The following is a 230,686-nucleotide window of genomic DNA, read 5'->3' on the forward strand; positions in this document are numbered from 1 at the left end:
AACGGGGAGCGATGGTTTATCACAACGGGCAAGTAAATCTGGAAGGAAAAATGAACAGTAACGGGCAATCCGGAATTGGCGGAGCAATCCGTGCATTAGGCCGTTCAATGAGCAGCGGCGAAAGCTTCTTCATCACTCAGGCAACTGGTTTAACAGACGGAGCACGAATTGCACTAGCTCCAGGAACCCCTGGCGCTATTCGTGAGCTACAGGTAGGAATGGAACACTGGCGCTTAAATGACGGGGCTTTTCTAGCCTGTGATTCAACTGTTTCTTATCAGATGAAACGTCAAAAAGTAAGCACTGCCTTCTTTGGCGGTACTGGCGGTTTCTTCGTAATGGAAACAGCCGGCAAAGGAACGCTTTTGGTTAATGCTTATGGAGATATCGTTGAATTAGAGCTTGACGGCAGCCAACCGTTCGTCATCGACAATCAGCATGTCGTTGCTTGGACAGAATCATTAGACTACAACATTAAAGTAGCATCTGGTCTTTTCGGCTTCACTACAGGTGAAGGTTTAGTCAATGAATTCCATGGCCGGGGTACAGTGCTTATTCAAACAAGAAATGTTGAAGCTTTGGCAGGAATGGTTGCGCCATTTATCGCCACAGGTAAATAAGAGATAAGCTAGTATGAATGAAGCTAGACGTTTCAAGAACTAAGGTCAGAGCTGAAAAAGATTAGCTTTCAGCAATGAGCTGACCTTGGCAACACTCTTTTTCATTCCTTACTATAATAAAACCAAAGCAGAGGATAATGTCACCGTTAGCGGCATTATCCTCTGCTGTTTAATAGTTTTTCTTTCATATAATTTTCTAATGAATATCAATGGGCTTCTCACGCTTTAAAACGGTATTGATGCTTTCTTTCATTAAATCTTCAATCTGTTCGTCTGTAGCCGAAATGATTCCCGAGGTCATAAGTGCAGCAATCCCCGTGGCAACGATCCAAGTTCCCATATGTAATGAATTAATTTTAACTTCATCCAAATCTGCATACTCAGCATCCTGCTTGACTGCATTTGAGAAGTACGTATATGAAAACTCCTGCATTCGCTGACCGCCCCCATATTCTTCCAGATATAAAGCACGGTATAACTTGCTTTCATTTTTTGCGAAATGAATATAGTTCAAAGCCAAATCAATAATTGTATTTCCAGTATGCTCCACAGGAAATACTTCTGTAGAAAGGTAACGGTGAATCTTAGCAAACAGCGCCTCTTTTAAGTCATCCATATTTTCAAATTCCAAATAAATCGGTTGAGTAGAACACTTCATTTTTGCTGCGATATTTCTTGCTGTAAATTTCGAGAATCCTTCGGTTGCTACTACATCGTAGGCAGCATTCAGTATTTGGTCTTTTGTAATCGTTTTTTTTCTTGCCATATTCTCAATCCTCTCTACCTATCCTCAACAAAGCTTCCATATCATATCTACTGTTATTGTAACACGATTGCAGATTTCTGCAAAATACAACTTCTCTTTTTAGAAAAATCATTAAAATAGGACGAAAATACCCATTTTTTCCAGGTTCAACTTCGAGTGATTCAATTGAGTTTGCAGTTTTTACGTGTTATGATATTTACGTTTAGTAAATGCATTTTAGGAGGATGTTTCATGACTTTATCAAATTTTGAAACTTTATTAAAAAAATATGCTCATTTAATTGTAGAAACCGGAGTCAATGTCCAGCCGGGTCATACAATCGTTCTGCATATTGATGTTGATCAGGCTCCTTTAGCTCGTCTTATTACAGAGGAAGCCTATCAAATGGGGGCCGCTGAAGTCATTGTACAATGGACAGATGATCAAATTCAAAAGAGCTTTCTTACTCATGCGGATGAACAATATTTAGAAAATTATCCAGCTTATAAAGCAGATCAAGTCAATGACTGGATCGATCGGGAAGCTAGCAGAATCAGCGTCGTTTCTTCTAATCCAGATGCTTTAGCCGGTGTTGATTCTCAACGTGTAGCGACTTATCAAAGTACGGCTGGCAAAGCCCTTTTGGGACTGAGAAAAGCCACTCAGGCCAATAAAATCAGTTGGACAGTTGTTGCAGCTGCTGGCAAAGAATGGGCAGCGAAGGTCTTTCCCGACCTGAAAACAACAGATGAACAAGTTGATGCTCTCTGGAATGAGATTTTCAAAACAACGCGCATTTACGAGGAAGACCCCGTTGCAGCTTGGAACAAGCATGATCAAACTCTTGCTGCAAAAAAAGAAGCACTAAATAAAGAACAGTTTACCGCCCTTCACTATACCGCACCGGGAACGGATATTACGATTGGCTTACCGGAAAATCATCTCTGGGAAGGTCCCGGCAGCTACAATGCCCGCGGTGAAAAGTTCATGGCAAATATGCCGACTGAAGAAGTATTTACTGCGCCGGATGCTCGTCGTGTGGACGGCTTTATTTCCAGCACAAAACCATTAAGCTACGCCGGTACAACTATTTCCGGCATGAAATTTACTTTCAAAGACGGACAGGTCATCGATTTTTCTGCTGAAGAAGGACAAAAAGCTCTGGAAGGACTTTTGCAAATCGATGAAGGAGCCAAGCGTTTGGGTGAAGTGGCCTTAGTACCTGACCCATCACCAATCTCTCAATCAGGGATTACATTTTATAATACGCTATTTGATGAAAATGCCTCGAATCACCTTGCTTTAGGTTCAGCCTATGCCTTCAGCATCAAAAATGGAACAAGCATGACCGAAGAAGAACTGACAGAAGCCGGCTTAAACCGCAGTCAGACACACGTTGATTTCATGGTTGGTTCTGACCAAATGAATATTGATGGAATCAGAAAAGATGGAACACGCGTACCAGTATTCCGCAATGGAGACTGGGCTTAATTAAAAATATAGTGGGTAAGGTATTCCGTCGAATACCTTACCCACTAATCTTAGTATGTTTTAGTAGCCAAAATGCTTATAAAATTTATTCATTAATTCCAATACAAAGGAACATTGTACATTGATATATGTTGAACATAATTTGAATCCACTTCATAATTGCTTTTCTCAATCTGAAGTTTAATGCTTTCCATATTTTCAGGAATATCGCTAATAGTAAAAACTTTTTCATCTTCACTAACAGATACGTCCAATAAGTTGCCAGATGTGTCTACTGCTGTTACTGTCAAATCAATATCCTCGAACTGAGTTGAATAGGTCACAGGATTTACCATCATAAATTCTTTAGTACTTCGAGAAACAATTTGCTGTGATCCTTTCACAATATTCCGATCACCCCAGTTTCCAACCGAAATTTTCTTTAGATTCTCTATTTCATTTAGCGGCGTCAAATCAAGCACATTGTATTCAAATACAAACTCTTTTAGATTAGGTAAGTGCTGAGCAAAAGATATATCTACTGCGCTATCTCTGTCTTCGAAAACATTCATACTCATATTGATTCTTTCCAAGGAGGTCATTCCGCTAATTGGACGAAAATCTTGAATATTATCATTGTAGCCTCCGTCTAATTCTTTTACATTCTTCATATACTGAAATCCATGTAGACTCCCAAATGAACCGTCTCCTGAACCAAAAACTGTCATATAGTTCAGTGTCCCCAATTGATTAATCGAGGGGATAAAGCTCTCTTCCGGCTCCTGTATTCCTAGCTCACCAAAAACATTGGCTCTAATACTGTAATCTGGTATATATACTTTATCATTGCCATTTTCTTCTCCATGGACGGGACCGCCGCTTCCTACAGCCGCTAACATAGCTATTACCATCATACTTCCCACAAATAACTTTTTCATTGAATCATTCCTTTCATTCGAATAACTTAATTTTATCATACATAAAGACTAATAAAAGCACTTAATTAACTTTTTATTTTCAATTTAATGCATTAATTTGTTTAAAAAAAAAATTTTTTTCTTTTATGTTATTATGGACTTCATTAAACCAATGTGTATAGAAAAAGCTTAGTGCAGGAATCCTTCATTCACTATTTTGGCTAGAAACATTTCAAGATACAACATATCTGACATCCTTAAAATATTGAGCTTTTGTTTTTTTACTTTTTTTGTTGTTTATGAAAGAAAATCAAAAAAACAGACTACCTCGTTCACTCTTCTCATAGTGTCTTCTTATTTAGATTAGTTTTATAATAATATTCACCTTATTCTTAAATCGCTGAACTCATCATGGAAAGCTACGATTCTTTCTAAGCAGCAAAATAGCTGCTCCTGCAATTACTCTTCGCAGTTAAAATAGCGATATATACACTCTACTTCTACAATTTATATGGATTCCATGTGAGTGAGCTACAACTCAATGAGCTATGTCACACTAACTTTTAGATATTTTACGTCAGTCTTTTACTATTATCTAGCAAAAGATATTGAAGTATACTTATCAACACCTGTATAATGTAATTTAATGCTATATAAAAAAGGAGATTTAACAATGACGGGGATACAAAAACAGAAAACAATACAGCCTATTGAATTTCTTTGGTTGGGCTTATATGGGTTTGCAGGATTCAGTTTGGAATTGTTACTTGGTTTTTTGGTAAATACATTAGGTTTTACACCATTAAATAAAAATTTAAATTCTGTTTTAACTGGGATTCTTTGGTTTACTTTCGCCATTTTATTAATACAATATGCAAAAAGAAAATTTGAATTTAATGTATTTCACTTTAAACATCAATTATCGAACAAAGAATTTTCCATTGCATTCATGCTTATTATATTAATTACAATAATAACCTTTTTTGGCTTTGGTGGGTTCAAACCATTCGTAGAATTTACTAATGGTTCAAATAAAAGTATTCTCACTTATATGCTACAGATTTTTTATTACTTAGGCGAGTCAGCACTTATTGTATTAACTATCGTATTTGGTCAACAATTTGCGGAAAAACAATTTTTACTGAATCATAATATTCCTAGCGGCGGTGTTTTTTTAGCATTAACTTGGGGATTGATGCACTTTCTATTACAGGGATTTAGTGGCGGCCTATTTACAGTTTCATTTTCTATTCTAGCAGGGATACTTTATGTACTTTGCAAAAAAGATTTTAAATGGAGCTATCTATTAATTGCAGCAGCATTTATCCTATAAAATATCGTTAAATAGGAACTTCATTTTGATAGAAAAAACTCTTGAAACTGGATACCTTTTTTCTATATTCATAGAAAGAAAGTGCTGGAATAAAAAATTTGAGGATGCAAACAAGACATTAAGGTCAGTCGTGCAAAAAATTCTAGAACTTGATATTTCAGATAAAGTTACGATAAAAGGTAGTATTGTTAACGATTATACTCACTTGGAATTTTTTTATACTGAACTATAATAAAAAGCTGAAGGCCTTTACTGCTAAAGGCTTTCAGCATGTCAATCGTGACGTCCCCGACTGGAATCGAACCAGCGACGTTTCGCTTAGGAGGCGAACCCTCTATCCTACTGAGGTACGGGGACATATTCAATTTGGCACTTGTTCAACAAGCCCTTACGTAATATCCATTTTACTAAGGAAGCCTGTTTTCAGTTGATATTTAACCTATCAAGCTTTGGCAGAGTTTCTATCTTTATCAAAGCTACATATAGTAGCTCAGTAATAAAAGCATACCATTTCATTTTATGATTCTTCCTCTTTTCTGTCAATCATTATTCGGAAAAGGAAAATATTTTCTTTTTCTCAGTAATTGTAGGCATATATATCGAAATCAAGCGCTGTCAATGCTAAGATTATAGTAAGAAGAGAAAAAGGAGAGTTGATTGTATGACTGACAAACCAAAAGAGAAGGTATTTGCGGAACGACAGGACAATTATAAGCAGGAAAAGGAAGAAATCTTTAAGCAAGCTCTGAAAGAACAAAAAGCAACTGATAAAGAAGCGGATAAAAAAGAGAAATAACCTTTATCTAACTTTATATTTGCCGAAACACCAGCCGGAAAGCTTTTCCGCTGGTGTTTTTTCCAAATAATAATCAAAAATAATCTTCTAGAATCGGTTTACCTTTCGGCAGCAGCTGATCTAACTGGCGAATTTCTTCTAACTCACCAATGAGCTTTCCATAAAAGCTTAATGCTTCACCTGAGCGATAGCCCATAAACAGCTGTGTCCATTCTTGAATCCCAGCACTCATCATTTTCTCTTTATCTATTTCTTTTGAATTAGCTACCTTTTCAAAAAATGTCCTTCCGTTCTTTAAAATTAGTTTCCAAGTTCCCTCATTCCAATTCGCATACTCATCTTTAATAGTCAAATAATATGTATACTCTTCATCTGCGTATTGAAAAGGGTAATCGGTAATGAAGGTTTCAATATCCACTATTCTTCCCATCATATAAGGTGTCAGCTGCATTTGAAGCAAAGGAGCCGGCATTAAAAAGCTGTTATCCTCTCCAGAGAATCCTTTTTTATAAAAGAATTCCTGAGTGGCTCCATTATGCGAGCCAATAAAACGGTTCAACATACTATAGCCTTCACCAGTTAGGCAAGACCACTCGTATATAGTAAAGCGCTCTCCGCTCACCTGATATACCAGGTAGCCGTCTATTTCTCCTAAGTCATTTTCGTATAAGGCAAATAAGTATTCATTTCCTAAGTCAAACTTATACTCCAGCCACCAGTCTGATCTTATCACGCCTCCACGTTGATTATCTTTTTTTTGTATGTATATTTTTTGAATCACTGCCTTTGCTTCTTTCCAAGTAACACGATGGATACGTCCTTTTGATGCCTTACTAATCGGCCAGTCTTGCGGATTAACTTTATATTCAATCTGTTCAAAGATTTGTTCATAGCCATAGCGACGATAAAAAGGATATGAAAACGGCGCTAAATAGGACAACGCTACCTTATTCCTCGCTGATTCTACAAGCATCGTTTTTATCAGCGCTGTGATGCTTCCCTGTCCTCTATACTCAGGATATGAAGATACACAACCAATTCCAGCCATTTTATATTCGACTCCATGAAAATTTACTTTAAAAGGTGTAGCCAATAGCTGACTAGTCAACGTCTCCCCTTCAAAATAGCCATACCCATCTGAATGCTTCACAATCCAGTCAAAACGTTTTCTCCAACGCTCTGAAATTTCAACATTAAACGCATACGCTCCTAATTCGAGCATTGCAGGAATTTCATCCTTTTTGATTTTACGTACTTCGCCCATTATATCCGGCTCCTTCCAGCTATAGATGTATCATTAAATAAATCTACTGCGCTATTGCCTTTCTACTCATTGCTGATATCGCTTAAACTCCTATACACAAAGCAAAAATCAAATGGATTGCTAAAAAAATCAAACGCTTTCCGCAATACGAGTGGGCTGACCAACAAGAACATGTTTCTCTGCAATCTGGTAAAGGCAACAGCGTGTATTCACTTTTATCGAATCGATATACAGACAGTATAACAGGCAATCCGTTCCAGAAAAAGTGTTGACTGTTTTCTGAGTGAATATCTACTTTTTTGTCCTGCTAATACTACAGATTCCATCAATAAACTAAATTTTGATTTTCTTTATTCGGTCTCTGACTCCTTTTCTATTCCACTAAAGGGATTGAATCACCGAAACCTATGACCACACTTTAGAAGTTAAAAAGACTAAAAAAAGATAAAAAAGGGACTGTGACATTAGTATGCCTCAGTCCCTTAAACCCGGATAAACGGTGTTTCAGAAGTAACTTCTTCGACAATAAGGCGGAAATTCGCAAAAATTTGTAGAACAATTTTCGGAATTTCCGCCTTATTGCTTGAAGCTGAACACTTCTGTCACAACCTCTACTTAGGATACATTTAATAAGAATTTTCTATTTGCTGAAGCATATTTTTAAATTGTTTCTTTTTGAAAAAGCCCATTAGGATGCCAACAAATGTATCATTAATTTTTTGTAGGGTACCAAAAGAGTTCATTTTCTCGGTATAATGAAGCTCACAGGAGTACTCATCCACTGGTCTAATTTCATATTGTGCAAAAAAATCATTTCTTGCAGTTGATGTCTTATACGCATAACACTCATTATCAACCAGTTTTTCAATCTTTATTTTAGCTCTACTGTTTTTTGAATATTCTTTAATATACTCGAAATTTCTCAGCTGTAATCGATTCAGTGTCTCTCCTGTATTATGACGCACATCAAAAATTACTGATTCAAGAATTTTTTCATAGATATAGGTTGCTGGTACATTCATCTTTTTGACAATTTCCAGCCTTTTCACCTCAGTATCTTTAACTTATTTATTCTGCTTTTCCCGCTTTCTTCCAGTTACAAAGAAAAACAGACCGGCTGCCATAACAACCAGCGATGTAATAATGTTGGCAAAATTATATGAACCAGTCTGCGCATTTGCACTATATACAAACATAAGCAATCCTATACTGATTATGAATAAGCCGTTCTTTGTCATATTTACCAGTCCCATCTACTAAATTATACTGCTGCTGCTTGGAAATAAAGTACGTTGCCCCAAGGTTGTGCCTTAATCATTTCTTTCGCTTTTGTAGCTGCTGCTGCGGCATCCCCTGTTACTTCAAAAATTAGTTTAATTCCTTGTTTTTCTTTAAAGCTATATGTGAAGTCTCCTCCATCATAGGTGTTTAATAACTCTTTAATTGCATCCTGCTGCATTGCTGAACTGATTCCAATCATCGTATTTTCCCCTTTCATTTTATGTAAGATTACTGGATGATACAGCTGTCTGAATCATCCAGTAACAATTTTGTTTGATACTTATTCAGGTTCCCCTAATGAAGGGTCTACCTTGTTTGCTGCAATCACAAATGGTGCCCAGATGACAAATGCAACCGCTAAATTGACAAGTGACAGTACAATTGCACGCCAGTCTCCAGCTGTTGCCAGGAATCCGCTAAGAATAGTCGGCATTACCCAGATAACATTTACAACAACTGGTTTAACTAACCCTGCTTCTGTTGCAAAGAAAGCAATTGTTGCCGTTACTAATGGTGCTACGATAAATGGCACAACGAGAACTGGATTCAATACTACTGGCAGACCGAACATTACAGGCTCATTAATATTGAATAAACCAGGTCCAATTCCTAATCGACCAACTGTTTTGTAATCCGCACGTTTTGAGAACATAAGGATAGTAATCAATAGAACAAGTGTTACACCTGCTCCGCCTGGCCATACAAAAGCTTCGAATGAACCAGCAACCCATTTATAAGGGATTGGTTCAGCATTTTGATAAGCATTTGTATTTTCTACCATTGCCACTCCATAGATGGACTGCAGTACAGGCCCCATGATGTTTGTCCCGTGAAGACCAAAGAACCACAAAACATGTACAAGTAGTACAATGATAAATACTGCGAAGTAACCCTGTGATAAGCCCAATAACGGTGCTTGAATTGTATCAGAAATCCAGTCAATAACCGGCATGCCAGTTACTTGTTTGAATACTTTATAAATGATACCACACACATAAAGTGCTACTACACCAGGAATAATTGCGGCAAAAGCTTTTGATACTGCTGGTGGAACTGAATCCGGCATTTTAATAACAATATTTTTTCTCATTAAAATAGCGAAAATAATAACTGATATAAAACCAAAAATCATTGCTGTAAACAAACCAGATCCACCCATATGTGGACTAAATGGGAAATAGCCCCAAGCACTAGCTCCAATACTTGATGCACCATCTGCAGTTGTAACAGTACCACCTGCATCTGTAATCATGCTGGCAACATCTTTAGGAAGTGTACCGTCTAAAGTTAATGTTGTTGTTGCTGTGTCAGGTAAGCCCATGAAGAACGCAACCAAAGCGACAATTGAGCCTGATAATGTATCTACCTCATAGGCTTTCGCCAGGTTGTAGCCAAAAGAAATACAAAATACTACGGCCATAATTGCTAATGTTGCATTCCAAATCAACCCGTTAACATCAATTACCGGCTGAAAGAATTCGGTAATCGGGTTAACCAATCCTGCATCTTTATAGACTTCCGGCTGAAAATAATCTCTTGGGAAGTCACGCATGAATGCGTTTAAAAGTACGGCAACTGCCCCAGCCATTGTTGCCGGCATCATGCCAATAAATGCATCACGCAATGCTACTAGATGCTTTTCTGCACCAATTTTAGCAGCAACAGGCAGGATGTACTTCTCCATCCAGTTTACTAATCCATTCATTTCTATATCCTCCTATAAATACTATTTATCTAAAGAGCAGCACTCTTTAAATCAACCCATCAAAAACTCCGTTCAAAAAGTTTCCAAATCAATTTCCACTTCTCCGTTCAAAAAGAATGGGAATTATTTTGCATCCATGCGACGGTATACGTCAATGATTTCTTTCGCCAAATCAGTGAAAGCAATCGATGTCATCAAATGGTCCTGACTGTGTACAGTCAACAATGTTACTGTCATGTTGTTGCCTTGTGCTTCCTGTGTTAATAAACCAGTTTGTGAGTGGTGTGCTTCAACTAACGAAGCTTCTGCGTCAGCAATTTTTTGATCTGCTACTTCAAAGTTTCCTTCTTTCGCTGCTGCAATAGCTTCCATTGCATCACTTTTCGCATTTCCGCCAAACATAATTAAACCCATAATAGCTTCTAAATTTTTTTCTTCCATTCCCATTTCTCCTTCAATCATATTTATTTTTATTCGATTAGCCCATTAACGCAACAGCTTGATCCAGAACTTTTTCACCGTTCATCATGCCATAGTCAGCCATGTTGATAACATCCAGCGGAATACCCATTGGTGCAAGCTTTTGTTCGAACTGTGCTTTCATGAAACGAACTTGCGGGCCTAAAAGTAGAACATTTACATCTTTTGCTTCCAAGTTATTGTCTGCATCTGATGCAGATACTGCAAAGATATCAGCATCCATTCCTCTTGCTTCAGCTGCTTTTTGCATTTTTGTTACTAATAAACTTGTACTCATTCCTGCAGAACATACTAACATAATTGTTTTCTTCGCCATTTTTTTACACTCCTTAAAGTAATTTAGTTACACATAAGTAATAAGCAAGAAACATGCCAAAAAAAATAACCTTATATCCTTTAATATAAGGTTATAATTTATTTGTTTAGTGTGCACACTAGGAGTTATTTCATACACACTAAAGGCTAGTATGTAAAATTACATACTAGCCTTTAGTAATTTGATTTTTTTACACTCATTGTTCTTTTTCGAAGTAGCTCACATTAATATGAGCTTTCTATCTGATCAAGCATTTTTTTGAATTGTCTCTTTTTAAAAAAGCCTAATATAAAACCAATCGCTGCATCATTTAATTTCTGCATCGTCCCAAATGATTCCATTTTCTCTGTATAATGAACTTCACAGGAATTATTGTCCACAGCTTTAATTTTATATTGTGCATGATACTGATTTTTCACTGTAGAGGTTTTATAAGCATATTCTTCATTTTCCACCAGCTTCTCAATCTTAATCTTCGCCCGGCTGTTCTTAGAAAATTCTTTGACATATTCAAAATTATTTAACTGCATAGGTTTTAATCGTTTACCAGTACTTCGATTCACATCATATAATACTGATTCAACAACTTTTCCATAAAAATAGGAAGCTGGCACATTCATCTTTTTAACGATTTCCATTCTTCTTCACCTCATTATCCTTATCTTTATTCTGCTTATCGCGCTTTCTTCCCTTTAAGAAGAAAAACAATCCGATTCCCATGACAACTAATGAAGAAAAAATATTTACAATATTGTATTCGCCCGTCTGCGCATTTGCACTATATACAAACATAAGCAATCCTATACTGATTACAAATAGGCCGTTTTTTGTCATTATTACCAGTCCCGTCTAAAAATTATACTGCTGTGGCTTGGAAATACAACACATTGCCCCACGGCTGTGCTTTAATCATTTCCTTCGCTTTCACAGCGGCAGCGGCAGCATCGCCGGTTACTTCAAAAACAAGCTTGATTCCTTGTTTTTCTTTAAAAGTATAAGTGAAGTCGCCTCCATCATAAGTGTTTAATAACTCTTTAATTGCATCTTGCTGCATTGCTGAACTAATTCCGATCATTGTTAATTACCCCTTTCGTTTATTATATGTAAGAATGCCGGATGATCCAATAAAGCAGATCATCCAGCAAAAATAATTAATACTTATTCCTTCTCGCCTAATGCAGGATCTACTTTATTCGCTGCAATAACGAATGGTACCCAGATAATGAAGGATGACAGCATACATACTAGTGACACGATGATTGCTCTCCAGTCAAATCCAGTTGCCATAAATGCCAGCAGAACCGGCGGCATTACCCATGTTACCTGTTGACTGACCGGATTTACCAAGTCTGCCATTGTTGCAAAGTAACCGATAGAAACTGATACTACAGGCGCTAATAAGAATGGAATAAACATAATTGCATTCAATACAATTGGTAAACCAAACATAATAGGCTCATTAATGTTGAATAAACCAGGGCCTAATGACAACGTACCAACGGCACGGTAATCTGCCCGTTTAGAGAATAGAATAATTGCAAGAATTAGTATAATCGTTCCACCTGAACCACCATACCATCCGAAAGCATCCCATGAGCCACGAACCCATTTGTATCCTTCAGATTTAACTAATTCAATACCACCATCCTGGAATAAGCTAAGGTTTTCCAATTGAGCAACCCCGAATACCCCTTCAAGAATTGGTGCTAATACGTTAGGTCCATGAATTCCGAAGAACCAGAAGACTTGAACGAATAGTGTAACAATGAATACTGCGAAGTATCCTTGAGAGAAACCAAGCAACGGTTTCGCGATAGCTTCACTAATCCAATCAGTAAACAATTGATCTGTAAACATTCTGAAGAAATAATAAAATGCTGAACACACATAAAGTGCTGCGGTTGCAGGAATAATTGCCGCAAAAGCTTTTGATACTGCTGGCGGAACTGAATCCGGCAGCTTAATAGTGATATTTCTCTTCATTAACTGACAGAAAATCATCGTTGCTACAAACCCGATAATCATTGCTGTAAAATAACTTTCACCTTTGAGATGGGAGATATTTAACCAGCCATATGCTGAACCAGTAATTCCATCAGCGGTTGCTACCAGCCCTGCATTTGCAGTATTAATAGCGTCTACTGCTGAACTAGGCAATTCCATAGCCCAACTTCCTGAGAATGAATCTGAGAATCCAGCTGCAAAAGAAATCAATGAAACAATTCCCCCTGCTAAGTCGTTTACATTGTATGCTCTTGCAATATAGTATCCCCATGAGAATGAGAATATTATAGCTGCAATCAATATGGTCCCGTTGTAAACAAAACCATTAATTCCAATGATATCCTTGATTACTGGAATCATTGTACCGTCATACCCAGATAATACCTGAGTCATGTCAGCATTGTACGTTGGTGGAAAGAATTGCCTTGGCATATCACGAATAATTGCGTTGATCATTAGCGCAACAGAACCGGCCATCGTTGCTGGCATCGTACCGATGAAAGCGTCACGAAGTGCAACTAGGTGTTTCTGAGCACCAATCTTCCCGGCAACAGGAAGAATGTACTTTTCCAACCATGCTGTTAAAGCGTTCATTTTTGTATCCTCCTATAAAAATATTTATCTAAAGAGCAAACGCTCTTTAAACCCCAATTAATAAAACTCCGTTCAAAAAGTTTTAAGATAATTACCTCAAATTCTCCGTTCAAAAAGAATAAGATTTATTTTGCATCCATGCGACGGTATACGTCAATGATTTCTTTCGCCAAATCAGTGAAAGCAATCGATGTCATCAAATGGTCCTGACTGTGTACAGTTAGCAATGTTACTGTCATGTTGTTGCCTTGTGCTTCCTGTGTTAACAAACCAGTTTGTGAATGGTGTGCTTCAACTAACGAAGCTTCTGCGTCAGCAATTTTTTGATCTGCTACTTCAAAGTTTCCTTCTTTCGCTGCTGCAATAGCTTCCATTGCATCGCTTTTTGCATTTCCGCCAAACATGATTAAGCCCATGATGGCTTCTAAGTTTTGTTGTTCTTCCATTTTCATTTCTCCTTCAATTCCTGATATCTTTGAGAGATTAACCCATCAAAGCGATTGCTTGATCCAGTACTTTTTCACCATTCATCATGCCATAGTCAGCCATGTTGATAACGTCAAATGGAATTCCTTTAGGTGCAAGTTTTTGTTCGAATTGTGCTTTCATGAAACGAACTTGCGGGCCTAAAAGTAGAACATTTACATCTTTTGCTTCCAAGTTATTGTCTGCATCTGATGCAGATACCGCAAAGATATCAGCGTCCATTCCTCTTGCTTCAGCTGCTTTTTGCATTTTTGTTACTAATAAACTCGTACTCATTCCAGCAGAACATACTAGCATAATTGTTTTTTTAGCCATTTTTCTTCACTCCCTAATATATTTGGTTACACTGTTATATAAGCAAGAAGCGTGCCAAAATTGTATAGACCAAAATCCTTGCTAACAAAGGCTTTGGTCTATAACACTTTCACACGCACACTCTGTTAGAATCGTACACAGTGACTCTTTGTGTGTAATCTTTTATTTTCTAATTTTGTTTTCCAAAAACATTTTGGTCAGATGAGCAATCTCTGTTTCAGGGATGGAGAGCCGATAAGCTTTTTCAATCACCATCATGTTCGTTCTGACAACATCTGTTTCCAGACGGTTTTTCTTCACAAAATCTGTAAGTCCTGTGAATGCTTTCGTTTCCTCGCCCTTCAAGATTGAATCGACCAAGAATGCTAGATGGATAACAATACCGGCATCAACACCTGGCTCTACAATAATGTGCATATCCGTCTGTATTTTATGAACCGTCTTTTGAAGCATTACAATTAACTTCTGTAAAGAATCCACAGTAGTAATTGTATCAGTTAAAGAACGAACGATTTTTTCAGTCGGCACCTCATCGCCTGCAATCCGTTTTAATACATTCAGCTTTTCATCATCAAATATATCATAGGCCGAGAAGAAAGGAATATTTTGGTACTCAACATCAACCGTACCGGCAATTGCTTTTATTTCATATTCTTCCATTAAGCTATCAATATGTTTTTTAAAGGCTTCTCTCTCTAAAAACTGCATTTGAATGATTTCTACCTTGTCCTCATCAATTACAGGTAAAATCCTTTGATATAGCCGGGCAGCTACGCCTTCACCGGTAAAACAGGTTACAACTACTGCTTTTTTGACTTGATTTGGATTCTTCATACTGCTGCGGAACTGCTCCCGAATGATTCCTTCAAAGGACATTTGAATATTTTGATAAATATCTTCTAAACTTCTTCCCACACTCGCCATTCGAATTGCTTCTAAAACAATCATGGTACTTGTCATGGAAATTGCTTTTGTCCGAATGCCTGTTTCTTCAAAAATCAGGTTTCCAAAAGAATTCAGAGAGCCCATATCTGTCAGAAGGAGCATGCCGTTACTTAACGTTTCCTGATTTTCCACAACATAAGCTCGTAAATGCTCGTACATCGCCTGAACTTCCATCGTTAAAGGCATATTCATCGCCGTTCCGGTTGAAATACCTAAAAGCTCTTGTGCGGTCTCCAGCATGCTGGACGCAGTAGAGTTCCCATGCATCAGTATGACAACACCGACATTGTTAATCTCAACCATTTCCTTGTTGCCTACATCAATTGAAAGAAACATACTGATAAAACCAATTTCATCAAAAGGAATCTCAATATCGTTTTCCTCTTCAATTATCGCCGAGAGGTCAATAGCTACCTGAAATTCTTCCTTCATTTGTTTTCTTATATTATTCAAATTTGGGTGGACAATCATATGTCCTTCACGCACTCGGTCAATAGTACTCTGTAAATGCAGTGCAAAAGCAAAGCGGGCATTTTCATTATAGGTTCGTGCCAAGCGCTTTTCAGCTATATCATAGAGTCTGTTAGTCAGCTTCCAGATGCTCTCCGGCAGCAGCTCTTTATGAACGGAGCTTTGCGTTAGCTCTTCCACATAAGTCTGGAAATAAGCATCCATATCTTTAGCAATTAGTTCTTCAAGATCGATATTCTCCAGTTCGTTTGTAGACAACGTGGAAACTTTTTCTTCAATTTCATTATAAACCTGCATATCACGTGCTGGATCTCTAGACCAGACAACCTCATTCGATCCCGGCTCAAAGGTTAGATAATTGTTTTTTGCATCCACGAACCGGTCCAAACGGTCAGAAACTTCCTTGATTTTCAATAGTCCTTTTTGCACCTGAAGAGGTAAGTCCTTTTTCCGAATCATCAGACTGGATGTATTGTGTGTCCGATAATGCAGGAAGGACTTTGCACAAACCAGTTTTAAGTCTCGCTTAACCTGTCCAATATTTCCTTCAGCATCATATAGCATGAACGCTAAAACAGCTTCTCTTTCAATGTTTATCCGTTGATTTAAGCGGTTTGCCTCCTGCTTGATAAACAGTCCAATGATATCATAACGCTCATCCAGAGAACGTGCCTCCAAATTGGGCAGGGTAATCGCCATAGGTATTCGTCGATTAAATGTCGTTAGAAATGTTTCTGAAGATTCCGTTGTTGCTCCGATAATCTGCACAGATGCATCATAGGTTTTTCCGCTTTCGCCTAAAGGACGATAAATGCCTTTATCAATAAAGGTAAACAGCATTTCCTGCCCTTCTGGCGGTAAACGATGAATTTCATCGAGGAATAGAACCCCGCCGTCAGCTTCTGAAATCAGTCCAGTACTATCATTTTCCGCCCCTGTATAAGCACCCTTTTTCACGCCAAAAATATGACCAAACAAGAGCTGTGGATTCTGGGCATAGTCTGCACAATTAAAGGAAATAAACGGTGCATTTTCAGGTAAAGTCTGCGATTCCACCGCAAAATGATACATACACTCTGCAAACAAAGATTTCCCTGTTCCGGTCTCTCCAAAAATGATTGTATGAAGACCGCGCGGCGGATACAAAATAGCTGCTTTTGCCTGTTGAATACTAACCTTTAGTGAATCATTGGCACCAACCAGATTTTCAAAGGTTACCTCACTGGAATTATCCACATGAATTTTTTCTTCCTCAAAAACAGAAGAATAGACAACTGGCCGTCCTTCTTTTTTTAAGATTTTCTTTTCTTTGGAAAGCTCACTCAGGTATCTGCTGGCATTGCTTCGGTCAATCTCTAAAGACTCAGCGATGTCGGCAGCAGTCATACCAATTTTTTTCTCTTCCAACAGAGCTAGTATTTCTTCTTTTCTGGATTTCATACTTAGCCTCCTTATGCTTGATGAATCCATATACAACAATCAAACAATTATTTCTTTTTGCTTTTTTTCACACGTTTCTGCTCTTTTTCCTGCTCCTTTTTTTCAGTCTGGAATTGAGCATCATAAATGAACAATTCAGCTGCAGAAATACCTATCTGTTTCAACAAGCGCTGGTAATCCCGTTTCGTTCGTTCATTAACAAATGTTATCACTGTACCTGTTGCTCCCATTCGACCAGAGCGGCCGGCTCGATGAGCATAGCTTACAGCATCCAGCGGGACATCTACATTGACAACGTAGTCCACAGCAGGAAAATCCAAGCCGCGGGCACCCACATCTGTCGTTAACAGCATCTGTATCTTTTTCTGTGCAAACTGCCCAACTGCCAGCTTGCGCAGCTGCTTGTTCTGATCAGAAGCTAAGCCAGCTACAGGTAAAGCCTCATAGGTGAGCTTTTCTTCTATTGCGCCTAAATCTGTTAGCTGATTAAAAAAAACCATACCGTAAAAGTTTGGTATATGAAGCATCTTTTGTAAGAACTCTTTTCTCTTTCTAAAAGGTACTTCTATGTAGTAATGTTGAACTTTTCCAGCCGATTGGTCTTCTTCCATCACATCGATTGTCAGAACCTCTGCCGCCAGCTCGTTAACCTCCTCAGCAATTTTATCAGCTGTTGCTGAATAAAATGCCAGCTGATAATCAACGGGTGCACTTTGAAGAATTTGTCTCGTTAAATCCAGCTCGCTTTTTTGTAAAAGCAAATCAGCTTCATCCATAACAATCATTTTTAGCTGATGACTCTTAATCTTTTTAGCACGAATCAGCTCCATAATTCGTCCTGGCGTACCAATTAGGACTTCAGGCTTCTTTTTAAGCTTTTCGATTTGACGGTTCACATTTGCTCCGCCTATCAGCCGCTGAACTTTCAGCTGCAGGGGCTGAGCCCATTCCTGAGCAACCTGACCAATCTGCATAGCCAGTTCCTGCGAAGGAGCCAGAATCAGCAGCTGGCTGCCTTCACCCTTGTTGATTTGCAATAACAACGGCAGCAGGTACGCTAATGTTTTACCTGTTCCAGTTGGAGAGATTCCCCGGACATTTTTTCCTTCTGATAAAGGATTAAAGCTTTTACTCTGAATAGCAGAAGGTTCATCAAAACCAGAAGCCTGCCATTTTTCTTGCCAAACCTCTGGTAACTGTTTTACGAAATTCATATTTTCCCTTTCAAGAATAAGACCTTAATAATTTCAATGGCTGCTTTATAAACAGTCAGATAGAAGTCAAGCTGCGTGCATATATCAAGGGAGCGAATCAAAAAATTCAACTCCCTCAATACCACAGATTCCAATCACTTATTTCCACTCGGTCAACGCAGTTTCATTTCTACGTATCACTGTTAAAACTGTGTACCTCGGAACCAGGTTGTCGCAATCAAAACTGCTATTAGTCTTATCTATTGTTAATTTCTGTTCTTTTACTTCCTATCTTCCATTTTACTTTTTATCGGCATCAAATACAATACCTGCACTACTTCTTAAATCAGTTAAAACCTGATTGACATTTCTGGAAAGCTCGACCCATTCTTCGTATTGAACACCCCAGTTTTTATCAGCAGGATTCTCAATAACATGAGCAAAATCAGAGGCTTCCTCTACCATTGGATTTTCTTCTGTTGTCAGCGCAATAACTTCCCGCTCTTTCTGATTTCTATCATGAAATTCAGCCTTGGAAATTGCATTGATTCCATCCAGCAACAACGTACCATTGTCAAAGTAGATTTCTGATCCTTGGAAGGAGTCACCAATTTTCCCTGCTTGTATCGTTACATCAAAACGGTCATATCTTAAAATCGCTGTGCCTAGTCCATCTACACCAGTTGCGACTTTCCGTGCAAAATAATGACTTTCCTGAGGCATACCAAACCACGCCACAGCTGCATAAATCAGATAGACACCTAAATCCATTAAAGCTCCACCCGAAAAATGAGGAGAAAAGATATTCGGTTCTTCACCATCCAATACTTGGTCATAGCGGGAGGAATATTTCATATAAGTAAAGCTGGCACCAATAATTTCATTTTTTAGAGGTAGAAGTTCGCCAATTTTTTTGAAGCTTTTCTCATGAATATTTCTTGCTGCTTCAAAGAAAAACACCTTTTGCTTGTTGGCTAGATGAATAATTTCCTCCATTTCAGCAGGAGTAGTGAATGCCGGTTTTTCCACAATGACATTCTTTCCAGCTAAAATTGCTTGTTTTGCTTGTTCAAAGTGCAAAGAATTAGGGGATGCGATGTATACAGTACTCATGTGTTCAATGCCAAAAAAGGCAGCTAAATCTATGGCATATTCTACATCACCATACTTCTCACCAAACTTTTGTGCCGTTTCCAAACGTCTGGAATAAACCGCCGTTAAATCATATTTTCCAGTCTCCAATGCCGCCTGCACAAATTGTTCACTAATCCAGTTTGTTCCGATAACACCTAAATGAATCATATTCTCCTCACCTTTCTTTATTCTCGCTGTTTAAATACTTCATGTATATGAATCCTATTAAATACATGAAAGCTGACTCCATCCCTTTGCTTTGTAGATTACTTTTCCTGTAATGAATAGTCAAAAGGATTCATATAGATCAAAAGGAATTTCCTTTAGTACACGAATCGTTTCGGGCGTAACCTCACAGTTGTAGGCTAAAACATTTAATCCCAGCTTTTGACCGGCTTCAATAGCTTCTGTCAGCGCAGGCTGCATCTCTGTGTTAATTGTTGCTTTGTCAACCTGTTCAAATTGTATCACAAACAATACATAGCATTGATAGCCTTCGCTAATTGCTCTATTCAGCTCATTTACATGCTTCAGCCCTCTCAAAGTAGGCGCATCGGGAAAGGCGCCTAATCGGCTGTTTTCCAAAGTCATCCCTTTCACCTCAATGAAAGCTTTCTGCTCTGTGCTTGTTTCAACATAAATATCAAACTGTGAATTGCCATACTTTTTTTCACGCTTCACTAAAGTCATTTGTCCTGTTAATCCAGGAAGCTGAATCATCCCCTCTTTTAGCCCTTGGGCCGCCAGTGCATTAGGAACCTGACTGTCAATATTAAACCACTGACCATTCTTTTTTACAGCAATCAAATCATAAGCTGTTTTTCTTTTAGGAGACGGCTGATAGCTTAAGACTACCTCCACTTCAGGCAAAAACAGTTCGCGGCACCGTCCTGTATTTTTAACATGGACCGTCACTTGTTCGCCTGTTTCGATCATGCGGCATTCAGCAATAAAGCGATTGGGCCGACAAATAAACCGCGCCAGATGTACATCTGGATAGACTATCATCAAAACACCTCTTCTTCACCACAATACCATAGTTTGCAATCCTTAGACAAATTAGTCTTATCAGATCTTCACTAAGCAAGTATATAAATCAACTATCTAAAGACATTCAGTTAATCTTATGCTCCTATTATATACCTTTTGAATCTCTTAACTCAATAATAGTTCCTTCAGGTGCATAAAGTTTGCACAATCTTGTCTTGGCTACCTGGTAAATAACCGAGCCTTCCTTTTGAATAAACGAGTCCTGATACTTACTGAGCTCGTCTACTGCTGCTTCAAGGGACGCCACCCATAGGCAAAAATGAGCAATGCCTTCCGAATTTTGACTTTTAGGCAGCTGCTCTGCCTTTTTGCCAGTTTGCAGCTCGATATAAAAGTCATTCAAACACAGCCAGCTGTTGTAATCTCTCCCATGAAAATCAGGTGTTTCCAATTTCACTTCAAAGCCCAGAGTCTGATAGAATGCCAACGACTCTCGATAATTGTTTGTCTGAATACACAAGTGATGGACTGTTTTTTTCATCTTCAGCTTCCTTTCTTTTTTCATTCCTTCGAAGCATATCATATTTCTGTGTCTGCAAAAAGCATCTAATAAGCTGATATTAGGACACAACAACAGACTCGAATAGAAGTTTCTTGAGCCTTGAGAACCAGGTAGATACTGTTCAACATCAGCTCGTATCTTACTCTTGTTCTCAGCAAGTAAGCAAGTTTTTCTTAAAACGACAGGAAACACAAATGTGAGACCCTCGATGTTGACTGATTCTCGCCTAGTGCTTTACAAATTTAAAAAAAAGCTTGGCTTATTTCCGAAGAAATTACTTCTGTACCGCCGTTTAATTAAATTTAGGCACATTAAAAGTCTGGGAACTTGGTTTAGTACCCAGACACTTGCAGTCAGGAGTCAATAATATCCTTTTTTAACTAGCTTTCTTTTGTGCCTTTAAAGTAATAGCCGGCAATTGGATAATACAGGCAGATAAGCATTCCTCCAACTGCAAAAAATGCTGTCTCGTTTAAAGAACGCATATATAGTACTCCAGCCGTTATCACAAAAGGTAACAGCACGTATTTTACAATTGGTTGTGTAACTTTAGGTTTCAGATACGTAATCAGTAAGCGAACCGGTAAAAAGAAAATACCAAAAACTGCTGTCATTAAAATATCTTTCCATGTTATTTTCATCCCTTGTTTCCCCTTTTCCTTTGAATCATTTTTTAGAAAATCAGTTTGCAGCTGTTCGCCGAGTAGTTTTAAAGAAACTAAATCCGGTCGGCTTTTGCCAAGCTCCCATTTTGAGATGGTCTGACGAGTAACAAATACCTTGTCAGCTACTTCCTGCTGAGTTAATCCCAGCTCTTTTCTCTTCTCTTTTATTTGTTCATGTATTTCCATTTGTATTACCTCCTTGCATTTACCATATGCTAATGACAAAAAAAAGTAACGCAACTCTAAGCGTTGCGCAGTGATTTCTTACTGTTCATTTCGTAAAGCCAGTTTTAATCTGTAATCTGACAAGCTCTTCGTACTTAATTTTCCCTAACCTATGTTAAACTTCGTTAACCTTCGTTAAATTTCGTTAACAATCAGTGCTTTCCAACCCTAATTTTTTTAATTCATGCTATGATTAAAAGAAAACGGGAGGTTGGGTAATGAAGAAACACTGGTCTTTTCTATTGGGGGCTTCTGTAGTGACTGGACTTGCCAGCTCATTGTTATTTAAAAATAAAAAGAAGAAACAGGAGGCTAGTCAAACGGCTTCTGATTTGATCACTCTCTTTCAAGGGAAGTGGTGGTTTATTAATCAGGGCAAAGCTACCCAGCATCAGCTAGCCATTGACGAGAAACTGAATATTATGATTGACGGCAAACCAGTTACTTATTCATTAGTTGAATGGAATATACAGCGTTTAGTTGTTCAGGATACCTATGGTTTTCATTTAATTGTTGAAACAAGAAATAATCAGCCTTATACGCTCTATGATGAAGCTGATGACCGAACATATCTATTAGAAAAGGTCACCTCTATGGAAAAATTAACAGATTCAAAAGAAAATTAATTATAAAAATAATTATACTAAGAGTAGAGGGTAAATTCGGCTGTCAATGAATTTACCCTCTACTTTCTTTTTCAGTTTATCATGAAAAGTGACAGGAAGAACTGTTATGAACGATTAGATTTCAAGTTCTAGTCAAAAAACATTCTCCTTCACTATCATTTTAAGAATATCCTGCGTGATTCCAATATTCAACACTTTTTACCCGTTTCTTTATTTAACTTATAAATTAACTTATAAATCTTCGATCGTCTTTCGATCCTTCACTACACTCAATTTCCCCTGACGCTGCTCCAGCTCCTTCATTACTGCTTCTAAAGGGATATCCTTCTCCGCCAATAAAACCAGCATATGATAAACCAAATCTGCCGTTTCACTAATCAGCTCCTCTGGTTCATTTTTTGCAGCAATAATGACTTCTGTCGCTTCTTCTCCGACTTTTTTCAAAATTTTATCTAAACCCTTTTCAAACAAGTAGCTGGTATATGAACCTTCTTTTTGTTGTGCTTTTCGTTCCATTATTTCGGCATAAAGTTCTTCAATCATTCATTTTCCTCCTCAAGAATCACATTGAAGAAACAGCTATGTGCTCCTGTGTGACAGGCAGGACCTATCTGCTCCACCTTAATCAGCAGTGTATCTTTGTCGCAATCCGTCTGAATACTCTTTACCTTCTGGGTATGACCGCTCGTCTCGCCTTTATTCCATAATGATTGCCTTGAGCGGGAATAAAACCATGTGGTTTTTGTTTCCAGTGTTTTATTAAAGCTTTCTTCATTCATATAAGCCAACATTAATACCTCATTTGTTTGTTCTTCTATAATGATAGTAGGGATTAGTCCTTTAGAAAAATCTGGTTTCATAAACGAATACTCACTCCTTCACTGCTTAAATACGCTTTTAAATCAGGGATTTTTACTTCTCCATAATGAAATATACTGGCTGCTAGAGCAGCAGTTACACCAGTTTTTTCAAAAACTTCCAAGATATCCCTACTGCTGCCGCAGCCTCCCGAAGCAATTACAGGAACCGTAACAGCCTCGCAAACCGCTTGAAGCATCGGTAAATCATAGCCCTCTTTCGTTCCATCTGCATCCATACTTGTCAGCAGTATTTCTCCCGAACCAAGTGAAACTGCTTCTTTAGCCCATGCCACCACATCCAAACCAGTATCTTCTCTTCCACCCTTCGTATAGACATGCCAGCTGCCGTCTGCCGCCTTTTTTCCATCAATTGCAGTCACGATACACTGAGAACCAAATTTTTCAGCACCTTGTCTAATTAAATCGGGCTCATTGATAGCTGCAGAATTTAGCGATATTTTATCTGCACCAGCCTGAAGCATTCGCTTCATGTCTTCAATAGAGCGGATACCTCCGCCGACAGTTAAAGGAATGAAGACTTCCGCAGCAGTCCGCTCAACTACCTCTACCATCGTCTCGCGTTCGTCGCTTGTAGCAGTGATGTCCAGAAAGACCAGTTCATCCGCTCCCTGTTCATTGTATGCCCGGGCAATTTCTACAGGATCGCCAATACTCTGCAGGTTAACAAAATTGACGCCCTTAACCACCTGCCCATCGGTTACATCCAGACATGGGATGATTCGCTTTGTCAGCATCCAGTTGCCACCTCCTGCATTTCTTCCAGCGTAATTCGTCCCTCATAGTAGGCTTTTCCAACTATTGTTCCGTAGACACCTATAGCTGCCAGCTTTTCTAAATCAGCTTTACTGCTGACACCACCTGAAGCGATTATATTCACCTGAGGAACTACAGACAACAGCTTTTCATAGTGCTCAAAGCTGGGACCTGTTAACGTTCCATCTTTCGATATATCGGTATAAATAAGTGTCTTTACACCAATTGCCGCCATTTCCTGTGCCATACTCAGATAATCCGTCTCACTAACCTCCAGCCAGCCGCTGACAGCTACTTTTCCATGCTTGGCATCAATTCCGACAGCAATCTGTTCTCCGTACTTTTGGACTGCTTCCTTGACGAGGTCAGGGTCTTTTAGTGCTGCAGAACCGATAATAATTCGATCAATACCTAGCTCAGCGTACTTCTTCACCTGTTCGATTGAGCGAATACCGCCGCCAACTTCTACCGGTAATCCAGTTTCCCTTTTTATCTTCTCAATCAGAGCAGCATTGGTAGTGTCTCCTGCAAGAGCACCATCCAAATCAACAATATGAAGAAATTGACAGCCAGCTTTTCTAAATATCTCTGCTTGGGCCAAGGGATCTTCATTTACAACTGTCTTTTTAGAAAAATCACCTTTGACTAATCGGACAGCTGCTCCTTCCCGAATATCAATTGCCGGTAAAACGTACATGATCCACTACCTCCTTAAACCCCTTTAGTATTTTCAACCCAATCGCTCCACTTTTCTCAGGATGAAATTGAGTACCGTAAATGTGTCCTTGTGAAATCATTGCCGGAACTTTTAAAGAATACTGTACCAAAGCATCAATCGTATCCGGATCACAATCTGCATAGTAGGAATGAACAAAATAGACATATTCACCAGACATTTCCTTGGTTAAGGGTGTTTCTTTTGTAATCATCAGCTCATTCCATCCCATATGAGGAACTGGAAAGTCTTTTTCCTGAGGGATCTTTTCACAAATCCCTTCGATTAGGCCTAATCCTGCAGTATAGCCATTTTCCATACTGCCTTCCAACAGCAGCTGCATCCCTAGACAAACCCCTAGGATGGGCGTTCCGTTAGCTGCAGCCTCTTTAATAACGCTTGTCAGCTGCCGTTTTTCCAATTCAGCCATTGCGAGTGAAAATGCACCAACTCCTGGGAGGATTAGTCCATCCGCTGCTAATATTTCAACAGCATCGGCTGATAGCTTATTTTCCAGCCCTACATAGTTCAATGCCTTCTGAACATTTAAGGTATTTCCTGTATCGTAATCAATGATAACAATCATTTACAGCGTTCCTTTCGTTGAATTAACACCATGAATTTCTGCGTTGTAAGTAATAGCTTCCCGCAAAGCACGTCCTGTTGCCTTGAATAGCGATTCAATTTTGTGGTGGCTATTTTTTCCATGTAGAATTTTTAGATGCAGATTCATCTGAACATTAAATGCCAGTGCCTGAAAAAATTCCTCTGTCAGCTCTGTATCAAAGGCTCCTAGCTTAGGGTTATCAAACTCTGCGTCAAATACCAAGAAAGACCGTCCGCTTAAGTCCAAAGAAGCCATGCCCAGTGTCTCATCCATTGGTACAAAGCTGGTTCCATATCGGTTAATTCCCGCCTTGTCTCCCAATGCTTCTCTTAAACACTGACCCAAAACAATCCCGACATCTTCAACTGTATGATGACTGTCCACATCAAGATCTCCGACAGCTTTAACCTCTAGCGACATTCGGCTGTGACGGGCAAACAGGGTCAGCATATGGTCAAAAAAGCCAACTCCAGTATCAATTACCACTGGCTCCTGCTGATCCAGATTTAAAGTAAGTTCAATTTGTGTTTCTGCCGTTGTACGTTTCAAACTTGCTGTTCTCATTTGTTTTCCTCCTTGAAACGGTATTCTACAGCACGGGCATGAGCCTCTAGCCCTTCCTTTCGCGCCAGTAAAGCAATATCATCTTTAACCTCTGCCAACGCATCCTTTGTATAGTAGCTTACCTGACTATATTTTACAAAATCATACACACCAAGGGGAGAGTAAAATCTTGCTGTACCACTGGTTGGAAGTACATGATTCGTTCCGGATAAATAATCGCCAACAGGCTCTGAGGTGTACGCACCTAGAAAAATTGATCCGGCATGTTTGATTTTTTGAAGATACTGCATAGGGTCTGTCATTTGCACTTCTAAATGCTCCGGTGCGATTTCGTTCATAACCTCAATCATTTCATCAACTGAGGTCACTACGATTAGCCAGCTATGCGCTGTGATCGATTGCTCTGCAATTGCTTTTCGCGGTAAGTCAGCTAATTGAACGGCTATCTCCTCTTCTACACTCTTTGCCAGCTGTTCACAATTAGTTACTAAAAAGGTGCGTGCTAATGAATCGTGCTCTGCCTGTGAAAGTAAATCCGCTGCGATAAAGGCTGGATTAGCCTGATTATCTGCTAAAATACCAATTTCAGAAGGTCCGGCAATCATATCAATCCCTACAGTGCCAAAAACCTGTTTTTTCGCTGCGGCAACATAGGCATTTCCAGGTCCTACGATTTTATCTACCTTTGGAATTGTTTCCGTTCCATAAGCCAGAGCAGCAACTGCCTGAGCACCACCTACCTGAAAAACCCGGTCAACTCCAGCAATCTCAGCCGCTGCCAGAATAATTGCCGGAACGCCGTCAGGAGAAGGCGGGGTGACCATGATGATTTCTTCTACTCCAGCGATTTTAGCAGGTAAAACATTCATCAATACCGAAGACGGGTAAGCTGCTGTACCACCGGGAACGTATACGCCTACTCGATCCAACGGACGAACAAGCTGCCCGCGAAAAACACCTGTTTTTTCAGTGTCCATAAAATCATGCTGCTTCTGCTTCTTATGATAGCTGATAATATTCTCTTTCGCTCGTTCCAAAGCTTTCTTCACATCTGTGTCCAGCTCCTGATAAGCATTCTTCAACGCTGTTTTTGAAACCTCCAGTTCGGTCACTATAGTTTGATCAAACTGCCGAGAATAATCTTTTAGCGCAGTATCCCCCCTAGCTGCTACCTGATCAATAATCACTTTGACCTGCTGATCAATTTGCTGGTCAGCGGATTGTTTAGTCTGACTATCCTGTTTCAGTCCATCTAAGACCGTTTCTTTTGTTCCGATAATCCACTTCATGTTTATCCCTCTTTTCCAATCACTGCTTCCAGCTGCTGAAATAGCTGGAATATTTCTTGTCTTTTTCTTTTAAGCATTGCTTTATTCACAATCATGCGGGCAGATATCGAACAAATATCTTCAAAAATTTCTAATCCATTCTCCTTCAATGTTGTACCTGTTTCAACAATGTCGACAATCGCATCGGCTAGTCCTAATACTGGAGCTATTTCTACAGATCCTTCTATTTTAATGATTTCAACATCTTCACCTTTTGAACGAAAATGATTCGAGGCAATGACTGGATACTTAGTCGCAATTCTTTTTCTTTTATGATCATAGGGTTGATAATCAGCAGTTGAGGCTACAGAAAATTTGCATTTTCCAATAGCCAAATCCAGCATTTCATAGCAGCCGGACGGGTGCTCAAGCAAGACATCCTTTCCAACCACGCCAAGGTCAGCAACACCATGCCTCACATAGGTTCCGACATCTACAGCCTTTACAAGGAGAAAGGTTAACGAACCATCTGGACTGTTAAAAACCAGCTTTCTCTGTTTCTGCTGCATAAAGGATACATCAATACCCGCTTCGTCAAAAAGTGTTAGTGTCTGCTGCTCCAATCGGCCTTTTGTTAGGGCAATTGTTAAGTTACTCATCTTCTGCATCACCTATCCTCACTCTGGTTTGCTTTTTATCCTTGATAAGAATCAGCTCTTCGTAGTGCCACATTTTTCCATAGCTCAGCGCCTCTTCCCAAGTATCGAATAAAGACAGCTCTGCATCTGGTTCTTTTTTTACCAGCTCCTCAGCCATAGTGAAATCTTCCGAATCTGCATGAATTAAGATTCTTGGCTGCTTCAATTCTGCCAGAATGCCCAGCCGATATTGCAGAGCCGCCAATGTATCCAAATTTATTCCTAAACCCACCGCCGGAATTCGATCATGGCCAAACTGCTCAACCAGATGATCATAACGTCCGCCTCTTAGAAAGGCATCTGGAATCATATCCGCGAATCCATTAAATAATATGCCTGTGTAGTAATCCATCAAAGCAACTGAGCCTAAATCAACCGTCACTTCAATCCCAAGATTTTTCTGAATCAACTGTGCCATATGCTTAATTTCCAGAATTATTTCTCTAATGATTGTATCCGCCGGCAATAGCCTCTGTGCCTCAGTAAATACTTCTTCGCTATTTCCAAATAGCCTAGGCAGTCTTTGAATAAAATCGTTCAGTTCGCTAGGATGCTGCTGGATAAACTCTTTTAAACCGCTTAAATTTTTATTGTTTAGTAATTCCTTTAATGTTCTTTTTTCTTCAATATTTAATTTTAGAAACGAAGCAGTTTCTCTAAAGATTCCGGCATGTCCTAATTCAAAATGGAAATTAGGAATTTGTAACGTATTCAGAATATCGACTGCACAGGCAATACATTCTAATTCAGCTTTTGAAGAAGCAAAGCCGATTAACTCAATTCCAGCCTGCGTCAGTTCATTTTGCTCGCCAGACATTTCATCGCTAAAGCGAAATACCTTACCGCTGTAAGAAAGCTTCAAAGGCGGATGAATACCTGCAGTTGCAGCAACTCTTCCAATCGGCATAGTCATATCCGGACGTAATACCAGCAGGCGCCCCTGTTTGTCAAAAAAGCGATAGAGCAGCCCTTCTCCATCATCAGCCTGAAAAACATCTTCAAACTCAATCAGTGGCGTTTCTATACGTTGATACCCTCTCCTCTGAACAATTTGATTCAACTGCTGCTCTAGCTGATATGCACCATTTGCTTCCCGAAACAACCGGTCTTTAGTGCCTGACGGGAGACTTCTATTCCATTTCACAGCACCCACATCCTTTCTATTCTTACTGTATACAAAAAGTCCTCTTGGCAAATAAGCCAAGAGGACGAGAAGTTTTTTTCACGTGGTTCCACCTCAGATTCATTTCTGCTTCACAGCAGAAACCTCTGTTAGTCAAGTGACTAAAAGCGATAACGGGCAATCCCCGATTTTTCCTACATTGATTCAGAAAAATAATTTACAGGCGTGTTCAATAGTAAACAACTATTTCCTCTCACCGACCGGAAACTCTCTAAAGTCATTGATACTATCTACTATTCTGATCATCATTTTTTCATCATATTCTCATTTATTTCTAAAAACTTTACCATGAATCATAACGATAGTCAATAGGCTACAAGTGAAAACCATAATAATAAAAACCTTTATTGTCCCTCTAGAAAACAGCATAGAAATACTTATAACAGAATGGAAACAAAAATATTGAGCTTTGAGAAATGAGTTGAGAGCCATAAAATTGAAAAGTAGTTTACGAAAGCTGCTTTTCATTTATCAGTACAAACCACTTCTATAGTTGACTCCTACTTGATCTTATTCTTGACTATCTTCTATTCTCTGTCAGTTTTTTACTGAGCTTGTGCAATTAACGACCGCAATGTTTTATCCACATTTTCAGCAGCCAGACGACCTTCACGAATCGCCCAGATAACCAGACTCTGGCCGCGTTTGGCATCACCGGCGACATAAACTCGTTCATTATTTGTTGTATAGTCATCATAAACTTCATTTATATTGAACTGATCTAACAGACTTTTTTCAGGTCCGGTGAATCCCATTGCCAGCAGAACTAAATCCGCCTTTAATGTCTTTTCCGTTCCAGCAATGGGCTGAAATGCCTGATCAACTTCTACTGTTTCCAAACCGATAACCTGTCCTCTTTCTGCACCAATAAAGGCAGTTGTAGAGGTCTGATAGAGAGTCAAAGCTTCTTTCTGAACCGCTTCGGCTTCTTCCTGTCCGTAGCCCTTCTTATCCACAAAAGGATATTCAGGCCAAGGATTTGCTTCGGTTCTGTCATGGGGCATCCTAGGAGTAATTTCAAGCTGCTTAACAGAAGCGCAGCCTTGCCGAATCGCAGAGCCAATACAGTCATTTCCTGTATCGCCGCCGCCAATAACAATCACATGCTTCCCTTCCAGTTTTTTGCTGTTTGCTTCGGTACCATGTTTCAGAACATCTTTTGTTGCCTCTGTTAAATAATCAACAGCAAATTGTACTCCTTGAAACTCTCGGCCTGCTACCTTTAAATCTCTCGGTACACTGGCGCCAGTTGCTACAATCACGCGGTCAAAGATTTGGTACAGGGCTTCAACTGAAAGGTCTACCCCAATTTCTGTATTTCCTATGAAGGCAATCCCCACCTCTTTCATCACATCAATTCGACGCTGAACGACCTTCTTATCCAGTTTCATATTGGGAATACCATACATCAGCAAGCCGCCAAAGCGGTCTGAGCGTTCATAAATAGTTACTTCATGTCCTAACTGATTTAAACGCCATGCTGCGGATAGCCCAGCAGGTCCACTGCCGATAACAGCAATTTTGAAGCCTGTTTTTTCTTTCGGCAATCCAGTAGGTTTGACCCAATCATTTTCAAAGGCTGTATCAATGATAAACCGTTCATTATCATGAATGGCTACACCAGAACCATTCAACGCTTCTGTACAAGACTTTTCACAGGGAGCTGGACAAACCCGGCCAGTCATTTCCGGAATGGGATTTGTTCTACTTAGACGTTCCCAGGCTTTCTTGTATTCTCCACGGTAAACCAAATCATTCCATTCAGGAATTAAATTATCATTAGGGCAACCGGAAACCGCACGTTTGCCGCCATAGAAAACACCTGTATGACAAAAAGGAATACCGCAATTCATACATCGTGCTGCCTGCTCCTGCCGTTCATCTTCCGGCAGCGGAACTTGTAGTTCTTCCCAATCATTGATTCGTTCGGCAACAGGCCGATAAGGGTTTTCTTTACGAGAATATTTTAAAAATCCAAATGGATCAGCCATCCTAATCACGCTCCTTTACAGTGGGTTTTGGCGGAGCTGTCTGAGCGCCAACAACTGCTTCAAATGCTGTCTTCAGCAGCTCATCTCCAGATAATCCCTCATTACGGAATTTTTCAGTAACATTAACCATTTCATGGTATTCTTTTGGATACACTTTAACAAAATGCTTTCGTTCAGTTTCCCAGTCATTCAGAATAGTCTGTGCTTTTTCAGACTCCGTATACTCATTGTGCTTTTCTATCAGCTCTTTCAATATACTATCGTCCCCTGATTCATCCAGCTGGAATAATTCAATCATTTCCATATTACATTTTCCTGCAAACTGCTGCTCTGGATCATAAACATAAGCTACACCACCAGACATCCCTGCACCAAAGTTACGGCCAGTCTGTCCAAGGATAACGGCTACACCACCAGTCATATATTCACAGCCATGATCCCCTACACCTTCAACGACAACCTTGGCTCCACTGTTTCTAACACAGAAGCGTTCGCCGCCTGTTCCTCTGAAATAGGCTTCTCCGCGGTTGGCGCCAAAGCATGCTACATTTCCGACAATCGGTGAATGCTCAGCCTGATAACCAGCATCCTCCGGAGGTACGATAATCAGCCGTCCGCCGCTTAAACCCTTGCCTACATAATCATTAGCCTCTCCCGTCAGTTTCAGCACCATGCCCTGAGTGATAAATGCACCAAAGCTCTGACCGGCAATGCCTTTATAATGATACGTAATTAGCCCAGGCTCCAGCTCATAATTACCAAAACGCTCTGCAATCCAGCCGCCCATTCGAGCTCCTACGGTTCGATTGACGTTGTTGATTGTCTCTTCCACATATTTTTTTTGATTATTTTTGATTGCTGCTCCTGCAAAAGCATCCAGCTCTTTCCACTGGCGTTTTTCCTGAAATGGATCTTCGCATTTTCTTTCAATTCCCATTGTATTTCCGAGAATTCTTGAAAAATCTAAAGATTTAGCTTTGCCTTTCGCTACGAATTTTGGCTTTAATATTTCTGTGTGGCCAATCATTTCATCAATCGTGCGAAAGCCTAGTTCTGCCATCAGTTCCCGCAGATCCTCAGCAATAAACATCATCCCATTAATCACATGCTCCGGTTTGCCGGCAAAAAACTTCCGTAATGCCGGATTTTGAGTAGCAACGCCTACCGGACATGTATTGAGGCTGCAGACACGCATCATCACACAGCCAACTGCTACCAGTGCTAATGAAGCAAAGCTATATTCCTCAGCACCCAATAAAGCAGCAACTGCCACATCGCGTCCGGTCATCAGCTTACCGTCTGTTTCTAATGTCATCCGCTGACGCAGCTCATTTAACGACAAGGTCTGATGTGCTTCCGCAAGTCCCATCTCCCATGGCAGTCCAGCATCTCTGACAGAATTTCTTGGTGAAGCTCCTGTACCACCGTCATAGCCTGAAATAACAACTACATCTGCTCCTGCCTTTACTACTCCTGTAGCAATCGTTCCCACACCTGTACTGGAAACCAATTTTACATTAATTCGAGCATACGGATTTATCGCTTTCAAATCATAAATAAGCTGAGCCAAATCCTCGATTGAATAGATATCATGATGAGGCGGCGGTGATATCAGCCGCACACCAGGTGTCGAACCGCGAATTTCTGCTACCCATGGAAATACCTTATTTCCCGGCAGCTGTCCGCCTTCTCCAGGTTTTGCACCTTGAGCAATCTTAATTTGAAGCTCTTCGGCACTCATTAGGTATTCGGCATTCACTCCAAAACGACCTGAAGCAACCTGCTTAATTTTACTATTTAAATTTACACCATTTGCTTTTGCTTTAAACCTATTACGGTTTTCACCGCCTTCACCGCTATTTGATTTTGCCCCAATTCGGTTCATGGCTTCAGCAATACACTCATGAGCTTCCTGACTCAAGGAGCCATAGCTCATCGCCCCCACTTTAAATCGTTTCACAATTGTTTCCGCTGGCTCAACCTCTGATAGCTTTACTGGGGCACGATCACTTGTAAACGTCCACATTGACCGCAGGGTAGTTGGTGTGTCTATCTCCTCTTGATTAAGCTGTGCTGCATATTTTTTATATAAACTGTAATCCCCCAAGCGTACTGCTTGTTGAAAATTATAGATGGTTTGAGGATTGAACAAATGATGCTCTCCGTCTGCCTTGTATTGAAAACTGCCTCCTGAAGGAAGAAAATCCTGTTCTTTTTCTCCGTATGCAGCTTCATAGCGAGCCAGATATTCCTTTTCAATCTGATTCAGAGACAAGCCGCCTATTCGGGTAACTGTTCCTGTGAAAAATTGACTGATAACATCTTCAGACAAGCCTACAGCTTCAAAAAGCTGCGCACCATGATACCCCGAAACTGTGGAAATCCCCATCCGGGACATGACTTTAACAATTCCTTTTTCTGCTGCCTGCCGGTATTTTTCAATTTTATCAGTTAAGTGATAGTCCTTTAGCGTTTCATAAGTTCCGTAAGGATGAATAGCACTTGCTCCGTAGCCAATCAGCATAGCATAGTGATGAACCTCTGCTACTTCAGCAGAATCAGCGATTATTGATGCTAGCCCTCTTTTTCCTTGTTCTACAAGATAGTTGTGCAGACCAGAAACCGCCAGCAGAATCGGAATGGCCAGCTTTCCTTTCCCCCATTCTCTATCAGACAAAATAATGATTGTAGCACCATTATCTATTTTTTCCTCGACTTCTTTAAACATTGTCTCCAATGCCCGCTGTATACGATTGGGAACTTCTGGAGCTAAAGAGTAATTGATGGATTGAACCATACTTTTTTGACCTCGGCTATCCAATGTTTGAATTTTCAGGAAATCAGTTGTAGACAGAACCGGACTTTCAATCTTCAGCTTGTTACAATTTTCTTTATGATCAACCAGAAGATTTCCATCTCGTCCTAAGAACATTTCTGTTCCAATAACTAGTTTTTCCCGAATTGCATCAATAGGCGGATTGGTCACTTGAGCAAACTGCTGTTTGAAGTAGGTGAACAACGACTGAGGCTTCTCGCTTAAGACTGCAAGGGGAGAATCATAGCCCATAGAAATAACGGGTTCTTCTCCATTTTCAGCCATCGGTAGAATCGTCATCCGGATAATTTCATCGGTATAGCCATTGAGCTTCCACAAGCGATTCAACTCTTTTTCCGACAGCGGTTTGAAAACCTCTTCACTTTCAGTCAGCTGTTCGATTGTCAGCTGCTGTTCGTCAAGCCATTCCCGGTAAGGATGCTTTCCTGCATACCGTTCCTTAATTTCATCATTACGATAAAACTTTCCAGCAATAGTATCCACTAGAATCATATTGGCTGGTCCGAGAACCCCTTTTTCAATAACTCTTGAAGGCTCAAGATCAACAACCCCTGATTCAGAGGCTACGACAATATAATTATCTTTTGTAATCGAGTATCGGGAAGGCCGCAGACCATTTCTGTCAAGTGCTGCCCCCACCATTTCTCCATCCGTAAAACACAGTGCTGCTGGTCCATCCCATGGTGCTGTGAAACTGGAGTTATATTCATAAAAGGCAGCAATTTCTTCTTTCAAATTTGCTTCTTTTGACCACGCCTCTGGAATCATCATCATCAGAGCATGAGGAATATCCCGGCCATTTCGGTACAAGTGTTCCATACAGTTTTCTAATTTTGCAGAATCTGAATTTTCCGAATTATAAACATCAATGTGGTGGCTGTGCATCCAGTTCTCTGCACCTCTTAAAGTGTTGATTTCACCATTATGAGCTAAGAATCTAAAAGGCTGTGCCCGGTCCCAGCTTGGAAATGTATTGGTAGAAAATCGGGAATGAATAAGGGCGATGCTGCTTTCCAGCGTTTTATCCTGTAAATCTGGATAAAACAAACGCACCTGATAGGCATGAAGCATTCCCTTATAAACAATTGTTTTTGAAGAAAGGCTGCAGATTGCCAGTTCGTCAGATGAATAGATTTTTTCCAGCTCTCTGCGAAGTAGGAAAAGACGGTCCTCAAATTCTCTTCCTGTTTTAACGTCAATAGGTTTTTCAATGAAAATCTGAACAATGCCCGGCATAACTTTTTGAGCACCCGGACCACAGTATTCGAAGGCAAAGGGAACATCCCGCTCCCAAACAACACGATAACCAGCAGCTGTAATTTCATGTTTCAATGACTGCAGCAGTTCATGCTTTTCTGTTTCCTCCTGCGGAAGAAACAACATACCTACTCCGTATTCCTGTCTATCCGGCAGTGTAATTTGTTCAGCAGCTGCTTTCTTTTGAAAGAAGGTATCCGGCATAGCCATTAAAATTCCGGCACCATCTCCTGTATCAGGCTCTGCACCTGTACCGCCCCGATGATTCATGCGCTCCAGCATCGTCAGAGCATTGTCAATTAGCTGATGGGAAGCAATTCCATCGATTTGTGCAATGAAGCCCATTCCACAAGCATCTTTTTCAAAAGCAGGATCATACATCAAGCGCTTCTTTTCCATGGCATTTTTTCCCATTCACATCATCCCTTTTAAATAGTTTGAAAATTCTAATTTTTTCCTAATAGTTTAACCGTTTCTTTTTGATTTTACAATAGTATAGTGAAAATTTCAGAAAAAATAACGCTAGTAACCTTATTAATTCAATGAATTTTTGAAAAGAGAAGAACTTTTCCTGAACTTTTCAAGATTAATATCTTATTAAATGGTCAAAAAGAAGCTTTTCTGATAAACTGTTTTTGATGGTTCCTGAGAAAGGATGAAAAATATGACACCAAATCGAGAAGATTATTTAAAACTTATCTTCGAATTAGGCGGAGATGAAAATAAAATCAACAATAAACATATTGTTTCCGGCTTAAATGTATCAGCTGCCTCTGTCAGTGAAATGATTTCCAAGCTTGTAAAAGAAGGTTTGGTTCATCACTCACCTTATCAGGGGGTACAGCTGACAGAGCTTGGTCTGACAAAAGCCAGTACTCTCATTCGAAAACATCGTTTGTGGGAGGTTTTTCTGGTTGAACACCTAAATTATTCATGGAACGAAGTCCATGATGATGCTGAAGTTTTAGAACACGTGACTTCAAAAACTTTGGCTGATCGCTTATCTGATTACTTGAATCATCCAAAATTTTGTCCTCATGGAGGCGTAATTCCTGAAGCAGGTCAGCCGGTACATGAAGCGAAGCATCAGACACTCACTGATTATCCTGTGGGCACCCATATCCAAATTGCCCGGGTTCTTGATGAAAAAGAGCTGTTGGACTATTTAGTCTCTATCAATTTAAATATCCACGAAGAATATAGGATTGACGAAATTGCAGCATACGAAGGTCCAATCACTATTAGTAATTCAGACAAAACGCTGGTTGTCAGCTATAAAGCAGCCAGTACAATTTTTGTTGATCCATTATAGAAAGGGAGGAACATAATGAACGAGAATGTCGCACTGTTTACAATATTTGGAGGGACGGGAGATCTTGCCAAAAGAAAGCTGTACCCTTCTCTTTTTCGACTCTATAAAAAAGGAAATCTTGGTGAACATTTTGCAGTTATTGGTACCGCCCGCCGAGAATGGTCTGATGAATATTACCGGGACATCGTTCGGGAAACAATCGAAGCTCTAGAGCCAACAAAAGAAGAAGCAGATGCTTTCGCCAGTCATTTTTATTACCAATCCCACAATGTGAACGATACAGAGCATTATGATACATTGAAGCGTTTATCCGATGAACTGGATCAGAAATATCAGCTGGAAGGCAATCGTATCTATTATTTAGCAATGGCGCCGCAGTTTTTCGGAACAATCGTCAAACATCTGAAATCACAAAAAATCTTAACCGAAAACGGCTTTGACCGTCTAATTATTGAGAAGCCTTTTGGTACAGATTATGAAACTGCCTATAAATTAAACGAAGAAATTCGTGCGGTCTTTCCTGAAAAAGATATTTTTCGGATTGACCACTATCTCGGCAAAGAAATGATTCAAAATATTTCCGCTATCCGCTTTGCCAATAATATTTTTGAAGCTCAGTGGAACAACCGCTATATTGATAATGTTCAAATTACTTTTGCAGAAAGCTTGGGTGTGGAAGACCGCGGCGGCTATTATGAAGACAGCGGTGCTCTGAAGGATATGGTTCAAAACCATATTTTACAAGTCCTTGCGCTACTTGCAATGGAACCTCCCGTTACCTTTTCCGAAGCAGAAATACGTGCTGAAAAGGTTAAAGCTCTGAAAGCAATCCGACTTTATAATGAAGAAGAGGCTTTAAAAAACTTTGTCCGCGGGCAATATGGACCTGGCAGCCTTGACGATCAGGACTTTGCCGGCTATCGGGAAGAACCGAATGTTGGAGAAACCTCTCAGACTGAAACCTTCGCAGCTGGAAAATTCTATATCGATAACTTCCGTTGGTCTGGCGTTCCTTTCTACATTCGAACTGGAAAACGGCTGACTGAAAAGGGTACCCGCATAAACATTGTCTTCAAGCAAGTACCTATTAATGTGTTTAAGGATGATATTGAACACTGCGAAGAAAAGAACGACCTACCACCAAATGTTTTAACAATTTATATTCAGCCAACCGAAGGCTTCTCAATGACGCTAAATGGAAAGGAAATCGGCCAAGGATTCAAAACTGATCCAGTTAAGCTTGATTTTCGTCATAGCGCTGAGGTAACCGGCAATAGCCCTGAAGCATATGAGAAACTTTTATTAGACGGTTTAAATGGAGATGGAACGAATTTTTCACATTGGGATGAAGTAGCACAGTCATGGAAGATTGTGGATATAATTCGCCAAGCTTGGGATAAAACAGCTGTTGACTTCCCAAATTATTCAGCTGGAACAATGGGACCAAAATCAGCCTTTGACCTATTGAAAGCGGACGGCTTCCAATGGATTTGGGAACCGGATATCTGGTATCGCGAGCGTGGAAAATTAGAGTAAGTAAATAACACGGGGATGGGACAGAATGATGTGCGCCCTTAAAGCTGTTTTCCTATTCAACTTTTGCTTCAACTGTAAATTGTACTAGCGATACAAAAAACTAAATAAGAGTAAAGAACTTGAAATAAAAAACAGAGAATTTCTGATTTTATTTCAAGTTCTATTTTTTAGTTTTTAGACACGTCCTAATAAACTAAGTATTGGAAAAATATCTGTGGTATTTGCCAAGCAATGAACAATAATTCCCAGCTTCAAGGAATGTTTCTTTGAAACGGTATAATAGAGCGGCAGCAGACCGATAATCCGGGTAATAATCAGCCATGGGGACCAGAAATGATAGCAGGCAAACAGTACAGTGTTCAAGACTATGCCTCGATTTCCCAGCCATTTCATCCGATTCAGAAGAAATCCTCTAAAATAAAACTCTTCAATTATTGGATACAATACTGCAAAAACAAAGATATAAACAAACAGTACAGCAATAATTACTGGTTTTGAGTAACCTGTCAATAATTGATTCAATTGAAATTCAGCTGGCATAAAATTGAAAATGGTATCTAGAAGCAAACTGCTTAAGGGTTTAAAGATAGTGAAGCAAATTCCCAAAAACATAAATAATCCTACTCCGTAGACTATCAGTTTTTTATTTCGTTTCTCCGTGCGAAAGCCCATAATCTTAAGAAAATTCCAGCTGCCAGTCTCTTTTTTAGACTGATAGCAAAGGTATCCTCCTTCCCATCCGATAATTCCAATAATACCAGCAGTCGCAAGTATAAACACATTGGGCATTCCTCTTAAAAGACCTGAGCGAATCAGCAGTAGCTGACACAGAACTGTCAGAAGTCCTGGAAAAAGATGCAGGAAAATTAAGTGTCCAATATTTTTTAGTTGTTGATTATCATTCATTTTTATCCTCTCCAATCTTATAATTCAACCTTAAACTATGGGACAGTCCTAAGGTCAAGAAAATTTTTTAAGAATGGTAAGGAACGTATATTTCTAAATAAGATTTAGTTTTATTGTTTTCATTTGCCAGAAGCAAGAGTCCAATAATTGCTTTCCCAATAGGTCGTAAGCCATTATCTGCCATATACTTCTGCGTCTTACTAAAAATCTGAGCCATCACATCCAACTGTTCTCCTCCATCTTCGATAATTGTGTACACACAATCGTTAAAAGAAAGAATATCCACTGTATCTGTGTGCTCAGCAAGCTTCGTAATCAGCATTTGAGAGTCGGTTACACCTGTATCATCAAAGGAAAGAAAACGCTTTAGCTGTGTAAGCTTTGCTCTTTCCTCAGCCACTTCACGAACAATTGAAAATTCTTCATAGGCACGAAAATCAGAAAATGTTCCAACTATTTTCTGAGCTGGAAATTTTTTAATCGAATAGCGATGTAAGTGCTGCTTTATATCCACCAGCTTTTGCTGGATTTTTTCAATCTGTCTTTGTGAGGCTCTTAAGTTCTCAATTTCAGCTGCTAATTTCTTTTGCTTTTCTTCTAAGATAAATCCAAGCTCCTCTAAGTCTGTTTGACTATTAATTTGTGTAATTGTCTTAAAATCAAGATCGAGAGAACGATAGAAATCAATTGCCAGAATTTTATCAATATCTTCCGATGTGTATTCCCGATAAAGATTTTCCCGATTTTGAGATGGAACAAATACTTTTTTCTTCTCATAATAACGCAGCTGATCCTTTGAAATTCCAAGAAAAGCAGCTACTTGTCCGATAGAGTAGATTCCGATCACTTCCTTTTTATAAAAAAGGAACTGTGCCATTAGTCACACGACTATGTCACAGTTCCTTAAATTTGAACAAACACTTTTTTGAAAGAGTATTTCAACCATTATGCTTTTACTCTAAATTAGTTACCATTATTTGTAGCTATACGCTACAAGTAAAGATTTTCTCTCAGTAGACTTAAGCTTATAATTATCCTTCAAAACCTTCTGCAACAGCTTCTTCATAGTTTTCTTCTACAATTTTGGCACAACGTCCGCACAGTGTCGGTAGTTTTTCATCTGTACCAACATCTGTTCTAACAGACCGGCAGCGTTCACAGGTTTCTCCTGCTGCTGCTTCCACAGCCACACGCATATCGTCAAAGACAACAGCAGTTTCAGGAGCTACAGCTGTAGCTTCCGCAATTTCAAATTCAGAAACAATCAGCAGCTGTGCTACATTTGCATCTACCGCAGTCAGAAGCTGACGTACCTGTTCATTCGGATAAACCGTTACCTTGGCTTCTAATGATTTACCAATCAGCTTAGAATTTCGTGCTTCTTCCAGAGCTTTCAGAACTTCATCTCTAAAGTCCATAAAGGCAGCCCAGACATCCATCAATTCATCTTGATTAGAAAATTCTTCGTAGCCAGGGAATTCAGCTAATTGCACATACTCTTCCTCTTCTTTTAAGAAGCTCCAGATTTCTTCCGAAGTATGAGGGATGATTGGCGTTAATAATTTAGTCAGCGCAACAGCTGTTTGATAGAAAACAGTCTGCATACAACGTCGTTGATAATCATTTTCTGCTTCAATGTAAACAACATCTTTGGCAAAGTCTAAATAGAACGCAGATAGATCAACTGTTAGGAAATTCATAACAGAACGGTAGATTTGCATAAAGTTGTATTTTTCATAACCTTTTTCACGGATTTCTTTGATTACCTGATTTAAGCGAACCGTCATATATTTATCTACTGAACGAAGATCTTCAAAAGAAACACTATGTTCAGCTGGATCAAAATCACTGGTATTAGCTAACAGAAAGCGCATAGTATTACGAATTTTACGATAAACTTCTGAAACCTGATTTAAGATATCCATTGACACCCGCACATCTGATTCAGTATCTACACTGCTCACCCAAAGACGCAGAATATCTGCACCCATCTGCTTGATTACTTTCTCAGGTAAAATTGTATTGCCAAGAGATTTACTCATCTTGCGTCCTTCACCATCCAGGGTAAATCCTTGAGAAAGAACGGCTTTATAAGGTGCAACACCATTAATTGCTACACTTGTTGTAATACTTGAATTAAACCAGCCACGGTACTGATCAGAGCCTTCAAGATACATATCTGCCGGGAAGCTTAGCTCTGGGCGCTGACGCAATACAGCCTCATGAGATGAACCAGAATCAAACCAAACATCCATAATATCTGTTTCTTTGGTAAAGGTTCCATTTGGGGAGCCTTCATGCGTAAAGCCTTCTGGAAGTAAATCTGCTGCTTCTTTTTCATACCAAATATTTGAACCGTGCTCAGCAAACAAATTAGCTACGTGTTCAATCGTTTCTGGTGTAATAATTGCTTCTCCGTTTTCAGCATAAAAGATTGGAAGCGGAACACCCCAAGCACGCTGACGGGAGATAACCCAATCACCACGATCACGAATCATATTATAAAGACGTGTTTTCCCCCATGGAATAATCCAGTCTACTTTTTCAACTTCATCAAGAATGTCCTGACGGAATTTATCGATTGAAGCAAACCATTGCGGAGTAGCTCTGTAAATAACTGGTTTTTTAGTACGCCAGTCATGAGGATAGCTATGAGTGAAGAAGTCCAGCTTCAATAATGCATCCTTCTCGTCTAGCAGTGCTGTAATCATCGGATTTGCTTTATCATAGAAAACTCCTTCAAATCCTGGTGCTTCTTCTGTAAATACACCGCGGCTGTCAACAGGTGATAAAACATCAAGATTATATTTTTTACTGACAATATAGTCATCTTCACCATGCCCTGGTGCAGTATGAACTAAACCTGTACCAGCTTCCAATGTAACGTGGTCGCCTAGCATAACCAATGAAGTACGGTCATAAAATGGATGCTGAGCAGTCATATATTCCATGTCTTTTCCATCAATAGTATCAACAATTTCAATTTCATCCCAGCCGATAGCTTCTTTCACTTGCTCTACTAAATCTTTAGCTACGACATATTTTTTTCCATAGGCTTTAACTACAGCATATTTATAATCCGCGTTTACAGAAATACCCAGATTTGCAGGCAACGTCCATGGAGTTGTCGTCCAGATGACTAATGAAGTATCTGTATCAAGCAGGCCTTTTCCATCTACAATTTTAAATGCTACATAAATTGAAGCAGATTTAACATCTTTGTATTCAATTTCGGCTTCCGCTAAGGATGATTCGCTGGACGGAGACCAATAGATTGGCTTCAAGCCTTTATAAATATAGCCTTTTTCTGCCATCTTTCCGAACACACGGATTTCTGCTGCTTCATAGGTAGGCTCTAATGTGATATAAGGATGATCCCAGTCGCCGCCAATTCCAAGACGCTTAAAATCAGCCCGTTGTGTATCTACCTGTGAACGTGCATATTCTTCACATTTTTTCCGATATTCTGCTAAAGACATTTCTTTTCTTTTAATTCCTTTATTAGTCAGAACTTGTTCAATCGGCAAACCATGTGTGTCCCATCCGGGAACATATGGAGAACGGTAACCAGACATTGATTTAGAACGAACAATGATGTCCTTGCTGATTTTATTTAACGCATGACCCAGGTGAATATTTCCATTTGCATACGGTGGTCCATCATGAAGAATAAATGTTGGTTTTCCCTCGTTCAGTTGTTGTCTTTTTTCATAAATTTCTTTTTCTTCCCAATCCTTCTGCCAATCAACTTCTCTGTTTGGCAAATTGCCGCGCATTGGAAAAGCTGTTTTTCCAAGCTGTAGGGTATCTTTCATTTTCATCTTTACTTCCTCACTTTCAAATGTATTACTGCTGTCTATATGTAAAAATTTATCTCTTTAGGGCGTATCTGAAAGCTTCAATCAAATCTAGAGCTTTCAGATACGTCCTAGTAAGAAGTATAAAATTTTATAAATGACTTCAATTATCGGTTCACTACTCAATCGTTTAGGTAACAGCTGCTAAGGCTAGCCTAGCAGAATGAACACAATAACTTTTTTTAACCGCCTACTGCTGTTCATCATCAATTCACTTCGTTCATTGTGATTCTTACAGAGGTTACTACGCTCTGGTCGTCGCCTACTGCTGTTCATCATCAATTCACTTCGTTCATTGTGATTCTTACAGAGGTTACTACGCTCCAATCGTCGCCTACTGCTGTTCATCATCAATTCACTTCGTTCATTGTGATTCACAGCAAAAAGCACCTTCATCCCAAGGGACGAAAGTGCTCGCGTTACCACCCAAATTTAGAACTGTCTCTTATGACAAAAACTTAAAACAGTTCCCTCTGTTGATTGGTAACGGAATCAGCCGTCAAGCTTTACTTTATATTCAAACTTGAAAACAAATAGAGGATCTTTCCGGCAACAGGGTCTGCTAATCTTGCACTGTCATTAGCTCGCTGTAAAGATTGTGTACCAGCTTTTCTGTTCTATTTTTATTCGTTCAATTATTCGTCTATAGATGGTGTACTATTCAGAAAATCCATTGAACCTGCTAACTGCTCATTCAACTTCTTTGCATCTTCCAGAGATTCAATATGTGTGTTCACTTCCGGCATAGCTGCGCCAGTAGACCCAACAGCTTCCTCTTGAGGTTCCTCAGTTAATTCTTTAGATAACACTTCCTGAATTACTGAGTGGCTATCACTAACATAGCTTGAGAATGGCTTCAATAATTCATTCCATTCTTCACTCTTAACTTGCTCTAATTGAGATTCCAGCATTAAGGTTAAGCGCTGATGGAATACTCTGGATTTTTTCTTCAAGTCGTCAGTTTCAGCAGCAAGCTGTCTTGCTCGATCTGTTGCTTCAGTTAAAATTTCTGATGCTTTATCTTCCGCAGCAGTAATCAGCGCATTGGAACGTCGCTCTGCATTCACAACCATTTCATTTGCTGTATTTTCAGCAGATGTAACAATGACTTCTGATTCTTTTGTAGCGCTGGATTTTACTTTATCAGCCGTATCCTGGGCTACAATGATCGACTGGTTCAAGGCATCTTTAAGTTCATTGAAATACTGCAGTTTTTCCTCTGCATGCTTCAGTGATTTTTCCAATTCACGGACTTTTTGCAGAGAATCTTCATAATCCTTAGTGACTTGATCTAAAAAATCATCAACTTCATCTTGATTATACCCTCTCATTTTAGTTGAGAAAACTTTATTTTGAATATCTAACGGGGTTAACGCCATGATTCTTCACCTCATCCATTTATTTTCGTAGTACTCCCAATAACAAACGATATTTATCTTTTTTAGTTTTTCCCTCTAACTCCTGTATCTGTATTCTACCAAATCCTCTTACAGATATAATATCCAACAACTCTAAAGGAAAATCCGGCCGCAAATTTTCAGACCAGTTGATTTTGACCTTTCCAGATTCTATCAGCTGTTTCGAACGCTGTCTTGAAATATTATACACTGTAGAAATCAAATTATCCAGACGCAAAGAGCTGACTGTTGTTTTCTCAGTCATCCATTCGTCCTTTGGAGTAATGATTTCCGTATAATTTTTTTCTTCTAAACGTACAGCTATTTTCCCGATTTTTTCAATCTGTGCAGTGACAAAATTCATCATCTCATCTGCAATGAATAGTTGCCATCTTTCTCCATCAGAAATAATATCACCAAAATACTCACGTTTAATCCCCGTACTCACTAGTGTACCTAATATTTTTCCATGAGATAATGACGCAAATTTCGTTGGATAAACAATTTCAAATAGATTGATTTTAAAATCTTCTGTCGCTGGCTCATAGTACTCTGGAAAAATCAAACATCTTTTCCTTTCAGCCTGCTCATATCCGCCATAAAAACGAAAAGATAAATCACTGTCTTGACGAATCAAGGTCTCCAAAATATATGCTTGCCTTGGATCTAAAAATTCTGTCAGATAAGGCGCATATTGATCTTCTACTCTCTCAAGCCAATCCCCTACTGAATCAATAAAAGGATGCTCATCTTTTCGGAAATGCTGATACACATTTTCATTCACAAGATAAACCACCCTTCTCGATTAACGTATAAGAGACCAAACCAGCATATTCAAACCGCCGCTGGCTAAATTTAAAACAATAATAGCAATCATAATATTGAAACTAATCATCCCAATATTCAGATTTAACCGATCAAACAAACTTAGATATGGTTCACATATCCTAGAAAGCAACCGCCCCAAAAAGGAATCATACGCTCCCGGAAACCATGAAAGTAATGCATAAATAACAAGTAAACCGGAGTAGATTTGAACTCCCTTATTAATGTAATATAAAATCTGAACAATCGCGATAATAATGATTACCTCCTACACTAAAAATCAAACATCTGCTTTTTAGCTAATGACTGTGCAGTCGCACTGTCTATTTCCATATTTGATGGTGTACACAAGAAAATTTCGTCTCCCACACGCTGAATGTCGCCATCCAAAGCATAGACTGTTCCCGTAAGGAAATCAACAATTCTTCTTGCCTGACTCTCTTCAATTAAATGGAAATTAATTAGCACAGCTTCATCTACAATAATATGTTTCGCAATATTCATTGCCTCAGAATAAACTCTAGGCTCAATAATCGATATTTTTACAGATCTTCCAGACTGACCAAACTCCTGTTGGGCAGCTGAGGTATTAGAATTGTGCATGGAGACAACTTTCTTCTGATTAACAGATCTTGTCTGATGACTATCATTATTATTCAGATTCTGATGTTTTTCCGTTGAACGATAACGAGCTGACGGTTTTTCCCTCAAAGGTTCAGCCGCAGACTCATAAGACTGCTTCCGAATCGTTTGCTGTTGAGGAACCGCCTGTTGCTGTCTTACTTGCTGCTGTCTTACCTGTTGCTGTCTTGGTTGTTCATTAACAGCCTCTTGTTCCAGATAATTGTCATAAGTATCATATTCATCTTCACCAGACAATCCGAAAAAATTTGATAAAGCATTCTTATTAAAAATTGACATAGATTCCCCTCCTTTACGCACCTCTAAATAATCCTCTGCCAACACGTACAAATGTTGCACCTTCTTCTACTGCAATGGGATAATCATCTGTCATTCCCATGCTTAAATCAGTACAAGGTGCATGTGCTAATTGCAACTTTTGTATCACAACCTGCAAGTCCTTCAACTCTGAGAATATCTCTCTAAGCTTCTGTTCTTCAGCATTCAAAGGTGCCATGGTCATTAAACCAATGACCCGAATTTTATCCATTTCATGTAGCTTAGAGATAAAATCCGCTGCTTCTTCTTTTTTTATTCCATGTTTGCTCTCTTCTCCAGAGACATTTATTTCTACAAAACAGGAAATGGTTTTACTCGCTCGTTTTTGTATTTCTTCCGCTAGGCTTAGACTGTCGAGGGCGTGAAAATAATCGACGTTGTCAATTATCAATTTTACCTTTCTCCGCTGTAAATTACCAATCAAATGCCACTTTAAAGACGAAAATTTTTCTAAAGCAGCTTTTTTCTCCAATAATTTATCTACACGGTTTTCAGCAAAATCCATCACGCCCAATTCAGCCAGCGCTTCTGCGGTTTTAATATCAACAGATTTTGTTACAGCAACCAGCGTTACCTCTGATGCTGGACGTGAGACAGTTTCACATGCCTGCTCGATAGTTTTTTTTACTTCATTTATATTATCAATCAGCATGTTCAAAAAATCCCCTTATCTTTTTCTGCGGAAGAATGGCGGTGTATTCAACTCGTCATCACCTTGTCCAGATTCTTCACGATGGAATGTTTCAAAGTCTTTTTTCTCTACATGTTCAATTGTTGTCTCTTCAACTTTTGGACGCGTGTTTTGTTCACGACGGATATCCCAGTCGCCAAACGCACTTGCTTCTTCCTGCTGTTGCTGAGGCTGAGAACCACGCGCCTTTTCCATATCAAGAACAGGTGCCTGCTGTACAGACTGAATTTGATTATTTGTATTGTTGTTTCTCATTGTCCGCTGAGGACGTTTTTCTTTTTTAGAAGGGTCGATTCCTGTAGCAATCACTGTTACACGGATTTCATCGCCTAAGTCTTCATTGATAGATGTTCCTAAAATGATATTAACATCTCCTGTAGCAGCAGATGTTACAATGTCAGATGCATCCTGTGCTTCAAACAATGTCATATCAAGCCCGCCTGTAATGTTCAGCAGTACTTGCTCTGCGCCATCAATAGAAGTTTCTAGTAGTGGAGAAGAAATAGCTTTCTTCGTTGCTTCAATCACACGGTCTTCACCGCTGGCTACACCGATTCCCATCAAAGCAGTTCCTTGATTTTCCATTACAGTCTTCACATCCGCAAAGTCCAAGTTTACATAGCCTGGTGCTGTAATTAAATCGGAAATACCTTGTACACCTTGGCGCAGTACATTGTCTGCTTCACGGAATGCTTCAAGCATTGGTGTCTTTTTATCAACAACTTCTAGTAAACGGTTGTTGGAAATAATCAGCAGCGTATCCACATTTTCTTTTAGTAAAGCGATACCTTCTGCTGCAAAGCGACCTCTTTTAGGACCCTCAAAACTAAACGGGCGAGTAACTACGCCAACTGTAAGCGCACCTAGTTCCTTAGCAATTCTTGCAACAACTGGTGCAGCACCTGTACCAGTTCCGCCGCCCATACCTGCAGTAATGAAAATCATGTCAGCACCCTGAAGTGAATCAGAGATTATTTGTTCACTTTCTTCTGCTGCTTTTTGTCCAACTTCAGGTTGAGAACCTGCACCCAACCCTCTAGTATATTTAGGTCCAAGCTGGATAACTGTTTCAGCTTTTGAGCTTTTCAATGCTTGGACATCTGTATTGGCTGCAATAAATTCTACGCCCTTGACATTTTCTTCAATCATACGGTTGACAGCATTGCCGCCGCCGCCACCGACACCGATGACTTTAATGACAGCGCCATTATTGATGTTATTATCTAAAGAAAATTCCATATTATCGTATCCTCCTGTATTAGTGATTAATCAAAGATATTTGAAAAGAAATCTTTGATTTTTCCAGTTACTTTTTCGTTTGATTCATGTGTTTCATGTTCATCATAATTCATTTCCATTTGTTCGTCCGGATAGCTGTCATAGCTTGCTTCCGGCTGCTGTACACTGATTGTAGAAACAGAAGATGTTGATTTGTTTCCTGGAATAGCCCCTTTAGCAATATGGTAAATTTCAGGCAGCTGAGCACTATATTCAACAATACTAATTACATTTGTAAATACAGGATTTCTCAGACCCATGTGATTTGGAACATAAAGCTTCACATTTACGCCAAAAATATCTTGTGCTAAATCTACAACGCCCGGCAGACTAGCGCCGCCGCCGGTAAGAATAATACCTCCCGGTAATTCCAATGCATCGATTTCATCCAGAACTTCTTTTGATTTCTTAAAGATTTGTTCTACTCTTGCCTCGATAACTTCAGAAAGATAGCGTTCATCCACTTTCACAGGTTCAGATTTCCCAATAACATCCACTGGGAATTCTTCGCTGACGGATGTTCTTTCAGGGAAAGCATCCCCATAATTAATCTTCAGCGCTTCTGCGTTATTGAATGATGTATTCAGTACGATGGAGATATCTTTAGTTACAAATTCTCCGCCTTCCTGATTTACATGATTGAACTTGAGCTGTTTATCGTGCATTACTGCTGTGGTAGTCTGACCGCCGCCCATATCAATAACAATCGTTCCAAACTCTTTCTCTCCATCCGATAGAATAGTTTCAGTCAGAGCTAGAGGTAGGATAACCATTTCATTAATAGCTAAACCTGCCTTTTCTACACACTTTCTTGTGTTGTGAATGATTGTTTTAGGTCCAGTAAATACCACACCAATCATTTCCAGACGCACACCGATCATACCACGCGGATCTTTAATTCCTTCAAATCCATCTACAGTAAATTCCTGAGGCAGTATTGCAACGATTTGACGTTCCGGAGGAGTTGAACGAACCAAAGCTGCCGATGCGACATTTCTTACATCTTCGTCATTGATTTCTTTTGACTCACTACTTACAGCTATCATTCCTTGGCAGTTTTCTACTTCCAACATATTAGCTGGCAAACCTACGTTCACACTTTTGATCTGAATCCCTGCTTTTTCTTCAGCCTGTCTTACTGCACGCTGAATTGCACTCACAGTTTTATCAATATCAACAATGATCCCTCTGTTTAATCCATCTGATTTTGCGTTTCCCACGCCAATTATATTCATTTGACCTTCGATAAATTCAGCCACTACAACTTTAACTGATGTTGTGCCAATATCAAGGCCTACATACATTCCAGTTTTTGCCATGAATGGGGTTCCTCCTCCTAATTAATCCAATATGTAAGCGAACCTGTAAAGCTCGTTTATCTATTTTTTTATCAATACTCACTTCTTTCAATTCTACCATAAATATAGGCTTTTTAGAAAGAAGATTCTATTTTTTTTCATGTTTATTTTTTTAATAACCTTCTAAAGGTATTTCAGAGTCTTCAACTGTACTTTCGGTTGTTTGATTCGTCTTGTTTTCATTGCCGTGCGGATAAGAGAAAATGCCCACTTCCATATCAATAACACCAGGTTCTTCCATCTGACTTGCAACCTGTGTATAGTATTTCATTTTTTCAGTCAACTGAGAGATATTAACAATTACTTCATTATTATCCTTCATATAAATTCTGACTAATTCTTTGTTTGAGTCTGACGGCGCATATTTAATCTCAGATATAGCTTCCTTCAGCTCATTCGGTAATTGATTATACGATTCCATCAGCTCTCTTATCAGCTCTTCATCTGAGAAATTCTCGAATACCGGCATACCGCTCACTGGGCTTTCCAGCTTATCAGGAAGGACTTTACCATTCTCCAGAATCGGATGATAGCTGCCCTCCAATGATTCTAAAGCCATTACCTCGTATTCCTCAATACTAATTTTAAAAGAATTAATCCCATTTAAAGTTACTGATGCACGCTTCACACGTGGCAGCGTTTTTTCAATATTCTTCTCGTTAACAGAACGGTTCCAGTACTGCTCCCATAGGGACTCACCCTGTATCAGCTTTGAGTCTGCCAGAATATCTTCTGTTTTAGTATCCTTATTTCCAGTCACTGAGACAGACGACAGCTTACTTAACGGAGAAATAAAATAAACCAGAATCAAAATAGCAGCGGCAGCAATAGAAATAATGAGCGTTAGCCGGCGAATCAGCCGTGTATTTCTCACCTTCTTAACATTGGGCAGACGGTCTGCAAAAGATTCATAAGAAGGCGTCGATTCTTCCGGCTCAACAGATTCAGTCGAGACTTCTTCTTCCACTTTCTCTTCTGTTTCATTTTGTTCTTCTATCTCTTCCTCTTCGGAAGGCTTTCTATTCTCAGGATGCCAGACTGGCGATTCTCCCTGACTCTTCATATACTCCAGGTTTTCTCTCTGCCAAGGCGTCAGCTCTTCTTCCGTTTGCGGAGGTACTGAATCATTATTCTTTTCGTCTTCCTTACTAATCTTTTACACCTCCTGTCATTGGACAAGCTCTTTTACTACATCATAAAGGCGTTTTCCAGCATCTGGAATTCCTTCTTTTTGAGAAGCTTCCGCCATTTTTTTATGAACGGATTCGTCCAGCAATATGCGGTCAACTGCTGCAACCAATGTCGCGCCAGTCAATTCCTCATCACGAATCATTTTGGCCGCACCAGCCTTAACCAGGCTTTGCGCGTTCTTTGTTTGATGATCATTCGTAACATACGGACTGGGAATCAGAATAGCAGGAAGCCCTAATGCAGTTATTTCAGCGATTGAGGTTGCGCCTGCTCTACCTACAATCAGCTGGATATTCCCCATAACCTCTGCCATTTTATCAATATATGGCTGGATACTCACATTTTTCAGCTTTCTTTTAGAAAGATTTAACTTTTCTTGAAGCTCTTCGTAATAACGATCTCCTGATGCATACAATACCTGATAATTTTTTTCTTCAAAAAAAGGTAAAGCCTCTACAAAAGCCTGATTAATTTTTAAAGCTCCGCGGCTTCCACCAAAAATAACAACTGTCGGCTTATTCGGAGATAGTCCATATTCTGTTAAGACATCTGAGCGTTTCGTGTCAGCAACCTCCTGAGCACGAGGGTTTCCTGTCAGGACCACCTTATCACTCGGAAAGTAGTCTGCCACATCGGGAAAACAAATAGCTACCTTTGAGGCAAAACGGCTTAAAAACTTATTCGTCACTCCTGGAACACTGTTCTGTTCATGAACAATCGTAGGTATTTTCAGCTGCTTAGCGGCTGCAACCACCGAACCAGAAACATAACCACCGGTTCCAATTACTATATCTGGCTGAAAAGAACGGATGATTTTCTTGGCTTTCCCTATACTCGATAGAAAAAGATACACAGTTTTAAAATTTTGTGGACTCAAGGAACGACGAAACCCCTGAATTTTAATTGTATTAAAGGGAATTCCATATGGCGGTACGATTTTACTTTCCAGTCCGTTATCAGTTCCAACATACATAAATTCAGCAGTTGGTTCCACTTCCTGGACATATTTAATAAACGCCAGTGCTGGATAGATATGACCGCCTGTTCCTCCACCTGTTACTAAAATCTTCATCGCTCTTCTCACTTTTCTATTTGTTTTAGCTGTTGAAAGGCCTGCATAAACTTATCTCCGCGAATTTCAAAGTTTGGGTACTGATCCCAGCTCGCACACGCAGGCGACAGTAAAATAGTATCATTTTTTTCTGAAAAATCATAGGCTTCTTTAACCGCAGTTTCAACATTCTCTGTCAATTTGATCTTGCCAACACCAGCCTGTACAGCAGCCTGATATAATTTATCCTTGGTTTCTCCAAATAAAACCATCCCTTTCAGTCCAACAAGTGAAGGAATCAATTCATCAAATTCATTGCCTCGATCCAATCCTCCGGCCAAAAGAATCAATTGTTCATTTTCAAATCCGCTTAGCGCTTTTTCAGTCGCTAAAATATTCGTCGCCTTAGAATCATTATAAAATTTTCTTCCATGAAGCTCACCAACATACTGTGTTCGATGGGGAACGCCGGTAAAGCTCTTTAAGGTTGCTCTGACTGCTTCATTCGTAACCTTTTTCAGCTTAGCTACAGCAATGGCAGCTAAAGCATTTTCTATGTTATGACTTCCCGGAACACCTAATTCAGCAGCCTTCATAACAGCTTCATCTTTGTAGTATAAAACGCCGTCTAAACAATAGGCTCCATCAACTTTGGCTTCTACTGAAAATGGAATAACCGTTGCTTTCGTCGTCTCACTCATTCTGCGCAGTTCTTCCTGATCCCAGTTTAGAATCAGATATTCAGTGGCTGTCATATTTTTTTGAAGCTGCCATTTCGCTTTAACATATTCCTCACGTGAGCCATGATAATCTAAATGCGCTTCATATAAATTAGTAATTACTGCGATTTCCGGCTTAAATGAATCAATTCCCATTAACTGAAAACTGGAGAGCTCCATGACCAGTTCATCTGCCTTGTCCGCTTCCTGTGCTACTTGACTAGCTGGAAATCCGATATTACCGGCCAAACGAGCTGTTCCTGCTTCACGATCAGCATTCAACAGCAGTCCAATCATCGTGGTCGTCGTTGTTTTTCCATTCGTACCAGTAATCCCAATTATCGGGCACTCGGCAATCTGATAGGCTAGCTCCACTTCGGTAAGCACGGGCAGTCCTTTTTCAACAGCTCGTTCAACTAAAGTATTGTTGTAAGGGATACCGGGATTCTTGACTACCATGTAAAAATCTTCATCCATCAGCTCGATAGGATGTCCTCCTGTAACAACACGAATACCCAAGCTTAATAAATCTTGGGCATCAGGGTTTTGATCAAATTGTTTAAAATCATTTACAGTAACCAGCGCACCTAACTCGTGCAGCAGTTTTGCCGCACTAACTCCACTTTTTGCCAAACCAAGAACTAAAATTTTCTTATTTTCGTATGTCGTAATTTTTTTCATCATTTTTCCCCTTCACTAGAACAAAATCCAAAGTGTGAGTGCTGACCCAATCAAACCAACTAACCAAAAAATAATATCGATCTTCCACTCAGACCAGCCGCACATCTCGAAATGATGATGAATCGGGGACATCTTGAAGATTCGCTTACCAAATACTTTAAAAGAAAAAACTTGCAGCATCACGCTTGCTGTTTCACAAACATAAACAAAACCAATTAGCAGAAGCGTCCATTCCTGTCTGAGTATAATTGAAATAGCCGCCAATAATCCGCCCAAAGCTAAAGAGCCTACATCGCCCATAAATATCTTAGCCGGCTTTTTATTATAAGGAAAGAATCCTAGCAAACCACCGATTACACTTAAACAAACAATTACAACATCGAATTGCTGTTGTTTCCAGGCGATAATCGCATAGGTTCCAAAAGAAATCGTTCCTAACCCAGAAACAAGACCATCAATTCCATCCGTCAAGTTCACTGCATTTGAAAAACCTACTAACCAAAAAATAATGAATACACCGTACAACACGCCCAAGGGCAGTTCTACGACTTCAAATAAATTGATACTATCTGGTAGTCCTTCCATTCGGTAAACCAAATAAAAGACAATCCCACCTAAAATTTGACCAATCAGTTTTTGACGAGAGTTTAATCCCATATTACGTTTCTTAAAGATTTTGATAAAATCATCTAAAAATCCAAGCAAGCCATATAATACTAAAATGAAGAGCATAACGAACACAGATGCTGTCAGCTGCTGCAGCCACAATCCGGTCAATAAAGCTGTAACAAAGGCTGCTACTAGAAAAACTACACCGCCCATAGTTGGTGTTCCGGTTTTGACGTTGTGCCAGGTCGGACCTTCTTCACGAGTCACTTGCCCTTGCTTTTTCATCTGGAAATACCCAATGAACATTGGCATGGCGGAAACCGTCAATGCAAAACTAACTGCTATGGGAATAAAAATCTGTGTCCACTCCATATTATCTCTCCTAATTCACTTCAACTTCATAATTAATTTCCAGCAGCAGCTGCTGCGTCTGTTCCGTTTGTTGCGTCTACTGTATTTCCTTCTGCATCTGCTGCTTTGATTTCCATTGCCAGCTTCATCAAAGGATTAGCAATTTCAGCCATAGCTGTTTTAACATAATGCTGAGGTCTTCTCATCGTTACATACAAGATATATTCAGGGCTTTCTGCCGGTACCATCTCCACAACAGAATACGTATAATCTGTGTCGCCTTCCATATATCCGCTTTCCCCTGTAATCTGAGCTGTTCCTGTTTTAGCAGCTACGTGATAGTCCGGTACCGTATATACATCGTAGGCAATTCCGTAAGTTGGATCTTCAACCGTATCTACCATGTATGTCCGCACATCATTTACTGCCTGTGCACTCACTGGTGTTCCAACTTCTTCTCTTTGTGTTATTGTTTCTTCTCCGGTGTCCGGATTTACTATTTTACTAATGTATTGAGGTTTAAGCATTGTTCCATCATTTGCAAACGCAGAATAGCCCTGCATCATTTGAAAATTTGTTACGGAAACAGCTTGTCCGAATGAAGACATTGCCTGATCGACAATATTATCCCCTGGAATAGTTCCTTCTGATTCATTTTCTAATCCAGAATTAGTCGTTTTGCCAAATCCAAAATTTGTCAAGTACTGCTTCCAAGTTTCTCCGCCCATCATTTCTTCCAGTCGAAGCATTCCTACGTTACTGGACCATGAAATGGCTTGACGAAATGTCAGCGTTCCTTTTTCACCCTTATCCCAGTCATTAACCACAACTCCACGGTCAGGATCAAGATCCACACCGCCGTACGGATAAACAAACGTTGCATTTGGATCGAATACTCCTTGCTGAATTGCAGCAGCTGCTGTAAATATTTTCATTGTTGAGCCTGGTTCAAAAGCATCCTCTACTAAAATATTCCGCCAGACAGAATCACCACCCAAACCTTCTTTTGTTGCTGGATCAAATGACGGCCGCTGAGCCATCGCAACAATATTTCCGGTTTTTGCTTCCATCAGCATAGCCGTCATATTTTCCGGTTCATATTTTTCCACTACCGGATTAAGCAAATCTTCAAGCCGCGTCTGTAACCTGATATCTAATGTTGTATAGATATCTTTTCCTTCTTCAGCTTCAGCGTCTTCTATTACAGAACCAGGAATTGGATTACCGTTGACATCTTTTTGATACTCAATTTTTCCGTCTTTCCCGCTAAGCAGTTTGTTATAAGATTTTTCCAGCCCCATTTTCCCAACCAAGCCTGTTGATTCATCATCAGGATCTGCTAAATCTGTATATCCGATAAAGTGGGAAGAAAAGACACCATTTGGATAAATTCGTGCCGGATGGTCTTCAAAATAAACACCTTCTATTTTACGTGCTTCTAAATCACTCTCAATATTCTGACGTGTCTCCAGAGAAAGGTCCTTGCCGTTTGTACCAAATTCCACCTGGAACTGCACTGTACCATCGTCTTTTGTTCCATTGTTTAAATATTTCAAAGCCTCTTCTTTACTCAGGTTCGTATACTTGTCCAAAACCTCGGCAATCGCATCATAATCTTTTCTTTGAGCATAGAGTTTTTTATTATCCTGACCTAAAAAGTCTTCCGACAGGACAACATAAAGAGAATAAGACGTGGCATCTTCTGCAATGACCTGTCCGTTCTTATCTAAAATAGACCCGCGTTTAGCTTTTATCACTTTGCTGCCAGTATATAAGGCTTCAGTCTTTTCTTTAAGAGAAACACCTGCCACTTTTCCTGCACCAATGATATAGGTCAATCTAACAGCAAACAAAAAGAACAACCCAATACTTGTAGCAAATAAAATAATGCCTACTTTTTTACGATTGTTCATTGGATTTAAATTTTTTTTCTGAATAAACGCTTTTATTCTTTTTCTTTTACTCATAATCAGTTCACTTTCCTTAAGTTTCCATCATTTTCTGAAAGACCTTGCTCTTCAGCAATTTTCTTGATTCTTTCTGCTTTGGAAAGCTCATTTCTTTCCTGTTCCAGCTTCAGGGCCTTTTCTTCTTTTTCTGTGATTTCAGCTTGAGCATCAGTGATTTCATTAGTTGTCTGAACAATTGCCGTTCTCACTTGAATCGTCAGTACAGCCATACTGATAGCTGCGGCTAATAATACAACACTTAAGAATTTTTCAAACAACGAAACGTTGCGTAAACGCTTCTTTGGAGAATAGGGTAGAGCACTTGGCGTCTGAGTTTTTTTTACAGGACTTTCTGTTTCAATGACAGCTTCGTCAATTACAGGTAAGTCATAAGATGTTTCTTGGTATTTTTTCAACTCAGCCATGCTGCGCTCTCCTTTCCATCTATCAATTATCAAATTCAGGTTCCGGTAAAAGAATCTCATTCTTTTACTGCTCTATGAACAAATACCTGAACTTTTTCTTCTATTATATAAAGTACAATTTCTCATCATTAAGAATAAGACAATCAATTAGATTCTTTGATTTTTTCAGCTATTCTCAGCTTTGCACTGCGGGAACGGTTATTTTCTTCCAGCTCCTGCGCACTCGGCAATAGCGGTTTCCTGTTTATCACCTTAAGTTCGGGTTGAAACTCTTCTGGAATCACCGGTAATCCTGGTGGTAAATCCTTCACCGAACTATACTCTCTAAAAATCGTTTTAACAATCCGATCTTCCAGTGAATGGAAAGTAATTACACTAATTCTTCCACCCTTATCCAAAAGAGCAATCGCCTGTTCTAATGATTCTTCGATTACACTTAGCTCGTCATTTACAGCAATGCGTACTGCCTGAAAAATTCTCTTAGCAGGATGTCCGCCGCTGCGTCTGGCTGGAGCCGGAATCGCTGTTTTAATAATATCCACCAATTCGCCTGTTGTTTCTATTGGCTGTTTTTCTCGAACACGCTCGATTTCCCGAGCAATCTGTTTCGAAAATTTTTCTTCTCCATAACGAAAGAAAATCTTTATTAGTTCTTGGTAGGAATAGTCATTTACTACATGGTAGGCACTAACTGCTGCCGACTGATCCATCCGCATATCCAGCGGTGCATCTTTATGATAGCTGAATCCTCGTTCCGCCTCATCCAGCTGCGGGGAAGAAACACCTAAATCATATAAAACCCCATCGACACGAGTAACCCCATAATCAGCTAGTCTTTCCTGTAAATAACGGAAATTAGACTTAACAAATGTTACCATACCTTTATCTACATACTCTTTCAATCGTTCGGCTGCGTGATCCAAGGCTTTTTGATCCTGATCAAAAGCATACAGATGTCCGGTTTCATCCAACTGTGCCAAAAGATATTCACTATGCCCAGCACCGCCAAGGGTACAATCTACATATATGCCATTCTTTTTCACAGCTAATCCGTCTACTGTTTCCTTTAACATCACAGTATAATGCTGAAACTCCACCATCTATTGCTCCTCATCCTTAAAAACCAAAATCAATCATCGTTTCTGCGATTTCATCAAAATTCTCTTCAGCTTCTGTAGAAAATGCTGTCCAGCGTTCCTCATCCCAAATTTCAATCCGATTGGAAACGCCAATAATGACACAGCCCTTCTTCAAATCAGCATGAGTTCTCAAAGCAGCAGGGATATTAATTCTCCCCTGCTTATCTACCTCACACTCAGTAGCTGCTGAATAAAAAAAGCGGACGAAAGTACGGGCATCTTTCTTTGCTAACGGCATGCTTTTAAGCTTTTCTTCTAATATTTCCCATTCTGATAATGGATAACCAAACAGACAACCGTCCATTCCTCTCGTCACAATGAATGTTTCTCCTAGCTCATCGCGAAGTTTGGCTGGTACAATCAGTCTTCCTTTGGCGTCAATATTATGTTGAAATTCACCAATCAACATAGCTGATTTTCCCCACTTTTCCACTTGATAGAAACAGTCTACCACATTCTCCCACTTTCTACCACTTAAAACCAGAAAAGTTTCTCTAATTAATTGTTATTTAAAAAGTTTGTAATATTTAAATTTTCGAAGGAAAACGCCATCATACTCTATAGGATAAGCTTTATCCAGTTTTTATCATTTAAAATAGATAATGTCCAAGATTGGCTAAAATCATCAGCACATAAACAACTAAGATTAATAAGAAGTTCAATCGCCAAAACATCTTGAAAAAGCGTCCATAAATCAGTTCCCCATAGTAATATGCTTGAAATACTGCCACGCAAATTCCCAACAGTAAAATCGAAATCAGCATATACGGGATAATCGACTGCCCATAGGTATCCTTGGACAGCACATGAAGCCCAATCAACAGAAATGGAATGGCAATATCCGGCGCCTTGATTTTATAAGTTTCTGCAAGCGAAAGTCGTGAAATGAGATAATTCACTGCAAACAATACAGCGACAGGAAAAACATACCAAAGAAGCATAACAATTGAAAAAGAGACCATTCCAAACAATTCCTTTCTAACACTTAATTTAACTATACTTTATTTAGTTTACATACATGTTTCATTTCCTTTAAAAATTCATGCCTAAATAATACTATTTTACAGGTCCTTACGTTACTGCACAAGAGTTTTATCCTTTATAATAAGTATAAGTAGTAAAACTAAAATAAAACGATAATATTCTGGATACTTTTACTTCCTTTTAAGCCGTTGCTTGTGCAGACTTCTTTAACAAAAAAGGAAGATAACTAAAGGTTAAACAGGCTGTAAAGAGCCCATACTCCTTCAGATTAATAGTATGAATGTTTCACTTATTCAAAAAAGCTAGTAGAATGGTAGATAGGCAAAACTAAATACCAATTATCAATCTAATACAGTAAGTTTATCTGCATGTTTATAGTATTACAGAAAGAGGTGCTATTGTATGATTACATTTTTTAAAAGTACTGCTGAAGGTTTTAGTCCCCAATCAGAGAACAACAAGGAAGTTGACTGGCTTATGGTGGAGATGCCGACCACTGAGGACATCAAATATCTGCTTTCAGCTTATGATCTGCCAAAGGATTATCTAACCAGTGTACTTGATGAGAAAGAGAACGCGCGTGCCGAAGGGAACTGGCACGATAGCACAAAGCGTGCAGCACTAATTTTGATTGAGTATCCCTTCGCCTCCGTTAGTCCCAGCGGCTATATGCAGCTGGAAACTTATCCTTTTGTAATGATTCGGACAACAAACAATAAAATAATTACGATTTCAGATAAACCGGCAGATTTTATTAACAAGATTAAGTTAGAGCCTTATACTGGAAATGAACTTTCTTTTCAGAGCTATTTGCTTTTTCGGGTTCTTTGGCATATTTCCAAAAACTATAATAATTTTCTTACAAAAATTATTGATGAAATCAACCATCTTGAGGGTGAACTGAAAGTAGCAACTGAAAATAAACAGTTATATCAGATGATGGATATTCAAAAAAGTCTGGTTTATTTTGAATCTGCTCTTTCAGAAAATTTGAATGTAGTTAACAAATTATATAATGACCGCAAACATTCTGAAATGATTGACCACCTGCCCTTCCTTCACGACGTGCTGGTGGAGATGAAGCAGGGATTAGCAACAACCCGAATTGAGCTGAAACTGGTGGATCAGATTAGCAGTACGTTTTCAGCAATCGTCTCAAACAATCTGAACATCGTCATGAAGGTGCTAACTTCCTTAACAGTGGTACTGACAATCCCAACAATCATTGGCGGTGTTTACGGTATGAATGTAAAGCTTCCCTTTGCAAATCGGGAAGATGCCTTCTTCTGGATTTTCTTAGTAACTTTCGGTCTCTGCGGACTTGTTATCTATTATTTGAGAAAAAAGAACCTCCTCTAAATTTTATATTGCTGTTTCTCACAAAAGGTTGTAAACTATAAAAAGACAAAGGATGTGAGGACAAATGGGAAAAAAGAAAGATAGTACGCTATCAAAAATCACAAAAGTAGTCGTCTGGTTGATGTTGATTGCCATTGTCGGTTCAACGATACTCACTGCAATTTTATACCTTAGATAGACGAATATTCAGATGGTCCGGATTTTGTTTTTTAGACTGCTCTAGACCTCTATTTTTGATTCAGCTTAATAGCACAAAAAGGCACTGACGAGTTTTTCGCCAGTGTCTTTTTGTCTAAATAAACTTAAGCAGTCATACTACTTACTGCTGCTTTTTTTCTCTTTCTGCTAATTGAAGCAGCTCTTTTGCATGCTCTACTGTTAGCGGAGTAATCTCGCTGCCGGCAAGCATTCGTGCAATCTCATCCACACGTTCTTTACCAGTCAGCATTCGTACGTTTGTCTCTGTACGATCATCAGCTATCTCTTTTGAGATAAAGTATTGATAATCCGCTGTCGCTGCAACCTGAGGCAAGTGAGTGATACACAATACCTGAGAGTCGCTGGATATCTGATGAATTTTATCAGCGATTGCCTGGGCAACCCGACCGCTAACGCCAGTATCCACTTCATCAAATACAATACTTGTAATCCCCTGAGTTTTTGAAAAAATCGTTTTTAGCGCCAGCATTACCCGGGAGAGTTCTCCTCCTGATGCTACTTTAACCAGCGGCTTCAGCGGTTCACCAGGGTTTGTAGTGATATAAAATTCAACCTGATCCAAGCCGTCTTCCGTAATTGCCTGTTCATCGTGCTCCAGAAACTTCACTTGGAAAACTGTTCTTTCCATATAAAGTTCCTTCAGCTCTTTTAAAATGCTTTTTTCTAAAACAGCGGCCGTTTTTTTCCGTTCACTGCTCAACTGTGCACCTAACTTCAGCACCTGATTTTTCTTATCTGTCAAAACTTCTTCCAGCTCGCCGGCTTCACCGTTCAGTTGACCGTTTTCAGCTAGCTCAGCTGTTATTTCCTGATAATACTCAAGGATAGCTGTGACTGATTCTCCATATTTTCTTTTTAACTGTCGAATCAGTTCCAACCGGTTTTCTACCTCATCCAAACGTCCTTCATCCAATTCCAGCTGTCCTAAATGACGGGACAAATCAGCACTAGCTTCCTGTAACTGATAGTAGCCATTTTGAACAGCCTCGGAAATAGTCAGATAATCAGAATCCAGCGTTTCAATTGTTGCCAGCTCATTCATCGCATATGCCACTCGGTCTAAGCTGCTGTTCTCTTCGCCGTTAATCGCTTCGTAGCTTTCTGCTAAAACATCTGCAATCTTCTGGAAGTTTGCCAGCTTATTTCGTTCTTCCGTCAGCCGTTCTTCTTCACCAGGCTGGAGCTTCGCTTCCTCAATCTCATTCCTTTGGAACTGCAGCATGTCGATTCGCTGAGCGAAAGCTTTTTCATTTTTCTGAAGGTCTCTGACGCGCTTTTCTAATTGCCTGTATTCCAGATATATCTGGGTATAATTGGTTTTAAGCTGTCGCAATCGACTGCCGCCAAAATCATCCAGCATACCTAAATGACGGTCATTATGCATCAATTCCTGATGCTCATTCTGCCCATGAATATCTACCAAATATTCACCAATACGTCTTAGTGCAGCTATAGTAACTATCCGTCCGTTTACTCGGCAGATATTTTTTCCAGACGTAAAAATGTCTCTTTGTAGAATCAAAATTTCTTCTTCCCGTTCAATGCCCTGCTCATCCAGCAATGCATAAAGCTCTATATTCTCTGGTAAAGCAAAAACACCTTCCAAAGTACACTTGGAAGCTCCTTGTCGAATAAAATCACTAGAGCCGCGCCCGCCAGTCAGTAACCCTACTGCATCTATGATAATCGATTTCCCCGCCCCAGTTTCTCCGGTTAGAACGGTCATTCCTTCATGAAATTCCAATTCAAGAGAAGAAATAATTGCAAAGTTCTTTATTGAAAGCTGCTGCAGCATACTACTTCACCTCTAATTCATTGTTTATAAATAGTTAAAAAACTCATCTCTTAAAAAAACAGCGGCAGCTTCTGTACGTGTAATCATTAAAATACTGTCATCGTCACAAATCGTTGAAAAAAGCTGTTCTTTATATTGCTTTTCGATTAAGTCAGCAGACGCTTTGGCGTTCCCGGGAATCGTATGTAATACAACAAATTTTTCCATTTGATCCACAGAAACAAAAGCTTCCTTCATCAGCTTGTTCAGCTTATGAGCGGTATCTTCATTTGTTTCCATAGGAATGCTATAACGGTAGCCGCCATCTACCGAAGGTATCTTAATCAGCTTCATCTCTTTAATATCTCTTGAAATGGTTGCTTGTGTTACCTCCACGCCTTTTTCATTTAGCAAAGCAACAAAATCTTCCTGCTTTTGAATATCATTGTCCGAGAGCAAACGGGTGATTAATCTATGCCGGTCTTTCTTTCTCATAGTAATTTACTCCTTTTCAGGTTCATTTCCATTTCATCATAGCGTATTTCTACCCATTTTTAAAGTAATAAAAAATTAATTTCTGCTTTTTATTACATATTTATTCATCCATTATACGTTTATCTGTCGTACTTACCCGTTTCAAAACATCCGTCTTTTATTATTTGAGATATTTACGGTTAAATAGAAAAGTAAGTGGCATACATTCTGACTCTTATTCGCCAATTAAAACTATTAGATATTCTAGCAGAGAATGCTCAAAAGAGCTTCACTACAGCTCATTCTTTTTTCAGACTTTATATACTCTTTAAAATTTCTTGTCCACAGTCTTTCAGACTCTCTTTGTATAAAAAAGCTGGAAGTGATTGAAACAACCCTTTCCAGTTCTCATATTCTGCTATTCTATTCTTTATTCTTTAATTCCTGATGTGCCTGTTCGACGATTTGATTAATCGTATCAATTGATAGAGATCCTCCAACTTCGTCACTTGAAACAAGGTGAACGAGAAATTCGATATTTCCTTCTCCCCCAGTAATTGGCGAAAAATCCAAAGCTGCTACTTCATAGCGATTACTAGCAGCAAAGTTCAAAATATCCTCCAACACTGATTTATGAACAGCCGGGTCACGGACAATGCCCTTTTTCCCAACCTGTTCTTTCCCTGCTTCAAACTGCGGCTTAATCAATGCTACGACATCTCCACCCGCTGTTAAAATCTCATGCAGCGGCGGCAGAATCAGTCGCAAAGAAATAAAGGAGACATCAATCGTTGCAACTTCAGGCTGTCCATGAGTAAAGTCCTCAGGTTTGCTATAACGGAAATTGGTTCGCTCCATCACTACTACCCGTTCATCCTGCCTAATTTTCCATGCAAGCTGATTATAGCCTACATCCAGTGCATAGCTCATCTTGGCACCATTTTGCAAAGCAACATCCGTGAATCCGCCAGTAGATGAGCCAATATCAAGCATCACCTTCCCATTCACATCGATGTCAAAAACCTTTAATGCTTTTTCCAGCTTCAGGCCGCCTCGGGAAACATAAGGCAATGTCTGCCCTTTAATCTGCAGCTTTGTTTCAACAGCTATTTTTTCTCCCGGCTTATCAAGCCGCTCATTCTTTTCATTATATACTAAGCCAGCCATAACACTCCGCTTCGCTTTTTCTCTCGTTTCAAACAAGCCCTGATTAAATGCCAGAACATCTACACGTTCCTTTTTCATGTGTTCGTCTCCCTCATTGAAGCGCCAGCTGCTTCAAAATTTCTTTCAACAGCTCAGGCTGAAATTCATCATTATTTTTTTGAACCTCAAGCAGCTTCGACTCAGCGGAAGCCATTTGCTCTTCAAACGCAGTCTTTGCTCCTTCCACGCCCAACAACCCCGGATACGTGCTTTTATTCAGCGTTTCATCTCTGCCTACCTGTTTTCCCAGCTCTTCTTCTGAGCTGATTACATCCAGCAAGTCGTCTCTAATTTGAAAAGCTAATCCCAAATGCTGAGCAAATTCACCAAGAAGCTCCACGATTTCTTCTACCTGTTCCGATAAAATACCACCCGCTAATAGCGCAAACTCAATTAATGCACCTGTCTTCTTTTTGTGAACATCCATTAGCTGCTCCAAGCTCAATGAGCGCTGTTCTCCCTGAAGATCTCCTGCTTGTCCTGCAACCATTCCTTCAGTACCAGCAGCTTTTGTTAACAGCTGCAGCAACAAAACCTTTTCGTTCATCTCCATCTGACTAAGACTAAGCAGTTGAAAAGCAGCAGTCAACAAACCATCTCCTGCCAAAATCCCATGAGCTTCTCCATAAACCTTATGATTTGTCGGCTTACCTCTGCGCAAATCATCATCGTCCATCGCTGGAAGGTCATCATGAATCAGCGAATAAGTATGAATCATTTCCAATGCCGCAGCTGTTTGATAGTCCTTTTTCTCCAGCTCTCTGCCAAAAGAAAGGACTGTAGCTAGAACCAGCAAAGGTCGCAGGCGCTTTCCTCCAGCTTGAATAGAGTACAGCATACTCTCTTTTAGATAGCTATTTGATGTGTGCTCTTCAAGAAAATCAATCATTTCCTGTTCAATGAGAGGAACTTGAACCGAATAAAAGTTGTTGTATACCGTCATTCGCTCTCACTCGCTTCAAAAGCAACTTCTTCATTGCTTTCTGTCATCATTTTTGTCAATGTAGTTTCAGCTTTTTCTAATGTATCCTGACATTTTTTACTTAAAACCATTCCCTTTTGAAAAGCGTCCAGCGCTTCCTCAAGAGGAACATCTCCCCGTTCTAAGCGCTGAACAATTTCTTCCAATTCATTTAGCGATTCTTCAAATGTTGGTTCATTCTTTTTAGGCATTTCACTGCTCCTCTTCTTTCAATTCGATAGACGTCACTGTCGCCTGGACCGTTCCGTCGATATAGTGCACTGTAATCTGCTCCTCAGTCTGCAGCTCTTGTGCTGATTTAACGACGTTCTCTTCTTTGGTGGTATAGCTGTAGCCGCGGCCCATGATTTTCAACGGACTTAGCAGGTCAAGCTGCTGAATAGCTGAAAGAAGCCGCTGCTGTCTGTTTTCCATGTATTGTTCCATCCGATCCTTCAACCGCTGGTCAACAAAAGTCAGCTGCTGCCGACCTTCTCTAAGTCTCCCGGAAAGATTTTGCTGCTCCAGACGACTAATAATCCGCTGCGCCTCTTGATAGGTTTCATGATAGATAGTCTGCATGCCCTGCACCAGACGCTGGGTTGTCTGGTCCAGTTTGATTTTCTGTCCTTCATACAAACGATCCGGTTGAAGAAAAACATAAGAATTTTTCAAACGAGTATAGCGATCTGTTTTTTGCTGCAGAAGATAAAGAAATGCCTGCTCCAGACGATTCTGCTTCTCCCTGATTCGCAACAGCTCTTCAGATAGTACAGGAACAGCCAGTTCTGCCGCAGCGGTTGGCGTAGCCGCCCGGACATCCGCAACTAAATCAGCAATGGTTACGTCTGTTTCATGTCCTACTGAGGATATAACTGGTGTCTTTGCTTGATAGATTGCCCGGGCAACCTGCTCTTCATTGAACGGCCATAAATCTTCAATTGAACCACCGCCCCGGCCGATGATCGTCGTATCAAAATTTCCTAATTCTTCTACCTTTTGAATATTTTTTACAATATCCGAAGCTGCTTGATTTCCTTGAACCAAGGTTGGGAAAAGCACAAGCTGAGCAATAGGATATCTTCTTTTTACGGTCGTTATGATATCCCTAATAACAGCTCCGCTTGGACTTGTGATAACTGCAACTCGTTTGGGATATCGAACTAACGGCTGCTTGACTCCATTGAAAAGCCCTTCCTTTGCCAGCTTTTCTTTTAGCTCTGCAAGTGCCTGATACAAAGCTCCTACACCATCAGGTTCCATATGCTCAATATAAATCTGATACGAACCGCCATTTTCATATAATGAAATCCGACCGACAACAAGAACCTTCATCCCCTCTTTGGGCTGGAATTTTAGTTTTTGAAAAGCTGATTTAAACATAATTGCTGAAATCTTCGCCTTGTCGTCCTTCAAACTGAAATACTGGTGGGCATTTGCCCGCAGCCGGAAATTAGAAATTTCTCCAGTCAAGTATACTCTGCCTAAATAAGGGTCTGCATCAAATTTACGCTTTAAATATTTTGTTAAGGCAGTGACTGTTAAATACTGCTGATCCATCCTATTCACCTATTTCAACTTTTTTGCGGCCTCAATTGTCTGATACATCAGCATCGTAATCGTCATCGGACCTACACCTTTAGGAACTGGTGTAATAAAGCTAGCTAACGGCTCAACTTCATCAAATTTTACATCCCCGATAAGCTTGCCGTTTTCATCACGGTTCATTCCAACATCAATGACTACTGCGCCGTCTTTCACAAACTCCTTTGTCACAAAGTGACCTCTGCCGATAGCCACTACTAAAATATCCGCTTCTTTTGCCAGCTCCGGAAGATTTTTTGTTTTCGAATGAGCAATTGTTACGGTAGCATTTTTCATTAACAACAGCTGTGCCATAGGTTTCCCTACAATGTTGCTTCTGCCGATAATAACTGCTCTTTTTCCTTCAAGATTAATATTATATGCTTCAAACATTTTCATAATACCGTAAGGCGTACAAGGAATCATCACTGGATTTCCTACAAATAAATGACCTAGATTCATCGGATGAAAGCCATCTACATCCTTTGCCGGATCAATCGCCAGCAACACCTTCTCTTCATCTATGTGAGCCGGAAGCGGCAACTGAACTAAAATCCCATGAAAATCAGCCGATTGATTGTAATAGGCAATTCGTTCTAGCAATTCGTTTTCACTGATTGATTCCGGCAAACGCTCTACTTTCGAATAAATACCAATGCGCTCAGCTGCTAAATCTTTATTTTTAACATAGGTCTGACTTGCTTGGTTTTCTCCAACTAATAGTACAACTAACCCAGGACGGATGCCCTCTTCTCGTAAACGGGTAACTTCTTCCTTCATTTCAGCCTGCAGCTTGTCTGCCAGCTCTCTGCCATTAATTAATTGTCCCATCCTGCCACTCCCTATCATTTTTTCAATGCTTTTATTCTAGCATAATTTCCCCTTACATTACACTATAAGAAATAAAGCTTTCACAATAAATGAACGAAATAGCCGTCTATAAAAAGTGGCCTGTGCTCAAAATAAGTCAGGCTACAGCTGACACTCGGTTCGCTTCAATTAACAAAAAAAGATCCGGAACCCTGTTGCTGTTCCGAATCTACCGTTCTTTATTCGCTTATTTCCTTCATGATATTCGACAATACGCCATTGACGAATTTTCTTGAATGATCATCGCTATATTTCTTTGTTAATTCAATTGCTTCATTCAACGCAACAGTGTTCGGTACATCACTGACGTACAGCATTTCAAAAATAGCAATCCGCATAATGACTAAATCCATTTTAGCAATCCGGTTAATTGTCCAGCCTTTGCCTAAGTGAGCTTCAATCATCTGGTCCATCTCAGCTTTTTTGTCACAGACGCCACCAACTAAGACATCCAAATATACCGGAACAAATTCTTCTCCATCTTCACTGACTATTTCGCCATGGTCCAGTTCCAATGCATGTGTGATCGCATCCTGCTTAGTCAAATCACTATTGAAATCCAGCGGAAATAACGCCTGTAATGCTTTTTCTCTAATCTCGTGACGAGTAAACGTCTCTTTACTCATTGGTCTTCTCCGTCCTCTGGGAAAAGTTCAGAGAAATCCGGTTCTGGAAGCTTTTCCGGAACAACAGCAACTACATGGATATTGACTTCAGCTAAATCGATATCTGTCATGAACAGCACTTGTTGTTTTACCCGTTCCTGCATTTCCAAAGCCACTTTGGGGACAGATACGCCATAATTCAGGTAGCAGTAAATATCTACCTTTAGGCCGTCTTCATCATTATTTAAGTAAACACCTTTTCCATGAGCCGCACGCCCTAGAAATTCGTTTACGTTATTGGCAAAGGTTCCTCTCATGCCATAAACGCCGTCCACCTTGGAAGTTGCTATCCCAATGATTACTTCAATCACCTCTGGAGCAATCACAATTTCTCCAAGTGCGTCGCTTGTATTGTTGATAATAAGATTTTTTTCATCAGCCATGATAAGTTCTCCTTTTCTTTACGCTCTCGATACGTATGTTCCATCTGCTGTATTGACAATCAGGCGATCTCCCTGATTGACAAAAAAGGGTACATTGACTACTGCGCCAGTTTCCATTGTTGCCGGTTTTGAACCGCCGGAAGAAGTATCTCCCTTGATATTCGGATCTGTCGAAGCTACTTCCAATGTAACTGTATTTGGTAAATCAACACCTAGAATCTCCGAGCCAAACATAATGATGTTCAATTCCATATTTTCCAGCATATATTTCAGCTCATCCTGAATTTGCTCTTCTGGAATTTCAATCTGCTCATAGGTTTCCAAATCCATAAATACATGGCTTCCACCGCTCTCATACAAATACTGCATTTTGCGGTTGTCTATTTGAGCCTTTGCCACCTTCTCGCCAGCCCGGAATGTTTTTTCCTGAACGCCGCCTGTTCTAAGATTCTTTAATTTAGAACGAACAAACGCAGCTCCTTTTCCAGGTTTCACATGTTGAAAATCAACAACACGCCAAATCGCGCCATCCACTTCAATTGTCAGTCCCGTTTTGAAATCATTCACAGAAATCATTTGTTTCCCCCTCTATCTTATATACAGCAGGTACTGTTATTTCTATATAAATCTTATGAAAATCTCCATAATAGGAATCAGCCGGTCTCGATTTGTATACGCCTCTACTTTCAGCAATATACAAAGAGTTAAAAGAATCAGCTCGTCTATTTAGCAGGATTTATACATAAAAGACAGACTTTTTACACGTTCCTAGTGTACCATTAAACAGTTGCTTACGCCACCAGAAAAGCGAAGATTCCACCAAGCTAATTGCTCTATTTTGAACAAGAAAAACAAACCGCCAGTCTTTCCAAACTGTTTTCAACTATAGCCAACTGGAAATCAAGCAGTCCTTATAAAATAATCAACTCTTTTGGTGAATGGGTCAAAACACGATTTCCTTCTTCTGTAATCAGCAAATCATCTTCAATCCGAACACCGCCGATTCCCGGCAGATAGATTCCCGGTTCGTCTGTGATTACATTTCCTGGGACAAACTGTTTTTCTGCCTTAAAGGAAACATTTGGTCCTTCATGTATTTCTAAACCAATACCATGACCAGTACTGTGTCCAAACGCATCACCATAACCGTAAGAGGCAATATGATCACGTGCCACTGCATCAAGCTGAATTCCGGTAAGCCCCGGCTTTGCGGCTTCTAAAACCTTCAACTGCGCTTCCAAAACAATTTGATATATTTCTTTCAATTTTGGTGCTGGCTCTCCTACTGAAAATGTTCTTGTCATATCAGAAACGTAGCCCTGATAATAGCAGCCAAAATCGATAGTAACAAAGTCGCCTTTTTCAATTAGTTTTTCACTGGCAACACCATGCGGCATTGCTGAACGCAGTCCGCTGGCCACAATCGTTTCAAAAGAAACACCGTATGCCCCTAATGAGCGCATATAAAAATCCAGCTGGTTTGCTATTTCAATTTCCGTCATACCAGGTTTAATTACTTTAAGAATGTGTTCAAAAGCCGAATCTGCAATGGCACAAGCTTTTTCGATAATCGCGATTTCTTCTGCATCCTTGATTTCTCTTAATGCTTCAATCATTCCTGCAACTGGAATCATATCACAAGGTAATATCTCTTCAAGCACGCTATACTCCGCAAAGCTGACAAACATTTCTTCAAACGCAATATTCTCAAGCTTTTCAGCTTCAGCCAGCTTCATTACCTCATCAAAAATCGGACCAGTATTTTTAATAATTTCGAATCCTTGAGCCTGCTGTCCCGCTTGTTCTGTATAACGAAAATCAGTAATGAAAAATGCCTTGTCTAACGTGATGACCGCTAATCCTGTAGTTCCAGTAAAATTCGTTAAGTAGCGCAGATTATATTCACTAGTTACTAAAAATGCTGAAATATTATTTTTTTTCATTTCTTGTCTCAGCTTATTCACTCTTATCATCATCAATTGTTCCTTCTTTCCTTGATTAGTTGCTTCTTTACATTATAACAAAGTTCATCTGTGAAACAACTGATTAACTATATAAGTTCCGTAAAACTATCTTTCCGTATTCTTTACTTTCTACACGCAATACAGAAAAAAACACACCTATAGGCTTACTCGTTTCGGTATATAATAGAAGGAATTAAAACAGCTATTCCGCGTACAGGCAGGTCGGACTTCCTAAAAAAATTTTCCAGCTAAATAATAGCTGAAAAATTAAGACAACCCCTCATTTATTGAAAACTATATCTTTTCTAATTTAGTTTAAAGATTTTTGCTTATCTACATATGAACGAGATTTCTTCGGTATACTCTATGTACAAATCTATCAGAAAGCTGGTGACTGATGAAAAAAATGATTATAGGATTTTTCGCATTAACCATAACTGGAATTGCTCTGGCGTTTTATGCCTTTTTTATAGAACCAAAAATGTTGACAGTTGACCGCCATACCTTAGGCAGCAGCAATAGCCAAACCGCAGTAAAGCTATTACAGATTTCAGATATCCACCTTCAAAAAAGCTATCCAACTGACCAACTAAAAAAAATCGTTGAAAAAGTTAATGAACAAGAACCTGATATCGTTGTATTTACTGGAGATTTATTTGATAACTTTGCTGCTTATGGTCCGGTAGATGAGACCATCGAGCTTTTGAATAGCATCCAAGCTCCTATGGGTAAGTTTGCTGTTTGGGGCAACCATGATTATGGCGGCGGCGCTGCTTCTGTTTATGCAGCGGTTATGGCTAACAGTGGTTTTCAACTACTGGAAAATGAAGGTGTCAGACTGCCCGTCGAAGGAAACAGCAGCTTATATTTAGCAGGAATCGACGACTCTCTTTTCGGTGCACCGTCGATGGAAGCGGCGTTTAACGGACACACTAGCGATGACTACACTATCCTGCTCAGCCATGAGCCTGATGTCACTGAACCTGCTGCCGCTTACGGTGCCTCTCTTGTCCTGAGCGGACACAGTCATGGCGGACAGGTACGAATTCCCTTCTTACCAGTAAATACTCGGCTAGCAGAAAAATATATCAGCGGTTTTTACAGCTTAGGGGAAAATACAAAGCTCTATGTCAATACAGGTCTAGGTACAACTGCCATTCCGGTTAGATTTAGAGTCCCTCCGCAAATTTCTTTTTTTCAACTATATATCTAAAGGTACAATAGAGTTAAAAAATTAGTGTTACCCAAAATTATGATAGTAGAACAAAAAATTGAATGAACTCGTAAGACTTGGAACGATTATCAGAAAATTTCTGTTTTTGTTTCAAGTCCTTTTATTTGGAGAAGAGGAATTCCACCAATTTTTCGATTGGTGTTACTTCAATCTTGTATCTGTTTATGTGCTTTGATTCTGTGTTCTTTGGCAAGATAAAAGCTCCCCTCTTGCCCTTCAGGATATTCTTGAACAATTATCAATTTGAATTTAAAGCTAGATTTAGCTATAAATATACCGACCTCCAAAAGTTAGGTTTTTCGGTCTAACTTTTGGCGGTCGGTTCATACGCTAGCTGTTTTCAGTTGTTTAAATTACAGTTTCCAATTAAAAAAGCAAATCAGACAATAATCTCCTGACTATGTTTTTCAGAATGAATCTTCGCTGTCCACGTTTCAAAGGTAACTATTACTGGTTTTTCATGTTTAAGTTCTCTTTGGTAATCACTTAACTCGTGTTCAATATCCTTTAGTGACTCTAAATACTCAACCGAGAATTTTCCTTTCAACGACATACTCTCATACTCCAGCTCTTGATAGCAGCAAACAGCCCCATTAGGATTGCGCAACAGATTCTGAACGGTTTCCCCGTCGCCATCAAGATAAAAACGCATTTTCAGCAGTCCTTCCCGCCACAACGGTCTAGAGACTGTTATAACTGATGGAAACCCTCTGTAGTCAATCGAAGCAATTAAGAAGACAGTACTTGAACTTAGCAAATGGTTGATACGATCGTGAAGCTCCATGAAGCTATCCCTCCTCAGAATCCTTACATATTTTCATTATACCAATAATTTACCAATAATAAAAAATATCTCTTTTATTTATCATTGTATCAACCTTTTGCTATAATTGATATGTTCTGTAAAAATGCCGATTCAGGAGGATTCATTCATGTTTTTCCAAAAAATTCACCATATTGCTGTTAATGCTTCTAATTATCAAAAAACAAAAGATTTTTATGTTGATATTCTTGGCTTCTCAATCATTCGGGAGAATATTAGAGCAGAGAAAAATGATATAAAACTAGACCTTAAGCTGGGATTGTATGAGCTGGAGATATTTATCAGCGACGTCTTTCCAAAGCGTCCTTCTTATCCTGAAGCATTAGGCTTGCGCCATTTAGCATTCAAAGTAGATGATGTAGAGGCTGTATGTGCTTATTTGTCGAATCATGGCGTTCTCTGCGAGCCTATTCGGATAGACGACTTTACCGAAGAAAAGATGACCTTCTTCTTTGACCCAGATGGTCTGCCTTTAGAAATCCATGAATAATCAGCTGCTCTTAGCATGAGAGAAAATGACCGGAGGCACTCAAGGTCAGCTACATTCCAATCTAAAAAACAACCTTTCAAAAGTGCCCCGTTCCGGCTTTTTCCCGGAACAGGGCACTTTTTTCCAACCTTCTCTGTTCTTAAGTTAAAAAAACGAAGAAAGCTATTTCTCTGCAATACGGAGAAAGACAATATTTAGATATAATTTGAATGTCATTTCTTTATCAAGTTTAATAACCGAAATTCCTACATCAGCAAAATCCAGTCTCTAAGCTGAGGCTGTTAATACATCCCCTTTTGCATCTCCCACTTCATGACTGCGCTTTCAATAAAAATATAGCAAAATTAAAGTAGTTTTTTAACATTATAATATCATAAACTTTTAGTTTTCAACCAAATTCTAAGTACTCTGAAAAAGTTTCTATGTATGTAAATAAAAAAGACCAAGACATTTCTTAGATTAAGAATGTCTTAGCCTTAAAGGGACTTTTCATTTAGATGAGCTTTCACTCGCTTAAGATTTATTTGAGATACTTTCTTGTACATTCGATTTTTCAACAGTATTCACTAGCTCCTTCACTCGTCCGCCGATAGTTTTTGCAAATTTTTCTGCCTGACTAATGTCCTGAAAGACTCGAGCCGCTTCTTTATTTCGTGTTCGATGTCCGTCATGACAGATGTAACCATGGAAAACCTTTACCGCATACATGTACATCCCTCCTTCCCTTTTTTTGAGCATACACATTTTTTCTTTTAAAATCAATCCTTTTGCCTTTCTCGATTCCATCATTTGAAGCAAACTTAGACATATTAATAAATATTTTTCCAATATAATAGAAACTTCAAAAATTTAAGCTGTTTATTCATAAAAATATGCCCTTTTCTTAATTATTAAAGCGGGCTACATTCAGCTATAGAACCATTTAAACAGCTTGTTTCATCGTATTTTTACCTCTTCATCAGTACTTGGCTGCCACTCCTATTTACTTAGCTTAATCTACATAATAAATAAAAAACTGCAGACCTTTTAAAAAAGGGCTGCAGCATATTATTAGTTAGCTACTGGATAAACAGAAACCTGCTTTTTGTCGCGGCCTTTACGTTCGAAACGTACAACTCCGTCAACTTTTGCAAATAATGTGTCGTCTCCACCGATACCAACATTTACACCTGGGTAAATTTTAGTTCCGCGTTGACGGTATAAAATAGAACCACCTGTAACTGTTTGACCATCAGCACTCTTCGCGCCTAAACGTTTAGATTCTGAATCACGTCCGTTGGAAGTAGAACCTCCACCTTTTTTATGGGCAAAAAATTGTAAATTCATTTTCAACATATGTCTGCACCTCCTAATTTTGAGTTGTGAGTGTAATAAATTCAGTATGTTCTTCTTCAATTGCCTGTAATCCCAGTAAGAGATTTTCCAGCAAAATCTGAGAAATATTCGTTTGTTCTTGATTAACATCGGACAACATTTCTACATACATATATCCGCCCTCTGCTTCATCCGCATCAACAATTGGTTCAAATCCCGCAAGGGCTTCAATCCCATTGACTGTGCTGACAGCAAGAACTGATACAGCTGCACAAATGACATCTTCACCGAATTCAGCGGCTTCTGCGTGTCCGGCAATCTCAAATGAAACGATTTGACCCGCTTCATCTCGTTTGAAAGAACCTTTAATCATTCTTTCTCCTTCTTTCCTATAAACAGGAATTAAGCATTGATGGCATCAATAACAACTTTTGTATATGGTTGACGATGACCTTGTTTGCGATGAGTGTGTTTTTTCGGTTTGTACTTGAAAGTTACCACTTTCTTTTGTTTACCGTGTTTTTCAACAGTTCCTTCTACAGTTGCACCTGCAACAGTTGGAGCACCTACTTTTGTAGATTCGCCGCCAACAAGGATAACCTCGTCAAAAACAACTTTTTCGCCAGCTTCTACGTTTAATTTTTCAACATAGATTGCTTGACCTACCTCAACTTTTACTTGTTTGCCACCAGTTTTGATAATTGCGTACATGCTATACAGCACCTCCTTCTTCTAGACTTAGACTCGCCATCCCAAGCGACAAAAACGTACTTAAAAACTTGTTCTGAGCGGTTGTAGCTGTGGAGTCCACAATTACAACATTAACATCATATCAAAATACACCTGTTCAGTCAATCAAAAATTGTGTTTTAGACTGTGATTTTCAGATTTCATTAAGCATGGACTCTACTTTCTTGGAACCTTTAAAAAAAAGTAATTGTATTTTTATAAAAATATCTGTGATAAAATGTTACCTGATTTATTAAGGGGGTGTAAAAATGAAAGAGTCATATTTTGATGGAGGTCTCGGCAGCTATATTCTGACTGGTATTCTTGCTTGAGCTGTAAGTTTCTTCACACTTGGTATCTGCGCACCGTGGGGGATTTGCATGATGTACAGATGGAAGATTGAACACACAGTGATCGAGGGCCGGCGCTGTCAGTTTACTGGAACAGCTATTGGACTGTTCGGCAGCTGGATTAAATGGCTGCTGCTGACAATCGTTACATTAGGTATTTATGGTTTCTGGGTACAGATTAAACTGGAGCAATGGAAAGTTAGCCATACTAGGTTCTACTAAGATTAAAATAGTTAATGGCGTTTGGGACAAAGCTTCTGATTCTATGTTTTCCGCATTTATGCATTTTCCATATATTAGAGAAGCTTTGCTCCTAATATTTACTTGTAATCTAGTGATCACAACAGTTGAAAATTAATAAAGTTTAGCTTGTGCTTTTAAGTATTTTAATGACTAATCCCAGTCTAAAATACAGTTGGATGATTCATAAAAAATTAAGTTATTTTAAACTAAAATTTCTTCTTGCAACTCCCACCGTTTTCTGATAACATATTGATGTTGCTGATTTATAGAGAGACCATGATGCAACTACTTAATTTAAAGTAAATTATGTTTGTGCTAGTAGCTCAGCTGGATAGAGCACTCGCCTTCTAAGCGAGCGGTCGGGGGTTCGAATCCCTCCTGGCACGTAATTAACCCGATTGAAGTCAACACTTCAATCGGGTTTTTTATTCTCTATTATAAAAATTACTAATTACTACGGAATCTAGACAGAAGTTTTTCCCGTTAAGTTGCTTTTTCTGTCTTTCCCTACTCTGTTACTGCTTTCAATTATCATTTTTACTTTTTTATTTTGTCGGTAATTTTTTACATCTGTATTCTCAAATTCATTGATTTTATTTAAGAAAAGACTCGAATCGTTTCAATATGCGGAAGATCTTCTGGGTAGCTACTTGACGTGTTCCAGTTAGTATAAGATCGAGAACCATCTGATTTAAAAGTTGTTTTGCGACTTTCGGTTATTTGAATATCCTTTAACAACTGCTTATCATCATAAACCTGTACTAAACGTAGCTCGTATGCGATTAAATCTCCAGTAGTATTGGCTACTTCTATGAATCTTACCAATGTATTGATGTCTCGAGTGTTAATTTTTTCTTGTGACATAAAAGTTGTACCAATATTAAACGTCAATAGAAAATCATTAAAAATCATTCTGTTAATTTTTGCATAGCCAAAGAACTTTTTGTTTGCATCACTACGATTAAAAACTACTGTAGGTGGATAGGTTGCCAATTTTGCAACCCCATTTCCTACCACAATTTTATCCTGTAAAGATGTATGAGAAAAGTTTAAGGAGCTTCTATTCGAAATACTAAAAGCTGTATCAGTATTTACAGTGGAACCAACTTCATATATCTGAGTATTGCTGCTTGTAACGCCATCTCCCAGAATTGTACATTTTTCCATACTTACACTGCTATCGAAGAAACGGAAGCACTTTGTGCCGACTTTCATTTTCGATTCTATACCAATTAACTTTGCAGTTGAAATATTATCCAAGGTCAATGCATGGCTACTTTCCTTATTTGTTAAGATCAAATTGTTTAAACTCAATTTTGATACTCTGTTGAAAGCTAACCCATGAATCGTTGCTCCATTACCTTGTATCTCTATAAGTGTTTGAACCATACTCAATTCGGCGAAGGGGTATTCACCTTCCGCCATGTATATTGTGTACATATAAGCAGCATTCGCACATGCATTAAAGCATTGATTTAAATTCTTATACGGCTTTTCCTTTGTTCCATCACTATCAAATCCTGTATAATTACAGTCAACATGATAATCAATTCGTGCGTTCGGATAATTTGAAAATGTCCTTCTTAAAATTTGTTGTGAAGAGATAACATCAAATAGGAAAATATTAATATCAGAACTTTTTTTAGATAGACTTGAGAAATTGAATGATATTAACGCGAACTGATTACCTTTTACATGGGCAACCCCTTCTAATTCATTAATATACGTATTATCCCCACTATAACGAGGAACTTTATAATTTTGAATTAGATTCCCCATATCATCAACAACCATCATACTTTCAGGATTCGATAATGGCAAATAAATATAATTATTCTGAGCACAGATATCTTGTCCAATACTATCTGTCTCAATCTCAAATCTCTTTAAAATGCTATAATCATTCAGATTTAACTCACAAATAGTTTTATTACTTTTTGCCCACAGGCGTTTACTGCTTTTATCATAGCTGATTGCAGTCAAATTTAGACTTGTTGGATAAGTCTTCTTGATTGTTAGCGTATCGTAATCAATAACTATGACCTCTTTATTTTCATTGCCCAACATAAATCCTGCAACACATAATACTTCATTAGTATCTTCTCTATATGTTAGACCATTTCCGTGCCCTAGTTCAATTTCTTTCTCTCTTAATATTTCTCCATTTTCAAAAGAAATCTCTTGCAGTAAACACATTTCAGACTCAGTACGACCATCCGTATAATGATCATTATAAACAATCAGAAAACTATTTTCTGTAGAACAAAATCCCTGAGGAACACAATATCCGTTAGTTGAATGTTGATATCTAAACTTATTATTTAGAACAAGCCCAGCTTTTGGTTCATTTTTATTGCGTTTACTTTTAATTTTTTCGTCCTGATTATCCAAACGATTCTTCAATCTAGGAAATGATCCTCGAGCATCCGTTAATTCGGTTAGAATTGCGCCTCCTGGATCGATACTTTCTAAAATTTCTCTAATTGATTCTACCCAATCTGTCCAAGAAATTTTGCTATTCTCTAACCAATCTTCATATTCCTTCTGATTTTCATTAATCCATTTTTGAAATTCTTTAATTATCATCAGAATTTCTCTTTTTGCTTCTTCATTCCATTCGACAAAATCTTCTTTTGACTTGCTCAACCATTCTCTGAAATACCGCAGGATTTCTTCAAAAGTCCAAATGTAATTACTGTCTTTAATTCCATCACCAAAAATACTTTTCTTCACTTGATAATGGAAATCTCTTGTAGAGAACTGTTGCTGCCATGTATTATCTTCTTTCAGTGTTCTGAAAGCAAAATAGGCAGTATTCTCACCAATATTCTGCATATCATAATTCGTCAAGGTATAACGCAGCTTGCCGTTTTTGGCATCAATAATCTGAGTTACTCGCTGTTCTGAAATTCCAAGACCTGAATGATGTCCCTGTTTCACACAAAAGAAGGGCGTAAAACCAGTGATATCTTTGGGCTGTCCTTTCTCTGTTACAGTTACTTCTAATGTTTGGGTTCCCTCGTCAAATTGTCGAATAACAATTGTTGGAATGTTATCGTTTGGTTGTGTTATTGACAAGAAAACCGGATAAGTGATAGTCATTCAATCACTCCTTTCTTATTTGCTTATTTTGGTGGTATAACAATGGAACTAATTTCGCTGGAAGCAACCCATGCTCGATCGTATACTGCTACAATTCTTCCTTTGCCAGCATTTTGCTCATAGGTTTGTATTCTGCCATTAGCTAACCCTTTTATGACACCTGTATGTCCGTATTGATAGTCAACATTGAAACCGCCAGCATTGCCACCACGTTTCCAATTAATAATCGCTCCAGTAACTAACTGATCATATGAAGGATTGTAAATCACTTTCCAACCAACTGCTGACCAGTTATAAGAACTACCAATATCAGCTGCTGCGTTAGTATCACCTATAACGTGACTCAAGCCATATTGTGTTCCTGCGCCTAAGCCGCAGCCGCCTAGATAGCCGCTGAATTCAGCTGAAACTGCATAACATTCTCCATTTCCCCAATAACGACCAATTAGTGACTCTAGATGGTCTAAACCAGCTTTTCCAGTTCCAGTCCCTGTTGAGGGTTTTAAATCTTTAAACTTGTTGTACCATTCCAGAGCATATCCTTGTCTTTCTGGATGTGCATTTTTAGGTCGCTCAAAGTTCATTTCAAACGCATATGCAGCGACCGCAGGATCAGAGACAGCTTTAAATCCAGTCACACTTGTTGGACTGACGGCGCCAAGCCATTGTCCGTTATACATAGACCACTCAATTAATTTTGCTTGCCCCACAGTTGATTTATAATCATCTGTAATACTCGCAGCGGCAATTAAGCGCTGAACATACTCACGCCCATCCCAAGTTTGATTACCAATCAGCGGATACATTGATCCATCCCACTGGACTAATCCATATGCGGGGCCGCCGATTTGATCTGTATCAGGATCCATCGTTCCACCGGTTTCCTGTTGGACATTCCCTAAAATACCAGCAGCAGCAGCTTTACTGTAGCCGTTGGCTAGTAAAAAACTCCATAAATCCCAAGCGAATTTATCTGCTTGTGTTGTTACTTCTGGTGGATAACCGCTGCCGGGATTGCCGCCACTGCCGCCATTACCGTTACCACTGATTTCAATACCATTCACAATCAGTTTCCCAGTAATTCGTAAATCACCACTATGGTTCCAAACACCTCTAGAATTAATCTTGGGATCATCAGCAGTAGATTCCTTTGGAATCTGTATTACATATCGTGACGACGACTCATCGTTTTCTGATTTTGAGTTAATTGAAAAAATATATCCTTTTCTTTGTAGCAACGCATAACCATTCGCTTGTCCTGTTGATCCAGAAAGAGTAGCAAAAAGTCGTCCCAGCTCTTCTTCACCATTCTTCAAGAATTTAATACTTCCTTTTGAACTAATTACGACTTGAAATAGCTGATTACTTTTTGTTTTAAGAGTAACCCCTTCTAATGTACCGGTTTTTATATAATCAGCATTAAACTGTCCATCAATTGTCCATGCCGTATGAGCCTTATTTTTATGGAAGTCACCTTCAATAAACCCGATACCATCTGAATTCATCACCAGGAAATGATTACTTGTTTCTAAAGAATCGCCATTCATAAAAACCTGCTGGTAAGGTTCTCTGGAATCTCCTTTACCAAGATCCTGCTGATTCATCAGCATAATGGAGCCGCCTTTAGCTCCCCGTATAATATCATCCTGCCATTTTGAAATTTCTTCTGAATCATAGAACGACATTTTTTTCTCATCAATTGCAGTAACAGCACCTTTTAAATCCGAAGCAGCTTTACTAATACTTTTTGTGATGTTATCTCCCAAACTAGCTTCTGTTTTTCCACTTAGGCGGTTAATTTTCACTTTGAAAATCCGGGTCCGATAATGATAATTTCTATCATATCTATGAATCGTTACAGTATTTCCTAAGGAATCACTCTCCAATGTCTGCGTTTTAAACTGCACCAGAGGGCGGGAGTATTCCACCAGCGACTGGTAGGTTCGCTGCAGCAGATTTTTAGCGTCGTCCTCATCATCAAACTGAATCACCTTTTCACGTCGTCTCATTGTTCCATTTTTCAAAGGTATTCCATAAAGTTTTGTCATTTCAGGCAGCTCAACCCAAGCTTGTCCCTTCGGCTTATCCACAGGATCACCAGCAGATTTCTGCCAAACCACAGAAGAAAAATCCAGCCTTTTTCCATAACCATCACCAACGTCTTCTCCACGGCCGCGACCGATTAGACTTGTATACACCTGATTTCTATCCTGTTCCCTAACAATATCCAGTACTTTATCGCCATAGGTAAAGCGCTTATTGCTGTGCTTGCCAATTTTTTGATAAACCTCAATCCACTTATCTGAGATACCGCTGCCCTTGATTTCATATTTAAAAAGAATCTCACAGCCATGAGTCTGCAGCTGCTTTAAAGCCTCCTTAACTGACACATAGTAGAATGTGTCAGTAATAGCTGGTAAGGCTGCTTCCGCATAGCCTAAACGCCATTCCGTACCTTGAATCAGCTTCGTCAAGGTTGTTTTTATTGCTTCATTTTTAGGACGATAGTCCTGAATTATATAAGAATCCAATTCATCAGGTGCAAACGAAATACCTGTAAAGGTTTGCTTGTTTTCCGACTCGCTATCAACTGCAATTCGGTAAAAGCTAAACGTTTTATCCTCTTCCTTAACGGCCATGTAGGCGGAATTTTTTAACTTCTCCTCGTAGACCAACGTCACATTTAGTGTATCCTTTATCAGCTCAGCCTGATTGGCTGTAATTTCTTTTTCCTGAATAACTTCAAGTAGCTTGTCTTCCTTTACCACAGAAAGCAGCTGCTGGTGTTCATCAAAAAAATAAACACTCGCATTCATAATAGAACCTCCCTATAAAAAATTTTCATCAGTCCATTAGAACAAGAGAGCCTATCACCTGTTTGAATATAGAAATTCTCAAAATCACTGTCTAAATCCAGCAACAAAGTTTTATCAACACCATTAAGAAGAATCCGGCCTTGCCTGAAATCAATTGTTACTTTATCTCCAGAGGTAAATGTTTTACCAGTCATTTTGATTTCCTTCTCACCATTTTTCACAATGAGTCCCCCAGCAACAGCCACCGTAACTTCTATTTTTTCCGGAGTAGTTTTATAGGGAAGATGCGCTGTAATCTCATTATTCGTGTTCAGCATTTGTGAATATTTTCTAGGATTTTGACAAAAAATCTCAAAGCTGGAAACAATACTATTGGTCGTTCCTGGTACCTCTTCACTGGAGTTATAAATTCCAAAATATGAATACTCCCCTTCATCCCGAAAACGGATTTCCACATCTTCTTCTCTATATAAAAGCTGCATCAATTGATGATACTTGCTTTGTGTGTCTTCAGGATTTTTCCCCATCAGCTGATAGGTAACCCGGATACTTCTTGAAGGAAGCTTCTGATTTAGCTTAATGCTGCCTGTACGGGTTTCTTGTCTTTCAATTTCCACTGAGAGCATTTCCCTGCCTGTAACTGCTAGCGTTCGATAACCTTCAATGATTTTTTCAAAATACAAGCCATCATACAGCATTGCAGAAGAAGGGAGTCTCAGCTCATCGATATGCTCTTTTTTTTCTGTGTCTTCAAAATAATACATTCGTTTTCCTCCTTCTAAAATGCAAGATTAATTTCAGAATCTCGTCCCATTGCTTCTGAAATATCACTAACAAAAGCTTGAAACTGCTGATTTCCCAGTTTGATATTAAAGGTTGCCGGCTGCTTCACAGCTTCTGAGGTCTCTTTTCTATTGGACTGAACAGAATATTCCTGCAGCGCCTGAATCCGTGCTTCTCCTGTGTCTAAAACCGGCAGCATAATCCTTGATGCTAAATCTTCCATCGCCTGATCTGCTACATAAGCCCTGCTTTCAATCCCAACGGCTATTCCTTCAGGCAGCATCTTACCAATTTCATCCCGCATTTTACGGGAAGGAGAATGAATACCGAAAAAGCCTGTCAGCATATCCATAATACCCTCACCAATATTTGTGATTTCTTTCCATATATTTTTAGCCATTCCCACGATTCCATCAATCAGGCCTTGAATTAGATCACGGCCGGCCTGCATTAAGTCTGGTACTGATTTCACCAAAGTACTAACAATTTCCATGATAATCTGACCACCAGCTGATACAATCTTCGGCAAGTTCGTTAGAATTGCGTTCACTAATGCAAGAATTAACTCTACACCTGCAGATAGTATTTCAGGAAGATTTTTAATCAAGCCATCACACAGCTTGCCGACAATCTCAATGGCTGCATCTAATAGTTTTGGCAGGTTTTCCGACAAACCATTAACAAAGGTGGTAATGGCATTGAGCGCTACTGGTATTAGTTCCGGCAGGATAGAAATGATTCCTTCTGCCAGCTTTGTTAGTATCTCAATCCCTTTATCAATAATTTCCGGTAAATTATTGGTAATATTTTCGGTAAAGGTCGTAATGATATTCTTGACCGCTTCAATAATCCGATCTTTATTTTCAATAATCCCGTTCACTAATGACAGCAGTAAATCTAAGCCTGTCAACAATAACTGGGGAGCCGCCTCAAGCAGGCTCATTGCCAATGCCTCAACAATCATAATTCCTGACTGCAGCAATGTATCCATATTATCCATTACTCCTTGGACTAGGGCCTGCAGCAGTTGAACTGCCCCTTGAATAATAACTGGCAAATTGACGCTAATTGCCTCAGCCAGTTTAGCAACTAATTGTGCACCAGAGGCCATTAAATCCGGAAGCTTACTGATAATCCCTGTAATAAATCCTGTGATGATTCCTGGTCCCTGCTCAATCGCTGTTGTCAGCATACCATTGATTTGTTCACCGAATTGGCTATTTAACATACCAAATCCGGCGAGAGCCACACCTAAAATTGCAGCGGGTCCTAAAGCTTTCAATGCAAAGCCCATAACTGATGTTAATCCTTGAACCATTGTGTTCATGGCTGTGGCACCAACAGATGTTGACTGTTTAATGCCATTCCCGATACCGCCAAACGCTTTTGCTAGTAAAGGAACATTTTGGGAAGCATTACTCAAGCCTTCGGAGATATTTCCAAAAAAATCAACCGCCGCTCCTGCTCCTGTTCCTAGACCACTCAATGCAGAGTTAACGCCGTTTCTCATTCCTAACATGGTTTCAACCGTCCTAGGAGCAAGATTGCCAATTGTTCTTGCAACATCATCTGCAAATCCGCCTACACCAGAGTCAACAGCGCTAAAGACAGATATTATCTTGTCGGGTATATTGCTGAAAGACTGTCCAAAGCCGTTAAAAACTTCGCCAGCTTTTTTTGTAGCACTTTTAGACGTCTCAGCAAATTTATCAAAATAGCCACAAACTGTATCAAGCTTAGGTCCGGCCACGTTACTAAAATTCGTAAAATGTTCCTTAATATTGGATAGGTCAAACGCGCCAAAAGCAGATTCCAAATCACTGACTTTTTCTTTCATCCCGTCAAAAGTATCACCTAGGCTACTTGCCTCTGAAATAGGATCAAAAAAGGTGGTTAAGGCACTTTGTAAATTCTCAAATGAATTTTTGGTCTTCTCAACAGGAGTCTGTGGCTGCTCCGCCATTTCTGTTAATGCATTGCCTACTTGTACACTCATTTGTATCATTTGACCCAATGAACCATTGATTGCTGCTGAGGAACCTGTAAATGTCCCCTTAAAGGATTCAATTGCGGCTGCATTTACTGACAATGCGATACCGAAGGACTGCAGACTTTGACTCATTACTGAAAATTCAGAAGTCAAGCGGCTGCCTAGCTGATTCAGCTCAGCAATTGATGAACTATCGATTGCCAGTTCATTTTTTAGTCCTGTAACTGCCTTGTTAACATTAATAAAACTCTGTACCAGCAGCTGAGATTCTTTATTCAAAGCAGCAAAAGCCGAGCTATCAATTGCCAACTCATTACTCATTACTTTACTTAGTAGTAGGTAGCTTTGAGTAAGCTGCTGAATAATCTGCTGTGCTGCTGCGCCTTCTGTAGACAGGGCGCCAAAAGAGATGCCGGCTTCTGTCAAAGCTTTTTGAAATCCTGCAAAATCACTGGCAGATGCAGCCTTGTTTAGTGCTTCCACCTGCTTACTGATAGCTGAAAAGCCTTTGCTCACTTTGGAAGTATTTGATAGCGGCTTCAGCATTTTTTCGAAATTTTTAGTAACTTTCGCTGTCTGCTTGTCTATCTTTTTCATCAGCTTCATCGCTTTTTTTATCGAGCGGTTAAAGCGTTTATCTTTTACCAGTAACGTTGTAGTTAAGTTATCCATTTCTCACACTCCTTTCTATGAATTGAAATTCGCAATCCAATTTTGGAGATTTTTTGTATCAGATGGCTGTTTCTGTTTCTTTCCAAGTATCTTTTGTTCTGCTTTACGGTAGTTGAAGAATTTCTCAAATGTTCTGAATACCGGGCGCCCTTTTTTCGTTTGTCCTGCCATTACATTTGCCCAGGCCTGCATATGAATTTCATATTGGCGATCAAGCATTTGCAGCTGATAGGCCTTCATTCTGAGCTCATATTCCGGGACTGTCATCCGATCCACAAGCAAAAAGTCTGTAATTTTCAAAAATCGAAAGCAATTCAGACAAACTTGTTCATAGATTTCACTAAAATCAACCTCTTCGGTTCGTTCTATTCCTGAGCCTCTTCGATCATTTTTCTCGTCATGATTCCCGTAAATTCCGACTTTTTTAGCTCTTCAAGAACATCCTCGAAAAGCTTTTGAACACCATTTACTTCCACATACTCTTCAAGTTCCTTCACAGTAATTCTTGGGTTTTCTGTCATATTGGCAATCAGCAATACCTCAAATAGCGTATCAACATCTGATAATAGTAAATTGGAAAGTACTGCTCCCACTCCAAGCTTAAGCTGCATACCATTGCGCTCGATTGAATAGCGTTTATTGATTTCTTTTAGAAAGCCATAACCAAATCTAAATTCCGCTGTTTTTTCATTAAGTGATAATTCCATTCTTCTTCCTCCTAATACTTGGAAGAGACAGTTCATTGCCTCTTCCAAAATCAAATTGCGTATTTTTATTTTTTATTGTTACGGATTTGGTTCAACTTTTACCGTATCTTTAAACGCATAGTCTCCGCCTTCAGAAGTATCCAAAGTTAATGAAGCAAAACCATTTTTACCAGTTCCTTCAACGGCCCATTCCAAAGAGTATTCCACTTTATCTTCTGCCGTATCTGTTTCTTCAAATGATGTAAAATAGCCCTCAAAGTATTTTGCTTTGAATTTATCCGAATTCGAATCTGTACCTACTTCTTTTGTGTTGATGCGCCAAATCTGCACACGTTTATTATCATCCATCGCTGCTTCCAGCTTATCAATCTGATCTGAACCAATCTTATACAAAGTTGTTGCAGTCACCGTTGTTTCAGTTGCTCCTGGTGTAACTACGCTACCGTCTTTAGTTACAGTTGACTCACTTTCCTTTGATTTTGAATATCCATTTTCTGTACTATAGGCTAATCCCCATGCATCCTCGTTTCCTTCATCCTCTGCTAAACGAAAACGCCATACTACATCGATACCACTTAGTGCTGTCATGTTTAATTTCCTCCTCAAAATTCATTGTATTTCTTTTCCTGTTTTTCTTGTTTCAGCTGATTGAGACAAGAGTCAAGCTGATGCTTCCGCTTCTGTTCTTCTCCTACCCTCTTTTGTAATTTTTTTATGATTCTATTTTGCTTTTGAATCTCCATATTTTGATTATTAATTATTTCAATGGCAGATTTCCCAAAAAAAGAAACATCGGCTTTCATCTATTTTTCTCCTCTCATTTAAAGTCACGGGCGACTCCCGAAAAAGAACGTACGTTCGTTACAAGAATGATTATATCCGCTATTGAAAAGAAAAAACTCCCATAATACTCGCAAAAAACTGTCAAAATAAATCAATATTTATTTCAACGCTTGTAAAAAACGTCAAAATAAAAAACGAGCACTAAATCCCATGTACAAGATTTAGCGCTCGTTCAAGTAAATATATTATTTCTTCTATTTGATTGCTCAGCAATCCGTTGAGTCTGGGACATAACTAAATTCCCAGACTTTTAGTATGCTTAAATCCGAATAAACGGTGAGACAGTAACACATACGAGCACTTAATTGCGACGAGTAACCGCAGGAGTAATTTCTTCGGCAATAAACCGGAATTTAGCAAACATTTGTGGAGCACCAGGTAGGAATCAGTCAACATCGAATGGTTTACCTTCATGTTGACTGTCATTTTCGTAATTTCCTGCTTAGTGCTTTGAATCACTGTGATTACTTCCTACGTAAGTAGAACAGATGCTGAAAAGTACCTACCGGGTGCTTGAAGCTGACCGCTTCTGTTCCATCCTCTTGTCAGCTTGGTTTTGTAACAAGTAAGTAAACACCCTTGTCACTTTTTTTCTTTGCTTCTGCGGTTCTCCGCTTGGCATCAATCGAGCAGGCAGATGTATATACAATATCACCCTCGACAGCAACTAAGGGATCAATCAACCGCAACTTCTTTTTTTGAAAAATGTCAAAGGGTTCATTCTCATCAACTAATTTAAAAGCAACCCGCGTGTAAAATAAACAGAAAAGTTCATCTAGTTTTGGATCTCCAAGTGCTTTAAGTTTATTCAAAACCTCAGTTTCAGTTTTCATGAGATCCTCTGTGGATAAACAACCCTGTTCTAAAGCATAGCTTAGCAGTCGGCCCATGATTTCATAGCCGTACATATTCAAAGGATCATAAAATAAATCCAATACAATTTTATAATATTGCTTAACAAACCACTCTCCAGCTGAAACGCTTTTCAACACAATTTTGCCTTCCAAGAATACTATCTCTGAGAGAAAATCATGAATCTCATTTAAATCAGTTTTAAAATAGCGGTAAACTTCTCGCAGTGTATAGTCAATCCGGTCTGCACAAAGCAGAGGAGCCGCCTGTTCCAATCGAGTCCATTGACAATCATCTAAAAGGATTTTCTCATAATTATAGCCATAACTACTCAAAATATCAGGAATTGAACTTTCGCTTAAATATGTCTGTTTGATTTCCTCATGATAGTCTTCCTGTTGTTTATCCATAACTAAATCAATTACATGAGAGAATATCGTATGAGAAATATCATGAAGCAATCCTGCAATTTGTTCCTCGACGGAACCACCCAGCTTTCTGACAAGAAGCATTACACCCACAGAGTGCTCATATCTCGTCTCATTCCAAACAGGATTCAATAAATAGGATGGACCAATCATATGAATATCCTTTAGACGCTGCACCTCTTTACTATAAATCAAGGCGGTTAAAACCTCTTCTATTTCGTATTCTCCATAAAGTTCATCAGAAATGTCCATTTTCTACTCCCTCCTCCATGATGAATCCGCTGCTTCATTCCACCACAGACTTTTTCAATACAAATTCTCTCATATTCTGAAAAACCAAACAAGTAGAGCCTTTGAGCAGTTCATTGATAGTCGGCTCTTAATCTATAGGCTATAGCTAATTTCATGGGAAAGGACTATAATCATCTAAAAGGTTACTTAAAGGAGTTAGCTATCATGTTCAAAAGGGATTCTCAGCATTTTAAATAATCAATTATTCCTGCATCTAATCAAAAATATTTAAGCTCTGAAAAGAAGTTATATGAAAAATTTGGAAAGACGCTCTCTCGAAATCCAAACGATTTGTTGACAACCGAGGATGGAAAACCAAGCCATGACTATATGATTCTCTTTGATAAAGGAAAGCCTGATACCTCTTTTTCCACAGCTCTTCTAGAATTAGGCGAATGGCAGGATTATGGTTCCAAGCTCTATCGAATCAACACCTTAGACGATAGCGTAGTAAGTATAGAACTGATTTCATCTGAACTAAACATTGATAAAAAAGAATTCCTTGTTTCCCCAGCTTCTGTGAGTTTCTATTTTCCCCATATGTAAGCTTGTATGGATTAGCACGATTTATTGAATCAAAAACAGAGACTGGAAAATATATTTTCTAGTCTCTGTTTTTGGTTCATTTATTTAAACTTTTATGATTGACTTCTACTAAATTCCTAATGAGAAAACCCACTCAGATAGTTCCTTTCTACGCTTGGCTTTAGGCTTTTTCCCTTTTAATCTTGTCAATTGTAATGAACCAACAATGCGTTCATCTTCAGGAATACCAATTGACTGCTGAAACTCACTATCAAAAATATTTTCTGTTGTTCTCCAGGTGATGCCAATCTCTACTTCCCATGCCGCTAACTGAATGTTCTGTATAAATGCTGCTGTTGCCAGCACGGCTTCAAAATCAGCTTTCTCCACTCCTGTAGTTTTACTTGTTACAATCAAGGAAAACGGAACTTTTTCAAAGTATTCTCTAGACTTATCTTCTAGTTCAGAGATTCTTTCAGGCCCAAAATTTTTCCACAGATTAATTCTTCGATAACATTCTAATATCCGGTCAATATAATGTTTATGCGCAGCTTTTCCCTGCAAAGTATAAACCTTCCAAGGCTCTGTTTTCGAATGAAACGGAGCATATGCAGCCGTCTCAAGAATCTGTTCAATCTCACCAACAGACAGCTCCTCTGGAGAAGTCTGCCTAATTGTTCGCCGTTCACGAATTAGTTGTCTCATTGTCTGACTCATTTATAACACCCTTCACTATTGATAATCATTCTCAATTAAAGGAAATATATCAGAGATTGGTTATGGCGTCAATTTTAAAGTATTTTACTTAAGTCTCCAGCTTTTAATGATACAGCATTTCATGAGCGATATCTTCTCCAGATAATTTCTGCGGATAATAAGTTGGCCAGTTATCCAGTTCCTTTAACAACTCTTCATGAGACTGGTCACCAAAATACAGATGGTAATGAGCAGATTGCTCAGATGCAATGATATGATCACTAAATTGAATCGATTGAGGCGCAGTTTTATCGCCTTCAATTTTTGTAAATAAATAACGGACGCCCTTTTTACCAGATTCATACGTTAAAATTCTATAGCCAGCATATTCATAAGTCCCAGAGCTCCAGTTTCCGTTTTGATAAAATGACACTAGATTTTGATAGATATCAATTTTTTCAACATCTGTCTGGTATCCGACTGCATAGTATTCTTTGTATTCTTCTGCTGTTTTTTCAACGTTTTCTTTTGCCTTGTCCTCAAATACCTGATTTAGTTTTCCAGCTTCCAAATAAGGATATACAGATTGCCACTGACCTTCCCAATCTGTTAACGACCGGTCTTCAACTTCTGAATCATCAAAAATTCCCGAAGCGGCCCTCTCATTATGGGAATGAGTATGGCTGTCTCTACTTTCCTTTACGCTGCCAGCTGAGCTGGCTTTACTTTCTTCCGCTTCAGAAAGGTTCCCCTTGTCGGAAGTCATTTTTTCTCCGCATCCTGCGATAAAAATAACTGTAATAATAGCTAGACCTGCAATAACAAATCCTTTTTTCAAATAAATTCCTCCTGAAAACAAATAGTAATGATTACGATTTATAATATCATACTAAAATTTTACTGTAAATAAAAAATTTTTTAACTGTATTACCTCGATCTACACATAAAAAAGACAGATGCGTTTTTTCTCATCTGCCTTCCTTATCCATCTGTTTTTACTTCACACACTATTTATTCAATCGTTCAGCTAATAAACTTGTTAAAATCTCCTTCTCAGATTTGCTGGAAAAATCTGTCATGAGCTCGTTAAGGTAGGCATTGATTTCTTTAGTCTGCCAACCAAGAACAGCTTTTAACCGCTTCTCCTTCACTGCAAGAACAGCTATACAATCTAGAAAGCTTTTTTGAGACCACTGCTCAGGCTTTATCAAATTGTATTTTTTCTGAAAATTCTCAATATTTTGTGTAAATTTTTGCTTTTGAATATTTTTCTTGAAGCTTTTTTCTACATGACTCATTTGAAAAGATACATTATTTATTTTCTTCAATTGTTTGATTCTCTCGATTTCTTTGCAGACAATCGCTTCCAGCTCTTTAATATCACCAAACAGCTGAGGAGATGATGCGTGAAACGACAATAGATGCTCCAGCTTATCTTCCATTTCTTTTTTTGCAGTATAAAAAAGCTTCATCAGTATTTCAACTCTTTCCAGTTGAAACACTTTTAATAAAGGATTCAGCTCCGAGTGTCTAATTTTTTCTTGCTGAATTCTTAAGTCTTCTATTCGTTCTGCCCACTCCCTGATTCCATCAGATAATTCCCCAGATTGTAAGCTGCAGTAATCGACACAAAATTTGTATTCTTCCGGAAATTGCTTATTTGCTGCTACATTTTTTTCTGTAAGCAACAGTATTCCGTGAATTAATGGTAGATAGAGTTGAGCAAAGTAGTTTTTGGCCTCTGTATAGACGTTTCCCTCAAGTGTTTTATCCGCGATAAACTGCTGCAGATTCCCCTGTAGCTCCCTATACCCAGCCTGCTGTCGCTCACAAAAAGAAATAATCTGGTGTGACTGCTGTTCAACAGAAGATAAGTATAATGAAACATTCATCTATATATCCTCCAGCCTAACCATCATGCGTCTCTTTTCGTAGTAAATCTCATTTTCCCGACTCTCAAACTCTTTTTTTCTTCGAATCAGTATATCTTTTTCTTCTTCCATTCGTTCAAAGATGCGTTCCTGCTCCATCTTTACTTCTGTACATATCTCATCAAAGACTGGCTTCGACCGACTTTCATGAAACATCTCCTCCAGCTTAAAAAATAAATGGGAGGATTGATGAAAAATCCCTTCATATCCTTCTTGAATACGGTTCATTTCACGTTCCGTCTGCTCTGCTTTATAATGTGCATTTGCGACTCTGTTTTCTTCCTGTTCAAGTTCAAATAATAGTTCATCTTTTGTCTTCATTGCCATATCCCCGTTCTTTCGACGCTTGTTTGGATAGATTGGTCAGCTTTTTCCAATTCAGATGATACATTCAGGAGATTTTTAATATCTTGTGTAATAAGCGCATTGATTTCTTTGCTGATTTCGTTCAGCTGTTCAACAGAAGACTGAGCAGAAAAACTGGCAGCCACCGTTGTCTGATAATCCAGCTCAATTGCAGCTGTCTCATTTATATATTTAAGGGAAGAAGCTATTGTAGAGACAAACTCTTTTACCAGTTCGGGTTGATTACTCATCCGCTCCATTATTCTCTCTCCTTACAAACGTCATTTCCTTTGTTAAAAATTTATTTCACCATTTAATGATATCACATAAAGAATGAATTTTATACCATAAGATAGTAATTAATCCTATTAGAAATTTTTAACAAAAAAATACCATCCCTGTAATTTTTACAGGGATGGAAAAGGAGTTAAATGAAAAATAAAAAGGGTTGTTAGTTGTTGTGAGGTTATAATACTACCCTCATAATAAAATTGCAAACAATAACACTTTGCGAAATAAAAAAATCTTTTTTCAGCTCCTTCAGTCTATGAGCATACTCATTAGGCGGACCTTGAGAAACTCACCTTCGTCAGTCTTTGCCCCTCGTTCCATGACTACTTCAGTTTTAAAGCCCAGCTTTTCATACAGATGAACTGCCCGCTGATTTCTATCTTGAACGGTTAGCTCCAGACGTCGAATAATACCGCTGTCTTTTGACCAGTCAATCAGTTCTTCCATCATAAGTCCGCCAAGTCCCAGTCCCCAAAATTCTTTTAAAATACTAATTCCGATTTCACCAATATGTTCCATTCGCTGCTTTGAAGACGCCTTAACTGATGCAGTTCCAATAACTTGTCCATCAGCGACAGCCACCATCAGTACATTATTCAAAGACTCATAAAGTTCAGCCAAGTTGTGAGCCATTTCTTCTGTGTCAACCCCTGCACCATTCTCATCCATAACAAGATATGGTGTTTCACTGCCGATTTTATAAAACACTTGAATTAACTGCTCCGCATCATCCGGTATGGCCTCACGGATGATTATTTCTATTTCTTCTTTACCCATTGGCTTCCTCCGCATTCTTTATCCGTTCTAAATAAGCTTCTCCCTTCATACCAACTCCAGTCAAAACAGCCAGCCGCTGTTCTTCTTTTAAAGCATCTTTGTCCAGTCTGATCAGCAGGTACTCCTCAGGTAAATAGTCTTCCAACAGTTCACCCCATTCAACAACACTAAGCCCTTCTCCTTCAAAATATTCATCCAGAGCTAAGTCATCTCCTTCTCCGCCCACACGATAAACATCCATGTGATATAACGGCAATCGTCCGTTTTGATATTCTCTCACAATGGTGTAGGTTGGACTTTTAATCATCTGGTCGATTTCCAGCCCCAAGGCAATTCCTTTTGTCATCGTTGTTTTTCCTGCGCCTAAATCACCTGACAGGATAATTACGTCTCCAGCTTCGGCTAAAGCACCGACTTGTTTTGCAAAAGTCTCCATTTCCAGAAGACCATCTATTTTTCGTTTCATAGTCTCTCCTCTCAGCAAGCTTTGGCAGCTGCTCTTTTATATTAGAGCTAAGCTGTATTTTCTTTTTGGTGAGTATATCACAAAATAACTATCTATAGCAGCTATCTATACAAATATCTTTAATATTGAGTATCCAAATCTGAATAAAAAAAAGGCTAAAGGCCCTTAGTTCCGAGAATTTCCATTCTAAGTATTTTTTGCAAAGCTTTGGTATCCTCCAAGATTATCTATGGTTCTCACTTTGCCTCAATCCTCAAAGGATAAATGGGCGTTAGAACACCATATATTCAGATTTAATACAAAAAAAGAGCTTGGGCTGTTATTTTTACGGCCCAAACTCAATAAATTTTTATTTATTTTTCCATTACTGCTTGTGCAGCAGTAATGATAGATAATTTGTATACATCTTCTTCATTTGCTCCACGAGATAAATCTGAAACGGGTTTGTTCAACCCTTGCAAAATTGGACCAATTGCTTCGAAATTACCTAAGCGCTGTGCAATTTTGTAGCCAATATTGCCAGACTGTAGCTCTGGGAATACAAATACTGTTGCTTTACCTGCTACCTCTGATTCTGGCGCTTTCAGCTGTGCTACTGACGCTGCATAGGAAGAATCAAACTGCAATTCACCATCAATTTCCAGTTCTGGAGCCATTTCCTTCGCAAGTTTCGTTGCTTCAACTACCTTATCAACTTCAGGTGCTTTCGCTGAACCTTTGGTCGAAAAGCTCATCATAGCAACCTTTGGTTCGATATCAAACAACTTAGCTGTTTTCGCACTTTCAATAGCAATTCCTGCTAATTCTTCCGGATTAGGATTCACATTAATCGCACAATCAGCGAAAATATATCTTTCCTGGCCACGACCGCGGAACATAATCATTGCTCCACTTGTACGGCTAACCCCTGGCTTAGTTTTAATAATTTGTAATGCTGGACGTACTGTGTCGCTAGTAGAATGAATTGCTCCACTCACCATACCATCAGTGATACCCATGTATGTCAACATTGTACCAAAATAGTTTACATCTTTAAGGATTTTTTCTGCATCTTCTTTTGAAACCTTCCCTTTACGGCGCTCTACGAAAGATTCAACCATTTCATCCCAACGGTCAAAGTTATCTGGATCTACAATCATAAAATTAGATGTTGTAAGTCCGCGTGCATGAGCAGCCTTTACAATTTCCTCAGGCTTGCCAATCAATACAGGTTCCAGAAGTTCTTCTGATTTCAAACGAGCTGCAGCACCTAAAATTCTTTGGTCCAGTGCTTCCGGGAAAACAATTTTTACATTCTTATTAGTGACTTTTGCTTTTAAGCTATCGAATAAATCCACGATACACCCTCCAATATTGTTTTTACTTGTTCAATCATACACTATTTGAAAAGAAAATAACAGTTTTTTCTTTCTGTACTAGTGGAAAACCCTTATTCTGATAACATTTTCACAAAGTCCTTATCCTATACTACAACAGTTGCAATCTGTCTTATGACACAGATTCCGGTAATTGCCAATTAATCGGTGTTTCTCCTAATGCCAGTAGTGCATCGTTTGCCTTTGAAAAAGGACGCGAGCCAAAAAAGCCTCTATGCGCAGACAACGGACTTGGATGTGGTGACTTAATAATCACATGTTTACTTGTATCAATCATACGAATTTTGTCCTGAGCTGGTTTTCCCCATAAGATAAATACAATGGGCTGATCTCTTTCATTCAGCTTTTGAATAATAGCATCTGTTAATTGTTCCCAGCCCTGTCCTCGATGAGAATATGCCTGACCAGCACGCACAGTCAATACTGTATTCAGCAGCAGAACCCCTTGTTTGGCCCAACTTTCCAGAAAGCCATGATTCACCGGCTGATAGCCCAAATCAGTCTGTAGCTCTTTATAGATATTAACCAACGACGGCGGCGTCTTTACTCCCGGCTGCACCGAGAAGCTCAATCCGTGTGCCTGATTGGGACCATGGTATGGATCTTGACCCAATATTACCACCTTTACCTTTTCATAAGGGGTAAGCTCCAAAGCAGAATAAATATGATACATATCTGGAAATATAGTTTGTGTCGTATACTCCTGCTTCAAAAATTCTCTCAATTGACTATAATAAGGCTGATTAAACTGATCCTCCAACTTCTCCTGCCAGCTATTATGAATAATTGTTTTCATTTCATACGCTCCTTCTTCTTTCGCTAGATTTTTTAGTATTTAAGTGTTTTTTCTAATTTTTCATTCATTTTTTATTTATCATTGCCTGTTTTTAGATTCAGATCAATCTGAAAACAGCTGCTTATTTCTGCCCGCTATTTGAAGCTGCTGGAATGTCTGTTTCACTTTACCTATTTAGAATAACCAAGTTCTCAGAAACTTACAAGAGAATTTTATTATAACGATAAATAGCAAAACATGGTAAACTATACATAAGTAAATTGAATGAGGTGGAAATAGTTTATGATTAAGTTGATTGCTTCAGATATGGATGGTACTTTATTAGATTCAAAAATGGCTGTCTCTAAAGACAATGCTTCTGCCATTCGCGAAGCAGCTCGTCAAGGAGTAGAATTTATGGTGGCTACCGGCCGCGCTTACACCGAGGCGAAGCCTCCTCTTGAAGAAGCTGGAATAGAATGTGCTATGATTACTTTGAATGGGGCACAGGTTTTTGATAAAGATGGTAATTCTGTTTTTGTTGCCGGAATCGAGAAGGACACGGTCCATGAGGTTTTAGATATGCTGGACCAACACGAAGTTTATTATGAGATTTCTACAAATGAAGGAATCTTTTCAGAGAAACAAGAAAAACGCATTGAAAATTTTGCGACTCATATTGCTTCAACGATGCCCCATCTTACTTATAAGGTAGCAATTGCTATGGCGGCCGCTCATTTGTCTTTATTGGAGATTACCTATGTTAAGGATATGCGCGAGCTGATAGACAGGGAAGATATTGAAGTTCTTAAAATTATCGGCTTTAGTATTGAGGGACCAAAAGTCTTGGGGCCCGTCAGTCTCAAGCTAGACAAGCTTCCAGATGTTGTTGTCACCTCCTCAGCACAGAATAATATTGAAGTAAACCACAAGAATGCTCAAAAAGGAATTGCTGTTGCCAATATTGCCAAGAAAAAAGGCATTTCAGCGGATGAAGTAATGACCATCGGAGATAACTTTAACGATGTGAGCATGCTGCAATGGGCTGGGGTCAGCTTTGCCATGGGAAATGCTGAGGTAGAAGTGAAGGATTATGCAAAATATACAACCGCAACGAACTTGGAAAACGGTGTTGGTGAAGCAATTTTACGGGCTATTCGCGAAGATTTGTAATAGTTGTCAGTGAAACTGAAAAGAGGTGAAGCTTTGTGTCTGAATATTTTATTCAGGAGCAGCAACTGAGCAACGTGACTCGAACCATTGTTAAAGATGCAGATGGAAAATCATTGTTTTTATTGGTGGGCCGCTGGGGAACCAGAGGAGATGCCCTCTCTCTTTATGCGATGAATGGTGAGCTAGTTGCCAGTATCAAACAGCTGTCACTATTTTTCGGAACTCGTTTTGACCTGTATAAAGGCTTCGATAAAGTTGGAACGCTCAAAAAGATTTTAAATTTGAACATTGATTTTTACTATATCAATCAGCTGCATTGGACAGTAATTGGAGACATACAAAATCATTATTATTCAATCCAGCATAACAATCATAAAATCATGGAAATGAGTAAGGCCACATTATTTTCAGGCAACTACTTCTGTCTGGAAGTAGAGAATGATGAAGACGCTCCCTTATGTATTTGTATTGCAGCTGTTTTGGATTACTGGGTATACAATAAAAAGAAAGACAGCAATTCCCCTCTCTCAACAATTGGCTGGGGTTCTTGCTAATTAGAACGAGTTCGTTCAGTCTTAATCTATAGGCACAAATCAGCCTCCTGACAAAGAGTATCAGGAGGCTGACTTGTGCTTATTTTTTTAAAGAGCTTTTTTGTGCAGCTAGACATTGCCTAGATTTTCTTCTGCATATGGTCATACAAATGTCCGCTGATCATACGCTCTGCCACATCTTTGAACCCTTTACGTTCATATAAGCGTCTTGCATCAGGATTCATTTTATCTACGCTTAAACCAATTACTGATTTACCAGCTTTTTCAGCCATTTCCGGTAATGAGTCCAACAGCTTTGAGCCAATTCCATAGCCTCTGTATGCTTCATCTACTGCGATGGAATCCAGATACCATTCACCCGGCAGTGTTTCTTCATCTATGAATAACTGAAGATTCATATCCAATCCATATTTAATCAATATCTGTCTAAGCGGCTCATCAATAACCGACTCATCTTCAGCTGGATAGCCAAAGGCAATTCCCACTACTTTGTTATCCAGTTCATAGACCAGCCCTCTTTTATAGCCATATCGATAGTCTGGATTAGCAGCTGCTTCTTCCAGAATTGTTAATAATAATGTTTCCGGCACTTCTTTTAAAAAATCCAGCTCCATATCTTTCAAAATCACAAGAACCAGCGGAGCAATCATTGGTCCGTCTTCTTTTTTTGCAAAACGAATCATTTGTTTCCCTCACTTTCTTCAGTGAGTGTAACACTTTTTCAAGGTCATTTCATTGTTTTTGATTTTTTCTTTTGTTATTTTTCCATCTTTTAATCAAACTTTAAGCTGAATATTTTTTTATTTTTTCTAAAAGCATTCTATTTGTTTCTTCCCTCATTTAATTCAAAATTTCCTGAGGATAAGTGATGAAAAGGCTTACCATATAGCTGATTTCATCATCCGGTATTTTAACCTCATATTTTTTTTCCAGATCATTGAGCACCTTTCTAATGACTGTATGCTCCTTTAAATATTCTGCTTCGTACTTTTTCTGTTCTGGAAAGCAGGTTCCCCGCTTGTTCTTTTTTAAACCATCAACCAGACAACAAATATGAAAAATCGCGCCAAAAATTGTTCGCTTATGAAATTGACGCTGAAGTTCTTTTTCAAGGCAGGGAAGAATATTTTTTACATCTTTAACAATTTCTGTACTCTTAATCTCTGTCAACTCGGTTTCCAAGGTTTGATCGATTGCCCGATAAGTATTATCTATATCAATAATCTCCTGTATCTTCACCAGCGCCTCATTTTGGAACAAATCATATAACTGAAACTGTGGGACACTGGTTTGTATTGGTAAAGAGGAAACTACACATAGAACCGTATATTTTTTCTGCATAGCAGATAGATAATTACCAACACTTTCGTTGTGAAGCAGCGTAACCGGAATGATAGTCAAATCGGTTTCTTCTAAAGAAAGTTTGCTAAGCAGAATATTTTTCATCGTTACAGCTGTTCCTTCCCCTGTCAAACAGAAAGTTAGAATTACCGATTTTTTTTCGTCATTCCAGGTTGATGCGCAAATTGCTGGCTCGATTGAGGCAGCGTAATCATTGACCTGTAAGGTTGAACGATAAATTTCTTCCAGTGAGATACCAAGTACAGCCTTGCGGGTTGCCTCAAGAACATGAGATGTGCTTACCAAACCAATTGTAGCACAGCGGTTGCCCAATTCTTTCTCTATCTCGTAACCAATATTATTTAATGAACCCATATCTACTAAAAATAATAAATCTTCTTTTGTATTACTTTCAGTCAACAGCTGTTTCAGACGTTGCAGCATCGCATCGGGACTTTCCTCCAAGTCCATATTTATCCCCCAAGCTCCCTGTTCAACATTCAACAGACGATTAACAAAAGTGGTCATTGAAGTAGCGGTTGAGGCCCCATGGGCTAGAACAACTACCTGAACCTGCACAGATTTTTCAGTATTTTCCTCACTGTTGTAGATAAAAAACATTGCCAAAAACACAGCTTCTTCATCTGGAATATTAATATCTAATGAACAATTTAAAAATAGCAGACACTCCTTTGCAATACCAATGTAATCCGGATACTTTAAATCAATTTCAAGATAATCAGGATGTGTTTGAAGCTGCTCTCCCCGCCGTACACGGTCATAAGTATTTAGCAAATGAATAGCCAAACTGGTTTTTATTTTTTCATTTAGCTTGCGCTTCAGTAATTCTTCTGCTAAATGAATGGTTTGAATACAGGTTTCATACAAGGGTTCTGAAAAAACAGTCCTTAGCTTTTTGATTGAACGTTCTCCCGTTTCTTCAAACTGTAAGGAAAGGTAATTTTTTTCTACAATTTTAACCAGCTCTTCATAGCTCAATTTCCCTGCCTTTACATCATCTGTCTTTTCATTCAGAAGCTTGTATATGTTGCTCTGAAAGGAAGATTGCTTTTCAACAGAGTATTTCTCCGGCTGAAACAGAATATACCTCCCCACAGTCGTTTTCATTTTCTGCCAGATAATCCGCTTGTCCGGCTCTTGATAAAGGCCATTCAAGATATGAGGAGGCAGTTCCGGACTATGTATGCGAATATCATCCTGACCATTGAGTAGAAAATCAGCGTATGCTTTAGCGCAACAGAGCTGAATATCGGTTTTCAGCTGTCCGATATTGTTTGGGCAGTGGTAGCTAATCAATGCCCTTAAACTGTTTTGTGTAATTTGTAGGGGTTCGTTCAGCCGGTTTGCCTCTTCCTGTAAAAATAGAGAGACCAATCCCGCCCGTTCTTCCAATGTGCGTTCGGCTAAGCTGGGAATCTTTAAAACCATTGGGATGCGCCGCTGAAAGGTTTGCAGCAAAGCTGAATTAGGGGCTTCGGTTGTGGCTGCTATCAACTGGACAGTCGCTCGTCTTTCTTTAGCCGTTTCTCCCAAACGATTATACGTTCCATAATCAATAAACGTAAACAGCATCTCTTGCCCTTCTGGCGGCAGACGATGGATTTCATCTAGAAATAAAATACCGCCGTTTGCTTTTTCAATCAATCCTATTCGATCTTCATCCGCTCCTGTAAATGCACTTTTAGAGATACCAAACAACTGGCCCAGCAACAGCTGGGGGTTGTTAGCATAATCTGCACAGTTGAAACGGATAAACGGGTACTCCTTTTCTTTTCGTTTTACTGTTTTAGCATAGTCATAAATATACGAGACAAACATGGATTTTCCCACGCCTGTTTCTCCATAAAAAAGCATATTCAGCCCATTTGGTGGATAAAGAATAGCCGCCTGCGCCTGGTTGACAATCATTTTTAATGAAGGATTTTTCAGCACAAACTGTTCTAGTTCTGTCAGCTTTACAACTGGATGATACAAAACCGGCTTTCCGACTTCCTTTCTTGCTGCTCCCTGCACAACTAATTGGTTTAAGTCACTGCTGACATTTGCCCGCGACAGCTGCAGCTTTTCTGCTAATTCATTCGTTGTTATTCCTTCCCCTTGATATAGCGCTTTCAATTCTTCAAAAATAATATCCATCCGTTTCATCATTTCACCTCTTTCTCTTTTTATTGTAAAGCGTTTTCTGAAAAAGTAAAGGCTATCTGCATTTATGTGTTTTATTTTCTCACTATAATCAAAACACTTTTTTTTAATCCTTACATAAGTTCCTAGCAAAAGGGTTTTAAGTAGAATATGTGTTTTGGCATGGTTTTTGCTTTTTATAAAGAAAATCAGCTGAATAAGGAGGGGCATTATGGAAAATAAACTTATAGAGGAGGATTTGATTATCGGTCTAATTTTACAGGGGGGAAATGCAAGAAGTTTTGCAGTACAGGCTATCGATCAGGCAGCTGAAGGAAAGTATGATTTATCTAAAAAATCAATGCAGCAGGCTCATAGAGCCATTAGTAAGGCACATGATTATCATGCCAATCTAATTGAGGAAAATTTGGAAGAAACAATTCTTCCCTCTCCTCTATTGTTGATGCACGGACAGGATCATTTGATGAATGCACTCAACATGATTGATATGGCTGAACGAATGATTGTCCTTTATCGACGTCTGGATAAAGGAGGAATTTGATTTATGCTTCGAATTACAGTTGCCTGTGCTGCTGGAATGTCCACTAGTTTGCTCGTCAGTAAGATGGAAAAATATGCGGCTTCTATACAGCTTGATGTGCGAATCATTGCTGTTCCTGAAAAACAGTTTGAAAAGCATTTAGCTGACACAGATATCCTGCTGTTAGGCCCTCAGATTTCTTTTCTGGAAGAAAAATATCAGGAGAAATTTAAAGACAAAAATTTAATAGTCAGTACAATCTCCATCATCGACTACGGTCGAATGGACGGAAAAAAAGTTGTAGAAATGTCACTGTCATTATTAGAAGGAGGACAAAAAAATGAATAAATTTATGGATGGTTTACAGGACAGACTAGGACCTATCGCCTACAAACTTGATTCTAACCGCTACCTTTCAGCAATTAAAAATGGATTCTTTGTTGCTATGCCATTATTAATCATTGGTTCTTTATTCCTGCTCGTTACACAACTCCCTTCCCAAGCCTATCTGGATTTTATGGCTTCTGTATTCGGTGAGGGTTGGATGGATCTGTTTTTACAAGTAAACAATATGACGATGAATGCCATGACGATTTTTGTTATTCTAGGAATTGCCAGTGAACTAGCAAAGCACTATGAAGTGGACCGAGGTTCATCACAGGCTATCGCGATTGTTGCGTTTTTGGTACTGACCCCATTGACAGCAGATGATACCGGCGCGATGTTTTTGCCCCTTGGAAATTTTGGCGCTTCCGGTCTATTTGTCGGAATGATTACAGCGATTTTGTCTGTTGAAATTTTCCGCTGGGTTACACAAAAGGGCTGGACAATTAAAATGCCTGAATCTGTGCCTTCCAATGTCTCTAAATCATTTTCTGCCTTGATTCCAGGCTTTTTTGTAATCGTAGCATTCAATTTAATTCGTATTGGCTTTACCTTTACAGCATTTGAAACGGCGCAAAACTTTATTTTTGAAGTATTGCAGACACCTCTGCTTGCTCTTGGAAGCTCACTGCCGGCAACCTTGATTGTTCTGCTGTTTGAAGCTTTGCTTTGGTCTTTCGGTATTCATGGATCAAATATTATCGGTGCAGTGATGACGCCTATCTGGACTGCTTTGGCAGTGGAGAATGCTGAAGCCTTTGCCCGTGGTGATGTTTTGCCAAACATTGTTAATGCTCAATTTTATGGAAACTTTATCAAACTAGGTGGATCTAGTGCCACAATTGGACTGGCCATTGCTTGTCTGTTCTTTGCTAAGTCTTCCCAGTTTAAAACTTTAGGGAAATTATCATTTGCTCCAGCTATTTTTAATATCAATGAGCCTTTGGTCTTCGGTATCCCTATTGTATTAAATCCAGTTATGCTGATTCCATTTATTATCGCTCCTCTGTTAATGTGTATTATTGCTTATGCTGCAATGGCAACCGGACTCGTACCTATAACCAATGGTATTTTGCTCCCATGGACCACACCGCCTGTCGTCGCTGGATTTCTGTTAAGCGGCTGGCGGGGAGCGATTCTTCAGGTAATTCAAATTTTATTGAGCTTTGGTTTATACTATCCATTCTTTAAGATGGAAGACCTTAAAGCCTATAAAATTGAAGCCGAAGGCGAGACTGCTTATGATGCAGAGATGGAAGCTGAAATTGCCGAAGCTGAATAAAATAATGGGAAAGCCTTGACATGGGAACATTCCCATACCTTATTGTTTATCTAGTTAGAAAATAAGAAAGGATGTTTCAGAATGACAAATCATTTTCCAAAAGATTTCTTATGGGGTGCAGCAACTAGTGCTTATCAAGTAGAAGGCGCCTGGGATGAGGACGGGAAGGGAAAATCTGTCCAAGATGTTAAGGTCCTTCCCGAAAATACCAGCGATTTTAAAGTAGCAGCTGATCATTATCATCATATGAAGGAAGATATCGCTTTATTTAAAGAGTTGGGGCTAAAGGCCTATCGTTTCTCTATTGCCTGGACTAGGGTGATTCCAGATGGCGACGGCGAAATTAATCCTAAAGGGCTGCAATTTTATAGTGATTTGATTGATGAATGTCTAAAGCATGGCATTGAGCCTGTTGTAACCGTATTTCACTTTGATCTTCCAGCAGCATTGGATGAAAAAGGCGGTTGGAAAAATCGTGAAACTATCGATGCATTTGTTCGTTACTGCGGCATTTTATTTGAGCATTTTGGTGATCGTGTGAAGTATTGGCTGACGATCAACGAACAAAATATGATGGTACTGGCAGGTGCAGCAGTAGGAACCGGCGACCGCTCTTTTAAAGAGCTTTTTCAAGAAAATCATCATATGCTCCTTGCTCAGGCAATGGTCATGAAAGAGTATCATGATAAAAACTACAATGGAATGATTGGTCCTGCACCTAATATTGCCTTGGCTTATCCTGAAACAGACCATCCTGAGGATATGCGTGCTGCCCAGAATTTCAATGCGCTAAGAAATTGGCTGTTTCTTGATGCAGCCGTTTATGGTGTTTATAATCATCAGGTGATGACTATGCTAAAAGCAATTAATGCCGAACCGGAAATTACAGATGAAGATTTGGCAATCATGAAGAGCGGAACCTGTGATTTTATTGCATTTAACTACTATAATACCGGCACAGTTAAAGCTAGTCCTGTTGCCTCCACTGCCTCTGAAAAGAATGATCAACAGAAAGGGATGAATTTGCCGGGATTTTTCCAAGGAGTAAAAAACGAACACCTGTCAGTGACGGAGTTCGGCTGGGAAATTGATCCGGAGGGCTTCCGAACAACTGCCAATGAAATCTATTCCCGTTACCATTTACCTATGATTGTCACTGAGAATGGTTTGGGCGGACGAGATGAACTAACTGAGGATGGAAAGATTCATGATGCCTATCGAATCAGTTATCTACGTGATCATATCCAAACCATGAATCAGGCAATCGGAGATGGTGCAGAAATTATCGGCTACTGCCCTTGGAGTGCGATTGACTTGATTAGTACCCATGAAGGGATTAGAAAACGTTACGGCTTTATCTATGTTAACCGCTCTGATTTTGATATGAAAGACCTGAAACGCTATAAAAAGGACAGCTTTGCTTGGTACCAAAAAGTGATTGCGACAAACGGAGCAGACCTAGACTAAAACATTGTATTAGGTTGGTCGTATCAATAACTAAATGGAATTGAAGAGCTTGGAACAATCATTAGTGTGTTTGAGCATTTCCATCAACATAAAACAGTACAGAGACAATAAAAATAGAGACTAGCATGATGAACCTAAAATGCTAATCTCTATTTCTTTTTTCCGCATATATTGCTAAACTAAAGCTTTATTGAAAAAAACTAATACCAAGCCCGCAAATCTTTTTCTGGAAAACAGTCAGCTTCAACGTATTTTCTTACCTGACTTATTGCGTGGCCAACATAGCTATGGCCGCTTTTCGACTGATCCAGCTCTTCTATATAATATTGCTCAGTCAAACGATTGTATCCTATGCTTCCGGTAAATTCATTTTTACCTTCAACAAGATAACGATAAACCACCCGATCTGATGAATTTTCTAGTAGTATTAATTCAACCAACAGTCCCACTCCTTTGCCTACTTAATAAAAAGCTTTATCCTTGCTTTGTAATCAGTACCTCATCAATACGATGATCCTGCATTTTTCTGATCTCTAATTCAAGCGAAGATAGACTCAGTTTTTCCCCTGCTACCGGTACATGTCCTAAAGTCGTCATAATGTAGCCGCCCAATGTGGATGAAGTTGTATTGTTTACTATCCCGAAAAGATCCTCAAGAATTTCAAATTCAGTTGAGCCCTGCATCACATATTGATTCTCACTTAACTGATGAAAATCCGGCTTCTTATCATCAAATTCATCCCATATCTCGCCAACCAGCTCTTCAACAACATCCTCCAGGGTCACTAGCCCTTCCGTTCCGCCGTATTCATCTACAACAATTGCAAGATGATTATGCTCTTCCTGAAATTTTTTCATCAATTCAGAAATACGCATACTTTTCGGAATAAAAATGACTGGTTTGACAATACTTGCTAGTTCCTTTCCATCTACAAGCACCTCATAATAGAAATCCTTCTGATTAATGACGCCTAAAATTTCATCGATAGACTGTTCATAGTACGGCAATCGGGATAAACCTGTTTCTCTAAACAGCTCACCGATTTCTTCCATACTTTTTTTACAGTTAACAGAGACAATTTCCAATCTAGGTGTAAAAATATCCTGAACTTCTAAATCATTAAATTCCACAACATTTTTTATCAGTATCTCGTCTTCCTCATCAATTGATCCTTCCTGTACAGCTTCTTCTACCAAAGTCAGCAGCTCTTCTTCTGTAATTGAAGGTCCCACTTCCTTACTAGGCAAAAGCCAGATTAAAACAGACTTAATACCTGAAAAAAAGATAGTTAAAGGATAAACAATCATTGTCAACAGCTTTAACGGCCGGGCAAACATCAGCGCAAAATATTCCGGTGATTCTTTGGCAATTGCTTTTGGTGAAATCTCTGCAAAAGTCAAAACAACAATCGTCATGATAACCGTAGAAAGTGTTACGCCCAGGTTTCCAAAATACGCGACAAACAAAACCGTCGCAATAGATGAGCTGGCAATGTTAACAATATTATTTCCGATTAAAATTGCAGACAACAGCCGGTCAAAATCACTTAATAGATTCAGCACAACCTTTGCCCGCCTATCTCCAGCTTCTGCCATCTTCATAATTCGAATTCTGTTTAACGAGGAATAGGCAGTTTCACTTGATGAAAAAAAAGCTGAAAGTACAAGTAGTACTAATAACACAGGCAACATAATGCCTATCTGGGGGTCCATAAAATATCATCATCCTTTTTTACTTTTATTCTAATTACTTTATTCAAGTTTCCTAAATCGGAATCATTTTTCCTAGCTAATGCTGCAGATACTGTCGGATTTCCCGCTAGTATTGAGTGATTAGCAAGAGGCGTTCTGTCTGCAGCATTCTATTTTGATTTCTTCTCTCATTTTTCTTTAATCGTATTATACTATAGTTAAGACCTCATAACTAGCACCTCTCACAAAGTGTCTCTCAAAGACTTAGCCCTTCTGCATCAAGTCTTTGTTCGATACAGCTAGCGACTATCAACCCATCAAAAAAATAACATTTGATTCAACCTTATAATCTATACGGCTAAGATTAGTTTTCAGATATTTAACAGCACCTTTTATTATAGCAAAATTAAATTCTTCGTCTATAGAATTTAAAAATAGTTCTTCCGTAAATAATGAATACATGCTACTCAAACTGAAATAACTGCAATTCCTATCAGCGATTTTATCGCAAATATAATTTGCCCGCTAAAAAGCTACAACAGAAAACACACTTCAGTTTATTCTTAGCAGACCTTGGTGCTAAGAATAAGCTGAAGTGTGTCTATTTTATCTATCCCATAAAGCGTTCTTTTAAATAGGCGTTACTGGAATCCAGGTCTCCATATCTCCTTCTTTTCCATAAACTTCGATATCCGGACCAAATGCAAATTGATAGCCGCTGGTCGGTAGCCACTCTGTTACGATTTTCTTTTGAAACTGCTGTACCTCCTCCGGTAAACTAAGTTTATGAGGAAACGCCGCCCATGTCGCTGCTGGAACCGTTAATTCAAAGAATCCATCTGGTGTCTCTTTACCAGTAGCAGCACCAATATAATAATCAAATGTGCTTTCGTCCAGCTTAGGGTTATAGTCACTAATTCCTAGCAATCCCATTGGTTCTCTATCCATCAAAGATAAAATAGCTGGGATTTCACCGCTTTGTTGCGTCTGCTGCCAAAACTTTGGTAATTCCTGATAGCTCATGCCATTTTCCATCGTTGTATGAATTTTTTTCCCTACAACCTTAAACCCATCCATCTGAACAATTCGATAATTCAATGTATTAGCTCCTTTGATAGATAGTTCAAAGGAAAGCGGTGGATATGCCTTGACCATCACACCACCTTTTTTTATATCCTTTGGTGTAACTTCGTGCATTGCTTTAAAGGCTCTGCTAAATGAAGTTGGCGAGCTATAACCATATCGATATGCTGTATCAGTCACTGAGCTTCCGCTAATAATTTCATGAGCAGCTTTTGATAATCTGCGGCAGCGAATGTATTCTGAAATGGATACTCCAGCAACCATTAAAAATAACCGCTGCATGTGATAGGTGGAATAACCAAGAATTTTCCCCAGCTCTTCATAATCAATTTCCTCATCCAAATGATTTTCAATATACATCACTACTTTATTCATACCGTCCAGCCAATTTATCATTATTATCATCCTCTCTAATTTACTTTTTTCTAACTGGAACCCAGATTTCCACTTCTTCTCCAGCACTGTAAACCTCCATATCTGGTGCAACAGAAGTCATTTTCCCAGAAGCATAGCCAGTGTTTAATAAGTCATAGCCTGAATTTGGCGCCCATTTTTTCACAATGTTCATTTGTGTCTTCCCAGAAGTTTTTCGTGTGCAGGGAAATACAGCCCATGTTGCTGCAGGCACTATATAATCATTCATATCTTCTGGAGTTTCATGTGTAGTTGCAGCTGCGATATAATAATCAAATCTTTTACTGTTTTTACTGTCTACATTATACACGCTTGCTCCAATCAAACCAAATGGTGCTTGATTAATCAATGGTAATAATTGTTCATTTTTACCTTCTTTCATTATTTTTTTCCAGAATGAAGGACAATCTCTCATCCCTTTCATTAACGCATTTGTTGTATGCTTAACATAACCTGCTAATTTAAACTCGCCTAATTCTTCAATTCTATATTCCATAATAAATCGCTCCTTATTTCTTGATGTCTTAACTTTACCAAACATAAAAAAAGAAAACCTTACAATTTCGGTTAAGAAGTGTAAGGTTTTTTCAAATCCTGTATTTGATAATCTCAAGAATTTAGCTTTTTCGGCAGCCTTCCACAGAAAAGAGCAAAGTAAGCAGTACTTGGAGCTTCAGCCGAACTATCTTTTCGTATAATAAATCCGGTCCAAAGCGATAGTTGATAGAAGAAAGACCCGATGATCATGTGCATCATCGATTTCTATATGGTATTCATCGCCCCCCATAGTTAGTTTTCTTTTGTCGATATCACATAGAATATCCTTATCTAAAACAAGCTGGTGACTTCCGGTGGCTCCAAAGCCCATTTTTACTTCTCCCAAAGAAGAATCAATATTGAATTTATAAGAGAAGATATTCAATGAACGGGCAATGGATAAAACTTTTTGGTCTTCTACAGTAATATGATATTTTTTAAAATTATATCTCAAGAATGAGCCTAGCACACTCATAAAATTGACATCTGTTCCACACTTAGCTACGGTTTGGTTGTCCATATCTACAATCTCAAAGTTCTCACGGCCTAAAAAGCTCCCCTTCACTTTATAGACTGCATTTCCAGCGCCGTCTAAAATTTCATAGCTTGGTTTTAAAGCAACCAATTTTTGCTTGATAATAAATTTCATGATTCACACTCCATTAATAATTTCAATTTTGTTTTACTATCTATAGGAGGTTGTGACAGAAGTGTTCGCCTTATTGTCGAAGAAGTTACTTCTGAAACACCCTTTATTTGGCTTTAAGGGACTGAGGCATACTGATATCACAGCCCCATTTATCTTCATGATTTACTTAGAAGGTTCTTAATAAGACCTTGCTTCCGGTTAGATAAATCCGAATAGTTTCTCCAGCGTTTTCATAAACCAGCATTTCAAGTCCTTCATCAGCATTTGCCAGCATGTTTGTTAATTCTTCCTGCATTTTCTCTTGACTGCCGCCAAAAAAATTAACTAGCTTTTCCTGTGTTTTTTGGTCTTCAGCAGCACTTTGCAGCGTAGTCATGTCTGTAGTAAATTCCTGCATAACCTTTGTCATATCTGTTATTGTTTCTTTTGGCGCTCCATATGTTTTTGTCAAATCATCTTTACTAAGCCCTACCTGAATCTCATCAAATTCCCTCGACTTTTGATTCGCTTTAGTACTTTGCTCTGCCTTGTTCCCGCTTTGACTTTCATTTGATCCGCAGCCGGCTAATCCCAAACCTGTTAAACTTAATAAAACGGCACCTAAAATTATTGTTTTTTTCATCTTTATTCGCTCCCAATCTTAACTAATCTTGTCGTTTCTTTTTATAAAAAAAGAGAAAAGCTCTTTTTCGTCAAATCTTTTTACCTTTTGCTTAGTTCCTCTGAAGTTGGTACTGGGAGAACGACTCTGCTCAATAAGTTGTATTCGTCATCATAAACGGTTAATTCCACCGGTTCATTCTGATTGGACAGTAATACAGCGGTATAGTATAGCAGCTCAACATTTGGTTCCAACACTTCATAATTTAATGCACTAGGATTCAAGGATTCGTGTTCCCTAGCCAAAAAATTTGCAGTTAATTCCTCTTCCTGTTTAAAGAAAAAATAGGTTCGTATAGGTGGTACGGCGTTAACTTCCTTTTTATTTTTAAAATTGTAATACAAGATTAACGTCAGCCGCTCAAAGCTGTCATTGATTACTGCTGTGTCAATCAGTGTTATTTTATAGGTATCCGTTTCAATAATTTTTCCGTCCGCTGCCTTTTCTGAATCTGTTAGATGAACCTTTAGTTCACTTACTTCAATGTCTAAAACATCTACTCTTTCATTGTTGTGCACAGTAAACAAGTAACCAACTGGCTTTCCTGTAATCTGTAGAATATCACCATTTTTTGGCCATTTTTCTTTCTGAATATTCGAAATATTCAAATAAATGGGTGTATCACGATTTCTCATTAAATAAACAGGAATATACCATTGACCATTCAAGGTCTCATCGCTTGATATAATCTCTTCAGGTTCCCCTCTCATTTGAGCAACAAAGGTGATTGTTTCATCTATAATTTCTGAATAAGCAATCATCTTGGGCATTCCTGCATAATTCGCCAAATTTTCATATATCGCTTCTTTATTCATATCTTTTTCCGTTGAAATTTTCCCGTCATCTGTTGTCTCTGCTGATTGGACTGAAGATAACTTGTTCATTTCTTCTGTCTCAATACAACTCTTAGCACATCCTGAAAAAAGCAGGGAAACAGCTGCTACAAAAATAATAGCACTGTACTTTTTTGTCACAATCCTCCTCCTATCTTTTAACACCTACATCATGTAGTTATACTAACATAGGTATTTCTTTTCTGTCAACCGCTTCAAATACATTTTTCTTGACTTTAAAATCCAGGTTTCTTTTAAATAATTATCTCTGGTATAATGATTTTAAGAAAACAAGCTGACATACAGCTTTGAAAGCTATCTCAGCTTGCGGTAATAATAAGGAGGAAAATATGAATTCTCAAATCTCTGATTCTGAATTAGAAATCATGAAAATTATATGGGTACACGACAGCAAGATGATGCTGGCTGAAATTGTTGAAGAGCTTCATAAGAAAGGCTTTGAATGGAAAAATAACACGATTTTGACTTTTCTATCCCGATTAACTGAAAAAAAATTTTTAAAAATTAAAAAAAAGGGTAGAAAAAATGAATATATTGCTTTGTTGACAGAACAAGATTATTTAGGGGAAACAACAAAAGAGTTTGTAGGAAAAGTTTACGAGGGAGAAGTAAAAGACTTAATTGCAACATTAGTTCAAAATGACCTGATTTCCAGTAAAGAAATCGATGAGTTGAAAGACTACTGGGAAAATAAGAAAAAATGACAGCTGAACGTTTTTTAAGTATCCTTTTTTCTCTCAGTATTTCCGGCTCTCTCCTGTTTTTAGTTTGGAAAGCTGCAGAGCTATTCATGAAAAAGCGTTTTTCGCGGCGTTTTCAATATGTATTGCTGCTTATTGTCGTTCTTCGCTTTTTATTACCTATCACGCCTGCGTATAGTTTCGTAGGTACACTCTACTCTTTTATTCAATCAACTTCTGCCTATGAAGCCATCTTAGGCGGTCCGGCAAACCAGCCGGCTCCCCCAATTATTGTCGGCGATAATGTGGTGATTGGCGATAATATAGTTTTGGGGCGTGAAAGCAATAACTACGATCAATACCTGCTCTATGGCTGGCTGCTTATTGCTTTCTTCCTGCTGGTACAAAAGTGGACAAAGTATCAGAGCTTTAAAAAATATATTCGTTCTGACTGGCGCCCAGTAGAACGCCCGGAAGTATTAGATATCCTAAGTACAGTCTGTGAGCAGAACAATATAAAAGGGGCTGTTGAGCTTTATGTCACGCCTCTAATTTCCTCACCTTTACTTTTAGGTACAAATAAAAGCTGTATCGTTCTTCCAACAGACGATTTAACGGAAGGACAGCTATATGCCATTTTATCGCACGAAATGATCCATTATAAAAACAAAGATCTTATCTACAAGTGGCTAGTACAATTCACTATCTGTGTTCATTGGTTTAATCCTCTGGTTTATCAATTAAGCAAAACAGTAAATAAAAGCTGTGAATATGCCTGTGATGAAGGAGCTATTGCTCTAATGAATCAGGAGGAACACTATCAATACGGTTTAACTTTAATCGAAATGACGAAATCTTCTGGTACCTATAATGAGAAGGTTGCTTCAGTCACTCTTTATGAGAATGCAAATGAAATCAAGAATCGCCTTGAAGCTATTGCTTCAAAACATGAGCGGAAAAAGAGAGACACTTTTATCTATTTAGTAGTCACCCTTCTCATGCTTGGTATTGCTTTAGCTTTGGGAGCTCACACTGGAAAAACAATTACTACTGCCGAAACAGAAGCTGCCTCCCCCATTGAAGAGACATGGGCAACTAGTTCTTCTCCAAAAATGATTGAAGAAGAGTTGCCGCTGGGACGACACTTTTACAAAAAATAAGTAGTAAGAAAATCGGATTTTTATTAAATTGCCTCACAATGATTAGCTTTGCTTGTCTAACCATTGCGAGGCTCTTCATAAGATATTCTTTGAAAGAAACCAGCTCCACTTATCTGTCTATATCACGATTCACCTCTAGAGTTTTCCGACACCTTCTAGTCAGGAGGAATAAAGTATGCGTAATCTATTAATCTTAGAAGATGAACAAACACTATCCCGGGGAATTCGACTATCGCTGGAAGCTAAGAATACAAAGAATTCCGAAGCCCAGACTATCAGCTACAACATCTACACTTGGTGTTCTCACTGCCTGGCTGGTTTTCAAAATCACAGACAGTTATCAGATGGACTTTTTACTCCCGATTGTTCCATTAGCCATAATCGGCTTCGTCTTTGTCCTATTATGTGTAACCCTTCCTGTATTAGTTTTTCAAGTCTCCGTTCGAAAAAAACAACAGTCCAAAGTAATAAACAGCCGAATCTAAGGTTCTATAATATTTTGTGTTGGTGGAAAATCTGCAACACTTTTTTGAGTGTTCAAACACAAAAAAGGAACAACAAACCGATAAAATGAAATCGTCCAAAACCACAAATCATCAGAAAGGTTGTTCCCCATGGATAAGAATACCAGAAAATTGCTCGGACTAACAGATAACCACCTCTCCTTTGGAGAGGATTGGCTTGAATATAGACCAATGAAAGGAGTTCAGGCTCAGGTAATTAAGGCTACCCTTACCTATCGCCCAATGCATTGTGAGAAATGTGGGGTAAAAAATCAAGGGCAAATAATTAAGAATGATCATCATCTAACCAACGCTCAACTTCCTGTGTTTAATGAGCGCTTGACCTTCTTCAAGAAACACAAACAAGGAATCACTAACGCTTTTCGTTATTCTTTCTCCAATGGTGTGACCGAAGGGCTAAACAACAAGATTAAAGTCATCAAACGTGTTGCCTATGGTTATCGCAATTTTTATCATTTTCGCTCAGGTATTTATAGTATTCAAGGCCTTATTTTTTCAGAGCATGAAAAAGAGAAACAAGCGAATATCTCCGCAGCTTTATAGGTAAATCGGGAATTACCAGTTCCACTTGTGTAGGAACATTTAGTGGGATGGTATGCGTACGATGATAGATGAATGTGTAACATTCATACCTTATATTAGAGCTAGCTGTTCAGCTACGAATATACCTTGTGGAGCCTGCCTCTGCGATTACTCGAGGCAAAGCATAATGAATTTATAGGCTTAGCTGCCAAAATCATTCGCTTTATTTTCGCTTTTTCAAAAAAACTTGGAACAAAATCAGAGAATCTCTGTTTTTTCATTCCAAGTCCTTCTATTTTATTCAGTTTTTGTCCTACCAACACAACTTGACGTAGAACCGAATCTAATGATGTTTTGAAAATCATAAAAAAGCGCCCTGCTCGAATTGAGCAGGGCGCTACTTATTGATTGGTTATTATTTGCTTAAAGCAGTTTTTGACTGCTCAGCTAATGCAGTGAAAGCAGCTGCATCATTAACAGCTAAATCAGCAAGCATTTTACGGTTAATATCGATCTCAGCCAATTTCAAACCGTGCATCAATTTAGAATAGCTTAAACCATTCATACGAGCTGCCGCATTGATACGTGCAATCCATAATTTACGGAAATCACGTTTCTTTTGACGACGATCTCTGTATGCGTAGCTGTAAGATTTCATTACCTGTTCTTGAGCTGTTCTAAATAAAGTATGTTTTGATCCGTAGTAGCCTTTCGCTAACTTAAGGATTTTTTTACGACGTTTACGGGTTACTGTTCCACCTTTAACACGTGCCATGTTGAATTCCTCCTAAATATCTATCATTTCTTTTTGGATTTTATTTTTCGTTACAAGAATTGGCTGGTTAGAAAATCAAGTTCAGCCTTTTAAACTGTTTAAAGTTTAAATGAACGGTGTTCCTAAAGCAGCTCTTTCGGAAATATGCTGTACTGGCTTATTTCTCAGAGCTAATCGCTTTTATCACGACCTCGATTTATTTCATCCCTGCTAACTGTTGGCGAATACGTTTGAAATCGCCTGCTGATACCATTCCTGCTTTACGTAATTGACGACGTTGTTTTTTTGTTTTGCCGTGGAAACGGTGACTTGTAAACGCACGGAATCTTTTCAATCCGCCCTTACCAGTACGTTTGAAACGTTTTGCTGATCCGCGGTGTGTTTTTTGTTTTGGCATGACTAATTTTCCTCCTCAAAATCTTTTGCTCTCTCGAACAAATCCATCGATATTTCTCAAATTACTTGTCGTTTTTAGGTGCCAGCGTTAGAAACATGCTGCGTCCATCCATTTTCGCTTTCTGTTCCACTGTAGCAATATCTGCAGTTTCTTCAGCCAGGCGATCAAGAACTTTTTGACCAATCTCTTTATGGGTAATGGCACGGCCTTTAAAACGGATCGAAGCTTTCACTTTGTCTCCCTTTTCCAAAAACTTACGTGCATTACGAAGTTTTGTGTTAAAGTCATTGACATCAATAGTCGGACTTAAACGAACTTCTTTTACGCTGATCACTTTTTGCTTTTTACGAGCTTCGCGCTCTTTCTTCTGCTGTTCAAAACGGAACTTTCCGTAATCCATGATTCGTGCCACAGGTGGTTTAGCGCCTGGTGCAACAAGGACTAGGTCTAGGTTTGCAGTTTCAGCGATTTGCAGCGCTTCTGACTTTGTCTTTACACCTAATTGTTCCCCATCTTGCCCGATCAAACGTAACTCACGTGCACGAATGCCGTCGTTCACCATCATATCCTTTGCTATGGTCATTCACCTCCAAGTTTTTTAAGAGAAAGTATAGCGGAAAGCTTTATCATTTCCTTAAGTCAGCAGATAATCGCATAAAAAAACGGGCTCCATAAGAACCCGCGTAAAGTCTGACTCATATCCTAACTGATATAAGGAATCCTCTTATCTAGCCCAGTGATGTTCTCAACTAAGGCGAGAAGCGGGTGCTTCTGCTTTTATTTTCTCAACTTCAATAGTATATACGATAGTCCTCAACTTGTCAATAACTACTTTGTAAAAATCACAGCAACCACATAAAACATGCAAACAAATGTTTATCACTCTTTTTTCTTTGAGTAGTATTTGTCTCATGCTTTGATTCTATTGGGAATTAAATTGCTGCAAGCAGCTCTTCAATTTTTTTCAGCACGCCGCTTTCATCGTTTGAAAGAATTACTTCTTTTGCCGCTTCCTTTACTTTGGGATGTGCGTTGGCCATCGCAAAACTATAGCCTGCGTGCTTCAGCATTTCAATATCATTACCGCTGTCGCCAAAGGCGGCAATTTCTTCGGCCTTGATGCCCCACAGCTGCTGCAGCCGTTCAAGTCCGCTGGCTTTGTGCGTGCCTTGAATAATCAAGTCCACATCCTCATGACCACTGGATACAGGGACTAATCTCCCCTCCAGCACTTGTTCCAACTCTTCAACTGCTTGTTCAACCTGACCAACTGGAAAACTCAACGCAAACTTAAAAAATACATCATTTTCTACTTTTTTTAAATCCGGCACCTTTTTCAAACGATGATAGTATTTACTGCCATAGGCTACAAAGCTTTCAGATTCATCCTCTCTAACATAGGCGCTAGTTCTCCCGCAAAGAATTGTATGAGCGCCGTTAAAATGATAAAGTACATCCAGCACATCATCAACTGTTTCCTGCATCATTTCACCATAGAAAATTTCCTGATTCTCACTAACTACATATGCGCCATTTTCTGCAACGAAGGACAATTCCTTTTCAATCTCAGGAAAAAAAGATTTCAGCTGGTAATATTGATTCCCGCTGGCAACAACGAACCGTATGCCTTGCTCCTTCATTTTTTTATACAGCTCAGCAAAGTGTTCCCTATCATAATCCTGCATGCTATTCAAAAACGTTCCATCCATATCTACTGCTATCATTTTAACTGTCATAATTATTCTCTACCTCCAATATGTTTAGCAAATAATCCGCTCTCATCTATTGTATCATGTTCAGCAGCTGAAATTACTCTTTCTTATAACAAAAAACTCATCTTTAGCCTTTACCAAAGATGAGTGACTATATCCCATTTAATAATTAGTGAACTGCCTTGAATCCAATCAAAAGCTTCCCAGAAAGAGGTCTTTGCTACCTTATATGCCCTGGGCTAACCCTGTAGTCCCTACAGTTTTTCATACTTATTTCCTCAAGCCCTGCCGCAACAGCTGAATACTGGCCGCAGTCTCCCTGTCTGCTTGACCCCGCTCCTCATCAATATCACAAATCAGATGAGGATTGATTGTTTCACTAGATGTGACTGCTTCCCCGTTTTTTTTGAGCTTCAGCAATTGCTTTTCATGCCACAATGCTTTGTATTCAAGCTTGGACACAAATAAAGACCATGACACATCAGAAACTCGTTTATTCAGCTTATCATTACGGCAGAAATCTTCTTTATGAATATCCTCTACACAAATAAAGTCATATTGGTTAATCAGCTCTGTCGTAACCTTATTGAGGAAATCATGACGCTGATTCAAAAGCTTCTCTCTTAACTTAGCAACCTTTATTTTCTGCTTTAGATAGTTCTTCTGCTTTAATAAATCCAGCCCTCTTGCAACTGCCAGATTCTTTTTCCTGACTAGTTTCTTTTCCTCACGTCGAATTTTCCGTTCGATTTCTTCTGTCAGCTGATCATTATCTATTTTTTTCCCATTTGATAAGACAGCAAAATGAGAACAGCCTAGACTGATTCCTACAGCTTGATTAGTTTTCTCTTTGCAGGCAATAGTTTCCTCGCATAAGATTGATACAAAGTATTTTCCACTGGTTGACCGTGAAATTGTTGCTGATTTTATTTTTCCCTTTAACTCTCTGTGAACCTTCACTTTTATCAACGACTTTAATTTTGGAATTTTCAAATAATTTAAAGCAACAAATTTTATGGTTCCATTTTGATTATTCGTTGTATAGGAGGTCACAGGATTTTTTTTAGTTTTCAGTTTGGGAAAACCGATATTTTTTCCATTATAATACTGCTTCAGTGTTCTTTCCAAATGTATCTGAGCATTAGCCAAGGCTAAGCTGTCCACTTCCTTCAGCAATGGATATCGTTTTTTATATTTTGCCGGTGTAGGAATTTTCTGGAACTTACTCCCATTCCCAGTTTTTGATTCTTTGTAAAAATGAATCCTATCCTGCAGCAGCAAGTTATGAACCATACAGACACAAGAAAAAGTTTTTTCAAAAAAATCGATTTGAGGCGGCGTGGGATAAATTCTGTATTTATACGCTTTTAGTACCTTCACCAGTCCACCGTCCTGTTCGAACAGTCCGACACCGATCCGCATGCTATAGTTGTTTCATTGGTTGCGGCCGCTGCTTAATAAACACCTGGTCAGACCACTTCTTCATTTTTTCCTTTATTAAGCCCGAATATAAAAGTAAGTGGGACAACCAAATGCCCACTCCCTTTTCATCTTTAGATACAAACAATAGCTGAAACAAAAACAGCAATTTTGAAAATAGGCTGAATCTCTCTATTTCTAAAATTAGTATTGTCCGTTTTCAGCAATTATCTATTAGTAAATCTGAAGAAACAGACCCTCATCCATCCGTTTCTCCAGATTATTGACTCACTAACTTTACCGATTAACGGCGTGCCTGAGCTTTTTTGGTTGCAATTTTTTCACGGAATTGTTCCACTTCATCTTCTGAACAATATACGTAGTGCTCCGGAGCCACTTCACGCAGCTGACGATCTTTTCCATCTTCTTTCTGCGGTGTGTAAACAATCCGTTTACGTGACCGCTCATAATCTGGATCCGGAAGCGGAATTGCAGAAAGCAGACTTTCTGTATATGGATGAACACCAAAATTATAAATGTCATCACTTGAACCCATTTCCAGCAGTTTACCGCTATGCATAACCCCAATACGGTCACTGATGTGTTTTACCATAGAAAGGTCATGAGCAATAAACAGATAAGTTAATCCCGCTTCTTTTTGTAAATCCTGCAGCAAGTTTACAACCTGTGCCTGAATCGATACATCCAAGGCAGAAATTGGTTCGTCACAGATAATGAATTTTGGATCTACTGCTAAAGCACGAGCGATACCAATCCGCTGACGCTGTCCACCTGAAAACTCATGAGGATAACGAGAAGCATGACTTGGATCAAGTCCTACAACTTTTAACAGCTCTTCAACTTTTTCTGTGCGTTCTTTATCATTTTTAGCCAAATTATTGATATCAATACCTTCAGCAATAATATCATTAACCTTCATTCTAGGATTAAGAGATGCATATGGATCCTGGAAAATCATTTGAACTTCTCTGCGGAAGGACTGCATCTTCTCTTTTGAACGAATGTCTGCAATATTTTCCCCATCGAAGATAATTTCTCCGCCGGTTGGGTTGTATAAACGAATTACGCTTCGTCCAGTAGTTGATTTACCACTTCCTGATTCTCCTACCAGTCCAAACGTTTCTCCTTCATAAATATGAAAGCTGACATCGTCAACCGCTTTTACTTCATCAGGACGTCCAATATTAAAATACTGCTTTAATCCTTTAACGTCTAACAGTTTTTTACGTTTCTCAAGATTCACTGTTCAGCCCTCCTGTTTCAGATTCTTTATGACGCTCTTTATAGATAGCCCAGCGTCTTTCAATTTCTGCCGGAGGTGTTACTTTCGGCGCTTGCGGTGCCAACAGCCATGTTGCTGCTTTATGCGTTGGAGAAACCTCAAAATATGGCGGCTCCTGCTCAGCATCAATTTTCAACGCAAATTCATTCCGCGGATAGAAGGCATCTCCTTTTGGAGGGTCCAGTAAATCCGGAGGTGAACCTGGAATTGCATACAGCTTATCCTCTGTTCCTTCAAGAGTCGGCATAGAGCCTAGCAATCCCCAGGTATATGGGTGCTGCGGATTGTAGAAAATTTCTTCAGAGGTACCTACTTCAATAATTCGACCGCCGTACATAACAGCTACACGGTCAGCTACATTTGCTACCACCCCTAAGTCATGGGTAATAAAAATGATTGAGGTGCTGATTTTTTGCTGCAAATCTTTTAATAATTCAAGAATTTGCGCTTGAATAGTTACATCAAGAGCTGTTGTCGGTTCATCTGCAATCAAGACTTCCGGGTAACAAATCAACGCAATTGCAATAACAATCCGCTGGCGCTGCCCGCCTGAAAACTGGTGAGGGTAGTTTTTCAGTCGTTTTTCAGCATTAGGAATCCCTACTAATTTAAGCAGTTCCAATGCCTGAGCTAAGCCCTCAGCTTTTGATACTTTATTATGTTTAATCAAAGACTCTGCAACTTGTCTGCCGATAGGCATTGTCGGATCTAAAGAAGTCATTGGATCCTGAAAGATCATTGCAATTTCTTTTCCTCTAATTTTCTGCATCTCTTTTTCTGTTTTATGGACAATATCTGATCCTTTGAACAGGATTTCACCACTGTCGATATTCGCATTACTGCTCAGCAGGCGCATGATTGTTCTTGTCGTTACTGACTTACCACTTCCTGATTCACCAACAATTGCTAGTGTCTCACCTTTATGGAGGTCAAAGTTCACGCCACGAATAGCTTTAACTTTTCCTGCGAATGTATCAAAAGAGATGTGTAAATCTTTTACTTCTAATACTTTTTCCATAGTCATTCACTCTACTCTTTCATCTTAGGATCTAAGGCGTCACGCAAACCGTCAGCCAGTAAATTGAAACAAATCATAATCACAGATAATGTTGCTGCCGGAATCCACATCAGGTACGGCAGGAAGCGGAACGTTTTGTACCCTTCATTCAACAGTGTACCTAGTGAAGCGGTTGGTGGTCTCAAGCCCAATCCAATGAAACTCAGAAAGGCTTCGAAGAAAATAGCAGACGGAATACTAAACATCATTTGCACAATGATGATACTTGAAATATTAGGCAGGATGTGTTTAACTGCAATTTTCAGACGGGATTCCCCTAAAGTCTGTGCAGCCAATACAAATTCCTGATCCTTCAATTTCAAGGTCTGGGCTCGGACAATCCTGGCCATGGATATCCAGTTCGTTACAACCATCGCTAATACAATGGAAAGAATTCCCGGATCAAAAACTGTCAGCATCAGAATCATTACAACCAGATTTGGGATACCAGATAGAATTTCTAATATCCGCTGCATTACAGTATCTACTCGGCCGCCAAACAGTCCCGATATCAGACCATATGTTACCCCGATAGTAATATCGAGAATAGCCGCGATGAAAGCAATCAGCAATGATACTCGTGTTCCCATCAGCAGACGGCTTAAAACATCCCGTCCCAAGCCATCAGTTCCAAGATAGAAATTCAAGTTTTCGGGAACTTTCGCTTGTTCATATTTATCAACAATTTTACCTGCTACAACGGCTTTACCATTCAGACCGTCAACACTTTCCAAACCTGGAATTTTCGGCGGCAGGTTAATATAAGCCACATTCTGTTTTGTCGGATCCTGTGGTGAAATCCAGATAGAACCGATTGAAATTAAGATGATTATAATCAAGATAACCATTGAGATAACAGCGGCTTTATTTTTCTTTAGACGACGCCATGAATCTTGAATAAAGTTTAGCGACGGCGCAGCAATTCGTTCTCTTTCTTTGGAAGTCGACGCATCTAAAAGCTCAAACTCTCCAGAAGGAATCCCACTTACTGATTCCGGTACTGCATTTCTTTTGATTGTTTCCATTAGCTACGGTCACCTCCTGAAACACGGATTCTTGGATCGATTAATCCATAAAGCAAGTCAACAACAAGAATAACAATAACCAGCATTGTAGAATAAAGAATTGTTACGGCCATAATTGTTGGATAGTCATTGGTCATAATCGATTTAACAAACTGCTCACCGATACCCGGTATTGCAAAAATGTTCTCTACAACCAGCGACCCTGTCATCAAACCGACAGCTAAAGGTCCTAATAATGTAATCAATGGGATTAAACTATTTCTTAATCCATGTCTAAATGCTACTTGCCAGCGGCTCAACCCTTTTGCTCTCGCCAGTTCTACATAGTCACTATGAAGAACCTCTACCATTTCGGTTCGAATAAACCTGGCCGAGTCAGCCAATGGACTCATTGCTAAGGCAAGTGTCGGTAAAATCGTAGACGCAAAGGTTTCCCATTTTGCGATTGGCAGCCAGCCCAGCTTCATTGCAAATACATATTGAAGCAGTACGGCAAAGACGAAGTTCGGAATTGAACGGCCTAAGATGGCCATTAAAGTCGCTAATGTATCTACCCAAGTATTTTGACGCATTGCTGCAATAACACCGAGTAAAATACCGACTAATGTTCCGAATAGAATGGCTTGTCCCCCCAGTTGTACTGAAGGTCCAATCCGGTTTACTAATAATTTAGCTACCGGCTGATTTTTAAATTGGAATGAAATCCCAAAATCACCGACTACAAGGTTTTTCAAATAGATTCCGTATTGAACGAGAACCGGCTTATCCAGTCCTGATTGTTTGTTCAACATGGCAATGGTTTCTGGACTAAGTTTTTCTTGGTTGGTATATGGAGTACCTGGTAATAATTGCATTAAGAAAAACGTAATCGTTGCGATTAACCACAATGTGATTATCATGAAAAAGACACGTTTAAGAAAATACTTCCCAAAACTGTTCAAGAATGACACCTCCGAAATTATTTTGACTTCAACAGCTGTTTTCGATAAAGTATAGACAATAAAACTAATATAGACAAGGATGAACCCATGAAAAATTTAAAATGGCCATTTGCCACTTTCCTCATTTCCAGTTTTGGTATATTTATCTATTTATTTTTAACTAAAAAATCAGTTACTGCCCAATCAATATCGGACTCCTTCTTTATCGTCTCTCTTTTCTTTCTCATTATCGGAATCGCACTTTGGACTATGTCCTCTGGCTTTTTTGATAACTTTCAGCGTTTTATGAAAAACGCGTTTCATTTAAGAAAGAAAAACGAGCCGAAAGAATTCATCCCGTTTTCAGAAATCGGCATTGCCCATCGGTATTTCTGGCTCGTTACCGGAGGATTTCTGCTGATTCCAGCTATTGTTTCCTTACTATTTTACTTTTTCTAAGCAAAGATAGCAAGAGGACCGTTGCCTTTTCCTAAAAATGGCAAGGGTCCTTTTGCTATGAACGGGTCATTTCAGATTATTCTGAAATGTATGTCCATTTGTAATCATATTGCGCTCCAGCAGGGTGGAAGCCAACATCTTTCACTTTCGCAGCTCTCATGTGTCCTTCTGCTTTTTGGTAAATTGGCATAACACCTAGCTCGCCAGTGATAATCTTCTCTGCATTCACCATGTCATCCCAACGTTTTTCAGGATTGTTGGCATTTGTTGTTGCAGCAGAGTTCACATATTTGTCATACTCTGTATTGCTATAGCGTCCACGGTTATATGAGTTGTCTGTGATAAACAAATCAAGGAAACTACTTGGATCAACATAGTCAGCGCCCCATCCGCTTAATACTACATCAAAGTCACCTTTGTTTGAACGGTCAAGACGTACAGAGAATGGTACTGGACTTAATGTTACTTTCACGCCGTCCAAGGCTTCTGTAACAGCACCCTGAATGTATTCAGTTACTTTCTTAGAAGAATCAGTATCAGAAGAAAGGATGTCAAACTCGAATGAAGTAATCCCTAATTCTTTCTTCGCTTTTTCCCAATATTCTTTTGCTTTATCTTGATCAAATTCAATTTCCACGCCTGCATCCTTAACGAAGTCAGCATCAGTATCAGGGTTATGAGACATGTCTGCTGGAACCAATCCTTGAGGAGCAACTGATCCGTCACCTAGGATTTGGTTAACCAATGCATCACGGTCGATTGAGTAAGAAATCGCTTTTCTCAGGTTTTCATTTTTGAATGGAGAATCCGCATCTCTTTGGTTGAACTCCATGTATTGTGTACTTGCTTCTTTTTGGATAACATATTCAGGATCACTTGCCATTTGCTGTGCAAGCTCACCAGTCAAGATAACATCATCAGCTTGTCCATCTTGGAATAAGTTTAATGAAGTAGGTGCTTCTTTAACAACACTTACTTTTACTTCGTCCAGCTTAACAGTGTCTGCATCCCAGTAGTCTGCATTTTTCTTGTAAGACCATTCTGTATCAGTACCTGGTCCATCAAATCCATCTAATACGAAAGGTCCGTTATAAACTGCTTTATCGCTAGTTGTTGCGTACTCTTTGCCATACTCTTCCACGATGTCTTTTCTTTGTGGGAAGAATGATGGGAATGCTAACAGATAGTCAAAGTAAGGTGTTGCTTGCTCTAATGTAATCTCAAGCTCGTAATCACCAACTGCTTTGATACCCAGTTCTTCAGGTTTTGCATCACCTTCAGCAATTTTAGTTCCGTTTTTAACAGCACCAAACATATAGCCGTATTCTGAAGCTGTTGCCGGATCAACCGTACGTTGCCAGCCATATACATAGTCTTCTGCTTTTACAGGTTCGCCATCAGTCCATTTTGAGTCTTCATTCAGCTTCACTTTGTAAACTGTTCCATCTTCGCTGACTTCAGCCATTTCTGCTGCACCTGCTGTAATAACTTTATTATCTAAATCTAACCGGTAAATACCTTCATATACATTATTCAATGCAGTAAAACTAATTACGTCTGTTGCGATAGATAAATCGGCACTTGGCATTTCTTGCTGCTCAATCACACGATAGATTTGTTCTCCGCTTGCTGTACCCTTTGATGATGAATCTGCAGACTTAGAGTCGTCTGTTGTTCCACCGCCGCCACACGCAGTAAGTACTGCTGCGCTAAGTAAAGTTACTGTCCCTAAAGCAAATGACTTTTTAAACTTCATTCCCATGTCCTCCTAGAAAATTCTGTTCTCATTTTTCTGAAAACTCAGAATTTAATAATTATTTATTGCTATGAGGTATAGTTTACCCGCATAACATTAAAAAATCAAGAAAAATCTTATTCTCTCCTAATAATTATAAAAACGTGATACTTCCAGCTATTATTTACTTACTTTTTATCGTATATTATTCAGCCTTCTTATTTCCAATAACCCGAATGATAGTATAAATTATTGTCTTTTTTATCGCAACTATCGAAAATTATCGTTTATTCCTTTAATTTTTTTCGTATTTCAGCATATTTCCCTAAAAAAATGACTTTTAATACTTTTTTCTTGCTGTCGACAATAAACTCCCTCCCTCTTATTATTCACTCATCTTATTCTTAGAAACCTTTTCAACGGCTTTTTTCCTGTTCCATGAGAAAAATAATTTTAGTATATAATAGAAAGACAATTATTTTCGAAAGAAGGTTCAAATATGAAAGAAAAGAAACGAATTTTGCCAGTTTTGCCGGCAAAGCTGCCACGCTACGACCTTGAGCTAGAAGATGAAGGCATTGTTGAAGCGTCTTTTATTGAGAATCAATTGTTAACAGAGATTGATTTTCATCACCTTTTTTTCAAAGAATGTCATTTTAAAAAGCTGCTGCTTCCCGGCAGCCGACTTCGACATTTTGAATGTGTAAATGTTGTCTTTGAAAACTGTGATTTTTCAAATGCCGACTGGATAGGGTCGAGCTTCCATCAGGTAGAGTTTAGAGGGTGCAAACTAACTGGTATTAATTTTGCTGAAGGCTATTTTAAAGACTGTCTGTTTGACGACTGCATGCTGGATTATGCTTCTTTTGCTGCCTCAACCTTAAAAGTTACCCATTTTGAAAAGAATCGTCTGAATCAAAGTGACTTTACTGAAGTTGACTGGCAGCATTTAAAGCTGACAGACTGTGAACTAACACAAAGCCAATGGTTCCATACTAAGCTGAATAAGCTTGATTTGTCGGAAAACCGTTTCGATGCCATTGCTTTTTCACCAGAATCGATTCATGGACTGATAATTAATGCCGAACAGGCTTTAGTTATTGCCGGAACATTAGGTGTAAAAATTAAATAGCTTGCCATAAAACCAACGCAGCATTTATATAGGAAGAAAACAGCTTAACGTTTTCTTTAGAAATGAGCGTAAGAATTTTACTTGCTATTCCTTTTTCGATAAACTAATGAAGGTTGACCTTACAAGTTTGTAAGCAGCCTGATTAAATAATTTAGGATAGTGGTTCTTAACGAAGTCTGTATTTTTTAGACACTTCCTTTGTTATGGTTATCGAAAGGAGAAAAAAGTGAAAAAAGAATTTATTGAGATTTGGGGAGATCTGGTAAAAATCAGCGACTTGATTCTTTCCGTTCTAATCTGCAGCGGCTTAACTATGGGCGGCTATTTCCTGGCCCCTGCTGCTGACCAGACAAAACAACTATTTTTCGGTCTTGGCGGTGCGGTACTGGGCTTCCTCCTATCGACTTTTTTAATTAAGCCAAAGCGCATAGTGGAGGAGGAAAATTAGTATGGATGCTTCTCTCTTACTTCAAATGCTGCTGGCAGTTCTTGGAGCAGTCGTTCTCTATACATTTATAGGTTTTGTTCCTGGTACAGATGAAACTTCTGTCTTAATGCCGGTGACCTTAGCCCTTGTTCTTTCAGGGTTACAACCTATCGTAGTCTTAACTTTTTTTATCGCTGCAATCGTGACTCTAAACCTGATGAATGCAATTCCGACTGCTTTAGTTGGACTGCCGGGTGGTGTAATGTCCACTCCAATGATTGAGCATGCACTTTTTCTAAAGGATCAGGGAATGGCTGCTACCAGTATTAAAAAAATGGCAACCGGCTCTATTATTGGAACAGTAATTGCTATTCCAGTCAGTTTGCTGCTGGCAAATATTCTTGCGCCTTTTTCCGAATCTGTAAAATCCTATGCCGCACTTCTATTCGTCTTTGGCGCTGTTTTTTTAGCTCTTATCGGAAAAAATAAATTATTTGCTCTAATCAGCATTATTCCTCTGGCATTACTATTTCAAGGTTTGCGCTATCTTTATTGGGGAATTGGTGCAGTTCCACAGGAAAAAACCGTTACCACTTCTTTCTTTTTAGGCATTACTATCGGACCGCTGATTGTCTCCCTGCTTGGTCTATTAAATGAGCAAAAACGGGCAGCCTTACCGAAATACGCTAAAAAGAAGATAACCATTAAGCATGTGGATGAAGAAGCTGCATTGAAGCATCCTCTTAAGACAATTACAAAAAAAGAAGCTGGTACAAGTGCTGTTGTTTCTCTATTGTCTAACTTCCTGTTCTTTCTAAGCCCAGTGGGTCTGACCATTCTATTTGGAGAAATCGCTGCTAACAAGGAAAAAGATCCTGTAAAAAAAGCCAGTATGGCAATTACTTCGATGAGTGCTTTATCTCATGCAACGTATCTTTCAGGTGTAATCATTCCTTTAATTGCCTTGGGTATTCCTTTGTCGCCAGTTGCAGTAGGACCAGCAAATGCATTATTTAATGCCCCGCCAGTCTTTACTTTGGATAGAAACATTCATCATCTGCTTACAAAGGGAGAGTTTGTTTTTGCGATTCTTTTTGCTGCCGTAATTGCTTCTGTTATTACCTATTTCATCGCAATGAACTACGCCCAGCAGATGACTGCTTTTGTTTTAAAGAAAATCCCTCATGAAGCAATTTTAGGATTATTCATCGGCTTTATCCTGCTGTTGGCTTTTATGGATGCAGGACTTGTTAATATATTCGGTGTTCTTTTAGTTGGGATTGTCTGTGGGACGTTAAACAAGATGGGCGTCAACTATGGTGTCCAGTTCATGATTCTCTATGCGGCACCATGGATTACCTCACATTTGATATTTTAGATAAAGGAAGTTTTTTATAAATGAATAAGCTAACGAGCGGAACAGGTCATGCAACTGGAAAAATCATTTTGATTGGCGAGCATTCTGTCGTCTATGGCGAACCAGCTGTTGCATTTCCCTTCCAAGCGGCGCAGGTAACAACTACAGCAGTTCCTGCAAAAGAAATGACAATTGACTGCACTTATTATAAAGGACTGCTGGCGGATGCACCGGCAAAACTGAAAAATATTAAAGAAAGCATTTATCAGACACTAAATTACTTAAAAAAGGCTGAGTCTTTTACTTTTACTATAGATAGTACAATTCCACCAGAAAGAGGTATGGGCTCAAGTGCCGCAGTTGCAGTTTCTGTGATTCGCAGCTTGTTTGACTACTACAGCTATAGCTATACCAAAGCGGAACTAACTGTTTTAGTTAATCGGGCGGAAAAAATTGCTCATGGGAATCCCAGTGGGATTGACGGAGCCGCCACCAGCGGCTCCCAGCCATTGTTTTTTGTCAAGGGTAGCGAGCTTGAAACCTTTCCTATGAAGCTGGAAAATGCCTACCTGATTGTCGCAGACACTGACATCAAAGGGCAGACAAGAGAAGCTGTCAAAGACGTCGCTCATCTCTTTGATACTAATAAAGCAAAAATCAGCCCAAAAATTCAGCAGCTGGGAGAGCTGACAATTGAAGCGAAAGAAGCAATTTTAGCTAATGACGTTCGCAGGCTTGGCACTATTATGAACCAAGCTCAAATGTTGTTGGCTGATTTGACTGTCAGTCATCCAATGATTGACCGGCTGCTGGAAGCTGCCCACAAACAAGGGGCACTTGGAGCCAAGTTGACTGGCGGCGGACGCGGAGGCTGTGTTATCGCTCTAGCGGAGACACCAATTATTGCAGAAAAGATTGCTACGGCAATGAAGCAGCATGGCGCTGTAAATACCTGGATACAGACACTGGGGGATCTAGCATGAAACACATTGGAAAAGCACGGGCCTATACAAATATCGCCCTGATTAAGTACTGGGGGAAAAAAGATGAGCAGCTGATTCTACCTATGAACAGCAGTCTATCCCTAACATTGGACGCTTTTTATACAGAAACAGAGGTCACCTTTGACCCCGCTCTTTCACAGGATTGCTTCTATTTAAATGATCGTCTTCAAAATAAAGAGCAGACAAAAAAAATCAGCAAATTTTTGACAATTTTTAGAAATAAATACTCTATCAGCCACTACGCTTCAGTCGACAGCCGCAATTTTGTTCCTACAGCGGCTGGTTTAGCATCATCTGCAAGTGGTCTGGCAGCTTTAGCAGGTGCCTGCAGCGCTGCTCTATCCTTGGAGCTATCTCCTCAAGAGCTTTCTAAGCTGGCAAGAAGAGGTTCGGGTTCCGCCTGCCGCAGTATCTTCGGCGGATTTGCTGAATGGCGGAAAGGTGATTCAGATGATACCTCTTTCGCAGTTCAAGTTCCTGCTTCTTCGTGGGAAAATGAACTGTCTATGCTGTTTATTCTTGTAAATGACACACAAAAGGATGTTTCCAGCCGTGATGGAATGAAGCGAACGGTTGATACCTCGATTTTTTATCAAGGCTGGCTAACAGGGGCAGCTGACGATTTGGAGCTGGCTAAACAGGCGATTGCAGAAAATAATTTCAGCGCACTAGGTGAAGTCGCTGAATCAAATGCGCTTAGGATGCACGGTACAACACTAGGTGCTGTCCCTCCCTTTACTTACTGGTCACCAGATTCTCTCAAAGCGATGAATCTGGTTAGAAGCTGCCGGATGCGGGGCATCCCTTGCTACTTTACAATGGATGCCGGACCAAATGTTAAAGTACTTGTTCAGAAGAAGGATCAGGAAAAGCTTTATCATTTCTTTTCTGAGCATTTTAATGAAAAACAGTTGATTTTAGCCAATACCGGTCCAGGTTTGGAAATACTTAAACCGGAAAGGTTGATGGACAATGATTGAAGTATCTGCTCCCGGAAAGTTATTTATTTCTGGAGAATATGCTGTAGTAGAACCTGGTCATCCAGCAGTTATTGTGGCGGTTGATCAGTTTGTTACCGTTCGCCTGGAAGAGTCAACGGAGAATGGCAGCATTCAGTCGGAACAATATCGTTCAATTCCTGTGCGCTGGACTAGAAAGAATAACGAGCTGGTTTTAGATACTCGGGAGAACCCCTTTCACTATATTCTTGCAGCTATCCGTTTAACAGAAAAATATGCTCAGGAACAACAGCGTTCACTATCGTTTTACCACCTAAAAGTAACCAGCGAGCTAGACAGCGCCAGCGGTAGAAAATATGGACTGGGATCAAGCGGTGCTGTTACTGTAGCTACAGTGAAGGCTCTTAACCATTTTTATCAGCTGAAGCTGGCTAATGAGGAAATATTCAAGCTTTCCGCATTAGCTCATCTGGAAGTTCAGGGGAACGGCTCCTGTGGGGATATTGCCGCAAGCTGTTACGGCGGCTGGATTGCTTTTTCTACATTCGATCAGCAATGGGTAAGGGAACAAAGCCATAAAGCCTCTCTTTCTAAACTGTTGAATCAGCAATGGCCTAATTTAATGATTGAGCCTCTTCCGGTTCCCGAGCAGCTGCGGCTGCTCATTGGCTGGACAGGCAGTCCTGCTTCTACTTCTGATTTAGTCGATCAGGTACATCATTCGAAGAAAGAACGCGAAGCTTCTTATCAGTCCTTTCTCTCCAGCAGCAAATGCTGCGTTGAAAAAATGATTCGAGGCTTCAAGGAAAATAATCTCACTGCTATTCAGACGGCTCTTAGAGAGAACCGGTTGCTCTTACAACAGTTGACTTCTCTGACAGGTGTAGTCATTGAGACTCCCGCACTCAGAAAACTGTGTGATTTAGCCGAGGAATTCGGCGGAGCAGCGAAATCTTCTGGAGCTGGCGGCGGCGATTGCGGGATTGTTCTTTTCAAGCAAAAAAATGGTATTCTGCCTTTAGTCAGTGCTTGGGAGAAAGAGGAAATTACTTTACTGCCATTACATGTTTACTTTTATGGAGGTCATGAATATGAACAACCGCAAAGATGAACATTTATCTTTAGCTAAAGCTTTTCATAAAGAACAAGAGAATGATTTCGACCGTTTACGATTTGTCCATCATTCACTCCCAGAAGCGAGTACAGAGACTGTAGATTTAACCACGCATTTTCTCGGCTTTTCTCTTCCACTACCTTTTTATATCAATGCCATGACTGGCGGGAGTGAAAAAACCAAGAAAATCAATCAGCAGCTAGGAATCATTGCCAGAGAAACAGGAGTGTTGGTGGCTACAGGCTCTGTCAGTGCTGCATTGAAAGATCCGACTCTGTCAGACTCCTACAGTATTGTCCGCAAAGAGAACCCTAACGGGAAAATCCTTGCAAATATTGGAGCCGGTACTTCGTTAGACGATGCAAAGAGAGCTGTAGAGCTTTTCAAAGCGGATGGTCTGCAAATTCACTTGAATGCCCCCCAGGAACTAGTTATGCCTGAAGGGGACCGCGATTTTACCAGCTGGCTTGAGCAGATTGAAGAAATTAATCAGCAGCTTGATTGTCCTTTAATGGTTAAAGAAGTCGGCTTTGGTATGAGCAGTCAAACTCTTGCACAGCTATTTTCGATTGGTATTCAAACTGTTGATGTCAGCGGCCGTGGTGGAACCAGCTTTACACAAATTGAAAATGCCCGTAGAAAAAAAAGAGAACTTAGTTTCTTAAACGACTGGGGACAGTCTACAGTTATTTCTCTATTGGAGTCTTCTGTTCATCGTGATAAAATGACAATTTTGGCTTCCGGCGGCATTCGAAATTCTCTTGATATCATAAAAGCTCTAAGTCTAGGTGCTAAAGGCGTAGGCATTTCGGGGACTATTCTTACTTATCTTATGAGTAATGGTCTGGATGCTGCTATCGCTCTTGTCCGGCAATGGCAGGAAGAATTAACACTGCTTTACACCTTGCTTGGAAAACGTACGACTGAGGAACTGACGACCACCGACCTTGTTTTTGACCGTTCACTAATTGACTGGTGTGAAAGCCGGGGTATTCCTTACCAATACTACAGTCAACGAAGCTCGTCCTTTTAAGGTTGGTGAACAAGAATAGGGAAACTGTAGACGCAAAAGCTGCTTCTTCGAAAATAAGCACTCTCTAAGTATCCCCCTTACTATTTCTTGATATTACTGAGTCTATAAATACAACTAGTCTAAATTCCCTTTACCAATAAAAAAGGATTTCGGAAAAATTCCGAAATCCTTTTTCTTATGCTAAATCAGCTCCATTACTTGAAATAACCTTCTTGTACCAATCAAAAGAATCTTTTTTCGAGCGTGCCAGTGTGCCGTTCCCTTCATCATCCAAATCTACATAAATAAAACCGTAACGTTTAGACATTTCACTAGTGCTTGCACTAACTAAGTCTATACAGCCCCAAGGTGTGTAGCCCATCAACTCTACACCTTCATCAATGGCTGCTTCCATTTCTTTAATATGATCTCTTAAATAATCAATCCTGTAAGAATCATGAATGCTGCCGTCTGCCTCAACAACATCCTTCGCTCCCAGTCCATTTTCAACGATAAACAACGGGATTTGATAGCGGTCATATAGTTTATGCATTGTAATGCGTAATCCTACTGGATCAATCTGCCAACCCCAGTCACTGGCTTTAAGGTATGGATTTTTCTTAGAGCCCAGCAAATTACCACCTACTGTATCTGCTGATTTTTCATGAGTGGCGATGCTGCTCATATAGTAGCTAAAGGACATATAATCTACTGTTCCTTCGCGAAGCAGAGCATCATCTCCTGCTTCTTTCTTAATAGTAATTTGATTGTCCCGGAAAAATTTCTTCATATAGCTTGGGTAATAACCGCGAATCTGTACATCTGAATAAAACAAGTTTGTATGGTCACTATTGATACTCTCCATTACATCAAGCGGATTACTCGTATCAGGGTAAGCTTCCATTCTAGCAAGCATACAACCGATTTTTGCATCCGGGATAATCTCATGACAAGCCTTTACTGCCAGTGCACTAGCCACAAACTGATGGTGGGCTGCCTGATACTGTGCTTGTAACATATTATCTGTCTGATCAGCTAAAAGACCGCCGCTCAAGTACCCTGTCATACCGATAATATTGATTTCATTAAATGTTAGCCAATATTTCACTTTATCTTTATAACGATTGAAAAGAACACGGGTATATCTTTCAAAAGCAGTTATTGTTTTCCGACTTTCCCAACCATTTTGCTTGAAAGCTAATTCTAATGGAAATTCATAATGAGAGATTGTTACTAAAGGCTCGATTCCGTATTTCAACAGTTCATCAAAGACTCTATCATAAAAAGCCAAACCGGCTTCGTTCGGTTCTGCTTCATCACCATTTGGAAAAATCCGCGGCCAGGAAATAGACAGTCGAAACGTTTTGAAGCCCATTTCTGCAAATAACGCGATATCTTCTTTGTATCGATGATAAAAGTCAATCCCATGGCGTTTAGGGTACACGCCTTCCTGATCAGCCATCGCTGCTTTAACGTCAGCTGTTGTCATTGGCTTAGTAATAGCATGAATATCTGTTCCATTCTCCTTGATATAGCGAGCTGTGTCAGCTGTTGACCAGCCTTTTCCATCTTCTAAAAAAGCACCTTCAAATTGATTGGCAGCTGTTGCACCGCCCCATAAAAAGTTTTGAGGAAACCCACTCATAGTTTTCATCCTTTCTTTTCCGTTCTAGTGTATAATTGAATCATCTTAGTTATCATAGCACAGGAAAACCTCGCGGGATTTTCCTGTTTGTCTTTCTATTTTCAAATTTATCCGTCATTTTCACCATGATGAAAATGAACTTGTGATTGGAGTGCTTCACTGATGTTTGATATCTATAATTTTCTGACTTACTTGAATACCCACGAAAGAGAAACCAGCTATTCAAAAATCATTCTTTATCTATTGACTCATACAGAAGAAGTACCAAAACTGACAATTTCTGAAATTGCCCAACAGTGCTATGTGTCTCCGGCAACGCTGACTCGCTTTAGCCGCCATTTTCAGTTTGATTCCTTTGCCTCATTGAGAAAAGCACTCACTGCCCTTATTTCTTTGTCTCCCTACAACGCATTACGGATGAATACCGTCCAATTTCAGCTGTTGAAGGAAGAGCCCGAAAGCTATCTAAAAAATTACAGTGAAGAGATTACCACTGCTGTGCAGGATGTTTTGCAAACGATAGATATTCGTGTCATTGATGAACTGCTGCAGGAAATTCATAATGCCTCCACCGTTGTTTTAATCGGCTATAGTGCAACACTTGAGCTTGCCAAAGATATACAAACTTCACTTTTATCTAGTAAGAAAGTTGTTTTTTTAGGTGAAACAGAGGATTTGCAGCAGAAGCTGATTACATCCCTTGATAAACAATCGGTTATTATTGTCATTTCTTCATACGGGACGCTGCTGACAAAATCCCCCGAACTGGTTCAAATGATCAGTCAAAGTCCTGCAAAATCGGTTTTCATTACTCAAAATACCAAAAATATGCTGACAAATCAGTTTAGTCAGACAATTCATGTCACAACAGAAAATTATGTCCAGATTGGCACATATCCTTTAACATTCTTTTTTGACTATTTTACCCGAAGATATGCTGCATTATACGGAAGCTAAGGAAAAAGAAGTTCTTTTTATAACTGAAATAACCTCATCAATTTTGCTTAGCCTGACAGTAGTTATTTATGCCTCACCGCTGATTCGATTTTAGGTATACTAAAAGTCTGGGAATTTATTTATCTCCCAGACTCTACGATACCTATTATTTTTTGCCTATCAAAACAAGTTAACGTATAAAACTTTTTGGGTGGCTCCATTTTTTCTAAACTGCTTGATTTATAGTCTGCTAAAGCAAGATGATTGACGGTTCAACTATCTGAGAATCTCATTTAGTCAGCTAAAATCCCTGAGCATAGTCAGCTCGTTTTCATCATCCTTTTCACCAGTCTCTTTGAATCCCAATCTACGATACAACTGCAAAGCCTGTGTATTTTCTTCATGACAGGAAAGTCCAATACTTGTTCCTTTGCCAAATGGTTCCGAGCGGAAATAGTCCAGCACTAGCTTCAATCCTTCATAGCCATATCCTTGCCCCTGTTGGGCTGAGTCAATCAACATATGCCAGACACAGTACATACCGTCGGAAGGATCATAAATTGTTAATACATAGCCGACCATCTGCTCTTCTGCATAAATACCAAAGGGCTGCACTTGATCCCTGTTTACATAAGCATACGCCAGACTCCTTTCAATTGGTGCAACATATCTATGCTGCTCTTCTGCCACGTTTAATTGGAACGCAGCTTCTATATTCTCCTGTTTAATGGGTTCTAAATGAACATTTTTCATTCTATTTCCCCATTTCCATTTTTTTGTTTTTCAGTACCTCTGCCCAATCTGTACCTACATCTACAAAACCAGCATGTTTATATATATTTCTAGCAGCGGAATTCTGGTTGCTGACCACTAAATAGAGTTCATCGTATTTCATACTAGCTAAAGATGCTGCTGCAGTTTTTAGTAAAACGCCCGCTAATCCCTGTTTCCGAGCCTCTGGAGCTGTTGCCAGATAGACCAGAAGTGGCAGTCTTTTACGAAAAGCCGTTACCATTGCTGCTGCCTCAATATGCCCCGAAGCGTCCATCACTATAAAGGAATGCTCCTCGAGAAGCTCGCCGTATTTTCCAGAAAAGGTTTCTGCTACTTCCTGCTTCATCTCTTCCAGCGTTTCTCCCTGATCATCCTCTGTTCCCTGAAATGCCTGCCAGAGCATCTTGCCTAACTCCAGCTTTTTATCATTTGACAGATTTACCATTGTATTCAATTTTAGCCCGGCTTTTTCAGCCGATGCTTCCAACATCAACAAATCCTTTTTCATGATGCTTCTGTTTCTTGTCTGTGTCATTTCTCTACCTCATCCTTTAAAATTATATAGCGGGCGAATAATCTCCTGTACCTCCACTGCCGGTTCGATATCAGCCAATAACTGTTTCACCGGCTTATAAGCTTTAGGTGCTTCATCTATTGTTTTTTTGGAAACCGAGGTTGTCCAGATTCCTTTCATAACATGTTGATAGCTTTCCAGACTAATCTGGCGTTTCGCTTCCGACCTGCTTAGCTGACGGCCAGCTCCATGAGGTCCTGAATAGTTCCACTCAGGATTTCCTTTACCTCGTCCGATGATACTGCCGTCCTTCATATTCAAAGGGATAATCAGCTGCTCTCCTTTTTGAGCAGAGACTGCTCCCTTTCTCAAAATACTCTGCTTCAAATCAATATAATTGTGTGGACAATCAAATTGTTCAACTACTGATTTTTTCCACTTCATCCCTTTTAAGATGATTTCTGCCATTAAGCGGCGGTTTTCAGCAGCGTAGGCTTGGGCAATTTTCATATCGTTCAAATAGTCAGTTAATCCTTGACCAGACAAGTAGGACAGTTCGTAAGGTATTTTTGCTCTTTCCCGCTCTTCTTTCAGCTTTTGGACTTCTTCAATTTCGCCATTTTTTTCTGCGGTTTTCATTTGAAGCTTTAGCTCTTTTCTAAGTGTAGACAGCTCCTGATATGCTGCTTCCTGGTGATATTCGGCAATTTCTTTCCCTAAAATCCGGCTGCCGCTGTGAATAACGAGATAATAGCCGTCTTGCCCTTCATTTACTTCGATAAAATGATTACCTCCGCCGAGTGTTCCTAAGCTTCTAAGTACCCAGCCTTTATGAATTGGCGCCAATACCTCGCCTAATTCAAAATCACTGACTGGTTGTTTATGAGCCTGATTACCACTTGGTATTCTAGAGCGAATGATTCGGTCCAGCTTATCAAAATTCAGTTTAATATTCTTTTTGATTTTTACCGCATACAAGCCGCAGCCAATATCCACTCCAACCAGATTAGGAATAAGCTTATCGCTAATCTGCATTGTCGTACCGATTACACAGCCTGTTCCACTGTGCGTATCCGGCATAATTCTAATTTTACTATCTTTAGCAGCTATTTGATTACATAAGCCAATAATCTGACCAATCGTTCCATCACTAACCTGATCAGTATAAATGACTGCCTCGTTGTATTTTCCTTGTACTGTTAACATTCTGTTTCCTCATTTTCTTTTAAATTAGAACGCAGAATGCCTGCGTTCCTGTTATTTTTCTCTAAATTTTCCTTTTTTTCCACTCATGGGTAGCACCTCCGCTAATTTTGGGGCATACAAAAAACCTGACAACCACAAAAAATGATTGTCAGGTCTACTAATCTAAAACTACACACAGACTGATAACGAGACGATTCTTCGTCTTGTTTTCTCTACTTACCGATTGAACAAATAAATTATCTAGCTCAATAGATAGCTAAAAACCAGCTGTATACCTGTTTTAGTTTTTTGAGAGCGCATGAAAACAACATACGGATAACTCAAAAACACTAGCATATACTCGATCATTTTTTGTCTTTTGACACATTTTGCTTACTGTAGTTGTCATCATACTCTCTCCTCCTCTGCATGTTATTTATTTTATACTATCATGTCAGTTTTACCTCTGTCAACATTAATTTCATTTTCTACTTTAAAAAAAATCGCTGACTTACAGTTTCCCGCAAAAGTAAGTTTCTTATTCTAATGCTTGAAAACCAACCACCTGCTTTGTTAGAATTAATAGTTAGCATAGCTATATAAAGGAGTGAAGAAATGAACTATGTAAAGAATTTTTTTATTGTTGTCGGTTTATTTATTTTGAGTCAGGTGAGTATGACTGTTTTTGGTGTGCTCAAGGGGATGTCTCTAGCCAGCGGGCAGGCAGCAATGTCCAGCGTTAATACGCTAATTCTTATTCTTATTACAGTTGCCAATATTGTTTTATTGATGTGGCTGGCAAAAAAACTGAGTCTATGTGAGTTTACATTTGACTGGATAAACAAAAAAAATGTATTAATGATTGCTGTTCTGTATTTTGCAGGAAGAATTGTAGCGATTGGCGGTACTTATTTGGGGCAACTTGTAAATGGGCAGGAAACTACTGCTAATGATGCGATTATTGATTCTATCTTTTCCGGTGAAAGCTCTGTTCTGTTATTTTTGTTGATTGCAGTTTCAGCACCAATTATGGAGGAAATCGTTTTTCGCGGCGGCATTATGGGTCTACTGTTTAAAAATCAGCCATTTATCGGAATGGCTGTCAGCTCAATTGTTTTCGGATTGATTCATACCGCGACTACGTTTATTGATTTCATGCTCTATGCCTTACTTGGTCTGATTATGGCTTACCCATATTATAAAACGAAACGGCTGGAAGTTTCCATCGCGGTTCACTTCGTCAATAATGCCATTTCAGCAATTGCAATGATTCTGATGATGCAGTAAATCGTGTGAACATAGGAGTTATTTAAATCCAAAATGAAAGAGTTCAGGACCTTCTCTGTAGTGACCCCAAAAAGTTAGACTTTTTATAGAGTGGATTTTTCCACTCTATTTTTTATGCAGTTTTTTGATTGAATTGTCGAAATTCTACTGGGCTTTTCCAGTTAAGTTTTTCTTTGATTCGGTGATGATTATAATAATAAATGTAGTTCTCAATTGCTTCTCTTAGTTCATTTTGACTTTGATAGATTTTTCCATAGTACACCTCTTGTTTTAGGATGCTGAAGAAATTCTCCATAGGAGAATTATCTAAACAGGTTCCTTTTCGGGACATACTTTGAAAGATATTGTTGTCCTTTAATGTTTGTATATAGGCCTTCATTTGATAAGCCCAGCCTTGATCAGAGTGGAAGGTGCGACGATAAGGACAATCATCTGTTTGAAAGATAGCTTCTTCTAGACCAGTCATAATCGTTTTACCATTTGGTTGAGCAGAAAGGCTGTAGCTTAGAATTTCACTGTTATACATATCCATAAATGGATCTAAATATAGTTTTTTCTGGCGAAGGATACCTACTTTATCTGCTTCAAAGTACTTAAATTCAGTTGTATCTGTTGTGATTTTTTGATGTGGGACAGAGGTATTGAATCGGCGATGAATTAAATTTTTAGCGATTCTACCAACGGTTCCTTTATATGAATTGTACTTCCTAGATTTCTTAGTAAAAGCTTTGACTTGTAACTTTAACTTTTGAATTAATCGCTGCACTTTCTTTTTATTTACTTGAAATCCACGTCGTTTCAATTCTTGAGTCATCCTTCTATAACCATAATGTTGATGTTTTTTACGAATCGCTTGAATTTCTTCTTCGATTATTTGTGTTGAAACTGTTCTGTCGAGGCGTTTTTGCCAGTACATGTAAGTAGCTTTTGGAAACCTTAGGGTTTCCAGAATATCTTTTAATCGAAAGTGTCCTCGGAGACTGTGAATGATTCGCGCGATTCGTTCATTTTTTGTTTGTCCTCTAAACGCAGTCTCCTCAATTCTTTTAAATAGGCATTCTCAATTTTTAACATTCTATTTTCTTTTTCTAGTTTCTCTACTTGAGATTGTTCACTTAGTAATGACTGGGTTTCATTTCGTTTCTTCTTAGGCATTGTAGGTGGACGTCCTTTCTGTTTAGAGAGTCCATCTATACCAAACTTCCGATACGTTTTAAGCCAATTCGCAATCAATGGTGGATTATTCATTTTTAGAACATTGGCTACTTCTTGATAGGACAACTCTGTCGTTAGATACAACTCTATCGCATCTAGCTTAAATTGAACAGAGTAATTCTTACTTTTTCGACTACGAAGTAGTCCTTCTTCACCAAGTTCTTTATAGGCATTAATCCATTTGCTTATTTGAGAACTATTTTTAAACCCATACTTCTTTGCGAGAAACCGTAGACTTCCTTGACCAGATAAGTAGTCATGAACAAGTTTAAGTTTAAATTCAAAACTGTATTTTGCCATACAAAAAAAACCTCCAAAAGTTAGATTTCTAGGTCTAACTTTTGGGGGTCGGCTCACTCAAAGCCTTGAACTCTTTTTTTCGTTGCTATCTGAATAAATCGTGGGAGCTCTCCTTTACTAAATACAGATAGTCAACGAAAAATCTCCAAGGCAAGATTAGCAGTTTCATTTACTGTGCTTTCAATAAAGTCTTACTCAATTGATAACCACTTCATCCGACATTTTTTCTTCGTCTATAATTCTTCAGCTATGCCTGATGATTTATCGAATAATCCGCATTTTCCTGCTAAAGTGACTGCTGGTATTTTCTCCTTTTTATATGTGTTTCAAGATCTGCATATCTAGTCGGCAGCGGTAGTCTGCTGTTTTTTTCAATAAAGTGCATGGTAATCTTACAGGCGGTTGTTAAATCAATCCAATTTCCACAAGAAACAAAAATAGGTTTGACATCTTTTCTAGAGCGAACTGCTGCTCCGTATTCTTCACTATTTATAAGAATCTTTGTTTTTGCGCCTACTTCATTTGCAGGCATTGTAAAGTCTGTACCAGCAATTTTTAAATAGGTTTTCGCTACACCAATACATGGTGTATTCAAATAAAAAGAAGCATGAGTGGCAATCCCCATATGTCGATAATGAAGGTAACCGTTTCCGTCAAACATATAAAGGTCTGGTTTTTTCGTCAGCTTTTTTACTGCTTCTAAAATAAGCGGCAGCTCTCTAAAGGCTAAATAACCAGATATATATGGAACCTCTATCCTCGAAAAATGATCCACTGTTTCTACAACTTCCTTTGTATGATAGTCAATCAATACGATACAGCAGACCCCGTATTCCTTGCCTTCATGTTCCCAATAGGCAAGGTCCACCCCTGCAACCAGCTTTAGATTTTCCAGCTGAAATGTATTTTGCAAAGAAATACCAGGCTGCCACTTTTCCTGTTCCTGTTTAAACTGTTCTTCTTGAGACATATACTCCTCCTAAAATAATTACTCTTGATAAAAATTATACTTTATCAGCTGAGACTCTGCTAATTATTTTCAGGCTCCATTGCTTTGTTTAATCCCTCAACAGTCATAGAACCCTCAGCTTTCAGGAAATTTCTCAACAGAATACTCAATTTTTATTTGATTACTTTCAAAATACGTATAAGCTCCCTCTGGCAGCTGCCAGTTAACCTGAACCTTCCCCGGCTGCCAGAATCCATTTTGATTTTGATAATTCGCATAAAGCACATACCAAGGCACGAGCTTGCTACCTTTTCCATTATCATCCATGTAGCGGTCGTCGGTATCAAATCGTATGATATTCCCTTGCTCATCGAAGCTGAAACGCCCGGCTGCTGAGATATTTTCCCAAGTAATACAGCCTTCTACAGTTTGTTCATCAATGGTTCTCCAAGTAACGAAATCCTGTACAAACAACGACGGCAGATAAACGGCATCTGCCAGGGCCGTAATCAACTGCCCCTGATCCATCTCTGCCCCAGTAGACCGAAACAACTGAAAATGCTTTGCCAAAACTCCGGTCATTGATCCAATGCCAGCAATCACACTGTCTTTTGCCTGCAGCGGCAGTACACCTGCCATTTTGGCTGTTAGAAAAGCATGACGATCAGGGCGTCCGGCAAAGTTCAGCTGTTGAAATTGAATAGGCATTGTTTTCTTATCTGGTGATAACCGAAACTTTGTATTGATAAATTGGATAAACATGTTGCTCATTAGCGGTTTCTCTAAATATCCGCCATTGGTAATATGTCTTTGAAGCAGCGGCGGCAGCTGAGCAACAGTATCCTTTGAAAACTTTCCGGAAGGCTCACGGCTGCCGCTTATCTCTGCAAAAGACTGCTCTGTGTCTGCAAGATACTTCTGCCACAGCTTTCCTCCCGGTATTAGCAAGTAAATATAGAGCAGCACAATGACTAGTCCAAGTCCTCCTACAATCTTTATCATAATGTCCCTCCTCATAAATCATCTTTCTTTTCAAGCTTTTCAATATTTTGTTGGAGAAGTCTAAGCCCCTTGTACAAACCTGCTGTCGCTTCTTCATCAAACCCCTGAAAAACAGCAGCTAAAAATGCCTGTTCACTCTCATCCCGTTCAGAAAAATAGTTTTTGCAGTAATCTGTTAGACTAAGCCTGACCACTCTGCCATCTTCTGGTGCTTTGGAAAGCGTCAAAAATCCTTGTTTTTCCAAAATAACTGCCATTTTTTTGATATTCTGATGTGAGCTGCCAATAACAGCTGCAGCTTCACTAATTGTCAGCATTTGATTTTCCGCTTTTGTAACTACAGCAATCAACATCCATTGCTTTATCGTCATATGGTCATCCAGCTTGTCGCCTAGCCTTTGAAGTCGGTTAGCTAAAGTAAATATCCCTGCAAAAATATATTCCTGTTCACCCATCGCTGTATAATCCATCAAAACACTCCTTCAACAAAGATAACTAGTTACATAATTATATAACCAGTTACCTTTATTGTCAAACAAACAAAAATAATTTGTAATTTCTTTATCAAAAAATGAACGTCAATGCCTACTCAGCACGAACGTTCATCTTTTAAACACTTCTAAATTATTGGAAGACAATCACTACCGACTGACTTTGATTGCCTTTATCGTCCTGACTGATTAAATGCAGCAGCTCCTTTTGTTCCTTATCTACCATGAGCTGGAAGCTGCCGGATTCAGTTACTACAGAAGTACTTATGACAACTCCATCTGAAGTTTCAAGTAAAAGCTTTGTGTTGGCCTCACCTGTGCCTTCAATCTGATAGCTGTCACCAGCTAAGGTGATTGAAGTAATACTTAGTGCCTCTGGTGGCGTACGATCTGCATTTACAACTTGTATGCCGGAAAATGTTGTAAAGGTATAATCTCTGGAAATGAGTGTTTTATAGCCTAGTTTAGCTCCTATACTGGCACGAATCTCACCATCTGTTTCTGCTGTGTATAACAGTTTTTTACTTTGTTTCTGAGTTGCACTCAATCCTTCATCTATCCTCTGGTTTCCCAAACTATATAGAACATTCGGGTAGGTCACCAAGGCTTCTGTATCATTTTTTACATTAAAAGAGAGCTCATATGTCTCACCAGCTTTCACTGCAAGTAACTGACCAATAGCTCCTATATTATTATACTGCCTATTAAAAAAGCGCAAACCTTCCTCCTCACGAAAAACAGTAACCATATCCGTAAGTAAAAGCTTTTTCAAAACGAATTCGTTTAACCCGTTCTTGCTGAGCGGAGCATTACTAAACGCTTGATTATCAGTACTGGTTTCCCAATCAATAAGGCGGGTCTCATTCGTTTCAAAATCAGTATTTTTCAATAAGTTCACATCCGGAGCTACTACTGGATTTTTAACAGTCATATTGTCAACTGTTTCTAAAAACGAATGAACCGTTGCGGTATATAAAGCCTCATCAATATAAATCGACTGACCATGCTCCGCCCCTGCGACGGTTAGCTTTTCTTTGTAGCCGATTGCTTTATCATACAGAACCTCTTGAGCCACTGGTGGAATAAACCAGTCCGCATCTCCATGAATAAATAGCTTTGGTACACCCGTTTTGTCTACAGCATTAATCGGAGCAACTTGATAGATATCCATTTTCAGGATTGGTTTAGTTTTCTCTTCATTCAGCTTATTAATCAGCTGACCTTCCTTTCCAGTCCAATCGTAATCCTTAACTAATGGAATATATTTAAAAAATTGGGTAAACAGGTTTAGAATATCGTGGAATTGCTGCTCAGTTGAATAGTAACCGCAGTCTTCAATATAAGCCGTCACATTGGGATGAGGGGTAGTTTGAGAGAGCATAGTTGTTGCTGCACCCATAGATATTCCAAAAAGAATTATCTCCTGATCCAGTCTGCTCTGTACCTCCTGATTAATCCAGCCAGTCAAATCCTCTTTCTCATAGTGTCCAAACGTAATATATTCTCCCTCACTATCTCCGTGAGAGCGGGTATCCGGAATTAGTATATTGTAGCCCATATCAGAGAACAGCTTTACATGGGTTAAATTAGAGTTTTGTCCGTCTCTGTATCCGCTGTGCACAACGACTGTTTTTTCGGAATGATTGTCGATGTAACGGGCATAAAGCTGAATGTTTTGACCCGTAGGCTCATCGTACACAGTTTGATATCGTTCCGAGGTATTCGTCAGTGCCTTATACCAGTCTGTATAAGGCTTTTCTTCATTATTAGAACCAGTTAGATTTTGAATCAGCGTGAAGAGAACACTCTCTCTTTTAAAAGCCGTATCAAAAGCTAGTTCAACTATTGCTCCATCAATCACATCTCCAATCAAACCCCGATTTGTCGGCTGCTTTGACAGATAGCTTGTTAAGTATTGTTCGATATACGTCACAACCGCTTGCTCTTGCGGCGTAAGACTTTGCTTCCCATCTAAAAAGTAACTGGACATCAATCCATTTTCAGACCCATTTGCTTTAACCTGAGCCGCTTCTTTATCTACTGAAAAAACATTGGGACTTATCTCTTTATACGTAGCTGTCTCCCCATAAACGATTAATGGTCTAAAAATACCTGCGGCCAGCAGCAGTGCTGCCATTCCCTTAAAAATTACATACTTCTTCACTTCTTTTCCTCCTTGTTAATAATAATTTCTCAAAGAGAATAGCAGTTACCTTTTTTAAAAGCAAATAATATGGTAAAAATTTTTTAATAAGAGTAAGTTTTAAAACGCTAACATATTATGTATTTCTCAATTAAATCGTTCTAGACTATTTTATATTGTTTAAAAATCCTTATGATATTATCATAAGACTAATCCTGACTCTGCGATTATTAGAGTCAAATTGACACCTTGTCATTCAAATACATTGGCAAAGTTTCTCTCCTTTAATTAAAAGAGCTAGAAATAGAAACAACTGTTTCCTAGACAAAATTATTTGGTGTAAAAATTAAAATTTGAAGTCATAATTTTGGCATAACAAAAAAACCGAAAGAATGAATCTCTCATCCTTTCGGTTCATCTTGTTCATTAGTTTAGCTTATCCGTTGTAAGCATCGATAATGATTTGTTTCAGTTCACTAATCAACGGCTCTTTAGGGTTCGCAGTTGTACATTGGTCTTCATAAGCTAATTCAGCCATACGGTCAACTGTTGAATCAAGAGTTTCCTGAGTAACACCTTGTGCTTTCAGGCTCATGTCAATTCCTACAGAAGTACCTAAATCAGCAACTGCTTTAACTAAAGCATCTACTAATTCCGCAGTCGTTTTACCTTTCAGACCTAAGAATTTCGCAATATCCGCGTAATCTGTATCTGCACGGAAGTAGTCATATTTAGGGAACATTGCATGTTTTGAAGGATCTTTGGCATTGTAACGGATAATATGAGGCAATAGAATTGCATTCGTACGTCCGTGAGGAATACCATATTCTCCACCAATTTTGTGAGCTACTGAGTGACAAATTCCCAAGAATGCATTCGCAAATGCCATACCAGCCATTGTAGAAGCGTTATGCATTTTTTCACGAGATTCCATATCAGGAGTTTTCACTGATTTTTCTAAATAGTCAAAGACTAATTTAATTGCTTGTAAGCTCAAACCACGTGTGTAGTCAGATGCCATTACGGATACATAAGACTCAATCGCATGTGTTAATACGTCCATACCAGTATCAGCTGTTACAGATGCAGGAACTGACATAACGAATTGCGGGTCAACGATTGCAACGTCTGGTGTCAATGCGTAATCAGCCAATGGATATTTCACATGTGTGTCGCTGTCAGTAATAACCGCAAATGGTGTTACTTCTGAACCAGTACCTGAAGTTGTCGGAATACATACAAATTGTGTTTTAACTGCTTTATCAATTTTATACGTACGTTTACGGATATCCAGGAATTTTTGTTTTGCGCCGAAGAATGATGTATCTGGGTGCTCATAGAACATCCACATACCTTTCGCAGCATCCATTGCAGAACCGCCGCCTAATGCGATGATTGTATCTGGTTGGAAGTCTGTCATTACTTTTGTTCCAGCGTATACTGTATTTGTTGACGGGTTAGGTTCCACGTCAGAGAATACTTCGATTTTTACATCATTTTTACGTTTTAGTAATTCTTTACGAACTGTATCTGCATATCCGAATTGAACCATGCCTGGGTCACAAACCAGCATTACGCGCTCAACATTTTCCATTTTTTGCAGGTACTGTAATGAGTTCTTTTCAAAGAAAATCTTTGGTGGTAATTTAAACCATTGCATATTATTTCTCCGTTTCGCTACAGTTTTGATGTTAATCAAATTGATTGCAGATACGTTTTTAGAGACAGAGTTTTTACCGTAAGACCCACAACCTAATGTCAATGATGGAATCATTTCGTTGTAGATATTACCAATACCACCTTCAGCTGTTGGTGTGTTAACCAAAACACGACAAGCTTTCATGCGGATACCAAATTTAACCTGTAAATCTTCATCTTCTGTATGGATACATGCAGTATGTCCTAATCCACCCAATTCAAGCATTGCTTCACATAAATCAAGAGCGTGGTCTGTATCTTTTGCTTTCATCATCGCTAGAACTGGAGAAAGTTTTTCGCGTGATAGCGGATACTCAGGTCCAGCACCCTCAAGTTCAGCAATCAGAATCTTCGTTCCAGCAGGTACTTTGATTCCAGCTAAGCTTGCAATATGTTCAGCAGAATAACCTACAATTGCAGGATTTACTGCGTATTTACCTTCGTTCATTACTGCATCTTCAAGTTTTTGTAATTCGTTAGGTTTTACAAAGTATACTTGATGCGCTTCAAATTCAGCTTTTACAGCTGCATAAACTTCTTTATCTACAATTACAGCTTGCTCAGATGCACAAATCATTCCGTTATCGAAAGATTTAGAAACGATTAAGTCGTTCACCGCACGTTTGATTTTTGCTGATTTTTCAATGTATGCTGGTACGTTACCGGCACCAACTCCTAAAGCTGGTTTACCAGTTGAATACGCAGATTTAACCATTCCAGGACCGCCAGTTGCTAATACGATTGCAACGCCAGGATGATTCATCAGCATAGAAGTTGCATCGATTGACGGCTGTTCAATCCATTGTACACAGTTTTCAGGAGCTCCTGCTGCGATAGCTGCATCACGAACGATACGAGCTGCTTCAGCAGAACATTTTTGTGCACTTGGGTGGAAGGCAAAAATGATTGGATTAGCAGTTTTTAAGGCGATCATTGCTTTAAAGATTGTTGTTGAAGTTGGGTTTGTTGTAGGAGTTACTCCACAAACAACGCCGACTGGTCCAGCAATTTCAATTATACCTGTTTGGTCATCTTTATTGATTACACCAACAGTTTTATCATGTTTAATGCTGTTCCAAATATATTCAGAAGCATACATGTTCTTAATTGCCTTATCTTCCACAATTCCACGGCCAGTTTCTTCAACTGCCATTTTAGCTAGAGGCATATGCTGATCTAGCGCAGCCATTGCCATTTCGTGAACAATATGGTCAACCTTTTCTTGATCAAAGCTTTCCATTTCTTTTAATGCAACATTTGCTTTGGCAGCCAGCTCGTCGATCATTGTTTGAACGTCAAGAGTCTTAGCTTCCTCTTTTTTCTTTGTTTTCGCCATTGTAATCCTCCTAAAATAATTTATCAAAAGTTTGCTTGTTAACTATTTCACATACACATCATACACCATTCTTTTTTTCTTGTAAATAGTTTTTTGTGATTTTTTTCACAGTTTTTTATTTAAATCGTTTTCATTAGAAAAGGCAATAATATAAAAGCAAAGGGGCTGTGACATTAGTATGCCTCAGTCCCTTAAACCCGGATAAACGGTGTTTCAGAAGTAACTTCTCCGACAATAAGGCGGAAATTCGCAAAAATTTGTAGAACAATTTTCGGAATTTCCGCCTTATTGCTTAAAGCTGAACACTTCTGTCACAACCTCTTTGCTTTGCAAGGTATTCAGTCAAGCAATTGTTATCCAAGACTTTTCAATTTGCTCATTAGTGTACAATTAGCTGTATATTTTCACACACCAACCTTTAAAAAGTTTGGACAATCCAATTAAACACAACCTTCATTTTCTTCTTTTATAATACATCCCCTCTGATTCGGGTAATGTTTCACTAAAGCCATATTGTCGGTATAACTCTTTTGCCTGACCATCAGCCATTAAGCTTACATAGGCAGCTGAAGGGATTTTTTCATCTATGTAGGTTTTCAGTGCACTCATAATTTGTTTTCCTAATCCCTGTCCCTGATAATCAGGTCTAACCGCTATATCAACAATTTGAAAGGCAGTTCCCCCGTCACCAATCAATCGTCCCATTCCAACAAGTTCATCCAGATGATTCCAAAGTGTTATGCAGCACCAGCTGTTTTCAAGTCCTTTAGCAATAGAATCTATATTTCTCGGTGAAAGTCCGGCGTTTACTCGTAATTGCTGAAATTGCTCGGGTGTGGGTCTCTTATTCGTTAGCTGTACCTTTTGATTCATCAAAGTTCTCCCCTGCTTTCTATTATTTAAATAAAAAAAGGAACTGCTGTGAGTTCCTTTTGACTCCTACTATTTGTTTTCAAGCAGCCTCTTCCAGCCTTTGACTCGTTGCTAAAAAACTACTATAGTAAATCTTCGATATCATGCCAGTCGTTAAAACGAAAGGGACTGGTTTGTGCAATCAGCTGCTGGTAATCAAAAAAATCATTTGGCTGAATATGTAAAATATCATTTTTGCATTCTTTAATTGATAGTTTTGGTTTACTCTTCCATCGATAAGAAAGCAGATAATTCAACAGCTCCTGCTCATTTACAGACGTATAGCCATCTTCATGAAAGGAACGGCATTTAGTTTTTATTTCTTTTGATAAAAGCATCTTCTGATGCCAAGACAGCTTTTTCATCATGTTCCCCTCTCCGTATCATTTACACCTAAAAGTAGTTTGATCATTTAGCATCCTTAGCTTTCTAAAAAAGCCTAACACTAAAATCTTGCACTACATAGGCCGCAAACAATAAGGCTGGAAGTTATTAAGTTCCAGCCTTGTCAATTCTAAGTTTTTTTGCTTTCTCAAAGCTGATCAAGCAATGAACAGGCTTTTCTACCTAAGCATTATTCTTTTGTTTCTGTTTCTTTTGGTGCTTCGTCAACAGAAGGTTCGTGTTTATCTAAATCAATTTCTGTTGTTTCTTCTACAACATCTACCATTGGTGCGTCCGCAGTGATGTTTGGTTTTACAGTACGAATTGCCTGACGGTCAAACTCTAAAATAATCCCTTCACAGTCGACAAAAACCGTTCTGTTCACATCGTCAAATTCTGAAACTACGCCATGTAGTCCGCCAATCGTTACAATACTGTCTCCGATTTTCATACTACCTAATAAATCCTGACGTTCCTTCTGCTGTTTCTTTTGAGAACGTGTCATAAAGAACATCATTCCTCCAAGAACTACCAGCATTAAAATCATTGAAAATCCGCCGCCCATTCATTTCACCTCATTAATTAATATAATCACATTTAACTGTAACAAAAAAACGTTGATAACACTAGTGATTTACCATAATTTTTAGAAACTTTTCGCATTTTCTTTATTAAAGCCGTACTCTTCAAAAAATGCCTGCCTAAATTCCAGCAGCTGATCATCCATAATTGCCTGACGAACCTGCTTCATCAAATTCAGCAAGAAGTATAGATTATGATAAGAAGTTAAGCGGATACCAAAGGTTTCATCACATTTAATTAAGTGGCGAATATACGCTCTCGTATAGTTTTTACATGTATAGCAATCACACTTCTCATCTAACGGTCGAAAGTCTCTGGCATACTGAGCATTCTTAACAACTAGGCGTCCTTGAGAAGTCATACAAGTTCCGTTGCGGGCAATCCGTGTCGGCAATACACAATCAAACATATCCACGCCGCGAATGACGCCGTCAATCAGCGAATCAGCGGTACCGACACCCATTAAGTAACGTGGTTTATTCTCAGGTATCAATGGTGTTGTAAATTCAAGCACACGATTCATTTCTTCCTTAGGTTCCCCTACTGATAGTCCTCCTATTGAATAGCCGGGAAAATCCATACTGATTAAATCTTTTGCACTTTGTCTTCTAAGATCTTCATAACCAGCTCCCTGAATAATACCAAATAGGCCTTGGCGGTCAGGATTTTTATGTGCTTTCAATCCCCGTTCCGCCCAGCGGCTGGTTCTTTCGATTGAATCCTTCACATAGCTGTAGCTTTCATCAAATGGCGGACACTCATCAAAGCTCATCATGATATCTGAGCCCAGCTTATTTTGAATGTCAATAGCTTTTTCCGGTGAAAGGAACATTGGTGAACCATTCAAATGGTTCTTAAAATGTACCCCTTCTTCAGTAATGTTTCGCATATCACTAAGTGAGAATACCTGAAAGCCGCCGGAATCTGTCAGAATAGGCTGATCCCAGTTCATAAATTTATGCAGTCCCCCTGCTTCTTCTACCAAGTCTTCTCCGGGGCGAAGCCACAAATGATAGGTATTGCTTAAGATAATACCGGCACCCATCTCTTTTAATTCTTCCGGAGCCATGGTCTTTACTGTTGCTAAAGTTCCTACAGGCATGAACATTGGTGTCGGGAATGTGCCATGGGGCGTGATTATTTCACCTAGTCTAGCTCCTGTATGCTTTTCTTTCTTTATTAAACGATAACGAATGGCTGGTTCCGTCATTCATTTCCCTACTTTCTATTCAAAATTAGTCCTTTCCCATAATACTGTTTTTCCAGTCGCTTTGCAAGATTTCTCTTTGTCCACTTAATAGGAAGCATTTTACCAGTTCCACTGGTGTAGGAACCTCTAGTGGAATGGTAGGCGTACGTGAATCCTATGAACTCCAATGAGTTCCACCCGCTTTTATGAGCTAGCGCCAGTTCCTCTTGTGTAGGAACCTCTAGCAGAGTGGAAGGAGAGGCTATAGTTCCTCTTTATCTCAAAGGCTACAGCAGCAGTTGTCTTTTAGTTAATTGAGATATATCTAACTATTTAAGGTATAGTTTATAAAAAAGACGACTTGCGTTTTCTAGATTCACCAGTCGTCTTTTTTATATTATTTTATGAAATTATCTTAATTTTTTTGCTGCCATATACTCTTCTAATTTAAGCATAGCCTGTTTCACAACTTCTGGAGTAATAACTTCCTTCATATAATGAATCGTCTCATCGGGAGCTGCTGCTCGAGTAGAGACCAAATCGTACTCTTCTTCAGAAAGAGAAAAGTCCATATCCTTCAAAGAAGCAGGTAAACCTAATGAGCGGTAAAAAGGTAGTAGCTGTTCTATTTCTTCCCATTTTTCTTCAATTACAAGCTGAACGAAAACGCCGTAAGCTACTTTATTACCATGAAGCTGATGGTGGCTGTCTGCCAAAATCGTCAATGCATCATGGATGGAATGAGCACCTGCGGTTCGGCCGTAATCATCACCGAAGCCACCGACCATACCCCCAAGAAGAATATTAGTCTCGACAACATTCAGAAAGGGCTGATTTATACGTCCGCCTGTCATTGCTTCTATAGCTTTTTGGCTATCTCTCAGCAAAACATCACGGCACTGACGAGCTGCATAAGCCGCTACGCCAATCTCAATCGGCTGTATATCAAGCTGAGAAATCATAGTATCTGCTTCATACCATTTTGCTAATGTATCACCGATTCCAGCAATCATTAGATCTACTGGCGAATGCAGCAATACTTCCGGTTCAATTAATACCAGTGCGTTGCTGACTGGAAAGATATCATAACGGTCCATCGAACCATCCTCATTGTACATAACACTTAAAGGAGTATAGGCTGCACAGGTAGCAGCCAGCGTCGGTAGAATCAAAACTGGTATCCTGCATTTATTTCCAACTGCTTTGCCTAAATCAGCAACTTTGCCGCCGCCTACAGCAACAATACCAGTCAAAGCCTCAGCCTCAATGAGAGTTGAAACAGTTTCAACTTCGTCATCCGTACACTCTCCCCGGTATGTCATAAAGCTGGTATACGTGTTCACTAGTTTAGGGAAAAAAGGCTTTGCAGCTTCCCAAGAAAACTTTCCATGCAGCACCAGCACCCGTTCGATGCCCCTTCTCTGTAAATGATTTTCCAGTCCTTTCCAGGCTCCGGAACGACATTCATACTCCTGCGGTGCTCCTCTAACAATTAATGATTGCTCCATGCACATTCTACTCCTTAGCTGAGGCGTATCTGAAAATCCGGATGCCGCCGACATTTTTAGATACGACCTAATTTTTTATTCATTTTTTTGATTAGTTAAACATTATATCTTTTCGTTTATTACAAACTATGATATGATAAATCACATCGAAAAACAATAAATTTTTATACATTTATTCAGTTTTTCAGCATAATTATTTATTAAATAACTAAAGGAGTTCGGCACATGAAAAAATGGAAAAAAATAATTGCTTTTATTCTGCCGCTTTTAATGGCATTCATTCCTTTGCTGACTGTTCAGACGGCAGCAGCAGAAGAAACAGATTCTATCTATGACGGGATTATTCAACGCGGTGAACTAATCGTCGGCTTGTCCGCTGACTATGCCCCTTATGAGTTCCACACAGATGTTGATGGAAAAGATACTATCGTCGGTTTTGATGTTTCGATTGCCCAAAAAATCGCAGACGATATGGGTGTTAAGCTAAAAATAGAAGAGCTTGGCTTTGATGCCCTGTTAGGTGCTTTAAAAACCGGCAAAATCGATCTGATTATTTCAGGAATGGCTCCCACTCCTGAACGGCTAAAAGAAGTCGACTTCTCAGATCCTTATATGACTGTCCAGCAACGGGTTATCGTCCGTAAAACAGATCAGGATAAGTTTCATTCAACGAGTGACTTTAAAGATGTAAAAGTCGGTGTTCAAAAACAGACCACACAGGAAGATCTTGCAAAAAATGAATTGCTTGGTTCAATACCAACCTCTCTACAGAAAGTACCTGATGTAGTGATGAACCTGAAGAATAAAAAGGTTGATGCAATTATACTTGAAGGTCCTGTCGCCGAAGCTTATGTTGATCGAAATGATGATTTAGTCTTTGCTGATGTATCTTTCACTGAAGGTGAAAAGCAAACAGCGATTGCGATGGCTAAAAACACACCTATCTTAAATGAAAAAGTGAATGCTTCCATTAAAACGATTAATGACAATAATCTTTTGGATGGCTATAAAAAAGAAGCTGCTGAATTAATGTTTGACGACAACGAAGGCTTCCTTCAAAAATATGGCAAATTCTACTTGAACGGTGCCGGTTATACTATTTTTCTAGCCTTTATCGGTGTGTTGTTCGGTGCGTTGTTTGGTGGTCTACTAGCACTTATGAAGCTGTCAAAATCCAAAATTTTACGTGCTTTAGCGATTATCTATATTGAATACGTTAGAGGAACACCTTTGCTAGTTCAGATTTTTATTGTTTACTTTGGTACAGGTGTATTAGGTCTGGACTTATCAAAACTGGCAGCCGGCTGTATTGCCTTAACTTTGAATAGCGGCGCCTATGTTGCTGAAATTGTTCGTGCTGGAATTAACGCGGTGAATAAAGGACAGCTGGAAGCGGCCCGTTCATTAGGTATGAATCAATCTCAAGCCATGCGCTTTATTATTCTGCCTCAGGCAATTAAAAACATTTTACCAGCCTTAGGAAATGAATTCGTTACAGTTATTAAAGAATCTTCTGTTGTATCTGTTATCGGTGTTTCCGAACTAATCTTCCAAGCTGGGAATGTTCAGGGTGCAAGCTTCAAGCCATTCCTGCCGTATCTGGTCGTTTCACTGATTTACTTTGTCCTAACCTTTACAATTTCCCGTCTGTTGGGTGTAGCCGAAAGGAGAATGAGCACTAGTGATTAATATTGAGAACTTATATAAATCCTTCGATAAAAATGAAGTCCTTAAAGGAATTGACTTAACTGTAAATGCTGGCGAAGTGGTTGTAATTATCGGCCCTTCCGGAAGCGGAAAAAGTACCTTTCTGCGCTGTCTGAACTTATTAGAACAGCCGACAAAAGGCCGAATTGAATTTGAAGGTAAAAATCTTTTAGATAAAGATACGAATATAGATGAACTACGGCAAAAAATGGGCATGGTTTTTCAGAGCTTCAATCTATTTCCTCATAAGACTGTTCTTGAAAATCTGACAATTAGCCCTATTAAGGTAAAAAAAGAAGATCCTGAACAGGCGAAACAAAAAGCACTCAGTCTTTTAGAACAAGTTGGTCTAGAAGAAAAAAGCAGCAGCTATCCAGCTAGCTTATCAGGCGGACAGCAGCAGCGTGTAGCAATTGCTAGAGCCTTAGCCATGAATCCGGATGTGATGCTTTTTGATGAACCAACCTCTGCTCTTGATCCGGAAATGGTTGGAGAAGTTCTAGCCGTTATGAAAGCTCTGGCTGAAAAAGGAATGACTATGGTTGTTGTTACTCATGAAATGGGCTTTGCTCGTGAGGTTGCAGACCGCGTCATCTTCATGGATGCAGGCGTTATTCAAGAAGAAGGAACGCCTGAAGAAATTTTTGGTCAACCAAAAAATCCTAGAACACAGGACTTTTTGAGAAAAGTTTTGTAAAACAACCAAAAACAGATAGTAAGTCGAAACAGAAGTGTCAGACATAGAAAAAGACAGATTTCAGCAGTAAATGCTTCTGTTATTTCTTAGCACCATTTTAGTCTGCTGCATCTCTGTTTCGTCTTTTTCAATAAGCAGCTAAACTAAAAACTGTATTTCAATTCAAGAATATGTAAGGAGATGTTTGGATGGATTCTTCCAAAATTGCAAAGCGGCATCAGCAGCCGGCTGAAAATATTTTAATGGATATTGCTACACTTGCAAAGCAAATACCTAATTTGATTGACCTTTCTATAGGAGATCCTGATTTAATCACCTCTGAAAAGATTATTGATGCGGCATTTGCAGATGCCAAAGCAGGACACACCAAATATACTGCTTCCGGCGGCAGCAGCGAATTCTTAGACGCTGTTATCCAATTTTATCAAAAGCAGTACAACCTCCATTTTTCGGTTGATCAGGTTCGAGCAACAGTTGGAGCTCTTCATGGCATGTATCTCGCTTTACAGGTAATTCTTGATCCCGGCGACGAGGTGATTATCCATGAACCTTATTTTTCTCCCTATAAGGATCAGGTGCTGTTTGCAGGAGGAAAACCTGTTTTTCTTCCTACTTTTGAAGAAGATGGTTTTCAAATCAATATTGATTGCTTAAAACAGACCATCACGGATAAAACGAAAGCTATTATTATTAACTCGCCGAACAATCCGACAGGTGCGGTGTTTGCTCCAGAAACATTCAAACAGATAGCTGAGCTGGCGATTGCTCATGATTTCTATATTCTTTCAGATGAAGTCTACGAAGCTTTTGCCTTCTATGAAGATTTTGTTCCTATGGCAGTCTTTGCCCCTGAGCATACAATTACCTTTAGCAGCTTTTCAAAAGCCTTTGCTATGACTGGCTGGCGGATTGGCTATATGATTGCTCCTTCCTATATTAATCAAGCTGCTAAGCTAATTAATGAAAGTGTTACTTATTCAGCACCTTCACCTTCCCAACAAGCTGGCATTTATGCTCTAGCTCATGCAGAAACTCTCATACCAGAGGTTGTGTCCGTTTTTAAAGAGCGCTTGGAATATGTAGAAAAACGCGTGCAGGAGATTCCTTTCTTATCGATGCTGCCAGTCCAAGGTACTATGTACGCCTTTATTAATATTGAACAGACTCAGCTCGGTTCAGTCGCTTTTACTGAAAAGCTGCTGAAAGAAACAAATGTTTTGGTTATTCCCGGAAAAGCTTTTGGTGAAACAACAGGAGATCATCATGTGCGTCTAGCGGCAACACAAAGTCTAGACGTTTTAAAAGAAGCCTTTGACCGGATTGAAAAGTTGACGTTTAATTAAACAGGCAGGGCTAATAGTCTTTTGCTTCAAGAACCAGTGAGGTACTGTTCAACATCAGCTCATACCTCACTGTGTTTCTCAGAAATAAGCCGTACTATACGAAAATGGGTCTTACCACACATTTTCAATATAGTACGGCTTATTTTTGAAGAAGCAGCTTTTGAACCGCCGATTATTCCAGTTTAGACAGACTCACCAAATACTTTTCAAGTTCATATAAACAACAATGCAAAATTCATGACTTATCCTCACTTGCTTACAGTAAGTTGCTACAGAAATTATACTGGCAGGAATAAGCTGAATACGTTGTCTCGTCTTTTTTGTTATAAATTATTTTGTAAATATTTTTTTGCATTCGTAAACACTGGAATGTCAAAAGCCTTACTAAGACTGCCCGCAAGAAAATAAGCGATATTGAAGTCCACAAGGCTGTGAATGATTCCGCCGATTCCCATTAACAGCAAAATAGAATAAATGTATCCATCAGAGTAATAGGTTTCCGGTAGATTCCCCATTGTATAGAAAACAGTGATGACTACCAGTTCAACAGCAGAGTGAATAAGGGCAATGACTAGGTTAAACACTTGAAACCGTCCGTTTAATAAAGAAAACTGTTTAGATTGCAGTGCTACTTCCGGATGCTTTTTCAAGTAAACTGAGCCGATAACTGCGAAAACAATATGGGACAATGCCCGTAGTGCAATGATTGGTGTGGCTGATAAAAAGAAACCAAAACCTGTTCCCAAGGCCACAGCTACTGCTGCTTCAGGTGAAATAAACATAGCTAAAAATAATGGCACGTGACTTGCTAGTGTAAATGATGCTGGGCCAATAGTAATTCGGGGCATTACCATTGGAATAATAATTCCCATCGCAATTAATAACGCTGAAATTGTCAGTTGTCTGACAGAATTTTTTCTCATTTTCTTCCTCCTAAATGTGTCTTGACACATATCATGAATCCTATTCTAATCAAAAAAAATAGAGGTGTCAAGACACACGTTGCTTTGAAAACCCTTTTATTTTAAATATAAAAAAACACACGAATCATTCTGAAGATGTATCGACTCCCCAAAGCTAGATTTTTGGTCTAACTTTTTTGAATCGGTACGTTCCTTCATCTATTCATGTGTTTTTTAATAAGAAACAGCTGTTTCTATTTATTTTTTTCAAGTGTATTGCTGAGACGGGCAAATTCTTCTAAGCTTAGTGTTTCACCTCTGCGGGAAGGTTCAATTTCAGCTTCGTTCAAGCTGATTTTTAACCAAGTCACTGTTTTTTCATCTTTCCCGTAAAAATGAGTCAGATTATTCCATAGCGTTTTTCTTCGCAGCTGGAATGATGCCTTTGTCAGTTTGAAAAACTCTTTTTCATTCGTTACTTGAACTGCCGGTTGAGCCCGTCTTTTCAATGTAATAATCGCAGAATCAACATTCGGCTGCGGTACAAAGACTGTTTTCGGCACGATAAAAGCGACTGCCGCTTCCATGTAGTACTGAACGGCGATGGACAACGAACCATAGGCTTTGGTTCCCGGTTTTGCAGAGATTCGATCTGCTACTTCTTTTTGCATCATCACAATCATTTCGGCTATTTCTAAATCCGATTCCAGAAAGTGCATCATAATCGGTGTCGTAATGTAATACGGCAGATTTGCCACGACTTTTATGGGCAGCTCCTGCTTAAAAACCCGTTTTATCTCTGTACTTAAGTCCGCTTTCAACACATCCTGATGAACAACAGTTACATTATCATAAGGACTTAACGTATCCTTAAGTACAGGAATCAATCGATCATCAATTTCAAAGGCTAGAACCTCTGCTCCATGACGAGCTAAATGCTCTGTGAGAGCACCAATACCAGGACCAACCTCAATCACATTTGTCTGTCGATCAATTTCCGCAGTCTCAACGATTTTTCTTAATATGTTGGGTTCGGTCAGAAAATTTTGTCCTAGGCTTTTCTTAAATGAAAAGCCGTGCTTTTTTAATATCTCCTTCGTACGGGAAGGGGTCGCAATATCTTTATAATCGGTCACAGTGATTCCTCCACTTTAGCCATCGCTGCTTTCAGCTCGTCTTCTGTTATACGGAACATCTGCAGCCTTTTTATCAGCTGCTTGCTGTTGGTATACCCAATCCGCAGCTCGTCACCCAGCTTTTCTCTGCGTTCTTTTGCATTGGCTCCTGCTATTAAACCATAGTCAAGCAATACTTGTCTAGGTATGTCTTCATAATCATCTTCTTCATTAATTGGTGTAACTACTAACTTAAGAGCCTCAATGATTGCTTCATCACTGGCGTGCTCTACTCCCAGACTACTTCCCCGGCGCTTAGGTTCAGCCAATCTTCGAGATAAAAAAGCGTGCTTGGCGTCCGGCACCACTTCCATAATGGTTTTCCGAATCTTTTCTCCTGAATAATCCGGATCAGTAAAAATAATCACGCCCCTTGTTTCTTGGGCATGTTCAATCTGAGTCAGGATGTCTTCATTAATTGCTGAACCTATTGTTTCGATTGTATCTACCTCAACGACTTCTTGTAACCGTCTTGTATCGTCCTTACCTTCAACAACAATAATTTCTTCAATTTTCAATTTATCTATCATTCTGCTATTCTGAACAGCTTGTGTGCATTTTTTGTTGTTTGCTTTGCAAGCTCTTCCCACTCCATATTTCTTAATTCCGCTATTTTTTCTACTACATATCTGGTATAGCCGGGCTCATTTCTTTTACCGCGGTAAGGAACTGGTGCCAAATAGGGTGCATCCGTTTCAACCAATAAGCGGTCAATTGGCGCGTTAGCAGCTGCTTCCTGTACATCAGTTGCCTTTTTGAAGGATACTACACCGCTAAAAGAAATATGCATGCCCAAATCTAAAAAGCGTTTCATCCACTCATCATCTCCACTATAGCTGTGCATGATACCGCCAATATCCCGAACATCTTCTTCTTTTAATATCTGATAAGTATCTTCAATAGCATCCCGCATATGGATACTGATTGGCAAATTCATTTCTTTGGCAATAGCGATTTGACGGCGGAACACCTTAGCCTGAAGCTCCTTTGGATCCTCCATCCAGTAATAATCTAAGCCAATTTCGCCAAGAGCCACAACTTTTGGATTAGTCAGCTGCTGCTGAAGCTGTGCTTCTATCTCTTTGGTGTAGCTCCCAGCTTCTGTCGGGTGCCAGCCAATGATACTGTGTATATTTGGATATTCCTGACTAAGAGCCAGCGATTTCGTAATTGTTGGTGTATCAAAACCAACAACTGCCATTTCTGTTACACCTAATTCTGTTGCTCGTGCAACAGTTTCCGGAATATCTTCTGCAAATTGTTCTGCATTCAGATGTGTATGTGTATCAAAAATCATTTTTCTTCCTCCCTGCCTGTTCTACTCTATCATATTTTACCAGAAAGCTGAATAAAACACTTGAAATAGAAAAAATGTTCTATTCAAGATTAGTAACAAACCATTTTACAGCTGCTGTCTTATCAGTCCCTAGTCTGATGTACATATCTTCAGTTCCTGTTACACTTCATCTACTAGATAAATCTTTTAAACGGTTGTCTGTATCAAGCCAGTAGGATAGCTTGCCTTAAAAAAACAGGCTGCTCCCCCGCCAATGCAGCCCAATCGTTTTTTTCTCAGACTATCTAGTCAAAAGAAGCTTTTTGGAAAGTATAGACAAAAATGCATAGCCAGCTACGCTTCTTTATCAGAAATCATCTATTATTGTTAGGAGTTGATGTTTATGAAACATATAAAGCAAACCATTTTCTCTTCTGACTTATTAAAATCGTCTATTGAACAAAAAGTAATCAGCCGCAGAAAGGATCAGACTCAAACAATCTGGCATTGGGGACTGTTGACGCTATTTACGCTACTCGTCTACGCCAGCATCACCCATCAGGTACTATTGATTCTATTCTTAATCGCTCTAACAGCATTTATTAAGGGACCGCTGATGCTTATTTGGGGAAGTCTTTATTCCGCATTGATTGCCTTTTTTCCGCCTATCGCATTACTGCTGTCGGTCCTCTTTTTCATACTAAATATTGGCGCTGCTATTAAAAACTGGCGAATTACTCTAGTGGGAGTCTTTTTTTACCTGTATCCTCTCATGGCTCGTCTGGGGCAAGCGCTGCTGTCGCTTGATTCACGCTGGCTAACACTTGTATTAGTTTTAATCGGTATCACGGCTTTTCATTTTATGTTGAAATGGCTGTATCAATATAGCTTTATCAGCAGAAGTCTGGCCGGCGCTATCATCAGCATGCCTTACTCCCTATTCCTAGTATTCTTACCAAAGAAAATTCGCGGTCTACGCAAATCTAAAAAAATCAATTCTTAACAGGTTTTAATTGGAAAGACTGAACGAACATATTCAGTTCTTGAGCAATAGGTATAAGAATACTACTCATGAACGAGGTCTTAACTGCTAGCTACCCGTGCTTTCCTTCGATAGTACTACTATAAAAATTTTACCAACAAATAAAAAGTTCAGCAATAAGCCGTACTATACGAAAATGGATTTCATCACATATTTTCAATATAGTACGGCTTATTGCTGAGAAACACAGTGAAGTATAAGCTGATGTTGAACAGTACCCCACTGGCTCTTGAAGCAAAACTCTTTTAATCTTGCTGCTTTTTGAACGGAGTTTATAGGAGATTCTATAGTTACACAAAAAATTTCAACGCAGTCATCATTTTATGAAATAATGATTGGTTCGAATCTAAATAATTGGTTCTTTAACGATTTAAGCTATTTTATTTTTTGTCTCTTCGCGCATAAACTTGAAGTCTTCATTTATAAATGGAAACAATTTTATTTAAAACATCTGCCTTGTCAACTATATCCTTGATTTTTAAATGACGAATGCGTTTCCTTCCTTCTTTTGTATTTTTTCTATTCCTGGCAATTGTACAGGCTGTCTCCGCCAAATAGATTGTTCATCAAAGGTTGATAGGGAATCTCTTGCCAGATTATTAATTAAGACTGTCAGCGCCCCCACAGTCATCAACGACTGATGCCTACAAATCCATCTCTAACTGCTACTAAATACTTTTGAGAGCCAATTTTCGAAGCAATCAGGACTAGCTTTCGAGCAAATAAAGTGATTAATTTTTTATTTTAACCCCTCCTGATTTTAACATCAACCAATCAATGTAACTTGGTGCTAATCTGGAAAAATTTAGTTTCCAACATTTTTTCATACTGGACTACAGTTAGTTATAAAAACTGGTTTTCGAGCAAAATCCTCACTTATACTCTAATTCCTTCCTGTTATTGAGAATTTCCCACTACTTTTTTTTTGCTAAATATTGTAAATTTTGACAAATTCATAAACTTTTTTATAATCAGCCTTCTAGCTATTTTCCATTAAAAATTGAGTTCTCACTGAAAATATTAATTTTTTATTAAGATTAATCAGCACTACTCTTATATTCGTCGTATAATAGAGAAAAGGAGATGTTGAAATGATGCCTTCAGCGCCCCAAATAACCATGCTGCAAAAGATTAGATCTCGACAAATTCTTTTAGCTCGCCATTGTTCAGATTTAATTTTGCTGCATAAAGAAACCCTAGCCCATGAGGCTGGAGATGCTTCTGATTGTACCCATTGTAAAAAATTTTCAGCAATGCAAAAAGAGTTTTCTAATAATACGGAACAGCTGCAGCAGCTGATTCGATTAAAGAAAGAAGGAGAGCGGCAATGAGTTCATTTTCTAAAAAAAGTTATGCACCATTTACTCTTTATCAGGAAACTTCCATAAACCAGAATTACAAGGAAGGTCAAATGATAACCTTTTACTCTGAACTATTCAACTCTTCGATTCATGGTATCCTTTCAAAAAAATACACAAATAGCTGTCTAGTGGATATCTCTGCCTGTCAGGAGCTGTCAAGAGAGAATAGAGAAAAGTATAATTACAAAATTGTAGTGAACTATAAAAAAATTTTTGAAGATATCTAATCCCTGATTACAATAAAAAATCCCCTCAGTTTGAAAAATTTTCTAAACTGAGGGGATTTTTCATGTTTACGGGCTCAAATTTCTATGCCGCTCTTCGCGTGTTTCTATTATGCGATGATTGAACCGTTCGGCATATCTTTTGGTGCTTCAACAATTTGAAGTCTGCCTTCCTTGTCCTCTGCTGAAAGAATCATTCCCTGGCTGATTTCGCCTCTCATCTTTCTAGGCTTCAAGTTCGCAACAATCGTTACCTTTTTACCAATTAATGCAGCAGGATCTGGATAGAACTCAGCAATCCCTGAGAGAATCTGTCTGTGCTGATTGTCACCAGCATCTAAGCGGAACTGCAGCAGCTTATCAGCCCCTTTAACTTTTTTACAGTCAATAACCTCTGCTACTTTAATTTCTACTTTATCAAAATCCTCATATTTAATCTGCTTTTCTTTAACAGACTCTAAGGTTGTTTCCTCTGGGTTCCATTTAATCTCTTCGGCTTCTTTCTTAGCGCCTTGAGACATTTTTCTCTGGATATAAGCAACCTCTGTTTCGATATCCAAACGAGGAAAAATTGGCGTACCTTGGCTAGTTACTCTTACATCTGCAGGGAATTCACCAAAATGAATAGATTCCATGTTCATGGTTTCAGGATCAAGTCCCAGCTGCTCATAAATTTTCTTAGGTGTTTCCGTCATCATAGGCTGCAGAAGAATCGCTACAATCCGCAGCGTTTCCGCTAAATGAACCATAACACTATCTAGTTCAGTTTTCTTCTCTTCATCCTTCGCCAATATCCATGGCTGAGTCTCATCAATGTATTTATTTGCACGAGAAATCAGCGTCCAGACTTCAGCAATTGCTGTATTGAATTCCATTTTCTCCATGGCTTCATGATACCGGCCAATAACATTTGCCGCAGTTGTCGAAAGTTCACTGTCAAATGGCGTCACTTTAGATTTATACGCTGGTACTTGACCGTCACAATACTTATTAACCATCGCAATTGTCCGGTTTAACAAGTTGCCTAAATCGTTAGCTAAATCATAATTCAAACGGGAAACAAAATCCTCTGGTGTAAAGATACCATCGCTTCCAAAAGGTATTGCCCGCAGTAGATAGTAGCGCAAAGCATCCAGTCCATAACGCTCTACAAGCATGTCAGGATAAACAACATTCCCTTTAGACTTAGACATTTTTCCATCTTTCATCATTAGCCAGCCATGACCAAAAATCTTCTTAGGTAATGGCAGATCCAATGCCATCAGCATTATCGGCCAATAAATTGTATGGAAACGGACAATCTCTTTTCCGACCATTTGAACATCTGCCGGCCAATATTTCTGGAACAAGCTATCATCCTCTGAACCATAGCCTAACGCCGTAATATAGTTGGATAGTGCATCAATCCAAACATATACAACATGTTTTGGATCTCTTGTTAAAGGAATTCCCCAGGAGAAGGTTGTCCGGGAAACAGCAAGGTCTTCCAAACCTGGTTTAATAAAATTGTTAATCATTTCATTTTTACGGGATTCCGGCTGAATAAATTCCGGATGCTCATTATAGTAGTCAACCAGTCGTTCAGCATATTTACTCATACGGAAGAAGTAAGATTCTTCTTTAACCAGCTCTACTTCATGACCGCTTGGCGCTTTTCCGCCAATTACTTTTCCATCTTCGTTGCGATATACCTCAGCTAATTGTGTTTCAGTAAAGTATTCTTCATCTGAAACAGAATACCAGCCCTCATATTCGCCAAGATAGATGTCTCCCTGATCCAGCAGCTGATTAAAAATCTGCTGAACGGTTTTCACATGATACTCATCCGTTGTACGAATAAACTTATCATAGCTAATATCCAAGGTTTTCCAAAGCTTTTGAACATCTGCTGCCATTTTATCAACATATTCTTTAGGGGTTACATCTAACTCCTTCGCTTTATGTTCAATTTTTTGTCCATGCTCATCCAAACCTGTTAGATAAAGAACATCGAATCCCATCAAGCGTTTGTAGCGTGCCAGCGCATCGCAGGCAATAGTTGTATAAGAATTTCCGATATGCAGCTGTCCACTCGGATAGTATATAGGTGTTGTAATATAAAATGTTTCTTTTTTTGTCATTTAGGAACGTCCTCCTTCTATTTTTTTCCAAAGTCCCTCTTTTTGCTCCTAAACAGTATAACATATTTAGCAATATCTGAACTATATAATTCCTGTAAAAGATTCTATCCTGAGCGCTGTTTTATCAGTTTCCTCAGCGGATATGCATCAGTTTGTCCCGCAGATACATGAAGAGGCATCCAGCAGAACAGCAGGCGAATGTTCTTGATGAGAAGTTAATGGAACTCCCTTTTCTTCAATGAGCTGTTCTTTAGAACAGTCAAAATCAGTTGCTAAAACATGCAGCTTCACTTGTCTATTCAACGTTCTTGTTCATATTGCTATGCTTGTAACCATATAGGAAATAGATAGCCACTCCGATTATCAAAGCAATGGCAAATACCTGCCATGTTGCATACCGCAGCTTCAGCATTAAACCAATACTAACTACGACCAAGATTAACGGCAGCACAGGAACAAAAGGTATGCGGAATTCCCCTTCTTTTGGTTCCCCCAGCATACGCCGCAGCTTAATAATACCTAGTCCCATAAAAATCAAGTACATTAAGGTCACAATGTTGGTCAGCTCAGCCAGCAGACTCAAAGGAAAGAAACCTGCAAACAGCATCGCAGCTGCGCCGGAAACATAGGTCGCATTCTTAGGCGTATGGTGCTTCTTATCAATTTTTCCCATAAACTTCGGCAATAGTCCATCTTTACTGATAGCATAAACGATTCTAGCCAGACTATACATCATTGCAATGGTTACTGTAAGCAGCGTCAAAATCGCGCCGACTGAAATAATCCCGGCTACAGCATCCTTTTGAATAAAGCGCATTGCAAAAGCTACCGGATCCTTCACCCCTAAAGAAGTATAAGGAACGATTCCTGTTAGGATCAATGTTACAACGATATAAAGAACTGTAGCAATAACAATCGAACCAATAATCCCTCTTGGGATGTCTCTTTGAGGATTTTCTACTTCTTCTGCAGCCATACTGACTGCATCAAATCCTAGAAAAGCAAAGAATACAATGGCTGCGCCTCCCAGCACACCATTAAAACCAAAAGGCATAAACGGCTGCCAGTTTGCTGGTTTTACATAAAATATTCCCACAAGAATGAAAAGTAAAATAATACCAAATTTTACAAAAACCATTAAATTATTTAAACGTAAAGCAGTCTTCGCTTCCAATGAAACCCAAAAAGTGACGAAAATAAGGACTAGTACCGCAATCAAATCCACGTAGCTTCCTGTTGCCGCATTATAAGCTCCGCTTAAGGCTTGAGGTAATGCTATACCCAAACTACTCAGAAATCCCTGAACATAACCAGACCAGCCTGAGGCAACCGAAGAAACCGCTAAGAAAAACTCACAAATAACAAGCCAGCCTGTCATCCATGCAGTAAATTCACCAAACACTACGTACATATATGCGTATGGTCCTCCCAGCACTGGTATCCTGGAAGCAAACTCAGCATAGCATAAACCAGACAAAACTATCGCTCCGGCTGCTACTAGAAAAGAAAGCGTCAGCGCCGGTCCTGCTGTTTCTTCAGCAGCGACTCCGGTGATAACAAAAATCCCTGTTCCTACGATTGCTCCAATCCCCAGCATAATCAGATCCATTGTTTTCAAATTCCGCTTCATGCCAGTTTCCTGTATCGGCTGAGCAGTTAGTGTTTTCTTTCTAAAAATCGACATACCTATCCTCCAAAAACTCCATAATTATACAGCTTAATACTGTTCAAAAGCAGCTGATTCTTTCCTCCAGCCTCAGTTGTGACGAAAATCGACTGTTCATTCGTTCCTCACAGACCATTTGAAAAGTGCACAGCTCCTGCTGAAAAACATTCCTTCAACAGTCTAACAAGAAAAAGGAGGAATATACAATAAAAATATGCTAAGAAATGAAAGGAAAATACTTGAGCTATAGGATTTATCATAATTCCCTAGTTGTACCACAGATAAAAATACGTATTTATCATTTGCTGTATTTGAATAAAGCTTGGGATTTGCAACTACTTCTGGTTGACACATAAAAAAACGGGAAATTTATTCCCGCCTTTTTATTTAAAATCAACATATGCCTGTCTGTCACTAATCAGCCTTACATGAGAAAAAGCAATCTCTTTTTGATCAGCGAATCTCATGATAATACGTAACAAACGGAAAAAATATTTCTGCAGTGGTTCCAGCCCCTTCTACAGAAGCTATACTTAGCTGATGTCCCAGCTTATCAGCCAGTTTTTTGGCAAGATACAGACCCAAACCAGTGGAATGCTGATTCAGCATACGCCCGTTAGTCCCTGTAAAGCCTTTGTCAAAAATTCGTTGTAAATCATTTTGGGGAATACCGATTCCAGAATCCTCCAGCAATAATGTGATGCCCTCTCGGCTTCTACTAATCTTAACCTTAATTTCTCCGCCTTGGGGGGTATATTTAACTGCGTTACTGATTAACTGGCGAAAGATAAATTCTACCCATTTGCCATCAGTTAAAACAGTCTGATCTTCTCCTTCTATTGAAAAACGAATATTTTTCTGGATAAAGTAATAGGCTTGAGAGCGAATAACAGACTGAACAATCTTTTTAGCAGAGTATTCACGAATCAGATAATCTTTTGAAAAACTGTCCAGACGGGAATAATAGAGCACTTGCTCAACATACTCATCAATCTTCAAAAACTCGTTTTCCAATAGAGAATACGTTTCCTCAGAAATATCATCTTCCAGTGAATCCAGCAGCAAGTTGACAGCAGCTAAAGGAACTTTGATTTCATGAACCCAGGAATCAATATACTCTTTATGCTCCTGCTGATTGTCAATGACCTGCTCCATCACCTTCTGATGCTCAGTAAGTATACTGTTGATATATTCCTGCTGAAGCCGCTCATCTTCTCTTGAGGCATCCTTCAGATATTCCTCCAGCCTTTGCGAGGGATCTGTAATGTCTAATTTTTTCCACCAGCGTCTTCTTACCAAATAATCAATCGCCAGCACAACTACCAGTACCAGAAATTCCAACAAAATCAGATAACTGATAGAGGCGGTACTTAGCTTTACACTAGGTGTTAACCATAAAATCAGGCAGGTTACCCCAATGAAAAGCAGCCAGCCAATTAAAAATAACCAATGGTCCTTTAAATACTTTCTAGCTGTCATTGTCTTCTCCATTCATACTATGGGACGATATAGCCCTGACCAATTTTGGTTTCAATATAATCCTTGATTCCAGCTTGTTCAATCTTCTTTCTTAAACGGTTGATGTTTACAGTCAAAGTATTATCATCCACAAAACGTTCATCTTCCCACAAGGCCCGCAGCAGTTTTTCTCTAGTTAAAATTTTGCCGTGTTTCTTCATTAGTATATATAGTAGCCGATACTCATTCTTGCTCAAATCAATCATTTCACCGTTGATATCCATATTCCCATTATCTAGATTCAGTTTAATTCCGTTATGTTCAAGAATTTCACTTCCTGGTTCAGAATAATTATACGAACGGCGCAGCAACGCATTGATCTTAGCAACCAAAACATCAATCTGAAAAGGCTTTGTTACAAAATCATCTGCTCCCATATTCATCGCCATAATCATATCCATATTAGTATTTCTGCTGGAAATAAAAATAATTGGTACTTTAGATACTTCCCTAATCTTTTGACACCAGTAATATCCGTCATAAACCGGCAAGTTAATATCCAGCAGCAGCAGTTGGGGCTCTTCTTTTTGAAAATCTTCAAGTACGTGATGAAAATCAGTTGTACCAAAGACATCCAACTGCCATTTTTCCAGTTCTTTCATTACTAAGCTGCGGATAGTTGCTTCATCCTCAACAATCATGATCTTAGCCATGTCCTGTCCCTCCATCATTCTTCTCCCTTTTATTTTACCCTATCCAATTTATTTTTTCATTTATAGCGGGCTTTATTGAAAGGATTCTTAGAAATCAGTAAAAAAAGAGACTGGAATATAGCTAAATGTATCCTCCTAGTCTTCATTGAAAAACCCCCTAGGTTAGATTTTTTGGTCTAACTTAGGGGGCACACTTCATGTAGTTATTTTCGTATAGTTTGGCTTATTGCTGAGAAACACAGTGAGGCATGAGCTGATGTTGAACAGTACCTCACTAGTTCTTGAAGCAAAACACTTTTGCTCCAGACTCTCTCTGAGTATTCAAGTTAAATAACCCAGTCTATTTTCTCCATGTTTTCCATTGAATCAAAAATTGAATTCATCGGCCCAGTCGAAATCCCCAGATGTTTCAATATTTTTTGGCCAGTGCGCACTCCATTCTGGTACGCTGGGCGTTTCTACACGATCCTCGCTTGGCGTATACGGCTTGATGTCTAGCAATGGACTGCCATCCTCAGCATCAACATAGTCAACTCTTATCCGTCCGTTTCCCTTATCCAATTCAAGAACTCCTACAGTAGAAAGAGCCAACAAATTAGGCCTTACTGGAGAACGCGTTGCAAATATTCCCAGAACATCCGGTGCTTTCTTATACGGACTGGCAACCTGTAAAATTTCTCTCATTTCCGGCTGATCCAGCTTATCCAGCCAATAAATGATGTTTAAATGTCCAAAACCTTCAAGCCCTTCTAATGCCTCGGCATACTTAGGCAATAGCTGAATAAACGCTCCCTGCTCACCATTTTCGATGTGTCCGATTGTCTGTACAGTAAATGTTTTCTGTTCCATAATCATCCCTCCTGTACCTACAGGATAGACCCTCACATAATGGTAGGGTCAAGGATTTTTTTGATAAAAAGATTATAAAATTTTTACAGTTGCCCTCTGTAATATCAAGTGATAGCGAAGGAAGCATTGGGGCAAGTTCGAGCAAGCTTTCTTCAACAATAAGTCGAGGCCACCTCATGATAAAGAGCATCATGTGGCTGCCTCGCGCTTATTGCTCGATAGCTGTACGAGCTCGTTCAGCTTTTCTAATTGGAATTTGAATTTCTGTTAAATAATTATCCGGGTTGTCTTCGGTATCCGGTCCACGATGGGAAACCTGACGTGTTGGAATCAGCATTTCATACTCTTCATGCTCGGATAACCAATGCGCAAAATGGTGGTATGCCTCCTTAATATTGTCATAAGAACCAAAGACAAAGATTGAAGCAGCCAACGGAATCTCTTTTGTCTCATAACAATTCAAGGGCGGTTCTACCTTAGTTAGCCCCTTTATCTTTAGACAAATTTCAATTTCGACGCCTTCTTCTCTATAACACTCATCATGAAAAATAGTAAAGTTATCCGGAGACTGCTTTACAATGTCAACCTGTTCCTTCTTCAACAGTCCTAAAAACTCCTGCCATAAAGCTCCTTCATGATAATAGCTAGGAATCACTTTGCGTAAACTAACAATTTTTTCCTGCGGCAGTGTTCGGAAAATGACATGGAGATCCCTTTTTTGAGGCTCCTTTACTCGTTCAATTGTATTCGCAAGCTCTAGTAAGCGTCGCTGCTCTGCTGCGATTTCCTGTTCAATTTGTTCATATTTATTCTTTAACTGTTCTTGAAAATAGCTATCTCCTAAATCTTCTCCAACCAGTGATTTAATTTCAGCTGTTGAAAATTTTAGATTTTTCAATAAGATGATTTTTTGGAGTAGCGGCAGCTGCTTTACGTGATACAGCCGATAGCCATTTTCCTGATCAATTTTTGCGGGCGGCAGCAAGCCCTGTTCGTCATAGTAGCGCAGCATTCGAATCGATACTTGTGCTAATTTTGAAAATTCACCAATTTTAAACATTATTCTCCTACCTGTTTTCTTAGTCTAAATGCTTGAAAGAGCAGAGCCTTGCCTAATCAGTGCTGCAATAACAATAAAAGCACCATCAAAAAGTAAAATCAGCATATTTACGCCACAAATAATGGCAAGTTTTTCCAATCCTTGTATCTGCTTCTTTGCTTTGAGCAATCTGTAAAGAAAGAAGTTACCCCCATAAGTAACAATAAGCAATACCATTACCAACTCCACACCAACAATCATTCAAAAACACTCCCTGTTTTTTCATTTGCTTCTATTGTAATCTACTTTCAGTAATTCTTAAAATAAAATTTTTGAAAATGAAAAAAGAGTTGAAACTTAACAACTTAAGTTCCAACTCTTTTCAAATGGTCTAATTCAAACAGATAATTTTATTGAATTTCTACACGAATATTGTGACGGCGTCCCCAGTTCACACATTCGGCAACTGAGTTGAAATGCACATCAATAATATTCCCTTTGATTGCGCCTCCGGTATCTCCGGCGATTGCATAGCCGTAACCGTCTACCACCACTAATGATCCCAAAGGAATCACACTTGGATCAACGGCAATCACATTGCTTTGCACGCGTAAATCGATTCCGATAGCCGTAATAAAGCCTGAACCTGGTTCCGTATACGAATACGCAGTAGACTCCACATACAAGACACGACCTGTACCACCTGTTTCATTTCCACCAGTATTAGGAACTTCTGGTGTAGAAGGCTCTGTACTTGCTTCGCTTGATGGATCAGACGATTCTGTAGAAGAATTTGCAGTTTCAGCAGTTTGTGCTTCTTCTGCTGCCTTTGCTGCAGCTTGTGCCGCTTCAGCCGCTTTTGCTTCTTCTGCCAATCTATTTTGTTCTGTAATTTTCTTATTTGCAATCAGTTGAATAGTTCCTTCATTCTCAGATAACTGCTGCTTCAGTGCAACGACTTCAATGTCCATTGCCTGCGCTTCTTCCTCAAGCTTTGCTTCGTTTGTCTGAAGCTGTTCCTGAGTCGTTCTAACAGTTTCCTGAAGTTCAGCCAGCCGCTCTTTTTCTTCTGCTAGACTTTCAATTTTTTCATTTTCAGCATTTTGCAAAATTGTCATCACATATGCTCTATTGAAAAAATCCGAAAGACTTTCAGATTCAAGCAAGACTTGCCATGTACGTGTTTCACCATTCAGCTGGATCGTTTTCATACGATCGCCGACCGCAGCTTTGCGACGCTCAATACTTGATTCTGTAGCCGCTATTTCTGCTTCAGATTCTTCGAGAGTCTTTTCTGCATTGGTGATTTCTGCCTTCAAATTTTCGATCTCAGCATATTTCTTGTTTACATCTGTAAGTGCTGTATCTATTTCCTGATTAAGAATTTGTCCCATTTCTGTCGCTTGCTCTTCTTCCTGTTGCAAAGAGTCCAATGATTCCGCAGTAACCATAACAGAAGGGAAGGCTAGATTTAATAAGATGATTGCCGACAAAAACGGCATCAGCTTTTTAATACCCACTGAATCCAACACCTTTCCTATAATAAATCCTAACTCTATCCATTATACTAATCTTGAAAGTAGATATTGTTTCAACAGTGTTACAAATTATTACGTTTTAAAGAAAACTTAATATTCTCTGTAACATTGAGCTTTACCAGTTTAATTGGTGAATCTCATAAAAGAGCTTAATCTATCCCTGCACACCAGTCTTAACTTCATTGGTACACCTGAAGCTATCTGTTACATTTTTCTTGTTCTCTTCTTAATAGACGTAATCAGCTGCTTTACTGTTTCGGAATTATCGATGCGTTTCAGTTTCAAATTAGGGTAGTTTTTAATCCAACGGCGCTGGCTAAGGTTTAAACGCTGCAGCCGCTGTGTAATCTCACTATTCTTTTTAAGCTCCTCAAAATAGCTTTGAGATTTCGCTGTTCTTTCTGCAAAACCTTTTTCAATAGATTTTTTCAGTTCGGCCACATCTTCTGACAAGACTTCTCCCCGAGCATTCATACTTTCAGATATTTCCTTGGCTTTCGTTTCTAATACCGTATTAATTTCATCTGTAATATGTTTGAACGCCTGCATATTCGTTACTGTGTAGATAAGATCAATAAGGATCATTGCGATTAGAGCAGCTGGTAAAATCCAGCCGAATGCTTCTGTTAGAAAATCAGTTGCCAGCAAAATTTTAGGATGAATAATTCTAACAATCAGCACACAGGCCAATCCCCAGAATGCAGAAACAGGCAGTGCGACCCTGCCGTTGATGTTTAAAGGCACATCTTTGTAATCCCACCATGAAGCATGGAAGAGCTTTTCTAAAACAAAGCTGGTCAAATACTCCAAAACAGTCACTAGTAGAGCTGAAAGAAAATACAATAGAATCAAATTTCCTTTAAATGGTTCTAAAAAATAAAGTACTCCTAAAATACCAAATCCATAAATAGGACAATAAGGCCCTGTTAAAAATCCTCTATACATAAACTTCCCTGCCCGAAGCGAGCAGTACACCGTTTCCCAAAGCCAGCCGATAAATGAATAAATAAAAAACAGCAAGACTAATTCAATCCATTGATTCATTTCGTTGCCACCTTCCTCTTCAACATTGTAGCAAATTGTCTGGGCTAAAAGCGAGCAACTTTATTTGACCGATAAGTTGAGATACAATAGAACAGATAGAGGGGGAAGAAAATGATTCAATTATTAAGATACGCAAAAAACTATAAAAAACAGATTATCTTAGGACCTTTCTTTAAGTTTTTAGAAGCCTGTTTTGAATTGGTTCTGCCGCTGATGCTGGCTCGGCTGGTCGATAACGGCATTCAGAATAATGATTCCGCCTACGTTATAAAGATGGCTGGATGGATGGTCCTTATGTCTGTGATTGGATTAATCTGTGTGATTATCTGTCAATACTATTCTTCCATTGCTTCCCAAGGATTTGGTACTGAGCTTAGAAATCAGCTGATGAAGAAAATCAATCGTTTATCTCATAATGAGCTGAACTTATTTGGAACAGATACATTGATTACCCGCATGACCAACGATATTAATCAGCTCCAGCTGGCTCTGGCTATGCTAATCCGCTTAGTTATCCGGGCACCGTTTTTAAGCATTGGCTCAGTCATCATGGCTTTTTACATTGATTTTAGCGCCGGATTGATTTTTTTACTTCTGCTTCCTGTTTTCTGTATTATTTTATTTATTATTATCAGACTAACTGTTCCTTTATATAGACAAGTTCAGGAAATGCTGGATAGCCTAAATCAAAAAATCAGTCAAAATTTGACCGGTGTTCGTGTAATTCGGGCATTCGCACAAAAAGAGACTGAAATTGAACATGTAGATCAAACAACAGATGATTTAGCAGCCCTCTATGTAAGAGTATCAAGAATTTCTGCTTTCCTCACACCTGCGACAACTCTGATTATGAACTTGGGAATCATTCTCCTGCTTTATATCAGCGGCTTTAAAGTCTCAGTGGGGAATCTCCAGCAAGGAGAAGTCTTGGCGCTAATCAACTATATGAATCAAATGCTGCTGGCCTTAATCGTGGTTTCAAATCTTGTACTGATTTTCACTCGTGCCTCTGCTTCTGCCGCACGGGTCAACGAAGTACTTACTGTTGATCCCAGCATCAGGGAAAAAACAGATGCCCGCTCAGCGCCTCAACCAACGAATGACGAAATTGCCTTTGAGCAGGTTTCTTTTCGTTATCATGAGTCTGCCGGGTTAGCATTAACAGCTATTGACTTAGTGATTCCAAAGGGAGGTACACTTGGCATAATCGGTGCCACAGGCAGTGGAAAAAGTACCTTGATTCAGCTTATCCCCCGCTTCTATGATGTCAGCGAAGGACGCGTCGTCGTTCAAGGACGAGATGTTCGTGACTGGTCGCTGGATGAGCTCCGCAGAAACATTGCAGTTGTGCCTCAAACCTCTGTTTTATTCAGCGGTACAATCCGGGAAAATCTGCTGTGGGGCAAAGAAGATGCTACAGATCAAGAATGCTGGGAGGCTCTAGCTATTGCTCAATGTAGTGAATTTGTTGAACAGCTTGAAGCTGGTCTGGATACACCTGTTTATGAAAGTGGGAAAAACTTCTCCGGCGGGCAGCGGCAGCGGCTGACAATTGCACGCGCGTTAATTGCCAAACCAGCTATTTTAATCCTCGATGACTCTTTAAGTGCATTGGATTATCAGACTGATTTAAACCTGCGCATATCATTAAAAAAGGAAATGAGTGCAACTACTCTTATTATTATTTCTCAAAGAATCAGCTCTATTCGGCAGTTTCAGCAGATTCTTGTATTGGATGAAGGAAAAATGGTCGGACTGGGAACACATGAACAGCTGATGACCAATTCTCCACACTATCAGGAAATTGTAACTTCGCAGGAGGAAAATGACCATGATGACTAAAAAAACACCTACTCAATCATTAAAAAAAATTCTTCCTTACCTGCTTTATTACCGCTGCGAGCTAATTTTATCGATTCTACTGGGGGCTGTCAGCGGCTTTGCTACAGTCTGGATGACAGATGCCTTTGGAAAGGCTGTTGATACCATGATTGGCGAAGAAAATGTTGATTTTTCAAAATTATATGCAATTCTGGGACTGCTTTTAGGTATTTTAATCGTTACTGTCATCAGCCAATGGCTAATTCAGCTTTTAGGAAATCGTGTTTCCTATTTATCTGTAGCTAGATTAAGAAAAGACACTTTTTCTAAGCTTAACGAGCTGCCGTTAAACTATTACGATCAACAAGCACATGGTGATATAGTCAGCCGTTTCACAAATGATATGGATAATATTTCCATCGCCTGCTCAGTTGTGTTTAATCAGCTCTTTTCTGGAGTAGCGGTTGTGCTTATTGCCCTGGTGTTTATGGTTCGTCTTAGTGTTACCCTCACAATTGTTGTGTTGGTTACCACACCAATTATTTTTATTGTCAACTGGCTGGTTGCAAATGCGTCTCAAAAAAACTTTGCAGCACAGCAGAAAATTGTCGGCTCCATTTCCGGATTTGTTTCCGAAATGGTAGGGAATCAAAAAATTGTTAAAGCCTTTCGCCGCGAAGCTCACGTACAAACACAGTTTGAGCAGTTGAATCAAGAATTATATGTTGAAGGACAGAAAGCACAGTTCTCTTCTTCTTTAACAAATCCTTTATCCCGCTTTGTAGATCATTTATCCTACATTGCAATTGGGTTAACAGGCGGACTCCTGATTCTTTCCGGAAATACAGCCGTTTCTGTCGGAGTTATTTCCAGTTTCACTATCTATAGTGCTCAATTTTCAAAACCATTCATTGAATTGTCCGGCATGATTACCCAAATTCAGACAGCTATAGCAGGAATCGACAGATCCTTTGATTTATTAGAGGAGCAGCCGGAAAAACCAGATGAAAAGAATGCTTTCGTGCTGACAAAAGCCAAGGGAGATGTATCCTTCAACCATGTATACTTTTCCTATATTCCGGACAAGCCATTGATAGAAGATTTCTCTCTCACTGTTCAGGAAGGAGAAACAGTAGCAATCGTCGGGAAAACTGGTGCAGGGAAATCAACTTTGGTCAATTTGCTGATGCGCTTTTATGATGTTGATCAGGGGAGCATTACAGTTGATGAACACAGCATCGCTGAGATTACCAGAGACAGTCTTAGAAAAAGCTTTGGCATGGTTCTACAAGATACCTGGCTGTTTGACGGTACGTTGAGGGAGAATCTGACCTACGGGAATCCTCAGGCGACAGCTAGCGAAATCAAGACTGCGCTTGAAAAGACACATACTGCTGAATTTATTCAACGTCTGCCCAAAGGACTTGAAACGGAAATCGGCAGCCAGGGAATTAAAATCTCAGAAGGGCAGCGGCAGCTTTTAACTATTGCAAGAACAATGATCAGCAATCCGCCAATGCTTATTTTAGACGAGGCAACAAGCTCTGTAGACACGTTGACCGAGAAGCAAATCCAGTCCGCTTTTCTGGAAATCATGAAAGGGCGAACTAGCTTCGTGATTGCCCATCGATTATCTACAATTAAAAATGCTGATAAGATTTTAGTAATGGAGCAGGGAAAAATCGTCGAAATTGGGGATCATCGTACACTTCTGACGATTCCAAATGGGCATTATCAAGCACTTTATAATGCACAATTCGCGAAACAATCATAAAAAAACAGCTTTCCGGGGATGGCGGAAAGCTGTTTTTTTATTTATTATATGAAGCTGTTACTCGTTCAATCAATTGCTTATATGAGATTCTGGTTCCCATATAATAAGTTGCTGCTACCTGTATTGGGAAAAATATAAGGTTTTTAATGATTCTCGGTACCCACCAGGCTAAAATTTTCAAATCAATATTGTAAAGCATTCCTAGCCACAACGGCGTTAAAATCAGATGTACAATCACGGTTACCAGCAATGTCGCTGTAATAACCCGGGGCCAGGTTATTTCCTTTTTATAATAAAAGAAACCATAAATCGCACCAGTAATAAAAGCATTCAAGGTAAATCCCGGGAAATATGCTCCTGTTTTTGGAAATAACAGAATACCTACTGTATCAGCAATTACACTGCCGATTCCCGTCCAAAATGGGCCAAAAAGCATACCCATCAAGGTTTCCGGAATAAAGGTCGCACTAATCCTCAAATCCTGATTTTCAAATGAAAGAAAACGGGTAAATACGACTACTAATGCAATCAATAATGCCAATACCGTTAACTTTCTTGTTTCTAAAACTCGTTTCTTCATCCTTAGCATCTCCTTTAAGAGCTGCTACAAATCAATGCAGCGAATGCGAAAATAAAACCGCGGATTTCCATCCTTCGTCCACAGGGCGACATCCCATCCCCGCAGCACTTAACGCTTTATCTTCTACTCTGTATTTATTTTTAGGCATAAAGCCTAAAAGGACTATAGCATAGACTGCGCTTAAAGGCAATCCAACCGCCGATTTCTCTATAAGGAAATTGGACGGTTGTCTCCTTCATGAATGACTTCCCGAAAATCAGCAAAGCCTGCTTCCAGTCCACGAATTAATATCTCTGCAGTACCGATATTTGTGGCAAGAGGAATTTCATAGACATCGCTTAAACGAATCAACGCATTTACATCTGGTTCATGGGGCTGGGAAGCCAACGGGTCTCTAAAGAAAATCACCATATCCAGATTATCCTCAGAAATCATTGCTCCAATCTGCTGGTCTCCTCCAAGGGGACCGGATTTAAAGCGGTGAACCGAAAGCTTTGTAGCCTCAGCAATTCGACCGCCGGTAGTCCCCGTAGCAAAAAGTTCATGCTCCGCTAAAATATGCTTATATGCCAAAGAAAATTTTACCATCAAGTCTTTTTTTCGATCATGGGCAATCATTGCAATTTTCATCTTTGTCATCCTTTCTTTTTATGGAAAGCGAATTTATTTTTCAGCCGGCGGCTATTCTACTTCTAGTTGAGATTTCTTCAGTTGTTCAGCTTTCCCTTTTTCTTTCAAAAATCCCTGAGCAGCCTGATTTATCTCTTTTAAATCCACTCCCTGCTGCTTGGCAGCAAACAGACAGCCGCAGTAACACTGTCGATAAATATCATACTCTTTACACAATTCAATCGAACGTTTATAACCATTATTCTTTTTAAAATCACTAGGCAGATAATTGGTTTGATAGAATTTTTGAATATCAATGCCAATTGAATTAATCAGCTGGCTATCTTTTTTAGGCGACAGCGTCAACGCACTGCCAAAATAATCGTAGCCTAATTCCTGTGCCTTTTCTGCAACAATATCCAAACGCATCTGAAAACATGAAGCACATCGCTTACCTCCCTCGGGAGATTCCGTCAACCCTTTTTCCTGAACCATTTGAATAAATTGATTTGGTTCATACGGTGCTGCCAAAAATTTGACCTGATTACCAGTCTGCTGATTGAACGCAGCTACAAACTCCTGCTGAACGATTTCTCTGCGCTTGTATTCTGACCGCGGATGAATATTCGAGTTTGCAAAATAAATTGTGACGTCTGCATAGCTGGTTAGGTATTCCAGCGTATACGTGCTGCATGGCGCACAACAGCTATGGAGTAAAATCGTCGGTTTAACAGCAGCGTTTTCCCATTCCTCAATCATCTTTTTCAGTATACGGTCATAATTAATTTTTTGATTTGGTGCCATTTTCTCAGTAATTTCAAGTATATTAAGCATCTTTATTGTTCCTCTTCATAGTCTCCGCCCTGAACATCCAGATATTCCTCCAGCGTCAGATTTTTTTCATGGATTTCCTCTGCGGCTTCTTCCCCTACATACCGAACATGCCAAGCTTCAGCCATATAGCCGGTAATCGACTCCTGTCCCTCTTTATACCGGACAATAAACCCATACCGATGAGCATTATCACGAATCCAAGCAGCTTCTGTTTCCGTGTTTGCTAATTCACCAGCAGTATCAATAAAATCAAATGCAAGACCTGTTTGATGTTCAGAATAGCCTGGACGTGAGGAATAACGTTCTGCCGTTTCCTGACCATCCCCTTCAACATAATTTTTATACAGCTCTTCCTGCTCTTTGTAGCTTCGATAGCCGCTGTATTCTTCTGAAATATTTAGCCCAAGATTACGCATTTCTTCATTCATTTTTTTAAAGGCTGCTAACGCTTCTGAATTTTCCCCGGGATCATAGCTTTCGGGTAGTGGATAGCGCTTATTGACAACCACAATTCCCTTCACTATTTTCGGTTCTTTTATTGTTTGAGGAGAAAGCACTTCTTCAGAGCTTTCAGCTACTTCAGTCGAAGCAGTTGTGTCTTTCGTCTGGCTTGCCTTTGTCTCACTTGAACGCTCTTCACTATCCACAGATAAGGAATAGGCTGTATTTACTGACTGCTCCACCTTTTTGCGGTTATTTTCATAGTAGAAAAACGAAACCAGCAAAAGGGCGATAGCCAGCACACTTAACTGAAGATAACGTCGATTCCTATTCTTCATATATATGTCCACCTGTCTCTATTAAAATCCCATACCAAGGACAGCCCTTTTTCACATATTCCTATTATACTTATAAACCTGACATCTGGCGAATTTAATTTAAAAAATATTAACATATGTATAAATTTTGTAAAAGAAAGCACCGCGAATTCTACTTCTTTATTCTGCGCTGTTATTTATTACATTTAGCTTTTTATCCTCTATTAAAGGATTTCTACGTAGTTAGCAATGACATCCAACAAAATACTTTAAAAACAGCAGACCAAAGTTTATTTGATCTACTGCTTAATATGTTGATAAAGAACATAAGCTTCGATATTTGAGACTTTCATACCACTAATCCTCATCATCGCTATACATTTTACGAATTCGTTCAAGTGCTTGATTCATCTCTTCTATTTCAATCGAAGTCGTTAAATATGAAACCTTTAGGTATCTACCCTCGCTGTCTTCTGCATAAGCTTCTACAGCTTTTTTTATTAGCTCTTCTGTCAATTTTTCTACAATAATCAACTGTTGGGGCCACCCGGGTTCAGAATAACCCCTATCCCCCATCAATGTTCCTATATTTTTAAGGGTAGAAACTACTAGTGTATAGGTATAACCATCGTCTAATGTAACAAATAGGTCAATATTATCATTTGTTATGTCTTCTATTTTGTCTAGTGTTGTTGGGTATTCAATATTAAGAACTTTCACTTAATCATTCCTCCAACTACTGATGCTTAGTTATCAATATTTTGATAACCTTATTTTCATTTCTTGAACATCTATTTACGCTTCATCATCGTTATAAAATCGTCGCTCTTTTTCAAGCATTCTATCTAAATCTTCCAAATAGTATCCAGTGGATAGATGTGTAAATTTTAGCCAATAAGCATGCTCCTCTGCATAGGCCTCTATTGCTTTTTTAATAAGATCCTCTTTCAGCTCCGTTACCACGATTAACTGCTGAACCCATCCCGGACTAGAGTACCCTTTTTCCTCCATAAATTTTGCAATATTTTGGACAGTAGATACAATCACTGTATACGAAAAGCCATCTTCTAACTCGACAAACACATCAATATTATCATCTGTGATGTCTTCTATTTTATCTAGTGTTGTTGGGTACTCAATATTAAGAACTTTCATCTTGCAAACTCGTTACTGATATTTTCTATTTCTTCATTTTCCTTTTTCATTTCTTTGAGCTTGTCCATCATATAAGCATTATCAAAATCTGTAGCTAAAAAAGCTACTTTCAACCAATAGCTATCCGCTTCAGCATAAGCTTCTAACGCTTTTTTTATTAGTTCTTCCTTTAATTCTTTAACAATTATTAACTGCTGGGGCCAGCCAGGAGTTGAAAAACCCTTTTTTCCCAATAAATTCTCAATACTTTTTACAGTAGAAACAATAACAGTGTATGTAAAACCATCTTCTAAATCCACAAAAACATCAATGTTGTCATTTGTGATGTCTTTTATTTTGTCCAAGGTTGTTGGGTAGCGTATAGCCTTTATCTTCATTACAATCATCCCCCTTTACCTATACTTGCTTAAATATTAATAGCGATATTCTCATTTTTCTATAGTTGCTGTAGTCTTACCAGCATCTCTACTACCCAAAGAACTTTTTTTCAATAACTGTTGTTGCTCTTTTCAATTTCTTCAAGCATTGATACAAACAAATCGTCAGTAATTGAATTGGATAAGTAATGGAGCTTTAGCCAGTAAGCATTGCCTTTTGCATGAGCTTCGATTGCTCTTCGAATGGTATCCTCTTGAAGTTCATCTACAATAATAAAAGGTGGTCCTTCCTCTAGATATCCGTTCTCCATCATATGTTCAATGTTTTTAATTGTTGCTACAACTACTGTATAAGAGAAACCATCTTCTAATGTTACAAATACATCAATGTTATCATTCGTTGGATCATTAATTTTATCTAAGGTTGTGGGGTATTCAATATTTAAGACTTTCATAACGTTACTCTTCATCATCACTACAAAATTCACGCTTACCTTCAAGACTCTTATCCAAAAGTTCAGCATCTATCATTGTTGATACATGGCTCAATTTTATCCAATACCCATCATCTTCGATTGCATGTGCCTCGATAGCTTCTGCAATTACTTCTTCATTTAATTCTTTCACAATCACAAATTGTGGTGCCAATCCTGGTTCTAAAAACTTTTTCCCTCTCATCAATGTCTCTATATTCTTTAAAGTCGCTACAATAATAGTATAGGAAAAGCCATCTTCTAACTCGACAAACACATCAATATTGTCATTTGTAATGTCTTCTATTTTATCCAAGGTTGTTGGGTAGACAATTCTCTTAACTTTCACAAAACATCTCCTTATTGCACTTCTTATTGATTGTATGGAAGCCCATAACTAATTTTCAAAAAAATCTTGCCATTAGAAAATAGTTACAGCATTAATTTACTCATGAAAATTATCTCCGTAAAGCTTTCGACGTTTTTCAAGAATTTCATCTAGTTCAGAAATATAAAACTCCGTAGTTAAATGACTAAGTTTAATCCAAAGTCCGTTATCTTCTTCTGCGTGTGCTTCTATTGCCGTTGTGATTAGTTCTTTTGTTAACTCTCTGACAATAACGAATTGGGGTGCTAAACCAGGTCTTAAGTAACCTGAAGACCCCATCAATGTTTGTATATTTTTCAATGTCGCTACAATTACAGTATAGGAATGACCATCTTCTAGCTCCACAAACACATCGATATTATCATTTGTGATATCTTCAATCTTATCTAAGGTTGTAGGGTACCTTATAGCTTTTATTTTCAAAAAGGTATGCTCCTTTATTTTTTCCTAAATACAACAGTGCCATCATCACTTGTTTTTACAACCTCTAGGTCTTTATATAAGCCATTTTTACTACCTTGAACTAATTTTCTATTAATCAATGTCCACTGATTCTTATTAATCTGATGCCAATCTAAATTTGTAATAACATCATTTAATATAAATTGTTCCCCAGACTCAAGCAGTCTAATTTTTTTCAATACTTCTTCTATTAGACTAGTTTGTTCCTCAAGCCTTTTTTTCTCTATTTCATCTAGCTCCATATGAAAATTTTTCGTCTCATCAATTTTTACTTGTAAATCTTCATTTGTGAAAGTATGCGCCATCGCATTCATTTTCAACCAAAATGCATCCTCTTGCGCATAAGATTTCATCGCTCGCCAGATAATCTCCTCTCGCAGCTCATCTACGATAATTTGCGGACACATTGGTTGCAAATAACCATCTTCCATCATCTCTGTAATGTTTTTAATTGTCGCAACTTCAATAACATAGGTAAAACCGTCCCCTAGCTCTACAAAAACATCAATACTCTCATTTCTTATATCATTTATTCTGTCTAAAGCTATGGAGTATTCAATATTCAAGACTTTCATACCACTAATCCTCATCATCGCTATACATTATGCGCCTTCTTTCTAGCACAGTATCTAACTCGTCTACATTGAATCCTGTTGCCAGGTTTGATACTTTTAAATACAATCCGTTTTCATCTTCCGCATAAGCCTCTATTGCTTTTTTTACTAATTCTTCTGTCAGTTCTTCTACAATAATTAACTGTTGCGGCCACCCGGGTTCTGAATAACCCTTATCCCCCATCAATGTTCCTATATTTTTAAGGGTAGAAACCACTAGTGTATAGGTATAACCATCGTCTAACGTAACAAATAGGTCAATATTATCATTTGTTATGTCTTTTATTTTGTCTAGCGTTGTAGGGTATTCAATATTAAGAACTTTCACTTAATCATTCCTCCGATTACTTATACTTATTTATCAATATTTTAATAACCTTATCTTCATTATCCTTATAGGCTTTTCCAATAATTTCAATCACACCATTAATTTTCCGATAAAAAACTCTTGCCCCATGCCTTCCCCTGATGTAAACAACATCTTTAAATAGATTTTTATATCCTGTACCAGGGTTTGTATTTCCTTTTGCCAATTCTTCGATTAAATGATCTGCCTCTCTTTGTGCAGCCTGATCTTTCCCCATTTTTTCCGCTTCTCTTACTAAACTAGAATCTTCATCAATCTTCGATACAACCTTAGGATTATCGCCGCCTGAGCTTTCGCCCCAATTTATTGTACTGATTGACACACCAGTAAGTAATTCAACAATTCCCACTGATACGGTTGCTAAGGCTTCGCTGACAACACTGCCATCTGCACGTAATAGCAAGGTCGCTGGCTCGCCAGTTACAGCATTCACTCCATAGCCAATAGATAAGCCGTTCCCTAAAGTTCTCAAGCCGTTAATCACGTATTGTGTGCCATTTACAATAAACAACACACTGGTAATGGTTGTATAGACTTTTCCAACTGGACTATCCATCAGCTTTTTATATTCTGCTAAGCGAAATTCTGCCATTAAATAGACGTATTCCGCAGTCAGCTTTGTATCCAGCTTACCATTCTTATAAACATAATAGTTCGGATTACCAAATTCGTCTACGGTTATTTCTACATCGTAATTGACACTGTCCAGCGCCTCACGCACCTCAGGTCTCTTACTCAGCTCTTCCTGACGTTTTTTCCACGCTTCATTAATTGGTCTGACCCAAGTCATATCCAGTTTGGTAATATCAAAGGTTCCTGAAGCAGCATTCCAGGCACCGCCTTTATTTAAGGCCGCAATGGCTCTGTCCAGATTATCCATATTTGTTTCTACATCTGAAAAGAGTGCAGGGGAAATACTATTAAACAAGTAGAGATCCTCCAATCGTTCCTCTAGCTTTCCTATTATGTCTTGGTTCATCATATATGCCTTTTCCATACGGAAATTTGGTTTTTCTTCTTTATTCATCGCTGCCGCATAGGAGCGCAGCAGCTCTCTACCAGCTTCTATCTGCTGTTTAATCCGATCCTCTTCAATATCGCCGCCGCCCACAATTTCCTCAAACTTTGCCGGAAACTGTGTCTGTGCCTCAATCATTGACTCCACTACCAAAACCATGGCTGTAGCAATTGGCGGATAGACAGTTCTGAAATAGTTCCGAGCGGAATTATAGGTTTTCCCAGATAACGGTGCATTCAAATAGGCATTGATGCTATCCCTTAATGTGCCTGTATTTCGTAAATAGTCATGTGCCATTTGTACTGCTGCACTTGTTTGCGCCTCTACTTCTCCAACAAAAAAACTAAGTCCCATCATCACCCTCCTTTTTTTCTTCTGAATACAGTTGCCGCCTTGCATTAATTAATTCGTCTTCTTTAGCCGCAAACAGCTGAAGCTCTTGTTGAAGCGCCTCTCTATTCGTGTCTATTGTCAGCAGGTTTGCTCGATGAAGCTGAAGAAACTCGTCTTCCAGATTTAGTACAAACTGCTGTGTTCGTCCGTGACTACTATAAATAATATCTAGCAAAAATTCTTCCTGATCGGTAGAAAGTCTCTGATAGTCTGCTTCTAGCTCCTCCAGCAGCCTTTGCTTTTTTCTTTGTGTATCCTGTTGTTGTTCAAGCTCTGATAATTGCTGTGCTATCTTTTCTTCAGTATCTGTCATCTAAAAACCACTCTTTCCTGGTCTAGGTAATTGACTCAAACCATCAAAGCCTTTACTTAGCTTTTGATCGATTGCCGCGAATTCCTGTGAAACAGAATGGATATTGTTCCCATCTCTCGTCAGTGCATTAGAAACTGCCTGGCTTGATGCAGGCATTCGCTGTAGGCATCGCTGTGCATTCTTATTTCCAGATACGTTTGTTTTACTGGCAGTAGCTGTTGGTGCCGAGCTATTTGCCAGCACACTGGCCGCTTGGCTTAACCGCTGCGAAACAACGCCAGCAACTGTATAATTTACATTTAGACCATTCATTTGTTTACTCCTCTCAAATTACAGTCTAAATTAAGATACCATTAGAAACAAGAAGTTTTTTATTAGTGAAATAATTATTATCTTCATAAAAAAACAAACTTTACTGAACAGCCGGCAAGCTTTTATTTTGACCAAATATTACTCTATTTGTTTTTTTCCTAGGATTTCCTCCTTCAATAAACCTGGGATAATAGCGTGTAAAATGCAAACAGCAGCTAGCTCTGTTCCAGTTAAATTCTATTCGAACTAGCAGCCTCATTTGATAAAAATACAATAATGCTCTGCTAATCGATAGCAGACTTTCTCAGGGAAAAGTCGAATTTCCCTAATAAAAAAACAACTAGCAAGCCAAAATAATTTTTTAGCTTACTAGTTGTTTTTTTATTAATCGCGATTATCACGATTTTCTATTTTTCTTGACCGTTCAATTAAATGTGTTTTTCTCGTATTTCCGATAATTAATGGAACCGACTCATAGCGAACATCGCTGTACTCTAAACCAAACCAGTTCTCTGGTAGAATAGTCAATTTTTTTATTGCCAGCTTCAGCTGCATAATCTGGCGGTCCCATTTTTTCAGCTCTGTCACTTTTGAGAGCTCTTCCCGAATCAAAATGAATTGGAAATCGCCGACTTCACGGCCAGGAGTAATCGTATATTCCTGAGGCTGTTTTGGTAAACGTCCTTCCTTCATCAAATCATGAACAATTTGACGAAGATAAACATTGACCTCCTGTGCTACTCTAAAGCCTAGATATAGTTGAACCTGAACGATAAAATCCGTACCCAGCATGTCTACAGAATATTCTTTGGTAAAGGGCTCATCCGTTACTTCTACATTCACAAACCAATAGACCTTAGCCCGCTTCGGACGTTTATCTAGAATAGAGTACATGACTGCCCGGCCGATTTCATCGCTAATCAAATCCGGCGTCATAAACACTACATTTGTTTGATACATTGGAATCCGCGTATCTCCCCGCATCCGTTCCAGCTGATCAATATAATCACTAATCGGCACTGTATCAGCCGTCTTCTCTTTGATAATGTTGCCCCATTCCCAAATTGTCATAATCGCTAGAATCAGCAAAGCAATGACTACAGCTACATAGCCGCCATGGAAGAATTTGACAATACTGGAAATAAAGAAGACCGTTTCAATGCTGGCAAAAAACAACGTAATCAGATAAACGAAGGGTCTTGGAACTCCTCTTTGTTTTAAGAAGAACATCAGCAGAATCGTGGTCATCAGCATGGTTACTGTGATGGATAGACCGTAGGCTGCTTCCATATGAGTGGATGTTCGAAAACCGATAACAACAGCTGAACAAGCCAGCCACAGCAGCATATTCAACGCAGGAATATACATTTGACCAATATTGGCTCCTGGATAGATAATTTTCATTCTAGGCAAAAGCTTTAGCTTAATCGCTTCTGAAACTAGTGTAAATGACCCGGAAATTAACGCCTGTGAAGCAATAATCGCCGCAATGGTCGCAAAGACAACCCCCACTAGCGTTAAGGAATTGGGCATCATTTCAAAAAATGGATTAAGGTTTTCCAAAGCAGCAATTGCTGGATCTTCTTTTGCACTTAGAATCCAAGCAGCCTGACCTAAATAATTAAGCAGCAAACAAACTTTTATATATGGCCAGCTAAAGCGGATATTCTTCTTGCCTACGTGTCCTAAATCAGAATACAATGCTTCTGCCCCTGTTGTTGCCAGAAAAACATTTCCTAAGATAAATATCCCCAAATGATTTTCGGAGCTAAAAAGCAGCTCTACAGCATAATAAGGATTTAATGCACGAATCACTGTCAAATCCTGACTGAAATTCACTAAGCCCATTAAGCCTAAAAATGTGAACCAGAGAAACATGATTGGACCAAAGGCCTTTCCTACCGCATCTGTACCGAACCGCTGAACAGAAAATAATACCAGAATAATAACTAATGTGATAATGACTATAATGTTCTGATCCATACCGAAACGGTCAAAAAACATGGGTATCCCCCGCAAGCCTTCGATAGCTGTCGTCACGGTTACCGCTGGTGTCAATACTCCATCAGCCAGCAGTGCTGCCCCGCCAATCATTGCGGGTATAATTAAATATTTACCACTCTTCCTTACTAATGTATAAAGAGAAAAAATTCCTCCCTCGCCATGATTATCTGCGTTCAAAGCAATCATGACATATTTTACAGTGGTTAGAATCGTCAATGTCCAAAAAATCAACGAGACGGCACCAATAATAAAGTTTTCTGATACCTCAGTAATCCCGCCGTTATCTCCAACAATTGCTTTCATTACGTACAAAGGACTCGTCCCGATATCACCATAGACGACACCCATCGCCACCAACACTCCCGCAGCTGTCAACTTGCGGTGATTGTTTGAAGCTTTAAACTCCTTGCTCACACTCTTCTCCTCCTACAACAGTTTCACTAAATGACTAACAAAATAAAAGACCTGAATGAACGCGCTAAAGAATCGTTCATTCAGGTCTTTTTAACATGCTGAATATCAAGCTGAGACCTTGTGAACTATCTGTTTTTAGCCGTTGTTTGTAACAGCCGGAACAGCCAATCACGTTCATTTGAACTAAACTATAATACTCTTAAGGTCATTTAGCAACTTATATTATCAAAAGTAGAAAAAATAATCTGATTTTCAATTATTCAACAGTAATTTCTCATGATTTTTTAGTCCTCTTCTTCCTCTGTCGAGAAGTGGAACTTAATCATTTCATTCACAAAAATTGGAACAATAGATAGTGCTGCAACTAGTACCCAATGGGTTAATCCGATTGGGACTAAATAGAATAATTCCTGAGTGATCGGCAGTAAGGCGATAACTGTCGTAATGACAATTGCTAAAACAGCCATTTCGAACAATGATTTATTAGAAGAAAGCTTCACTTGGAAGATTGATTTTGTACTTCTAACATTGAAAACATGTAGGATAGACGAGTAAGCTAAGACTAGAAAAGCGACTGTCTGGCCTACTTCATGACTGGCACTCACCCAATGAGAAACACCGTCAACAAATGCTCCTAGATAGAAACCGAACAGGGTCACTACTGTAAATGCCGCAGCATTAATCGCAATCTTCTTCCATAAGCCGCGGGCAAAAATCCCTTCTTGCCGAGGAATTGGCGCTTCTGTCATAATATCTTTTTCAGCAGGCTCTCTTCCTAGCGCAAATCCAGGAAGTCCATCCGCTACCACATTAACAAACAACAGCTGAACAGCTGTAAAGGGCGCTCCCCAGCCTAACAGCATCGCAATAAGTACAATGAAAATCTCTGAGACATTACAGCTCAAAAGAAAATTAATCGCCTTGCGAATGTTCCGGTAGACTGTACGTCCTTGAGCAACTGCATCAACAATGGTTGCAAAGTTGTCATCAGTAAGAATCATATCTGAAGCACCCTGAGCCACATCCGTTCCGGTAATTCCCATCGCACAGCCGACATCACTAGCTTTAAGTGCCGGAGCATCATTGACCCCGTCGCCAGTCATCGCAACTACAGCGCCTGTCCGCTGCCAGGATTTAACGATTCGAATTTTATCTTCCGGAGTCACACGAGCATAAACAGACAAATCCTTCACTCGCTCATCCAGCTCATCATCGCTTAGCTTACGAAGCTCTGCACCTGTCATTGCTTCCTTTTTAGTTGTTAGAATACCTAATTCTTTTGCAATTGCTCCTGCGGTTACTACATGATCTCCTGTGATCATTACTGTTTTAATGCCCGCTTTTCTCGCTTTTTCAATAGCTCCTTTACTCTCTGGTCTCGGCGGATCAATCATCCCAATCAAACCAGATAAACGCAATCCCTTTTCCAACGCTTCAGAAGTGATTTCCTGAGGCTCTTCATCATAAATTGCATAACCTACTGCAATTACCCGTAAAGCTCGTTTACCAAAGCGGTCATTAACAATTGCTGCCTGATCTACATCGCCATAGCGAAAACGAGCCAGCAAGACATCAAAGGCTCCTTTGGTAATAGAAATGTATTTCTTGCCCATTTTATGGACAGTCGTCATCATTTTCCGTTCGGAATCAAAAGGCAACTCTGCAATTCTCGGATATTTTTCTTCCAGCTCATCCTTTGTATGATAATTTTCTTCAACTGCCCGAACGATGGCAGCTTCTGTTGGATTGCCTTTGATAGTCAAATCATCGTCTTCTCTCTCAACAGTAACATCGGTACATAAGGCGGCCATTTTCAATACTTCCATTGCCTCGTTTGTCATCGCATCTTCTGTGTCTGTTACTTCATCCCCACGGGACCAGACACGACGGACCCGCATTTTATTCTGTGTTAGGGTTCCTGTTTTGTCTGAACAAATAACATTTGCTGTACCTAGAGTTTCTACTGCGGGCAGCTGCCGAATAATCGCATGCTTTTTCGCCATTTTCTGAACACCATAAGCAAGCGTCAGTGTTACAATGACCGTCAATGTCTCCGGAACTGCAGCAACTGCTAGCGAAACTGCAGTCATAAACATATCAAGCATCGGCTCCCCTTGAAGCTCACCAATAATAAAAACTAAAACAGCCGCACCTAAAGCTAAAATGCTGATTCGTTTTCCCAGCTGATTCAGTCTCTTTTGCAGCGGTGTTTTCTGCTGCTCATTCCCGCTTAGAAGCCCAGCGATTTTACCCATTTCCGTATCCATACCAGTAGAGGTAACGACTGCCCGACCGCGGCCGTTAGAAACCGTACAGCCTTTAAATACCATGTTAATTTGATCGCCCAGAGATTCCTCTTCTGAGGCTATGTACGCTGCGTCCTTCTCAACAGGTTCACTTTCTCCTGTCAAAGCAGATTCCTCCACCCTCATTTGAGAGGCTTCCAGCAAGCGGGCATCTGCAGTAATCATTGAGCCTGATTCTAATACTAGAATGTCCCCAACTACCAAGTCCTCTGCATCCACACTTTCAACTTTGCCATCTCTTAATACCGTACTAGTCTGCTTATTCATATCCTTCAATGCATCCAAGGATTTTTCAGCATTTCCTTCTTGGACAATAGCCAAAACGGAATTAATAATGACAATTGCAATAATTAGAATACCTTCAAAGTAATCGCCGTGCTCTGTCGCAATTGCTGTATAAAACGAAATTGCTGCAGCAGCTAATAAAATAATTGTTGTAAAATCCTTCAAGCTAAGCAAGAATTTTTTAGCGATAGAGGTCTTCTTTTCTTCCTCAAATTTGTTTCCGCCGTTTTCCTGCAGCCGGCGCTCTGCTTCTTTCTGTGTTAGCCCGTTTTCCACGTCTGTTTTACTGTCTTTTACAACATCTTCGATTGATTTCTGATAAATATCCATCCTATCCCCCACTTCAATTTCTTCCTATTTAAATAGTAGTACTATACATTAACTATAACATGAAAATTTTTTAGACATCAATAAATACGCTTTTCTTTCGGACAATTCGTAAAATAGATGTTTATTTATTTTTTTCAAAAAAAGGGTATAAATTTATTGAAAACGCTTTCTTTTAATGGTATTATATAGATGAGGGAAGGAGGAACTACAACATATTGAAGAATTTCTCGAGTTTCAATAGATCATATCAAAGAATTAAGAAAGTTTGTTGGAAGTAAAATATTCACCTTTTAATCAGTTTATATGTGTAGAGTACCAAAAGTGCAAACTATTAGAAAGTATGTTTATTTATCAAGATAAACTTGATAGTGTTTTAAGTTTCAAACCTTGAACGAAAAGCTAAGTTTTGTTGAATCAAAAAGAAATTCAGTAATGCTTTACATGTGTAACAGAAGTTTAACAATTCAATATGTTGGATCCTTCCAGTTAAATGAGCCAAGCTATTCGAGAAGCTTGGCTTTTTGCTATATTATATTTGTAACAAAAACAAAGATATGGTATATTGACTATGCACTTTCTATTATTTAACCATAATCTAAATATTGGAGGGATTTGCATTGCCAAAAAAGAAGAACTCATCATTTGAGAGTTCCATCCACGTCTACAGAGCTATGAAGCGTATGACCCAACAGGAATTAGCTGATAAAGTAGGCGTATCAAGACAAACAATTATTCAACTTGAGCGGAATAGATATAACCCTTCTTTACTATTAGCTCATGACATTGCTGAAGTCTTTGAAGTTCCTATTGAAAAAATATTTACTTTCAAAAGATTAACAGACCAGTCACAAGAAGAATCAAACTAGAACACCTCCCTTCGGGAAGGACTCGCACGGTATGACCGATTCTTTAAAATCTTTTTTCGATAATTTACCTGTAAATCATTGGTCTAGCTTATTAGTGGTAATATTATCAATCGCTTTTCTGGTTTACTCTATCTATTTCTTTTTCAGTAAAGAAGGACGAGATAAACGGGGAAAGAAAATTATCTCAACGGCTAGTTTCATTTCTTTGTAACGATTATATTGCTAATCGCACTTAGCAATGTCTTTTATGAAATAGCTACTCATAATTTGGTGGCCTACTTTTGGATAATCAATTCAATCATACTTCTTGTTTCTGCAACAGAAGCACTGATGATTGTAACACTGAAGAAATTGAACTAACTGAGATACAAAGAGGCGAAAAACCTTAGCCGGTTTTTCGCTTTTTTGTTCGGTCTTTTACCCAGCGCTATCTCAATCAAATCTATATTCATTTATAAGGTGTCTAGTCATACTATAGATTTTTCATAAAAGAACAAAAATCATATAAGAATAAGTATAAACGTTCTTCGTCTTATAGTAAAGTTTATTTTTTAAAAAATACAATATATTTTTTTATATTCTATTTAATATCAATACAGCTCAGTCCTATCTGAATACAAAAATCTAAGAAAAGAGTCTGGGACATAAACAAAATCCCAGACTTTTGACATCCCTAAAACCGAATAAACGGTATTCCAAAAGCAGCTTTCTCGGAAATAAGCCGAATAATCTCAAAAATATGAGAAGCTATTTTCGTATTATTCTTCTTATTTCTCGGAGCTGAACACTTTTGTCACAACCTCTTTTCTTAGATAAACTTTCCTTATTTAAACTGACTATTCCGGCAAATACTCCTAACTATTCCTCGGAACAGCGTCTGTGGTTTATTGCTTGATAGAATTTTATACGGCTGCTTTGATTCATTATTTTACAAACATAGCATCGCCAAAGCTGAAAAAGCGGTATCGTTCATTAACCGCATGCTGATATGCCGCTAAGGTCTGTTCTCTCCCAGCAAATGCACTGACCAGCATAACTAATGTTGATTTTGGCAAATGAAAATTAGTAGAAAAAGCCTGCACAATTTTAAACTCGTAGCCTGGTGTAATAAAAATACTTGTCCAGCCGCTGTCGGCTTTAATTGCTCCATCAAATTTTGTGCCGATTGTTTCCAGTGTACGAATTGACGTTGTTCCTACAGCTACAATTTTTCCGCCGTCAGCTCTTACAGCATTCAGTTTTTCAGCTGCTTCTTCAGTCAAGCGATAGAATTCGCTGTGCATTTCATGCTCCTCCACGTTCTCTACAGAAACTGGTCGGAATGTTCCCAATCCGACATGAAGTGTCAAATAGACAAGCACTACTCCTTTTTTTTCAATCTTATCCAACAGTTCCTGCGTGAAATGAAGACCGGCCGTTGGTGCTGCAGCAGAACCGTTTTCTTTAGCATAAACAGTTTGATAGCGTTCCGGATCCTCTAGCCGTTCTTTGATATACGGCGGCAGCGGCATCTCACCCAGCGACTCTAAAATTTCCAGAAAAATCCCTTCGTAATCAAAGGTGATAATCCGACCGCCATGATCCAACTCTTCAATAACCGTTGCCTTCAGCCGGCCATCGCCGAAACTAATCTGTGTGCCTTTTTTAGCACGACGGGCTGGTTTGATTAGCGTTTCCCAAGTATCCCCTTCTTTATTCGTCAACAGCAGCACTTCTAAGTGTCCACCAGTTTCAGGCTTTTCGCCATAAAGACGAGCTGGAAGCACACGTGTATCATTCATTACTAAGGCATCGCCAGGATTCAGCTCTTCAATGATTTCATTAAAATGTTTATCCTCAATTTCTCCCGTTTCTTTATCCAACACTAAAAGCCGGGAGCTTGTTCGATCTGCCAATGGTGTTTGAGCAATCAGCTCTTCCGGCAGTTCAAAATCAAAATCTTCTGTACTAAGCATTATGTTCACCTTCACTCTCTTACATATCCTCCGCTATTCTATCATTTTTCCTCTAACACACCAAGTACAAAAACTACGAAGTCTCGTTTCAAGTCTTTTTACATCACCTTTTATTACTTTTCACTCCTAACTCAAAACCATTATTGTATCTCCTTACCGAGATAGCTTATACTTATTATAAAAGGAGTGAGTGAATGAAAATAAACTATCACTTACAGCTGCAGGATTGGCTGGAAATTAGTGCAGTCTTTCAAAAAATTTCTCCAAAAAATAAACGCTCCATGCTGATTCGTTTAGCTTTAATCATTATTATTACTTGTATGATGTTTGTTTTCGTAATGAACCGGGACTATATTTTAGCACTAAGCTATCTGGCTCTTGCATCCCTTCTGCTATTTGCGACCTTTTTTTTACCAAAGAAAAGAGCTGTGAACTACTATAATAATCCTGAAAACAGGCATATTTTCGATTCATTGGAAATGACGATTGACGAGACAGGTGTAACCTGTGGAGCGGAAACTGCGCATTCCTTTTCAGACTAGTCATTATTTCCAAAAATTAATGAAACAAATAACCATTTCCTTTTCTTCCGCTCTGAAAAAGTAATTACAGCTGTTCCAAAAAATCAACTGACAGCGGCAGAAATTGAAAAACTTAGGACTATGGTTCAAACATACTATCTCCCCGACTTAACTCAACTAAAGCTATGATCGTTTAGTAAAAATAATGCATGGACATTTTCCTAAAAAAAAAACAAAATTACAGACTAATTTAAACATTGCAAAAGTAAAAGGCTATTCTCTTGGCTATTTGTCGGAATTTCTATATACTTATTTTTAGTAAGTGTAATTAAAGGAGGAAAATATGATGAAACCTTTCATCCACCATGTTTCTTTATTAACTAGACACAGTAAAGAAAATCAGGCCTTTTATATCAAACTGCTGGGATTGCGTTTTGTGAAGCACACTGTCAATCAGGATAACCATCGAATGATTCATGATTATTACGGGAACTACTACGGTGCTCCTGGTTCAGTTATCACTTTTTTTCTTGTACCACTGCTTGGACAGCGCTATGACAACGACCATTATTTAAGCACTATTGGACTTAAAGTTCCTAAGGACAGCCTATCATTTTGGAAAAACAGATTGACAGAGCATCATATAGATTATAAGGATTTCGGACAAGAACTTCATTTTAACGATCCTGACCAAGTAGCTATCCGTCTAGTGGAGGTCAATCAGCCGCCTCTAACAGAAAAGTTTCAAACTGCTGGAGATATTCCCCCTTTAAATCAGATTTTAGGGTTATTATCCACTGAATTTCATGTGCAGGAACCGAAGCTAACTACTGCTTTCTTTGAAAAACTACTAGGCTGGCACACAGAGAATCAGCGGATTATGCTGAATGAGACAGATTTCATCGATATTCTTCAAGCTTCAGGACAGGAAAAAATGCGCATGGGACGAGGCAGCATGGATCATGTCGCCTTTGCAGTGAAGGACGATGCCGCTCTTGATGTCTTACATCACAAAGCTAAGGAACAAGGCTGGCTGATTGAAAAAATTATCAGTCGCGGTTATTTCAAAAGCTTGTACATTCGGGAGCCGGGAGGAAACAGGGTTGAGTTTGCAACTATCGCTCCTGGGTTTACCATTGACGAGCCATTGGAAAGCCTAGGTGAACATTTTGCTCTCCCGCCATTTCTAGAATCCCAGCGAGCGGAAATAGAAAAAAATATTTATGAAGAAAAATAGCTGGAATCCCCCCTTTTTTTTTGAAAAAATTTTTACTCTCAATTAGTTGTTTGCCCTAGTCGGAGAAGTGTCTGATTAGGGTCTTTTTTTTGACCTTTTCTATACTTTTTTATTCAATTAACTAGTCAAATTCATTCACTAATAATTTTATCTTTGAAAACATTTTGTTTTAAATAACATATTTAATAATTGTTTTTATTTATCATAAGAAATCAAAAATACGTCTTAGTTGTTTTAAGTTTCTTTTTCAAGCATACTAGTAGTGAGAGACTATTAAGAAGTTAGAGGTGAACGTTTTGATTGAGTTTCAACATGTGTACAAAATTTATAAGGGCGGCAAGGTGGCCGTCGAAGATGTCAATCTTTCTTTTGAAAAAGGTGAATTTATTTGCTTTATCGGTACCAGTGGAAGTGGAAAAACTACTTCAATGCGAATGATTAATCGAATGACTGATCCTACAAAAGGCAAGATTTTGATTAACGGCAAGGACATTCAGTCTGTTAACCCGGTGGAACTGCGCAGGAAAATCGGTTATGTGATTCAGAATATAGGTTTGATGCCCCATATGACAATTCGTGAAAATATTACGTTGGTTCCCCGTTTATTAAAAGTCGATCAGGCCAGCCGCGATAAAACTGCAGAAAAAATGATTGATTTGGTAGAGTTGCCTCGTGAAATGCTGGACCGTTATCCCCATGAGCTTTCCGGCGGACAACAACAACGGATTGGCGTAGTTCGTGCGTTGGCAGCTGACCAAGACATCATTCTGATGGATGAGCCCTTTGGTGCGTTAGACCCTATCACTAGAGATTCTTTACAGGATCTTGTAAAGGATTTGCAGGAACGCTTAGGAAAAACAATCATCTTTGTAACCCATGATATGGATGAAGCTTTAAAGCTGGCTAACCGAATTGTTATTATGAGCGAAGGAAAAGTAATTCAGTTTGATACACCGGATAATATTCTTAACGCACCAGCCAATGAATTTGTAGAAGAACTCATCGGAGAGGATCGTCTCATTCAGGCAAAATCCAATACAACAACGGTGGGAGAAGTTATGTCTCACAACGCGGTAACAATTACTCCTGAAAAATCACTGTCAGAAGCCATTAAGGTCATGCGTGAAAAGCGTGTGGATACTTTACTGGTTGTTGACGGACAAGGGATTTTAAAAGGATTCATCGATGTTGAAACACTTGACCGCAGCCGCAACAAAGCAACCAGCGTCAGTGACATTATTAATCCGGATGTTTTCTTTGTAAAAGAAAATTCCCTACTTCGAGATACACTTCAAAGAATTTTAAAACGAGGAATTAAATATGTTCCCGTGGTCAGTGATAAGAAGAAAGTCGTCGGTATTCTAACCAGAGCCTCATTGGTTGATATTGTCTACGATGTTATCTGGGGTGAAGAAGAGCTTGCAACTATCGCTTCAGAAAATGCTCCAGATGAAGCTGCGGCTGTCGCTCAGGCGGAGGTGGAGCAGCATGAATGAGTTTTTAATGGAAAAAGGCGGAGAACTGATTACACGGACTGGTGAGCATATTTTCATTTCCGCTGTTGCATTAGCCTTAGGGATTCTTTTTGCCGTTCCATTGGGAATTCTCTTAACCAGAACTAAGCGGACTGCTGCGATTGTCATCGGGTTGACTAGTGCACTGCAGACGGTTCCTTCTCTGGCTCTTTTGGCATTAATGATTCCTATATTTGGTGTTGGGAGATTCCCGGCAATCGTAGCCTTATTCATCTATTCCCTATTACCGATTTTAAGAAATACCTATATTGGTATAAAAGATGTCGGTGCTGATTACAAGGATGCTGCTAAAGGGATGGGAATGACAAATACTCAGTCAATTTTCATGGTTGAACTGCCTATTGCTACACCAACGATTATGGCCGGCATTCGTCTTGCTGCGGTTTATGTTATTGCCTGGGCAACCTTGGCTTCCTATATCGGAGCAGGCGGGTTAGGCGACTTTATCTTCAGCGGGCTGAACCTGTATCGGGCAGATTTGATTTTTGGCGGTACCATTCCAGTTGCGTTAATTGCTTTAGCTGCTGATTTCCTGTTAGGTTTGCTGGAAAAGAAATTAACACCTATGGCATTACGGGAGGAATCAGAATGAAAAAATTAAAAAAACTTATGTTAGGCCTGCTGCTTTTGTTCAGCACAGGCGCTTTATCCAGCTGTTCGCTGCCTGGTCTGGCAAGTGGAAATGATGCGAATACAATCAGTATCGCCGGCGGATCAACCTCCGAAATCCAGATTCTGGCAAATGTAGTCAAAGGCATGATTGAGCATTATACAGACAAGGATGCAGTAATTATCAATAATCTAGCCACTACGACTGTTATTCATCAATCAATGATTAATGGTGATACCAGTATCTCTGCAGCACGCTATACAGGTACAGACTTAACAGGTACCCTGCAGCTGCCACCGGAAAAAGAACCGGAAAAAGCTTTTGATATCGTTGAAAAAGAGTTTCAGGAACGGTTCAAACAAACTTGGTTTCCTTCTTACGGCTTTGCCAATACCTATGCATTTATGGTAACTAAGGAAACAGCTGCAAAATATAATTTAAAAAAAATCAGCGATTTGAAGAACGTCGCAGATCAACTGACTGCCGGTGCTGATACTTCTTGGATTGACCGTAAAGGAGATGGGTATGAAGGATTTACTCAAGAATATGGTTTTGACTTCAAACGTGTCTTTCCAATGCAGATTGGTTTAGTTTACGATGCTGTTGCTGCTGGAAAAATGGATGTCGTGCTAGGCTATTCTACCGACGGACGTATTGGCAGCTATGATCTTGTTATGCTGGAAGATGATTTAAAATTCTTTCCACCATATGATGCAAGTATTGTGGCCACAGATGCCATTTTGAAAGACAACCCGGAATTAAAAGAAATTCTTGGTAAGCTTTCAGGTAAGATTTCTACAGAAAAAATGCAGAAATTAAACTTTCAGGCAGATAATGACTTAATGGAACCAGCAATTGTGGCAGAGAATTTTTTACGTGAGAACCATTACTTTGAATCTGACGGAGGTGGGAAAAAATGACGAATTTACAAGATATGAATCTTTTCGAGCAGTTCTTTTATTACTTTAGCCAAAACGGCAGCTATGTATTCAGTCAGGTCGTTCGACATTTTCTGATTTCCGTATACGGTGTTCTCTTTGCCGCAGCGATTGGGATTCCCATCGGGATTTTTATTTCCCGCCGAGTAAAGCTGGCAGGCTGGATAATCAGCATTGCCAACCTAATTCAAACTGTCCCCTCTTTAGCAATGCTCTCTATTTTGATGCTGGGCTTAGGACTTGGAGTAAATACTGTTATTGTTACAGTTTTCCTATACTCTTTACTGCCCATCATCAAGAACACCTATACAGGGATGAGACAAGTGGATAACAATATTCTCGACGTAGGAAAAGGTATGGGCATGACAAAAATTCAACGCTTGTTCATGGTTGAACTGCCTCTCTCTGTTTCTGTTATTATGGCAGGAATACGCAATGCCTTAGTCGTAGCCATTGGAATTACTGCTATCGGTGCCTTTGTTGGTGCCGGAGGGTTAGGGGACATTATTATTCGCGGTACAAATGCGACAGACGGTACCTCCATTATCTTGGTTGGTGCAGTTCCTACTGCCTTAATGGCAATTATTACTGATTGGGTGCTCGGCATGATTGAGCATCGTCTCGACCCGGCAAGTAAACATTCTTCTTAATTAGCAGAACGAACTTATTCAGCTCTCAAGCAGTAAAAACGAGTTATAAATAGGTCCTAACTAAGCAGGTCATTGACAATAGCCACCTGAGTCAATGGGTGCTAAACTATAAAACCAAAAAAAGCGGCAACTTGACTTAAGGAAGTCAATTGCCGCTTTTTTCTGTTTAATCTATAATCCCATTTGGAAAAAGCAGTTCCTTTTGCTTTTTTAAACGGTAACGAATCTGATGGATAAAACTCTCTGGTTCAATAACCTTTAGAAAAGGACCAAAAGAAAGAATATTTATCACTAGCTCTGTTTCGTAATGTGCCGGGTAATAAATAGTGAGCGAATACTCCTTTTCATTCTCTGTCTTTTGCGTTACCTTACGATAATTAGAAAAATGAAACATTGCCCGCTCCAATGTATCTCGATCATCTCTTAGCAAACAAACAATCTGCTTCTCTGCTTCCCTCGCAGAGAAGCTTTCTGATAGAGGAGTAGTCAGGTCATGATTTTCCAGCATTTCTACTTGTCGGATTTCCGAAAGATTAAAGATTATTCCTTCCCAACTGCCGTTTTTTGTCAACCGTTGACCCTTTAATCGAAACTTATCATTTTTTTGTGAATATTCCAGTTTTTCCGGCTTGATTGTATGACAAATGCTTTCTTCACGACCTAAGGTCTGATACTTTACTGTGGTCAGCCCATCACTAGTAATTGCCTTTAACAAAGTCCGGGCATTCTGCTGATAGTCTTCATTTTCAAAAGGGTCTCCAGACTGAAATTGATCAAAATAATCAATATCAGTCAATGAAAATAAGCACTCTTCTTCCTTAAGTATCTGATTAAGCTCTGCCAACTGTTCTGTTGTTAAAAAGAGATGAATTTTCGGGTCCTGTAGTATAGTCTTTAGCCAGCGTTTTTCTAGTTTTGTTGTTGGCTGAAAGCTGTCATTTGCCGTTATCCGCTGGAAATTATTCTCCTTTTTTTTCAGCAGATGCCAATTGTCTTCTTCCGACAATAGGTAGGGAAGTAAACTAAAAGCTGTTTCTCCATAACCATAAGCTTCAGCCAGCTGTCGAATTTCCTCTTCACTGCGTTCTTTTTTTGCCAATACCTTGGAGACAATCTGAAAATAGCGTCCATAGACTTCATGAAATAATTGATTCATCTTGGTCACCTCCAAAATACATCTCGTGCATCTGCTGATAATCCTGCCAAAATTTCTGTTCCCATGTACGGTTGCTGCATTGAATTCGCTGAATACGGCCAAAAAAAGTTCGTAAAAATGGATTTAAAGCAACCATATCCGTTAACTCAATTGAAAAAAGAAATTCATTTTCACCTAAGTGTGTAACTGTTCCCTGACGCTTTTCTTTTTCCAGCCTGCGAATTAGGTACTGTTCTTTTTTTTCATCAATTGCTAGATAAACTTTTAACCGTTGGGTCCTTCTGCTGCTCAGCGCAGCATTCCAATTAATTTTCTTTTGCGCTAAAAACTGTGTATGCAGACGCTCAAACTGGACGGCCTCGCTGCCTAACTTCACATTAGAAATGAAGTTGACCCGTACTGAATAAAAATGTCTTTTCCCTGTGACCCGACCAATCAGATATTGCCGCCCTGACTCACAGCTTGAGCTGAATTTAACCGGGATAAAATCTTCAAAATGCTGCTTTTCAGTTTCAAAAGAAATAGCCCGCCGCTGATAAATTGCCTCTAACAGCTGCAGCGTAACCTGACTATCTAAAATCTGAACTGGAAATGCGTGCTTAAACTGAATTGGTGTTGCCTGTGGTTCATCCTTCAAAAGATAATCTCCTAATAAGCCTACAGGAAAGATTTCCTTATAGAAGCTAATAGCCAAACGAAGCTCATCATTTAATACTAAAGGGGGCACCTGAAAATAAATACATTCTCTTGCAGCCTTTTTTTCCTTGAAGAAGCCTAAAGCCGTATACTCCTTCAATTTTTTTCTAATCGTCAGAGGGTCTAAAAAATAGCCATCAGAAAAGCCAGAAAGGTAGCTGTCATCAATTTCATCAACTATCTCTTGTACAGTCCAGCCCTTAGTCCCCTGCAGAATATCCAGCAAAGTAAAATGCAGAAAAATGTCATTCTTCGTAAAGGATTTTGCCCCCCAAACAGCGCTTAATGGATTCGCTGTGCTTTTATTCGGGTCTAATTCTAAGCGTACCCGTTTCTTTCCATGAACGGTTTCCGTTACAATCCATTCAGATAAATAGCTTTCGATTCTTCTGCGTTCATTATCGTACCCTCTTTGACTTCCATAAACAAAGTCATCCCGCTCTTTAAAACCGTAAATATAAAAGTCCCGAGTATATTTTCGAATCTTATCAAAATTTTTGACTAATTCCTGAAATTTTTTTGCCATAATCTATAACCCTCAATCAACCTTTTTCATTAATTGTAAACACAACCTTCCGCAGTACGCAACTTTTTTTTAAAGATAGATCAGGAGGTTTTCGTTATGATACAAGTATAAACTTTTACAGGAGGTCTATTATGGCAATTATCAAGCTGACATCAACCAATCCAAAATTATCTTATATCTTATATAAAAATCCGGAAAGCGGGCTGCAGTTAAGAAAAATACGAAAGGGCATGGGCTATGGCTGGTATGCAGATGCTCAAACCTATCTAGCTTACTTTACAGATCAAGGGAACCCTTCGTTATCCTTTCGTCCAAACCGGGAAGAGGAATTTCATTATCTAAACAGCGCTCAATATCAAGCGCCGCTCGCGTATCTTTCACTGTTGACTGAATTTTTCAGCTATCCGTTTAAGCAGCAGGAATCTGATACGGAAGGATTTCTTCATCAGCTGGAACTGCCCTTCATTGCAATTAGACGCTCTTATTTCCTGCGTTTTTTCAGACAGCAGTTTCCTGATATTCAGTTCAACTATGAAGAAACAGCAGTTGGATATGGTACCTTGATTATTCAAACAGAAGGTTCCCTTCACGATTTACTGCATACTGCTCAGCTTTTTCTCGCTTTCCAAGGATTATTCGGAAGAGAATTTATGGATGAAACAGAGGGCTTGATTCAAAAATACGTTCATTCCTTGAATGCAGTGGATGCTCCATTCTATATCCGAAATCTTTTTGCCCACCATTTTTTAAGCAGAAGGAACCTTTTTAATCACTTTAAAAAACAAATAGAGACAACCAATCGTTATGAAATTGACTTTAGCTTTGGTGGTACCAATCTCCAAAGAAGAAATTTTGCGGAGTCGCTTCTTGACTTTGAACATCCTATATTGGATGTGGGCTGTGGAGAAGGCTACTATATTGGCGCATTTACAAACCATTTGAATGGTCAGCCTTATTACGCTGTAGATATTAACCCTGAAGTACTTGCTGCAGCGAAGGAAAAAGCTGAAAAAAAAGAACTGGAAAATGTTTCCTTCTATTCTTCTGTTGCTAGCTGGGAGCAGTTAAACATTACAGAACCGATTGACATCATTATGATGGAGGTTGCTGAACACATGCCTTTGGAAGAAGCAGAAGAGCTAATTCAAACCGTTTTAAGTAAAAATATTCATCAAATGATACTTTCCACACCAAATAAGGAATTCAATCATTACTACAGTCTTGCAGAAGATCAGATGAGACACACAGACCATTGCTGGGAAATGACTCGTCTGGAGTTTCAGCAGTGGATTGACAAGCTTGTCGCTAAGACAGACTATACTATCGATTACCTCGCAATCGGCGATAAAGTAAATGGTATTTCTACGACTCAGGGTGTGCGTATTCTACGAAAAAATAAGGAGGCATAATTTATGCTCATTCAAACAAAAACTCATACAATTTTCCTATTAATTGGTCCGACAGAATGTGGAAAAACAACCTTTTCAAAAGAAGTTCTAATGAAACAGCTGGGCTTTGAAGATTGTGAAAAAAACTTTTACAGCAATGTCCAATATATTTCGTCGGATGATTTACGTCAGGAAATTCTTGGACATGCGTATGATAAATACGATCAGGTAATGCTGGAGGCTAGTAATGTGGCTTTCCCCTACCTGCGAAAAAGACTAGAATTTGTGACAACCTATCCTGTTTCGGCAGAATTTGTCATTGTCGATACAACTGGACTGGCACAGGAATTTCGCCAGGAAATTTTAGCAATTGCCCAGGAACAAAACTATCGTATTGAAGCAGTTGTCTTTGATTACAAAAATCGGGAGGACTATTATGCCAGTGAACGTTCCCGCCGTCTTATCAGCAACCATATTCAACGGCTGAAGCGTGAGGTTTTACCAAAGCTGGCTAAAGAAAACTACCATGCAATTCATCGTATTCCTAAAAAAGATTTTGCTGATATTCAGATAGCTGTTGAGGATCAGGAAGAATATTTAGCCTGTATCCTGCCTCCGGCTCATGACTATTCTGTTATTGGCGATGTTCATGAATGTGTTCACGCCTTAAAACAGCTGCTGATTCGGCTTGGTCATTCAGTAGTAGAGAATCAGCTAGTCATGAATGAACGTTCAGGAAAAGTAATTCTTAACGGTGACTGGATTGATAAAGGAAAACAAACGGCAGAAATTATCGAGTTTCTTTATGCCAATCAGGAGCTGCTGCTGTTGACGATTGGAAATCATGAGCATTTTGTCTATCATTATTTGAAAGGGACGATTAAAGGTGCTGATCCTCAGGTGCTGGCACATTATTTTGATTCTGTTGGCATCTTGGAAAAAGATGATGCGCTGCGGGAAAAATTCTTTCAGCTGGTTGAAAAAGCTAAACCTTTCTATCGTAGAATTGGTGGAGGCGAACAATCCTTCATTGTCACACATGCTCCTTGCCGCCAAAAGTATCTTGGCAAGCTGGATAATGGGTCAAAAAGAAAACAGCGTAACTTCCGCTTGAATCGAGAGGCTGAGCTTCAGCCCCAGTTGGAATTTCTGGAAGAAGAAAGCTACTTCAACCTGCCGCTGCATCTTTTCGGGCACATTGCTTGTCAGGAGCCTTTCAAACTAAAGAACAAGCGAAGTATTGATACTGGTGCTGTAGCTAAAAACCGCCTGACAGCAGTTAAGATTTTACCTTATAAAACGATGTTGTATTCTGTGCCATCTGAAGAGGGCCAGACAGAAACATTGCCTTTGCTTTTTACTAAGCCTAAAAAGCCTTCATGGCAGACACTTCCTAGAGAAAGCCAGAGGCGGCTGCGCTATATGGCCCGCAACAACATTCAATACCTTTCCGGTACCATGTCGCCTTCAGCTGCTGACCCTGAAACAAACGATTTAGAATCTTTGGAAGCTGGACTCAACTACTTTAAGCAGCAGGGAATAGAAAATGTAGTACTGCAGCCTAAATATATGGGGTCTCGCTGTAATCTCTATCTCTATACTGAACTCGACCGCTGTTTTGCAGTATCCAGAAATGGACATATTATTCGGCAGCTGGAGCTTCAGCCAATTTATCAGGAGCTCTTGATAAAATTTCTACCTTATATGCAGGAGAATCACATTGAGATGCTGTTGTTGGATGGTGAGCTGCTGCCATGGAGTGTTCTCGGCAAAGGACTGATTGAAAAAGAGTATCAGCCGATTTCCTTCGGTATAGAAAAAGAACTTACTGTACTAAAAGATTTTGGTTTTGAAGAGAACTATGCAAAAGCACTTCAAAAGCTTGATGCTACCGACTATCTTACCGATCAGTACCATAAAGATAAGAAGACATTGTCTGACTTATACGGCGATTATACAGCACGCCAATTTGCATTATTAACCGAGACCCGCAGCCGGCAGGTAGGTATCTCTGAACAAGAACAGGCTTTAGCTGTTTATCGAAAACAGATTGAGCTTTATGGCAGCGAAGGGGAGTTGTCGTACAAACCATTTAATTTATTAAAAGTGGTTTATCAGGACGGTAGTCAAATGCTGCCGGAGCAGTCTGCTTCTGAAATCTACCGCTTTTTATCGGAGGATAATTGTTTAGTTGTTAATCTCTTAGAAGAGTCCGCCTTAGCACAGGCAGAAGACTATTTTCAAACAATCACCATTACAAATCAAATGGAAGGAATTGTCATTAAACCGGAACATCTGGGGAATTCAAAGGCCGTTCCCTTTATGAAGGTTCGCAATAAAGAATACTTAACTCTTATCTACGGCTATGACTATCGCTCCGATAAACGCTATCAGAAGCTTATTGAAGACAAAAAAATTCATGGCAAGTTGAAGGCTTCTAAAAGAGAAGCTGCTCTTGCTGCTGAACTGCTGCAGATTCCAATCCATGAGTTAACTGAAGAAAATGACGTCTATATGAATACATTGGCTGAACTGATTTATGAATTTGAAAAAGAAAAGGATTTGGATCCGCGTCTCTAAAAGGAGGATCTCCATGAAAAATAAAATTATTCAAGAATTAAAAAGAATCGAAAAACAAGAAAATATCCGAATTTTATATGCTGTAGAGTCAGGAAGCAGAGCGTGGGGCTTTCCCTCGACAGACAGTGACTATGATGTTCGCTTTATCTACACTCGTCCTAAAAGCTGGTACTTACAGCTTCAAAAAACTAGAGACACCCTTGAATATCCTATTTCAGAGCTGCTGGATATCAGCGGATGGGATTTAGATAAAAGTCTGCTGCTTTTACAAAAAAGCAACCCATCACTTATAGAGTGGCTGGCTTCGCCCATTGTTTACTATAAGGATTCCCTATTCCACACAGAGCTTTTGGAGCTGATGAAAGCTTCTATTCAGTCTAAAGGACTGATTTATCATTATCTGCATATGGCTAAAGGAAACTATCGGGATTACTTGCAGGGCGAAACGGTTAAAATCAAAAAATATTTTTATGTTCTTCGTCCCCTGCTCGCCTGCCGGTGGATTGAAGCCCATCAAACAGCACCGCCCGTTCTTTTTCAGGAGCTGCTTCAGCAAGAAGGATTATCTGCTGAGCTTGTACAGCAGATTGAACGGTTACTTATAAAAAAAAGAGCAGGCAACGAATTAGGATTGGAGCCTCAGATTAAGGAAATTAACCAGTTTATCGTTGAACAGCTCAACTATTTTAGCGAATCTGTAAACTTCCTGACTGGCTCTAATTATTTGACAAATACTCAGATGAATCAATTCTTTCTACAGTGGTATGGAACCGACAGTTCCTGACCCTAACATAAAAACCACGATAAAATCAGAATTTGACTGATTTTATCGTGGTTTTTATTTAAAACTATTGCTTATTATTCTTCAATATTTCGATAGACTTCATCTTCATATCCAGAGAAGCGGCGGCTATTTAGAATGATGAAGGGCTCTTCATTGTGTTCCTCTATCTCTGGCTCGGCTTCTTGCTGTTTTTTCGGTGAACGCTTCGAAAACTCGCTAGATTCCGGTTCACTTCTTTCAAACTCTCTTTTTATCGGTTCACGCTGTATTTCTTCTCGCAGCGTCTGTATCGCCGGCTGTTGTGCTTTTTTCTCTTGTATCTCAGGCTCATCCATTAGATGAACAATGCTTTCATCCTGCATTTTAAGCATATGGTTCATTCGAACCTTCTCGACTTTCAAATCAGATAAGTGTTCTTGCAGAACGTCTTTTTCGTACAAGGTTTTTTGTAACATCTGACGTTCTTTTATTAACAAGAAACATAGAACAATAATAACGACTACAAAAAAATACATAATAGCTAAATATGCTAGGTTCATGTCCTTCAACTCCTTAAGGATATGTTAACATGGGAGTATGTACTTTTTTTATCAGTTTTTTCTTAAAAGAGAGAAGTTTATGAGAAAAAAATAATTTTTGTTATTTTAAAGTAAATAATTATGGTCAAATGTGATTGTTAGCTGGTATATGCCAATTGTCAGTACAATTTTTTCTTGAATTTCTTTCTGAAGTGCTTCATCCGTTAGCCGAAACTTGCTGGGAACAACTAAATCAAAATGAATCGTTGCTACATCCTTATGAGTTACTAAACGAATATCATGCACTCGTAAATCTGGATCAATTTCTTTAATAATCTTCTTGATGCCCTTATGAATCATTTGCTGCTCTTCATCATATAAATTCACCGGATCCACATGGCAGACCAGTTCCACACCTAATTGCTTTTTAAATGTGTATTCAATTTGATCAATAATTTGGTGTGCATGATTCAAATCCCAGCGGTCATCTACTTCAATGTGAACCGAAGCAAAAATCTGATTAGGCCCGTACTGATGAATCAGCAAATCATGATAGCCGACAATATCCTGATAGCCGGATAAAAAAGCCTTCATCTGATCAATCTCTTTTTGATCCGGTCTGGAGCCCATTAGTTCATTGACAAATTCCCGAATCAACTGAATCCCGCTATAAATAATATACACAGCAATCAGCAAGCCTATATAGCCATCAATCTTAAGCCCTGTAAGCCCCTCTACCGCAGTGGAAGCTAAAACGGTAATCGTTGTGAAGACATCATTAAGACTATCCTTAGAAGCTGCAATTAGGGTGTTAGAATCAATCTTTTTAGCAACCTGCTTGTAAAACAGCCCTTGCCAAACTTTTAATCCAATCGAAAACAGCAGAACCACTAATAAAACCCAGTTGAATTGGATACTTTTAGGCTCTCTGATTCTATCAATCGAAGTCAGGAAGAACTGAAAGCCCACAAAAGTAATCAATAGTGAAACGAACATACCGCTGATATACTCAAATCGTTCATGACCATAAGGATGCTCCCTGTCAGCCGGCTTCCCCGCAATATAAAAACCAATTAATGTTACCAGAGAAGAAATCATGTCTGATAAGTTATTAACCGCATCTGCCATAATTGATACACTTCCGGAAACAAAACCGATGGAAAATTTCCCAATAACCAGAAGCAGATTGGAAATCAATCCTACAATCCCGGCAAATATACCAAAAGCAGTCCGCTGGTCCTTTGTTTTATCCGCCTTCTTTTCAAACCAATTAACTATTCCCGTTATCATATAATCCCTACCTTTTTTAAGTATTAAAAAAATATACCGATTTCTACTTTAATTGTATATAGCTGCTTTAAATTTTTTACTTGATTCTTACTATTTAGAAATCCCCTATTCCTAGACAAAGCAGACCATTTCTTAATTGTTAGGACTACCTAGTTTTTTCCATCTCTAGAAAGCTGTACAGTCAGAACAAAATAAAGAAAAATCAGACTATCCGCATAGGGAAACTGTCTGATTTTTCTTTCAGGTGAAAGAAACTCTTTTTAATGGAAAATATGGCTTTTATGCGAAATTTCCGCAAGCTTCTTCATTTTCGGTTCTAAAATAGGATAAAAAATTGTCCCTAAAATTCCGACAACAATCATTAAACTAACTAAAATAATGATTGCTTTCCACGCATTTGGCCAATAAATTCCTCCAGCGGATTCTCTCAGCAGATTTACTGCATGGGTAAATGGTAAAAACGGGTTAATCATCTGGAAGAATTTACCTGAAACTTGAATTGGGTAATTTCCTCCCCCACCAGAAATAGATAGAACCAGAATAATAATCGCAATACCTTTCCCGACATTCCCAAACAGAGCTACCAGTACGTATACTAGCGTCATAAAGGCGAGGGCAATCAACAATGCAAACAACACACTGTAAACCGGCGCCTTGACATCTACTCCTAAAAGGAAATAGTTCCCTAGGGTAACGATTAGGGCTTGTGCCAGCCCCATCACGATAAACGTCAGCATTCTAGCTGAAAACTGTTCTCTTTTGCTATAGCGTTTCTTGTCTTTTTCATCCAAATAATAATCTGTTGTAGCAATACTTGAAAACAGAACAGCGCCCACCCATAGACAAAGTGCTGTATAAAACGGTGTGCTTGCAGACCCGTTATTGGCAATCGGATAAATCTGATTTTCTTTGACCACTACTGGCTCAGTAAAGAAGTCGCTTTCTGAAGTGGCATCCAGCTTCAATAATTTTAGAACTTCACCTAAATCGACTTCACTTTCCCCCTTGCGAATAGCTTCTGCCGCTTTATGAAGTCCGCTTTTAATATTTGGCCAGTCATTTTCAATCAAATCATTCGCCGTATTCAAAGCAGATTCCACTGCTGGCAGTTTTTCATCAACCATCGTTAAGGTATCCGTAATATCCGCTTTTATACCAGGATAATCATTTTTGATAAAATCTGCAGCCAGTCCCAGCTTTTCCTCGACAACCGGCAGTTCATTATTGTATAAATCGGCTCCTTTATTAATACCGCCTACAATCGTATCCATATGACCATTCAACAGCACATTCGCATCATGAACCTCCTGCTTAATGGCAGGCATTTGAGCCTGATATTTTTCAAGAATTCCAATAGCATTCGATACAGTTCCCTCTGTGGCATTCAGTAATGCTGTAAAGTCTGTCTGCTGAGCTTGGGAAAGCAAGCCTTTAGCTGTTGTAATTGTATTAATCAAATCGGTTAACAGGCTGCTGATGGTTGCATTAATGCTATCCATATTCCCCAGAATTCCTCCAGCCGTGCTGGCAATTTCATTTGCACCAGCTGTGATTTCTCCGGCAATTGCCTGCAGTTCAGCTGTTGTAATTGCATCCACGTTAATACTGTCTACCCGGCTTTTCAATCCTTGAATCAAGGTTTGAAGAGCATTAAGCTGATCGATGACCCCTTGTAAGTTTTGATTTCCGGCTGACTCCTGAATGTTTGTCAGCAATGCAGACAGCTGTTGTGCCGCATTTACTTGGCCGCCCAAACTTTCAGAAAAATTCTGTAACAGCACCTTTAGTGATGCTCTTTCATCAGGTGTCAGCTCATTATCTGCCAGCATCTGTTGAATTTGACTGGTGATTGACGCAACATTCGTGCCAATTCCCTGAATGGATTCCAAAGTAATTTTCACACTACTAGTGATACTTGGCAAAGCATCCTGAAGTTTTTGAGCTCCTTCCATCGTCACTGTTCCAAACTGATCCGCCTGCTCTCCCAGCTTTTGAATATCAGGCAATGCACTTTCAACAGATTGAATAATCTGCAGTCCTTGTTTAGCTTCTGCAATTCCCTCCGTCATCACCTGTTCAACAGAGGCAAAATCACTGTCAATCATTGCCAGCTGATTACCGGCATTTTGTATCTCTGGTATTTTCTCTTGAAGAGTTAGGATCACTTTGGCCTGTTCTTTCAATGCAGGCATGTTGTTATTCAGCTCGGTGATTTTTTCAGTCAACTCATCCACTTGAGGAATATACGCCTTAAACTCTTCTGCTTTGGCAATCTTCTCTTTAATTTCAGGCATTTTCTTGTGCAGATCAACAACCTGCTGCACATACCCGTCAATCGTATCGATGTTTTCATCTGTTGATAAAATCAGGCTCTTTACTTTGTTGATACTAACCAAGTTTGCGTCAATATCATACCCGATCTCATTAAAAACTTTAATTAACGTGCTGCTCGCCGTACTGATAAATTCAGAAGATATTTCTGTCTGGAGGGAAGTAGCTCCCTTATCTGTAATTTTAGGTGCAATTGCATTGATTTTTTCATTCACAGAATAAACGATTTCAGGCTTGTTGATTTCTCCTGTCGTAAAGCTTAATAAATCTTTTGAAAAGCTCTTTGGCAAATAGATTCCCGCATAGTATTTACCAGACTTCACGCCTTCATCCAAATCCTTTTTTGAATCAACAAAGCGCCAGCCCAGCTGTTTATTTTTATGGAGATTGGCTAATACCTCATCTCCTATACTCACTTGTTTTCCTTGAAACTCTGCTGGCTGATCATCACTATATACTGCAATCGGCAGCTCCCCCGTATTCGCATACGGATCCCATAAAGCCTTGATATTAAACCAGGCATAGAGCGAAGGAATGATCATCAAAGCGATAATCAATAACGCTGCAATCGGATTTTTAAAAATTCTTTTCCAATCTACTATAAATAAGTTCAAAGTATTTTTTATATGCTTCATAATTCCCACCTGCTTCCTTACGACGACTTACTTTAGCACATCTTTTTTGATAAAAACAGTTTGAAAAACCGGCAGACGATTAATTGTTGGACAATTAATTTAATCTGTCGTAATTTTTAAGTCATCTCTTAAAGAATATCTTAAAGTATCCCCTATCTGCAAAAGATAAGCTCTGTATGCTCTCGAAATATCAGTCAGCATTCTTAAGAAAAATAAAGGCAATTACCTACGAGCCATGTATCCGAATAAATACTTTTGCATAAATACAGGGTGCTGATTTGACTCTTAAAACTAGGAAAGAGGATGTGACACTTGTATGCCTCCATCCTCTAAAACCAAATAAACAGCGTGACAGAAGCCGCCTCTTCAGAAATAAGTCGAACTAGAAAACTTCTGTCACAGCCTCTTCTCATTCATTAAATTTATCTCGTTCTCTATACATATCCAAACAGATACTTTATCTGCTGATTTCTTATGCTAACAATTTTTCGACTGCATCTTTTACTTCCGGCACCTTATCTGCTTCAAGATAGGAAAGCGCTCGAGGCATAACACCCATTAAATACATTTTATTCAGCTGACCGCTGTTCTTTTTCTCCAACAGCTCACCAAGAAGCTTATCCATATCCCCCTTATGATCGGCTAGTGTACGTTCCATAACAAAATCGATAAAAGCTTGTTCTTGTTTTTTCATAGTGAATCCTCCCTGCAGCTTTTCTCTATTATAAAATGAAACGTCTATAAGTAATAATAATTTGATTGCTACTTTTAGAAAATCCGATAGAAAAAGCTGGCTTATTCAGCTTTAACCTATTTTATGTTAGCAAAAATCATTAACGAAGATGGTCAGTAGCTATTCGATGGTTAAACATAAAAAATCAAACCAACATAATGAAATCAATCAAAAAAATCAGCTGAAAAGCTATTTCCTATAACTTCTATTCTTTTCGTTCAGGTAGTTCTATGATTCAAGTCTTTTTATAGGATTAAAAAAGGGAACTTTTAGCGAAATCCCAGGCGTACCAAAATCTTGTTGATTGGTACCCACATCTGAGCTAGTTTTCGGTTCTGCTTGTACAAGGAAGCTCTAAAATAAAAACTTGAAACAAAGGCAGCGGTTTCCTGCTTTTTGCTTCAAGTTCTAAGAGTTCATTTAGTTTTTGTCCTGCCAACACATTTTGATGTAAAACTACTTGTTTTCAAACAGAAGAAAAAAGCCTGACACGCTGATTTATATTGATATAAAAACAGAAAATCAGCAGTCCAGACTGTTGCAAACAGGACAATTTTTACTTTTTATATCGCTTAATCATATGTTCATACGCCGCCCGGCTAAGGATCCCCATTGGATGATTCAACGTAGGGTTGAAATAGAAATCCATGGTCACTAGCTCTTCCATGGTCACTTCTTTTTCAATTGCCAGGGAAAGCGTATTGATAATCTGGGTAATGTCTTTCGTTGACATCATTTGGCCACCAATTAGCGTATTTCTATGCTGAGAGAAGACCAGCTTCACATAAATATCTTCCTGCTCTTTCAAATAAGGTAGTTGATATGGAAGCTTTAAAAAGATGCTGTCAATATCCAGCCCTTCAAAATTCGCTTCGGCTTCTGTTAAACCTGTACTGGCAATGTAGTAATCGAATACTTTAGTTGCCGTCGTTTTTTGTGTCGTTTTATACTCCATTTTATTTTCCGTAACATTCATGGCTGCAACTGTTGCACTTCTGACAACATTATTCACCAATGGAATAAATGACTGACGGTAGCTGTTATGAACAGGGTATGAAACAATATCTCCCAGTGCGTAAATACTCGGATCACTCGTCTGCATCCGCTTGTTCACACGAACTGTTCCATTGTGATTCAAATCAAGGAATTCCTGAAACAATGATGTGTCAGGCCGAGCATTTACAGCAATCACAACATACTCGTTTTCAATCTCTTTTGTTGTTGTTACAGTTGTAAAGGGAACACTATCTGTCTTGCCAAAAGTCATGACATTCTCATTTAGATGCAGATGAATACCAGATTCTGCCATCTTTTTTTCGAGAATAGCAGACAATTCCTTATCAATATAGCGAAATAGAATCGAGTCAGAACTTTCAATAAGATGGATTTCTTTTCCCTTATCCCTTAGAGCATCACAAAGCTCAACTCCGATATAACCGCCGCCAATGATCGATATGCTTGCTGCTTCTTCTAGTTTATGTAAGGCTTCTAATGAGCTTTTGTAGCTCTTAAAATACGTAATTCGATCATTATCCGGCAAACTCATATTTAAAGAAAATTGGTTAGAGCCTGTTGCAAGGATTAGCTTATCATAATTTTCTCCAGCGACTTCTCCATTTGAAGACTTGTAGCTCACTATTTTATTTTTAGGGTCTATCTGAACCACCGTAGATTCTAAATAAATATCAATTCCCAGTTTGCGAAGACCTTCAGGAGTTATATAACGCACGTCATTTAAATCATCTACCATCTCTTTTAGCTTTATAATCATACCGCTGGACACATAGCTAACATCGTTTCTTCTTTCAATCAGTATGATTTCAGCTTTTGGATTTAATCTTTTTATAGTTAAGGCTGCCTGTATCCCGCCATGGGATGCGCCGATTATTACTATTTTCACTGTACCTTCTCCCTTCAAACTAGCTGCTCCTGCCTGTAAAAAATTTTATTTAGCCAAAAGCATAGACAGTCATGTGACTTCATTATATATAACTTTTCGCAAAAAAGAAATCCAACAGGTGAGAATAACACCCTTTTCTCAGATTGATATTGCCATTTTACCATGAATCAAGTATCCTTAAAGTGAGGTGTCTATTATGCTAAAACGAGATTTTTTAGAAAAGCCCTATGACTATATGAATGATATTCTATTATTTCTATATAATAATCAAGGAAAATCAACAAAAAGCAAACTCATTGAAGAATTCCAAATCAGCTTGCCTACTCTAAATGAGTACCTGTCTTTTTTAAGAAGTTTTCTTGAGGAAAATGGAATAGATGGTAAGGTTGAAATCTCTTCTGAAGGAGATGTGCTTTACTTACACAAAGAACCAGAATTTCCATTAAAGAAAGTCGTTCTGCTTTTTCTTGATAAATCGATAAAATTTCAAATGGTCAATCAGCTGTTTCAAAAAAATGAAGTCAGCTGTGAATATTTTCAACTGACCTACGCCATCAGCTCTGCAACCTACTATCGAAAGGTTACTGAATTGAATGAGCTTCTGAAAGAATTTCGATTACAGATAAAACGAGGTAAACTAGTTGGAGAAGAAAAACAGATTCGGTATTTCTTTTTTAATTTCTTTTGGTTTCTTTTTGAAGATAAGAGTGATTTAGAGCAAGAAACCTCAAATCAATATCTTGGATTTGTCGAAGCCTTGAAAGAATCCCTGAATATCCCATTTGATCCCACAGAGGCTTTCCAGATTAAACTATGGATGAAAATTTCTTTAAGGCGAATAAGTACAGAATTTAATCCGGTCATTAGTCCGAATTATGATTACCCGGATCGCCCTTTATTTGAAGAAATCAATCTAGCATTCCATACATATATGAAAAAAATTGATCGACCTTATACTATTTATGAAGCTTACATGTTTTATGATTTCTTCTGCTCCATGAATAATTTCTCGCCAAATTCATCCTTTGCTTTTCGTCTTGCAGAGGAGCAGCGAACATCAGGTTCTTATCTTAATTATATGAACAAAGTGATTTTAAAGTACTTGAAGCAGCAAGGTTATCTGTCAAGCTATGCTTCTCCTTCACGTCTATCTTATATTGAAAATCTGCTGTTTCAGCTGCATGCCAGACTGTATTATTTTGATGGCTTCATACTTCCTTTTGATAACTGGACGATTGAATCTATTGTCAACGCTCATCGCCATCCTTTTACAGGAAATGAAGTTATTGAAATAATGGGTATTGCTTCTGAAAAATTTAACTCCAGCGGTGAAAAAGACCAGTATAGAAATAGATTCACAGAAATCAACTACACAATCATTTTAAATCATATTGCTGAACTAAATGAAGAAAAAATCGTCATTGGTGTCTACCATTCTCTAAATCCATTTATTGGGGAACTGGTTATTCAGCATCTGTCAAATATCCTTGGGCACAAGTATCCTATTAAGGCAGAGCTTTATCTTGAAGATACATTCTATGACATACTACTATCGAATATTTATGACGATACCATATCGGAAAATCAGAAAACAACATATGTCTTTTCTGATATTGGGAACAATTATGACATGGATGAAGTAGAAAAGTTAATTCTACAATTACTTAACAAATAATTGAAATGACTTTAAGTTCATTATATCAAAGAATTTTCTTTAAAGTTCTCTATTTTCTAGGGAAAAACGGAATTTAGTGAGAATAACTCTTTAAAACGGCGGTATTACTTTATTTTTACTTATTGCCAGATTTACTATTTTAAAAAAAAGCTGTTGGAACATTTCTTGTTCCAACAGCTTTTATACTATTTTTCTTTACTTAATCCACCCCATTGACTGAAATGGAGAAAAACGAAAAGAAACCACTCCTTCAATTGCCCGCCCGCTTACTAATCCAAATTCACGACTGTCACTGGAATTATTCCGATTATCTCCTAAAACAAAATAGAAATCATCGGGAATTTTCTCCAGCCCTTCAAACTGTTCAAGTGCTTTTGAAGATAATGCAACTTTAATCGTTCCATCCGGCAATTCATTTGCAGCATTTAACGGGACTTCAGCGGGTACGTTGCCCGACTGGTTGATGAACAAATCTGCGCCATCAATCCAAATAGAATCTCCCGGCATCCCAATGACCCGTTTAACATATTGATAATCGCTGTCAACCGGTGGATCAAATGTAATGATTTCATAGCGGTCAGGTGTCTTTGTCCGTTTGACAATTACCTTATCTCCGCTTAAAAGCGTCGGCTTCATCGAGTCTCCATCTACTACATGAGGAGAAGTTTTAAAAATAAACATAAATACAATGAATGCCATCACTGTTACAGGCCCAAGAAATTTGATTACTTCTATAATTTGCTGTTTTTTTCTCTGCTTCTTTTTGCGGGCAAGCTCTTCCTTAGAAAGTTTTTTACGTTTTTTCTTTGCAGGTTTGCTTTTCGATTTTTGTCCCTGCTCTTTCTTTTCTCCCATAACCTTTTTCTTCGAGAGCTGCTCTTCATCTCGCTCTTTCCGGCTGCTTTTTTTTGCTGTGGATATTTCCTCCGCTTTTTTTTCTGGATTACTTACTTTCTTTATCTCATCTGTTGTTTCAGCAACTTCTTCTTCAGGTTTAAACTCGGTCTCATTAACTAAGCCGTTATCCCCAGTGTTTAGCACTAGTTTCTTTCTTCTAACAGAAGGTTCTTCAATCGCAGGTGCTTCTGCGCCTCTCTGGTCCCCCTCTAAGGGCTGCTGTTTAATCAGAGGTCTTCTAGGCTTACCGGACTTCATCATCCTCTTATTCGCCATCTGACGCTTTCCGCTTGAAGAATTCCCCGTACGCTTCATTTTTTTCAGGTTATCTACAAACTCATCCATACTGCTGCTACACCTCAATTTACGTTCTATATCTTATTAAGAATAACAAACCAAAAGCAATTTTACCATAAAAAATACTAAAAAGAGCTTTCAGCTCTGAAAAACATGAACTGAAAGCTTCTTTATCTTATTATTTTTCAGTAAGCAATTCTTGACCTTCAAGAATAACACTGTTGCTTAACTGATTGATATTCATCAAATCCTGCAGGGATATATTGGCATTCTGAGCAATTTCCCAAAGTGATTCTCCCTGTTTTACTTTATAAAGTTCAGAGGTACCAGCCGTTTCTGTAGAAGGAATTGTTTCTTCTGGAGCAGGAACAATAGCTTCTGTTGCTTCATGGCTTTCACTCGCTGCGACAGATGTATCAGCTAACTCTGAGCTGTTCCCTTTGTCTGCTTCGCTTGTACTCACAGTTGCATTTGTTTTTTCATTTGAAGCTGTTACACCCTCTTCCGGCGTAGATCCCATGATTGGCGTGGATTCCATCAAATAACCAGAAAACAAAACGATTCCTACTGAAAAAAGCGACCACAACGCGATTTTTTTGTTTTTTCGTTTCATAACAGCTGCTCCTTAAACTTAATTTCCTGACTTATCTAAACGTGAAAGCTTGCTTAAACGTTCTTCTAACTCACGGTAAATGCCCATTATTTCATTTTTAGATTCTTCTACTTCATTAGAAATGTTTTTCGCACGGTTGCCGATATTCAACATTTCCAGCTCAGCTGAATTAATCATATGTTTTGCTTCAACCTGTGCTTCACTGATGATGCGGTTTGCTTCTTTCTTCGCAGAAACCATTACTTCCCCGATTTCCTGCTGAGATTTCAGCGCTTCTTCTTGTAATGACTGGTTTTTCAGCAGTAAATCATTGATTTGCTGTTTAGCCTGCAATAGTTCTGCCAACTGTTCACCTTTCATTTCTCCCGCTGAAGATGCATTTTGTAATGCACTTAGTTCAGATTTCACTGTTTCCAGCTCTGTTTCTTTTTGTTTATAGCTTTCTCTCAATGTAGCTACTTCAGCTTCAAATACATTTTTCTGTACAGAGTGCTTATCATTCAATGCCTGAATACGGCCAAGCGTAACTTCTAATTCGCTTTTCTCTTTAAGAATTGATTCCATTTCTTGCTTCAGTGCTTCTACATGACCAGTAGCCTCTGGGTTTGAGCTATCCGCAGCTAAAGAAACAGCTTTATCATTTAAGCGTTGGTTTTCTTCCTGAAGCCTCGCAGCTGTTTGCTGAAGATCGGCAATTTTTTGCGACAGTTCCTGATTTTCTGATTCACTTGCTTGAAGTTTTTTGTTTAATTCTTCTAATTCCATTTTTACCGTCTCCAATACTTCTTGTTTTTCTGTAATTGTTCCACGAGATGATAAATCCGCTTGCAGTTGTTTAATTTCCTGCTCTTTCTCAGAAATCTTACTGTCTAATTCTTTATTCTTCACTAGCAGTTCTGCTTCCAGATTACTGATTTGCTTTTGTGCTTCAGCGTTCTCGTTTTGAAGCTCACTAATCTGCTGCTTCAATACTGCTGTTTCATCAGAATCCGTTGTTGTTTGTGTATTTTTCAAATCGTCAATTTCAGCTTCACGTTGATTCAACAGCGTTTCTAGCTCATCATTCTTGTCAGCCAGCGCTTCCAGTTCATTCTGATCATTTTCGACTTTGAGCGCCAGTTGCTTATTTTGTTGGGATAATCTGAAGTTTTCATCCTTCTCCTGTTCGAAGTCTGCTTCCTGTAAGCGGTACTCCTCCAGTAATTCTCTTAAATGTTTAATTTCCTGTTCCTGTTTTTCCAGCTGATCGTTTAAAGCATAGGATGATTCCGTATCTGTCCCATCGCTTTCCGTTCCAAATAAGTCCTGATCCAGCTCTTCATCTGAAACTTCGTTAATTTTTTTAATTAACCGTCTCTTTGCCATGTATTCTACACCTCATTTTAAATTTCCATAAATTTCTTATTATTTATTTAGCTCTATCCTTTTAAGGCCCTGATCTTGTGACTCCCGATCAAATACCATTGATTGCTTCGTTAACGTGTTTGTCTTATCACGATATGTAAAATTAAAATCGATAACCGTTACTTCCTTGATACCACTTAATGCTTCTGCAAATTTCTCTGCATTTTTTTCTGCTACTTCAAAATCTTTATCCGTCAGTGAAGACGAAAATACTGAAACAGTCAGAGACTGTGTATTTTGACTGCGAACGATTGTCACACTGATTTCTCCAAAAAACGGCTTCCAATCTCTTGAAAGCTGAAGTTCATAGCTCGTCAAAGCTGCGGCATCCTGACTCTCTACAGCCTTTGCCCAGGGAAACTCGGCCAGCTTCAGATTTTTGTCTTGGTATTCTTCGACTATTACCTTACCGCTGGCTGCCCCCTTTCCCAATGTCTCTACATCCGCTTTAAGAGATTCATTGTCTTTATGCAATGTATACTGCTGATACAGGATTCCTAATAAAACAAAGGAAATAATAATGACTGCAATAACCAGCGAAACGACTAAACGGCTGTTTTCCTGTTGTCTGTATACATTGATTTTTTTCTGCATTTTGGGATTTTCCGAATTAAGCTGATTCAAATTCACTCGTTTATACAGCTCATAGCTGAAAAGTGCCAGCATCGCTATTACGACAATCCCTGTAATGATTATGACCAAATAAAAAACCCCTTTATATCTTAATGAAAAACATTCAAGAAGAATTTTTCTTTAAAAACTCAATTTTCTACCCAATTATACATAATCCATTGTAACATTACACTTTGCTCTTGCCAACTTTTTTTTCTATTCGCAGAATTACCGTTGCCTGTATGCAAATTCTGCGGTTCATACTCTTTAATTTCAAACTAAATATTGTATTCTTTCACTATGTATTCCAGTCAGTCAGCATCGGACAAAATCTATATTTGATAGGTTCCTACTGATTCTTCCGGTTCAACGATGCCTACGCTGATGCCCAAAGCTCTATCGACCTCAAGCATCACATCAACACCTAAGTGGCAAACCTTCTCCTTCAGCCTAACCTTATCAATCGTTCGAATCTGCTCTAATAATATTACTGAATCTCTTTCAATCCCCGTCTCCTCTGAATTGATTCCTATATGTGTAGGTAATTTTGGCTTAGCCATTTTGGCTGTTACTGCCGCGACAATAATTGTCGGGCTGAAATGATTCCCCAAATTATTCTGTATGACTAGGACAGGACGAATTCCGCCCTGTTCAGAACCAACAACAGGAGAGAGATCTGCAAAAAAGATATCTCCACGTTTAACCATTATAATCCCCCTATATATTCTCTTGGTATGCGTTGTGAAAACGTACATGCAACTTCATAATGGATGGTTTCTAAATACTCAGCAACCATCTGCAGTGTTATCTCCGCTCCCTGATTTTCCCCAACTAAAGTAACCTTTGTCCCTTCCGGAACAGCCTCAGGCAGCCGAATCATGCACTGATCCATGCATACTCTCCCAACTATCTCACACTTTTTACCATTCACCAAAACATGAAATCCCTGCATTTTCCTCAGCCAACCATCCGCGTAGCCTATAGGAATTGTCCCAATCCATTCCTTTTCGGCAACGGTATACGTGTTTCCGTATCCTATTCCCGCTCCCGGCTGAAGTTCCTTTACTTGAATTAATACTGTTTCAAGGGTTAGTGCCGACTTCAGCGGGTAGCTTTCTATTAAAGAACGCCCTGATGGATTCAATCCGTACATAGCAATGCCAAACCGAATCATATTACCCGTACTTTTCGGATGCCATAAGGCTGCAGCACTATTCTCACTATGAATATAACGAGGCTGTCGAGGCAGTTCACTAATAATATCCTGAAACATCTTCAGCTGCTGTTCAAAATAGAGTGTATCTATTTCATCCGCAGTAGAAAAATGAGTGAATATTCCTTCCCACTCGATTTGCTCATTATTTTCTATGAGCTGAACTGCATCAAGTACCTCTTTCAGTGAAGTAAATCCCAGACGACCCATTCCTGTATCAATTTTTATATGTATCTTTAGCTTTTGACTTCCAGTCAATCTTTTTAAGCACTTACAAGCTTCCAACAGCCACGCCGTTGTTGCAGCTGTTACAGAAAGATTGTACTTCAGCAGCAGCTCTATGTATATTGGTTCCACAACACCTAAAATTAAAATAGGTTCAGTGATTCCTGCTTCCCGCAGTTCAATCCCTTCATCTAATAAGGCAACACAAAAACCAGCTGCGCCGCCCTTTAATGCACTTTTAGCTGTTTCAACAGCTCCATGCCCATAGCCGTTCGCTTTAACCACAGCAAAAAGCTCTTTGTCAGTCGGCATTTTGGCTACTTCTCCTGCCACGTTATCAATAATTGCCTGTCTATCAATAATAAGCTTTGTTGGTCGGTGATATCCCGTGACCATTCTATCTCCCTCCTTTTCAGAATACAAAATTTAATCTTCTAAAATAATCTGTGCCACAGCCATCGTTTCTGTATGAGAGATTGAGACAAATACATTGCCTTTATGAGGTGATTTGGTTACTTCAGGAGCCCCCGCAGCATTTTTCAATATCTCTATTTCCTGAAATCCAACACCACTAATTCCTGTTCCCCAGGCCTTTGAAAAAGCTTCTTTACAGCAAAAACGTCCGCCTAAAAATTCTACCTGCCGCCGGTAAGAGAGCGATTGGAAGAGCTCAAGCTCCTTTTCAGTCAAAACCCGTTTAATAAACGACGACTGCTTCTCAACGATTTTTTCAATTCTAGAGAGTTCAACAATATCAATCCCTATTCCTCTTATCATAATCGGACACGCACTCCAAATCAATAAATTATCTTTATTTTATCAAAATAAATGGTTTTTTCCTACAAGAAGCCTAAGAAAACCCTAAACTTTATTATAGCAAAACAGACTGCAGATTATAATCCCAAAAGATATCTATCTGCAGCCTGATATTCAGCTGTTCTATTTAGCTGTTTCCTTTTTCACGGATGACAAAGCCTCTGCCCTTGTCATTGCTTCGTTTAGAGGAATAATTTTTTTTGCCTTTATTGTAGCCGCCACCACTACTGCTGTTGTTTTTGTTATTTTTATTTCTACTTTGAGAAGAACGGTTGTCTTTGCGCTGACGATTCCCGCCGCCGCTATAACGTTTGTTCTTATTAAATCCACCACTTTTTGGTGAAGGCAACGGACGTTCCGGAGTGATTTTAACTGGAGCTGCATCAGCCGGGTCCTTAGAAATTGTTTTAAGCAGCAAAGCAGCTAAGTCTTGAGAAGAGTATTTTTCTAACAAAACTTCTGCAGAAGCTAAGTATTTATCCAAGCCGTTTTCTTCAAGCTTCGTACCTACTTCTTCCATTGCAGCGCCTAATTTGCCATGAAAAGCTTCCTTCTCAGTTGGCGGACGAAGGGGCGACATTCTCTTCTTTGTTAATGACTCAATCACATGAAGATAACCCATTTCACTTGGTGTTACAAAGGTTACTGAAATTCCGCCCTTACCTGCACGACCTGTTCTTCCGATACGGTGAACATAGCTTTCAGGATCTTGTGGAATGTCGTAGTTGTATACGTGGGTAACACCGGAAATATCTAATCCGCGGGCAGCAACGTCTGTCGCTACCAGAATATCAAGGTTGCCATTCTTGAATGACCGCAATACACTCATTCTCTTTTGCTGTGATAAGTCGCCATGAATCCCTTCAGCTTTGTAGCCGCGAGCTTCAAGTCCGCGGGCAAGCTCATCTACTCTACGCTTAGTACGACCAAATACAATTGTCAATTCAGGTGTCTGAACATCTAAAAGTCTTGTCATAATATCAAATTTCTCATAATCTTTTGAGCGAACATAATACTGATCAATCAAATCAGCAGTCATTTCTTTTGTTTTAATTTTTACGTGGTGCGGGTCATTCATGAACTTCACACCAATATTTTTAATTGCCGGCGGCATTGTCGCAGAAAACAGCAATGTCTGACGTTCAGAAGGAACCTGAGAAATAATTTTCTCAATATCCTCTAAAAATCCCATATTCAGCATTTCATCTGCTTCATCCAATACTAAGGTTTCTACTGTTCCTAGCTTCAATGTACGGCGGTTGATATGATCCAGCAGTCTGCCTGGCGTACCAACAACAATATGCGGATGGTCTTTCAGACCTCTGATTTGGCGCCCAATATCGGCCCCTCCGTATACTGCTTGTACACGAATCTTTTTATCTTTTCCTAAACGGTATAATTCTTCTTGTGTCTGAATCGCTAGTTCTCTTGTCGGCGCCACAACTAATCCCTGCAGTACACGATTGTCTGCATCAATTTTTTCAAGCATCGGCAAACCAAAAGCAGCTGTTTTACCAGTTCCTGTTTGGGCCTGTCCGATAACATCTTTCCCTTCCAGTGCCAACGGAATAGTTTCTGCCTGAATCGGTGTTGCTTCTTCAAATCCTGAGCGTTCAATAGCTGATAATAATTTAGATGATAAACCAAGTTCTCTAAATTTCAATGTGATCCTCCTAATTTCTTGTTATTCGGGACCATTGTCCCACGCTTTAAACATTTCAATAGGGTCAATAAACCCAGCCATACAGTTTGCTCTGTTGAAAAAAGCCGGATCAGTTCGCTTAGCAGACCTGCTCTCTTCATCATTGAAATAAAGATATATTCTTTATGTTTTATCAAACTATCTATTCTTATCAACTCTATCGAAAATCCAATCATATGAACTACGACAACAGAAAAGCCAAACGGAATCGTTCAGCTGTTCAAGTAATATATGATTGGCAAAATGTTCCTTCTGCCATCTGTTTCTATTCAAATCCTCTGACAATAGTTCATTCTAACACGAATCGTGCTTTTCAGCAAGTTTTATGAAAACTACTTTTCATTTATCAGCACTTCTACAACTTCAGCTAGTCCCATTCCATTGCTGCCTTTCAAAACAATCATGTCCTCAGGTGAAAGAGTCCCTTTCACTGCCTCAATCAGCTCTGCTTTCTGAGATTTATCATAGTAATGAGCATTTCCCTGATAGCGTTCTGCGATTGTATCATATAAGCTGCGCATTTCCTCGCCATAGAGATAGACTTCCATTATTTCCGTTGGATTCAAATAGGCCTCAACCGATTGATGCATTGCTTCGGATTCCGGTCCCAGCTCCAGCATCGCACCTAAAACAGCGACACGTTTGCCCTTGCCTTCCATCGTCCGAAAATTATCCAGAACCAGCTTCATTGCAGTTGGATTGGCGTTATACACATCACTTAAAATTTCAACACCAGCTTTTGATTTCAACCACTCCGTACGGTTTTTGGTCATTACTAAAGCATTTAACCCGGCAGCAATTTCTTTATCAGAAAGTCCAAACCAGCGACCGACTGCCGCTGCAATTAACGCATTCGTCACATTATAGCTTCCAGGCATGGGAATCGTAAATAACTGCGGGGAGCCCGTAATCATAAAGCTGGTAAAATCTTTTCCTGAATCAATAATCTTCCCCTGATAAGAAGCTGATGCTTCCCAGCCGAATGTTTTCACATTCTGCTGTAAAGGTTCAGCTAGAGGCTGCAATAAAGGTTCTTCATTAGGAATCAACAGTAGCCCATCGGATTTCAGCCCATCAACAATCTCCATTTTAGCCGCTGCAATCCCTTGACGAGAGCCTAAATATTCAATGTGCGCCTCGCCAATCATTGAAATTGCCGCTACATCCGGCTGAGCTAACGTAGACAGAAAGGCAATCTCGCCAGCGTGGTCCATCCCCATTTCAAGAATTAGCTTTTCCGTGTCCTCCGGCATATGAAGGATAGTATAAGGAAGACCAATATCATTATTATAGTTTCCCTGAGTTTTATAGGTTTTGAATGATTGTGCAAGTACTGCTTCAGCCATATCTTTTGTGGTTGTTTTCCCATTGCTGCCAGTGATGCCGATAACGGAAGGAGCCACCTGCTTCAGGTAATAAACAGCCAGCTGCTGCATCGCTTTCAACGTATCCGCCACTTCAAGAATCGGCAACCCCTCCGGTGCAGCCTCCGAACTGCTCCAAAATGCCGCAGATGCACCCTGCTCCGCCGCCTTTCCTGCAAAAAGGTGACCGTCATTTGTACCAGACAGCGGGACAAAAAGACTGCCTTCTGTTATTAGGCGACTATCAAACTCTAGTCCTGTGATTGAAAAATCTGCCCACTGTTTCCAATTATTTTCAGCATTTACTATTTGTGCAACTTCCCAAAAGCTAAGCTTCATCCGCTTTCTCTCCTCATATGTTCATTTTTTGTCTACAGCGATAAAATGAATGCGGCCGAGACAAGAAATCTTTATTTCCACAGAAAGTCACTCATCGCAGTTAAATGCTGCTAGGTGCTCCTGCCCACTGTTTGCTTGGATTTAAAGAGCGAAACAAAACGAATCGCTCGTTTTGTCCCGCTCTCTCTGTGCTATTTTGAAGCAGCTTTATTACTGCTGCTCTTCAAACAGCTGTTGTCTTCTTTTATAGCGGTTTAAAGCCAGTTGAATTAGTTCTTCAATCAAATCACTGTACTTCAAACCCATGTTTTCCCATAACAATGGATACATACTGAATTGTGTGAAGCCAGGCATTGTATTTAATTCATTTAGAAACAGCTCATTCTTATTTGTCAAGAAAAAGTCACAGCGGCTCAAACCACTGCCATCTAAGATACGATACGCTTTTTTAGCATATTTTTGTGCTTTTTGATGAACTTCTTCTGGTACCTCTGCCGGAATCTGCATAGTAATTTTATTATCGATGTACTTAGAATTATAATCATAAAAGTCCACATCTTTAATGATTTCACCTGCTTGAGTTGTCCGAATGTCTTCATTGCCTAATACTGCTACTTCAATTTCTCTCGCTTCAATTCCCTGCTCTACAATCGCACGGGAATCATATTTATACGCTTCAATCAACGCATTTTGCAGTTCCTCGCGGTTTTCTGCTTTTGAGATTCCCACACTTGAACCCATATTCGCAGGCTTAATAAACATTGGATAAATAAGCGAACCTTCACACTGTTCAAAAATATGCTTAGGATTTTCTTTCCATTGATTTTCCAAAACAGGAACAAACGGAACCTGAGGAATACCTGCTGTTTGAAGCAAGTATTTAGTCATAATTTTATCCATGCCCGTCGCACTAGCTAGTACTCCCGCACCTACATAAGGAATATTCATAGTCTCAAGAAATCCTTGAATGGTACCATCTTCCCCATTTGGACCGTGAAGAACAGGGAAAACGATTGAATCCTCTTCCTTGATATCACAAGGCGCAATTACCTTACCAGTAAAGTTCCCTCCAAACTTCTGTTCACCTTGAGGATTCCAAGTTAGATGTAGAACTGTTTCATCCTGTGGCGGTTCTGTCAGCAGCGGTCCTTGAACCCACTGACCTTCCTTACTAATATATACTAACTGGACCTGATAATAATTATAGTAAACTGCATTTAAAATAGAAAAAGCGGATAAGATAGATACCTCATGCTCCTCACTTTTCCCTCCATAGAGTAATACAATCTTCAAATGCTTTTCCTCCTAAATTTCCATCTAAATAGATTGGTGCGGCCGTAACCAAAATTTTCTTTTTCATTATTTTAGCATAAAAACGATTTATGTAGTAGAAACAAATATAAAAGAAACGGCTGTTTCTTTTTATCCTCACATTTCCTTTTGTGCTTCCCTCTCGATGACTTCAATCAGCTTTAAACGAAACTGTTCCCGGTCTTCTTTCGTAAAAGGTTTCGGCCCTTTAGTTCGGCCTCCGCTTTTTCTAATTTTAGCACTAAAATATCTCTGCTCAAGCAACTGACCAATCGTCTCGGCAGTGTATTCTTTGCCCAGCTGATGAAGTACGGTCACGTCCTTTGGTAAAGCTAGTGAAGCCAAGCCATAATCCTGAGTAATCAGAATATCCCCTGCTTTAATCAGCGCAATGATTTTATAATCTGCTGCATCATTCCCTTTGTCCACATAAACAAAGGAAACCGCTTCAGGATATTCCTTGAGAGAATAATGATCAATACTTGTTACAACGACTATCTTCATTTGATATTGAAGGGCGGTCTCGATTGCTGTATCCTTTACTGGCGAACCATCTCCGTCAATTAACACTCTCATTTTTCTTCCCCCTCTCATCGTCATCAGAATTAAGTGACATACCAGGAGGGATGGCGTGTCAGAAAGCGGAAAACCTCATCCGACACCACTTCCCGCAAAATTTTATATAGCTCCGGATTACGGATTTTTTGCTTAACCGCTCCGGCATAACGAGGTCGGCTGACTTGAATAGAAAGAACAAAATCAAAACGTTCCTGAAAATTCTCAACTGTTATAATCTTCATTCGGCTCGTTTCTTCTAAAAAACGATTCATGCCGTCTACCGCTCCTTGAACAAAACCTTCCATATGTGTCCCGCCATCTGGTGGTAAATAGCCATTAACAAAGCTGTCTCTGATATTTGCGGAAGGGTTCTTTGAAATCACTGCCTGAATAACCACATCTTCTCTTCTAGTCCGAATCGTTAGCGGACGGCTTCCTCTGGTTAGTGCATTGTCCTTTTGAAAAATATATTCAACTAATCCTTCTTCGTAGACTAATTGATTTTTTTGAGTCTCGCCCTCTTTCAATGTAATCGTCAATCCGCTGTTAAGCATCGCCAGCTGTTGGCAACGATTGAATAAAACAAAATAGGAAAGAGGCTTGGTTCCAAAATAAGCCGAATCAGGGGTGAATGCCAGCTCTAGACGATATTCCTCGCTTTTCGATTTCACTGCGGCTTCCTTGACAAGCTCTCCATGCTGATAAATCCTTATTTCCCGACCGGCTGGTGTTTCAATGCTTATCCCCAACTGTTCGGACAAAGCCAGCAATAACTGAAGAAAAAAGTAGTAAGACAGCTGATTCTGTTCCCTTTCCTGCGTTAAATGCCATTCTCTTTTTACAGCAAAGGAAAAAATGAGCTGATTTTTAGAAAGCTCAGCAGTGATTCGGGCATTTCCAGGCTGATCTGTCAGCTTCAGCAGCTCATCAAGCACCTGAATAATCATACTCTCCAGACCCGAAAGCCCCAAAGCACCGATATACATTCCCGGGCGTTTGCGAATACTTTCAATTATTTGCTCATTTTCCAAAGCATTCCAAAAATCCTTGGGCATCGTCTTTCCTCCTGCAGTTGATTCGCTACTCATAAATTCCATCTTCTCTATTATAATGAAAAATAGACTGAAACGAAAGTAGCTGACTAGGCAAACTTTCGTTTCAGTCTATCTTACTTAGCGAATCAAATCAACTGTAGGGTGCAGCATGATATGCTCCACTTGTTTCCTCGTTGTTAATGGAACATCGCCTTGAATTGTATGAGCTAAAACGCCATTTGCCGTTGCAAAAGCTACAGTTTTCTCAAGAGCCCATTTTTCAGCATATCCCAAAAGTACACCAGCGGCATAGCCATCTCCGGCGCCAATCCGGTCAAGATTGATAATTTCTCTTGGTTCAGCCTGTACATAATGATTTTTATCAAATAAAAAGCCCGATAGATAGTAACTGCCATTCTCTCTAATTCTAAAAGTGCCGGCAAATAATTCAATATCATAGTTGTCCATAAATGTTTTAGTCAGCGATTTAAACTGTTCTTCATTGTCTAAGGTCTCATCAGCTTTCATCCCTAATAAATCAGTTAAATCCCGCTGAGTTCCAAAAACGATATCACAATACGGCAGCATCCGTTCATACTGTTCACGCATAAATACCGCTTCATTGTTCTCGTTTAAACTTGGACGAAAATTGAAATCGAAGCATATTTTTTTCCCTTGACTATGGGCTTTTTCTGCCAATGCAAATGCAGCTGCTCTTGTCTGATCCGTTAAGCTTAAAGAGATACCGCAAATGTGAACCAAATCAGTTGCTTCTAGGAAGCTGTCAAAATCATAATCTGCTGCACCGCTTACGCCAAATGAGCTGCTGTGACGATTTTGATAAGTGACCTGAGTGGGTCTTGGTCCATACCCCATCTCAGCAAAATAAGAGCCAATGTGATTCCCATGCTGACCTATCCATCTATCACCAAGGCCTAACTGACGTAAGCTTGCTTTTGCCGCTTCTCCTAAGCGGTTATCTGGAAGATTAGTAATTAGGCTTGTCTCACAACCGAAATGAGCAAGGTTGCTTAGAATATTGACGCCCGTTCCGGTAAAATCCATCCGCAGCTCCCTGGTTTGCTCCAACATCAGATATTCCGGCGGAGTCAGCCGCATCATTACTTCTCCAAAAGCTGAAATTCTCATCTTTGTTTCCATCCTATCCAGCTGTAAAAATCGAAAGCCTCAACAAAGGCTCAACCACAAAGGTTTAACACATTTGCTGTTCGATTTGCCCGGCTTTTATTTTAACGTATTTTTCATCATTTCTACTAATGTTTTTACATCTTCCGGCTTCGTATCGCCAGTTTCCTTATCAATAATTGAGCTGTACACATGAGGAATAATCTTCTTCACGCCAGCATCTACTGCAATTTGAACGATTTCTTCAAAGTTTTCCAAGTCAATCCCGCCAGTCGGTTCTAAGTAGAAATCATATTTAGCACAGGCTTCTGCAACAGCTTTGTATTCCTCTTTGTGAGCTAAGCCTTTCATTGGGAAATACTTGATGGAACTTCCACCCATATCCTGTAAAAGCTTGATTGCTGTCTCAATCGGCACTTCCCCTGCCGAAGCTTGAGAGCTCAATGGGCCCGTTGCAACATTTACATAGCCTACTTTTCCAGTCGGAGAAACTAACCCGTTAATTACTGTTTCACTTTGTCCTAATAAGGCCCGTGAAGTTCCCACACCTGTAAATACTTGATTGACATGTTGAGGCTGCAGTTCTTTTGAAATGCGTGAAACCATCTGACTTTGATTTGGATCGCCAGCTCCTAGACCTACAGATAATGCGTTATTTGTAGCTGCAGCATATTTTTTCATATCCTCTATTGCCGCTTCATCGGTATCGTAATTTTTTGAAAGTACACCTAAAACAACGTGACCTTCCGCCGCTTCATAGCAGGCTTTGGCATTTTCCACAGAATTGGCTAAAACATTTAAACATAAACGATCTTCTAAGTATTTTGGTGTTAATGACATAATATTATCTCCTTCTTCTCACATGAACAGTGCCATGCTCCATCTATAATTTTCTATCTGTTTTCAACTTAAATCTTACTATTATTCTTAGCTTAAGCCATAATTACAGCTAAACGGGTAGTAATCTTGTCCATCTCTTCCTTGTTAACTGAACGAATATCAAATTCGATAATTCCATTATTCGCCTGATATTCTCTTGTATAAATTGCCGGACTTTCCGTTTTCAGCTCTTGGATGACTTGCTTCGCTGATTTCGGTCCGCTGACTTTGACGCTGGCACGATAAATATCTCTACCGGCACCATCCTGAACAATTTTAGCTTCTATGTTCGGTAATTGATTTAGGTCGGCGATGAATGGCTCCATACGTTTCTGCATTGATTTGCCATCCTCACTGCCGTTTGTCAGATAGTCCTCTACCGCCTGAGTAAATCCGAGAATATTGTCTTTGCCAATTTTCATCGCTCGGCCAATTCCTTTACCCTGTAAACGAACCCATTCAATAAACTCTTTTTTTCCAATCACTAGTCCAGCACTTGGTCCTTCTATCGCTTTTGCACCACTGTAAATTACCAAGTCTCCGCCAGCCTCAACATATTTAAAAAGATCTTCCTCAGCTGCTGCATCTACAATCAACGGAAGACTGTACTTGTGGGCAACCGCTGCTGCTTCCGCCACACCCAGCATGCTTTTTTGAACGGTATGATGGCTCTTTATATATAAAACAGCTGCTGTGCGGTCTGTAATCATCATTTCAATATGCTCTGGCGTACACATATTGGCATAGCCGGCTTCAATCACCTGTCCTCCACCTTGAGCTACCATCACTTCTACCGGAGTTCCATAATCTACATTATGCCCCTTAGGTAGAATAATTTCTCTCCGGTCAATTTTTTCTGTATACGGATGATAGGCATGATAAGCTGAGCCCTGACCAATTAGAGCAGCCACGCTTTGTGCAATACCAGCAGAGGCAGAAGACACAATCTGTGCATCCTCAACCTTCAGCAGATTCGCCAAATATTTTCCTGTCTGAACGCTTAAATCGCCCATCTCAAAGAAATGTTCCCCACCGAAGCGCTGCGCTTCCAAGACTCGCTCAGATACTTTTGATACACCTAAAATTGTCATTCGTCCAGAAGCATTAATAACCTCTTTTAAATTGAATTTCTCGTAACTAATTGTCATAAACAACACCTCCAACGATGGTTTTCACAGGAGTAATCAACTCTTTGGCTTCTCTGGTAAAGCCATTTGAATCGGTCAAAGTTTTCTGACCTTCTTCAATTGTAAAGATTGTTAAATCTCCGTCAAAGCCTTCTTTCAGCTGTCCTTTACTATTCAAATGGAATTTTTCAGCAGGAGCAGCAGTCACCTTCTTAAGAATATCTGCCCATTCATATCCAACAACCCGCAGCTTCTCCATTGTCGTTGCTAAATCATAAACTGGTCCGTTTTCTCTGTTTCGGATATAGATATCTGTACTAATGGTTTCAGCCAGCATACCTTCTTTAAATGCAGTTTCAGCAACCTCGAAATTGAAGCTGTCTGTCCCATGGCCGATATCAAATACTACGCCCTTTTTGAAAGCAGCCCAAGCAAAGTCCTTAATTTTCCCTGTATTCTTATCCAAGATACCATTCGGTTTCCCGTTAAAGCAATGTGTCAGGATATCTCCCTCAGACATATTAGCTAGAATTTCATCAAGTTCCGGCGGAGCTGAACCTATATGAACCATTAACGGCAAGTTGTTGTTGTCTTTTTGGATTTTCTTTGCCATTTCAAGAGGAGTAATCCCATTTTCTCCAATTACTGTTTTGCTCATACGAGCTTTAATTCCAATGACAAAATCAGGCAGCTCCTGCAGCACCTTTCTCACAAGGTCTTCTTTGATTTTACTCAAATCTGCCAGTTCATCCTGCTCAACAATCCCCCATTTAGAAATATTTGCCAGTGCATAGACATTGGTCCTTGCCTGTACAGCTAAATCATAAAATTCATGGATGTTTTCCGCACCTGTTGTTCCAGCGTCAATAACAGTTGTAACACCTTTTTTTACACCGATTTCATCTGGAAAGTCATAATACAGCGTCATTTTTTCAAAGCAGTGTACATGATCATCAATCCAACCGGCTGAAATAAATGCAGCTCCATTCAAATCAATGATTTCCTTTGCATCTTCAGCAATTGAAACGGCCGTTTTGACAATTTTGCCTTCAGATATTGCAATTTCCAGCTTTTCTCCATCTATTGTTTTACCGTTTTTTATTAGCAGATCATATGTCATTTTATTTCCCTACTTTTCTTTCAATCTGAATTTTGTCCAAGGCTTGATAAATTCCAACAGCATCAATTCGCTTGGAGTAATACTTCCTACTTTATTTTTTCTACTGTCTTTGTGGGGCTGTAAGACAATCTGCAGCTCGTTCTTATATTTGCCAAAGGCATCATTACCAATAACGACATCACCAATCTGAAATTCGCCTTCATTGTCATGTGCTGGATTAGCATCATCAATATACTTTTTCCGTACTTCAGTAGAACGCGCCATCCGCTCTGTAATATCTCCTCTGCGGAAATGCTGTTCAGACAGCGTAATTTCTTTTTCTACTTCATTTACATCTGCAACAAAATCGACTGCTAGTTCCAGCTGATAGCGATTCACTTGACCCAATGCCTCCAGCTCTTCATCTGATGCGTATGCATTGCCGATTACTACATCATCAATCAGTCCTGTAGCGAACAAATGCTTGGCCTGAATATCAATAGGAAGATGACGATGGATTTCTAACGTCGGCAGTCCGTCATTAATGTCGCAGGGACCAATATCTCCAATACTGGAAGCAACAAACGCCGCTGTCCGGATACCATTATTCTTGAAACGAATACTACATTTTTCAAAAAAGTCATAGGGAAGACCAGTCCCTTCCTGAGGATAAAAATTGTGACAGCCGTATAAAAATGGCTTATTCGCTTCATAAGTCAAAATATTATCCAGGTAGGCAACATCATTACTCATATTCAGCTCAATAGCTAAATCATAAGGATTATAGGTAAGCTTGGCTTCCTTATTCCCATCAAAACCCGCATCTAGGCGAATACCGTCAGCTCCAAGCTCATGGAAATAGGACAAATCATCATACGAAATATCCAGCTGATCAAACAAGGCTGGAACTACATCTAAAATCGTTTCAAAACCTAACCCCTTGGCATAATGAATCAGCTCTTTAAACTTTTTGGTCACTACGTCTTTTCCTTCAGTCACTTCCAGCATACTCATAAAAATTCTTGTAAAGCCGCACTCAGCTGCCTTTTTCAAATACGCTTTATCCTGATCCATATCACTATGGTCAGGGTAGACAGATACACCTAATGCTCGTTTCATATACTTTTGCCACGCTCCATTTTGTCGAATTTTTTCCGGTTTTTCCATGAGACCAGCGATCCAAAGAATATTGTTACCGTTCCTATCAGTAAAATCGGCTGACCAACCAATACGCCAATAACAATTGCTGCAGAAATACCACCTATTGAATATAAACAAAGATATCGTAACCTTAAATCCGTAAACCGTTCAGGTAAGTACTCTCTTTCAATTATAACCTGAGAAATAATGAAAAACAGAATAAACCATAACCACATGTTGAATACCTCCAAATCATATCTCATTCTTTCTA

The 230,686-nt window shown here is 39.1% G+C and carries 228 protein-coding genes, 2 tRNA genes, 1 riboswitch and 2 other annotated features (1 of these 233 only partly in view); of the genes, 53 read left to right on the forward strand and 177 right to left on the reverse strand.

Annotated elements, in window-relative coordinates; genetic code table 11:
* Nucleotides 1-620 carry the 3' portion of a TIGR00266 family protein gene (locus ACYSNQ_RS00765; protein ID WP_426080859.1) on the forward strand. The gene continues 79 nt to the left of window position 1, outside the view, so 620 of the gene's 699 nt are visible here — the last part of the coding sequence; its start codon lies off the left edge, out of view; the stop codon is at nt 618-620.
* A 196-nt stretch (nt 621-816) separates the two neighbouring features.
* Here the strand turns inward: ACYSNQ_RS00765 and ACYSNQ_RS00770 are convergent, their stop codons facing one another.
* Nucleotides 817-1,386: a TetR/AcrR family transcriptional regulator gene (locus ACYSNQ_RS00770; RefSeq protein ID WP_426080860.1), complete on the reverse strand. Its 570-nt coding sequence runs from the start codon at nt 1,384-1,386 to the stop codon at nt 817-819.
* A gap of 231 nt (nt 1,387-1,617) precedes the next feature.
* Here ACYSNQ_RS00770 and ACYSNQ_RS00775 point away from each other — a divergent pair, with 231 nt between their 5' ends.
* The gene (locus ACYSNQ_RS00775) at nt 1,618-2,856 is read left to right on the forward strand and encodes an aminopeptidase (RefSeq protein ID WP_426080861.1); all 1,239 of its coding nucleotides are present in this window, start codon (nt 1,618-1,620) and stop codon (nt 2,854-2,856) included.
* Nucleotides 2,857-2,948: 92 nt separating this feature from the next.
* Here ACYSNQ_RS00775 and ACYSNQ_RS00780 read toward each other — a convergent pair whose 3' ends face one another.
* Nucleotides 2,949-3,773, reverse strand: a complete 825-nt coding sequence (locus tag ACYSNQ_RS00780; RefSeq protein WP_426080862.1) for a hypothetical protein — start codon at nt 3,771-3,773, stop codon at nt 2,949-2,951.
* Between the two features lie 652 nt (nt 3,774-4,425).
* On the opposite strand from ACYSNQ_RS00780, the gene ACYSNQ_RS00785 reads away from it, so the two are divergent.
* The gene (locus ACYSNQ_RS00785; protein ID WP_426080863.1) at nt 4,426-5,085 is read left to right on the forward strand and encodes a hypothetical protein; all 660 of its coding nucleotides are present in this window, start codon (nt 4,426-4,428) and stop codon (nt 5,083-5,085) included.
* Between the two features lie 283 nt (nt 5,086-5,368).
* Here the strand turns inward: ACYSNQ_RS00785 and ACYSNQ_RS00790 are convergent.
* Nucleotides 5,369-5,442: transfer RNA gene (locus ACYSNQ_RS00790), tRNA-Arg, on the reverse strand.
* A 304-nt stretch (nt 5,443-5,746) separates the two neighbouring features.
* On the opposite strand from ACYSNQ_RS00790, the gene ACYSNQ_RS00795 reads away from it, so the two are divergent.
* Entirely contained in the window at nt 5,747-5,881 is a 135-nt protein-coding gene (locus tag ACYSNQ_RS00795) for a hypothetical protein (RefSeq protein WP_426080864.1), read from the forward strand.
* Between the two features lie 73 nt (nt 5,882-5,954).
* Here the strand turns inward: ACYSNQ_RS00795 and ACYSNQ_RS00800 are convergent, their stop codons facing one another.
* From ACYSNQ_RS00800 to ACYSNQ_RS00890, 19 genes are all read right to left on the reverse strand, one after another.
* Nucleotides 5,955-7,145 (reverse strand): GNAT family N-acetyltransferase, encoded by a 1,191-nt coding sequence (locus ACYSNQ_RS00800; protein WP_426080865.1) that lies wholly within the window; start codon nt 7,143-7,145, stop codon nt 5,955-5,957.
* 626 nt (nt 7,146-7,771) lie between these two features.
* Nucleotides 7,772-8,185, reverse strand: coding sequence for a DUF3284 domain-containing protein (locus ACYSNQ_RS00805; RefSeq protein WP_426081149.1), 414 nt, complete (start codon nt 8,183-8,185; stop codon nt 7,772-7,774).
* Between the two features lie 24 nt (nt 8,186-8,209).
* Nucleotides 8,210-8,383, reverse strand: coding sequence for a hypothetical protein (locus ACYSNQ_RS00810; protein ID WP_426080866.1), 174 nt, complete (start codon nt 8,381-8,383; stop codon nt 8,210-8,212).
* 23 nt (nt 8,384-8,406) lie between these two features.
* Nucleotides 8,407-8,625 (reverse strand): hypothetical protein, encoded by a 219-nt coding sequence (locus ACYSNQ_RS00815; protein ID WP_426080867.1) that lies wholly within the window; start codon nt 8,623-8,625, stop codon nt 8,407-8,409.
* Nucleotides 8,626-8,706: 81 nt separating this feature from the next.
* Nucleotides 8,707-10,131, reverse strand: coding sequence for a PTS sugar transporter subunit IIC (locus ACYSNQ_RS00820; protein WP_426080868.1), 1,425 nt, complete (start codon nt 10,129-10,131; stop codon nt 8,707-8,709).
* A 123-nt stretch (nt 10,132-10,254) separates the two neighbouring features.
* Nucleotides 10,255-10,572 (reverse strand): PTS lactose/cellobiose transporter subunit IIA, encoded by a 318-nt coding sequence (locus ACYSNQ_RS00825; RefSeq protein ID WP_426080869.1) that lies wholly within the window; start codon nt 10,570-10,572, stop codon nt 10,255-10,257.
* A 37-nt stretch (nt 10,573-10,609) separates the two neighbouring features.
* Entirely contained in the window at nt 10,610-10,927 is a 318-nt protein-coding gene (locus ACYSNQ_RS00830) for a PTS sugar transporter subunit IIB (RefSeq protein ID WP_426080870.1), read from the reverse strand.
* A 224-nt stretch (nt 10,928-11,151) separates the two neighbouring features.
* The gene (locus tag ACYSNQ_RS00835; protein ID WP_426080871.1) at nt 11,152-11,565 is read right to left on the reverse strand and encodes a DUF3284 domain-containing protein; all 414 of its coding nucleotides are present in this window, start codon (nt 11,563-11,565) and stop codon (nt 11,152-11,154) included.
* Nucleotides 11,552-11,761, reverse strand: a complete 210-nt coding sequence (locus ACYSNQ_RS00840) for a hypothetical protein (protein ID WP_426080872.1) — start codon at nt 11,759-11,761, stop codon at nt 11,552-11,554. The genes ACYSNQ_RS00835 and ACYSNQ_RS00840 overlap by 14 nt, the downstream gene beginning before the upstream one ends.
* Before the next feature lie 22 nt (nt 11,762-11,783).
* A complete protein-coding gene (locus ACYSNQ_RS00845; protein ID WP_426080873.1) occupies nt 11,784-12,002 on the reverse strand; it encodes a hypothetical protein in 219 nt (72 codons plus the stop codon).
* Between the two features lie 83 nt (nt 12,003-12,085).
* Nucleotides 12,086-13,525, reverse strand: coding sequence for a PTS sugar transporter subunit IIC (locus ACYSNQ_RS00850; RefSeq protein ID WP_426080874.1), 1,440 nt, complete (start codon nt 13,523-13,525; stop codon nt 12,086-12,088).
* A 125-nt stretch (nt 13,526-13,650) separates the two neighbouring features.
* Nucleotides 13,651-13,971 carry a PTS lactose/cellobiose transporter subunit IIA gene (locus ACYSNQ_RS00855; RefSeq protein ID WP_426080875.1) on the reverse strand — a complete coding sequence of 107 codons (321 nt, stop codon included), beginning with the start codon at nt 13,969-13,971 and terminating at the stop codon, nt 13,651-13,653.
* A gap of 37 nt (nt 13,972-14,008) precedes the next feature.
* The gene (locus tag ACYSNQ_RS00860) at nt 14,009-14,326 is read right to left on the reverse strand and encodes a PTS sugar transporter subunit IIB (protein WP_426080876.1); all 318 of its coding nucleotides are present in this window, start codon (nt 14,324-14,326) and stop codon (nt 14,009-14,011) included.
* Nucleotides 14,327-14,488: 162 nt separating this feature from the next.
* The gene (locus ACYSNQ_RS00865) at nt 14,489-17,182 is read right to left on the reverse strand and encodes a sigma 54-interacting transcriptional regulator (protein ID WP_426080878.1); all 2,694 of its coding nucleotides are present in this window, start codon (nt 17,180-17,182) and stop codon (nt 14,489-14,491) included.
* 47 nt (nt 17,183-17,229) lie between these two features.
* Nucleotides 17,230-18,396: a DEAD/DEAH box helicase gene (locus ACYSNQ_RS00870; RefSeq protein WP_426080879.1), complete on the reverse strand. Its 1,167-nt coding sequence runs from the start codon at nt 18,394-18,396 to the stop codon at nt 17,230-17,232.
* Nucleotides 18,397-18,675: 279 nt separating this feature from the next.
* Nucleotides 18,676-19,677 (reverse strand): Gfo/Idh/MocA family protein, encoded by a 1,002-nt coding sequence (locus ACYSNQ_RS00875; protein ID WP_426080880.1) that lies wholly within the window; start codon nt 19,675-19,677, stop codon nt 18,676-18,678.
* A 120-nt stretch (nt 19,678-19,797) separates the two neighbouring features.
* Nucleotides 19,798-20,514, reverse strand: a complete 717-nt coding sequence (gene sfsA, locus ACYSNQ_RS00880; RefSeq protein ID WP_426081150.1) for a DNA/RNA nuclease SfsA — start codon at nt 20,512-20,514, stop codon at nt 19,798-19,800.
* A 130-nt stretch (nt 20,515-20,644) separates the two neighbouring features.
* Nucleotides 20,645-21,040 carry a VOC family protein gene (locus ACYSNQ_RS00885; RefSeq protein WP_426080882.1) on the reverse strand — a complete coding sequence of 132 codons (396 nt, stop codon included), beginning with the start codon at nt 21,038-21,040 and terminating at the stop codon, nt 20,645-20,647.
* A 401-nt stretch (nt 21,041-21,441) separates the two neighbouring features.
* On the reverse strand, nt 21,442-21,912 hold the full coding sequence (locus ACYSNQ_RS00890; RefSeq protein WP_426080883.1) for a helix-turn-helix domain-containing protein: 471 nt from the start codon (nt 21,910-21,912) through the stop codon (nt 21,442-21,444).
* Nucleotides 21,913-22,169: 257 nt separating this feature from the next.
* On the opposite strand from ACYSNQ_RS00890, the gene ACYSNQ_RS00895 reads away from it, so the two are divergent.
* Nucleotides 22,170-22,577 carry a DUF4828 domain-containing protein gene (locus tag ACYSNQ_RS00895; RefSeq protein WP_426080884.1) on the forward strand — a complete coding sequence of 136 codons (408 nt, stop codon included), beginning with the start codon at nt 22,170-22,172 and terminating at the stop codon, nt 22,575-22,577.
* Between the two features lie 231 nt (nt 22,578-22,808).
* On the opposite strand, the gene hisE is transcribed toward ACYSNQ_RS00895, so the two are convergent.
* From hisE to gltB, 11 genes are all read right to left on the reverse strand, one after another.
* Nucleotides 22,809-23,120: a phosphoribosyl-ATP diphosphatase gene (gene hisE, locus ACYSNQ_RS00900; RefSeq protein WP_426080885.1), complete on the reverse strand. Its 312-nt coding sequence runs from the start codon at nt 23,118-23,120 to the stop codon at nt 22,809-22,811.
* Nucleotides 23,117-23,437, reverse strand: a complete 321-nt coding sequence (hisI, locus tag ACYSNQ_RS00905; RefSeq protein WP_426080886.1) for a phosphoribosyl-AMP cyclohydrolase — start codon at nt 23,435-23,437, stop codon at nt 23,117-23,119. Before hisI ends, hisE begins: the two co-directional genes overlap by 4 nt.
* Nucleotides 23,434-24,192, reverse strand: coding sequence for an imidazole glycerol phosphate synthase subunit HisF (gene hisF, locus ACYSNQ_RS00910; protein WP_426080887.1), 759 nt, complete (start codon nt 24,190-24,192; stop codon nt 23,434-23,436). Before hisF ends, hisI begins: the two co-directional genes overlap by 4 nt.
* The gene (gene hisA, locus ACYSNQ_RS00915; RefSeq protein WP_426080888.1) at nt 24,186-24,908 is read right to left on the reverse strand and encodes a 1-(5-phosphoribosyl)-5-[(5-phosphoribosylamino)methylideneamino]imidazole-4-carboxamide isomerase; all 723 of its coding nucleotides are present in this window, start codon (nt 24,906-24,908) and stop codon (nt 24,186-24,188) included. Before hisA ends, hisF begins: the two co-directional genes overlap by 7 nt.
* Nucleotides 24,886-25,512, reverse strand: a complete 627-nt coding sequence (hisH, locus tag ACYSNQ_RS00920; RefSeq protein ID WP_426080889.1) for an imidazole glycerol phosphate synthase subunit HisH — start codon at nt 25,510-25,512, stop codon at nt 24,886-24,888. The genes hisA and hisH overlap by 23 nt, the downstream gene beginning before the upstream one ends.
* Nucleotides 25,513-26,097, reverse strand: a complete 585-nt coding sequence (gene hisB, locus ACYSNQ_RS00925) for an imidazoleglycerol-phosphate dehydratase HisB (protein ID WP_426080890.1) — start codon at nt 26,095-26,097, stop codon at nt 25,513-25,515.
* Nucleotides 26,094-27,386 (reverse strand): histidinol dehydrogenase, encoded by a 1,293-nt coding sequence (hisD, locus tag ACYSNQ_RS00930; RefSeq protein WP_426080891.1) that lies wholly within the window; start codon nt 27,384-27,386, stop codon nt 26,094-26,096. Before hisD ends, hisB begins: the two co-directional genes overlap by 4 nt.
* A 2-nt stretch (nt 27,387-27,388) precedes the next feature.
* The gene (gene hisG, locus ACYSNQ_RS00935) at nt 27,389-28,024 is read right to left on the reverse strand and encodes an ATP phosphoribosyltransferase (protein ID WP_426081151.1); all 636 of its coding nucleotides are present in this window, start codon (nt 28,022-28,024) and stop codon (nt 27,389-27,391) included.
* Nucleotides 28,017-29,207: an ATP phosphoribosyltransferase regulatory subunit gene (gene hisZ, locus ACYSNQ_RS00940; protein WP_426080892.1), complete on the reverse strand. Its 1,191-nt coding sequence runs from the start codon at nt 29,205-29,207 to the stop codon at nt 28,017-28,019. The genes hisG and hisZ overlap by 8 nt, the downstream gene beginning before the upstream one ends.
* 57 nt (nt 29,208-29,264) lie before the next feature.
* Nucleotides 29,265-29,501: a binding site (T-box leader), on the reverse strand.
* Nucleotides 29,502-29,791: 290 nt separating this feature from the next.
* On the reverse strand, nt 29,792-31,237 hold the full coding sequence (locus ACYSNQ_RS00945) for a glutamate synthase subunit beta (RefSeq protein WP_426080893.1): 1,446 nt from the start codon (nt 31,235-31,237) through the stop codon (nt 29,792-29,794).
* Between the two features lies 1 nt (nt 31,238).
* Nucleotides 31,239-35,744, reverse strand: coding sequence for a glutamate synthase large subunit (gene gltB / locus ACYSNQ_RS00950; RefSeq protein ID WP_426080894.1), 4,506 nt, complete (start codon nt 35,742-35,744; stop codon nt 31,239-31,241).
* A 250-nt stretch (nt 35,745-35,994) separates the two neighbouring features.
* Here gltB and efaR point away from each other — a divergent pair, with 250 nt between their 5' ends.
* The gene (gene efaR / locus ACYSNQ_RS00955; protein ID WP_426080895.1) at nt 35,995-36,642 is read left to right on the forward strand and encodes a transcriptional regulator EfaR; all 648 of its coding nucleotides are present in this window, start codon (nt 35,995-35,997) and stop codon (nt 36,640-36,642) included.
* Between the two features lie 15 nt (nt 36,643-36,657).
* Nucleotides 36,658-38,178, forward strand: a complete 1,521-nt coding sequence (zwf, locus tag ACYSNQ_RS00960) for a glucose-6-phosphate dehydrogenase (RefSeq protein ID WP_426080896.1) — start codon at nt 36,658-36,660, stop codon at nt 38,176-38,178.
* A gap of 174 nt (nt 38,179-38,352) precedes the next feature.
* Here zwf and ACYSNQ_RS00965 read toward each other — a convergent pair whose 3' ends face one another.
* The 19 genes from ACYSNQ_RS00965 to ACYSNQ_RS01055 all read right to left on the reverse strand — a co-directional run bounded on the left by ACYSNQ_RS00965 (nt 38,353) and on the right by ACYSNQ_RS01055 (nt 58,527).
* On the reverse strand, nt 38,353-39,084 hold the full coding sequence (locus ACYSNQ_RS00965; protein WP_426080897.1) for a CPBP family intramembrane glutamic endopeptidase: 732 nt from the start codon (nt 39,082-39,084) through the stop codon (nt 38,353-38,355).
* Nucleotides 39,085-39,151: 67 nt separating this feature from the next.
* Nucleotides 39,152-39,961: a MerR family transcriptional regulator gene (locus ACYSNQ_RS00970; protein WP_426080898.1), complete on the reverse strand. Its 810-nt coding sequence runs from the start codon at nt 39,959-39,961 to the stop codon at nt 39,152-39,154.
* A gap of 154 nt (nt 39,962-40,115) precedes the next feature.
* Entirely contained in the window at nt 40,116-42,905 is a 2,790-nt protein-coding gene (ileS, locus tag ACYSNQ_RS00975) for an isoleucine--tRNA ligase (protein ID WP_426080899.1), read from the reverse strand.
* 671 nt (nt 42,906-43,576) lie between these two features.
* Entirely contained in the window at nt 43,577-44,320 is a 744-nt protein-coding gene (locus ACYSNQ_RS00980) for a DivIVA domain-containing protein (RefSeq protein ID WP_426080900.1), read from the reverse strand.
* A gap of 19 nt (nt 44,321-44,339) precedes the next feature.
* Nucleotides 44,340-45,122, reverse strand: a complete 783-nt coding sequence (locus tag ACYSNQ_RS00985; protein ID WP_426080901.1) for a YlmH family RNA-binding protein — start codon at nt 45,120-45,122, stop codon at nt 44,340-44,342.
* 21 nt (nt 45,123-45,143) lie between these two features.
* A complete protein-coding gene (locus tag ACYSNQ_RS00990; protein WP_426081152.1) occupies nt 45,144-45,416 on the reverse strand; it encodes a YggT family protein in 273 nt (90 codons plus the stop codon).
* A gap of 20 nt (nt 45,417-45,436) precedes the next feature.
* A complete protein-coding gene (locus tag ACYSNQ_RS00995) occupies nt 45,437-46,084 on the reverse strand; it encodes a cell division protein SepF (protein ID WP_426080902.1) in 648 nt (215 codons plus the stop codon).
* Nucleotides 46,085-46,097: 13 nt separating this feature from the next.
* On the reverse strand, nt 46,098-46,775 hold the full coding sequence (locus ACYSNQ_RS01000; protein ID WP_426080904.1) for a YggS family pyridoxal phosphate-dependent enzyme: 678 nt from the start codon (nt 46,773-46,775) through the stop codon (nt 46,098-46,100).
* A 15-nt stretch (nt 46,776-46,790) separates the two neighbouring features.
* On the reverse strand, nt 46,791-48,053 hold the full coding sequence (ftsZ, locus tag ACYSNQ_RS01005; protein WP_426080905.1) for a cell division protein FtsZ: 1,263 nt from the start codon (nt 48,051-48,053) through the stop codon (nt 46,791-46,793).
* A gap of 26 nt (nt 48,054-48,079) precedes the next feature.
* A complete protein-coding gene (ftsA, locus tag ACYSNQ_RS01010) occupies nt 48,080-49,411 on the reverse strand; it encodes a cell division protein FtsA (protein WP_426080906.1) in 1,332 nt (443 codons plus the stop codon).
* A 151-nt stretch (nt 49,412-49,562) separates the two neighbouring features.
* Nucleotides 49,563-50,513, reverse strand: coding sequence for a cell division protein FtsQ/DivIB (locus ACYSNQ_RS01015; RefSeq protein WP_426080907.1), 951 nt, complete (start codon nt 50,511-50,513; stop codon nt 49,563-49,565).
* A 105-nt stretch (nt 50,514-50,618) separates the two neighbouring features.
* The gene (murG, locus tag ACYSNQ_RS01020; RefSeq protein WP_426080908.1) at nt 50,619-51,713 is read right to left on the reverse strand and encodes an undecaprenyldiphospho-muramoylpentapeptide beta-N-acetylglucosaminyltransferase; all 1,095 of its coding nucleotides are present in this window, start codon (nt 51,711-51,713) and stop codon (nt 50,619-50,621) included.
* 8 nt (nt 51,714-51,721) lie between these two features.
* Nucleotides 51,722-53,092: a UDP-N-acetylmuramoyl-L-alanine--D-glutamate ligase gene (gene murD / locus ACYSNQ_RS01025; protein WP_426081154.1), complete on the reverse strand. Its 1,371-nt coding sequence runs from the start codon at nt 53,090-53,092 to the stop codon at nt 51,722-51,724.
* 15 nt (nt 53,093-53,107) lie between these two features.
* Nucleotides 53,108-54,073, reverse strand: a complete 966-nt coding sequence (gene mraY / locus ACYSNQ_RS01030; RefSeq protein ID WP_426080909.1) for a phospho-N-acetylmuramoyl-pentapeptide-transferase — start codon at nt 54,071-54,073, stop codon at nt 53,108-53,110.
* A 32-nt stretch (nt 54,074-54,105) separates the two neighbouring features.
* Nucleotides 54,106-56,019 carry a peptidoglycan D,D-transpeptidase FtsI family protein gene (locus ACYSNQ_RS01035; protein ID WP_426080910.1) on the reverse strand — a complete coding sequence of 638 codons (1,914 nt, stop codon included), beginning with the start codon at nt 56,017-56,019 and terminating at the stop codon, nt 54,106-54,108.
* Nucleotides 56,020-56,021: 2 nt separating this feature from the next.
* Nucleotides 56,022-56,426, reverse strand: a complete 405-nt coding sequence (ftsL, locus tag ACYSNQ_RS01040) for a cell division protein FtsL (RefSeq protein ID WP_426080911.1) — start codon at nt 56,424-56,426, stop codon at nt 56,022-56,024.
* A gap of 143 nt (nt 56,427-56,569) precedes the next feature.
* Nucleotides 56,570-57,526 carry a 16S rRNA (cytosine(1402)-N(4))-methyltransferase RsmH gene (gene rsmH, locus ACYSNQ_RS01045; RefSeq protein ID WP_426080912.1) on the reverse strand — a complete coding sequence of 319 codons (957 nt, stop codon included), beginning with the start codon at nt 57,524-57,526 and terminating at the stop codon, nt 56,570-56,572.
* A gap of 16 nt (nt 57,527-57,542) precedes the next feature.
* Nucleotides 57,543-57,974 carry a division/cell wall cluster transcriptional repressor MraZ gene (mraZ, locus tag ACYSNQ_RS01050; protein WP_426080913.1) on the reverse strand — a complete coding sequence of 144 codons (432 nt, stop codon included), beginning with the start codon at nt 57,972-57,974 and terminating at the stop codon, nt 57,543-57,545.
* A gap of 181 nt (nt 57,975-58,155) precedes the next feature.
* The gene (locus ACYSNQ_RS01055; protein WP_426080914.1) at nt 58,156-58,527 is read right to left on the reverse strand and encodes a DUF3397 domain-containing protein; all 372 of its coding nucleotides are present in this window, start codon (nt 58,525-58,527) and stop codon (nt 58,156-58,158) included.
* Between the two features lie 424 nt (nt 58,528-58,951).
* Here ACYSNQ_RS01055 and ACYSNQ_RS01060 point away from each other — a divergent pair, with 424 nt between their 5' ends.
* Nucleotides 58,952-59,908, forward strand: coding sequence for a magnesium transporter CorA family protein (locus ACYSNQ_RS01060; protein WP_426080915.1), 957 nt, complete (start codon nt 58,952-58,954; stop codon nt 59,906-59,908).
* Nucleotides 59,909-59,972: 64 nt separating this feature from the next.
* Nucleotides 59,973-60,086 carry a DUF4044 domain-containing protein gene (locus ACYSNQ_RS01065; RefSeq protein ID WP_426080916.1) on the forward strand — a complete coding sequence of 38 codons (114 nt, stop codon included), beginning with the start codon at nt 59,973-59,975 and terminating at the stop codon, nt 60,084-60,086.
* Nucleotides 60,087-60,227: 141 nt separating this feature from the next.
* On the opposite strand, the gene recN is transcribed toward ACYSNQ_RS01065, so the two are convergent.
* From recN to ACYSNQ_RS01120, 11 genes are all read right to left on the reverse strand, one after another.
* Nucleotides 60,228-61,922: a DNA repair protein RecN gene (recN, locus tag ACYSNQ_RS01070; protein ID WP_426080917.1), complete on the reverse strand. Its 1,695-nt coding sequence runs from the start codon at nt 61,920-61,922 to the stop codon at nt 60,228-60,230.
* 24 nt (nt 61,923-61,946) lie between these two features.
* Entirely contained in the window at nt 61,947-62,396 is a 450-nt protein-coding gene (gene argR / locus ACYSNQ_RS01075) for an arginine repressor (protein WP_426080918.1), read from the reverse strand.
* A 402-nt stretch (nt 62,397-62,798) separates the two neighbouring features.
* Nucleotides 62,799-63,620 carry a TlyA family RNA methyltransferase gene (locus tag ACYSNQ_RS01080; protein ID WP_426080919.1) on the reverse strand — a complete coding sequence of 274 codons (822 nt, stop codon included), beginning with the start codon at nt 63,618-63,620 and terminating at the stop codon, nt 62,799-62,801.
* Nucleotides 63,621-63,633: 13 nt separating this feature from the next.
* Nucleotides 63,634-64,524, reverse strand: coding sequence for a polyprenyl synthetase family protein (locus ACYSNQ_RS01085; protein WP_426080920.1), 891 nt, complete (start codon nt 64,522-64,524; stop codon nt 63,634-63,636).
* The gene (locus tag ACYSNQ_RS01090) at nt 64,521-64,754 is read right to left on the reverse strand and encodes an exodeoxyribonuclease VII small subunit (protein WP_426080921.1); all 234 of its coding nucleotides are present in this window, start codon (nt 64,752-64,754) and stop codon (nt 64,521-64,523) included. The genes ACYSNQ_RS01085 and ACYSNQ_RS01090 overlap by 4 nt, the downstream gene beginning before the upstream one ends.
* A 1-nt stretch (nt 64,755) precedes the next feature.
* Nucleotides 64,756-66,102, reverse strand: coding sequence for an exodeoxyribonuclease VII large subunit (gene xseA / locus ACYSNQ_RS01095; protein WP_426080922.1), 1,347 nt, complete (start codon nt 66,100-66,102; stop codon nt 64,756-64,758).
* Between the two features lie 9 nt (nt 66,103-66,111).
* On the reverse strand, nt 66,112-66,957 hold the full coding sequence (locus tag ACYSNQ_RS01100; protein WP_426080923.1) for a bifunctional methylenetetrahydrofolate dehydrogenase/methenyltetrahydrofolate cyclohydrolase: 846 nt from the start codon (nt 66,955-66,957) through the stop codon (nt 66,112-66,114).
* Between the two features lie 218 nt (nt 66,958-67,175).
* Nucleotides 67,176-67,622, reverse strand: coding sequence for a transcription antitermination factor NusB (gene nusB, locus ACYSNQ_RS01105; RefSeq protein WP_426080924.1), 447 nt, complete (start codon nt 67,620-67,622; stop codon nt 67,176-67,178).
* Nucleotides 67,619-68,044, reverse strand: coding sequence for an Asp23/Gls24 family envelope stress response protein (locus tag ACYSNQ_RS01110; RefSeq protein ID WP_426080925.1), 426 nt, complete (start codon nt 68,042-68,044; stop codon nt 67,619-67,621). Before ACYSNQ_RS01110 ends, nusB begins: the two co-directional genes overlap by 4 nt.
* Nucleotides 68,045-68,062: 18 nt before the next feature.
* Nucleotides 68,063-68,620, reverse strand: coding sequence for an elongation factor P (gene efp / locus ACYSNQ_RS01115; RefSeq protein ID WP_426080926.1), 558 nt, complete (start codon nt 68,618-68,620; stop codon nt 68,063-68,065).
* Between the two features lie 335 nt (nt 68,621-68,955).
* A complete protein-coding gene (locus ACYSNQ_RS01120) occupies nt 68,956-70,020 on the reverse strand; it encodes a M24 family metallopeptidase (protein WP_426080927.1) in 1,065 nt (354 codons plus the stop codon).
* A 385-nt stretch (nt 70,021-70,405) separates the two neighbouring features.
* Here ACYSNQ_RS01120 and ACYSNQ_RS01125 point away from each other — a divergent pair, with 385 nt between their 5' ends.
* Nucleotides 70,406-71,221, forward strand: a complete 816-nt coding sequence (locus tag ACYSNQ_RS01125; RefSeq protein ID WP_426080928.1) for a metallophosphoesterase — start codon at nt 70,406-70,408, stop codon at nt 71,219-71,221.
* A 400-nt stretch (nt 71,222-71,621) separates the two neighbouring features.
* Here the strand turns inward: ACYSNQ_RS01125 and ACYSNQ_RS01130 are convergent, their stop codons facing one another.
* A complete protein-coding gene (locus ACYSNQ_RS01130) occupies nt 71,622-72,026 on the reverse strand; it encodes a pyridoxamine 5'-phosphate oxidase family protein (protein ID WP_426080929.1) in 405 nt (134 codons plus the stop codon).
* Between the two features lie 148 nt (nt 72,027-72,174).
* Here ACYSNQ_RS01130 and gloA2 point away from each other — a divergent pair, with 148 nt between their 5' ends.
* Nucleotides 72,175-72,555, forward strand: a complete 381-nt coding sequence (gene gloA2 / locus ACYSNQ_RS01135) for an SMU1112c/YaeR family gloxylase I-like metalloprotein (RefSeq protein WP_426080930.1) — start codon at nt 72,175-72,177, stop codon at nt 72,553-72,555.
* A gap of 513 nt (nt 72,556-73,068) precedes the next feature.
* On the opposite strand, the gene ACYSNQ_RS01140 is transcribed toward gloA2, so the two are convergent.
* From ACYSNQ_RS01140 to rplU, 4 genes are all read right to left on the reverse strand, one after another.
* On the reverse strand, nt 73,069-73,263 hold the full coding sequence (locus ACYSNQ_RS01140; RefSeq protein WP_426080931.1) for a hypothetical protein: 195 nt from the start codon (nt 73,261-73,263) through the stop codon (nt 73,069-73,071).
* A gap of 342 nt (nt 73,264-73,605) precedes the next feature.
* Nucleotides 73,606-73,890, reverse strand: a complete 285-nt coding sequence (rpmA, locus tag ACYSNQ_RS01145) for a 50S ribosomal protein L27 (RefSeq protein ID WP_202064294.1) — start codon at nt 73,888-73,890, stop codon at nt 73,606-73,608.
* A gap of 13 nt (nt 73,891-73,903) precedes the next feature.
* Nucleotides 73,904-74,242 (reverse strand): ribosomal-processing cysteine protease Prp, encoded by a 339-nt coding sequence (locus ACYSNQ_RS01150; RefSeq protein ID WP_426080932.1) that lies wholly within the window; start codon nt 74,240-74,242, stop codon nt 73,904-73,906.
* Nucleotides 74,243-74,271: 29 nt separating this feature from the next.
* Nucleotides 74,272-74,580, reverse strand: coding sequence for a 50S ribosomal protein L21 (rplU, locus tag ACYSNQ_RS01155; RefSeq protein ID WP_426080933.1), 309 nt, complete (start codon nt 74,578-74,580; stop codon nt 74,272-74,274).
* Between the two features lie 19 nt (nt 74,581-74,599).
* Nucleotides 74,600-74,673, reverse strand: a sequence feature (ribosomal protein L21 leader region).
* A 281-nt stretch (nt 74,674-74,954) separates the two neighbouring features.
* Between rplU and ACYSNQ_RS01160 the strand changes: the two genes are divergently transcribed.
* Both ACYSNQ_RS01160 and ACYSNQ_RS01165 read left to right on the forward strand, forming a co-directional pair.
* On the forward strand, nt 74,955-75,170 hold the full coding sequence (locus ACYSNQ_RS01160) for a DUF898 family protein (protein WP_426081155.1): 216 nt from the start codon (nt 74,955-74,957) through the stop codon (nt 75,168-75,170).
* Between the two features lie 333 nt (nt 75,171-75,503).
* Nucleotides 75,504-75,577: transfer RNA gene (locus ACYSNQ_RS01165), tRNA-Arg, on the forward strand.
* A gap of 211 nt (nt 75,578-75,788) precedes the next feature.
* Here ACYSNQ_RS01165 and ACYSNQ_RS01170 read toward each other — a convergent pair.
* From ACYSNQ_RS01170 to ACYSNQ_RS01210, 9 genes are all read right to left on the reverse strand, one after another.
* Complete coding sequence (locus ACYSNQ_RS01170) at nt 75,789-78,293, reverse strand: phage baseplate upper protein (RefSeq protein ID WP_426080934.1); 2,505 nt, start codon at nt 78,291-78,293, stop codon at nt 75,789-75,791.
* 23 nt (nt 78,294-78,316) lie between these two features.
* On the reverse strand, nt 78,317-81,109 hold the full coding sequence (locus ACYSNQ_RS01175; RefSeq protein WP_426080935.1) for a phage tail spike protein: 2,793 nt from the start codon (nt 81,107-81,109) through the stop codon (nt 78,317-78,319).
* Entirely contained in the window at nt 81,106-81,873 is a 768-nt protein-coding gene (locus tag ACYSNQ_RS01180; RefSeq protein WP_426080936.1) for a distal tail protein Dit, read from the reverse strand. Before ACYSNQ_RS01180 ends, ACYSNQ_RS01175 begins: the two co-directional genes overlap by 4 nt.
* 14 nt (nt 81,874-81,887) lie before the next feature.
* Nucleotides 81,888-84,554: a phage tail protein gene (locus ACYSNQ_RS01185; RefSeq protein WP_426080937.1), complete on the reverse strand. Its 2,667-nt coding sequence runs from the start codon at nt 84,552-84,554 to the stop codon at nt 81,888-81,890.
* Between the two features lie 15 nt (nt 84,555-84,569).
* Nucleotides 84,570-84,821, reverse strand: a complete 252-nt coding sequence (locus tag ACYSNQ_RS01190; RefSeq protein WP_426081156.1) for a hypothetical protein — start codon at nt 84,819-84,821, stop codon at nt 84,570-84,572.
* Nucleotides 84,822-84,919: 98 nt separating this feature from the next.
* Nucleotides 84,920-85,261 carry a tail assembly chaperone gene (locus tag ACYSNQ_RS01195; protein WP_426080938.1) on the reverse strand — a complete coding sequence of 114 codons (342 nt, stop codon included), beginning with the start codon at nt 85,259-85,261 and terminating at the stop codon, nt 84,920-84,922.
* Nucleotides 85,262-85,339: 78 nt separating this feature from the next.
* Complete coding sequence (locus ACYSNQ_RS01200; protein ID WP_426080939.1) at nt 85,340-85,849, reverse strand: phage major tail protein, TP901-1 family; 510 nt, start codon at nt 85,847-85,849, stop codon at nt 85,340-85,342.
* 14 nt (nt 85,850-85,863) lie between these two features.
* On the reverse strand, nt 85,864-86,064 hold the full coding sequence (locus ACYSNQ_RS01205; protein ID WP_426080940.1) for a hypothetical protein: 201 nt from the start codon (nt 86,062-86,064) through the stop codon (nt 85,864-85,866).
* A gap of 585 nt (nt 86,065-86,649) precedes the next feature.
* Nucleotides 86,650-87,636, reverse strand: coding sequence for an HD domain-containing protein (locus tag ACYSNQ_RS01210; protein ID WP_426080941.1), 987 nt, complete (start codon nt 87,634-87,636; stop codon nt 86,650-86,652).
* A 330-nt stretch (nt 87,637-87,966) separates the two neighbouring features.
* Here ACYSNQ_RS01210 and ACYSNQ_RS01215 point away from each other — a divergent pair, with 330 nt between their 5' ends.
* Nucleotides 87,967-88,221, forward strand: coding sequence for a hypothetical protein (locus tag ACYSNQ_RS01215; RefSeq protein WP_426080942.1), 255 nt, complete (start codon nt 87,967-87,969; stop codon nt 88,219-88,221).
* Nucleotides 88,222-88,329: 108 nt separating this feature from the next.
* Here the strand turns inward: ACYSNQ_RS01215 and ACYSNQ_RS01220 are convergent, their stop codons facing one another.
* The 9 genes from ACYSNQ_RS01220 to ACYSNQ_RS01260 form a co-directional block, all read right to left on the reverse strand.
* Nucleotides 88,330-88,917, reverse strand: coding sequence for a nitroreductase family protein (locus ACYSNQ_RS01220; protein WP_426080943.1), 588 nt, complete (start codon nt 88,915-88,917; stop codon nt 88,330-88,332).
* A 103-nt stretch (nt 88,918-89,020) separates the two neighbouring features.
* Complete coding sequence (locus tag ACYSNQ_RS01225) at nt 89,021-89,734, reverse strand: metal-binding protein ZinT (RefSeq protein ID WP_426080944.1); 714 nt, start codon at nt 89,732-89,734, stop codon at nt 89,021-89,023.
* 169 nt (nt 89,735-89,903) lie between these two features.
* On the reverse strand, nt 89,904-90,788 hold the full coding sequence (locus tag ACYSNQ_RS01230) for a hypothetical protein (RefSeq protein WP_426080945.1): 885 nt from the start codon (nt 90,786-90,788) through the stop codon (nt 89,904-89,906).
* Nucleotides 90,789-91,148, reverse strand: a complete 360-nt coding sequence (locus tag ACYSNQ_RS01235) for a DUF3958 family protein (RefSeq protein ID WP_426080946.1) — start codon at nt 91,146-91,148, stop codon at nt 90,789-90,791.
* A complete protein-coding gene (locus tag ACYSNQ_RS01240; RefSeq protein ID WP_426080947.1) occupies nt 91,145-91,432 on the reverse strand; it encodes a TIGR04197 family type VII secretion effector in 288 nt (95 codons plus the stop codon). The genes ACYSNQ_RS01235 and ACYSNQ_RS01240 overlap by 4 nt, the downstream gene beginning before the upstream one ends.
* 280 nt (nt 91,433-91,712) lie before the next feature.
* Nucleotides 91,713-92,240 (reverse strand): GNAT family N-acetyltransferase, encoded by a 528-nt coding sequence (locus ACYSNQ_RS01245; RefSeq protein WP_426080948.1) that lies wholly within the window; start codon nt 92,238-92,240, stop codon nt 91,713-91,715.
* Nucleotides 92,233-92,706 (reverse strand): tRNA (adenosine(37)-N6)-threonylcarbamoyltransferase complex ATPase subunit type 1 TsaE, encoded by a 474-nt coding sequence (tsaE, locus tag ACYSNQ_RS01250; protein WP_426080949.1) that lies wholly within the window; start codon nt 92,704-92,706, stop codon nt 92,233-92,235. The genes ACYSNQ_RS01245 and tsaE overlap by 8 nt, the downstream gene beginning before the upstream one ends.
* 353 nt (nt 92,707-93,059) lie before the next feature.
* Nucleotides 93,060-94,043 (reverse strand): phosphate acetyltransferase, encoded by a 984-nt coding sequence (gene pta, locus ACYSNQ_RS01255; RefSeq protein WP_426080950.1) that lies wholly within the window; start codon nt 94,041-94,043, stop codon nt 93,060-93,062.
* A 151-nt stretch (nt 94,044-94,194) separates the two neighbouring features.
* A complete protein-coding gene (locus tag ACYSNQ_RS01260; RefSeq protein ID WP_426080951.1) occupies nt 94,195-94,878 on the reverse strand; it encodes a uracil-DNA glycosylase in 684 nt (227 codons plus the stop codon).
* Nucleotides 94,879-95,160: 282 nt separating this feature from the next.
* Here ACYSNQ_RS01260 and ACYSNQ_RS01265 point away from each other — a divergent pair, with 282 nt between their 5' ends.
* Nucleotides 95,161-96,030, forward strand: a complete 870-nt coding sequence (locus ACYSNQ_RS01265) for a Cof-type HAD-IIB family hydrolase (protein WP_426080952.1) — start codon at nt 95,161-95,163, stop codon at nt 96,028-96,030.
* A gap of 35 nt (nt 96,031-96,065) precedes the next feature.
* Nucleotides 96,066-96,584, forward strand: coding sequence for an LURP-one-related/scramblase family protein (locus tag ACYSNQ_RS01270; protein WP_426080953.1), 519 nt, complete (start codon nt 96,066-96,068; stop codon nt 96,582-96,584).
* Between the two features lie 119 nt (nt 96,585-96,703).
* Here ACYSNQ_RS01270 and ACYSNQ_RS01275 read toward each other — a convergent pair whose 3' ends face one another.
* Together ACYSNQ_RS01275 and ACYSNQ_RS01280 are read right to left on the reverse strand one after the other, a co-directional pair.
* On the reverse strand, nt 96,704-97,267 hold the full coding sequence (locus tag ACYSNQ_RS01275; RefSeq protein ID WP_426080954.1) for a GNAT family N-acetyltransferase: 564 nt from the start codon (nt 97,265-97,267) through the stop codon (nt 96,704-96,706).
* A gap of 157 nt (nt 97,268-97,424) precedes the next feature.
* Complete coding sequence (locus tag ACYSNQ_RS01280; RefSeq protein WP_426080955.1) at nt 97,425-100,091, reverse strand: sigma-54-dependent transcriptional regulator; 2,667 nt, start codon at nt 100,089-100,091, stop codon at nt 97,425-97,427.
* 208 nt (nt 100,092-100,299) lie between these two features.
* Between ACYSNQ_RS01280 and ACYSNQ_RS01285 the strand changes: the two genes are divergently transcribed.
* From ACYSNQ_RS01285 to ACYSNQ_RS01300, 4 genes are all read left to right on the forward strand, one after another.
* Complete coding sequence (locus ACYSNQ_RS01285; protein ID WP_426080956.1) at nt 100,300-100,629, forward strand: PTS lactose/cellobiose transporter subunit IIA; 330 nt, start codon at nt 100,300-100,302, stop codon at nt 100,627-100,629.
* 3 nt (nt 100,630-100,632) lie between these two features.
* Entirely contained in the window at nt 100,633-100,956 is a 324-nt protein-coding gene (locus tag ACYSNQ_RS01290; RefSeq protein WP_426080957.1) for a PTS sugar transporter subunit IIB, read from the forward strand.
* Nucleotides 100,949-102,274, forward strand: coding sequence for a PTS cellobiose transporter subunit IIC (gene celB, locus ACYSNQ_RS01295; protein WP_426080958.1), 1,326 nt, complete (start codon nt 100,949-100,951; stop codon nt 102,272-102,274). Before ACYSNQ_RS01290 ends, celB begins: the two co-directional genes overlap by 8 nt.
* An 81-nt stretch (nt 102,275-102,355) precedes the next feature.
* Nucleotides 102,356-103,741, forward strand: a complete 1,386-nt coding sequence (locus ACYSNQ_RS01300) for a glycoside hydrolase family 1 protein (protein WP_426080959.1) — start codon at nt 102,356-102,358, stop codon at nt 103,739-103,741.
* Nucleotides 103,742-103,941: 200 nt separating this feature from the next.
* Here the strand turns inward: ACYSNQ_RS01300 and ACYSNQ_RS01305 are convergent, their stop codons facing one another.
* The 7 genes from ACYSNQ_RS01305 to ACYSNQ_RS01335 form a co-directional block, all read right to left on the reverse strand.
* Entirely contained in the window at nt 103,942-104,181 is a 240-nt protein-coding gene (locus tag ACYSNQ_RS01305; protein WP_426080961.1) for a hypothetical protein, read from the reverse strand.
* Between the two features lie 34 nt (nt 104,182-104,215).
* On the reverse strand, nt 104,216-105,454 hold the full coding sequence (locus ACYSNQ_RS01310; RefSeq protein WP_426080962.1) for a hemolysin family protein: 1,239 nt from the start codon (nt 105,452-105,454) through the stop codon (nt 104,216-104,218).
* A 609-nt stretch (nt 105,455-106,063) separates the two neighbouring features.
* The gene (locus ACYSNQ_RS01315) at nt 106,064-106,912 is read right to left on the reverse strand and encodes an AraC family transcriptional regulator (protein ID WP_426080963.1); all 849 of its coding nucleotides are present in this window, start codon (nt 106,910-106,912) and stop codon (nt 106,064-106,066) included.
* A gap of 19 nt (nt 106,913-106,931) precedes the next feature.
* Nucleotides 106,932-107,426 (reverse strand): GyrI-like domain-containing protein, encoded by a 495-nt coding sequence (locus tag ACYSNQ_RS01320; RefSeq protein ID WP_426080964.1) that lies wholly within the window; start codon nt 107,424-107,426, stop codon nt 106,932-106,934.
* A 186-nt stretch (nt 107,427-107,612) separates the two neighbouring features.
* Nucleotides 107,613-108,116, reverse strand: coding sequence for an LURP-one-related/scramblase family protein (locus ACYSNQ_RS01325; RefSeq protein WP_426080965.1), 504 nt, complete (start codon nt 108,114-108,116; stop codon nt 107,613-107,615).
* Nucleotides 108,117-108,282: 166 nt separating this feature from the next.
* Complete coding sequence (locus ACYSNQ_RS01330; RefSeq protein ID WP_426080966.1) at nt 108,283-108,738, reverse strand: hypothetical protein; 456 nt, start codon at nt 108,736-108,738, stop codon at nt 108,283-108,285.
* A gap of 80 nt (nt 108,739-108,818) precedes the next feature.
* On the reverse strand, nt 108,819-109,751 hold the full coding sequence (locus tag ACYSNQ_RS01335; protein WP_426080967.1) for a DUF5067 domain-containing protein: 933 nt from the start codon (nt 109,749-109,751) through the stop codon (nt 108,819-108,821).
* 209 nt (nt 109,752-109,960) lie between these two features.
* Between ACYSNQ_RS01335 and ACYSNQ_RS01340 the strand changes: the two genes are divergently transcribed.
* From ACYSNQ_RS01340 to ACYSNQ_RS01350, 3 genes are all read left to right on the forward strand, one after another.
* Nucleotides 109,961-110,335: a BlaI/MecI/CopY family transcriptional regulator gene (locus ACYSNQ_RS01340; protein ID WP_426080968.1), complete on the forward strand. Its 375-nt coding sequence runs from the start codon at nt 109,961-109,963 to the stop codon at nt 110,333-110,335.
* The gene (locus ACYSNQ_RS01345; protein WP_426080969.1) at nt 110,332-111,471 is read left to right on the forward strand and encodes a M56 family metallopeptidase; all 1,140 of its coding nucleotides are present in this window, start codon (nt 110,332-110,334) and stop codon (nt 111,469-111,471) included. The genes ACYSNQ_RS01340 and ACYSNQ_RS01345 overlap by 4 nt, the downstream gene beginning before the upstream one ends.
* 746 nt (nt 111,472-112,217) lie before the next feature.
* Nucleotides 112,218-112,538, forward strand: coding sequence for a transposase (locus tag ACYSNQ_RS01350; protein WP_426081157.1), 321 nt, complete (start codon nt 112,218-112,220; stop codon nt 112,536-112,538).
* Between the two features lie 394 nt (nt 112,539-112,932).
* Here ACYSNQ_RS01350 and rplT read toward each other — a convergent pair whose 3' ends face one another.
* The 9 genes from rplT to opp3b form a co-directional block, all read right to left on the reverse strand.
* Nucleotides 112,933-113,292, reverse strand: a complete 360-nt coding sequence (rplT, locus tag ACYSNQ_RS01355; RefSeq protein ID WP_426080970.1) for a 50S ribosomal protein L20 — start codon at nt 113,290-113,292, stop codon at nt 112,933-112,935.
* 196 nt (nt 113,293-113,488) lie between these two features.
* Nucleotides 113,489-113,689 carry a 50S ribosomal protein L35 gene (gene rpmI / locus ACYSNQ_RS01360; RefSeq protein WP_426080971.1) on the reverse strand — a complete coding sequence of 67 codons (201 nt, stop codon included), beginning with the start codon at nt 113,687-113,689 and terminating at the stop codon, nt 113,489-113,491.
* 61 nt (nt 113,690-113,750) lie between these two features.
* Nucleotides 113,751-114,272, reverse strand: a complete 522-nt coding sequence (gene infC / locus ACYSNQ_RS01365) for a translation initiation factor IF-3 (protein ID WP_426080972.1) — start codon at nt 114,270-114,272, stop codon at nt 113,751-113,753.
* Nucleotides 114,273-114,621: 349 nt separating this feature from the next.
* Nucleotides 114,622-115,425 (reverse strand): Cof-type HAD-IIB family hydrolase, encoded by an 804-nt coding sequence (locus ACYSNQ_RS01370; RefSeq protein WP_426080973.1) that lies wholly within the window; start codon nt 115,423-115,425, stop codon nt 114,622-114,624.
* A 246-nt stretch (nt 115,426-115,671) separates the two neighbouring features.
* Entirely contained in the window at nt 115,672-116,781 is a 1,110-nt protein-coding gene (locus ACYSNQ_RS01375; protein ID WP_426080974.1) for an RNA-guided endonuclease TnpB family protein, read from the reverse strand.
* Between the two features lie 343 nt (nt 116,782-117,124).
* Nucleotides 117,125-118,084, reverse strand: a complete 960-nt coding sequence (locus tag ACYSNQ_RS01380; protein WP_426080975.1) for an ABC transporter ATP-binding protein — start codon at nt 118,082-118,084, stop codon at nt 117,125-117,127.
* The gene (locus ACYSNQ_RS01385; RefSeq protein WP_426080976.1) at nt 118,074-119,147 is read right to left on the reverse strand and encodes an ABC transporter ATP-binding protein; all 1,074 of its coding nucleotides are present in this window, start codon (nt 119,145-119,147) and stop codon (nt 118,074-118,076) included. The genes ACYSNQ_RS01380 and ACYSNQ_RS01385 overlap by 11 nt, the downstream gene beginning before the upstream one ends.
* Before the next feature lie 5 nt (nt 119,148-119,152).
* The gene (gene opp3C, locus ACYSNQ_RS01390) at nt 119,153-120,205 is read right to left on the reverse strand and encodes an oligopeptide ABC transporter permease (protein ID WP_426080977.1); all 1,053 of its coding nucleotides are present in this window, start codon (nt 120,203-120,205) and stop codon (nt 119,153-119,155) included.
* On the reverse strand, nt 120,205-121,146 hold the full coding sequence (gene opp3b, locus ACYSNQ_RS01395) for an oligopeptide ABC transporter permease (protein WP_426080978.1): 942 nt from the start codon (nt 121,144-121,146) through the stop codon (nt 120,205-120,207). Before opp3b ends, opp3C begins: the two co-directional genes overlap by 1 nt.
* A gap of 87 nt (nt 121,147-121,233) precedes the next feature.
* Here opp3b and ACYSNQ_RS01400 point away from each other — a divergent pair, with 87 nt between their 5' ends.
* Nucleotides 121,234-121,584: a DUF3899 domain-containing protein gene (locus tag ACYSNQ_RS01400; protein WP_426080979.1), complete on the forward strand. Its 351-nt coding sequence runs from the start codon at nt 121,234-121,236 to the stop codon at nt 121,582-121,584.
* Nucleotides 121,585-121,660: 76 nt separating this feature from the next.
* On the opposite strand, the gene ACYSNQ_RS01405 is transcribed toward ACYSNQ_RS01400, so the two are convergent.
* On the reverse strand, nt 121,661-123,340 hold the full coding sequence (locus ACYSNQ_RS01405) for a peptide ABC transporter substrate-binding protein (protein WP_426080980.1): 1,680 nt from the start codon (nt 123,338-123,340) through the stop codon (nt 121,661-121,663).
* Between the two features lie 478 nt (nt 123,341-123,818).
* On the opposite strand from ACYSNQ_RS01405, the gene ACYSNQ_RS01410 reads away from it, so the two are divergent.
* The 7 genes from ACYSNQ_RS01410 to fni all read left to right on the forward strand — a co-directional run bounded on the left by ACYSNQ_RS01410 (nt 123,819) and on the right by fni (nt 130,345).
* Nucleotides 123,819-124,451, forward strand: a complete 633-nt coding sequence (locus ACYSNQ_RS01410) for a pentapeptide repeat-containing protein (protein WP_426080981.1) — start codon at nt 123,819-123,821, stop codon at nt 124,449-124,451.
* A gap of 226 nt (nt 124,452-124,677) precedes the next feature.
* Nucleotides 124,678-124,899, forward strand: coding sequence for a hypothetical protein (locus ACYSNQ_RS01415; protein ID WP_426080982.1), 222 nt, complete (start codon nt 124,678-124,680; stop codon nt 124,897-124,899).
* 1 nt (nt 124,900) lies between these two features.
* Entirely contained in the window at nt 124,901-126,256 is a 1,356-nt protein-coding gene (locus tag ACYSNQ_RS01420) for a tripartite tricarboxylate transporter permease (protein WP_426080983.1), read from the forward strand.
* A 20-nt stretch (nt 126,257-126,276) separates the two neighbouring features.
* Nucleotides 126,277-127,218, forward strand: a complete 942-nt coding sequence (gene mvk / locus ACYSNQ_RS01425; protein WP_426080984.1) for a mevalonate kinase — start codon at nt 126,277-126,279, stop codon at nt 127,216-127,218.
* Nucleotides 127,215-128,219, forward strand: a complete 1,005-nt coding sequence (mvaD, locus tag ACYSNQ_RS01430; RefSeq protein WP_426080985.1) for a diphosphomevalonate decarboxylase — start codon at nt 127,215-127,217, stop codon at nt 128,217-128,219. The genes mvk and mvaD overlap by 4 nt, the downstream gene beginning before the upstream one ends.
* Complete coding sequence (locus ACYSNQ_RS01435) at nt 128,212-129,309, forward strand: phosphomevalonate kinase (RefSeq protein ID WP_426080986.1); 1,098 nt, start codon at nt 128,212-128,214, stop codon at nt 129,307-129,309. The genes mvaD and ACYSNQ_RS01435 overlap by 8 nt, the downstream gene beginning before the upstream one ends.
* Nucleotides 129,290-130,345 carry a type 2 isopentenyl-diphosphate Delta-isomerase gene (fni, locus tag ACYSNQ_RS01440; protein ID WP_426080987.1) on the forward strand — a complete coding sequence of 352 codons (1,056 nt, stop codon included), beginning with the start codon at nt 129,290-129,292 and terminating at the stop codon, nt 130,343-130,345. The genes ACYSNQ_RS01435 and fni overlap by 20 nt, the downstream gene beginning before the upstream one ends.
* Nucleotides 130,346-130,520: 175 nt before the next feature.
* Here the strand turns inward: fni and ACYSNQ_RS01445 are convergent, their stop codons facing one another.
* On the reverse strand, nt 130,521-131,969 hold the full coding sequence (locus tag ACYSNQ_RS01445; RefSeq protein ID WP_426081158.1) for a glycoside hydrolase family 1 protein: 1,449 nt from the start codon (nt 131,967-131,969) through the stop codon (nt 130,521-130,523).
* A 162-nt stretch (nt 131,970-132,131) separates the two neighbouring features.
* On the opposite strand from ACYSNQ_RS01445, the gene ACYSNQ_RS01450 reads away from it, so the two are divergent.
* Entirely contained in the window at nt 132,132-132,926 is a 795-nt protein-coding gene (locus ACYSNQ_RS01450; protein ID WP_426080988.1) for a MurR/RpiR family transcriptional regulator, read from the forward strand.
* A gap of 276 nt (nt 132,927-133,202) precedes the next feature.
* Here the strand turns inward: ACYSNQ_RS01450 and ACYSNQ_RS01455 are convergent, their stop codons facing one another.
* The 3 genes from ACYSNQ_RS01455 to ACYSNQ_RS01465 are packed head-to-tail and all read right to left on the reverse strand — an operon-like array spanning nt 133,203 to nt 135,399.
* Nucleotides 133,203-133,658 carry a GNAT family N-acetyltransferase gene (locus tag ACYSNQ_RS01455; protein ID WP_426080989.1) on the reverse strand — a complete coding sequence of 152 codons (456 nt, stop codon included), beginning with the start codon at nt 133,656-133,658 and terminating at the stop codon, nt 133,203-133,205.
* Nucleotide 133,659: 1 nt separating this feature from the next.
* A complete protein-coding gene (locus tag ACYSNQ_RS01460; RefSeq protein ID WP_426080990.1) occupies nt 133,660-134,214 on the reverse strand; it encodes a GNAT family N-acetyltransferase in 555 nt (184 codons plus the stop codon).
* Nucleotides 134,215-134,223: 9 nt separating this feature from the next.
* On the reverse strand, nt 134,224-135,399 hold the full coding sequence (locus ACYSNQ_RS01465) for an RtcB family protein (RefSeq protein WP_426080991.1): 1,176 nt from the start codon (nt 135,397-135,399) through the stop codon (nt 134,224-134,226).
* 594 nt (nt 135,400-135,993) lie between these two features.
* Here ACYSNQ_RS01465 and ACYSNQ_RS01470 point away from each other — a divergent pair.
* The gene (locus ACYSNQ_RS01470; RefSeq protein WP_426080992.1) at nt 135,994-136,665 is read left to right on the forward strand and encodes a CPBP family intramembrane glutamic endopeptidase; all 672 of its coding nucleotides are present in this window, start codon (nt 135,994-135,996) and stop codon (nt 136,663-136,665) included.
* 112 nt (nt 136,666-136,777) lie between these two features.
* Here the strand turns inward: ACYSNQ_RS01470 and ACYSNQ_RS01475 are convergent.
* From ACYSNQ_RS01475 to ACYSNQ_RS01525, 11 genes are all read right to left on the reverse strand, one after another.
* Nucleotides 136,778-138,180 (reverse strand): IS3 family transposase gene (locus ACYSNQ_RS01475; protein WP_426080993.1). Its coding sequence is split into 2 segments (ribosomal slippage): nt 136,778-137,679 and nt 137,679-138,180, totalling 1,404 coding nucleotides; the frame shifts between segments, so codons are not numbered across the junction.
* A 286-nt stretch (nt 138,181-138,466) separates the two neighbouring features.
* Nucleotides 138,467-139,150 (reverse strand): endonuclease V, encoded by a 684-nt coding sequence (locus ACYSNQ_RS01480; RefSeq protein WP_426080994.1) that lies wholly within the window; start codon nt 139,148-139,150, stop codon nt 138,467-138,469.
* A 114-nt stretch (nt 139,151-139,264) separates the two neighbouring features.
* A complete protein-coding gene (locus ACYSNQ_RS01485) occupies nt 139,265-140,131 on the reverse strand; it encodes a DUF6544 family protein (protein WP_426080995.1) in 867 nt (288 codons plus the stop codon).
* 11 nt (nt 140,132-140,142) lie between these two features.
* Nucleotides 140,143-140,601, reverse strand: coding sequence for a MarR family winged helix-turn-helix transcriptional regulator (locus tag ACYSNQ_RS01490; protein ID WP_426080996.1), 459 nt, complete (start codon nt 140,599-140,601; stop codon nt 140,143-140,145).
* A 154-nt stretch (nt 140,602-140,755) separates the two neighbouring features.
* Nucleotides 140,756-142,786 (reverse strand): alpha/beta hydrolase, encoded by a 2,031-nt coding sequence (locus ACYSNQ_RS01495; protein ID WP_426080997.1) that lies wholly within the window; start codon nt 142,784-142,786, stop codon nt 140,756-140,758.
* A 415-nt stretch (nt 142,787-143,201) separates the two neighbouring features.
* A complete protein-coding gene (gene adhE / locus ACYSNQ_RS01500) occupies nt 143,202-145,799 on the reverse strand; it encodes a bifunctional acetaldehyde-CoA/alcohol dehydrogenase (protein WP_426080998.1) in 2,598 nt (865 codons plus the stop codon).
* Between the two features lie 453 nt (nt 145,800-146,252).
* Nucleotides 146,253-146,672 (reverse strand): GNAT family N-acetyltransferase, encoded by a 420-nt coding sequence (locus tag ACYSNQ_RS01505; protein ID WP_426080999.1) that lies wholly within the window; start codon nt 146,670-146,672, stop codon nt 146,253-146,255.
* 122 nt (nt 146,673-146,794) lie between these two features.
* A complete protein-coding gene (locus tag ACYSNQ_RS01510; RefSeq protein ID WP_426081000.1) occupies nt 146,795-147,079 on the reverse strand; it encodes a post-transcriptional regulator in 285 nt (94 codons plus the stop codon).
* Between the two features lie 206 nt (nt 147,080-147,285).
* A complete protein-coding gene (gene yajC / locus ACYSNQ_RS01515; RefSeq protein WP_426081001.1) occupies nt 147,286-147,660 on the reverse strand; it encodes a preprotein translocase subunit YajC in 375 nt (124 codons plus the stop codon).
* 81 nt (nt 147,661-147,741) lie between these two features.
* Nucleotides 147,742-148,887, reverse strand: a complete 1,146-nt coding sequence (gene tgt, locus ACYSNQ_RS01520) for a tRNA guanosine(34) transglycosylase Tgt (RefSeq protein WP_426081002.1) — start codon at nt 148,885-148,887, stop codon at nt 147,742-147,744.
* A gap of 389 nt (nt 148,888-149,276) precedes the next feature.
* Nucleotides 149,277-150,374 (reverse strand): iron-containing alcohol dehydrogenase family protein, encoded by a 1,098-nt coding sequence (locus tag ACYSNQ_RS01525; RefSeq protein ID WP_426081003.1) that lies wholly within the window; start codon nt 150,372-150,374, stop codon nt 149,277-149,279.
* A gap of 225 nt (nt 150,375-150,599) precedes the next feature.
* On the opposite strand from ACYSNQ_RS01525, the gene ACYSNQ_RS01530 reads away from it, so the two are divergent.
* The 3 genes from ACYSNQ_RS01530 (at nt 150,600) to ACYSNQ_RS01540 (ending at nt 154,121) form a co-directional block, all read left to right on the forward strand.
* Nucleotides 150,600-152,063, forward strand: coding sequence for an ABC transporter substrate-binding protein/permease (locus tag ACYSNQ_RS01530; RefSeq protein WP_426081005.1), 1,464 nt, complete (start codon nt 150,600-150,602; stop codon nt 152,061-152,063).
* Entirely contained in the window at nt 152,056-152,778 is a 723-nt protein-coding gene (locus ACYSNQ_RS01535) for an amino acid ABC transporter ATP-binding protein (RefSeq protein WP_426081006.1), read from the forward strand. Before ACYSNQ_RS01530 ends, ACYSNQ_RS01535 begins: the two co-directional genes overlap by 8 nt.
* A 188-nt stretch (nt 152,779-152,966) precedes the next feature.
* Entirely contained in the window at nt 152,967-154,121 is a 1,155-nt protein-coding gene (locus ACYSNQ_RS01540) for a pyridoxal phosphate-dependent aminotransferase (RefSeq protein ID WP_426081007.1), read from the forward strand.
* A 323-nt stretch (nt 154,122-154,444) separates the two neighbouring features.
* On the opposite strand, the gene ACYSNQ_RS01545 is transcribed toward ACYSNQ_RS01540, so the two are convergent.
* The 4 genes from ACYSNQ_RS01545 to ACYSNQ_RS01560 all read right to left on the reverse strand — a co-directional run bounded on the left by ACYSNQ_RS01545 (nt 154,445) and on the right by ACYSNQ_RS01560 (nt 157,495).
* On the reverse strand, nt 154,445-155,044 hold the full coding sequence (locus tag ACYSNQ_RS01545; protein ID WP_426081008.1) for a hypothetical protein: 600 nt from the start codon (nt 155,042-155,044) through the stop codon (nt 154,445-154,447).
* Between the two features lie 233 nt (nt 155,045-155,277).
* Complete coding sequence (gene rsmA / locus ACYSNQ_RS01550; RefSeq protein WP_426081009.1) at nt 155,278-156,159, reverse strand: 16S rRNA (adenine(1518)-N(6)/adenine(1519)-N(6))-dimethyltransferase RsmA; 882 nt, start codon at nt 156,157-156,159, stop codon at nt 155,278-155,280.
* Nucleotides 156,156-156,728 carry a ribonuclease M5 gene (rnmV, locus tag ACYSNQ_RS01555; protein ID WP_426081010.1) on the reverse strand — a complete coding sequence of 191 codons (573 nt, stop codon included), beginning with the start codon at nt 156,726-156,728 and terminating at the stop codon, nt 156,156-156,158. The genes rsmA and rnmV overlap by 4 nt, the downstream gene beginning before the upstream one ends.
* On the reverse strand, nt 156,725-157,495 hold the full coding sequence (locus ACYSNQ_RS01560) for a TatD family hydrolase (RefSeq protein ID WP_426081011.1): 771 nt from the start codon (nt 157,493-157,495) through the stop codon (nt 156,725-156,727). Before ACYSNQ_RS01560 ends, rnmV begins: the two co-directional genes overlap by 4 nt.
* A 382-nt stretch (nt 157,496-157,877) precedes the next feature.
* Between ACYSNQ_RS01560 and ACYSNQ_RS01565 the strand changes: the two genes are divergently transcribed.
* From ACYSNQ_RS01565 to ACYSNQ_RS01575, 3 genes are all read left to right on the forward strand, one after another.
* The gene (locus tag ACYSNQ_RS01565) at nt 157,878-158,477 is read left to right on the forward strand and encodes a hypothetical protein (RefSeq protein WP_426081012.1); all 600 of its coding nucleotides are present in this window, start codon (nt 157,878-157,880) and stop codon (nt 158,475-158,477) included.
* A 1,130-nt stretch (nt 158,478-159,607) separates the two neighbouring features.
* Nucleotides 159,608-159,847 carry a hypothetical protein gene (locus ACYSNQ_RS01570; RefSeq protein WP_426081013.1) on the forward strand — a complete coding sequence of 80 codons (240 nt, stop codon included), beginning with the start codon at nt 159,608-159,610 and terminating at the stop codon, nt 159,845-159,847.
* A complete protein-coding gene (locus tag ACYSNQ_RS01575) occupies nt 159,844-160,104 on the forward strand; it encodes a DUF2187 family protein (RefSeq protein ID WP_426081014.1) in 261 nt (86 codons plus the stop codon). The genes ACYSNQ_RS01570 and ACYSNQ_RS01575 overlap by 4 nt, the downstream gene beginning before the upstream one ends.
* A 107-nt stretch (nt 160,105-160,211) precedes the next feature.
* Here the strand turns inward: ACYSNQ_RS01575 and metG are convergent, their stop codons facing one another.
* The 10 genes from metG to ACYSNQ_RS01625 form a co-directional block, all read right to left on the reverse strand.
* Entirely contained in the window at nt 160,212-162,221 is a 2,010-nt protein-coding gene (metG, locus tag ACYSNQ_RS01580; protein ID WP_426081015.1) for a methionine--tRNA ligase, read from the reverse strand.
* A 147-nt stretch (nt 162,222-162,368) separates the two neighbouring features.
* Complete coding sequence (locus ACYSNQ_RS01585) at nt 162,369-162,524, reverse strand: hypothetical protein (RefSeq protein WP_426081016.1); 156 nt, start codon at nt 162,522-162,524, stop codon at nt 162,369-162,371.
* A complete protein-coding gene (locus ACYSNQ_RS01590) occupies nt 162,517-163,905 on the reverse strand; it encodes an amino acid permease (RefSeq protein ID WP_426081017.1) in 1,389 nt (462 codons plus the stop codon). Before ACYSNQ_RS01590 ends, ACYSNQ_RS01585 begins: the two co-directional genes overlap by 8 nt.
* 435 nt (nt 163,906-164,340) lie before the next feature.
* Complete coding sequence (gene sapS, locus ACYSNQ_RS01595; protein ID WP_426081018.1) at nt 164,341-165,366, reverse strand: two-component system sensor histidine kinase SapS; 1,026 nt, start codon at nt 165,364-165,366, stop codon at nt 164,341-164,343.
* 17 nt (nt 165,367-165,383) lie between these two features.
* Nucleotides 165,384-166,058, reverse strand: coding sequence for a two-component system response regulator SapR (gene sapR, locus ACYSNQ_RS01600; RefSeq protein ID WP_426081019.1), 675 nt, complete (start codon nt 166,056-166,058; stop codon nt 165,384-165,386).
* A 366-nt stretch (nt 166,059-166,424) separates the two neighbouring features.
* A complete protein-coding gene (tsaA, locus tag ACYSNQ_RS01605; protein WP_426081021.1) occupies nt 166,425-166,907 on the reverse strand; it encodes a tRNA (N6-threonylcarbamoyladenosine(37)-N6)-methyltransferase TrmO in 483 nt (160 codons plus the stop codon).
* Between the two features lie 208 nt (nt 166,908-167,115).
* Nucleotides 167,116-167,967, reverse strand: a complete 852-nt coding sequence (locus ACYSNQ_RS01610) for a MerR family transcriptional regulator (RefSeq protein WP_426081022.1) — start codon at nt 167,965-167,967, stop codon at nt 167,116-167,118.
* 24 nt (nt 167,968-167,991) lie between these two features.
* Nucleotides 167,992-168,207: a hypothetical protein gene (locus ACYSNQ_RS01615; RefSeq protein WP_426081023.1), complete on the reverse strand. Its 216-nt coding sequence runs from the start codon at nt 168,205-168,207 to the stop codon at nt 167,992-167,994.
* Nucleotides 168,208-168,356: 149 nt separating this feature from the next.
* Nucleotides 168,357-169,448: a 3D domain-containing protein gene (locus ACYSNQ_RS01620; protein ID WP_426081159.1), complete on the reverse strand. Its 1,092-nt coding sequence runs from the start codon at nt 169,446-169,448 to the stop codon at nt 168,357-168,359.
* Nucleotides 169,449-169,688: 240 nt separating this feature from the next.
* Nucleotides 169,689-170,528, reverse strand: coding sequence for a putative ABC transporter permease (locus ACYSNQ_RS01625; RefSeq protein WP_426081024.1), 840 nt, complete (start codon nt 170,526-170,528; stop codon nt 169,689-169,691).
* A gap of 111 nt (nt 170,529-170,639) precedes the next feature.
* On the opposite strand from ACYSNQ_RS01625, the gene ACYSNQ_RS01630 reads away from it, so the two are divergent.
* Together ACYSNQ_RS01630 and ACYSNQ_RS01635 are read left to right on the forward strand one after the other, a co-directional pair.
* Nucleotides 170,640-172,370 carry an ABC transporter ATP-binding protein gene (locus ACYSNQ_RS01630; protein ID WP_426081025.1) on the forward strand — a complete coding sequence of 577 codons (1,731 nt, stop codon included), beginning with the start codon at nt 170,640-170,642 and terminating at the stop codon, nt 172,368-172,370.
* Nucleotides 172,360-174,123 (forward strand): ABC transporter ATP-binding protein, encoded by a 1,764-nt coding sequence (locus ACYSNQ_RS01635; RefSeq protein WP_426081026.1) that lies wholly within the window; start codon nt 172,360-172,362, stop codon nt 174,121-174,123. Before ACYSNQ_RS01630 ends, ACYSNQ_RS01635 begins: the two co-directional genes overlap by 11 nt.
* A 37-nt stretch (nt 174,124-174,160) precedes the next feature.
* On the opposite strand, the gene ACYSNQ_RS01640 is transcribed toward ACYSNQ_RS01635, so the two are convergent.
* The 17 genes from ACYSNQ_RS01640 to ACYSNQ_RS01720 all read right to left on the reverse strand — a co-directional run bounded on the left by ACYSNQ_RS01640 (nt 174,161) and on the right by ACYSNQ_RS01720 (nt 188,115).
* Nucleotides 174,161-174,712, reverse strand: coding sequence for a folate family ECF transporter S component (locus ACYSNQ_RS01640; RefSeq protein WP_426081027.1), 552 nt, complete (start codon nt 174,710-174,712; stop codon nt 174,161-174,163).
* Nucleotides 174,713-174,738: 26 nt separating this feature from the next.
* A riboswitch (THF riboswitch) is annotated at nt 174,739-174,836 on the reverse strand.
* Nucleotides 174,837-174,910: 74 nt separating this feature from the next.
* Complete coding sequence (gene mgsA, locus ACYSNQ_RS01645) at nt 174,911-175,333, reverse strand: methylglyoxal synthase (RefSeq protein WP_426081028.1); 423 nt, start codon at nt 175,331-175,333, stop codon at nt 174,911-174,913.
* Between the two features lie 51 nt (nt 175,334-175,384).
* On the reverse strand, nt 175,385-176,146 hold the full coding sequence (locus ACYSNQ_RS01650; protein ID WP_426081029.1) for an epoxyqueuosine reductase QueH: 762 nt from the start codon (nt 176,144-176,146) through the stop codon (nt 175,385-175,387).
* 2 nt (nt 176,147-176,148) lie between these two features.
* Nucleotides 176,149-176,925 carry a D-alanyl-D-alanine carboxypeptidase family protein gene (locus tag ACYSNQ_RS01655; protein WP_426081030.1) on the reverse strand — a complete coding sequence of 259 codons (777 nt, stop codon included), beginning with the start codon at nt 176,923-176,925 and terminating at the stop codon, nt 176,149-176,151.
* Nucleotides 176,926-177,261: 336 nt separating this feature from the next.
* On the reverse strand, nt 177,262-177,624 hold the full coding sequence (locus tag ACYSNQ_RS01660) for a hypothetical protein (protein ID WP_426081031.1): 363 nt from the start codon (nt 177,622-177,624) through the stop codon (nt 177,262-177,264).
* Between the two features lie 75 nt (nt 177,625-177,699).
* Nucleotides 177,700-178,059, reverse strand: coding sequence for a hypothetical protein (locus ACYSNQ_RS01665; protein ID WP_426081032.1), 360 nt, complete (start codon nt 178,057-178,059; stop codon nt 177,700-177,702).
* Nucleotides 178,056-178,436: a hypothetical protein gene (locus tag ACYSNQ_RS01670; protein WP_426081033.1), complete on the reverse strand. Its 381-nt coding sequence runs from the start codon at nt 178,434-178,436 to the stop codon at nt 178,056-178,058. The genes ACYSNQ_RS01665 and ACYSNQ_RS01670 overlap by 4 nt, the downstream gene beginning before the upstream one ends.
* A gap of 110 nt (nt 178,437-178,546) precedes the next feature.
* The gene (locus ACYSNQ_RS01675; RefSeq protein WP_426081034.1) at nt 178,547-178,891 is read right to left on the reverse strand and encodes a hypothetical protein; all 345 of its coding nucleotides are present in this window, start codon (nt 178,889-178,891) and stop codon (nt 178,547-178,549) included.
* A gap of 4 nt (nt 178,892-178,895) precedes the next feature.
* The gene (locus ACYSNQ_RS01680) at nt 178,896-179,258 is read right to left on the reverse strand and encodes a hypothetical protein (protein ID WP_426081035.1); all 363 of its coding nucleotides are present in this window, start codon (nt 179,256-179,258) and stop codon (nt 178,896-178,898) included.
* Between the two features lie 96 nt (nt 179,259-179,354).
* The gene (locus ACYSNQ_RS01685) at nt 179,355-179,720 is read right to left on the reverse strand and encodes a hypothetical protein (RefSeq protein ID WP_426081036.1); all 366 of its coding nucleotides are present in this window, start codon (nt 179,718-179,720) and stop codon (nt 179,355-179,357) included.
* Nucleotides 179,721-179,734: 14 nt separating this feature from the next.
* Nucleotides 179,735-180,334: a hypothetical protein gene (locus ACYSNQ_RS01690; RefSeq protein WP_426081037.1), complete on the reverse strand. Its 600-nt coding sequence runs from the start codon at nt 180,332-180,334 to the stop codon at nt 179,735-179,737.
* A gap of 4 nt (nt 180,335-180,338) precedes the next feature.
* Nucleotides 180,339-180,701, reverse strand: a complete 363-nt coding sequence (locus tag ACYSNQ_RS01695) for a hypothetical protein (protein ID WP_426081038.1) — start codon at nt 180,699-180,701, stop codon at nt 180,339-180,341.
* Between the two features lie 16 nt (nt 180,702-180,717).
* Nucleotides 180,718-182,112, reverse strand: a complete 1,395-nt coding sequence (locus tag ACYSNQ_RS01700) for an LXG domain-containing protein (protein ID WP_426081039.1) — start codon at nt 182,110-182,112, stop codon at nt 180,718-180,720.
* On the reverse strand, nt 182,102-182,464 hold the full coding sequence (locus ACYSNQ_RS01705; protein ID WP_426081040.1) for a hypothetical protein: 363 nt from the start codon (nt 182,462-182,464) through the stop codon (nt 182,102-182,104). Before ACYSNQ_RS01705 ends, ACYSNQ_RS01700 begins: the two co-directional genes overlap by 11 nt.
* A complete protein-coding gene (locus tag ACYSNQ_RS01710; protein ID WP_426081041.1) occupies nt 182,465-182,776 on the reverse strand; it encodes a TIGR04197 family type VII secretion effector in 312 nt (103 codons plus the stop codon). It lies immediately after the preceding gene.
* 384 nt (nt 182,777-183,160) lie between these two features.
* The gene (locus ACYSNQ_RS01715; RefSeq protein WP_426081160.1) at nt 183,161-185,128 is read right to left on the reverse strand and encodes a KUP/HAK/KT family potassium transporter; all 1,968 of its coding nucleotides are present in this window, start codon (nt 185,126-185,128) and stop codon (nt 183,161-183,163) included.
* Nucleotides 185,129-185,478: 350 nt separating this feature from the next.
* On the reverse strand, nt 185,479-188,115 hold the full coding sequence (locus ACYSNQ_RS01720; RefSeq protein WP_426081043.1) for a cation-translocating P-type ATPase: 2,637 nt from the start codon (nt 188,113-188,115) through the stop codon (nt 185,479-185,481).
* A 617-nt stretch (nt 188,116-188,732) separates the two neighbouring features.
* Between ACYSNQ_RS01720 and ACYSNQ_RS01725 the strand changes: the two genes are divergently transcribed.
* The gene (locus tag ACYSNQ_RS01725) at nt 188,733-188,981 is read left to right on the forward strand and encodes a helix-turn-helix transcriptional regulator (RefSeq protein WP_426081044.1); all 249 of its coding nucleotides are present in this window, start codon (nt 188,733-188,735) and stop codon (nt 188,979-188,981) included.
* Nucleotides 188,982-189,904: 923 nt separating this feature from the next.
* On the opposite strand, the gene queA is transcribed toward ACYSNQ_RS01725, so the two are convergent.
* Nucleotides 189,905-190,936: a tRNA preQ1(34) S-adenosylmethionine ribosyltransferase-isomerase QueA gene (queA, locus tag ACYSNQ_RS01730; RefSeq protein ID WP_426081161.1), complete on the reverse strand. Its 1,032-nt coding sequence runs from the start codon at nt 190,934-190,936 to the stop codon at nt 189,905-189,907.
* A 194-nt stretch (nt 190,937-191,130) separates the two neighbouring features.
* Here queA and ACYSNQ_RS01735 point away from each other — a divergent pair, with 194 nt between their 5' ends.
* The 7 genes from ACYSNQ_RS01735 to ACYSNQ_RS01765 all read left to right on the forward strand — a co-directional run bounded on the left by ACYSNQ_RS01735 (nt 191,131) and on the right by ACYSNQ_RS01765 (nt 196,427).
* Entirely contained in the window at nt 191,131-191,478 is a 348-nt protein-coding gene (locus ACYSNQ_RS01735) for a hypothetical protein (RefSeq protein ID WP_426081045.1), read from the forward strand.
* Nucleotides 191,479-191,493: 15 nt separating this feature from the next.
* Nucleotides 191,494-191,646, forward strand: coding sequence for a YcxB family protein (locus tag ACYSNQ_RS01740; RefSeq protein ID WP_426081162.1), 153 nt, complete (start codon nt 191,494-191,496; stop codon nt 191,644-191,646).
* 157 nt (nt 191,647-191,803) lie between these two features.
* On the forward strand, nt 191,804-192,694 hold the full coding sequence (locus tag ACYSNQ_RS01745; protein WP_426081046.1) for a VOC family protein: 891 nt from the start codon (nt 191,804-191,806) through the stop codon (nt 192,692-192,694).
* A gap of 296 nt (nt 192,695-192,990) precedes the next feature.
* A complete protein-coding gene (locus ACYSNQ_RS01750) occupies nt 192,991-194,190 on the forward strand; it encodes a betaine/proline/choline family ABC transporter ATP-binding protein (protein ID WP_426081047.1) in 1,200 nt (399 codons plus the stop codon).
* The gene (locus ACYSNQ_RS01755; RefSeq protein WP_426081048.1) at nt 194,183-194,821 is read left to right on the forward strand and encodes an ABC transporter permease; all 639 of its coding nucleotides are present in this window, start codon (nt 194,183-194,185) and stop codon (nt 194,819-194,821) included. The genes ACYSNQ_RS01750 and ACYSNQ_RS01755 overlap by 8 nt, the downstream gene beginning before the upstream one ends.
* Complete coding sequence (locus tag ACYSNQ_RS01760; protein ID WP_426081049.1) at nt 194,818-195,759, forward strand: osmoprotectant ABC transporter substrate-binding protein; 942 nt, start codon at nt 194,818-194,820, stop codon at nt 195,757-195,759. Before ACYSNQ_RS01755 ends, ACYSNQ_RS01760 begins: the two co-directional genes overlap by 4 nt.
* Nucleotides 195,756-196,427 (forward strand): ABC transporter permease, encoded by a 672-nt coding sequence (locus ACYSNQ_RS01765; RefSeq protein WP_426081050.1) that lies wholly within the window; start codon nt 195,756-195,758, stop codon nt 196,425-196,427. Before ACYSNQ_RS01760 ends, ACYSNQ_RS01765 begins: the two co-directional genes overlap by 4 nt.
* Nucleotides 196,428-196,593: 166 nt before the next feature.
* Here ACYSNQ_RS01765 and ACYSNQ_RS01770 read toward each other — a convergent pair whose 3' ends face one another.
* Both ACYSNQ_RS01770 and ACYSNQ_RS01775 read right to left on the reverse strand, forming a co-directional pair.
* Nucleotides 196,594-197,583 (reverse strand): WYL domain-containing protein, encoded by a 990-nt coding sequence (locus tag ACYSNQ_RS01770; RefSeq protein WP_426081051.1) that lies wholly within the window; start codon nt 197,581-197,583, stop codon nt 196,594-196,596.
* Entirely contained in the window at nt 197,564-198,805 is a 1,242-nt protein-coding gene (locus ACYSNQ_RS01775) for a WYL domain-containing protein (RefSeq protein ID WP_426081052.1), read from the reverse strand. The genes ACYSNQ_RS01770 and ACYSNQ_RS01775 overlap by 20 nt, the downstream gene beginning before the upstream one ends.
* Before the next feature lie 131 nt (nt 198,806-198,936).
* Between ACYSNQ_RS01775 and ACYSNQ_RS01780 the strand changes: the two genes are divergently transcribed.
* From ACYSNQ_RS01780 to ACYSNQ_RS01790, 3 genes are read left to right on the forward strand one after another with little or no spacing between them, the layout of a single operon-like run.
* The gene (locus tag ACYSNQ_RS01780; RefSeq protein ID WP_426081053.1) at nt 198,937-200,214 is read left to right on the forward strand and encodes a class I SAM-dependent methyltransferase; all 1,278 of its coding nucleotides are present in this window, start codon (nt 198,937-198,939) and stop codon (nt 200,212-200,214) included.
* A gap of 3 nt (nt 200,215-200,217) precedes the next feature.
* Nucleotides 200,218-202,773 carry an AAA family ATPase gene (locus ACYSNQ_RS01785; protein ID WP_426081054.1) on the forward strand — a complete coding sequence of 852 codons (2,556 nt, stop codon included), beginning with the start codon at nt 200,218-200,220 and terminating at the stop codon, nt 202,771-202,773.
* Between the two features lie 13 nt (nt 202,774-202,786).
* Nucleotides 202,787-203,557, forward strand: a complete 771-nt coding sequence (locus ACYSNQ_RS01790) for a nucleotidyltransferase domain-containing protein (RefSeq protein WP_426081055.1) — start codon at nt 202,787-202,789, stop codon at nt 203,555-203,557.
* Between the two features lie 74 nt (nt 203,558-203,631).
* Here the strand turns inward: ACYSNQ_RS01790 and ACYSNQ_RS01795 are convergent, their stop codons facing one another.
* The 5 genes from ACYSNQ_RS01795 to ACYSNQ_RS01815 all read right to left on the reverse strand — a co-directional run bounded on the left by ACYSNQ_RS01795 (nt 203,632) and on the right by ACYSNQ_RS01815 (nt 210,964).
* Complete coding sequence (locus ACYSNQ_RS01795) at nt 203,632-204,096, reverse strand: hypothetical protein (protein ID WP_426081056.1); 465 nt, start codon at nt 204,094-204,096, stop codon at nt 203,632-203,634.
* 105 nt (nt 204,097-204,201) lie between these two features.
* A complete protein-coding gene (locus tag ACYSNQ_RS01800) occupies nt 204,202-205,365 on the reverse strand; it encodes a cation diffusion facilitator family transporter (protein ID WP_426081057.1) in 1,164 nt (387 codons plus the stop codon).
* 260 nt (nt 205,366-205,625) lie between these two features.
* Complete coding sequence (locus tag ACYSNQ_RS01805; protein ID WP_426081058.1) at nt 205,626-208,331, reverse strand: YhgE/Pip domain-containing protein; 2,706 nt, start codon at nt 208,329-208,331, stop codon at nt 205,626-205,628.
* Between the two features lie 472 nt (nt 208,332-208,803).
* Entirely contained in the window at nt 208,804-209,025 is a 222-nt protein-coding gene (locus tag ACYSNQ_RS01810) for a hypothetical protein (protein ID WP_426081059.1), read from the reverse strand.
* A 595-nt stretch (nt 209,026-209,620) separates the two neighbouring features.
* Nucleotides 209,621-210,964: an FAD-dependent oxidoreductase gene (locus tag ACYSNQ_RS01815; RefSeq protein ID WP_426081060.1), complete on the reverse strand. Its 1,344-nt coding sequence runs from the start codon at nt 210,962-210,964 to the stop codon at nt 209,621-209,623.
* A gap of 196 nt (nt 210,965-211,160) precedes the next feature.
* On the opposite strand from ACYSNQ_RS01815, the gene ACYSNQ_RS01820 reads away from it, so the two are divergent.
* Nucleotides 211,161-212,639 carry a helix-turn-helix domain-containing protein gene (locus ACYSNQ_RS01820; RefSeq protein WP_426081061.1) on the forward strand — a complete coding sequence of 493 codons (1,479 nt, stop codon included), beginning with the start codon at nt 211,161-211,163 and terminating at the stop codon, nt 212,637-212,639.
* 195 nt (nt 212,640-212,834) lie between these two features.
* Here the strand turns inward: ACYSNQ_RS01820 and lepB are convergent, their stop codons facing one another.
* From lepB to ACYSNQ_RS01910, 18 genes are all read right to left on the reverse strand, one after another.
* Nucleotides 212,835-213,881, reverse strand: a complete 1,047-nt coding sequence (gene lepB / locus ACYSNQ_RS01825) for a signal peptidase I (RefSeq protein ID WP_426081062.1) — start codon at nt 213,879-213,881, stop codon at nt 212,835-212,837.
* Between the two features lie 130 nt (nt 213,882-214,011).
* A complete protein-coding gene (locus ACYSNQ_RS01830; RefSeq protein ID WP_426081063.1) occupies nt 214,012-214,446 on the reverse strand; it encodes a LysM peptidoglycan-binding domain-containing protein in 435 nt (144 codons plus the stop codon).
* Nucleotides 214,447-214,464: 18 nt separating this feature from the next.
* Complete coding sequence (locus ACYSNQ_RS01835; protein ID WP_426081064.1) at nt 214,465-215,811, reverse strand: coiled-coil domain-containing protein; 1,347 nt, start codon at nt 215,809-215,811, stop codon at nt 214,465-214,467.
* 39 nt (nt 215,812-215,850) lie between these two features.
* On the reverse strand, nt 215,851-216,552 hold the full coding sequence (locus tag ACYSNQ_RS01840) for a hypothetical protein (protein ID WP_426081065.1): 702 nt from the start codon (nt 216,550-216,552) through the stop codon (nt 215,851-215,853).
* A 242-nt stretch (nt 216,553-216,794) separates the two neighbouring features.
* Nucleotides 216,795-217,169, reverse strand: a complete 375-nt coding sequence (locus ACYSNQ_RS01845) for a type II toxin-antitoxin system PemK/MazF family toxin (protein WP_426081066.1) — start codon at nt 217,167-217,169, stop codon at nt 216,795-216,797.
* Nucleotides 217,169-218,296 (reverse strand): alanine racemase, encoded by a 1,128-nt coding sequence (gene alr / locus ACYSNQ_RS01850; protein WP_426081067.1) that lies wholly within the window; start codon nt 218,294-218,296, stop codon nt 217,169-217,171. The genes ACYSNQ_RS01845 and alr overlap by 1 nt, the downstream gene beginning before the upstream one ends.
* 30 nt (nt 218,297-218,326) lie before the next feature.
* Nucleotides 218,327-218,677, reverse strand: coding sequence for a holo-ACP synthase (gene acpS / locus ACYSNQ_RS01855; protein WP_426081068.1), 351 nt, complete (start codon nt 218,675-218,677; stop codon nt 218,327-218,329).
* A gap of 166 nt (nt 218,678-218,843) precedes the next feature.
* Nucleotides 218,844-220,379 (reverse strand): degradosome RNA helicase CshA, encoded by a 1,536-nt coding sequence (gene cshA / locus ACYSNQ_RS01860; protein WP_426081069.1) that lies wholly within the window; start codon nt 220,377-220,379, stop codon nt 218,844-218,846.
* 371 nt (nt 220,380-220,750) lie between these two features.
* A complete protein-coding gene (locus ACYSNQ_RS01865) occupies nt 220,751-222,121 on the reverse strand; it encodes a UDP-N-acetylmuramoyl-tripeptide--D-alanyl-D-alanine ligase (RefSeq protein ID WP_426081071.1) in 1,371 nt (456 codons plus the stop codon).
* Nucleotides 222,122-222,331: 210 nt separating this feature from the next.
* A complete protein-coding gene (locus tag ACYSNQ_RS01870) occupies nt 222,332-223,414 on the reverse strand; it encodes a D-alanine--D-alanine ligase (protein WP_426081072.1) in 1,083 nt (360 codons plus the stop codon).
* A gap of 135 nt (nt 223,415-223,549) precedes the next feature.
* The gene (locus ACYSNQ_RS01875; RefSeq protein ID WP_426081074.1) at nt 223,550-224,008 is read right to left on the reverse strand and encodes a YaiI/YqxD family protein; all 459 of its coding nucleotides are present in this window, start codon (nt 224,006-224,008) and stop codon (nt 223,550-223,552) included.
* Between the two features lie 29 nt (nt 224,009-224,037).
* Nucleotides 224,038-225,045 carry a hypothetical protein gene (locus ACYSNQ_RS01880; protein WP_426081075.1) on the reverse strand — a complete coding sequence of 336 codons (1,008 nt, stop codon included), beginning with the start codon at nt 225,043-225,045 and terminating at the stop codon, nt 224,038-224,040.
* A gap of 117 nt (nt 225,046-225,162) precedes the next feature.
* Complete coding sequence (locus tag ACYSNQ_RS01885) at nt 225,163-226,173, reverse strand: sugar kinase (protein ID WP_426081076.1); 1,011 nt, start codon at nt 226,171-226,173, stop codon at nt 225,163-225,165.
* Between the two features lie 96 nt (nt 226,174-226,269).
* Entirely contained in the window at nt 226,270-227,010 is a 741-nt protein-coding gene (gene dagF, locus ACYSNQ_RS01890) for a 2-dehydro-3-deoxy-phosphogluconate aldolase (RefSeq protein WP_426081077.1), read from the reverse strand.
* Nucleotides 227,011-227,102: 92 nt separating this feature from the next.
* A complete protein-coding gene (locus ACYSNQ_RS01895) occupies nt 227,103-228,197 on the reverse strand; it encodes a DgaE family pyridoxal phosphate-dependent ammonia lyase (protein WP_426081078.1) in 1,095 nt (364 codons plus the stop codon).
* Nucleotides 228,187-229,296: an amidohydrolase/deacetylase family metallohydrolase gene (locus ACYSNQ_RS01900; RefSeq protein ID WP_426081079.1), complete on the reverse strand. Its 1,110-nt coding sequence runs from the start codon at nt 229,294-229,296 to the stop codon at nt 228,187-228,189. The genes ACYSNQ_RS01895 and ACYSNQ_RS01900 overlap by 11 nt, the downstream gene beginning before the upstream one ends.
* Before the next feature lie 9 nt (nt 229,297-229,305).
* Nucleotides 229,306-230,394 carry a DUF871 domain-containing protein gene (locus tag ACYSNQ_RS01905; protein ID WP_426081080.1) on the reverse strand — a complete coding sequence of 363 codons (1,089 nt, stop codon included), beginning with the start codon at nt 230,392-230,394 and terminating at the stop codon, nt 229,306-229,308.
* Entirely contained in the window at nt 230,391-230,651 is a 261-nt protein-coding gene (locus tag ACYSNQ_RS01910; RefSeq protein ID WP_426081081.1) for a hypothetical protein, read from the reverse strand. Before ACYSNQ_RS01910 ends, ACYSNQ_RS01905 begins: the two co-directional genes overlap by 4 nt.
* Between the last annotated feature and the right edge of the window lie 35 nt (nt 230,652-230,686).

It is taken from the genome of Enterococcus sp. LJL51, from assembly GCF_054871795.1.

Coding starts and splice junctions, on each gene's coding strand:
- ACYSNQ_RS01510 (WP_426081000.1), bottom strand. CDS start 147,079: ATGATGAAAAAGCTGTCTTGGCATCAGAAGATGCTTTTATCAAAAGAA.
- ACYSNQ_RS01820 (WP_426081061.1), top strand. CDS start 211,161: ATGCTAAAACGAGATTTTTTAGAAAAGCCCTATGACTATATGAATGAT.
- rpmA (WP_202064294.1), bottom strand. CDS start 73,890: ATGTTGAAAATGAATTTACAATTTTTTGCCCATAAAAAAGGTGGAGGT.
- efp (WP_426080926.1), bottom strand. CDS start 68,620: ATGATTTCTGTGAATGATTTCAAAACGGGACTGACAATTGAAGTGGAT.
- ACYSNQ_RS00860 (WP_426080876.1), bottom strand. CDS start 14,326: ATGGCTAAAAAAACAATTATGCTAGTATGTTCTGCTGGAATGAGTACG.
- ACYSNQ_RS00835 (WP_426080871.1), bottom strand. CDS start 11,565: ATGGAAATCGTTAAAAAGATGAATGTGCCAGCTTCCTATTTTTATGGA.
- ACYSNQ_RS01280 (WP_426080955.1), bottom strand. CDS start 100,091: ATGAAACGGATGGATATTATTTTTGAAGAATTGAAAGCGCTATATCAA.
- hisA (WP_426080888.1), bottom strand. CDS start 24,908: ATGTACGTTTTACCGGCAATTGATATTCGGGAAGGAGCAGCTGTCCGA.
- nusB (WP_426080924.1), bottom strand. CDS start 67,622: ATGAGTAAAGAGACGTTTACTCGTCACGAGATTAGAGAAAAAGCATTA.
- ACYSNQ_RS01765 (WP_426081050.1), top strand. CDS start 195,756: ATGACGAATTTACAAGATATGAATCTTTTCGAGCAGTTCTTTTATTAC.
- ACYSNQ_RS01655 (WP_426081030.1), bottom strand. CDS start 176,925: ATGAAGAATAGGAATCGACGTTATCTTCAGTTAAGTGTGCTGGCTATC.
- ACYSNQ_RS01770 (WP_426081051.1), bottom strand. CDS start 197,583: ATGAATCAATTATTTCATGAAGTCTATGGACGCTATTTTCAGATTGTC.
- rplU (WP_426080933.1), bottom strand. CDS start 74,580: ATGTACGCAATTATCAAAACTGGTGGCAAACAAGTAAAAGTTGAGGTA.
- ACYSNQ_RS01405 (WP_426080980.1), bottom strand. CDS start 123,340: ATGAAGTTTAAAAAGTCATTTGCTTTAGGGACAGTAACTTTACTTAGC.
- ACYSNQ_RS01565 (WP_426081012.1), top strand. CDS start 157,878: ATGAAACATATAAAGCAAACCATTTTCTCTTCTGACTTATTAAAATCG.
- gltB (WP_426080894.1), bottom strand. CDS start 35,744: ATGGGAAAAAATGCCATGGAAAAGAAGCGCTTGATGTATGATCCTGCT.
- ACYSNQ_RS01435 (WP_426080986.1), top strand. CDS start 128,212: ATGATTGAAGTATCTGCTCCCGGAAAGTTATTTATTTCTGGAGAATAT.
- ACYSNQ_RS00855 (WP_426080875.1), bottom strand. CDS start 13,971: ATGGAAGAACAACAAAACTTAGAAGCCATCATGGGCTTAATCATGTTT.
- ACYSNQ_RS01340 (WP_426080968.1), top strand. CDS start 109,961: ATGAATTCTCAAATCTCTGATTCTGAATTAGAAATCATGAAAATTATA.
- ACYSNQ_RS00775 (WP_426080861.1), top strand. CDS start 1,618: ATGACTTTATCAAATTTTGAAACTTTATTAAAAAAATATGCTCATTTA.
- mraY (WP_426080909.1), bottom strand. CDS start 54,073: ATGGAGTGGACACAGATTTTTATTCCCATAGCAGTTAGTTTTGCATTG.
- ACYSNQ_RS01180 (WP_426080936.1), bottom strand. CDS start 81,873: ATGTATTATTTTGAAGACACAGAAAAAAAAGAGCATATCGATGAGCTG.
- ACYSNQ_RS01210 (WP_426080941.1), bottom strand. CDS start 87,636: ATGGACATTTCTGATGAACTTTATGGAGAATACGAAATAGAAGAGGTT.
- ACYSNQ_RS01610 (WP_426081022.1), bottom strand. CDS start 167,967: ATGTTTAAAATTGGTGAATTTTCAAAATTAGCACAAGTATCGATTCGA.
- ACYSNQ_RS01665 (WP_426081032.1), bottom strand. CDS start 178,059: ATGAAAGTTCTTAATATTGAGTACCCAACAACACTAGATAAAATAGAA.
- ACYSNQ_RS01455 (WP_426080989.1), bottom strand. CDS start 133,658: ATGAAAAATGTTCATTTAGAACCCATTAAACAGGAGAATATAGAAGCT.
- ACYSNQ_RS01525 (WP_426081003.1), bottom strand. CDS start 150,374: ATGGAGCAATCATTAATTGTTAGAGGAGCACCGCAGGAGTATGAATGT.
- ACYSNQ_RS01630 (WP_426081025.1), top strand. CDS start 170,640: ATGATTCAATTATTAAGATACGCAAAAAACTATAAAAAACAGATTATC.
- ACYSNQ_RS01560 (WP_426081011.1), bottom strand. CDS start 157,495: ATGATTTTTGATACACATACACATCTGAATGCAGAACAATTTGCAGAA.
- ACYSNQ_RS01080 (WP_426080919.1), bottom strand. CDS start 63,620: ATGAAAAAGGAACGTGTAGATGTTCTGGCATTTAATCAGGGCTTGTTT.
- ACYSNQ_RS01150 (WP_426080932.1), bottom strand. CDS start 74,242: ATGATTAAAGGTTCTTTCAAACGAGATGAAGCGGGTCAAATCGTTTCA.
- ACYSNQ_RS01575 (WP_426081014.1), top strand. CDS start 159,844: ATGAGTTCATTTTCTAAAAAAAGTTATGCACCATTTACTCTTTATCAG.
- ACYSNQ_RS00895 (WP_426080884.1), top strand. CDS start 22,170: ATGAAGAAACACTGGTCTTTTCTATTGGGGGCTTCTGTAGTGACTGGA.
- ACYSNQ_RS01625 (WP_426081024.1), bottom strand. CDS start 170,528: ATGAATCAATGGATTGAATTAGTCTTGCTGTTTTTTATTTATTCATTT.
- ACYSNQ_RS01650 (WP_426081029.1), bottom strand. CDS start 176,146: ATGCTTAATATACTTGAAATTACTGAGAAAATGGCACCAAATCAAAAA.
- tgt (WP_426081002.1), bottom strand. CDS start 148,887: ATGACGGAACCAGCCATTCGTTATCGTTTAATAAAGAAAGAAAAGCAT.
- gloA2 (WP_426080930.1), top strand. CDS start 72,175: ATGTTTTTCCAAAAAATTCACCATATTGCTGTTAATGCTTCTAATTAT.
- ACYSNQ_RS01540 (WP_426081007.1), top strand. CDS start 152,967: ATGGATTCTTCCAAAATTGCAAAGCGGCATCAGCAGCCGGCTGAAAAT.
- sapR (WP_426081019.1), bottom strand. CDS start 166,058: ATGGCTAAGATCATGATTGTTGAGGATGAAGCAACTATCCGCAGCTTA.
- ACYSNQ_RS00795 (WP_426080864.1), top strand. CDS start 5,747: ATGACTGACAAACCAAAAGAGAAGGTATTTGCGGAACGACAGGACAAT.
- ACYSNQ_RS01315 (WP_426080963.1), bottom strand. CDS start 106,912: ATGATAAATTGGCTGGACGGTATGAATAAAGTAGTGATGTATATTGAA.
- ACYSNQ_RS01800 (WP_426081057.1), bottom strand. CDS start 205,365: ATGATAACGGGAATAGTTAATTGGTTTGAAAAGAAGGCGGATAAAACA.
- ACYSNQ_RS00785 (WP_426080863.1), top strand. CDS start 4,426: ATGACGGGGATACAAAAACAGAAAACAATACAGCCTATTGAATTTCTT.
- ACYSNQ_RS00840 (WP_426080872.1), bottom strand. CDS start 11,761: ATGACAAAAAACGGCCTATTTGTAATCAGTATAGGATTGCTTATGTTT.
- murG (WP_426080908.1), bottom strand. CDS start 51,713: ATGAAGATTTTAGTAACAGGTGGAGGAACAGGCGGTCATATCTATCCA.
- ACYSNQ_RS01795 (WP_426081056.1), bottom strand. CDS start 204,096: ATGAACCTAGCATATTTAGCTATTATGTATTTTTTTGTAGTCGTTATT.
- ACYSNQ_RS01055 (WP_426080914.1), bottom strand. CDS start 58,527: ATGGTCTCTTTTTCAATTGTTATGCTTCTTTGGTATGTTTTTCCTGTC.
- queA (WP_426081161.1), bottom strand. CDS start 190,936: ATGCTTAGTACAGAAGATTTTGATTTTGAACTGCCGGAAGAGCTGATT.
- ACYSNQ_RS01835 (WP_426081064.1), bottom strand. CDS start 215,811: ATGGCAAAGAGACGGTTAATTAAAAAAATTAACGAAGTTTCAGATGAA.
- ACYSNQ_RS01245 (WP_426080948.1), bottom strand. CDS start 92,240: ATGGGTAAAGAAGAAATAGAAATAATCATCCGTGAGGCCATACCGGAT.
- ACYSNQ_RS01635 (WP_426081026.1), top strand. CDS start 172,360: ATGATGACTAAAAAAACACCTACTCAATCATTAAAAAAAATTCTTCCT.
- ACYSNQ_RS01220 (WP_426080943.1), bottom strand. CDS start 88,917: ATGAGTCAGACAATGAGACAACTAATTCGTGAACGGCGAACAATTAGG.
- ACYSNQ_RS01620 (WP_426081159.1), bottom strand. CDS start 169,448: ATGCCGTTTTTGTCGGCAATCATCTTATTAAATCTAGCCTTCCCTTCT.
- ACYSNQ_RS01170 (WP_426080934.1), bottom strand. CDS start 78,293: ATGACTATCACTTATCCGGTTTTCTTGTCAATAACACAACCAAACGAT.
- ACYSNQ_RS01780 (WP_426081053.1), top strand. CDS start 198,937: ATGGCAATTATCAAGCTGACATCAACCAATCCAAAATTATCTTATATC.
- hisG (WP_426081151.1), bottom strand. CDS start 28,024: ATGAGTAACTTAACAATTGCCCTAACAAAAGGCCGATTGGAGCAGCAG.
- ACYSNQ_RS01300 (WP_426080959.1), top strand. CDS start 102,356: ATGACAAATCATTTTCCAAAAGATTTCTTATGGGGTGCAGCAACTAGT.
- ACYSNQ_RS01275 (WP_426080954.1), bottom strand. CDS start 97,267: ATGATTCGTTTTGCAAAAAAAGAAGACGGACCAATGATTGCTCCGCTG.
- ACYSNQ_RS01810 (WP_426081059.1), bottom strand. CDS start 209,025: ATGAAAAAACAAGAACAAGCTTTTATCGATTTTGTTATGGAACGTACA.
- ACYSNQ_RS01505 (WP_426080999.1), bottom strand. CDS start 146,672: ATGAATCAAAAGGTACAGCTAACGAATAAGAGACCCACACCCGAGCAA.
- ACYSNQ_RS01100 (WP_426080923.1), bottom strand. CDS start 66,957: ATGGGACAATTAATTAATGGCAGAGAGCTGGCAGACAAGCTGCAGGCT.
- ACYSNQ_RS01410 (WP_426080981.1), top strand. CDS start 123,819: ATGAAAGAAAAGAAACGAATTTTGCCAGTTTTGCCGGCAAAGCTGCCA.
- ACYSNQ_RS01350 (WP_426081157.1), top strand. CDS start 112,218: ATGCATTGTGAGAAATGTGGGGTAAAAAATCAAGGGCAAATAATTAAG.
- ACYSNQ_RS01450 (WP_426080988.1), top strand. CDS start 132,132: ATGTTTGATATCTATAATTTTCTGACTTACTTGAATACCCACGAAAGA.
- mvaD (WP_426080985.1), top strand. CDS start 127,215: ATGAAACACATTGGAAAAGCACGGGCCTATACAAATATCGCCCTGATT.
- ACYSNQ_RS01885 (WP_426081076.1), bottom strand. CDS start 226,173: ATGAGAATTTCAGCTTTTGGAGAAGTAATGATGCGGCTGACTCCGCCG.
- ACYSNQ_RS00970 (WP_426080898.1), bottom strand. CDS start 39,961: ATGGCACAGTTCCTTTTTTATAAAAAGGAAGTGATCGGAATCTACTCT.
- ftsA (WP_426080906.1), bottom strand. CDS start 49,411: ATGGCAAAAACTGGAATGTATGTAGGCCTTGATATTGGCACAACATCA.
- alr (WP_426081067.1), bottom strand. CDS start 218,296: ATGGTCACGGGATATCACCGACCAACAAAGCTTATTATTGATAGACAG.
- ACYSNQ_RS01670 (WP_426081033.1), bottom strand. CDS start 178,436: ATGAAGATAAAGGCTATACGCTACCCAACAACCTTGGACAAAATAAAA.
- zwf (WP_426080896.1), top strand. CDS start 36,658: ATGAACGAGAATGTCGCACTGTTTACAATATTTGGAGGGACGGGAGAT.
- ACYSNQ_RS01385 (WP_426080976.1), bottom strand. CDS start 119,147: ATGACTATGGAAAAAGTATTAGAAGTAAAAGATTTACACATCTCTTTT.
- acpS (WP_426081068.1), bottom strand. CDS start 218,677: ATGATAAGAGGAATAGGGATTGATATTGTTGAACTCTCTAGAATTGAA.
- ACYSNQ_RS01185 (WP_426080937.1), bottom strand. CDS start 84,554: ATGGATAACTTAACTACAACGTTACTGGTAAAAGATAAACGCTTTAAC.
- ACYSNQ_RS01120 (WP_426080927.1), bottom strand. CDS start 70,020: ATGATGATAAGAGTGAATAAGCTGAGACAAGAAATGAAAAAAAATAAT.
- ACYSNQ_RS01470 (WP_426080992.1), top strand. CDS start 135,994: ATGAACTATGTAAAGAATTTTTTTATTGTTGTCGGTTTATTTATTTTG.
- hisB (WP_426080890.1), bottom strand. CDS start 26,097: ATGAGAACAGCAAGTTTGAAACGTACAACGGCAGAAACACAAATTGAA.
- ACYSNQ_RS01705 (WP_426081040.1), bottom strand. CDS start 182,464: ATGACAGATACTGAAGAAAAGATAGCACAGCAATTATCAGAGCTTGAA.
- ACYSNQ_RS01775 (WP_426081052.1), bottom strand. CDS start 198,805: ATGGCAAAAAAATTTCAGGAATTAGTCAAAAATTTTGATAAGATTCGA.
- ACYSNQ_RS01400 (WP_426080979.1), top strand. CDS start 121,234: ATGAAAAATTTAAAATGGCCATTTGCCACTTTCCTCATTTCCAGTTTT.
- ACYSNQ_RS01130 (WP_426080929.1), bottom strand. CDS start 72,026: ATGGAGCTTCACGATCGTATCAACCATTTGCTAAGTTCAAGTACTGTC.
- ACYSNQ_RS00820 (WP_426080868.1), bottom strand. CDS start 10,131: ATGAATGGATTAGTAAACTGGATGGAGAAGTACATCCTGCCTGTTGCT.
- lepB (WP_426081062.1), bottom strand. CDS start 213,881: ATGGATGAGTTTGTAGATAACCTGAAAAAAATGAAGCGTACGGGGAAT.
- ftsZ (WP_426080905.1), bottom strand. CDS start 48,053: ATGGAATTTTCTTTAGATAATAACATCAATAATGGCGCTGTCATTAAA.
- recN (WP_426080917.1), bottom strand. CDS start 61,922: ATGCTGCAGCAGCTTTCAATAAAGAACTTTGCAATTATTTCTTCTCTT.
- ACYSNQ_RS01715 (WP_426081160.1), bottom strand. CDS start 185,128: ATGGGTGTCGTCTATGGTGATATCGGGACGAGTCCTTTGTACGTAATG.
- ACYSNQ_RS01905 (WP_426081080.1), bottom strand. CDS start 230,394: ATGAAACGAGCATTAGGTGTATCTGTCTACCCTGACCATAGTGATATG.
- rplT (WP_426080970.1), bottom strand. CDS start 113,292: ATGGCACGTGTTAAAGGTGGAACAGTAACCCGTAAACGTCGTAAAAAA.
- celB (WP_426080958.1), top strand. CDS start 100,949: ATGAATAAATTTATGGATGGTTTACAGGACAGACTAGGACCTATCGCC.
- ACYSNQ_RS00810 (WP_426080866.1), bottom strand. CDS start 8,383: ATGACAAAGAACGGCTTATTCATAATCAGTATAGGATTGCTTATGTTT.
- ACYSNQ_RS01865 (WP_426081071.1), bottom strand. CDS start 222,121: ATGAAGCTTAGCTTTTGGGAAGTTGCACAAATAGTAAATGCTGAAAAT.
- ACYSNQ_RS00780 (WP_426080862.1), bottom strand. CDS start 3,773: ATGAAAAAGTTATTTGTGGGAAGTATGATGGTAATAGCTATGTTAGCG.
- ACYSNQ_RS01490 (WP_426080996.1), bottom strand. CDS start 140,601: ATGGATTATACAGCGATGGGTGAACAGGAATATATTTTTGCAGGGATA.
- ACYSNQ_RS00865 (WP_426080878.1), bottom strand. CDS start 17,182: ATGAAATCCAGAAAAGAAGAAATACTAGCTCTGTTGGAAGAGAAAAAA.
- rpmI (WP_426080971.1), bottom strand. CDS start 113,689: ATGCCAAAACAAAAAACACACCGCGGATCAGCAAAACGTTTCAAACGT.
- ACYSNQ_RS00830 (WP_426080870.1), bottom strand. CDS start 10,927: ATGGCGAAGAAAACAATTATGTTAGTATGTTCTGCAGGAATGAGTACA.
- mvk (WP_426080984.1), top strand. CDS start 126,277: ATGAATAAGCTAACGAGCGGAACAGGTCATGCAACTGGAAAAATCATT.
- tsaA (WP_426081021.1), bottom strand. CDS start 166,907: ATGGAACAGAAAACATTTACTGTACAGACAATCGGACACATCGAAAAT.
- ACYSNQ_RS01690 (WP_426081037.1), bottom strand. CDS start 180,334: ATGAAAGTCTTGAATATTGAATACTCCATAGCTTTAGACAGAATAAAT.
- infC (WP_426080972.1), bottom strand. CDS start 114,272: ATGACCATAGCAAAGGATATGATGGTGAACGACGGCATTCGTGCACGT.
- hisF (WP_426080887.1), bottom strand. CDS start 24,192: ATGCTGACAAAGCGAATCATCCCATGTCTGGATGTAACCGATGGGCAG.
- metG (WP_426081015.1), bottom strand. CDS start 162,221: ATGACAAAAAAAGAAACATTTTATATTACAACACCTATATACTATCCG.
- ACYSNQ_RS01320 (WP_426080964.1), bottom strand. CDS start 107,426: ATGGAATATAGAATTGAAGAATTAGGCGAGTTTAAATTAGCAGGTTAT.
- ACYSNQ_RS00770 (WP_426080860.1), bottom strand. CDS start 1,386: ATGGCAAGAAAAAAAACGATTACAAAAGACCAAATACTGAATGCTGCC.
- ACYSNQ_RS01700 (WP_426081039.1), bottom strand. CDS start 182,112: ATGGGACTTAGTTTTTTTGTTGGAGAAGTAGAGGCGCAAACAAGTGCA.
- ACYSNQ_RS01640 (WP_426081027.1), bottom strand. CDS start 174,712: ATGCTAAGGATGAAGAAACGAGTTTTAGAAACAAGAAAGTTAACGGTA.
- ACYSNQ_RS01240 (WP_426080947.1), bottom strand. CDS start 91,432: ATGGAGCGGATGAGTAATCAACCCGAACTGGTAAAAGAGTTTGTCTCT.
- ACYSNQ_RS01195 (WP_426080938.1), bottom strand. CDS start 85,261: ATGGAATTATCACTTAATGAAAAAACAGCGGAATTTAGATTTGGTTAT.
- ACYSNQ_RS00825 (WP_426080869.1), bottom strand. CDS start 10,572: ATGGAAGAAAAAAATTTAGAAGCTATTATGGGTTTAATTATGTTTGGC.
- ACYSNQ_RS01230 (WP_426080945.1), bottom strand. CDS start 90,788: ATGAATGTTTCATTATACTTATCTTCTGTTGAACAGCAGTCACACCAG.
- hisH (WP_426080889.1), bottom strand. CDS start 25,512: ATGATTGTTATCATTGATTACGATACAGGAAATACCTTAAATGTTCAG.
- ACYSNQ_RS01420 (WP_426080983.1), top strand. CDS start 124,901: ATGGATGCTTCTCTCTTACTTCAAATGCTGCTGGCAGTTCTTGGAGCA.
- ACYSNQ_RS01895 (WP_426081078.1), bottom strand. CDS start 228,197: ATGACAATTAGTTACGAGAAATTCAATTTAAAAGAGGTTATTAATGCT.
- ACYSNQ_RS00845 (WP_426080873.1), bottom strand. CDS start 12,002: ATGATCGGAATTAGTTCAGCAATGCAGCAAGATGCAATTAAAGAGTTA.
- ACYSNQ_RS01480 (WP_426080994.1), bottom strand. CDS start 139,150: ATGTCTCAAGAAGAACAGTTTAAACAGGAACAGGAAAAGTGGCAGCCT.
- hisD (WP_426080891.1), bottom strand. CDS start 27,386: ATGAAGTGGATTATCGGAACAAAAGAAACGGTCTTAGATGGACTGAAA.
- ACYSNQ_RS01465 (WP_426080991.1), bottom strand. CDS start 135,399: ATGTTAACAGTACAAGGAAAATACAACGAGGCAGTCATTTATACTGAT.
- hisI (WP_426080886.1), bottom strand. CDS start 23,437: ATGAAACCAGATTTTTCTAAAGGACTAATCCCTACTATCATTATAGAA.
- ACYSNQ_RS01190 (WP_426081156.1), bottom strand. CDS start 84,821: ATGACAGTCCCGGAATATGAGCTCAGAATGAAGGCCTATCAGCTGCAA.
- ACYSNQ_RS01460 (WP_426080990.1), bottom strand. CDS start 134,214: ATGACACAGACAAGAAACAGAAGCATCATGAAAAAGGATTTGTTGATG.
- ACYSNQ_RS01710 (WP_426081041.1), bottom strand. CDS start 182,776: ATGAATGGTCTAAATGTAAATTATACAGTTGCTGGCGTTGTTTCGCAG.
- ACYSNQ_RS01790 (WP_426081055.1), top strand. CDS start 202,787: ATGAAAAATAAAATTATTCAAGAATTAAAAAGAATCGAAAAACAAGAA.
- ACYSNQ_RS01545 (WP_426081008.1), bottom strand. CDS start 155,044: ATGAGAAAAAATTCTGTCAGACAACTGACAATTTCAGCGTTATTAATT.
- ACYSNQ_RS00800 (WP_426080865.1), bottom strand. CDS start 7,145: ATGGGCGAAGTACGTAAAATCAAAAAGGATGAAATTCCTGCAATGCTC.
- ACYSNQ_RS00980 (WP_426080900.1), bottom strand. CDS start 44,320: ATGGCGTTAACCCCGTTAGATATTCAAAATAAAGTTTTCTCAACTAAA.
- hisE (WP_426080885.1), bottom strand. CDS start 23,120: ATGATTGAAGAACTTTATGCCGAAATAATGGAACGAAAAGCACAACAA.
- ACYSNQ_RS01370 (WP_426080973.1), bottom strand. CDS start 115,425: ATGACAGTTAAAATGATAGCAGTAGATATGGATGGAACGTTTTTGAAT.
- ACYSNQ_RS01590 (WP_426081017.1), bottom strand. CDS start 163,905: ATGTCGATTTTTAGAAAGAAAACACTAACTGCTCAGCCGATACAGGAA.
- opp3C (WP_426080977.1), bottom strand. CDS start 120,205: ATGGAAACAATCAAAAGAAATGCAGTACCGGAATCAGTAAGTGGGATT.
- ACYSNQ_RS01745 (WP_426081046.1), top strand. CDS start 191,804: ATGAAACCTTTCATCCACCATGTTTCTTTATTAACTAGACACAGTAAA.
- rsmH (WP_426080912.1), bottom strand. CDS start 57,526: ATGGTGGAGTTTCAGCATTATACTGTGATGTTAAAGGAAACAGTAGAC.
- ACYSNQ_RS01615 (WP_426081023.1), bottom strand. CDS start 168,207: ATGATTGTTGGTGTGGAGTTGGTAATGGTATTGCTTATTGTTACTTAT.
- ACYSNQ_RS00965 (WP_426080897.1), bottom strand. CDS start 39,084: ATGAATGATAATCAACAACTAAAAAATATTGGACACTTAATTTTCCTG.
- ACYSNQ_RS01205 (WP_426080940.1), bottom strand. CDS start 86,064: ATGAAAGCCGATGTTTCTTTTTTTGGGAAATCTGCCATTGAAATAATT.
- ACYSNQ_RS00850 (WP_426080874.1), bottom strand. CDS start 13,525: ATGAACGCTTTAACAGCATGGTTGGAAAAGTACATTCTTCCTGTTGCC.
- ACYSNQ_RS01530 (WP_426081005.1), top strand. CDS start 150,600: ATGAAAAAATGGAAAAAAATAATTGCTTTTATTCTGCCGCTTTTAATG.
- ACYSNQ_RS01785 (WP_426081054.1), top strand. CDS start 200,218: ATGCTCATTCAAACAAAAACTCATACAATTTTCCTATTAATTGGTCCG.
- adhE (WP_426080998.1), bottom strand. CDS start 145,799: ATGGCGAAAACAAAGAAAAAAGAGGAAGCTAAGACTCTTGACGTTCAA.
- ACYSNQ_RS01060 (WP_426080915.1), top strand. CDS start 58,952: ATGATTACATTTTTTAAAAGTACTGCTGAAGGTTTTAGTCCCCAATCA.
- ACYSNQ_RS01085 (WP_426080920.1), bottom strand. CDS start 64,524: ATGACGGTATACAACAACTTTTATTCGGTTCAAGTTCCTCTCATTGAA.
- ACYSNQ_RS01125 (WP_426080928.1), top strand. CDS start 70,406: ATGAAAAAAATGATTATAGGATTTTTCGCATTAACCATAACTGGAATT.
- ACYSNQ_RS01755 (WP_426081048.1), top strand. CDS start 194,183: ATGAATGAGTTTTTAATGGAAAAAGGCGGAGAACTGATTACACGGACT.
- xseA (WP_426080922.1), bottom strand. CDS start 66,102: ATGGATCAGCAGTATTTAACAGTCACTGCCTTAACAAAATATTTAAAG.
- ACYSNQ_RS01200 (WP_426080939.1), bottom strand. CDS start 85,849: ATGACAGCACTAAGTGGTATCGATGTAGTATGGCGTTTTCGTTTAGCA.
- ACYSNQ_RS01485 (WP_426080995.1), bottom strand. CDS start 140,131: ATGATAAAGATTGTAGGAGGACTTGGACTAGTCATTGTGCTGCTCTAT.
- mraZ (WP_426080913.1), bottom strand. CDS start 57,974: ATGTTGATTGGTGAATTTCAACATAATATTGACGCCAAAGGAAGACTG.
- ACYSNQ_RS01265 (WP_426080952.1), top strand. CDS start 95,161: ATGATTAAGTTGATTGCTTCAGATATGGATGGTACTTTATTAGATTCA.
- efaR (WP_426080895.1), top strand. CDS start 35,995: ATGACACCAAATCGAGAAGATTATTTAAAACTTATCTTCGAATTAGGC.
- ACYSNQ_RS01675 (WP_426081034.1), bottom strand. CDS start 178,891: ATGAAAGTCTTAAATATTGAATACCCCACAACCTTAGATAAAATTAAT.
- ileS (WP_426080899.1), bottom strand. CDS start 42,905: ATGAAAATGAAAGATACCCTACAGCTTGGAAAAACAGCTTTTCCAATG.
- ACYSNQ_RS01445 (WP_426081158.1), bottom strand. CDS start 131,969: ATGAGTGGGTTTCCTCAAAACTTTTTATGGGGCGGTGCAACAGCTGCC.
- fni (WP_426080987.1), top strand. CDS start 129,290: ATGAACAACCGCAAAGATGAACATTTATCTTTAGCTAAAGCTTTTCAT.
- ACYSNQ_RS01260 (WP_426080951.1), bottom strand. CDS start 94,878: ATGAAAACAATTATTCATAATAGCTGGCAGGAGAAGTTGGAGGATCAG.
- ACYSNQ_RS01110 (WP_426080925.1), bottom strand. CDS start 68,044: ATGGCTGATGAAAAAAATCTTATTATCAACAATACAAGCGACGCACTT.
- ACYSNQ_RS00945 (WP_426080893.1), bottom strand. CDS start 31,237: ATGGCTGATCCATTTGGATTTTTAAAATATTCTCGTAAAGAAAACCCT.
- ACYSNQ_RS01880 (WP_426081075.1), bottom strand. CDS start 225,045: ATGCCCAAGGATTTTTGGAATGCTTTGGAAAATGAGCAAATAATTGAA.
- mgsA (WP_426081028.1), bottom strand. CDS start 175,333: ATGAAAATTGCAATGATTGCCCATGATCGAAAAAAAGACTTGATGGTA.
- ACYSNQ_RS01035 (WP_426080910.1), bottom strand. CDS start 56,019: ATGAGTAAAAGAAAAAGAATAAAAGCGTTTATTCAGAAAAAAAATTTA.
- ACYSNQ_RS01875 (WP_426081074.1), bottom strand. CDS start 224,008: ATGAGAGTGTTAATTGACGGAGATGGTTCGCCAGTAAAGGATACAGCA.
- ACYSNQ_RS01735 (WP_426081045.1), top strand. CDS start 191,131: ATGAAAATAAACTATCACTTACAGCTGCAGGATTGGCTGGAAATTAGT.
- ACYSNQ_RS00995 (WP_426080902.1), bottom strand. CDS start 46,084: ATGTCAATTTTTAATAAGAATGCTTTATCAAATTTTTTCGGATTGTCT.
- ACYSNQ_RS01015 (WP_426080907.1), bottom strand. CDS start 50,513: ATGAAGAGTCAGGGAGAATCGCCAGTCTGGCATCCTGAGAATAGAAAG.
- ACYSNQ_RS01000 (WP_426080904.1), bottom strand. CDS start 46,775: ATGCTGATTGATAATATAAATGAAGTAAAAAAAACTATCGAGCAGGCA.
- ACYSNQ_RS01285 (WP_426080956.1), top strand. CDS start 100,300: ATGGAAAATAAACTTATAGAGGAGGATTTGATTATCGGTCTAATTTTA.
- yajC (WP_426081001.1), bottom strand. CDS start 147,660: ATGGGCGGCGGATTTTCAATGATTTTAATGCTGGTAGTTCTTGGAGGA.
- ACYSNQ_RS01570 (WP_426081013.1), top strand. CDS start 159,608: ATGATGCCTTCAGCGCCCCAAATAACCATGCTGCAAAAGATTAGATCT.
- ACYSNQ_RS01805 (WP_426081058.1), bottom strand. CDS start 208,331: ATGAAGCATATAAAAAATACTTTGAACTTATTTATAGTAGATTGGAAA.
- ACYSNQ_RS01310 (WP_426080962.1), bottom strand. CDS start 105,454: ATGGACCCCCAGATAGGCATTATGTTGCCTGTGTTATTAGTACTACTT.
- ACYSNQ_RS01760 (WP_426081049.1), top strand. CDS start 194,818: ATGAAAAAATTAAAAAAACTTATGTTAGGCCTGCTGCTTTTGTTCAGC.
- ACYSNQ_RS01175 (WP_426080935.1), bottom strand. CDS start 81,109: ATGAATGCGAGTGTTTATTTTTTTGATGAACACCAGCAGCTGCTTTCT.
- sapS (WP_426081018.1), bottom strand. CDS start 165,366: ATGACAGCTAGAAAGTATTTAAAGGACCATTGGTTATTTTTAATTGGC.
- ACYSNQ_RS00875 (WP_426080880.1), bottom strand. CDS start 19,677: ATGATTCATTTAGGTGTTATCGGAACAAACTGGATTAGTGAACAATTT.
- ACYSNQ_RS01235 (WP_426080946.1), bottom strand. CDS start 91,148: ATGAAGACAAAAGATGAACTATTATTTGAACTTGAACAGGAAGAAAAC.
- ACYSNQ_RS01845 (WP_426081066.1), bottom strand. CDS start 217,169: ATGGTTAAACGTGGAGATATCTTTTTTGCAGATCTCTCTCCTGTTGTT.
- ACYSNQ_RS01910 (WP_426081081.1), bottom strand. CDS start 230,651: ATGTGGTTATGGTTTATTCTGTTTTTCATTATTTCTCAGGTTATAATT.
- ACYSNQ_RS01830 (WP_426081063.1), bottom strand. CDS start 214,446: ATGAAACGAAAAAACAAAAAAATCGCGTTGTGGTCGCTTTTTTCAGTA.
- ACYSNQ_RS00870 (WP_426080879.1), bottom strand. CDS start 18,396: ATGAATTTCGTAAAACAGTTACCAGAGGTTTGGCAAGAAAAATGGCAG.
- tsaE (WP_426080949.1), bottom strand. CDS start 92,706: ATGAAACGAAAAATAGATGGTCTTCTGGAAATGGAGACTTTTGCAAAA.
- ACYSNQ_RS00885 (WP_426080882.1), bottom strand. CDS start 21,040: ATGAAAAAAACAGTCCATCACTTGTGTATTCAGACAAACAATTATCGA.
- ACYSNQ_RS01325 (WP_426080965.1), bottom strand. CDS start 108,116: ATGAAATTTATTATCAAGCAAAAATTGGTTGCTTTAAAACCAAGCTAT.
- ACYSNQ_RS01290 (WP_426080957.1), top strand. CDS start 100,633: ATGCTTCGAATTACAGTTGCCTGTGCTGCTGGAATGTCCACTAGTTTG.
- ACYSNQ_RS01345 (WP_426080969.1), top strand. CDS start 110,332: ATGACAGCTGAACGTTTTTTAAGTATCCTTTTTTCTCTCAGTATTTCC.
- ACYSNQ_RS00890 (WP_426080883.1), bottom strand. CDS start 21,912: ATGGAAATACATGAACAAATAAAAGAGAAGAGAAAAGAGCTGGGATTA.
- argR (WP_426080918.1), bottom strand. CDS start 62,396: ATGAGAAAGAAAGACCGGCATAGATTAATCACCCGTTTGCTCTCGGAC.
- ACYSNQ_RS01065 (WP_426080916.1), top strand. CDS start 59,973: ATGGGAAAAAAGAAAGATAGTACGCTATCAAAAATCACAAAAGTAGTC.
- murD (WP_426081154.1), bottom strand. CDS start 53,092: ATGAAAAAAATTACGACATACGAAAATAAGAAAATTTTAGTTCTTGGT.
- ACYSNQ_RS00815 (WP_426080867.1), bottom strand. CDS start 8,625: ATGATTGGAATCAGTTCAGCAATGCAGCAGGATGCAATTAAAGAGTTA.
- ACYSNQ_RS01330 (WP_426080966.1), bottom strand. CDS start 108,738: ATGAAAAAAACAATAATTTTAGGTGCCGTTTTATTAAGTTTAACAGGT.
- ACYSNQ_RS01090 (WP_426080921.1), bottom strand. CDS start 64,754: ATGCCTAAAAAGAATGAACCAACATTTGAAGAATCGCTAAATGAATTG.
- ACYSNQ_RS01900 (WP_426081079.1), bottom strand. CDS start 229,296: ATGACATATGATCTGCTAATAAAAAACGGTAAAACAATAGATGGAGAA.
- ftsL (WP_426080911.1), bottom strand. CDS start 56,426: ATGGCTGAGTTGAAAAAATACCAAGAAACATCTTATGACTTACCTGTA.
- ACYSNQ_RS01720 (WP_426081043.1), bottom strand. CDS start 188,115: ATGGATATTTATCAGAAATCAATCGAAGATGTTGTAAAAGACAGTAAA.
- dagF (WP_426081077.1), bottom strand. CDS start 227,010: ATGTCATTAACACCAAAATACTTAGAAGATCGTTTATGTTTAAATGTT.
- ACYSNQ_RS01140 (WP_426080931.1), bottom strand. CDS start 73,263: ATGTATGCGGTAAAGGTTTTCCATGGTTACATCTGTCATGACGGACAT.
- rnmV (WP_426081010.1), bottom strand. CDS start 156,728: ATGATAGATAAATTGAAAATTGAAGAAATTATTGTTGTTGAAGGTAAG.